Origin of the sequence: Rhizobium sp. L51/94 (genome assembly GCF_019355555.1) — a bacterium.
Classification (GTDB): Bacteria; Pseudomonadota; Alphaproteobacteria; order Rhizobiales; family Rhizobiaceae; genus Rhizobium; species Rhizobium rhododendri.
In genome coordinates, this window is the sequence record NZ_CP072141.1 from 2,779,317 (window position 1) to 3,007,525 (window position 228,209).

General features: G+C 61.4%; 212 protein-coding genes, 6 tRNA genes, 2 pseudogenes and 3 riboswitches (2 of these 223 cut by a window edge). Of the genes and pseudogenes, 79 read left to right on the forward strand and 141 right to left on the reverse strand.

Annotated elements, in window-relative coordinates; genetic code table 11:
• The 3 genes in view from J5274_RS13645 to J5274_RS13655 are tightly spaced (at most 46 nt apart) and all read right to left on the reverse strand, a layout consistent with a single transcriptional unit that may run on beyond the window.
• A protein-coding gene (locus tag J5274_RS13645) for an MlaD family protein (protein ID WP_142822911.1) crosses the window boundary here: on the reverse strand, positions 1 to 202 show its 5' end (the start). 1,169 nt of this gene lie to the left of the window's left edge; only the first 202 of its 1,371 coding nucleotides appear in the window; its start codon is at positions 200 to 202; its stop codon lies beyond the left edge, outside the window.
• Between the two features lie 4 nt (positions 203 to 206).
• Positions 207 to 1,028, reverse strand: a complete 822-nt coding sequence (locus J5274_RS13650) for an ABC transporter ATP-binding protein (protein ID WP_142822913.1) — start codon at positions 1,026 to 1,028, stop codon at positions 207 to 209.
• A gap of 46 nt (positions 1,029 to 1,074) precedes the next feature.
• Positions 1,075 to 2,235: an ABC transporter permease gene (locus J5274_RS13655; RefSeq protein WP_111221833.1), complete on the reverse strand. Its 1,161-nt coding sequence runs from the start codon at positions 2,233 to 2,235 to the stop codon at positions 1,075 to 1,077.
• A 109-nt stretch (positions 2,236 to 2,344) separates the two neighbouring features.
• Between J5274_RS13655 and dgcA the strand changes: the two genes are divergently transcribed.
• Entirely contained in the window at positions 2,345 to 3,328 is a 984-nt protein-coding gene (gene dgcA, locus J5274_RS13660; RefSeq protein ID WP_142822914.1) for an N-acetyl-D-Glu racemase DgcA, read from the forward strand.
• On the opposite strand, the gene J5274_RS13665 is transcribed toward dgcA, so the two are convergent.
• Complete coding sequence (locus J5274_RS13665) at positions 3,280 to 4,503, reverse strand: MFS transporter (protein ID WP_142822916.1); 1,224 nt, start codon at positions 4,501 to 4,503, stop codon at positions 3,280 to 3,282. The two genes, dgcA and J5274_RS13665, sit on opposite strands and share 49 nt — an antisense overlap.
• A gap of 110 nt (positions 4,504 to 4,613) precedes the next feature.
• Complete coding sequence (locus tag J5274_RS13670) at positions 4,614 to 5,480, reverse strand: UDP-2,3-diacylglucosamine diphosphatase (RefSeq protein WP_142822918.1); 867 nt, start codon at positions 5,478 to 5,480, stop codon at positions 4,614 to 4,616.
• Positions 5,481 to 5,715: 235 nt separating this feature from the next.
• On the opposite strand from J5274_RS13670, the gene J5274_RS13675 reads away from it, so the two are divergent.
• Together J5274_RS13675 and J5274_RS13680 are read left to right on the forward strand one after the other, a co-directional pair.
• Positions 5,716 to 8,028, forward strand: a complete 2,313-nt coding sequence (locus J5274_RS13675) for an NADP-dependent malic enzyme (RefSeq protein WP_142822920.1) — start codon at positions 5,716 to 5,718, stop codon at positions 8,026 to 8,028.
• Between the two features lie 216 nt (positions 8,029 to 8,244).
• The gene (locus tag J5274_RS13680; protein WP_142829156.1) at positions 8,245 to 9,339 is read left to right on the forward strand and encodes a DUF2865 domain-containing protein; all 1,095 of its coding nucleotides are present in this window, start codon (positions 8,245 to 8,247) and stop codon (positions 9,337 to 9,339) included.
• Between the two features lie 3 nt (positions 9,340 to 9,342).
• Here J5274_RS13680 and bluB read toward each other — a convergent pair whose 3' ends face one another.
• Both bluB and J5274_RS13690 read right to left on the reverse strand, forming a co-directional pair.
• Positions 9,343 to 10,032 carry a 5,6-dimethylbenzimidazole synthase gene (gene bluB, locus J5274_RS13685; protein WP_142822924.1) on the reverse strand — a complete coding sequence of 230 codons (690 nt, stop codon included), beginning with the start codon at positions 10,030 to 10,032 and terminating at the stop codon, positions 9,343 to 9,345.
• A 43-nt stretch (positions 10,033 to 10,075) separates the two neighbouring features.
• A riboswitch (cobalamin riboswitch) is annotated at positions 10,076 to 10,276 on the reverse strand.
• Between the two features lie 38 nt (positions 10,277 to 10,314).
• The gene (locus J5274_RS13690) at positions 10,315 to 11,145 is read right to left on the reverse strand and encodes a TolB family protein (protein WP_142822926.1); all 831 of its coding nucleotides are present in this window, start codon (positions 11,143 to 11,145) and stop codon (positions 10,315 to 10,317) included.
• Positions 11,146 to 11,332: 187 nt separating this feature from the next.
• Between J5274_RS13690 and J5274_RS13695 the strand changes: the two genes are divergently transcribed.
• Positions 11,333 to 11,863, forward strand: a complete 531-nt coding sequence (locus J5274_RS13695; RefSeq protein ID WP_142822927.1) for a DUF1003 domain-containing protein — start codon at positions 11,333 to 11,335, stop codon at positions 11,861 to 11,863.
• 31 nt (positions 11,864 to 11,894) lie between these two features.
• Here J5274_RS13695 and J5274_RS13700 read toward each other — a convergent pair whose 3' ends face one another.
• Positions 11,895 to 12,290, reverse strand: coding sequence for a GFA family protein (locus J5274_RS13700; RefSeq protein ID WP_142822929.1), 396 nt, complete (start codon positions 12,288 to 12,290; stop codon positions 11,895 to 11,897).
• A 390-nt stretch (positions 12,291 to 12,680) separates the two neighbouring features.
• Here J5274_RS13700 and J5274_RS13705 point away from each other — a divergent pair, with 390 nt between their 5' ends.
• Positions 12,681 to 13,100 (forward strand): TadE/TadG family type IV pilus assembly protein, encoded by a 420-nt coding sequence (locus J5274_RS13705; RefSeq protein WP_142822931.1) that lies wholly within the window; start codon positions 12,681 to 12,683, stop codon positions 13,098 to 13,100.
• A complete protein-coding gene (locus J5274_RS13710; RefSeq protein ID WP_142822933.1) occupies positions 13,100 to 14,839 on the forward strand; it encodes a pilus assembly protein TadG-related protein in 1,740 nt (579 codons plus the stop codon). Before J5274_RS13705 ends, J5274_RS13710 begins: the two co-directional genes overlap by 1 nt.
• Before the next feature lie 67 nt (positions 14,840 to 14,906).
• On the opposite strand, the gene J5274_RS13715 is transcribed toward J5274_RS13710, so the two are convergent.
• Positions 14,907 to 16,280, reverse strand: a complete 1,374-nt coding sequence (locus tag J5274_RS13715; RefSeq protein WP_142822934.1) for a class II 3-deoxy-7-phosphoheptulonate synthase — start codon at positions 16,278 to 16,280, stop codon at positions 14,907 to 14,909.
• Between the two features lie 254 nt (positions 16,281 to 16,534).
• On the opposite strand from J5274_RS13715, the gene J5274_RS13720 reads away from it, so the two are divergent.
• On the forward strand, positions 16,535 to 17,824 hold the full coding sequence (locus J5274_RS13720; RefSeq protein WP_142822936.1) for a TadE/TadG family type IV pilus assembly protein: 1,290 nt from the start codon (positions 16,535 to 16,537) through the stop codon (positions 17,822 to 17,824).
• A 56-nt stretch (positions 17,825 to 17,880) separates the two neighbouring features.
• Here J5274_RS13720 and gor read toward each other — a convergent pair whose 3' ends face one another.
• The 3 genes from gor to rpiA form a co-directional block, all read right to left on the reverse strand.
• Positions 17,881 to 19,266, reverse strand: a complete 1,386-nt coding sequence (gene gor / locus J5274_RS13725) for a glutathione-disulfide reductase (protein ID WP_142822938.1) — start codon at positions 19,264 to 19,266, stop codon at positions 17,881 to 17,883.
• Between the two features lie 120 nt (positions 19,267 to 19,386).
• Positions 19,387 to 19,974, reverse strand: a complete 588-nt coding sequence (locus tag J5274_RS13730; RefSeq protein ID WP_142822940.1) for a DUF2059 domain-containing protein — start codon at positions 19,972 to 19,974, stop codon at positions 19,387 to 19,389.
• A 4-nt stretch (positions 19,975 to 19,978) separates the two neighbouring features.
• The gene (gene rpiA, locus J5274_RS13735) at positions 19,979 to 20,686 is read right to left on the reverse strand and encodes a ribose-5-phosphate isomerase RpiA (protein WP_142822942.1); all 708 of its coding nucleotides are present in this window, start codon (positions 20,684 to 20,686) and stop codon (positions 19,979 to 19,981) included.
• A 210-nt stretch (positions 20,687 to 20,896) separates the two neighbouring features.
• On the opposite strand from rpiA, the gene J5274_RS13740 reads away from it, so the two are divergent.
• Positions 20,897 to 21,574, forward strand: coding sequence for an HAD family hydrolase (locus J5274_RS13740; protein ID WP_224127700.1), 678 nt, complete (start codon positions 20,897 to 20,899; stop codon positions 21,572 to 21,574).
• A gap of 69 nt (positions 21,575 to 21,643) precedes the next feature.
• Here J5274_RS13740 and J5274_RS13745 read toward each other — a convergent pair whose 3' ends face one another.
• Positions 21,644 to 23,461 (reverse strand): murein L,D-transpeptidase, encoded by a 1,818-nt coding sequence (locus J5274_RS13745; RefSeq protein WP_142823591.1) that lies wholly within the window; start codon positions 23,459 to 23,461, stop codon positions 21,644 to 21,646.
• Positions 23,462 to 23,964: 503 nt separating this feature from the next.
• On the opposite strand from J5274_RS13745, the gene fumC reads away from it, so the two are divergent.
• Entirely contained in the window at positions 23,965 to 25,356 is a 1,392-nt protein-coding gene (fumC, locus tag J5274_RS13750) for a class II fumarate hydratase (RefSeq protein WP_142822946.1), read from the forward strand.
• Positions 25,357 to 25,625: 269 nt separating this feature from the next.
• Positions 25,626 to 26,690 (forward strand): GGDEF domain-containing protein, encoded by a 1,065-nt coding sequence (locus J5274_RS13755; RefSeq protein WP_142822948.1) that lies wholly within the window; start codon positions 25,626 to 25,628, stop codon positions 26,688 to 26,690.
• Between the two features lie 19 nt (positions 26,691 to 26,709).
• Here the strand turns inward: J5274_RS13755 and J5274_RS13760 are convergent, their stop codons facing one another.
• On the reverse strand, positions 26,710 to 27,900 hold the full coding sequence (locus tag J5274_RS13760) for a low temperature requirement protein A (RefSeq protein WP_142822950.1): 1,191 nt from the start codon (positions 27,898 to 27,900) through the stop codon (positions 26,710 to 26,712).
• Positions 27,901 to 27,923: 23 nt separating this feature from the next.
• Positions 27,924 to 28,295, reverse strand: a complete 372-nt coding sequence (locus tag J5274_RS13765) for a gamma-butyrobetaine hydroxylase-like domain-containing protein (RefSeq protein WP_142822952.1) — start codon at positions 28,293 to 28,295, stop codon at positions 27,924 to 27,926.
• 109 nt (positions 28,296 to 28,404) lie between these two features.
• Between J5274_RS13765 and moaA the strand changes: the two genes are divergently transcribed.
• The 5 genes from moaA to mobB all read left to right on the forward strand — a co-directional run bounded on the left by moaA (position 28,405) and on the right by mobB (position 32,329).
• On the forward strand, positions 28,405 to 29,478 hold the full coding sequence (gene moaA / locus J5274_RS13770) for a GTP 3',8-cyclase MoaA (protein ID WP_263431690.1): 1,074 nt from the start codon (positions 28,405 to 28,407) through the stop codon (positions 29,476 to 29,478).
• Between the two features lie 180 nt (positions 29,479 to 29,658).
• Positions 29,659 to 30,054: a hypothetical protein gene (locus J5274_RS13775; protein WP_219274638.1), complete on the forward strand. Its 396-nt coding sequence runs from the start codon at positions 29,659 to 29,661 to the stop codon at positions 30,052 to 30,054.
• Positions 30,055 to 30,231: 177 nt separating this feature from the next.
• Entirely contained in the window at positions 30,232 to 31,143 is a 912-nt protein-coding gene (locus J5274_RS13780; protein ID WP_142822958.1) for a DMT family transporter, read from the forward strand.
• Positions 31,144 to 31,160: 17 nt separating this feature from the next.
• The gene (mobA, locus tag J5274_RS13785; RefSeq protein WP_142822960.1) at positions 31,161 to 31,793 is read left to right on the forward strand and encodes a molybdenum cofactor guanylyltransferase MobA; all 633 of its coding nucleotides are present in this window, start codon (positions 31,161 to 31,163) and stop codon (positions 31,791 to 31,793) included.
• Complete coding sequence (mobB, locus tag J5274_RS13790) at positions 31,790 to 32,329, forward strand: molybdopterin-guanine dinucleotide biosynthesis protein B (RefSeq protein WP_142822962.1); 540 nt, start codon at positions 31,790 to 31,792, stop codon at positions 32,327 to 32,329. Before mobA ends, mobB begins: the two co-directional genes overlap by 4 nt.
• 320 nt (positions 32,330 to 32,649) lie before the next feature.
• Here the strand turns inward: mobB and J5274_RS13795 are convergent, their stop codons facing one another.
• Positions 32,650 to 34,893: an OmpA family protein gene (locus J5274_RS13795; protein ID WP_219274639.1), complete on the reverse strand. Its 2,244-nt coding sequence runs from the start codon at positions 34,891 to 34,893 to the stop codon at positions 32,650 to 32,652.
• 382 nt (positions 34,894 to 35,275) lie between these two features.
• On the opposite strand from J5274_RS13795, the gene J5274_RS13800 reads away from it, so the two are divergent.
• The 5 genes from J5274_RS13800 to J5274_RS13820 all read left to right on the forward strand — a co-directional run bounded on the left by J5274_RS13800 (position 35,276) and on the right by J5274_RS13820 (position 39,118).
• Entirely contained in the window at positions 35,276 to 36,058 is a 783-nt protein-coding gene (locus J5274_RS13800) for an ABC transporter substrate-binding protein (RefSeq protein ID WP_142822966.1), read from the forward strand.
• 119 nt (positions 36,059 to 36,177) lie between these two features.
• Positions 36,178 to 36,981, forward strand: a complete 804-nt coding sequence (locus J5274_RS13805) for an ABC transporter permease (RefSeq protein ID WP_142822968.1) — start codon at positions 36,178 to 36,180, stop codon at positions 36,979 to 36,981.
• Positions 36,978 to 37,808 (forward strand): ABC transporter permease, encoded by an 831-nt coding sequence (locus J5274_RS13810; protein WP_142822970.1) that lies wholly within the window; start codon positions 36,978 to 36,980, stop codon positions 37,806 to 37,808. Before J5274_RS13805 ends, J5274_RS13810 begins: the two co-directional genes overlap by 4 nt.
• 175 nt (positions 37,809 to 37,983) lie before the next feature.
• Positions 37,984 to 38,250 carry an usg protein gene (locus tag J5274_RS13815; RefSeq protein ID WP_111221809.1) on the forward strand — a complete coding sequence of 89 codons (267 nt, stop codon included), beginning with the start codon at positions 37,984 to 37,986 and terminating at the stop codon, positions 38,248 to 38,250.
• Between the two features lie 43 nt (positions 38,251 to 38,293).
• Positions 38,294 to 39,118 (forward strand): methyltransferase domain-containing protein, encoded by an 825-nt coding sequence (locus J5274_RS13820; protein WP_142822972.1) that lies wholly within the window; start codon positions 38,294 to 38,296, stop codon positions 39,116 to 39,118.
• Positions 39,119 to 39,187: 69 nt separating this feature from the next.
• On the opposite strand, the pseudogene J5274_RS13825 reads toward J5274_RS13820, so the two are convergent.
• The 5 genes and pseudogenes from J5274_RS13825 to J5274_RS13845 all read right to left on the reverse strand — a co-directional run bounded on the left by J5274_RS13825 (position 39,188) and on the right by J5274_RS13845 (position 44,184).
• Positions 39,188 to 39,989, reverse strand: a pseudogene (locus J5274_RS13825) (ABC transporter ATP-binding protein).
• 10 nt (positions 39,990 to 39,999) lie between these two features.
• Positions 40,000 to 40,839 (reverse strand): aliphatic sulfonate ABC transporter permease SsuC, encoded by an 840-nt coding sequence (gene ssuC, locus J5274_RS13830; RefSeq protein ID WP_142822976.1) that lies wholly within the window; start codon positions 40,837 to 40,839, stop codon positions 40,000 to 40,002.
• A 22-nt stretch (positions 40,840 to 40,861) separates the two neighbouring features.
• The gene (gene ssuD / locus J5274_RS13835) at positions 40,862 to 42,037 is read right to left on the reverse strand and encodes an FMNH2-dependent alkanesulfonate monooxygenase (protein ID WP_111221805.1); all 1,176 of its coding nucleotides are present in this window, start codon (positions 42,035 to 42,037) and stop codon (positions 40,862 to 40,864) included.
• Between the two features lie 35 nt (positions 42,038 to 42,072).
• A complete protein-coding gene (locus J5274_RS13840) occupies positions 42,073 to 43,041 on the reverse strand; it encodes an aliphatic sulfonate ABC transporter substrate-binding protein (RefSeq protein WP_142822978.1) in 969 nt (322 codons plus the stop codon).
• Between the two features lie 174 nt (positions 43,042 to 43,215).
• Positions 43,216 to 44,184 (reverse strand): aliphatic sulfonate ABC transporter substrate-binding protein, encoded by a 969-nt coding sequence (locus tag J5274_RS13845; RefSeq protein WP_142822980.1) that lies wholly within the window; start codon positions 44,182 to 44,184, stop codon positions 43,216 to 43,218.
• 231 nt (positions 44,185 to 44,415) lie between these two features.
• Between J5274_RS13845 and J5274_RS13850 the strand changes: the two genes are divergently transcribed.
• Positions 44,416 to 45,288 (forward strand): NAD(P)-dependent oxidoreductase, encoded by an 873-nt coding sequence (locus J5274_RS13850; protein ID WP_142822982.1) that lies wholly within the window; start codon positions 44,416 to 44,418, stop codon positions 45,286 to 45,288.
• A gap of 85 nt (positions 45,289 to 45,373) precedes the next feature.
• Here J5274_RS13850 and J5274_RS13855 read toward each other — a convergent pair whose 3' ends face one another.
• The 3 genes from J5274_RS13855 to J5274_RS13865 all read right to left on the reverse strand — a co-directional run bounded on the left by J5274_RS13855 (position 45,374) and on the right by J5274_RS13865 (position 47,141).
• Positions 45,374 to 45,862 (reverse strand): Lrp/AsnC family transcriptional regulator, encoded by a 489-nt coding sequence (locus J5274_RS13855; RefSeq protein ID WP_111221801.1) that lies wholly within the window; start codon positions 45,860 to 45,862, stop codon positions 45,374 to 45,376.
• A 68-nt stretch (positions 45,863 to 45,930) separates the two neighbouring features.
• Positions 45,931 to 46,578: a uracil-DNA glycosylase family protein gene (locus tag J5274_RS13860; RefSeq protein WP_142822984.1), complete on the reverse strand. Its 648-nt coding sequence runs from the start codon at positions 46,576 to 46,578 to the stop codon at positions 45,931 to 45,933.
• A complete protein-coding gene (locus J5274_RS13865) occupies positions 46,575 to 47,141 on the reverse strand; it encodes a thermonuclease family protein (RefSeq protein ID WP_224127702.1) in 567 nt (188 codons plus the stop codon). Before J5274_RS13865 ends, J5274_RS13860 begins: the two co-directional genes overlap by 4 nt.
• Positions 47,142 to 47,260: 119 nt before the next feature.
• On the opposite strand from J5274_RS13865, the gene J5274_RS13870 reads away from it, so the two are divergent.
• Complete coding sequence (locus J5274_RS13870; RefSeq protein WP_142822988.1) at positions 47,261 to 48,787, forward strand: HAMP domain-containing sensor histidine kinase; 1,527 nt, start codon at positions 47,261 to 47,263, stop codon at positions 48,785 to 48,787.
• Here J5274_RS13870 and J5274_RS13875 read toward each other — a convergent pair whose 3' ends face one another.
• Entirely contained in the window at positions 48,788 to 49,171 is a 384-nt protein-coding gene (locus J5274_RS13875; RefSeq protein WP_111221798.1) for a diacylglycerol kinase, read from the reverse strand.
• A 131-nt stretch (positions 49,172 to 49,302) separates the two neighbouring features.
• Positions 49,303 to 50,331: a nicotinate-nucleotide--dimethylbenzimidazole phosphoribosyltransferase gene (gene cobT, locus J5274_RS13880; RefSeq protein ID WP_142822990.1), complete on the reverse strand. Its 1,029-nt coding sequence runs from the start codon at positions 50,329 to 50,331 to the stop codon at positions 49,303 to 49,305.
• Positions 50,332 to 50,531: 200 nt separating this feature from the next.
• On the opposite strand from cobT, the gene J5274_RS13885 reads away from it, so the two are divergent.
• The 4 genes from J5274_RS13885 to J5274_RS13900 all read left to right on the forward strand — a co-directional run bounded on the left by J5274_RS13885 (position 50,532) and on the right by J5274_RS13900 (position 52,834).
• Positions 50,532 to 51,251, forward strand: coding sequence for an adenosylcobinamide-GDP ribazoletransferase (locus J5274_RS13885; RefSeq protein ID WP_244615251.1), 720 nt, complete (start codon positions 50,532 to 50,534; stop codon positions 51,249 to 51,251).
• A gap of 18 nt (positions 51,252 to 51,269) precedes the next feature.
• Positions 51,270 to 51,455, forward strand: a complete 186-nt coding sequence (locus J5274_RS13890; RefSeq protein WP_142822994.1) for a DUF1289 domain-containing protein — start codon at positions 51,270 to 51,272, stop codon at positions 51,453 to 51,455.
• Positions 51,452 to 52,153, forward strand: coding sequence for a TIGR02281 family clan AA aspartic protease (locus tag J5274_RS13895; RefSeq protein ID WP_142829165.1), 702 nt, complete (start codon positions 51,452 to 51,454; stop codon positions 52,151 to 52,153). Before J5274_RS13890 ends, J5274_RS13895 begins: the two co-directional genes overlap by 4 nt.
• 192 nt (positions 52,154 to 52,345) lie before the next feature.
• On the forward strand, positions 52,346 to 52,834 hold the full coding sequence (locus tag J5274_RS13900; protein WP_142822998.1) for a nuclear transport factor 2 family protein: 489 nt from the start codon (positions 52,346 to 52,348) through the stop codon (positions 52,832 to 52,834).
• Between the two features lie 45 nt (positions 52,835 to 52,879).
• Here the strand turns inward: J5274_RS13900 and J5274_RS13905 are convergent, their stop codons facing one another.
• From J5274_RS13905 to J5274_RS13920, 4 genes are all read right to left on the reverse strand, one after another.
• On the reverse strand, positions 52,880 to 53,617 hold the full coding sequence (locus J5274_RS13905) for a glycerophosphodiester phosphodiesterase (RefSeq protein WP_142823000.1): 738 nt from the start codon (positions 53,615 to 53,617) through the stop codon (positions 52,880 to 52,882).
• 96 nt (positions 53,618 to 53,713) lie between these two features.
• Positions 53,714 to 54,475 carry an ABC transporter permease gene (locus J5274_RS13910; RefSeq protein ID WP_111221792.1) on the reverse strand — a complete coding sequence of 254 codons (762 nt, stop codon included), beginning with the start codon at positions 54,473 to 54,475 and terminating at the stop codon, positions 53,714 to 53,716.
• Complete coding sequence (locus J5274_RS13915; protein ID WP_142823002.1) at positions 54,472 to 55,398, reverse strand: ABC transporter ATP-binding protein; 927 nt, start codon at positions 55,396 to 55,398, stop codon at positions 54,472 to 54,474. Before J5274_RS13915 ends, J5274_RS13910 begins: the two co-directional genes overlap by 4 nt.
• Positions 55,399 to 55,561: 163 nt before the next feature.
• Complete coding sequence (locus tag J5274_RS13920; protein ID WP_142823004.1) at positions 55,562 to 56,797, reverse strand: extensin family protein; 1,236 nt, start codon at positions 56,795 to 56,797, stop codon at positions 55,562 to 55,564.
• A 189-nt stretch (positions 56,798 to 56,986) separates the two neighbouring features.
• Here J5274_RS13920 and J5274_RS13925 point away from each other — a divergent pair, with 189 nt between their 5' ends.
• Positions 56,987 to 57,379: an acyl-CoA thioesterase gene (locus tag J5274_RS13925; protein ID WP_111221789.1), complete on the forward strand. Its 393-nt coding sequence runs from the start codon at positions 56,987 to 56,989 to the stop codon at positions 57,377 to 57,379.
• Positions 57,380 to 57,391: 12 nt separating this feature from the next.
• On the opposite strand, the gene J5274_RS13930 is transcribed toward J5274_RS13925, so the two are convergent.
• From J5274_RS13930 to J5274_RS13950, 5 genes are all read right to left on the reverse strand, one after another.
• The gene (locus J5274_RS13930; RefSeq protein ID WP_142823006.1) at positions 57,392 to 58,564 is read right to left on the reverse strand and encodes an acyltransferase family protein; all 1,173 of its coding nucleotides are present in this window, start codon (positions 58,562 to 58,564) and stop codon (positions 57,392 to 57,394) included.
• Positions 58,565 to 58,735: 171 nt separating this feature from the next.
• Positions 58,736 to 59,902, reverse strand: a complete 1,167-nt coding sequence (locus J5274_RS13935; protein ID WP_142823008.1) for a DUF1501 domain-containing protein — start codon at positions 59,900 to 59,902, stop codon at positions 58,736 to 58,738.
• Between the two features lie 10 nt (positions 59,903 to 59,912).
• On the reverse strand, positions 59,913 to 61,562 hold the full coding sequence (locus J5274_RS13940) for a DUF1800 family protein (RefSeq protein ID WP_142823010.1): 1,650 nt from the start codon (positions 61,560 to 61,562) through the stop codon (positions 59,913 to 59,915).
• A 140-nt stretch (positions 61,563 to 61,702) separates the two neighbouring features.
• Complete coding sequence (locus tag J5274_RS13945) at positions 61,703 to 62,968, reverse strand: arsenic transporter (protein ID WP_374113724.1); 1,266 nt, start codon at positions 62,966 to 62,968, stop codon at positions 61,703 to 61,705.
• 341 nt (positions 62,969 to 63,309) lie between these two features.
• A complete protein-coding gene (locus J5274_RS13950) occupies positions 63,310 to 63,525 on the reverse strand; it encodes a hypothetical protein (RefSeq protein WP_142823014.1) in 216 nt (71 codons plus the stop codon).
• 269 nt (positions 63,526 to 63,794) lie between these two features.
• On the opposite strand from J5274_RS13950, the gene J5274_RS13955 reads away from it, so the two are divergent.
• From J5274_RS13955 to J5274_RS13965, 3 genes are all read left to right on the forward strand, one after another.
• Positions 63,795 to 65,819 (forward strand): GAF domain-containing protein, encoded by a 2,025-nt coding sequence (locus J5274_RS13955; RefSeq protein WP_142823015.1) that lies wholly within the window; start codon positions 63,795 to 63,797, stop codon positions 65,817 to 65,819.
• A gap of 3 nt (positions 65,820 to 65,822) precedes the next feature.
• The gene (locus J5274_RS13960) at positions 65,823 to 66,206 is read left to right on the forward strand and encodes a response regulator (protein ID WP_142823016.1); all 384 of its coding nucleotides are present in this window, start codon (positions 65,823 to 65,825) and stop codon (positions 66,204 to 66,206) included.
• Between the two features lie 177 nt (positions 66,207 to 66,383).
• Positions 66,384 to 67,289 carry a S1C family serine protease gene (locus J5274_RS13965; protein ID WP_142823017.1) on the forward strand — a complete coding sequence of 302 codons (906 nt, stop codon included), beginning with the start codon at positions 66,384 to 66,386 and terminating at the stop codon, positions 67,287 to 67,289.
• Positions 67,290 to 67,339: 50 nt separating this feature from the next.
• Here J5274_RS13965 and J5274_RS13970 read toward each other — a convergent pair whose 3' ends face one another.
• On the reverse strand, positions 67,340 to 67,552 hold the full coding sequence (locus tag J5274_RS13970; RefSeq protein ID WP_142823018.1) for a hypothetical protein: 213 nt from the start codon (positions 67,550 to 67,552) through the stop codon (positions 67,340 to 67,342).
• Positions 67,553 to 67,840: 288 nt separating this feature from the next.
• Between J5274_RS13970 and J5274_RS13975 the strand changes: the two genes are divergently transcribed.
• Together J5274_RS13975 and J5274_RS13980 are read left to right on the forward strand one after the other, a co-directional pair.
• Positions 67,841 to 69,094, forward strand: a complete 1,254-nt coding sequence (locus tag J5274_RS13975) for an MFS transporter (RefSeq protein WP_142823019.1) — start codon at positions 67,841 to 67,843, stop codon at positions 69,092 to 69,094.
• 59 nt (positions 69,095 to 69,153) lie between these two features.
• Positions 69,154 to 69,390: a hypothetical protein gene (locus tag J5274_RS13980; protein WP_111221779.1), complete on the forward strand. Its 237-nt coding sequence runs from the start codon at positions 69,154 to 69,156 to the stop codon at positions 69,388 to 69,390.
• Positions 69,391 to 69,439: 49 nt separating this feature from the next.
• Here the strand turns inward: J5274_RS13980 and J5274_RS13985 are convergent, their stop codons facing one another.
• The gene (locus J5274_RS13985) at positions 69,440 to 69,943 is read right to left on the reverse strand and encodes a DUF192 domain-containing protein (protein ID WP_374113745.1); all 504 of its coding nucleotides are present in this window, start codon (positions 69,941 to 69,943) and stop codon (positions 69,440 to 69,442) included.
• Entirely contained in the window at positions 69,940 to 70,518 is a 579-nt protein-coding gene (locus J5274_RS13990; RefSeq protein WP_142823021.1) for a cold-shock protein, read from the reverse strand. Before J5274_RS13990 ends, J5274_RS13985 begins: the two co-directional genes overlap by 4 nt.
• Positions 70,519 to 70,713: 195 nt before the next feature.
• Here J5274_RS13990 and gloA point away from each other — a divergent pair, with 195 nt between their 5' ends.
• The 4 genes from gloA to J5274_RS14010 all read left to right on the forward strand — a co-directional run bounded on the left by gloA (position 70,714) and on the right by J5274_RS14010 (position 72,832).
• A complete protein-coding gene (gloA, locus tag J5274_RS13995) occupies positions 70,714 to 71,154 on the forward strand; it encodes a lactoylglutathione lyase (RefSeq protein WP_142823022.1) in 441 nt (146 codons plus the stop codon).
• A gap of 300 nt (positions 71,155 to 71,454) precedes the next feature.
• Positions 71,455 to 72,237, forward strand: a complete 783-nt coding sequence (locus J5274_RS14000) for a hypothetical protein (protein WP_202617100.1) — start codon at positions 71,455 to 71,457, stop codon at positions 72,235 to 72,237.
• A gap of 190 nt (positions 72,238 to 72,427) precedes the next feature.
• A tRNA-Glu gene (locus J5274_RS14005) sits at positions 72,428 to 72,502 on the forward strand.
• A gap of 255 nt (positions 72,503 to 72,757) precedes the next feature.
• Positions 72,758 to 72,832, forward strand: a tRNA-Glu gene (locus tag J5274_RS14010).
• Between the two features lie 59 nt (positions 72,833 to 72,891).
• On the opposite strand, the gene recJ is transcribed toward J5274_RS14010, so the two are convergent.
• From recJ to J5274_RS14030, 4 genes are all read right to left on the reverse strand, one after another.
• Positions 72,892 to 74,700, reverse strand: coding sequence for a single-stranded-DNA-specific exonuclease RecJ (gene recJ / locus J5274_RS14015; protein WP_142823023.1), 1,809 nt, complete (start codon positions 74,698 to 74,700; stop codon positions 72,892 to 72,894).
• A 117-nt stretch (positions 74,701 to 74,817) separates the two neighbouring features.
• Positions 74,818 to 76,143, reverse strand: a complete 1,326-nt coding sequence (locus J5274_RS14020) for a homoserine dehydrogenase (protein ID WP_142823024.1) — start codon at positions 76,141 to 76,143, stop codon at positions 74,818 to 74,820.
• Positions 76,144 to 76,196: 53 nt separating this feature from the next.
• On the reverse strand, positions 76,197 to 77,417 hold the full coding sequence (locus J5274_RS14025; RefSeq protein WP_142823025.1) for an LL-diaminopimelate aminotransferase: 1,221 nt from the start codon (positions 77,415 to 77,417) through the stop codon (positions 76,197 to 76,199).
• Positions 77,418 to 77,640: 223 nt separating this feature from the next.
• Positions 77,641 to 78,048 (reverse strand): hypothetical protein, encoded by a 408-nt coding sequence (locus J5274_RS14030; RefSeq protein ID WP_224127706.1) that lies wholly within the window; start codon positions 78,046 to 78,048, stop codon positions 77,641 to 77,643.
• Between the two features lie 153 nt (positions 78,049 to 78,201).
• Between J5274_RS14030 and phaC the strand changes: the two genes are divergently transcribed.
• From phaC to sthA, 6 genes are all read left to right on the forward strand, one after another.
• The gene (gene phaC, locus J5274_RS14035) at positions 78,202 to 80,046 is read left to right on the forward strand and encodes a class I poly(R)-hydroxyalkanoic acid synthase (RefSeq protein WP_142823026.1); all 1,845 of its coding nucleotides are present in this window, start codon (positions 78,202 to 78,204) and stop codon (positions 80,044 to 80,046) included.
• 56 nt (positions 80,047 to 80,102) lie between these two features.
• Complete coding sequence (gene sfsA, locus J5274_RS14040) at positions 80,103 to 80,846, forward strand: DNA/RNA nuclease SfsA (protein WP_219274642.1); 744 nt, start codon at positions 80,103 to 80,105, stop codon at positions 80,844 to 80,846.
• A gap of 9 nt (positions 80,847 to 80,855) precedes the next feature.
• A complete protein-coding gene (map, locus tag J5274_RS14045) occupies positions 80,856 to 81,692 on the forward strand; it encodes a type I methionyl aminopeptidase (RefSeq protein ID WP_142823028.1) in 837 nt (278 codons plus the stop codon).
• Positions 81,693 to 81,695: 3 nt separating this feature from the next.
• Entirely contained in the window at positions 81,696 to 82,538 is an 843-nt protein-coding gene (gene radC / locus J5274_RS14050; protein ID WP_209183927.1) for a DNA repair protein RadC, read from the forward strand.
• A 196-nt stretch (positions 82,539 to 82,734) separates the two neighbouring features.
• Positions 82,735 to 83,337 (forward strand): dual specificity protein phosphatase family protein, encoded by a 603-nt coding sequence (locus J5274_RS14055; RefSeq protein WP_202617099.1) that lies wholly within the window; start codon positions 82,735 to 82,737, stop codon positions 83,335 to 83,337.
• 103 nt (positions 83,338 to 83,440) lie between these two features.
• Entirely contained in the window at positions 83,441 to 84,847 is a 1,407-nt protein-coding gene (gene sthA, locus J5274_RS14060; protein WP_142823030.1) for a Si-specific NAD(P)(+) transhydrogenase, read from the forward strand.
• Positions 84,848 to 85,589: 742 nt separating this feature from the next.
• On the opposite strand, the gene tig is transcribed toward sthA, so the two are convergent.
• The 4 genes from tig to J5274_RS14080 all read right to left on the reverse strand — a co-directional run bounded on the left by tig (position 85,590) and on the right by J5274_RS14080 (position 89,196).
• Positions 85,590 to 87,077 carry a trigger factor gene (gene tig / locus J5274_RS14065; RefSeq protein WP_142823031.1) on the reverse strand — a complete coding sequence of 496 codons (1,488 nt, stop codon included), beginning with the start codon at positions 87,075 to 87,077 and terminating at the stop codon, positions 85,590 to 85,592.
• 189 nt (positions 87,078 to 87,266) lie between these two features.
• A tRNA-Leu gene (locus tag J5274_RS14070) sits at positions 87,267 to 87,351 on the reverse strand.
• A 142-nt stretch (positions 87,352 to 87,493) separates the two neighbouring features.
• Entirely contained in the window at positions 87,494 to 88,096 is a 603-nt protein-coding gene (locus tag J5274_RS14075; RefSeq protein ID WP_142823032.1) for a GDYXXLXY domain-containing protein, read from the reverse strand.
• Entirely contained in the window at positions 88,093 to 89,196 is a 1,104-nt protein-coding gene (locus J5274_RS14080) for a DUF2157 domain-containing protein (protein WP_142823033.1), read from the reverse strand. The genes J5274_RS14075 and J5274_RS14080 overlap by 4 nt, the downstream gene beginning before the upstream one ends.
• A gap of 741 nt (positions 89,197 to 89,937) precedes the next feature.
• Here J5274_RS14080 and J5274_RS14085 point away from each other — a divergent pair.
• From J5274_RS14085 to trmFO, 3 genes are all read left to right on the forward strand, one after another.
• The gene (locus J5274_RS14085; protein ID WP_111221764.1) at positions 89,938 to 90,084 is read left to right on the forward strand and encodes a DUF1127 domain-containing protein; all 147 of its coding nucleotides are present in this window, start codon (positions 89,938 to 89,940) and stop codon (positions 90,082 to 90,084) included.
• Positions 90,085 to 90,373: 289 nt separating this feature from the next.
• Entirely contained in the window at positions 90,374 to 90,517 is a 144-nt protein-coding gene (locus J5274_RS14090) for a DUF1127 domain-containing protein (RefSeq protein WP_111221763.1), read from the forward strand.
• A gap of 113 nt (positions 90,518 to 90,630) precedes the next feature.
• Complete coding sequence (gene trmFO / locus J5274_RS14095) at positions 90,631 to 92,076, forward strand: methylenetetrahydrofolate--tRNA-(uracil(54)-C(5))-methyltransferase (FADH(2)-oxidizing) TrmFO (RefSeq protein ID WP_142823034.1); 1,446 nt, start codon at positions 90,631 to 90,633, stop codon at positions 92,074 to 92,076.
• Here the strand turns inward: trmFO and J5274_RS14100 are convergent.
• The 5 genes from J5274_RS14100 to yajC form a co-directional block, all read right to left on the reverse strand.
• On the reverse strand, positions 92,067 to 92,528 hold the full coding sequence (locus J5274_RS14100) for a hypothetical protein (RefSeq protein ID WP_142823035.1): 462 nt from the start codon (positions 92,526 to 92,528) through the stop codon (positions 92,067 to 92,069). The genes trmFO and J5274_RS14100 overlap by 10 nt on opposite strands.
• 71 nt (positions 92,529 to 92,599) lie before the next feature.
• Positions 92,600 to 93,454 (reverse strand): phytoene/squalene synthase family protein, encoded by an 855-nt coding sequence (locus tag J5274_RS14105; protein WP_142823036.1) that lies wholly within the window; start codon positions 93,452 to 93,454, stop codon positions 92,600 to 92,602.
• A 9-nt stretch (positions 93,455 to 93,463) separates the two neighbouring features.
• Entirely contained in the window at positions 93,464 to 93,853 is a 390-nt protein-coding gene (locus J5274_RS14110; protein WP_111221759.1) for an Mth938-like domain-containing protein, read from the reverse strand.
• A complete protein-coding gene (secDF, locus tag J5274_RS14115) occupies positions 93,853 to 96,402 on the reverse strand; it encodes a protein translocase subunit SecDF (protein ID WP_142823037.1) in 2,550 nt (849 codons plus the stop codon). Before secDF ends, J5274_RS14110 begins: the two co-directional genes overlap by 1 nt.
• Before the next feature lie 62 nt (positions 96,403 to 96,464).
• Complete coding sequence (gene yajC / locus J5274_RS14120; protein ID WP_142823038.1) at positions 96,465 to 96,815, reverse strand: preprotein translocase subunit YajC; 351 nt, start codon at positions 96,813 to 96,815, stop codon at positions 96,465 to 96,467.
• 200 nt (positions 96,816 to 97,015) lie between these two features.
• Between yajC and J5274_RS14125 the strand changes: the two genes are divergently transcribed.
• Positions 97,016 to 97,891, forward strand: coding sequence for an ATP-binding protein (locus tag J5274_RS14125; RefSeq protein ID WP_263431689.1), 876 nt, complete (start codon positions 97,016 to 97,018; stop codon positions 97,889 to 97,891).
• 214 nt (positions 97,892 to 98,105) lie between these two features.
• Complete coding sequence (locus tag J5274_RS14130; protein WP_142823040.1) at positions 98,106 to 99,653, forward strand: bifunctional diguanylate cyclase/phosphodiesterase; 1,548 nt, start codon at positions 98,106 to 98,108, stop codon at positions 99,651 to 99,653.
• A gap of 134 nt (positions 99,654 to 99,787) precedes the next feature.
• Here J5274_RS14130 and J5274_RS14135 read toward each other — a convergent pair whose 3' ends face one another.
• The 15 genes and pseudogenes from J5274_RS14135 to J5274_RS14205 form a co-directional block, all read right to left on the reverse strand.
• Positions 99,788 to 100,336, reverse strand: coding sequence for a TetR/AcrR family transcriptional regulator (locus J5274_RS14135; RefSeq protein ID WP_142823594.1), 549 nt, complete (start codon positions 100,334 to 100,336; stop codon positions 99,788 to 99,790).
• A gap of 7 nt (positions 100,337 to 100,343) precedes the next feature.
• Complete coding sequence (locus J5274_RS14140; RefSeq protein ID WP_142823595.1) at positions 100,344 to 100,805, reverse strand: nuclear transport factor 2 family protein; 462 nt, start codon at positions 100,803 to 100,805, stop codon at positions 100,344 to 100,346.
• A gap of 155 nt (positions 100,806 to 100,960) precedes the next feature.
• On the reverse strand, positions 100,961 to 102,562 hold the full coding sequence (locus J5274_RS14145; protein WP_142823041.1) for a LysM peptidoglycan-binding domain-containing M23 family metallopeptidase: 1,602 nt from the start codon (positions 102,560 to 102,562) through the stop codon (positions 100,961 to 100,963).
• A 167-nt stretch (positions 102,563 to 102,729) separates the two neighbouring features.
• A complete protein-coding gene (locus tag J5274_RS14150) occupies positions 102,730 to 103,383 on the reverse strand; it encodes a protein-L-isoaspartate(D-aspartate) O-methyltransferase (protein WP_142823042.1) in 654 nt (217 codons plus the stop codon).
• Between the two features lie 216 nt (positions 103,384 to 103,599).
• Positions 103,600 to 104,883 carry a serine--tRNA ligase gene (gene serS, locus J5274_RS14155; RefSeq protein ID WP_142823043.1) on the reverse strand — a complete coding sequence of 428 codons (1,284 nt, stop codon included), beginning with the start codon at positions 104,881 to 104,883 and terminating at the stop codon, positions 103,600 to 103,602.
• Between the two features lie 101 nt (positions 104,884 to 104,984).
• On the reverse strand, positions 104,985 to 105,812 hold the full coding sequence (gene tatC / locus J5274_RS14160; RefSeq protein ID WP_142823044.1) for a twin-arginine translocase subunit TatC: 828 nt from the start codon (positions 105,810 to 105,812) through the stop codon (positions 104,985 to 104,987).
• Between the two features lie 293 nt (positions 105,813 to 106,105).
• Positions 106,106 to 106,678: pseudogene (gene tatB, locus J5274_RS29275) on the reverse strand (Sec-independent protein translocase protein TatB); the annotation flags it as partial.
• A 54-nt stretch (positions 106,679 to 106,732) separates the two neighbouring features.
• Positions 106,733 to 106,966 (reverse strand): twin-arginine translocase TatA/TatE family subunit, encoded by a 234-nt coding sequence (locus tag J5274_RS14170; RefSeq protein ID WP_111221750.1) that lies wholly within the window; start codon positions 106,964 to 106,966, stop codon positions 106,733 to 106,735.
• A 187-nt stretch (positions 106,967 to 107,153) separates the two neighbouring features.
• The gene (gene scpB / locus J5274_RS14175; protein WP_142823596.1) at positions 107,154 to 107,831 is read right to left on the reverse strand and encodes an SMC-Scp complex subunit ScpB; all 678 of its coding nucleotides are present in this window, start codon (positions 107,829 to 107,831) and stop codon (positions 107,154 to 107,156) included.
• 35 nt (positions 107,832 to 107,866) lie between these two features.
• On the reverse strand, positions 107,867 to 108,664 hold the full coding sequence (locus tag J5274_RS14180) for a ScpA family protein (protein WP_374113746.1): 798 nt from the start codon (positions 108,662 to 108,664) through the stop codon (positions 107,867 to 107,869).
• Between the two features lie 73 nt (positions 108,665 to 108,737).
• Complete coding sequence (gene nagZ / locus J5274_RS14185; RefSeq protein WP_142823047.1) at positions 108,738 to 109,751, reverse strand: beta-N-acetylhexosaminidase; 1,014 nt, start codon at positions 109,749 to 109,751, stop codon at positions 108,738 to 108,740.
• A gap of 113 nt (positions 109,752 to 109,864) precedes the next feature.
• Positions 109,865 to 112,906 (reverse strand): SPOR domain-containing protein, encoded by a 3,042-nt coding sequence (locus tag J5274_RS14190; protein WP_219274643.1) that lies wholly within the window; start codon positions 112,904 to 112,906, stop codon positions 109,865 to 109,867.
• Between the two features lie 60 nt (positions 112,907 to 112,966).
• Entirely contained in the window at positions 112,967 to 114,727 is a 1,761-nt protein-coding gene (argS, locus tag J5274_RS14195) for an arginine--tRNA ligase (protein ID WP_219274644.1), read from the reverse strand.
• Positions 114,728 to 114,781: 54 nt separating this feature from the next.
• Entirely contained in the window at positions 114,782 to 115,999 is a 1,218-nt protein-coding gene (locus J5274_RS14200) for a deoxyguanosinetriphosphate triphosphohydrolase (RefSeq protein ID WP_142823050.1), read from the reverse strand.
• Positions 115,996 to 116,160 (reverse strand): hypothetical protein, encoded by a 165-nt coding sequence (locus J5274_RS14205; RefSeq protein WP_153816507.1) that lies wholly within the window; start codon positions 116,158 to 116,160, stop codon positions 115,996 to 115,998. The genes J5274_RS14200 and J5274_RS14205 overlap by 4 nt, the downstream gene beginning before the upstream one ends.
• Positions 116,161 to 116,205: 45 nt before the next feature.
• Between J5274_RS14205 and erpA the strand changes: the two genes are divergently transcribed.
• Complete coding sequence (erpA, locus tag J5274_RS14210; RefSeq protein ID WP_111221744.1) at positions 116,206 to 116,538, forward strand: iron-sulfur cluster insertion protein ErpA; 333 nt, start codon at positions 116,206 to 116,208, stop codon at positions 116,536 to 116,538.
• A 125-nt stretch (positions 116,539 to 116,663) separates the two neighbouring features.
• Entirely contained in the window at positions 116,664 to 117,455 is a 792-nt protein-coding gene (gene xth, locus J5274_RS14215; RefSeq protein ID WP_142823051.1) for an exodeoxyribonuclease III, read from the forward strand.
• 22 nt (positions 117,456 to 117,477) lie between these two features.
• Here the strand turns inward: xth (J5274_RS14215) and exoR are convergent, their stop codons facing one another.
• The 9 genes from exoR to J5274_RS14260 form a co-directional block, all read right to left on the reverse strand.
• Positions 117,478 to 118,281, reverse strand: a complete 804-nt coding sequence (gene exoR, locus J5274_RS14220; protein WP_142823052.1) for an exopolysaccharide production regulator ExoR — start codon at positions 118,279 to 118,281, stop codon at positions 117,478 to 117,480.
• Between the two features lie 666 nt (positions 118,282 to 118,947).
• The gene (locus J5274_RS14225) at positions 118,948 to 120,216 is read right to left on the reverse strand and encodes an OmpP1/FadL family transporter (RefSeq protein ID WP_142823053.1); all 1,269 of its coding nucleotides are present in this window, start codon (positions 120,214 to 120,216) and stop codon (positions 118,948 to 118,950) included.
• 402 nt (positions 120,217 to 120,618) lie between these two features.
• Positions 120,619 to 123,546 (reverse strand): valine--tRNA ligase, encoded by a 2,928-nt coding sequence (locus J5274_RS14230; protein WP_142823054.1) that lies wholly within the window; start codon positions 123,544 to 123,546, stop codon positions 120,619 to 120,621.
• A gap of 118 nt (positions 123,547 to 123,664) precedes the next feature.
• Complete coding sequence (locus J5274_RS14235) at positions 123,665 to 124,618, reverse strand: DUF2497 domain-containing protein (protein ID WP_142823055.1); 954 nt, start codon at positions 124,616 to 124,618, stop codon at positions 123,665 to 123,667.
• A gap of 240 nt (positions 124,619 to 124,858) precedes the next feature.
• Positions 124,859 to 125,530: a protein-L-isoaspartate O-methyltransferase gene (locus J5274_RS14240; RefSeq protein ID WP_142823056.1), complete on the reverse strand. Its 672-nt coding sequence runs from the start codon at positions 125,528 to 125,530 to the stop codon at positions 124,859 to 124,861.
• Between the two features lie 205 nt (positions 125,531 to 125,735).
• On the reverse strand, positions 125,736 to 126,236 hold the full coding sequence (locus tag J5274_RS14245; RefSeq protein ID WP_142823057.1) for a hypothetical protein: 501 nt from the start codon (positions 126,234 to 126,236) through the stop codon (positions 125,736 to 125,738).
• On the reverse strand, positions 126,217 to 126,510 hold the full coding sequence (locus tag J5274_RS14250) for a hypothetical protein (RefSeq protein WP_219274645.1): 294 nt from the start codon (positions 126,508 to 126,510) through the stop codon (positions 126,217 to 126,219). Before J5274_RS14250 ends, J5274_RS14245 begins: the two co-directional genes overlap by 20 nt.
• A 194-nt stretch (positions 126,511 to 126,704) precedes the next feature.
• Positions 126,705 to 126,778 (reverse strand) — tRNA-Cys (locus tag J5274_RS14255).
• Between the two features lie 157 nt (positions 126,779 to 126,935).
• Complete coding sequence (locus J5274_RS14260) at positions 126,936 to 127,253, reverse strand: hypothetical protein (protein WP_142829174.1); 318 nt, start codon at positions 127,251 to 127,253, stop codon at positions 126,936 to 126,938.
• 117 nt (positions 127,254 to 127,370) lie between these two features.
• On the opposite strand from J5274_RS14260, the gene J5274_RS14265 reads away from it, so the two are divergent.
• From J5274_RS14265 to J5274_RS14285, 5 genes are all read left to right on the forward strand, one after another.
• Positions 127,371 to 127,445: transfer RNA gene (locus J5274_RS14265), tRNA-Asn, on the forward strand.
• A 250-nt stretch (positions 127,446 to 127,695) separates the two neighbouring features.
• Positions 127,696 to 127,986: a hypothetical protein gene (locus tag J5274_RS14270; protein WP_142823059.1), complete on the forward strand. Its 291-nt coding sequence runs from the start codon at positions 127,696 to 127,698 to the stop codon at positions 127,984 to 127,986.
• 153 nt (positions 127,987 to 128,139) lie between these two features.
• Positions 128,140 to 128,631 (forward strand): hypothetical protein, encoded by a 492-nt coding sequence (locus J5274_RS14275; protein ID WP_224127710.1) that lies wholly within the window; start codon positions 128,140 to 128,142, stop codon positions 128,629 to 128,631.
• A gap of 127 nt (positions 128,632 to 128,758) precedes the next feature.
• A complete protein-coding gene (gene uvrB / locus J5274_RS14280; RefSeq protein ID WP_142823060.1) occupies positions 128,759 to 131,704 on the forward strand; it encodes an excinuclease ABC subunit UvrB in 2,946 nt (981 codons plus the stop codon).
• A 139-nt stretch (positions 131,705 to 131,843) separates the two neighbouring features.
• Entirely contained in the window at positions 131,844 to 132,047 is a 204-nt protein-coding gene (locus J5274_RS14285; protein WP_142823061.1) for a hypothetical protein, read from the forward strand.
• A 99-nt stretch (positions 132,048 to 132,146) separates the two neighbouring features.
• Here the strand turns inward: J5274_RS14285 and J5274_RS14290 are convergent, their stop codons facing one another.
• The 4 genes from J5274_RS14290 to J5274_RS14305 form a co-directional block, all read right to left on the reverse strand.
• Complete coding sequence (locus J5274_RS14290) at positions 132,147 to 132,728, reverse strand: SH3 domain-containing protein (protein WP_224127713.1); 582 nt, start codon at positions 132,726 to 132,728, stop codon at positions 132,147 to 132,149.
• 8 nt (positions 132,729 to 132,736) lie between these two features.
• Entirely contained in the window at positions 132,737 to 133,231 is a 495-nt protein-coding gene (locus J5274_RS14295) for an invasion associated locus B family protein (protein WP_142823062.1), read from the reverse strand.
• A 186-nt stretch (positions 133,232 to 133,417) separates the two neighbouring features.
• Positions 133,418 to 133,897: a hypothetical protein gene (locus J5274_RS14300; RefSeq protein WP_142823063.1), complete on the reverse strand. Its 480-nt coding sequence runs from the start codon at positions 133,895 to 133,897 to the stop codon at positions 133,418 to 133,420.
• 286 nt (positions 133,898 to 134,183) lie between these two features.
• Positions 134,184 to 134,765: a DnaJ domain-containing protein gene (locus J5274_RS14305; RefSeq protein WP_142823064.1), complete on the reverse strand. Its 582-nt coding sequence runs from the start codon at positions 134,763 to 134,765 to the stop codon at positions 134,184 to 134,186.
• A 676-nt stretch (positions 134,766 to 135,441) separates the two neighbouring features.
• Between J5274_RS14305 and J5274_RS14310 the strand changes: the two genes are divergently transcribed.
• A complete protein-coding gene (locus J5274_RS14310) occupies positions 135,442 to 135,654 on the forward strand; it encodes a cold-shock protein (RefSeq protein WP_111223035.1) in 213 nt (70 codons plus the stop codon).
• A 318-nt stretch (positions 135,655 to 135,972) separates the two neighbouring features.
• Here J5274_RS14310 and dusA read toward each other — a convergent pair whose 3' ends face one another.
• Positions 135,973 to 136,986, reverse strand: a complete 1,014-nt coding sequence (gene dusA, locus J5274_RS14315) for a tRNA dihydrouridine(20/20a) synthase DusA (protein ID WP_142829178.1) — start codon at positions 136,984 to 136,986, stop codon at positions 135,973 to 135,975.
• Between the two features lie 268 nt (positions 136,987 to 137,254).
• On the opposite strand from dusA, the gene J5274_RS14320 reads away from it, so the two are divergent.
• Entirely contained in the window at positions 137,255 to 137,800 is a 546-nt protein-coding gene (locus tag J5274_RS14320) for a hypothetical protein (protein WP_202617098.1), read from the forward strand.
• 445 nt (positions 137,801 to 138,245) lie between these two features.
• On the opposite strand, the gene J5274_RS14325 is transcribed toward J5274_RS14320, so the two are convergent.
• The 3 genes from J5274_RS14325 to J5274_RS14335 all read right to left on the reverse strand — a co-directional run bounded on the left by J5274_RS14325 (position 138,246) and on the right by J5274_RS14335 (position 139,417).
• Positions 138,246 to 138,446, reverse strand: coding sequence for a hypothetical protein (locus J5274_RS14325; RefSeq protein WP_142823066.1), 201 nt, complete (start codon positions 138,444 to 138,446; stop codon positions 138,246 to 138,248).
• A gap of 223 nt (positions 138,447 to 138,669) precedes the next feature.
• The gene (locus J5274_RS14330; RefSeq protein ID WP_111218049.1) at positions 138,670 to 138,891 is read right to left on the reverse strand and encodes a hypothetical protein; all 222 of its coding nucleotides are present in this window, start codon (positions 138,889 to 138,891) and stop codon (positions 138,670 to 138,672) included.
• A 46-nt stretch (positions 138,892 to 138,937) separates the two neighbouring features.
• Positions 138,938 to 139,417, reverse strand: coding sequence for a DUF2938 domain-containing protein (locus J5274_RS14335; protein WP_142823067.1), 480 nt, complete (start codon positions 139,415 to 139,417; stop codon positions 138,938 to 138,940).
• Positions 139,418 to 139,628: 211 nt separating this feature from the next.
• Here J5274_RS14335 and J5274_RS14340 point away from each other — a divergent pair, with 211 nt between their 5' ends.
• Complete coding sequence (locus J5274_RS14340) at positions 139,629 to 140,831, forward strand: amidohydrolase family protein (protein WP_142823068.1); 1,203 nt, start codon at positions 139,629 to 139,631, stop codon at positions 140,829 to 140,831.
• A gap of 21 nt (positions 140,832 to 140,852) precedes the next feature.
• On the opposite strand, the gene J5274_RS14345 is transcribed toward J5274_RS14340, so the two are convergent.
• The gene (locus J5274_RS14345; protein WP_142823069.1) at positions 140,853 to 141,914 is read right to left on the reverse strand and encodes a prolyl oligopeptidase family serine peptidase; all 1,062 of its coding nucleotides are present in this window, start codon (positions 141,912 to 141,914) and stop codon (positions 140,853 to 140,855) included.
• A gap of 285 nt (positions 141,915 to 142,199) precedes the next feature.
• Here J5274_RS14345 and J5274_RS14350 point away from each other — a divergent pair, with 285 nt between their 5' ends.
• Together J5274_RS14350 and J5274_RS14355 are read left to right on the forward strand one after the other, a co-directional pair.
• A complete protein-coding gene (locus tag J5274_RS14350) occupies positions 142,200 to 142,892 on the forward strand; it encodes a fumarylacetoacetate hydrolase family protein (protein ID WP_142823070.1) in 693 nt (230 codons plus the stop codon).
• Between the two features lie 13 nt (positions 142,893 to 142,905).
• Positions 142,906 to 143,436, forward strand: coding sequence for a gamma carbonic anhydrase family protein (locus J5274_RS14355; RefSeq protein ID WP_209183965.1), 531 nt, complete (start codon positions 142,906 to 142,908; stop codon positions 143,434 to 143,436).
• A gap of 82 nt (positions 143,437 to 143,518) precedes the next feature.
• On the opposite strand, the gene J5274_RS14360 is transcribed toward J5274_RS14355, so the two are convergent.
• The 17 genes from J5274_RS14360 to J5274_RS14440 all read right to left on the reverse strand — a co-directional run bounded on the left by J5274_RS14360 (position 143,519) and on the right by J5274_RS14440 (position 157,829).
• Entirely contained in the window at positions 143,519 to 143,701 is a 183-nt protein-coding gene (locus tag J5274_RS14360) for a hypothetical protein (RefSeq protein ID WP_142823072.1), read from the reverse strand.
• A 73-nt stretch (positions 143,702 to 143,774) separates the two neighbouring features.
• Complete coding sequence (locus J5274_RS14365; protein ID WP_161990934.1) at positions 143,775 to 144,731, reverse strand: alpha/beta hydrolase; 957 nt, start codon at positions 144,729 to 144,731, stop codon at positions 143,775 to 143,777.
• Between the two features lie 188 nt (positions 144,732 to 144,919).
• Positions 144,920 to 145,855 carry a lipid A biosynthesis lauroyl acyltransferase gene (locus tag J5274_RS14370; protein WP_142823074.1) on the reverse strand — a complete coding sequence of 312 codons (936 nt, stop codon included), beginning with the start codon at positions 145,853 to 145,855 and terminating at the stop codon, positions 144,920 to 144,922.
• A 3-nt stretch (positions 145,856 to 145,858) separates the two neighbouring features.
• Positions 145,859 to 146,887, reverse strand: coding sequence for a zinc-binding dehydrogenase (locus tag J5274_RS14375; protein ID WP_142823075.1), 1,029 nt, complete (start codon positions 146,885 to 146,887; stop codon positions 145,859 to 145,861).
• Between the two features lie 198 nt (positions 146,888 to 147,085).
• A complete protein-coding gene (locus tag J5274_RS14380) occupies positions 147,086 to 148,372 on the reverse strand; it encodes a beta-ketoacyl-ACP synthase (protein ID WP_142823076.1) in 1,287 nt (428 codons plus the stop codon).
• A 5-nt stretch (positions 148,373 to 148,377) separates the two neighbouring features.
• Positions 148,378 to 149,586 (reverse strand): beta-ketoacyl-ACP synthase, encoded by a 1,209-nt coding sequence (locus J5274_RS14385; RefSeq protein WP_142823077.1) that lies wholly within the window; start codon positions 149,584 to 149,586, stop codon positions 148,378 to 148,380.
• Between the two features lie 42 nt (positions 149,587 to 149,628).
• The gene (locus J5274_RS14390) at positions 149,629 to 150,102 is read right to left on the reverse strand and encodes a 3-hydroxyacyl-ACP dehydratase FabZ family protein (RefSeq protein WP_219274646.1); all 474 of its coding nucleotides are present in this window, start codon (positions 150,100 to 150,102) and stop codon (positions 149,629 to 149,631) included.
• 119 nt (positions 150,103 to 150,221) lie between these two features.
• Positions 150,222 to 150,500 (reverse strand): acyl carrier protein, encoded by a 279-nt coding sequence (locus J5274_RS14395; RefSeq protein WP_007814022.1) that lies wholly within the window; start codon positions 150,498 to 150,500, stop codon positions 150,222 to 150,224.
• A 123-nt stretch (positions 150,501 to 150,623) separates the two neighbouring features.
• A complete protein-coding gene (locus J5274_RS14400; protein WP_142823079.1) occupies positions 150,624 to 151,052 on the reverse strand; it encodes a L,D-transpeptidase in 429 nt (142 codons plus the stop codon).
• 143 nt (positions 151,053 to 151,195) lie between these two features.
• On the reverse strand, positions 151,196 to 152,176 hold the full coding sequence (cbiB, locus tag J5274_RS14405; RefSeq protein WP_142823080.1) for an adenosylcobinamide-phosphate synthase CbiB: 981 nt from the start codon (positions 152,174 to 152,176) through the stop codon (positions 151,196 to 151,198).
• Positions 152,173 to 153,174, reverse strand: a complete 1,002-nt coding sequence (gene cobD / locus J5274_RS14410; protein ID WP_142823081.1) for a threonine-phosphate decarboxylase CobD — start codon at positions 153,172 to 153,174, stop codon at positions 152,173 to 152,175. The genes cbiB and cobD overlap by 4 nt, the downstream gene beginning before the upstream one ends.
• Positions 153,171 to 154,475, reverse strand: coding sequence for a cobyrinate a,c-diamide synthase (locus J5274_RS14415; protein WP_142823082.1), 1,305 nt, complete (start codon positions 154,473 to 154,475; stop codon positions 153,171 to 153,173). The genes cobD and J5274_RS14415 overlap by 4 nt, the downstream gene beginning before the upstream one ends.
• A complete protein-coding gene (gene cobA / locus J5274_RS14420; protein WP_142823083.1) occupies positions 154,472 to 155,311 on the reverse strand; it encodes a uroporphyrinogen-III C-methyltransferase in 840 nt (279 codons plus the stop codon). The genes J5274_RS14415 and cobA overlap by 4 nt, the downstream gene beginning before the upstream one ends.
• A gap of 86 nt (positions 155,312 to 155,397) precedes the next feature.
• Entirely contained in the window at positions 155,398 to 155,778 is a 381-nt protein-coding gene (locus tag J5274_RS14425; protein ID WP_142823084.1) for a hypothetical protein, read from the reverse strand.
• The gene (locus J5274_RS14430) at positions 155,757 to 156,170 is read right to left on the reverse strand and encodes a hypothetical protein (protein ID WP_219274647.1); all 414 of its coding nucleotides are present in this window, start codon (positions 156,168 to 156,170) and stop codon (positions 155,757 to 155,759) included. Before J5274_RS14430 ends, J5274_RS14425 begins: the two co-directional genes overlap by 22 nt.
• 221 nt (positions 156,171 to 156,391) lie before the next feature.
• On the reverse strand, positions 156,392 to 157,339 hold the full coding sequence (locus J5274_RS14435; protein WP_142823086.1) for a nucleoside hydrolase: 948 nt from the start codon (positions 157,337 to 157,339) through the stop codon (positions 156,392 to 156,394).
• 127 nt (positions 157,340 to 157,466) lie between these two features.
• Complete coding sequence (locus J5274_RS14440; protein ID WP_142823599.1) at positions 157,467 to 157,829, reverse strand: cobalamin biosynthesis protein; 363 nt, start codon at positions 157,827 to 157,829, stop codon at positions 157,467 to 157,469.
• Between the two features lie 197 nt (positions 157,830 to 158,026).
• Between J5274_RS14440 and J5274_RS14445 the strand changes: the two genes are divergently transcribed.
• Positions 158,027 to 158,812: a TSUP family transporter gene (locus tag J5274_RS14445; RefSeq protein WP_224127718.1), complete on the forward strand. Its 786-nt coding sequence runs from the start codon at positions 158,027 to 158,029 to the stop codon at positions 158,810 to 158,812.
• A 19-nt stretch (positions 158,813 to 158,831) separates the two neighbouring features.
• Here the strand turns inward: J5274_RS14445 and J5274_RS14450 are convergent, their stop codons facing one another.
• The 5 genes from J5274_RS14450 to cobU all read right to left on the reverse strand — a co-directional run bounded on the left by J5274_RS14450 (position 158,832) and on the right by cobU (position 165,865).
• A complete protein-coding gene (locus J5274_RS14450; protein WP_142823088.1) occupies positions 158,832 to 159,257 on the reverse strand; it encodes an EamA family transporter in 426 nt (141 codons plus the stop codon).
• Positions 159,257 to 159,904: a cob(I)yrinic acid a,c-diamide adenosyltransferase gene (gene cobO / locus J5274_RS14455; RefSeq protein ID WP_142823089.1), complete on the reverse strand. Its 648-nt coding sequence runs from the start codon at positions 159,902 to 159,904 to the stop codon at positions 159,257 to 159,259. The genes J5274_RS14450 and cobO overlap by 1 nt, the downstream gene beginning before the upstream one ends.
• Before the next feature lie 127 nt (positions 159,905 to 160,031).
• Positions 160,032 to 164,054: a cobaltochelatase subunit CobN gene (cobN, locus tag J5274_RS14460; protein ID WP_142823090.1), complete on the reverse strand. Its 4,023-nt coding sequence runs from the start codon at positions 164,052 to 164,054 to the stop codon at positions 160,032 to 160,034.
• Between the two features lie 235 nt (positions 164,055 to 164,289).
• Positions 164,290 to 165,336, reverse strand: coding sequence for a cobalamin biosynthesis protein CobW (cobW, locus tag J5274_RS14465; protein WP_142823091.1), 1,047 nt, complete (start codon positions 165,334 to 165,336; stop codon positions 164,290 to 164,292).
• 4 nt (positions 165,337 to 165,340) lie between these two features.
• Complete coding sequence (cobU, locus tag J5274_RS14470) at positions 165,341 to 165,865, reverse strand: bifunctional adenosylcobinamide kinase/adenosylcobinamide-phosphate guanylyltransferase (protein WP_142823092.1); 525 nt, start codon at positions 165,863 to 165,865, stop codon at positions 165,341 to 165,343.
• Positions 165,866 to 166,016: 151 nt separating this feature from the next.
• Positions 166,017 to 166,408, reverse strand: a riboswitch (cobalamin riboswitch).
• Between the two features lie 165 nt (positions 166,409 to 166,573).
• Here cobU and J5274_RS14475 point away from each other — a divergent pair.
• From J5274_RS14475 to pbpC, 5 genes are all read left to right on the forward strand, one after another.
• Positions 166,574 to 168,364, forward strand: a complete 1,791-nt coding sequence (locus J5274_RS14475) for a chloride channel protein (protein ID WP_142823093.1) — start codon at positions 166,574 to 166,576, stop codon at positions 168,362 to 168,364.
• 112 nt (positions 168,365 to 168,476) lie between these two features.
• Positions 168,477 to 169,331: an oxidoreductase gene (locus tag J5274_RS14480; RefSeq protein ID WP_142829184.1), complete on the forward strand. Its 855-nt coding sequence runs from the start codon at positions 168,477 to 168,479 to the stop codon at positions 169,329 to 169,331.
• A gap of 123 nt (positions 169,332 to 169,454) precedes the next feature.
• Positions 169,455 to 171,323: a glycoside hydrolase family 15 protein gene (locus J5274_RS14485; RefSeq protein WP_219274649.1), complete on the forward strand. Its 1,869-nt coding sequence runs from the start codon at positions 169,455 to 169,457 to the stop codon at positions 171,321 to 171,323.
• Between the two features lie 175 nt (positions 171,324 to 171,498).
• On the forward strand, positions 171,499 to 176,961 hold the full coding sequence (locus J5274_RS14490) for an alpha-2-macroglobulin family protein (RefSeq protein WP_219274650.1): 5,463 nt from the start codon (positions 171,499 to 171,501) through the stop codon (positions 176,959 to 176,961).
• Entirely contained in the window at positions 176,961 to 179,045 is a 2,085-nt protein-coding gene (gene pbpC / locus J5274_RS14495; protein ID WP_142823097.1) for a penicillin-binding protein 1C, read from the forward strand. Before J5274_RS14490 ends, pbpC begins: the two co-directional genes overlap by 1 nt.
• Before the next feature lie 274 nt (positions 179,046 to 179,319).
• On the opposite strand, the gene J5274_RS14500 is transcribed toward pbpC, so the two are convergent.
• Positions 179,320 to 180,774: a cobyric acid synthase gene (locus tag J5274_RS14500; protein ID WP_142823098.1), complete on the reverse strand. Its 1,455-nt coding sequence runs from the start codon at positions 180,772 to 180,774 to the stop codon at positions 179,320 to 179,322.
• Positions 180,775 to 180,992: 218 nt separating this feature from the next.
• On the opposite strand from J5274_RS14500, the gene J5274_RS14505 reads away from it, so the two are divergent.
• The 4 genes from J5274_RS14505 (at position 180,993) to J5274_RS14520 (ending at position 185,046) form a co-directional block, all read left to right on the forward strand.
• Positions 180,993 to 181,136, forward strand: a complete 144-nt coding sequence (locus J5274_RS14505) for a hypothetical protein (RefSeq protein ID WP_162854764.1) — start codon at positions 180,993 to 180,995, stop codon at positions 181,134 to 181,136.
• A 710-nt stretch (positions 181,137 to 181,846) separates the two neighbouring features.
• Positions 181,847 to 182,845 carry an ABC transporter substrate-binding protein gene (locus tag J5274_RS14510; RefSeq protein ID WP_142823099.1) on the forward strand — a complete coding sequence of 333 codons (999 nt, stop codon included), beginning with the start codon at positions 181,847 to 181,849 and terminating at the stop codon, positions 182,843 to 182,845.
• Between the two features lie 241 nt (positions 182,846 to 183,086).
• Positions 183,087 to 183,998 carry a proline/glycine betaine ABC transporter permease gene (locus tag J5274_RS14515; RefSeq protein ID WP_111222951.1) on the forward strand — a complete coding sequence of 304 codons (912 nt, stop codon included), beginning with the start codon at positions 183,087 to 183,089 and terminating at the stop codon, positions 183,996 to 183,998.
• Complete coding sequence (locus tag J5274_RS14520) at positions 183,991 to 185,046, forward strand: glycine betaine/L-proline ABC transporter ATP-binding protein (RefSeq protein WP_219274651.1); 1,056 nt, start codon at positions 183,991 to 183,993, stop codon at positions 185,044 to 185,046. Before J5274_RS14515 ends, J5274_RS14520 begins: the two co-directional genes overlap by 8 nt.
• A 74-nt stretch (positions 185,047 to 185,120) precedes the next feature.
• On the opposite strand, the gene glf is transcribed toward J5274_RS14520, so the two are convergent.
• The 3 genes from glf to J5274_RS14535 all read right to left on the reverse strand — a co-directional run bounded on the left by glf (position 185,121) and on the right by J5274_RS14535 (position 189,899).
• A complete protein-coding gene (gene glf, locus J5274_RS14525; RefSeq protein WP_209183988.1) occupies positions 185,121 to 186,296 on the reverse strand; it encodes a UDP-galactopyranose mutase in 1,176 nt (391 codons plus the stop codon).
• Positions 186,297 to 186,455: 159 nt separating this feature from the next.
• Entirely contained in the window at positions 186,456 to 187,526 is a 1,071-nt protein-coding gene (locus J5274_RS14530) for a DUF707 domain-containing protein (protein ID WP_219274652.1), read from the reverse strand.
• A gap of 117 nt (positions 187,527 to 187,643) precedes the next feature.
• On the reverse strand, positions 187,644 to 189,899 hold the full coding sequence (locus tag J5274_RS14535; protein ID WP_161990935.1) for a hypothetical protein: 2,256 nt from the start codon (positions 189,897 to 189,899) through the stop codon (positions 187,644 to 187,646).
• A gap of 157 nt (positions 189,900 to 190,056) precedes the next feature.
• On the opposite strand from J5274_RS14535, the gene J5274_RS14540 reads away from it, so the two are divergent.
• Positions 190,057 to 191,268, forward strand: coding sequence for a glycosyltransferase family 2 protein (locus J5274_RS14540; protein ID WP_142823104.1), 1,212 nt, complete (start codon positions 190,057 to 190,059; stop codon positions 191,266 to 191,268).
• 35 nt (positions 191,269 to 191,303) lie between these two features.
• Entirely contained in the window at positions 191,304 to 191,642 is a 339-nt protein-coding gene (locus J5274_RS14545) for a hypothetical protein (RefSeq protein ID WP_202617097.1), read from the forward strand.
• A gap of 7 nt (positions 191,643 to 191,649) precedes the next feature.
• Here the strand turns inward: J5274_RS14545 and J5274_RS14550 are convergent, their stop codons facing one another.
• The 3 genes from J5274_RS14550 to J5274_RS14560 all read right to left on the reverse strand — a co-directional run bounded on the left by J5274_RS14550 (position 191,650) and on the right by J5274_RS14560 (position 193,820).
• Positions 191,650 to 192,354, reverse strand: a complete 705-nt coding sequence (locus tag J5274_RS14550) for a phosphodiester glycosidase family protein (protein ID WP_202617116.1) — start codon at positions 192,352 to 192,354, stop codon at positions 191,650 to 191,652.
• A gap of 227 nt (positions 192,355 to 192,581) precedes the next feature.
• Positions 192,582 to 192,740, reverse strand: a complete 159-nt coding sequence (locus J5274_RS14555) for an entericidin (protein WP_142823106.1) — start codon at positions 192,738 to 192,740, stop codon at positions 192,582 to 192,584.
• Positions 192,741 to 192,884: 144 nt separating this feature from the next.
• The gene (locus J5274_RS14560; RefSeq protein WP_202617096.1) at positions 192,885 to 193,820 is read right to left on the reverse strand and encodes a LysR family transcriptional regulator; all 936 of its coding nucleotides are present in this window, start codon (positions 193,818 to 193,820) and stop codon (positions 192,885 to 192,887) included.
• Between the two features lie 74 nt (positions 193,821 to 193,894).
• On the opposite strand from J5274_RS14560, the gene J5274_RS14565 reads away from it, so the two are divergent.
• The 3 genes from J5274_RS14565 to J5274_RS14575 all read left to right on the forward strand — a co-directional run bounded on the left by J5274_RS14565 (position 193,895) and on the right by J5274_RS14575 (position 195,713).
• Positions 193,895 to 194,125, forward strand: coding sequence for a hypothetical protein (locus J5274_RS14565; protein WP_142823108.1), 231 nt, complete (start codon positions 193,895 to 193,897; stop codon positions 194,123 to 194,125).
• A 60-nt stretch (positions 194,126 to 194,185) separates the two neighbouring features.
• Positions 194,186 to 194,395: a hypothetical protein gene (locus J5274_RS14570; protein WP_142823109.1), complete on the forward strand. Its 210-nt coding sequence runs from the start codon at positions 194,186 to 194,188 to the stop codon at positions 194,393 to 194,395.
• Between the two features lie 271 nt (positions 194,396 to 194,666).
• A complete protein-coding gene (locus tag J5274_RS14575) occupies positions 194,667 to 195,713 on the forward strand; it encodes a GlxA family transcriptional regulator (RefSeq protein ID WP_142823110.1) in 1,047 nt (348 codons plus the stop codon).
• Positions 195,714 to 195,726: 13 nt separating this feature from the next.
• Here the strand turns inward: J5274_RS14575 and J5274_RS14580 are convergent, their stop codons facing one another.
• The 10 genes from J5274_RS14580 to J5274_RS14625 all read right to left on the reverse strand — a co-directional run bounded on the left by J5274_RS14580 (position 195,727) and on the right by J5274_RS14625 (position 207,999).
• On the reverse strand, positions 195,727 to 197,064 hold the full coding sequence (locus J5274_RS14580) for a diguanylate cyclase (RefSeq protein WP_142823111.1): 1,338 nt from the start codon (positions 197,062 to 197,064) through the stop codon (positions 195,727 to 195,729).
• Positions 197,065 to 197,223: 159 nt separating this feature from the next.
• Positions 197,224 to 198,054: a response regulator gene (locus J5274_RS14585; protein ID WP_142823112.1), complete on the reverse strand. Its 831-nt coding sequence runs from the start codon at positions 198,052 to 198,054 to the stop codon at positions 197,224 to 197,226.
• 126 nt (positions 198,055 to 198,180) lie between these two features.
• Positions 198,181 to 200,889: a mechanosensitive ion channel family protein gene (locus tag J5274_RS14590; protein WP_142823113.1), complete on the reverse strand. Its 2,709-nt coding sequence runs from the start codon at positions 200,887 to 200,889 to the stop codon at positions 198,181 to 198,183.
• A gap of 76 nt (positions 200,890 to 200,965) precedes the next feature.
• Positions 200,966 to 202,024: a histidine kinase dimerization/phosphoacceptor domain -containing protein gene (locus tag J5274_RS14595; RefSeq protein ID WP_142823114.1), complete on the reverse strand. Its 1,059-nt coding sequence runs from the start codon at positions 202,022 to 202,024 to the stop codon at positions 200,966 to 200,968.
• Complete coding sequence (locus J5274_RS14600) at positions 202,021 to 202,467, reverse strand: response regulator (protein ID WP_374108266.1); 447 nt, start codon at positions 202,465 to 202,467, stop codon at positions 202,021 to 202,023. Before J5274_RS14600 ends, J5274_RS14595 begins: the two co-directional genes overlap by 4 nt.
• Positions 202,464 to 203,957, reverse strand: coding sequence for a CHASE3 domain-containing protein (locus tag J5274_RS14605; protein WP_219274653.1), 1,494 nt, complete (start codon positions 203,955 to 203,957; stop codon positions 202,464 to 202,466). The genes J5274_RS14600 and J5274_RS14605 overlap by 4 nt, the downstream gene beginning before the upstream one ends.
• Positions 203,958 to 204,142: 185 nt before the next feature.
• On the reverse strand, positions 204,143 to 204,604 hold the full coding sequence (locus tag J5274_RS14610; RefSeq protein WP_142823116.1) for an Rrf2 family transcriptional regulator: 462 nt from the start codon (positions 204,602 to 204,604) through the stop codon (positions 204,143 to 204,145).
• A gap of 161 nt (positions 204,605 to 204,765) precedes the next feature.
• Positions 204,766 to 206,202, reverse strand: coding sequence for an FAD/NAD(P)-binding protein (locus J5274_RS14615; protein ID WP_142829192.1), 1,437 nt, complete (start codon positions 206,200 to 206,202; stop codon positions 204,766 to 204,768).
• Between the two features lie 439 nt (positions 206,203 to 206,641).
• Positions 206,642 to 207,124, reverse strand: coding sequence for a pyridoxamine 5'-phosphate oxidase family protein (locus J5274_RS14620; RefSeq protein WP_142823118.1), 483 nt, complete (start codon positions 207,122 to 207,124; stop codon positions 206,642 to 206,644).
• A 17-nt stretch (positions 207,125 to 207,141) separates the two neighbouring features.
• Positions 207,142 to 207,999 (reverse strand): SDR family oxidoreductase, encoded by an 858-nt coding sequence (locus J5274_RS14625; protein ID WP_142823119.1) that lies wholly within the window; start codon positions 207,997 to 207,999, stop codon positions 207,142 to 207,144.
• 217 nt (positions 208,000 to 208,216) lie between these two features.
• Between J5274_RS14625 and J5274_RS14630 the strand changes: the two genes are divergently transcribed.
• From J5274_RS14630 to J5274_RS14640, 3 genes are read left to right on the forward strand one after another with little or no spacing between them, the layout of a single operon-like run.
• A complete protein-coding gene (locus J5274_RS14630; protein WP_219274654.1) occupies positions 208,217 to 208,549 on the forward strand; it encodes a hypothetical protein in 333 nt (110 codons plus the stop codon).
• A gap of 29 nt (positions 208,550 to 208,578) precedes the next feature.
• Positions 208,579 to 208,842 carry a hypothetical protein gene (locus J5274_RS14635; protein ID WP_142823121.1) on the forward strand — a complete coding sequence of 88 codons (264 nt, stop codon included), beginning with the start codon at positions 208,579 to 208,581 and terminating at the stop codon, positions 208,840 to 208,842.
• A gap of 1 nt (position 208,843) precedes the next feature.
• On the forward strand, positions 208,844 to 209,332 hold the full coding sequence (locus tag J5274_RS14640) for an NUDIX domain-containing protein (RefSeq protein ID WP_142823122.1): 489 nt from the start codon (positions 208,844 to 208,846) through the stop codon (positions 209,330 to 209,332).
• Here the strand turns inward: J5274_RS14640 and xth (J5274_RS14645) are convergent.
• Complete coding sequence (gene xth, locus J5274_RS14645) at positions 209,316 to 210,086, reverse strand: exodeoxyribonuclease III (protein WP_142823123.1); 771 nt, start codon at positions 210,084 to 210,086, stop codon at positions 209,316 to 209,318. The genes J5274_RS14640 and xth (J5274_RS14645) overlap by 17 nt on opposite strands.
• 157 nt (positions 210,087 to 210,243) lie before the next feature.
• A riboswitch (TPP riboswitch) is annotated at positions 210,244 to 210,357 on the forward strand.
• Between xth (J5274_RS14645) and J5274_RS14650 the strand changes: the two genes are divergently transcribed.
• The gene (locus tag J5274_RS14650) at positions 210,352 to 210,960 is read left to right on the forward strand and encodes a YkoF family thiamine/hydroxymethylpyrimidine-binding protein (protein WP_142829194.1); all 609 of its coding nucleotides are present in this window, start codon (positions 210,352 to 210,354) and stop codon (positions 210,958 to 210,960) included. Its footprint overlaps the riboswitch before it by 6 nt.
• Before the next feature lie 21 nt (positions 210,961 to 210,981).
• On the opposite strand, the gene J5274_RS14655 is transcribed toward J5274_RS14650, so the two are convergent.
• From J5274_RS14655 to J5274_RS14730, 16 genes are all read right to left on the reverse strand, one after another.
• On the reverse strand, positions 210,982 to 213,333 hold the full coding sequence (locus J5274_RS14655) for a bifunctional diguanylate cyclase/phosphodiesterase (RefSeq protein ID WP_142823125.1): 2,352 nt from the start codon (positions 213,331 to 213,333) through the stop codon (positions 210,982 to 210,984).
• A 6-nt stretch (positions 213,334 to 213,339) separates the two neighbouring features.
• Positions 213,340 to 213,786, reverse strand: a complete 447-nt coding sequence (locus J5274_RS14660) for a molybdopterin-dependent oxidoreductase (RefSeq protein ID WP_142823601.1) — start codon at positions 213,784 to 213,786, stop codon at positions 213,340 to 213,342.
• Positions 213,787 to 214,158: 372 nt separating this feature from the next.
• Positions 214,159 to 214,392, reverse strand: a complete 234-nt coding sequence (locus J5274_RS14665) for a hypothetical protein (protein ID WP_142823126.1) — start codon at positions 214,390 to 214,392, stop codon at positions 214,159 to 214,161.
• Positions 214,393 to 214,621: 229 nt separating this feature from the next.
• Positions 214,622 to 214,697, reverse strand: a tRNA-Lys gene (locus J5274_RS14670).
• Between the two features lie 124 nt (positions 214,698 to 214,821).
• On the reverse strand, positions 214,822 to 215,739 hold the full coding sequence (locus J5274_RS14675) for a PhzF family phenazine biosynthesis protein (protein WP_142823127.1): 918 nt from the start codon (positions 215,737 to 215,739) through the stop codon (positions 214,822 to 214,824).
• Positions 215,740 to 215,808: 69 nt separating this feature from the next.
• Positions 215,809 to 216,549, reverse strand: a complete 741-nt coding sequence (locus tag J5274_RS14680) for an NUDIX hydrolase (RefSeq protein WP_142823128.1) — start codon at positions 216,547 to 216,549, stop codon at positions 215,809 to 215,811.
• Between the two features lie 89 nt (positions 216,550 to 216,638).
• On the reverse strand, positions 216,639 to 217,634 hold the full coding sequence (locus tag J5274_RS14685) for an isopenicillin N synthase family oxygenase (RefSeq protein ID WP_142823129.1): 996 nt from the start codon (positions 217,632 to 217,634) through the stop codon (positions 216,639 to 216,641).
• 85 nt (positions 217,635 to 217,719) lie between these two features.
• Positions 217,720 to 218,754: an ABC transporter ATP-binding protein gene (locus J5274_RS14690; protein ID WP_142823130.1), complete on the reverse strand. Its 1,035-nt coding sequence runs from the start codon at positions 218,752 to 218,754 to the stop codon at positions 217,720 to 217,722.
• Entirely contained in the window at positions 218,742 to 220,436 is a 1,695-nt protein-coding gene (locus J5274_RS14695; RefSeq protein WP_142823131.1) for an iron ABC transporter permease, read from the reverse strand. Before J5274_RS14695 ends, J5274_RS14690 begins: the two co-directional genes overlap by 13 nt.
• Before the next feature lie 34 nt (positions 220,437 to 220,470).
• Positions 220,471 to 221,448 (reverse strand): ABC transporter substrate-binding protein, encoded by a 978-nt coding sequence (locus J5274_RS14700; RefSeq protein ID WP_219274655.1) that lies wholly within the window; start codon positions 221,446 to 221,448, stop codon positions 220,471 to 220,473.
• Positions 221,449 to 221,674: 226 nt separating this feature from the next.
• Positions 221,675 to 222,904, reverse strand: a complete 1,230-nt coding sequence (locus J5274_RS14705) for a PLP-dependent aminotransferase family protein (protein ID WP_142823133.1) — start codon at positions 222,902 to 222,904, stop codon at positions 221,675 to 221,677.
• Positions 222,905 to 222,985: 81 nt separating this feature from the next.
• Entirely contained in the window at positions 222,986 to 223,408 is a 423-nt protein-coding gene (locus J5274_RS14710) for a type II toxin-antitoxin system VapC family toxin (RefSeq protein WP_142823134.1), read from the reverse strand.
• A 4-nt stretch (positions 223,409 to 223,412) separates the two neighbouring features.
• A complete protein-coding gene (locus J5274_RS14715; RefSeq protein ID WP_142829200.1) occupies positions 223,413 to 223,670 on the reverse strand; it encodes a type II toxin-antitoxin system Phd/YefM family antitoxin in 258 nt (85 codons plus the stop codon).
• 161 nt (positions 223,671 to 223,831) lie between these two features.
• Positions 223,832 to 224,851: a ketol-acid reductoisomerase gene (gene ilvC / locus J5274_RS14720; protein ID WP_111222915.1), complete on the reverse strand. Its 1,020-nt coding sequence runs from the start codon at positions 224,849 to 224,851 to the stop codon at positions 223,832 to 223,834.
• Positions 224,852 to 224,893: 42 nt separating this feature from the next.
• Positions 224,894 to 225,559 carry a TetR/AcrR family transcriptional regulator C-terminal domain-containing protein gene (locus J5274_RS14725; RefSeq protein ID WP_202617093.1) on the reverse strand — a complete coding sequence of 222 codons (666 nt, stop codon included), beginning with the start codon at positions 225,557 to 225,559 and terminating at the stop codon, positions 224,894 to 224,896.
• Between the two features lie 127 nt (positions 225,560 to 225,686).
• Positions 225,687 to 226,595, reverse strand: coding sequence for an AraC family transcriptional regulator (locus tag J5274_RS14730; RefSeq protein WP_219274656.1), 909 nt, complete (start codon positions 226,593 to 226,595; stop codon positions 225,687 to 225,689).
• Positions 226,596 to 226,791: 196 nt separating this feature from the next.
• On the opposite strand from J5274_RS14730, the gene J5274_RS14735 reads away from it, so the two are divergent.
• A complete protein-coding gene (locus tag J5274_RS14735; RefSeq protein WP_142823137.1) occupies positions 226,792 to 227,838 on the forward strand; it encodes an NAD(P)-dependent alcohol dehydrogenase in 1,047 nt (348 codons plus the stop codon).
• Positions 227,839 to 227,897: 59 nt separating this feature from the next.
• On the opposite strand, the gene J5274_RS14740 is transcribed toward J5274_RS14735, so the two are convergent.
• Positions 227,898 to 228,209 carry the final stretch of an NAD(P)/FAD-dependent oxidoreductase gene (locus J5274_RS14740; RefSeq protein WP_219274657.1) on the reverse strand. It continues 951 nt past the right edge of the window, so 312 of the gene's 1,263 nt are visible here — the last part of the coding sequence; its start codon lies off the right edge, out of view — the gene reads right to left on this strand; its stop codon occupies positions 227,898 to 227,900.

Sequence of the window (228,209 nt, forward strand, 5' to 3'; positions counted from 1 at the left end):
TGACGCTGCCAACCTGAATGCCGTTGAAGCGCACCGGCGAGCCGACGCTCAGGCCGTTGGCAGATCCCGGGATACGCACGATCAGCTCGGTCATCGTACCGCCACGGCCGTATTCGGCCATCCAGTAGACGAAGCCGAATGCGGCGGCGATGACCAGGACGGTGAAAATTCCGACGATCGTGTAGTTTGCTCTGGTTTCCATGATCTCAGTTCTTCTCGCGGCTCTGGTTGCCGGGTTCTGCAGTCTCTTCGTGGCGGACGACGGTACGAGCCCGTTTGCCGCGGAAATAGGATTTCACCCAAGGTTCGTCGCAGGCAAGCATGTCGTCAACCGTTCCCTCGATCAGCACACGCTTTTGTCCGAGCACGGCAATGCGGTCGCAGACGGAAAACAGGCTGTCGAGGTCGTGGGTGACCATGTAGACCGTAAGGCCGAGTGTATCGCGCAGCTTGGCGATCAGTTCGTCGAATTGGGCAGCGCCGATAGGGTCGAGGCCGGAGGTCGGCTCGTCGAGGAACACCAGATCCGGATCGAGCGCCAGCGCCCGTGCCAGCGCCGCGCGCTTGATCATGCCGCCCGATAGTTCCGATGGATATTTGTCGGCGGCATCCGAGGCGAGACCGGCGAGCCGGATCTTCATATGCGCAAGTTCGTCCATCATCGAAACCGGCAGGTCGAGATATTCGCGCATTGGCACCTGGATGTTTTCCTTCACCGTCAGTGAGGAAAACAGCGCACCTTGCTGGAAAAGCACGCCGAGACGCATGTCGAGCTTGTTGCGGTTCGATTCGTCGAGCGAATCGTAGTCTGTACCGAGAATTTTTATCGTCCCGGCGCTGCGCGGCAGAAGCCGCAGCACGGTGCGCATAAGTACCGACTTGCCGGCACCGGAGGGACCGACGAAGCCGAGGATTTCGCCGCGATAGATATCGAGATCGAGCTTGTCGAGCACGATTTTCGGGCCGAAGTTCACCGTGACGCCACGCGCCGACAGCACGACGTCGCGGCCATCCGCGGCGCGTTCCATCTGTGTGTCATCCCGGTCTGGCTGAGGCGCGTCCAAATGCTGGTCCTTAAAAATCGATTGCGGCGTAGAAGATGGCAAACACACCGTCCATCATGATGACGACGAAGATCGACTTCACCACGGAAGATGTCACGTGCTGACCCAGAGACTCGGCGCTGCCGCCGACTTTCAGGCCTTCGACTGCGGCGACGATACCGATCACCAGCGCCATGAAAGGCGCCTTGATCATACCCGATATCACGGTCGATACGCTGATTGCCTCGTGCAGACGGGCAATGAAGGTCGCAAAAGTGATGCCCGAATAGGTGTAGGTGACGGTCGCGGCACCCAGAAGCGATGCGAAGTTGGCCAAGACCGTCAGCAGCGGCAGGGCGATGGTCAGCGCCACAAGCCGCGGAAAAATCAGGACTCCGATCGGGTTCAGGCCCATGACCTTCAGCGCGTCGACTTCTTCGCGCATCTTCATCGAGCCGATTTCGGCCGTGATCGCGCTGCCCGAACGGCCGGCGATCATGATGGCGGTCAGCAGCACGCCGATTTCGCGCAGCTGCAGGATGCCGACCAGATCGACCACGAAAACTTCGGCGCCGAAATAGCGAAGCTGGAAGGCGCTCTGCTGGGCGATGATGGCGCCGATCAGATAGGACATCACCAGGATGATCGGCACGGCGCGAACGCCCATGTGATCGAGCTGGTTGACGATGGATGCCGGAGAAACACCGCTGCCGCGCCCGAGCTTCAGCTGCGCCCCGCGCACGGCCGAGCCGAGAATATACATGGCGGCCACGAAGAAGCTGCCGAGCTCGGCGACTTTCTCACCCATCGGCGAGAAGATCCGGTCGAGCAGCGGCACTTTCGGCTTTTCCTGGGCCGCGATCTCGCTTGCATCCTCGTCGAAAGATTTCAGCAGTTCGTCGATGTGGTCGTTCGATCCTTCGATCGTGACGGTCGCATCGTGCGATTCCTGGCTGAGCTTCAGCCTGCGGATCAGCAGCACGCCCGCAGTGTCGACATCGGACAGGCCGGTCAGGTCGATGACAACATCACCGCCGCTCGTGCGCTTGGAAAGGTCGTCTATTCGTCGCAGCACGCCGTGGATGCTGGCGCTGCGCCAATTGCCTGCTAGCCGGTAACGATGACCGGAACCATCGGCCTCATCGTCGATCGTCGGCGCATCCGGTATGTTTTCAGCTACGCTCAAACTCATGCGTCTTTCAGATTGGCGGCATCATGCCGACTCAGCGATGTATCGCATCCCGCTCATTACGCGACTATACAGAAACGATCTACAGTCTCGTGCCGCAGAAAGAGCAGATATGTCACGCCTTCTCAATGTCCAAATGAATTCCTGGCCGATCGCCGGCACATTCACAATTTCGCGTGGCAGTAAGATCACAGCGGAGGTCGTCACATGCAACATTAGCGAGAGCGAATGGCAGGGAAGTGGCGAATGCGTGCCGTATCGGCGCTACGGCGAGACAATCGAAAGTGTCATTTCGGAGATCGAGTCGGTCCGGACTGCCGTCGAATCAGGCATGACTCGCGAAGAGTTGGCGGTCGCCATGAAGCCCGGCGCTGCCCGAAACGCCGTCGACTGCGCGCTCTGGGATCTCGAGGCAAAGCGCTCCGGTATATCGGTGGCGCGGACCATCGGCCTCTCGACGATGGAGCCTCGCACGACCGCCTTTACGATTTCGCTGGGCGAGCCCGAGGTCATGGCGGCAGCAGCCGGCGCACAGGCGCACCGCGCCCTGCTGAAAGTCAAGATCGGCACCTCCGATGACGAAAGCCGTATCCGCGCGGTACGCATTGCAGCGCCGCAATCGGCTATCATCCTCGATGCGAATGAAGGATGGACGGAAGACAATCTTGCCCGCCACCTAGAGATCTCCGCCGAAGCAGGGATTGCCCTGGTCGAGCAGCCCCTGCCCGCCGGCAACGACAGGCTGCTGGCAACTATCAGAAGGCCCGTCCCCGTCTGCGCCGACGAAAGCGTCCATCACACCGGCGATCTCGAAAGCCTGCGCGACCGCTACGACGCCATCAACATCAAACTCGACAAGACAGGCGGGCTGACGGAGGCCCTCCGCATGAAGGCAGAGGGCGAACGGCTCGGCTTCCGGATCATGATCGGCTGCATGGTCGGCACATCGCTGGCGATGGCACCGGCGCTGATGCTGGCCCAGGACGCGGCCTTCGTCGATCTCGACGGACCGCTGCTGCTTTCCCGCGACCGCGAACCCGGATTGCGCTACGAGGGCTCGCTGGTCTTTCCACCGCTCTCGGAATTGTGGGGCTGAAGGCGGGAGGCGACGACGATCATGGTGAGCCCGGCAGCCGCGATCAGCGCCATCAGGTAGAAACCCGACGTGCCGAGCCAGCCGTAGACATAGCCGGAGGCGATAGTCGCGATGCCGAGACACATGCCATTATAGAAAAAGTAGACGCCCTGCGCGGACGCCTCCTGCGTTTCCTGCACCGTCGCCACGATGCGGCGCTGCACGCCGATGTGGACGCAGGCATAGGTGAAGGCGTGAAAGCACTGCAGCACGAAGTGGCCTGCAAAGCCGAGGTCCATCGGAAAGACGATCCACCGGCAGACGCACATCGCCGCGCCGAAGCGCATCAGGGTCCAGGCACTGAACCGGCGTCCCAGCCGTTTCGAGAGGAAGAAGATCGTCACCTCGGCCGCCACCCCGGCGCTCCAGAGTATCCCCACCTGCGTGCCTGAAAAACCGATCTGGTGCCAGTAGATCGAGGCGAATGTGTAGAACAGCGCATGGCTTGCCTGCTGGACCGAAACGCCGATCATGGTCAGCAGCAGGCGCGGATTCCTGAGCGCATTGCCGATGGGCGGCGCCTTGATGTCGAGCGGCAGGCCGCGACGCCGCGTTGGCCCGATGCGGGGACAATAGAGCGCCATGACAGTCGTCAGGATGAAGCCGATGACCATTAGCGGCAAAACCATCCTGCCGCCGAACGCGCCGATCACCTGCCCGCCGATCAGTGTCGAGACAATGAAGGCGATCGATCCCCACACCCTGGTCGAACCGTAATCGATGCCCCAGCGGCGGACTCCCGAGATGGTAATCGACTCGACCACCGGCAGGTAAGGCGCATAGGTGGCGCCCTGCAGCGCATAGACCAACAGGACGGTCGCGAAGTCGTCGGTCCAGAACAGCGCGATCGCGGTCAACAGCGACAGGCCTCCGGACCAGAGAAGCACCGTCGCCCGTTCCCGCATCCTGTCGGCAAACAGCGCCACGACCGGCGCGACCAGCACCCGCACGACCATCGGCAAGGCGAGAATGATACCGATCTGCTGGTCGTTGAACTTCAGTGTCGCGAGGAAAACCGGAAAGAACGGCAGGGCGATGCCGTTGACGATCAGCGGGGCACAATAGGACAGGGCGCTGCGCAGCCGGAAATAGGCAGGAGCCTCCCTGCCCGTCGAAGTCATCGTTGCGGGAATCATGACAATGCCTGATTTGGAAACGCTGATTCCCTACCACGCATTCGCGATCGCGCCTACGGCGGCGCCTTCAGATCGGCGGGAAATTCAAAGAGATGGAGGGCGTTGTCCGCTCACTCGGCAGCGGTCATCCCGGACGCCGCCTTTGCTTCGGCCATCATCAGCGCAAGGTCCATGGCCGGGCGCGACGGCAGACGATCCTGGCGGCTCTCGGCAACGGCTGTAGCAGGCTTGGCGTCGAGGATCTGGCGCCAGGTGATCAGTTCGAAGCTTCCATCCTCATGCTCGGCAATCGCCGTACAGCTTTCAACCCAGTCGCCGGTGTTGATGTAGCGCAGGCCATCGATGTCCTCGATGACGGCATGGTGGATATGGCCACAAATGACCCCGTCGGCATGATTGCGCTTGGCCTCTTCGGCCACCACGCGCTGGAACTCGCCGATGAAGTTGACCGCATGCTTGACCTGCTGCTTGGCCCAGGCTGAGAACGACCAGTAAGGCATGCCGAGCCGGCGCCGAATGCTGGCGAGCGCGATGTTCAGCACGATGGCGACGTCGTAGGCCCAGTCGCCGAGATAAGCGAGCAGCCGGGCGTTGCGGACCACCACATCGAATTCGTCGCCGTGCAGCACGAGATAGGTCTTGCCGTCGGCGGTGGTGTGGATCGCCCGTTCGGCGACCTCGATACCGCCGAAATGGTTACCCGGGAAATCGCGCAGGAATTCGTCGTGATTGCCGGGGATGTAGACGATGCGCGTGCCCTTGCGCGCCTTGCGCAGGATCTTCTGAACGACATCGTTGCAATCCTGCGGCCAGTACCAGCTGCGCTTCAGCCGCCAGCCGTCGATGATGTCGCCGACGAGGTACAGGGTATCGGCTTCGTGATAGCGCAGGAAGTCGAGAAGATAGTCAGCCTTGGCAGCCTTCGATCCCAGATGAACGTCGGAAATGAACAGGGTTCGGAAGTGTCGAGTGTCCATCAATGTCTCCACGAACGTAATGCCCGTGCCCCAATCTTCGCTGTGCCCGGAATAATCAGACTCGTGTTTCAGGAAGATGACATCATATCCAATTCGAGCGCGAAGATGGCGTAGCTTACCCCGCCGCGCATCGGCAAAATCTTGCCGCCATGCCACAATTCCGTACTGTGCACCCCCGAGGATTGTTGTATGCAGTGACGTGAAATCGTTAGACGAATGGTAATGGAGAAGCGTGATGGACCCGCAGGATGCATCGAAGGCACAGAAGAACATGACCAGCGGTGACCTCGACGAACAGGCGCTTTTCTTCCATCGCTATCCTCGTCCGGGCAAGCTGGAGATACAGGCGACGAAGCCGCTCGGCAACCAGCGCGACCTAGCGCTCGCCTATTCGCCGGGCGTCGCCGCTCCCTGTCTCGCCATCCGCGACAACCCTGAAATGGCTGCCGAATATACCTCGCGCGCCAATCTCGTGGCCGTCATATCCAACGGCACGGCCGTGCTTGGCCTCGGCAATATCGGTCCGCTGGCCTCAAAGCCGGTGATGGAAGGCAAGGCCGTCCTGTTCAAGAAGTTCGCCGGCATCGATGTCTTCGACATCGAGATCGAGGCACCGACCGTCGACGAGATGGTCTCGACGATCTCGGCACTGGAGCCGACCTTCGGCGGCATCAATCTCGAGGACATCAAGGCGCCCGAATGCTTCGACGTCGAGCGCCGGCTGCGCGAGATGATGAAGATCCCGGTCTTCCACGACGACCAGCACGGCACTGCGATCATCGTCGCCGCCGCCATACTGAACGGCCTGGAGCTGGCCGGCAAGACGATCGAGAACGTCAAGATCGTCGCATCCGGTGCAGGCGCTGCCGCACTCGCCTGTCTCAACCTTTTGGTCATTCTGGGCGCCAAGCGCGAAAACATCTGGGTCCACGATATCGAGGGCCTGGTCTACACCGACCGCAACGTGCTGATGGACGAGTGGAAGTCGGTCTATGCCCAGCCGAGCGACAAGCGGACGCTGGCCGAATCGATCGGCGGCGCCGATGTGTTCCTCGGCCTGTCGGCCGCCGGCGTGCTGAAGCCGGAACTGCTGGTACAGATGGCCGAAAAGCCGCTGATCATGGCGCTTGCCAATCCCAACCCCGAAATCATGCCGGAACTCGCCCGCGCCGCCCGGCCCGACGCGATGATCTGCACCGGGCGCTCGGATTTCCCGAACCAGGTCAACAACGTCCTCTGCTTCCCCTACATCTTCCGCGGCGCGCTGGATTGCGGCGCGACGACGATCAACGAGGAAATGAAGATGGCGGCAGTGCGCGCCATCGCAGCCCTTGCCCGCGAGGCACCGTCGGATGTTGCCGCCCGCGCCTATACCGGCGAGACCCCGATCTTCGGCCCGGAATACCTGATCCCTTCGCCCTTCGATCCCCGCCTGATCCTGCGCATCGCCCCGGCCGTCGCCAAGGCTGCGGAAGAGAGCGGTGTGGCGCTTCGCCCGATCACCGATTTCGATGCCTATCTCGACACGCTCAACCGCTTCGTCTTCCGCTCCGGCTTCGTCATGAAGCCGATCTTTGCAGCTGCCAAGCTCGCTCAGCCGAAGCGCGTCGTGTTTTCCGAAGGCGAAGACGAACGCGTGCTGCGCGCCGCACAGGTGCTGCTCGAGGAAAACACGGCCGTGCCGATCCTCATCGGCCGCCCCAGCGTCATCGAGACCCGCCTGAAGCGCTATGGCCTCAAAATCCGCCCGCATACCGACTTCGAAGTCATCAACCCGGAAGACGATCCGCGCTTCCGCGATTACGCCGACCTCTATTTCTCGCTGGTCGGCCGCAGCGGCGTCATCCCGGAGGCAGCCCGTACCATCGTGCGCACCAACACCACCGTCATCGGCGCACTGGCGCTGAAGCGTGGCGACGCCGATGCACTGATCTGCGGCCTCGAAGGCCGCTACGAGCGGCACCTACGCGTTGTCCGCCAGATTATCGGCAAGCGTAACAATGTCCGCGACTTCTCTGCCATGAGCCTGCTCATCTCGCAGCGCGGCAACACGTTCTATACCGACACCTACGTTAACTTTAATCCGACGGCCGAAGAGATTGCCGAATCGACAGTGCTGGCAGCGGAGGAAATCCGCCGCTTCGGGATCACGCCACGCGCCGCCCTTGTCTCGCATTCGAACTTCGGCTCGCGCGAATCGGAGAGCGCCACGAAGATGCGCAATGCCCTGCGGCTCATCCGGCTTGCAGCCCCCGATCTAGAGGTCGATGGCGAAATGCACGGCGACAGCGCGATTTCCGAGCATTTGCGCCGCCGCGTCATGCCGGATAGCACGCTGACCGACGAAGCCAACCTGCTGGTGTTCCCGAACCTCGATGCGGCCAACATCACGCTTGGCGTTGTCAAGGAGATGATTGACGGGCTGCATGTCGGCCCGATCCTGCTCGGAACGGCCCTGCCGGCCCATATCCTGTCGCCCTCGGTCACCTCCCGTGGCGTCGTCAACATGGCAGCCGTGGCCGTGGTCGAGGCATCGCAGCCCGGCTGATACTGACGGGACCGCCGGGCATCATCCCGGCGGTCGACCACCTGCTGCCGAGCGCAGGGCTGGCGCAAGTCAGTCGGCGCCATATATCTTGCGCGTGACAATGGATGAATTTTCGCCTTCGCCCGAGCTGAGGCGGAAACCATCCGAACGGAGCAGGCCAAAAGCGTGATAGTGGGCTGGAAACATTCATTTTGGGCGCTTGCCGCATCCTTGGCGATGGCAGCGCCACTGGCTGCCCAGACGAACGCAATCTGCGACGACCTGCGCGGCCAGATGGCCAATCTCAGCGAAACTGTCGGCACCAACCGCCAGCTCCGGCAATACCGCACCGCCATCGCCCAGCAGATATCCGAGTTGCGCCAAGTCGAGAACGACCTTGAGGACAACGAGTGCTCGTCCGGCAGCATGGTGATCATAAACGGTGACGACGGCGGCACCTGCGCGCGGATCGAGGATACCCTGCAGCGCATGCAGCAGAACCTGCAGGATCTCGTCGCCAAGCGCGACCAGATCCAGCGCGGCGACGTTTCGGAAGGACCCACCCGCAACCAGCTTTCCGCAGCGCTGCGCGCCAACGGCTGCGAAGATCAGGATAGCGGCGATACCATCATCACCAACCGCCCGCCCCCGCAGGCAGGCATCGAGCCCAGCTACCCCGCAACCCCGGGGGCAACCACGCTGGACAGCAGTGGCGGCCCCTCCGGCAGCGAACCCGCACCGCAATCGCCGGTCCAGAGCTACGCCTTCGGTCAATCCTATGGCGGCGGAAATGTCCGCACGGTCTGTGTGCGCACCTGCGATGGCGGCTTCTTCCCGATGACCCAGAATGCAGCGCCCGGCGATTTCCAGCGGGATGGCGAAACCTGCGCGAGGATGTGCCCGGGCGTGAAGACCGAGTTGTTCTTCCACCGTCTGCCGGATCAGGAAACATCGGCGATGGTCTCCGCCTCGTCGGGCACCCCCTACAGCGCCATGCCCTACGCCTTCGCCTTCCGCAAACGGCCGCCGAATGAAAAGACCAGCTGCACCTGCAATCTGCCGGCCTATTACGAGGAAATGCGAAGGCAGAACGCGCTGACCAAGCCGCCAACCGCAGGCACGCAGCAAGGCTCGATTACGACGATCATCCCAAAAGCGTCGCCACCGGCCGTGCCGACGGCACCCGCAAAGGGCGATGCGCCGCCGGTGGAACGGCCCTACGATCCGTCCGCCGGCAATGTCCGTCAGGTCGGCCCGGCGTTCCTACAGCCCGACCAGCGCAAGCTAGACCTCACCCGTCCGGCCGTACCCGGCGAGCAGCCCCAGCAATAGGCCTCAGCCCTGCGGCTGGCCCCAGCCATTCTCGAACACTAGATCCTCCAGCGGCAATCGCTGCCGCCAGCCTTTGACGGCGAGTTCCGGTTCGCCATAGAGCTCGTCTACGAATCCCAGGCAGAGCCAGGCAATGATCTCGATCCGCTCCGGGATACCAAGCAACGCCCGGATATCGGCGTCGTGAAAAATGCTGACCCAGCCGACCCCGACACCCTCCGCTCGCGCCGCAAGCCAGAGGTTCTGCACGGCGCAGACCGTCGAATAGGCATCCATGCGCGGATTGTGGGTGCGGCCGAGCACGACGGGCCCGGCACGATCCGGATCGCAGGTGATGCAGATGCTGAGTGGCGCCTTGCGGATGCCCTCGAGCTTCAGCGACCGGTAACTCTCCCGACGGGCGCCCTCGAACTGCAACGCAGCCTCGCCATTGGCGCGCTCGAAGGCTTCGAAGGCCTTCTCACGGATGGCGGGGTCGCGCACGAGAATGAAATTCCAGGGCTGCATGAAGCCGACAGAAGGCGCGTGATGGGCAGCGCCCAGCAGCCTTGCGATCAGGTCGTCCGGCAGCGGTTGCGGCAGGAACTGGTCCCGCACGTCACGCCGCGTTTCGATCGCGTGGTAGATGGCGTCGCGCTCGGCGACGGAAAAAGCGTGTGCGCGGACGAGATCGTCCCTGCAATCAGGTCGCATCGTTTATATCCCCAACAATGCCAACCGCCCGCCGTCCTCGCGGGATCAGTCTATCTTATCAGGCCGGTCTTCTGGCTCGGCTTCATCTGGCGATGCTGCCTTCCCGGTCGAAACCAGTGGCATATCGGATAACTGACCGTTCCCTGTGCATCGCCATCCGCCTTACAGCGTTGGGCACGCGCCGGATTTGCACCGGCTTCCCGATTCTCCCGCCTGGGCGGGCACCTGATGAAGGAGATATGCGCGATCCGGCTGGCGATGGCAAGCGGATCGCAGGCGAGCTCAGCGCTCCGGTTCATACCTGACAAAGGCGAACTCCTCGCCATCGGGTGACCAACTCGGTACGTTGATTGTCCCCTGGCCCCCGAACAGCTCGAACAACGTCGTTATGTTGCCGCCATCCATGTCCATCAGCCGCAGGCGGACGTCGAGATCGCGCGGATGATCGAAGACGTCGCCGTCGTAGGAGAGCAGCACCACCTTGTCGCTCTTCGGCGACGGATGGGGAAACCAGTTGCCGAACTCGTCGTCGGTCACCTGCTGCAGGTCGCGACCGTCAGGCCGGATACGCCAGATCTGCATACGGCCGGTCCGGCTGGAGTTGAAATAGATCCACGCACCATCGGCCGACCAGTCCGGCCCGTCGTTGCGACCCTCGCCATGGGTCAACCGCGTCTCCTCGCCGCCCTCGACCGATATCGTGTAGATGTCGAAGAGATCGCCGCGAATGCCGCAGTAGCTGACATGCTTTCCGTCCGGCGACCAGCCGTGCCAGTAGGATGGGAGGTTTGTGGTCACCTGCCTGGGGAGACCGCCTTCCGCAGGCACGAGATAGATGCAGGACTTGCCGTACTGGACCTTGTCGCAGAGCGCGATCAGCGTACCGTCGGGCGAGATGCCATGGTCGTTGTTGCAACGGCTGGCAAAGCCTGTGTCGACGCGCTCGACAGTGGCGAGCCCGTCGAGCGACAGGCGGTAGAGAAGCCCGTCATCGTTGACGAGCAGGTAGCGTCCGTCTGGCGCAAAGTTCGGCGCCTCGACGAGACGATCGGTCTGCCAGACGACCCGGCTCCGACCTGTTGCAATGTTGAAGATTTCGACCGAACTGCGCATGTCTCACCCATCCTCGAAGCCGCCGCCTAAAAGCAAACGGCGACCGGGGAGGTTTTAACGGCTCGCCCACCCGACATCAACTGGCTCGACTGGACGCGATTGCGTGAGGCATCGCCATTCCCATGTTTTGCCGTTGCAATTCATCGTGGCAACCGAATACTGCCGCTAACCAGTATCGGAGTCACGCATGCCCAATCTCCCGAACTTCTTTCACACCCACTTCGATAAATCGTCGGACGATCTCGGCGTCATCGAAAAGCGGGTGCTGAAGCGAGCCCGCGAACGCAAGATCATCTCGACGGATGTCAACGCTGCCTTTTCCGCAAATGCCTCCGTCGGGGAACGGCTCGCAGACGGGATCGCCCGCGTCGGCGGATCATGGGCGTTCATCGTCTCCTTCCTGTTGTTCCTGGTCGCCTGGACGGTGCTCAACACCATCCTGCTCTCGTCACGCGCCTTCGATCCCTACCCGTTCATCTTCCTCAACCTGATCCTCTCGATGATCGCAGCCATCCAGGCGCCGATCATCATGATGTCGCAGAACCGCCAGACCGAACGCGACCGCTTCGAGGCTGCCAAGGACTATGAAGTCAACCTCAAGGCCGAACTGGAAGTCCTGTCGCTGCACGAGAAGATCGACCTGCAGGTGTTGACCGAACTGTCCGCCCTCAGGGAGGAAGTGGGCCGCATTACGAGGCTGCTGGAGGCAAAGGCCTAGCGTCGGCGGGACTGCCCCTTGCGGACGATGGCTAGTCGGATTTCGGGAACTGGGGCAGACCGTCGTGGAGGCTATAGAAGCCTGCCTTGTCGGCGCAATAGATGTGATGGCCCATTTTCAGCGCGTTGGGATCATCGAACAGGCCGGCCATGATCGAGATCTGTTCGGCATCGTCGGCGACCCAGAACAGCGCTGAGCCGCAGGTCTTGCAGAACCCGCGGCTGGCAGCGGGACTGGAGCGATACCAGCTGACATTCTCACCGCCCTCGACCGTAAGGTGGTCGGTCGCCACGTTGGTGGCGGCGAAGTAGAGTCCGGTCTGCTTGCGGCATTGCGAGCAGTGACACCCGACCACATCCCTGAGCGGACCTGTCGTCCGTATTTTCACGGCGCCGCAGAGGCAAGATCCGGTATGGTCGTCCTTCATAGCGCCTTCCCGATCCTTGTCGTTATGTATCATCCTGATGGTGCGGCATGCAGCTGTCAACTTCAGATTTCATGACTGCAGCATCAGCCACGCTGATAGCAGACCCTTTGCTGAATGCTCCCGGCAAGCCCTCGTCGAAAGGCAGTTAAAAGGGCGTTAAGCCATCTTCGCCCCCCGTCGTTCCCCTGGACGCACCAAAAAGCCAGATCTGACGGCCAAAGGTGCGATTTCGGGACAATCTAATGTGACACGCACCATTCATGCGTGCGTGTGGCTCAAAAATATACCCGCCAAAAAATTGCATAGGTAACCTAATATTAGGATATCGCAATTCAAAATTGAACCAGCAGGATTGGGAAGGTTGTCGCAACCGAAGAGGAGACGGAGACGATGATTATGAGCAGATTTCGCCGTTGCGAACGTGGTACTGCAGCCCTCGAATTTGCGATCATCTTTCCGGTGTTCATTCTCGTGCTGATGACGTTGATCGCCTACGGCATCTATCTCAGCGCCGCCCATTCCGTTCAGCAGATCGCGGCCAATGCAGCCCGGACCGCCATCGCCGGCGTCACCGAGGCCGAGCGTGAGCAACTGGTCAACACCTACATAACCACCTCCACCCTTAACGATGCCATTCTGAACCCGGCCAAATTCACAGTCACGGTGCAGCCGGATCCGGCCAACGCCAACCAGTTCACGGTCAAGTTGTCCTACGACGCCCAGGACCTGCCGATCTGGAACCTCTACAGCTTCGCCATGCCAAGCAAGACGATTGTACGCACCGCTACGATCCGCATGGGAGGCATCTGATGCCGATCGGAACCATCCTGCGGCGCTGGACCCTAAGCGAGCAAGGCAACGTCGCAATCCTGGCTGCCATCACCGCACCCCTCATTCTCTACTGCATGAGCCTGGGTCTCGATTACGGCATGCTGACGCTGCAGCAGCGCCGCCTGCAGCAGACGGCCGACCTGTCCGCAATTGTCGCGGCATCGGACGTAAACAATGCCCAGGCCAATATTCTCAACTACTTCAGCACCAATAACCTGAATATGGCTGTCCAGACGGCAAGCGGCTACGTCTCGAACACCGGAACGTCGCCTCTTGGAGACGCCGTGAGTGCGGCAAAGTTCGACGGTATCGCAACGATAACGCTCGGCACCTACGTCGCTGATCCGACGATTGCCCTCGGCAGCCGCTTCGTGCCGGGCGCCACGCCATACGACGCCGTCAAGGTGAAAATCCAGCAGACCGGTGGACTGATTTTTGCCGCGAGTTTCGCAACCCCGCCAACTTTGGAGGCCGTCGGCACTGCCTCAACAGAGAAGATTGCGGCATTTTCGATCGGCTCGGGGCTGGCAAGCGTAAACAACGGACTTCTGAATGCCGTCCTGGGTGGCTTGCTCGGGACCAGTCTTTCCCTCAGCGCCATGGATTACAACGCGCTGCTATCCACCAAGGTGAACGCCCTCTCGGTCACCGACAAGCTGGCGACCAACCTCAACCTCACCGCCGGCAGCTATGCCGACACACTGGCGGCGGACGTCAAGTTCGGCGACGTGCTCAATGCCATCGGCGGTCAGGCCGGTCTCAACTCGGCCACCCGGAAAGCCATTCAATCCGTACAGACGGCGGCAAACAGTGCCCAGCTCCGGCTCAAGCTCGCCGATATATTGTCGCTCGGGCCTGTCGCCCAAAGACCCACCGGCAGCGGCTCGCAAATCAGCCTCGCTGCCAACGTCATGGATCTGGTCACGGCCGCCGCCCTCGCCGCCAATGGCAGCAAGCAGGTTTCCGTCAATCTCGGCGGCACCATACCAGGCCTCACCACGGTGCAGATGACGATGGCCATCGGCGAACCGCCGCAAAGCACACCATCCCTGGCCGTTGGCGCCGTCGGCACGGTGGTGCGCACCTCCCAGACCCGTATCAAGCTATCCATAGCGATCGACGCACTGGCGGCGCTGGCTGGCACCAAAGTGCAGCTGCCGCTTTACGTGCAGCTGGCCAATGCGACGGGAAAGCTTTCGGCCATCACCTGCCTCGGCAACGGCGCGCAGAACGCCAATGTCTCCGTCAGTACCATACCTGGCGTCGCCGATCTCTACATCGGCAACGTCGACACCACACAGTTTTCCAATTTCGCGACCGGCCCGGACGTGACAGCTGCAACCTTGGTCAACGTGCTGGGCCTGATCACCGCCACGGCCAGCGCCCACGTCGCCATTACAAATATGACAAAGACGACGCTCACCTTCACGCCGGCAGACATCGCTGCCGGGGTGAAAAAGACTGCCTCCACCACGGACACACTGACCTCCGCGATCTCGTCCCTCTTCGCCAACACCAACTATTCGATCAATATCCTGGGCCTCACCCTCGTCACCAAGGCCGTCTTTCAGCAAGCGCTGGCCATGACGCTTTCGAGCATCAGCACGCCGCTCAACGATCTGCTCAGCAACGTGCTGCTTCTGGCCGGCGTCAAGGTCGGCCAGGCCGACGTCACGGTAACAGACGTCCGCTGCCAGCAGCCCGTACTCGTCCAATAGACGACGTCCCAAAACAAAACGGGCCGGTCTTTCGACCGGCCCGTTTTCGATGTGATGTTGAGACTGCTCAGCCGTTGGCGACAAGTCGCTTTTCGTCGCGACCGCCCTTCATGCGCTCTGCCAGCAGGAAGGCGAGCTCCAGCGCCTGGTCGGCGTTGAGGCGTGGATCGCAATGGGTGTGGTAGCGATCCTGAAGGTCGTCGGCCGTGACGGCGCGGGCACCGCCAGTGCATTCGGTGACGTCCTTGCCGGTCATCTCGATGTGGATGCCGCCCGGATGCGTGCCTTCGGCGCGGTGGATCTGGAAGAAGCTTTCTACTTCCGACAGGATGCGCTCGAAAGGCCGTGTCTTGTAGTTGTTGAGCGTTATCGTGTTGCCATGCATCGGATCGCAGGACCAGACGACCTTGCGGCCCTCGCGCTCGACGGCGCGCACCAGCTTCGGCAGATTGTCGGCGACCTTGTCGTGGCCGAAGCGGCAGATCAGCGTCAGGCGCCCGGCCTCGTTGGCAGGGTTGAGCACGTCGATCAATTCCAGCAGGTTGTCGGCTGTCAGCGACGGACCGCATTTCAGCCCGATCGGGTTCTTGATGCCACGGAAATACTCGACATGGGCGTGGTCGAGCTGGCGCGTGCGGTCGCCGATCCACAGCATGTGGCCAGACGTCGCATACCAGTCGCCCGAGGTCGAGTCGACACGGGTCATCGCTTCCTCATAGCCCAGCAGCAATGCTTCGTGGCTGGTGAAGAAATCGGTTTCGCGAAGGCTCGGATTGTTCTCTGCCGAGATACCGATGGCCTTCATGAATTCCATGGTTTCGCTGATCCGGTCGGCCAGCTTGCGGTAGCGCTCGCCCTGCGGGCTGTCCTTGACGAATCCGAGCATCCATTGATGAACGTTTTCGAGGTTGGCATAGCCACCCATCGCGAAGGCGCGCAGCAGGTTCAGCGTCGCGGCGGACTGGCGGTAGGCCATGATCTGCCGTTCCGGATCGGGAATGCGGGCCTTTTCGGTGAACTCGATGCCGTTGACGATGTCGCCGCGATAGGCCGGCAGCGTCACGTCGCCCTGCGTCTCGACATTCGACGAGCGCGGCTTGGCGAATTGCCCGGCGATGCGACCGACCTTGACGACAGGCAGCTGGGCGCCGAACGTCAGCACCACTGCCATTTCGAGAAAGGCGCGGAAGAAATCACGGATGTTGTCGGCGCCATGTTCGGCAAAACTCTCGGCACAGTCTCCGCCCTGCAGCAGGAAGGCGTTGCCTTCGGCGACATTCGCCAGGTGCTTCTTCAGGCGACGCGCCTCGCCGGCAAAGACCAGCGGAGGATAGGTCGCAAGCTGCGCTTCCATCACCGTCACGGCATCCTTGTCCGGGTATTCCGGAACCTGGCTGATAGGCTTCTGCCGCCAGCTGCTGGGGGACCAATTCTGTACCATCGTGCTCACCTGTTTTCCGCCCGGTCTCCGCCGGTTCTCCCGCTATTTCGAAATAAGCGCGGCTTATATCCCTTTGCGTGCGACTTGCATAGCGGGGCTACTCTCTGCGCGTTCCGATGCAGATTTTAACCGAATACAAACCACGGCAATTGCCGGATTGTTGATGAAACTACCCTATAAAGCGCGCAAACGCCGCGACGATGATAGCCGCGACCGATCGCCATGACGGCAAAGCTGCGAACGGGCTATCGACGATGCGCATTCAAAACCTCTGGAAAGACAGATCCGGCAACTTCGGCATCATGACGGCACTGCTGCTTGTGCCCATAGTCGGCACCGCAGGCATGGCCGTGGACTTTGCCAATGCGCTGAATATCAGGAACCAGCTATATGCTGCCGCCGACGCCGCAGCCGTCGGTTCACTCGCCGAAAAATCGCCTGGCGTGACCGCTGCCATGGGGATGACGTCGGATGGCACCGTCGCGGTTGCCCAGACCGATGCGAATTCGCTGTTCTTTGCCCAGAACAGCGCGGCACTCACCAGCAGCAACGTCAAGGTCGCCATCGCAGTCACCAAGACCGGCAACACGCTTCAGTCGAACGTCAGCTTCACGGCAACAGTGCCGACGACGTTCCTGCATGTAATCGGCCAGGACACCATCTCCATCGCAGGCAAGGCCACGGCGCAAAACCAGACTCAGACCTACATGGATTTCTACATCCTGATCGACAACACGCCATCGATGGGCGTAGGCGCCACGCCGAATGATGTGGCGCTCATGGAGGACAACACCTCGGACAAGTGCGCCTTTGCCTGTCACGAGACCGGCGCGAACAAAGGCAAAGACAATTACACGCTGGCAAAGAGCCTCAAAGTTACGATGCGAATCGACGTCGTCCGTGAGGCAACGAAGAGCCTGACAACCACTGCAACGACGCAGCGCAGTTCCTCCGACCAATACCGCATGGCGGTTTATACCTTTGGCGCAGCGGCGGAAACGGCGGCGCTGACGACGATCTCCCCCCTGACGGCCGACTTGGCGCAGGTCCAGACCTATACCAGCGCCGTCGATCTCATGACCATTCCTCAGCAGAACTATAACAGCGATGCTCAGACCAGTTTCGACACCGCCCTGACCGCGCTCAACACCACAATCCCGACACCGGGAAATGGCTACACCAGCAGCAGCCCTCAGAAGACCTTGTTCTTCGTGACGGACGGCGTCGGCGACAGCATCAAGCCGGTCGGCTGCACTGCACCGTTGGATGGTAACCGCTGCCAGGAGCCGATCGACACATCTTTCTGTACGCCCCTGAAGAACCGCGGCGTCAAGATAGCCATTCTCTATACGACCTACCTGCCCCTGCCGGCTAACCCTTGGTACGTGAGGTGGATCGATCCGTTCAGCAAGCAGATCCCTGCCAAGCTGCAGAGCTGCGCGTCACCCGGCCTCTATTTCGAGGTCAGTCCGACCCAAGGCATCAGCGATGCCATGAATGCGCTGTTTATGCGGGTGGTCAACGGGTCCAGGCTGACGAGCTGATACCAGGTAAACTGGAGGCGAGCGCGAGATAGCGCGCTCGCCTCCATTAATCTTGATCAGACGCGCGCGCCATTCTTGATCAGATAGCTCGGCGTATACATGGTCACCAGCTCTTCTGAAGCCGTAGGGTGGACGGCCATGGTGCGATCGAAATCGTCCTTGGTGCAGCCGGCCTTCAATGTGATGCCGAGCAGCTGCGCCATCTCGCCGGCATCGTGGCCGAGAATGTGGGCGCCGACCACCTTGCGGTCGGCCGCATTGACGATCAGCTTCATGATGCTCTTTTCGGCCCGCCCCGATAGCGTCGCCTTCATCGGCCGGAACTGGGCGCGATAGACTTCAAGCGCCTCGTATTTTTTAGCGGCCTCCTCCTCGCTCAGGCCGACGGTGCCGATTTCCGGCTGCGAGAACACGGCGGTGGCGATCAGCTGGTGATCCGGCTTGGTGGGATTGTTCTTGTATTCGGTCTCGATGAAGCACATCGCCTCGTGAATGGCGACCGGCGTCAGCTGTACCCGATCGGTGACGTCGCCGAGTGCAAAGATGTTGGGCACCGAGGTGCGCGAGTATTCGTCGACGACGATGGCGCCACGACCGTCGACCTTGACGCCGGCGGCCTCCAGCCCGAGCCCCTTGGTATGGGGATCGCGACCGAGCGCCAGCATGACCGTGTCGACCGTCAGCGTATCGCCCTGCTTTGTGCGGGCCTGCAGGCCCTCCGCCGTCTTGGTAACTTCCTCGATGACGTCATGGCAGCGGATCTTGATGCCCTTGGCGACCATTGCCTCATGCAGGCCCTGGCGCATGTCGTTATCGAACCGCGACAGGATCTCGGCACCGCGATAGATGAGCGTGGTATCGACGCCGAGGCCATGGAAGATATTGGCGAATTCGACGGCGATGTAACCGCCGCCGGCAATCAGGATAGACTTCGGCAGCGTCTTCAGGTCGAAGGCCTCGTTCGAGGAGATGCAGAACTCGTGGCCCGGAAGCGACTGGTGCGCATTCGGCATTCCGCCTACGGCGATGACGATGCGTTCAGCAGTCACCGTCTGGCCGGTCTTGACGAGGCGCACAGTATGGGCATCGACGAGCTCGGCGCGGCTGTCGTATATCTCGGCCTTGGCATTATCGAGGCCCTTGCGGTAGAGGCCTTCGAGGCGGGTGATTTCCCGGTCCTTGGCCTCGACCAGCTTGCTCCAGTCGAAAGTGCTCTTGCCGACAGTCCAGCCGAACCCTTCCGCATCCTCGAAATGCTCGTGGAACTGCGAGGCATAGACGAACAGCTTTTTGGGAACGCAACCACGGATGACGCAGGTGCCGCCATACCGGAATTCCTCGGCAATCCCGACTTTCTTGCCGAGCGACGCCGCCACGCGGGCGCTGCGCACGCCGCCGGAGCCTCCACCGATGACGAAGAGATCAAAATCGAATGACGGCATGGGAGCTCCTGGAATTTCTATGCCGGCGAGCCGGCTGGATCGATGCTGATATAGGAATACCGGCGATAAAAAGAAAAGCCCGGATGAACCGGGCTTTGGAATAGCAGATATGCGAAGCGATTAGGGCTTCGGAGCAGGTGCCGGCTTTGCAGCAGGTGCCTTGGCAGCCGGTGCCGGTGCGGCGTCGGCAACTGGCGGAGCCGGCGGAACCTTGACGATCTTCTCGAGTGCCTTGTTGCTCTGGTTGGCGAGGTCACGCGAAATGCCCTGTCCCCAGATGTCGGCAGCCTTGTAGAGTTCGCGGGTGGCGATCGGGCCATCCTTCAGGAGCTTCTTGCCCGCTTCCGAATTGTAGAAGTCGGCCATTGCCTTCAGTTCTTCGGTCGTGAACGACTTGGCATAGGTTGCAGCCGCTTCCTTCTCGAGGTCGGCGCGGCGGGCAGCAAGCGCAAGCGCCTGCTGGTCGACGGTCGAGCTGATGGCTTCCTGGAAATTCGGGTTGGCCTGGATCATCGTGCTTTTCAGCTGCTCGGCCAGCGTCGGCAGAATGGAATCGAACTGATTGGTGATGCCGAGCGCGTTAATCGCGGCACGGGCAGCCTTCATCTGTTCTTCGGAGATTTCCTGCGCGCTGACTGAACCGAACGCCATGCCGGAAAGAAGAACGGTTGCAGCGGCCAGGCGGCCGAAACCCGCTATTTTGATCATGTGTTCAATCTCCTGTATGATGCGCGTGAAGCGTGTGCGCGCCTGCCGGGCCGGCAATGACCGCAAGCGTCGCCAAGTTGATAAAGAGCCCGTGTTCGACAACGCCGGGTATGGAATGAAGTGCGGCTGATAGCGCCTCTGCATCAGCAATGCGGCCAAAAGATGCATCGAGGATGTAGTGCCCGCCATCGGTCGTGAAAGTCTGGTCGCCTGCTTGGCGCAATGCCAGGGCGCCGGATAACCCAAGTCTGGCCGCAGCCTTTTCGATCATCATCCGCGTTGCCGTCAGCCCGAAGATGTTGACCTCGATGGGCAATGGAAATGCACCCAGGGTTTCGACAAGCTTGCTCTCGTCGGCAATGACGATCATCCGGCCGGATGCGGCAGCGACGATCTTCTCGCGTAGCAGCGCGCCGCCACCGCCCTTGATCAGTCGCAAGCTGTGGTCGAGTTCATCGGCGCCGTCGATGGTCAGGTCCAGTTCCGGGCGCTCGTCCAGTGATTTGAGCGGCACGCCCAGCTCCATGCAGAGCCGCGCCGTGCGCTCGGATGTCGGAATGCCTTCGATCCGCAATCCGTCGGCGACCTTTTCGGCAAGCAGCCTGACGAATTCTTCAGCGGTGGTGCCGGTGCCGATGCCAAGCCGCATGCCGCTCTCGACATAATCGAGAGCCACTGCCGCAGCCTTGATCTTCATTTCGCGGGCGTCCATGCGCCACGTGCTCCCACCGTTTCGATGGAGTGCTGTTTACACGGCCCGCTTGGCAAACGGAAGCCAAAATTCGGCGGTGCGAAAGAATTGCGGCGGCATTCCGAGAGGCGCGCAAGAGGCCGGCGGAGATCGTCGGCGTTGCATTGGCAGACGCGATCTTTTACTGGAAAGGCTCATTTTTCCCTCCCCGTTAGCCAAGGCGGTCTGCCCGTGAAAACTCCCACTGTAGTCTTCGATCTCGATGGAACGTTGGTCGATACCGCGCCAGATCTCGTCGCCAGCGTAAACCACACGATTGCCGCCCTCGACCTCAAGCCGGTCGGCTTTGACGACCTCACCTATCTGGTCGGCCACGGCGCGAGGACGATGATCCAAAGGGCCTGCAAGCTCGGCGGTTACGATCTCGAGGAAAAGGACATGCCGCCTCTGATGGAGCGCTTCATTGACTTCTACGGCAAGACCATGCCGGGCGACAGCAAGCCTTATCCCGGTCTCGTCGCCGCCTTGGACCGCCTCAGGGCCGAAGGCTTCGCGCTTGCTGTCTGCACCAACAAGATAGAGGCGCTGGCTGTAACCCTGCTCCAGAAGCTGCAGCTCGACCACTACTTCGCAACCATCGTTGGCGGCGATACCTTCCCTGTCCGCAAGCCTGACGGCCAGCATATCCTCGGCACCATCGACAAGGCCGGCGGCGATGCGACGCGGGCGATCATGGTCGGCGACAGCATCAACGACATCCTCGCCGCCCGCAACGCCGCCGTCCCGTCGATCGCCGTGCCCTTCGGCTACTCCGACGTGGAGATTGCAAGCCTGTCGCCGGACCACATCATCCAGCATTACGACGAGCTGACGCCCGAACTGGTCACAAGGCTGCTCGCAACGCGCTGAGGCATATCTCCGAAACGAAACAGGCGACCCGAGGGCCGCCTGTCGAAAGTCATTGTCAGAGGGAGGCGATCAGATCTGCGCTTCGCGGACCTTGGTCGTCGTAGCGAACGCCTTCATCGTGTAGGTGTCGCGATCGTAGACATCGTCGAAGTAGCGAACGACGCCATCCTTGTCCGGCCACGCCGTGAAGTAGGCGATGTAGACCGGGAAGCGCTGCGGCACGGGCACGGCCTTGTTCTCGCCGGTGGCGATCTGCTTGGCGACATCGGCAACAGTCGTGTTCAGCACTGCCGCTGCCATGGCGCGCGGATCGGCCAGGCGGACACAGCCGTGGCTGAGGGCGCGCATGTCCTTCTTGAAGAAGCTCTTCGACGGCGTGTCATGCATGTAGATCGCATGGCTGTTCGGGAACAGGATCTTCAGTTCGCCCAGCGCATTGTCGCTGCTCGGCGGCTGACGCACGGCGATATTGGTGGTCGATCCGTACCAGTCGACGCTGGACGAAGGAACGGCGCGACCGTTGACCTCGACCTGATAGCCGGTCTTGTCGAGATAGTTCGGATCGGCCCTGAGCTTCGGCAGCATCTCGTTGACGATGATCGACTGCGGCACGCCCCAGTAGGGGTTGAACTCGACGGTCTGGATCTGGTTCTCGAAGAAGTTCGTCTGGTGCCCCTTGGCGCCGACGACGACGCGCATCGACAACGCTTCTTTGTTGTCGTTGTAGTAGTAGACCATGAAGGCCGGCTGGTTGATGAAGACGTAGCGCGGACCGAGCTGGTCAGGCAGCCAGCGCAGCTGTTCCATGGCGATGGTCAGCTTCTGCAGCTTGGCATCGCTGTTTTCACCGACGATCGCACGAACGGTAGACTGGCCGATGACGCCATCGGCCGTCAGACCTTTTTCCTTCTGGAAGGCTTCGACAAGCGAGACCAGTTCCGGCGTGTACAACGGCGTCTGCTGATAGGACGAGAACACGTCGGCATGAGATGTCGTCAGCGCATCGGAACCCTTGAGCTGGATGCCCTTGACGATGTTGGCGATCTGCGGCGAGGTATCGCCGGGCTTGATGATGCCGGTGAGGGTAATCGCGACGCGGTTGGCATCGTTGGTAGTCTCGGCCTTCAACCGGGCATATTCAGCCTTCAGGGCATCGAACTGCGGGTTCTGCGGGCTGCGGCTGTTGAGATAGGCGGTGACATCAGGGCTGAGCGACAGGTTGCCCAGCACGGGCATCAGGTTGACGTCCTTGCGCTTGAAGTCGTGATAGCCGGACAGCTTGTTCGGATCGATGCGGCCGCGCTGGTTGTCCTGCACGAAGGCGAGAACCTTGGCCGACAAAGCCAGTTCGAACTGTGTCAGGGCCCGGTCACGGTCGGCAGGATTGACGCTGCCCTCGTCGATGACGGGAACGGCAACCTTGTAGTCGTCGGGATCGAGACCGATGAGATCGGCCTGCGCCAGCACAGCCATGGCGGCCTTGGCCTTCTCGGACACCGCATTATCGGCAACCCAGACCATCGGCTTCTTGCTGTCGGCGTAATAATCTTCCAGAGCCTTGGCGACATCGTTGGTCGCCGACACCCGGGCTTCGGTGAGATAACGACGCTGGGCGCTGGACGGGTCGACTGCGACAGGAGCGGCAGACACATCGGCGACGGCACCGGTGACTACCGGATCCGCGAATTTGCTCGTTGCGACAAGGCGCATCGGCTCGGGCTTGTAGGTGTAGTAGGTCGGCGAGCTGACCTTCGGAGCCGGGCCACCACCACCCGCACCTTCTCTCGGGACGGGAGCAATCGGCATGCTCGGAGGCAGGATCTGATTGCTGTCAACCTGCTGCTGCGACCGACCCTTGCCGCCACGAATGAAATCCATCAGCGTCATGGCATGCGCAGACGTGCCAACGATCGTCAGGCCACAGGATAGTGCCAGGACGGATGCTGCTGCTTTCGTCAGAAATGTCGTTCTCAATTCAGTCCCCTGTCATGGGTGTGTCGGACAGCCCGAGCTCATGTCAAATAATTCAGCGATACTAGAAGATCGGGCGGTGAATTGGAAGAAAACCACCCGGTCGGAACGACGCACGAATACTTGCTTTTCGCATGGGATTCGGCCGCGTCGAACGCTCAGAAGTTCACACAAAATTATGAAATTATTGGTTAATTTTTTGTGGAATTTTGCGTTGCAATTGAGGCGTAAAAATCGGCCGAAAAACATTGGCAATGCGCGTGATATAAATAGCACGGGAATTTGCGGCCTGGAAAGATCGAGTCGACGCAACTTTCAGGAGACTTCTCTTTGCTGTTTTCTTACCGGCGGATCGGCCTTATAACAACGCGGATTTTCGAACGGAGCGGCAGCTCCACGGTCCCACGAAAGGCAGCAGAATGACTTCCACCCGTAAGGAAACCGACACGTTTGGCGCGATCGACGTTGCCAGCGACCGGTACTGGGGCGCACAGGCGCAGCGCTCGCTCGGCAACTTCAAGATTGGCTGGGAAAAGCAGCCGATGTCGATCGTCCGCGCGCTGGGCATCGTCAAGCAGGCAGCCGCCCGCGCCAATATGGAGCTCGGCGGGCTCGACGCCGATCTCGGTAAAGTGATCGTCGCCGCCGCTCAGGAAGTGATCGACGGCAAGCTCGATGCGCATTTCCCGCTGGTCGTCTGGCAGACCGGCTCCGGCACCCAGTCGAACATGAATGCCAACGAAGTGGTTTCCAACCGGGCAATCGAAATGCTCGGCGGCGTCATGGGCTCGAAGAAGCCGGTGCATCCGAACGATCACGTCAACATGAGCCAGTCGTCCAACGACACCTACCCGACGGCGATGCATGTCGCCTGCGCCGAGCAGATCGTCCACCACCTGCTGCCGGGCCTGCGCCACCTGCACGAGGCGCTCGAAGCCAAGGTCAAGGCTTTCGCCCACATCATCAAGATCGGCCGCACCCACACGCAGGATGCCACCCCGCTGACGCTCGGCCAGGAATTCTCCGGCTATGCAGCCCAGGTCGGCTCGGCCATCAAGCGTATCGAACTGACGCTGCCCGGTCTCTATGAACTCGCCCAGGGCGGCACGGCCGTCGGCACCGGCCTCAATGCACCCATCGGCTTTGCCGAGAAAGTTGCCGAAGAGATCGCAGCGATCACCGGCCTGCCCTTCGTCACGGCCCCCAACAAGTTCGAGGCGCTGGCCGCCCACGATGCCATGGTCTTTGCCCACGGCGCCATCGCTGCTGCTGCTGCCGCCCTGTTCAAGATCGCCAACGACATCCGCTTCCTCGGCTCCGGCCCACGCGCCGGTCTGGGCGAACTGTCGCTGCCCGAAAACGAACCGGGCTCGTCGATCATGCCGGGCAAGGTCAATCCGACCCAGTCGGAAGCCCTGACCCAGGTCTGCGCCCATATCTTCGGCAACAATGCCGCAATCACCTTTGCCGGCAGCCAGGGTCATTTCGAGCTCAATGTCTACAATCCGATGATGGCCTACAACTTCCTGCAGTCGGTGCAGCTGCTCGGAGACGCCGCCGTCTCCTTCACCGACAATTGCGTCGTCGGCATCGAGGCCCGCGAGGACAACATCCGCAAGGGCGTCGAGAACTCGCTGATGCTGGTCACCGCGCTGAACGGCCGCCTCGGCTACGACGCCTGCGCCAAGATCGCCAAGACGGCCCACAAGAACGGCACCACGCTGCGCGAGGAAGCCGTTGGCGGCGGATACCTCAGCAACGAGGAGTTCGACGCACTGGTTCGGCCAGAAAACATGATCGGCCCGAAGTAACATTCGAGCCTTGCATCCCGGCTTCGGCCGGGATGCGCAACGCAACCAAAACATTTAATTAGACATATATAATATTAACTTCTGGTAGACATTTCTCGCCGACAAGAACAAAAACTGCAACCACACTTCCGATAATTACAATTATATTCAATAGCTTAACAGTATTCGCAGGATTTCATTACTAATTTCCAGCAAGGTTACCCTTAATCTTTTCAAAAGAAATTTAGGCTACATAAACCATAGTCATTTAAATCCTTAGGAGTTCGCCAATGAGCACGGTGATTGCGTCCAGGTCGCAAATTCCCGACGTGGCAGGACAGATCATCTATGCTATGCGAGCCATGGGCGTTGCTCCGATCCCGCGCAATTACGAGCTTTTCTACGAAGCCTATATTGGCTCCAACCCTGCCCTCACCCGCGACCTTGCAGCGCTTGGCAGCAACGCCACGCAGGAAGAGATCGACCTTCTCGGCAGCCAGTATTTTTCCCATTCCACGCGGATCTACGACGACGCCCATTCGCGGATCATAAACGAGCTGGACGGCGTGCTGCGCGCCCTGAAGCAGGAACAGACATCGCTTTCCAGCTACAACAAGCTACTCGGCGAAACCTTCGTCCGCATTACCTCGAAGACCGCCAACAGCGCCGACCTGCTGCGCAATGCGATCGACATGCTGACCGAAGCCACCGGCGATACCATGGCGCGCGGCGAAAAGACGGTTGAGGATGTTGCCCAGCGCTCGCAGGAGATGGACCAGGTTCGCAAGGAACTCGACGAATACAAGCGCATCGCCAACACCGATTCCCTGACGCGCCTCTCCAACCGCCGGGCCTTCGATGACCGCCTCGCATCGGTGTTCGACAATCCGATGGCGAAGTCCGTCACGGCGCTGGTGCTATGCGACATCGACAATTTCAAGAAGGTCAACGACAGCTTTGGCCACCCCGTCGGCGACAAGATCCTCGCGACAGTCGCGTCAGTAATCCGCGCCAACGTTCGCCGTGACGTCTTCGTTGCGCGCACCGGCGGCGAAGAATTCGCCCTGATCATCGATGGCAATACGGCTGACGAGGTGATGGCGATCTGCGAGCGGATCCGCCGCACTCTCGAATCGACCCCCTTCCGCAATTCGCGCACCCGCGTCGACTACGGGCCGATCACCATGTCGCTTGGCGTCTGCATGGCGTCGGAAGCGAAGGATCCGGGCGAACTCTACAGCAACACCGATATCGCGCTCTATCAGGCCAAAAATTCCGGACGCAACTGCACGTCGCAATATCAGAGCGGCATGCAGAAGGATTTCAGCAAGAGCTGGCTGATCTACAAGAACTGAGCCCCGATACCGAAGCGGGTCAGCGCTGCCGCAAGGTCTGTGAACTGTGCCGCAGCGACACAAATTCCCACAGCGCCACTCCGACCAGAATGCCGGTCGCAAGGATTGCTAGGTCAAACCTGTCGACCCGCGACGCGAGCATCATCGACAGCAACAGAACAGCAATACCAACAAGATGCGACAGCGGCGGACGGTTGCCGGTGGTCGCCTTGAACCAGAGATTACCGCATAGGAAAATCAGCGGGCCACCGAGGATAGCGCCGGCAACGCCAAGGTCCGCCACATCGTCCGGATGCGTCAGGGCGAGCTTGTTGGCGACCACGGTGACGATGATGCCGGCAAGGATAGGGATATGCGCGTAGGTGAACGCCTGCCTCGCGAGACTGCCGGGCAACTCGGCATGCTCGATCCGATGGGCAGCACGCTCGTGGCCGAACTGGAAGTAGATCCACCACATCGCCACCGTGCCGGCGAAAACGCAAACGAGCATCATCATGCTCTGCGGCACGAGCGGCATCTCGGAGAAGGTCTCCCCGGCCTCGAGAATGGCCTCGCCGAGGCAGATGATGATGAACAGCGCGCAGCGTTCCGCCAGGTGTGCGCCCGAGACGTTCCAGTCCGCAGGCGTCGAGCGCCCGAGGCCCGGCACAATGAAACCGGCAGCCGGTGCTGCATATTCGATCGCCAGTGCTACCAGCCAGCACACCAGCCGTACCTCTCCCTCCTCCAGGCCACCGGCTATCCAGAAGACGCCGGACAACATCAGCCAGACGGTGATGCGCAGGAAATTGCGGTGATTGGAGGGGGCGGCGTGGCGCAGCGCGTAGACCGCGAACAGCGAGCGCCCTACCTGCATGAACACGAATGCGCCGGCAAACATCAGGCCCTTCTCGCCGAACGCCTCGGGGATCGATGCAGAGAGAATCAAGCCGGCGAGCATCAGCACGAACAGCATCACCCGCACCGGCTGCCGGTCCGGATCGAGCCAGTTGGTGACCCAGGTGGTGAATATCCACACCCACCAGACGGCCAGCGTCAGCAGCAGCGCCTGAAGTACGCCGAGCGCGGTGAAATGCTCGTAAAGCGCATGGGCAAGCTGAGATATCGAGAACACAAACACGAGGTCGAAAAACAACTCGACGAACGAGACCCGGTGCTCGTTCCGGCTCCCCTTCTGACGTAACCATCCATCCGCTTTACGACCGGTCATACTCTATCCCCCACCTGATGTTCTCAGCGCTGGCCGACCCTGTCGCGGCTTAGGCCTTTTTCGGCCAGTTCGCTCTCGTAGGCTGCCATCAGCGCCGGCCCATTCTCACCCAGCTCTCGCAGATAGGTCCAAGTGAAAATGCCGGTGTCGTGAAGGTCGTCGAAGCGGATGCGGACCGCATAATTTCCGGTTGGCGTAATCGTCATGATGCCGACATCGCGCTTGCCGGCAACGGTCACCTTCTGGCCGGGTCCGTGCCCCTGAACCTCGGCAGACGGGGATGTCACCCGCATCAGTTCGGCCGGAATGTCGAAACTGGCGCCATCGTTGAAAGTCACCAGCAATCGTTGCCGATCCTTCGATACCCGCAACTCGGTCGGCCAAATCCCGCTCATACTGCGCCCCACTCTTTGCTACAACCGCAGGACTAGGCTGCGGCCGCACCGCGCGCAAGACTCTTTTCTCGAGCATTTGCCTTGACGCAACAAGCCAGTCGTCCCAGTTATGCCCAATCACGGAGATATATTTGTGAACAGCATCGTCGGCGCTATCGCCAGCGCCTCTCCACTTTCGGCAAGCCCTTCCTCAATGATCGACCCCTTCGGTCGGATGGTCAGTTATCTGCGCGTTTCCGTGACGGACCGCTGCGACTTCCGCTGCACCTATTGCATGGCGGAAAACATGACATTCCTGCCGAAGAAGGACCTTCTGACGCTGGAAGAGCTGGACCGGCTCTGTTCGGCATTCATCGCCAAGGGCGTGCGCAAGATCCGGCTCACCGGCGGCGAACCACTCGTCCGCAAGAACATCATGCAGCTGATCCGCAGCCTCGGCGACAAGGTCAAGTCCGGCGCCCTCGAGGAGCTGACGCTGACCACCAACGGCTCGCAGCTCGCCCGTTTCGCAGACGAGCTTTACGCCTGCGGCGTGCGCCGCATCAACGTTTCGCTCGACACGCTGGATGCCGACAAGTTCAAGGAAATCACTCGCTGGGGCGATATCGCCCGGGTGATGGAAGGCATCGATGCCGCCCTTGCCGCCGGCCTCACGATCAAGCTCAATGCAGTCGCGCTGAAAGGCTTCAACGAAACGGAAATTCCCGACCTGCTGCGGTTTGCCCATGCACGCGGCATGGACCTCACCGTCATCGAGACGATGCCGATGGGCGAGATCGAGGAAGACCGCACCGATCGGTATCTTCCTTTATCCAAGGTGAAGTCGGATCTGGAAAAGCAGTTTACCCTGACCGATATCGGCTACCGCACCGGCGGCCCCGCCCGCTACGTGACCGTCGAGGAAACCGGCGGCCGGCTGGGCTTCATCACCCCGCTCACGCATAATTTCTGCGAAAGCTGCAACCGCGTCCGCCTGACCTGTACCGGTACGCTCTACATGTGTCTCGGCCAGAACGACGCCGCAGACCTGCGCGCCGCCCTTCGCGCCACCCCCGACGACGAACTCCTCAGCATGGCAATCGACGAGGCCATCCGCCGCAAGCCGAAAGGCCACGACTTCATCATCGACCGCACCCACAACCGCCCCGCCGTCGCCCGCCACATGAGCGTCACCGGCGGGTGACATCTAGGTTCGAAGCGAGTGACATACAGAGTACAAGGCGGTCGAAACTTTGACGTGGTGATCGTCTGCATAGGCCCGTTGGTCGATGCGACCCAGCATAAACTGCGGCGCCAGGCAAAACAGCTTATCCTTCACGTAGGGTGGACTATCCAACTCGATCCATAAACACGAGACGATGAGATGGAACGAGAAATAATCGACGACTTCAGAGTGATCTTGCTAAAAGCGCGAGAGCATGATGGCGAAGCCTGGGAGATGGTGGTCGGAGAGTTGCAGCTGCAATTTGGCGAGGCCTGCCTCTGGGTGCTGATAGATGAACCTGAACAGGCTGCCACTGCCTTGCGTAGCATCAGGGAAATCGTCGCCTCCTACATGCAGAAGTGGAAAAGCGTAACGTTCACCGTCACCTTCCAAGTTATCGAAGGGGATGAAAAGCTCTTCCTCGAGCTACTGGAGGGCGGAGAAATTATCGATGATCGCCACCTGAGCACCATCGGTAAAACCTTCGATCGCGCTCGCCTTTCTCCCACTGACATATTTCTGACCGAGCGTACCCGTCGACTTAAAGAAGGATAACCACAAGAGAAGCAGCGGGCCGCACGACTGGCTGCCGACATGAGTTAATTCCGCACACCGTGTCTCAGGGCCTCATACCGCATCGCACAAACGATTTTGCCGATAACCTGTCCGTCACAGATTCCCAATCGCCGCTTTCCCGCGTAGACACTGCCACGCAAACCGGTGGAAGTGACGATGGCTCGATCGAAGAATACGGAAGGTGCGCTTTACATGGCCGCGGCCATGGCGGCCTTTTCCTGCAGTGATGCCCTGTCGAAATCGGTCATCTCGGTCATGAATGCCGGCGAGATCATGTTGCTGCGCGGCCTCCTCACCAGCGTCATCGTCTACCTGATCGCCAGACACCTGGGTGCGCTGCGTTCGTTCAAGGTCATTGCCCAGCCGATGATCCTGCTGCGCGTGGTCTGCGAGGCGCTGGCGGCCGCTACCTACATCTCCGCGCTCGGCATGATGCCGATTGCCAATGCCTCGGCGATCATCCAGGCCTTGCCGCTGGCCGTGACGCTCGGCGCCGCATTGTTCCTGAAAGAGCCCGTCGGCTGGCGGCGCTGGTCGGCAATCACGGTCGGATTTCTCGGCGTGCTGGTCATCGTCCGTCCCGGGCCGGAGGGGTTCACGCCGGCAGCGTTGATCGTCATCGCCAGCGTCTTCATCACCGCCGCCCGCGATCTCGCCACCCGTTGCGTCGACAAGCAGGTGCCGTCGCTGATGGTGACCGTCTGCACGGCCATCGGCGTGTCGCTGATCGGCGGCATCCTCGTCGTGCCGCTGGGCGGCTGGCATAGCCCAGGCCCGGTCGCGCTGATGCATCTGGCGCTGGCGTCGGTGATGGTGCTTGCCGGCTACCAGACGGCGATCCTTGCGATGCGCACAGGAGACATCGCCGTCGTCGCACCGATGCGCTATCTCAGCCTGATTTTCGCAGCCCTGCTCGGCATGATATTCTTCGGCGAGATGCCTGATCTGTGGACGGCGGTCGGCGCGGCCATTGTCATCGCCTCCGGCCTCTATACCTTCTACCGCGAGAGCCGGCGCAAACACGCCAGCCAGCTGGCACAAAGATCGGATCCGCGCGTTCCCGTCTGACAGAGGAACAAGACACGATGGTGTTCGCGATAGAAAAGCTGCCCTGCGTCATCCTTGCGGGCGGCCGCTCGACCAGGATGGGAAGCAACAAGGCATTGGCGACCGTCGGCGGCGTGCCGCTTATTGCGCACATCGTTGCCCGCATGACCCCGCAGTCGAGCGAGGTCGCCGTCAACGCGCCGCTGGACTTCGAAGGCGGCGACGGCCTGCGCCGGGTGCCCGACACCCTCCCCGGACAACTGGGCCCGCTCGCTGGCGTTCTGACGGCCATGCGCGATACAAAGGCGAACCATCCCGCCGCCAGCCATGTCCTGACCGTGCCGACCGATGGCCCGTTCCTGCCGACAGACCTGATGGCACGGCTCGCCGATGCCCGCCACGACGGCGAGACCATTGCCATCGCCTCGTCGAGCGGCGAGCAGCACCCCATCGTCGCCCTCTGGCCGGTGTCGCTGGCCGACGAGCTCGAAAGCTGGATACTGACGGATGGAAAGCGGCGAGTGCGCGACTTCCAGCGGCGCTATCCGCTGGCTGAAGTGATCTTTCCGCTGATCCAGACGGAAAACGGCACTATCGATCCCTTCCTCAACGTCAACACGCCAGAGGAACTCGCCGCCGCCGAGCTCTGGCTCCAGGCCCTGCACCGATGACACCGCCGAAGACTTTTGGCATTGCCGGCTGGAAGAACTCCGGCAAGACCGGGCTCGCGGTTCGCCTCGTCACCGAGTTCACCCGGCGTGGCTACCGGATCTCGACGATCAAGCACGCCCACCACGACTTCGACATCGACAAGGTCGGCGCCGATAGCTTCCGTCACCGCGAGGCTGGAGCCCATGAGGTGGCGCTGGTGTCAGGCACGCGCTACGCCATCATGCACGAGATGCGCGGTGCGCCGGAGCCTGGCTTCGACGAGATCCTCGCCCGCCTCGCCCCGTGCGATCTGGTCCTTGTCGAGGGTTACAAGCGCGAGCCGATCCCCAAGATCGAAGCCCGGCGGTCGGCATCGGCCAACCGCGAACCCCTGGCACCGCAGGACCCACATATCGTCGCAATCGCCGCAGATCACGAGGTTTCAGCTGACGACGCAGCCGTTAACGGCGGATTGCCCGTGTTCGACCTCGACGACACAATGGCCATCGCCGACTTCATCGTCACGACCGTCGGCCTCGAAAAGCCGAGCCCATAAAAAAAGCCGCCGGATTTCTCCGGCGGCGCAGACTGATGACAAAGCTATGATCTAATAACTCTGCAGGTTACTCGGGAAATTCAGCCGGTTGTCAAACTCCCCTCACCCTCGCCCTTGTGGCGGGGATCCAGTCAGCTCAAGTCTTTGAGCTGAAAGAGTCTTTTGACCCGACAGACGTTGTGTCGCTGGATCCCCGACACAAGGGCGAGAATGAGGGAGAGTAAGGTATCGCTCTCGTCAAACACGCTTCTTCAGGGTTTGTCAGCAGTCTGAGCCGCCGGATTTCTCCGGCGGCTTATTTTCTTCATCAGGAGAGGTGGTTACCGGACGGCAACAGGGCGAACCAGCGCCGTGACGCGGCGGATGGTGACGCGGCGGTTTTCCTGCTCCGGTCCCGGTGTGTTAATCTTCAGGTACTGCTCGCCATAGCCTTGCGTCGCAAGGTTTTCCGGCGGGATGCCGTAGACGTCGGTTAGCACGTTTGCGACAGATTCAGCGCGCTGGTCGGAAAGGATCAGGTTGCTCTGAGGTGTGCCCACGGCATCCGTATGACCCTCGATCAGGAAGGTCTCAGTCGGATCCTTCTTGACGATACTGCCGATGGCCTCGGCAATCCCGCGCAACGTCTTTGCCTGCTCCATCGGGATTTCGGCACTGCCCGTCGCAAAGGTGATCGTATCGAGGTCGATACGCCGTACCTTATCGCGAATACGAGCCGAGTAGCGAACCTCGTTCAGCGAGTAGACACGCTCGACCGGCTCGACAGGAGGCTTGCGCAGGAAGTCGTAGTAATCCTGGTCCTGATCGGCACTGGTATCGATGATATACTGGTTGAGCGGAATGCGCAGGCGCATCGGCGGCAGTTCATCACCTGGATCGCGGTAATAGTCGTCCTGATCCGGCGAATTCTCCAGCTCGGGCGAATAGAACAGCACATATTCTCGGCCGCGTGCATCGATGCGCGAGCGCTGGATGATATCGCCATAGCGATTGCGCACGGTTACGATGCGGTCGCCGTCGGGACGGTCGATCGTCTCGCGGTAACGGTCGCGGGGCAGCTGCTCGTAGACCGGGCGTTCCCCATCGCGCACGAAGCGCTGCGTGTCGTCATGCCGCACGAACACGTTGTCGCCGAAGTTGACGATGACGCGGTTGTCCTGGCGGTCGTCGATGCGCACGCCCTGGGGCGAGACATAATCCGGCTGCCTGTCCATGCGACGACCCTGCTCGCTGGTGACGGCTTCCATCTTCACCGGTGGCGCCTGGTTGCCGCCGGCTGCGCGTTGCGCGTCGGCATCGGATGTCGGCGCACGGACGTTGGCAGGTGCAGGCGGAGCCGGCTGCCCCGGTGCGGCCGCTGCCGGCTGGCCGGGAGCCGGGGGCTGGCCGGGAGCGCCCGGTTGACCTACGCCCGGCTGGCCACGGTGGCCACGACGCGCGGCATCCTTGTCGCTGTCGAGGACGGCAGTGCCGTTCTGGACGGGCAGGATGACCGGACCGCTGCCTGCGCCGGCCGCAGCCGGGTTCTCGGCGATCTTCTGGCGACGCTGCAGTTCGGCTGGCGAAACCTGCTCCCCGGCAGTGCTTGGCGCTGCTGGTGCTACGGCTGCCGGTGCGGCACCGTTGGCCGCAGGGGCAGCGGCTGCTCCGGGTGCCGGCTTGCCAGGGGCAACCGGTTCGGTGCCGGGGGCGACCTGGCGCTGGCCGGCTGCTGCGGGTGGCTGTTCGGCGGCAGGCTTGGCAGGCGCAACGCCTTCAGCGGCCGGTGCCGGAGGCTTCTCGGCGTTCGGGGCGACCTTTTCGGCCGGCATGACGGGCTTTACGGGCTTCTCACCCGGCGTTGCAGGCGCCGGCGCTGCCCCACCATTGGCCTCTGCAGGCTTCTGGTGCTTGCCGGCTGGCGGCGGTGCAGGCGCTGCCGGCTCTGCTGCGGGGGCTTCGGCTGCCTTGGAGCGAACAGCAGGCGCTTCGGCCGCAGGCTTCCTGGTTTCGGGCTGTGCCTCTGGCTCGGCTGCCGCAGGCTTCTCGGCCTTCGGAGGCTTCGGCGCTTCCAGTTCCTGTACCTTCGGCTTTGCAGGGGCAGCTTCCGGCTCGGCAGGCTTTTCGGCCTTCGGCGGCTTCGGTGCTTCCATTTCGACGGGCTTTTCAGCCTTCGGGGGCTTCGGCGCTTCCGGTTCAGCCGGCTTCTCAGCCTTCGGCTCTACCGGCTTCTCGGCCTTCGGCTCTGGAGGCTTCTCAGCCTTGGGCTCTACCGGCTTCTCGGCTCTGGGCTCTGCGGGCTTTTCAGCCTTGGGCGCTTCGGGCTCACCATGCTTTTCGGCCTTCGGCGGCTCCTTGCCGGGCTCCTCAGCGCCGGGCTTCTTTTTCTTCTTGGGGTCCTGCTCGTCTTCCGCAGGCTCGGCTGTCGCCTGCGCTACCTCGAACGATGCAGCATTGTCCGCTTGCCGGACAGTGGTGTTGACGGTGCCGCCGACCAGCATCGCGGCGTGCACCGGCTGCAGCATCAGCGACAGGGACAGCAGCGGAAAGGCGGCACTGGCGAACAATCTTGATCTGGTACCCACGGAATTTCCTCTTCGTTTCTTGTCGTTCTGGTCTTGTCGTTATGGCGAACCGAATTTCTCGATCCGGCCGCCCTCGGGTGTCTTGTTCCGATACATTCGGGCCAATTTGCGGTCGGGCGCATCCAAAGGGTATCGGCCTTCATTTTGTTCCGCTTTTCTAAAGTCCGTGAAATGAATCCCCGATGAATGTTGCGTGCAGCCACCGTTCACATGGCCTCCGGGCGCGGAAACTGTGCACTGCATCATCGACAGATGATTCCGGTTGCAATTCTCTCGAAAAGAGGAAAATTATCTCCGCAAGGCGGTCCTCGCGATTTCCGCCCCATTCAAACCGCGCGCGGAAAACAAGAACACCCCGCGGTCACCAACAGAGAGGATCCACATGCGCAACTCAACCCGTCTCTTCGCCGCAGCGTCGCTCGCAGCGATGTCGCTCTTTTCCGGCGTGGCCATGGCCGACGGCGACACGCTGACCATCGGCACCGATGCGACCTACCCGCCCTTCGAATCGCTGGATTCAGCCGGCAAGTTCCAGGGCTTCGACATCGACATCGCCAACGCTCTTTGCGACCAGATGAAAGTCAAGTGCACGATCGTCAACCAGGATTTCGACGGCATCATTCCTGCCCTGCAGGCGAAGAAGTTCGACATGATCGTCTCCTCCATGTCGATCACGCCTGAGCGCTTGAAGTCGATCGACTTCACCAACAAGATCTACAACACCCCACCTGCCATTGCTGTGCCGAAGGATTCCAAGGTCACGGAAGCGACCGACGCCGGCCTCAAGGGCAAAACCATCGGCGCCCAGTCGTCGACGACCCACGCCAACTATGCGACGGCCCACCTGAAGGATGCCGAACTGAAGCTCTATCCGACCGCTGACGAGTACAAGCTCGACATGACGAACGGCCGTATCGATGCCGTCATCGATGACGTCGTCGTCCTGTCGGAATGGGTCAAGTCGGATGCCGGCAGCTGCTGCAAGATGCTCGGCACCCTGCCGATCGATCCGGTTATCAACGGCGAAGGCGCCGGCATTGGCGTTCGCAAGGGCGACGATGCGCTGAAGACCAAGCTCAACACCGCGCTTGCCGCCATCCGCGCCGACGGCACTTACAAGAAGATCCAGGACAAGTATTTCGACTTCGACGTTTACGGAAAGTAATCGCCGGGTTTAGATGCGATGCAAAATACTGGCGGCGGGAGGCTTGCTCTTCCGCCGTTTTTATTTGAGAACTGTCGGTAATAGTAAGCGACGAAACAGTCGCGAGGGGAAATAAAGGCATGAGCGGAGCGTTTTCCGCCCTCGGATCCCTGTGGGATCGGATGAGCACTATCTTCGATCCTTTATGCGGGCCGGTCGGCCTTTTCAGTCTGTTCGGTTCGGGAACGGTCATCGCCTGCGGCGATACAGGCTGGGGCGACGAGATTGCCCTCGGCATGAAGGTCACCATCGTCGTCGCGCTGTCCACCCTGCCGGTCGGCCTTGCCATCGGCTTCCTCGTGGCGCTCGGCCAGCAGTCGGAAGAAAAGTCCGTACGGCTGGCGGCCAGCATCTACACGACGATCTTCCGCGGTCTTCCCGAACTGCTAACGCTGTTCATCGTCTATTACGGCATCCAGATCGCCCTCCAGAGCCTGCTTGCCTCTCTCGGCTACGAGGGACGCGTCGAGATCAATGCCTTCGTGGCCGGCATGCTGGCTCTCTCGGTGGTGTTTTCCGCCTATTGCGCCGAAGTCCTGCTATCGGCATTCCGCGCCATCCCCAAAGGCCAGTACGAGGCTGGCGATTCGCTGGGCCTCGGGCGATTTCGCACCATGCAGCTGATCGTCCTGCCGCAGCTGATCCGTATCGCCCTGCCCGGCCTCGGGAACCTCTGGATGAACCTCCTGAAGGACACCTCCTACGTCTCGATCATCGGCCTGACCGACATCCTGCGCCAGACCGGCATCGCGGTGCGCGTCACCAAGGATGCCTTCGGCTTCTACCTGCTTGCCTGCGGCCTCTATCTGTTCCTCGCCATTGTCTCATCAGTCGGCCTCGGCTTTATCGACCGGTGGACCAAGCGCTCGGAGGCATCGCGATGAGCTATTCGAAGGCCCTTATCCCGCCACGCGCGCCGCCACCAGAGGCCATGACCCGGATGCGACCGGCCCGGATGACAGGCTACATCGTCGTGACCCTCTGGGCTCTCCTCGGTGTTGCTCTGCTGGCGATGATGATTACCAACTGGGACAACGAGAAATTCTTCAAATACGGACCGCGCTTCGTGCATGGCCTGATAACGACGCTCGAGCTGGTGGCCTTCTCGATCGTCTTCGGCGCGGTGCTTTCAGTACCGCTGGCCTTTGCCCGCATGTCGAAGAACCGGCTGTTCAGCGGCTTTGCCTATGTCTACGTCTACGTCTTTCGTGGAACGCCGATCCTCGCCCAGCTTTTCCTGATCTACTACGGCCTCGGCAGCTTTCGGCCCGAATGGCAGTCGGTCGGCCTCTGGTGGTTCTTTCGCGAGGCCTGGTATTGCGGGCTGCTGTCGCTGACACTGAACACCGCTGCCTACCAGACGGAAATCCTGCGTGGCGCCATCATCAGCGTCTCCAAGGGCCAGCACGAGGCAGCCTCGTCGCTCGGCATCCCCAAGCTGGTAGCCTTCTTCAAGATCATCCTGCCGCAGGCACTGATCGTCGCGCTTCGCCCCTACGGCAACGAAATCATCCTGATGGTAAAGGGCTCGGCGGTCGTTGCCATCATCACCGTCTTCGACCTCATGGGTGAAACGCGCTACGCCTTCTCGCAAACCTACGATTACCAGAGCTACCTCTGGGCGGCGATCTTCTACCTCAGCATCGTCGAAATCCTGCGTCATTTCCTGGAATGGACAGAACGCCGGCTGACACGGCACCTCGTCCGGTAAGGGCGAGGGTCAGATCAATTGGCAGCACTCCCCTCAGAGAACTGCTAACCTGTTGATTATCGTCACAAAATTGTCACGAAAAGTCATTTTCGAAAGCTTCGGTTAAGCATCCCGTGTTTCCATATCTTTGTGACGAACGTCACGCCCAGGAGTTGGAACCGCAAGCGAGGGGCCGATGCATAAGGAAATGGAATTGCAGCTGAAAGGCTACGGACTGACCACCGCCGAAATTTTCTACCGCCTTCCCGATCATCCCGCCATCCTCCAGACCTATCTCTGGCAAGACTACGATCTCTCCCCGGACTTTCCGGAAATGCGCAGCTTCCTGAAATTTTGGCAGGAGAAACTCGACGGCCCCCTCCACTCCGTCCGTTACGTCCACCGCAAGCTGATCTCGGCAACAGACTGGCGCGCCCTCAAAGGCGAATTCATCCTGAACTGAAATAGCGGTTGCAGCGGCATTTGACCCGGCTTAAAAAGCCGGCATGAAAAACAAGATCGACGAAGACGCGCTGGCCGACGCCTATAACCGAGCCCTCGAGCTGGAGAAATCCGGCGACATCGACGCGGCCGTTGCCGCCTATAACGAGGTCCTGGCAATCGACCCCGACGATCACGGCGGCGCCTCAGTTCGCATCGCCTCGATGGGACGCGGCGAGACACCGACACGGGCGCCGGACGCCTATGTCGAGACGCTGTTCGACCAGCATGCCGAAGTCTTCGAGGACGTGCTCGTCGAGCAACTCGGCTACCATGTGCCGATGCTGGTTCGCCAGCGCCTGCAGGCACTCGGCCTCGGGCCCTTCAAGCGGCTGCTCGATCTCGGCTGCGGCACCGGCCTCACAGGCGGCGTGCTCAGCGACATCGTCGACGACATGACCGGCATAGACCTGTCGGAAAACATGGTCGAGATCGCCGACGAGAAGGACATCTACGATTCGCTGTTTGTCGCAGAGGTCGAGGATTTTCTCGAGGACAACGACGAAGAGCCCTTCGACATCATAACCGCCACCGACGTGCTGCCGTATCTCGGTGCGCTCGAGCCGCTGTTCTTCGGAACCGCCGAAAACCTGACGCCCGGCGGCCTCTTCATATTCTCGTCGGAAACGCTGCCCGAAGAAACCCTCGCCGGCCGCCCCTACATGGTCGGCCCGCACCAGCGCTTCGCCCACGCTGAGGCCTACGTCCGCGAACGCCTGACAGCCACCGGCTTCGACCTCATCGAAATCACCGACATCAACGTCCGCATGGAAGACGGGCAGCCAACCCCGGGGCATCTGGTGGTGGCGCGGTTGAAGCAGCAGCACTGATAGCGCATCGCTCTACCCGCTAGACGGCTAACGTCGCTGATGGGAAAGCGGACCGCTTTCCCAAGCGTCTCAATGCCCCAGGATAGCGGCCAGCAGCTGCTCTTCCAGCTCCGCCAGCGCCGGATTGCCGTGGCGGCGGGATGGGGGTGGGGAACGGGAGGTCGAGGGCAATCCCGCCTTCCTCGAGCACAATGACGCGGTCGGCCAGATGCACGGCTTCGCTGACATCGTGGGTGACGAGGACGGCTGTGAAGCCGAGTTCGCGCCAGACGCGGTTCAAGAGCTCCTGCATGCTGATGCGGGTGAGCGCGTCGAGGGCGCCGAGCGGCTCGTCCAGGGCAAGAATGCCGGGCTTGCTGACCAGCGCGCGGGCGAGCGCCACGCGTTGGCGCTGTCCACCGGACAGTTGAGCCGGCCAGTTACCGGCCTTTTCCGCCAGTTGCACTTCCGAGAGAACCCTCGCCGCAGCCTTGCGACCTTCTGCCTTGGAAACACCCTCGCCGAGACCGACGGTGACATTGTCGGCGACGCTCAGCCAGGGCAGCAGGCGTGGCTCCTGGAAGACGATGCGGGCGTTCGGAGCCGCCTCGCCCGAGGTTGTACCGAAGGCGACGCTGCCGCCGGTCGGCGCGTCCAGTCCCATCAGGATGCGTAGCAGCGTGCTCTTGCCGCAGCCGCTCTTGCCGATGACGGCGACGAACTGGCCGGCCGGAATATCGAGATCGATACCCCGCAGGACCTGGTTGTCGCCGAAACGCTTTTCGAGGCCACGGACGCGGATGGCACCGGCACCCGGTGCAGCACTCGCCGCCTCCGGCTGTGTGCTTTTGTGTTCGACCGGCTGAAATCGTGGGTGGGCGATGACGTTCATCTCTCTGTCCTCAGCGCTGCTGATAGGTAGGGTTCCAGCGGAGCGCCCTGCGCTCCATCGCCCGGGCTGCAACATCGGCCAGCTTGCCGAGCACCGCATAGATCACCAGCGACAGCACGACGACATCGGTCATCATGAATTCGCGGGCGTTGTTGGCCATGTGGCCGATGCCGGATGAAGCCGCAATCGATTCCGAGACGATCAGCGTCAGCCACATGATGCCGAGCGCATAGCGCAGGCCGACGAAGATCGACGGCAGGGCGCCGGGAAAGATGACCTTGCGAAACAGCGTCCAGTTGCCCATGCCGTAGACGCGACCCATCTCGATCAGGTCTCGGTCGACATTGCGTACGCCATGATAGGTGTTGAGGTAGACCGGAAACAACACACCGAGCGAGGTCAGGAACAGCTTTGATTCCTCGCCGATGCCGAACCACAGGATGACCAGAGGGATCATCGCCAGATGCGGCACGGTGCGCATCATCTGCAAGGTCGTGTCGGTCAGCTTTTCCGACAGCCGCGACACGCCGTTGGCAAGACCAAGCAGGAACCCGATGCTGCCGCCGACAAACAGGCCGGCAAAGGCTCGGCCGGCGCTGACGGCAATGTCTTTCGGCAATTGACCGGAGGTCGTCGTCTGCCAGAAGGCCATCACCACATCGAACGGCGATGGCATGATCCGCGACGAAATCCATCCGGCCGACGAGCCGAGCTGCCAGAGTGCGACGATGGCGACCGGAACCAGGTAAGGCAGCCAGGCCTCCAGGTTTTTGCGCGCGCGGCTGGCGATATCGTTGTCCGCCGTCCGCGCTGCCCTTACCTCGACGAAGTGTGTGTCGACTGCCGCCATGATCTTGTCCCTCTCTGCCGGATCAGGATCCGGACACGACCTTCAGGTTGCCACCATGGCTGCCGCCGCCGAAAACCTGGCGCTTGCCGAACTCGACGTCGAAGCTGCCGCGCTGCAATTCGCGTCCAAGCCCCAGTTCCGGGAAGAGCAGCTCGGAAACGCGGTAAGCTTCTTCCAGATGCGGATAGCCGGAGCCGATCACCGTCTCGATGCCGATCTCCTGGTATTCGCGCAGGCGTGCGGCCACAGTCTTCGGCGATCCGACCAGGGCCGTGCCGGCTCCCGCGCGCACCAGGCCAACTCCGGCCCAGAGGTTGGGAGACACTTCGAGATTGTCGCGGCGTCCGCCATGCAGGGCGGCCATGCGCTTCTGTCCGACAGAATCGGATTCCTTGACGAAGCGCTCCTGTGCTTCGCGGATCGTATCGTCGTCGAGCTGCGAGATCAGGCGGTCGGCGGCGGCCCAAGCCTCGTCGTCGGTTTCACGAACGATGAAGTGGAGGCGGATGCCGAAGCTGACTTCGCGGCCGGTGCGCTTTGCTGCAGCCCGCACCTTTTCGACCTTTTCGGCAACCTGCGCCGGAGGTTCGCCCCAGGTCAGGTACTTGTCGACGCGACCGACGGCAAAATCGATGCCAGCGTCCGAAGAACCGCCGAAATACAGCGGCGGACGCGGCGATTGCACCGGCGGCAGGGCCAACCGTGCACCGGTCGCCTTGATATACTTGCCATCGAGCGTCGACGTGCCCTTGGCCATCAGCTCTTCGAACACGTCGAAGAATTCATTGGCGTGATCGTAGCGCTCGTCATGCTTCAGGAAGATGCCGTCGCCCGCAAGCTCAGAGGGACTGCCGCCGACGACGATGTTAAGCAGCAGGCGTCCGTGCGAGATGCGATCGAGCGTTGAGGCCAGCCGGGCGTAATAGGCCGGCGACGCCGTACCGGGACGCACCGCCACCAGGAATTTGAGCTTCTGCGTATGGGCTGCAAGCGCTGCCGCCGTGACGAAGGATTCCTCGCATGACACGCCGGTCGGCAGCAGCACGCCGGAATAGCCGAGGCGATCGACGGCCTGCGCGATCTGCGTCAGATAGCCGATATCCGTGTCGCGGTTGAGGTCGGCGGAACCGAGATAGCTGCCGTCGCCCGAAGTCGGGATAAACCAGAGGAAGTCGATTGGCTTGGAAGTGTTTGTCATGTCTGTTTCCCTTGTTCCGTGGTCGCGGGGATCAATCAGCTGGCTTTAGGGTGCCAGACGATGTCGCTGACCTTGAGCTTCTTCGGCACGATGCCGAGGCTGTAGAAATCGTCCGCCAAAGCCTGCTGGTAGGCAAGCGCCGCGTCCGGCATCAGCGAGACCTTGCCGAGGTCAGCCTTGCTGCGGGTCAGCGTGACGCGAGTGATCGGCTCCGGCACGCCGGTGATCTGCGCCAGCGCCGTCACCGTTGCATCGAGATTGGTCTGCGCCGCGGCACCGACCTTGGCCAGTTCGTCGATGACGTCGGCAATCACCTCTGGGTTCTTGGCCGTGAAGCCGCCGTTGCCGAGGAAATAGCCCCAGTTGTCGATGATGCCCTCGGAGGTGGTCAGCACGCGTGTCTGCGGATCGGCCTCTGTGACGGCAAAGTAGGGATCCCAGATCGCCCAGGCATCGATGCTGCCGTTCTTGAAAGCAGCAGCGGCGTCCGGTGGCGCCAGATCCACCTCCGTGATGTCAGAGACCGTCAGGCCGCCCTTGCGCAATACCTGGATGGCGAAGTTGTGGCCGCTGGAACCGCGCTTGTAGGCGAGTTTCTTGCCCTTCAGATCCTCGATCTTCTGGATCGGCGAATCCTTGTGCACCAGCAGGCCGTGAAAGGCGGCCGGCCCCTGATAGGCACCGACATAGAGGAGGTCACGACCGGCGGCCTGCGCGAATAGCGGCGGCACGTCGCCGGTGATCCCGAAATCGATGGCGCCCGCCCCGATGGCTTCGAGCAGCGGCGGCCCCGAGGTAAACTCGTTCCACTCGACGGTCACGCCCTTGCCGGCCAGGCGCTTCTCCAGCGCGCCGCTTTTCTTGGCGAGTGGCACCACGCCGAATTTCTGCCAGCCGACCCTCAGCGTCGTGCCGGTGGCGGCGCTCGCCCCCCTCACCTGCGGAAGGATGGCAGCAGAAGCGGCTGCACCGAAAAGCCCAAGCGTCTGTCTGCGGGTAATCATCGAAGTGCCTCATAAAAATTCGCAACCGGATCCCTATCCGGCAAGTTCATAGTGTCATGGTCGCGGCGCAAGATCGAAGCCGCGGTTTCCCAACCGCAGCAAGGTCTTAGAATAATTTTGCTTGAAGTCGGGCTCCGGCATTGTCAGGGAAGCGTCTGCATGAGGCTTGCAAACTCAACTCGCCTTCGGCCGCCAGACGATATCGCTGACATTGAGCTTCTTCGGCACGATGCCCAGACCATAGAATTCCTCGGCCAGCGATTGCTGGTAGGCAACCGCTGCATCTGTCATCGTCGAGACGCTGCCGAGATCCGCGCCGGGCCGCGTCAGCGTCACCCGCGTCACGTCGGCCGGCACACCGGTGATGCCGGAGAGCGCCGCCACGGTGTCCTCGAGTTGCCCCTGTGCCGCAGCACCCACCTTTGCCAGTTCGTCGATGACGGCAGACACGAGCTGCGGGTTGCTCGTCGTATAGTCGCCATTGGCGAGGAAAAACGAATAACTGTCGACGATACCCCGCGCCGTCGCCAGCACGCGGGTCTGGGGATCGGCCTCGGCAATCGCCAGATAGGGATCCCAGATCGACCAGGCATCGATGCTGCCGGTCTTGAAGGCGGCAGCCGCATCCGAGGGCGACAGGTCGATCGGCTCGACATCTGAAGGCGTCAGGCCTGCCTTTTGCAGGGCCTTGACAGCAACGTTGTGGGCGCTGGAGCCACGCTTGAAGGCAAGCTTCTTGCCCTTGAGGTCGGCAAGCGACTTGATCGACGAATCCGCCCGCACCAGTATGGCAGAGCCTTCCGGGCTGCCGCGATAGAGCCCGACATAAAGGAGATTGCCATTCGCCGCCTGGGCAAACAGCGGCGGGACATCGCCGGTTGCGCCGAAATCCAGCGCGCCGGCCCCGAGTGCTTCCAGCAGAGGCGGCCCCGAGGTGAACTCCGACCATTCGACCGAAACACCTTGCCCCGCCAGCCGCTTCTCCAGCGCTCCCTGGCGCTTGGCCAGCGCCAGCACGCCGTTCTTCTGCCAGCCGATGCGCAGCTGCTTGGCGGCTGCGGCGCGTGCGATGCCGCCGAGCGGTAGAAGCGATGTAGCGGCGACGGCGCCCAAAAGCCCGAGTGTCTGTCTGCGCGATATCATGTCACATCTCCTTGCGTCAGCATTCTGCTGCCATGGCCCCTACACTGGAGAAATCTAGTCGGCTTATCGACAAAGGATTTTGTGAAATTCACCGACTTCGTCGAAATTTGCTTCTGCGGAAAGCGACAATTGCGAAATCAGCGCCCTCGCTCGTCCCCTGACGCCAAACGGCCTTTCCTGGATTTCGGCTTTCAGCTAATGCTCTGGCGAAATCTGAGAAGGAATGTACGCATGTCGAATGTCACTTTCATCGGCCTCGGGGTCATGGGCTATCCGATGGCCGGACATCTCGCCGTCAAGGGCGGACACACCGTCACCGTCTATAACCGGACGGCTGCCAAGGCCGAGGCCTGGGTGAAGCAATATGGCGGCAAATCCGCTGCCACCCCGGCAGATGCCGCAAGGGACGCCGACTTCGTCTTTACCTGCGTCGGCAATGACGACGATCTGCGCTCCGTCACCACCGCCGAGAATGGCGTGTTCTCCGGCATGAAGCCCGGGGCAATCCTGATCGATAACACCACAGCCAGTGCCGAAGTCGCACGCGAACTCGATGCCGCCGCAAAAGCCAAGGGCTGCCATTTCATCGATGCTCCGGTGTCCGGTGGCCAGGCCGGTGCCGAGAACGGCGTGCTCACCGTCATGTGCGGTGGCGAAGCTGCGGTGTTCGAAAAGGCAAAGCCGGTGATCGACGCCTATGCCCGCATGGTCGGGCTCATGGGCGATGTCGGCGCCGGCCAGTTGACCAAGATGATCAACCAGATCTGCATCGCCGGCCTCGTCCAGGGCCTGGCCGAAGGCATCCATTTCGGCCAGAAGGCCGGGCTCGACATCGAGAAGGTGGTCGAGGTGATCTCCAAGGGCGCTGCCGGCTCCTGGCAGATGGAAAACCGCCACAAGACGATGATGGCCGGCAAATACGATTTCGGCTTCGCCGTCGACTGGATGCGCAAGGATCTCGACATCGTCCTCAGCGAAGCCCGCCGCAACGGTGCAACGCTGCCCGTGACGGCGCTGGTGGATCAATTCTATGGAGAAGTCCAGGCGATGGGTGGCAAGCGATGGGACACGTCGTCGCTGCTGGCCCGGCTGGAAAAGAAGTAGGCTGCACCGGAGGCCGGCAAAAAGCCCAGGGCCTCGACGCCACAAGCGAAAAAGGCAGCGCGCACCGGCACGCTGCCCTTTTCCGTTATTCGTCGTTCGACTTGCTGGCGTCGAGCAGCATATAGTCGAGCGGCAGTTGCGTCGAATACTTGATCTGCTCCATGGCAAACACCGACGACACGTCGCGGATTTCGATCTTGGCGATCATCCGCTTGTAGAACGCGTCATAGGCGGCAATATCGGGCACGACGACGCGCAGCAGGTAGTCGACGTCACCGCTCATGCGGTAGAATTCCACCACTTCCGGAAATTCGGAAACCACCTCGGAAAAACGCTTCAGCCATTCGATCGAGTGGCTGGCCGTCCGGATCGAGACAAAGACGGTGACCTTGGTATTGACCTTGACGGGGTCGAGCAGCGCGACGCGGCCACGGATGACGCCGTCTTCTTCCATCTTCTGGATACGCCGCCAGCAGGGCGTCGTCGACAGCCCGACCTTCTTGGCGAGATCTGCGACGGCAAGCGTTGAATCTTCCTGCAGAAGCCGCAGGATCTTTCTATCTAGACGATCCATCCCCAATGTCCTTTTTCGAAATATATTCTGTCTATAGCGCGATTCCGGGGAAAGAAAAGAACATGATTTCAGAAAGTGAGGGTTTTCACCCGATTTTGCAACACCGGCAGCAAATCGCTCTCGAACCACGGGTGGCGCTTCAGCCAGCCACTGTTGCGCCAGCTCGGATGCGGAAGCGGCATCACCGCGGGCCCCTCATTGGTCAAAACATAACGCTTCCATGCAGATACCGTCTCCGTCATCGACGCCATCCTTGAAGGCCCGAGGTGAAAGGCTTGCGCATACTGGCCGATTGCCAGCACCAGCTCGATCTGCGGCATGGCATCCAGCACGGTCCGGCGCCACGCCGGCGCGCATTCACGCCGGGGCGGCAAGTCGCTGCCGGCAGCGTCGTAGCCGGGAAAGCAAAAGCCCATGGGGACGATGGCAAAGCGATCGCGATCGTAGAACGCCGCCCGGTCCACCCCCAGCCATTGTCGCAGCCGGTCGCCGGATGCATCTTCGAACGGCAGGCCACTTTGGTGCACCCGCAATCCCGGCGCCTGTCCTGCGATCAGGATGCGCGCCTTGGACGAGACGACCACCACCGGGCGCGGCTCGTGCGGCAGACGATACTCGATGCCCCGCGCCGGACTATCGCGACAGATACGACATCCGGCGATCGCAATACGCAGGCCCTCGAGCCGCTCTTCTCTTCCTGCTCCGAAATCCGTCATCGCCATCCCATGAGGTCGCGGACATACTCGCCGATACCAGCCAGCGGATCGCGGCTCGACTGTGCTGCACCGCCATCGCGCCGATAATCCCGGGGTCGCTCGAAACTGCCCGCCCACAGCCCTGCCTTGGCGTCACGCGCCTCTGCCTCCTCAGCCTCGTAGGCGCCATAGCCGACAGCCATGCCGCGACGAACCATCTCGGCATTGACGTCGAGCCCGCCGACGCTGCAGGTGACGAGAAGCCGGTCATAGCGGTCCCGTTGCCGGCCCCGGCACTCGACCGGGCCGGCAGCCAGCATCTTCGAAAGCGCATCCCGCGCCACCTGCCCGCAATCCCAGGATCGGGAATCGCGCTGGCATTGCTGCCGCAATTCCGGCGCATCGATGCCGACCAGGCGAAATCGCCCTCCCTCGCGCTTCAGACTATCGCCGTCGACGACCGAAAAATTACCGTTTGCAACCGTTTCCGGCTGAAGGTTCAACTTGAATGCGAGGAGGCCCAGCAAGCCCAGAAACGCAAATGCCATGAGGCTATCGCCCCACAGACCACGGGGCTTCGCCACCTTTCGGCCTCCTTGAAAAACAACTCGTTTGCGAAGATGGCAAACAAAACCTTGCATGGCAGCATCTTCTTAAGGATTCCGGCATACGCTTTGGCCATCTTCAGAGCAAGTATGTGCACATGAGTACCGGCACCAGCATCTCCTCGGACAAGATCATTGTTGATCGGTCGCGAAGCCATCGCAACAAGGCGGTGTCCAAAGCCGTGCGCGAAACGCGCGAGCGTTTGCAATCCGGTCATATCGGCAGTTTCGACCGCGAATTGCTCTCCATGTACATCGGCAACATGCTTCAGGGCGCCACGCTCGTTCCGCTGTTCGTCATTGTCGTCTCGGCGCTTGGCCTCTACCTCACCCACGACATCGGCTTTCTTGCCTGGGCGTTGCTGACGCTGAGCGCCCATGCCGTCAACCTCGTGCTCGGCCAACGCGCCAGCCGCAAGCAGCTGACCGTCGAGACCGCCCAGAAGTGGCGGCGGGTGCTGCTGTTCGGGCAGGTTCTGGTCGGCTGTTGCTGGGCTGCCTTTGCCATGAAGGGCTGCGACACCTGCGACGGCGACGGCTTCCTGCTCTACAAGGGCGCCACCCTGCTGGTCGCGCTCTGCGTCATGGCGATGTCCAATTTCTTGCTGCCACGCAGCGTCCTCTATGCCTTCGTACCAACCACGATTGCGCTCGCCCTGAGAGCCTTACTGACGCGCGACCTGCTCGATATCAGCCTCGCCTCGACCTTTGCCGCAGCCGTCGTGTTTTTCGTCTTCATCGGCAACCGGATGTTCCAGTTCAACCTGAAGATCCTGTTTTTCCAGTCGGAAAAGGATAACCTGATCGCCGAACTCGAGGTTGCCAAATCCATGTCGGATGAGGCAAGGCGCCGCGCCGAGGAGGCAAACCTGGCCAAATCGCGCTTCCTCGCCTCGATGTCGCACGAATTGCGCACGCCGCTGAACGCCATCCTCGGCTTTTCCGAGGTGATGTCGGCCGAGGTCATGGGGCCGCTCAACAACCCGACCTACAAGGAATACACCGACGACATCCACCGCTCCGGCCAGCACCTTCTCAACCTGATCAACGAAATCCTCGACCTGTCGCGCATCGAAGCCGGCAAATACGACCTGAGCGAAGAGGCAATCTCGCTGCTCGACGTCGCCGAGGATTGCATCGGCATGGTGCAGCTACGGGCTCGCGGCAAGAACATCTCGATCTCGCAGCAGTTCGAGGGATCGCTGCCATCCGTCTGGGCAGATGAAAAATCTCTCCGCCAGGTGATCCTCAACCTGCTGTCGAATGCCGTCAAGTTTACGCCGCAGGGCGGCGAAGTGGTGGTCAAGGTCGGCTGGACACTCAGCGGCGGCCAGTATGTCTCGATCAAGGACAACGGCCCGGGCATTCCCGAAGAGGAGATCCCGATCGTGCTTTCGGCTTTCGGCCAGGGCTCCATCGCCATCAAGAGCGCCGAACAGGGCACCGGCCTCGGCCTGCCCATCGTCCAGGCGATCCTTGCCAAGCACGACGGTCAGTTCATCCTGAAATCCAAACTGCGCGAAGGCACCGAAGTCATCGCCATCCTCCCCGCCAAGCGCGTCCTCCAGACCCTCCCCGCCGAACAAACCCCTTCGATCGACAAGAAACGCCGGAGTTTTGCGTGATCACCCGAGCCAGTAGTGGCTGAACACGGTGAAGGCGAGGTGGAGGCCGCAGGCGACGAGCATGCAGAAGACGGCGAAGGAGCCCAGGTCCTTCGCGTGTTTGCCGACGTTCGAGAGCTCCGGCGAGATGCGGTCGATGACCTCTTCGACTGCCGTATTCAGTGCTTCGGCTGCGAACAGTCCGAGGAACAGGAAGATCGACACCAGGATATCGGAAAGCCGCGTGCCGGTGGCAACGAGGATGATTTGCGCGACGACGAAGAACAGTAGTTCCTGCCGGAAGGCCGCTTCCTTCAGCAGGCGGCGAAAACCTCCCCAGGAATAGCCGGCGGCGGCGAAGAAGTGTCGGACGCCGGTTTCCTTGGTCACTGCTGATTTCGACAAGTGCGCGTTCTCCGGCCATCGCGTTCAGAAGCGTTGCGCATACAGAACCCGCAGCTGCAATTCAAGATGCCGCAGCCCCCCGATCCCACCTGTCTATGCTGCCGGTCCATGTCACCGGTCGTTGCTGCCGGTCAGTGGGTGTGGCTGTGTCCGTCGCTGACGCCGGCGGCTGCAAACGTCGCCATGCCGGAGTGGCAGGCGGCTGCGGCCTTGACGATGCCGGCGGCAAGCGCTGCGCCGGTGCCCTCGCCGAGCCGCATGCCGAGGGCCAGAAGCGGTGTCTTGCCGAGCTTCTCGATCGCCTTCATATGGCCCGGCTCGCCGGAGACGTGGCCGATCAGGCAGTGGTCGAGGGCAGCGGGATTGGCAGCCTTGAGGATCGCGCCTGCCGCCGTCGCCACATAGCCGTCGAGGATGACGGGAATGCGCTCGACGCGGGCGGCAAGGATGGCGCCCGCCATAGCCGCGATCTCGCGACCGCCGAGACGACGCAGGATTTCCAGCGGATCGGACAAATGGTCGCGGTGCAGCGCCACAGCCTTTTCGACGGCCGCGGTCTTGCGCTGCAGCATCTCACCCTCAGACCCCGTGCCAGGCCCCACCCAGTCGGCAGCGGTGCCGCCGTAGAGTGCATAGTTGATTGCCGCCGCGATGGTCGTGTTGCCGATGCCCATTTCGCCGATGCAGAGAAGATCCGTGCCGCCGGCGATGGCCTCCATGCCGAAAGCCATGGTCGCCGCACAGTCGCGCTCGGACAGCGCCGCCTCCTCCGTGATATCGCCGGTCGGGTATTCCAAGGCCAGGTCGAAAACCTTGAGGCCAAGGTCGTAGGCGACGCAGATCTGGTTGATCGCCGCGCCGCCGGCCGCGAAATTCTCGACCATCTGTTGCGTGACCTCAGGCGGAAATGGCGTGATTCCCTGGCGCGTGACACCGTGATTGCCGGCAAAGATCGCCACCAGCGGCCGGGTGACCGAGGGTTTGCGGCCACTCCAGGCTGCCAGCCAGAAGGCGATTTCCTCGAGCCGGCCGAGAGAGCCGCGCGGCTTGGTCAACTGCGCATCGCGCTCGCGCGCATCGACAAGCGCCCGTTGGTCGGGACCCGGCAGATCGCGCAGCAGCGCACGGAAATCGTCGAAGGGAAGGCCGCTGACGCTCATCGTTGTGGTTCCTTGTCTTTTGGTCGCAAATCGGCTTTTTTTGCTGGCCACTCTCTTAATCACGGAAGCCGGCGCGAACAACTGCAAAAGCGTCGCGGCTCTCGCCTTCACAAGGACCCACCACCATCGCCAGGCTACAAGCCATCACCGCCTACGCCACAGATATCGCCCGCGCTGTCGGCTTCCTCAGCCGCATTCGCATGCCGGATGCCGTCTTCCATGGCCATGACGGCAATCTCGGGAAGGTTGCCCGCGCTTTCCCGGCTGCCGGCGCGCTCATCGCGCTCCCCGCAGCCCTGCTGTTCGGCGTGCTCACTGTAGGCGATGTCGATCCGTTGCTGGCTGCGCTTCTGGCGCTCGGCCTGCAGACGCTGCTGTCGGGCGCCCTGCACGAGGATGGCCTCAGCGACGCCGCCGACGGGCTCGGCGGCGGACGCGATGCGGAGCGGGCGCTCGCCATCATGAAGGACAGCCGCATCGGCACCTACGGCGCAGTGGCGCTGATACTCTCCTTCGCCCTGCGCGCCGCAGCCCTTGCCGCCATCGCACGCGGTCTGCCTCCTCTTGCGGCAGCCCTGACGTTGCCCGCAACCGCCGCCCTCAGCCGCGCCGCGCTGGTCTGGCACTGGCACCGTCTTCCGGTCGCAAGGCCCGATGGCGTCGCTGTCGCCGCCGGCCAGCCGGACAGCGAGGCAACCCTCGTAGCGGTCGTAAGCGGCGTGCTGCTCGGCGCGCTGCTGCTCTGGCAGAGCCTGACGACAATCGCCCTTCTCGACGTCATCGGCCTTGGCGTCGTCGTCACCCTGGCATTCACCGCCTATGTCCGGCGCAGGCTTTCCGGCCACACTGGCGACACCATCGGCGCGACACAGCAGATTTGCGAAATCGCCATTCTCTGCGCCCTTGCCATGGCCGTCTGAAACCCCGATATGAAGCCCATGCAAACACCCTGCGTTCTTATCTGCAACATCGACGCCGACAGCGGCTTGTGCGTCGGCTGCGGCCGCACCCTGGCGGAAATCGGCGGCTGGTCGACCTACGACGATGCCGGGCGCCATGAAATCATGGCGAAACTGCCGGACCGGTTGGCCGATCTCGTCCCGCGCCAGGACGCTGCCGAATGAACCGTGTCACCGTCTTCCTCGGCATCCTTGCCATCGGACTGGCACTTTTGGTTTTCAACCATGACAGCGGCACCACCTTCGGCATCGACAACGACGATTTCGGTCGAATCGTCTACCTCCTGCCGATCAGCCTGATGCTGGCGGCCGGTATCTGGGCCAGCCGGCGCACCGTCAGCGAGACCTTGCGCAACCTGTTCATATGGCTGGTCATCCTGCTGGCGCTGGCCACCGCCTATCTCTACCGCTACGACGCGCTGGATGCAGGCAACCGGCTGATGGCCGGCCTCATCCCCGGCCGCGCCTTTGTCGTCACCACCAGCGAAGGCGGCCAGGAAGTCATCCTCCACAAGCTGCTGAACGGCCACTTTTCGGCAGACGTGATGATCGATGGCCACCGCATCAACATGCTCGTCGACACCGGCGCAAGCCTGCTGGCCCTCACCCAGGCCGACGCAAAGCGCATCGGTCTCGACCCGAAGACCATGAACTATTCGATGTCGATCATGACCGCCAACGGCCGGGGCCGTGCCGCGCCCGTGACCCTCAAATCCGTCGGCATCGGCCCCATCGCCCGCCAAGACGTCGCCGCCGCAGTCTCCGAGGACGGCAAGCTGGACCAGAGCCTACTCGGCATGAGCTTCCTCGAAACCTTGGGCTCGATGCAGATGCAAACGGACGAACTGCGGCTTCGGGACTGACGGTGTCCGCCACTAAGTCTCCACGGCTGGATGAGCATCGATATGAAATTCTGGCGGAAATTGCAGCGGTGATTCCCCAAAATTGATGGTTTGCTTTTTGTGCCTATTGGTGGATTTTCTACCGCCTTGTGCCTTCCTCTGTATGTTTTAAGGTGCGCGGGCCAACCCCTGTCGACACTTAGGAAAAATGTTATGAAGCTGCCCGTCGCCGCCTTTGCTCTTGCTCTCACGCTTGGTTCTGGCGCATTTGCGCAAGAGGCCGTTGTGGGTGTTGCCAATCCCGATCAGCTGTTTACCAGCAAAGATCCTGCGCTGAACCACAACAAACAAGTGACCTATAAGATCATCAAGGAACTGCTCGAGGCCAATCAATGGGATCGCGCTGATCAGTATTTGACCGCGCGGTATATTCAGCACAATCCCAATGCAGCGTCTGGGCGTCAGGGTGTGATTGATTATTTCACAAAGGTCCTCAACAAGAAGCCAAGTCCTGTTCCTGAAAAGATGAGCACCAAGATTGTCTCCGTGGTGGCCGAAGGTGATATTGTCACCGTCGCCTATCCGCGCGAGGTCAAGGATGCCAAGGATCCGACAAAGACCTATACCACCACCTGGTTTGACAGCTGGCGTTTTAAAGATGGCAAAGCGGATGAACATTGGGATTCGGCATTGAAACCCTGAGGATCAAGGGGATATCGCATGAATGGGCGATCGACGCTGGTTGGTTCACAGCAACCGCGGATCGTCGAGCATGATCGCATCCGGGGCCAGCTTGCGCAGTTTCTCCAGCCCCTCCGCATCCACCAGTCCCACCGGGAACTGCGGATAGTGCGGTAACGGCACGTTGCGCGGTTGGCCGACCATGATGGCGACCTGCAGGCCGGCTTTGCGGGCCGTGGCGATGCGGTCGGCGCTGGCCTCGCCCTGCCACAGGCGAAACCAGTCCGCTCCGAGGTCAGCGGCTTCCTCAGACGAATCGGCATCGGGCAACAATCCGAGGACCGCCATTTCACAGCCCATGCTTCGGACCTCGGCAATCAGACCCATGCTGCGCAGCCCGAGGATGGCGCGCCGGGATGCCCCGCCGGCCTCGACGGTGCGGACGATCTCGGCGATGTGCGTTCCATCCGTCAATTTCACATCGAGCAGGATGCCGAGCGGTGCAGATGCGGCTATCGCTGCTTCGAGGGTGAGAAGGTCCGGGACGAGGTCTTGCAGCGTTGCGAGATCGAGCGCCTCGACAGAACGGGGGTCGCCGGCGATCCTCTGCATGTCGGCATCGTGCAGGCAGACGAGAGCGCCGTCGGCACTGACGCGGACATCGGTCTCCACCGCATCGGCGCCAGCCTCGCCTGCCAGCGAAAATGTTATCGCGGAGTTTTCAGGACCGAGTGCCGCGCCGCCGCGATGGGCGATGACCAGAGGCCGGCTCCGCCCGGTGTCAATCCAGGATCCGAATGTCATTGTCTGCTCCACCAGCCCATGCCGTTGCAAGACCGCTTTAGGTAGACGGCTTTTGTATCGGCTTTGCGACGGAGGGCGCGTGGGCGGTGGAAAGGCCTAGTTGCGCAGCCGATAGCCCGTTCTGAAGATCCAGTAGACGGTGGCCAGACAGATCGCCAGGAAGAACAGCACCATGCCGAGGCTGACCAGCGGGTTGACGTCGGCGATCCCGTAAAAACTCCAGCGGAAACCGCTGACGAGGTAGAGCACCGGATTGAAATGGCTGACCGCCTGCCAGAAGGGCGGCAGCATGCCGATCGAATAAAAGCTGCCGCCGAGAAAGGTCAGCGGTGGCACGACAAGCATCGGGATAAGGTTGAGCTGCTCGAAGTTCTTCGCCCAGATCCCGATGATGAAGCCGAAGAGGCTGAACGTTACCGCCGTCAACACGAAGAACAGCACCATCATCAACGGATGCTGGATGGTGACGTGCACGAAGAAATTGGCCGTCAGCAGGATGATTGCCCCGATCAGCATTCCCTTGGTGGCCGCCGCCCCGACATAGCCTAGCACGATCTCGGTCATCGCCACCGGCGCCGACAGCACCTCGTAGATGGTGCCGACGAATTTCGGGAAGTAGATGCCGAACGAGCCGTTGGTGATGCACTGGCTGAGCAGCGTCAGCATGATCAGGCCGGGCGTGATGAAGGCACCATAGGAGATGCCCTCGACCTCCTGGATGCGCGAGCCGACGGCCGCCCCGAAGACGATGAAGTAGAGCGACGTCGAGATGACCGGCGACACCACGCTTTGCAGCAGCGTGCGACGCGTGCGGGCCATTTCGAACATGTAGATGGCTTTGACGGCCTCGAAATTCATTGATCGTCTCCGACAAGCTGGACGAAAATATCCTCGAGCGAGCTTTGCCGCGTCGAGAGGTCCTTGAAGGCAATACCGGCAGCGGCAAGGTCGGTCAGCAGCCCGGCGATGTTGCCGTGCCCGTTTTCGGCATCGAGCTCGTGGATGAGCGACAAGCCACCCTCGCCGATTGTCAGCCCACGGCCTTCGAGGCTGGGTGGAAGGACGGCGAGCGGCGTGTCGAGGTCGAGGATGAGCTGCTTTCGGCCGAGCTTGGCCATCAGCGCCGTCTTGTCCTCGACCAGCAGCAGCTTGCCGCCATTGATGACCCCGACGCGATCGGCGATCTCCTCGGCTTCCTCGATATAGTGGGTGGTGAGAATGATGGTGACGCCCGTCTGGCGGAGCTTTTCGACCACCTGCCACATGTCCTTGCGCAGCGTCACGTCGACGCCGGCGGTGGGCTCGTCGAGAAACAGGATCTGCGGCTCGTGGCTCAGCGCCTTGGCAATCAGCACCCGGCGCTTCATGCCGCCGGAGAGCTCGCGCAGCATGTTGTCGCGCTTGTCCCACAGCGACAGGTCGCGCAGCACCTTTTCGATATGGGCGGCGTTGGCCTTCTTGCCGTAGAGGCCGCGCGAAAAGCTCACCGTGTTGAAGACGGTCTCGAACTGGTCGGTGGTCAGTTCCTGCGGCACCAGCCCGATCATCGACCGCGTCGCGCGAAAATCCTTGACGACATCGTGACCGTCGACGAGCACCGTCCCGCCGCTTGGGTTGGCAATGCCGCAGACGATGGAAATCATCGTCGTCTTGCCGGCGCCGTTCGGTCCGAGCAATGCCAGGATCTCGCCCTTCTGGATATCGAGATCGATCCCCTTCAGTGCTTGAAATCCGTTGTCATAGACTTTGGTGAGATTGCGGATGGAGACGATCGGGGGCATGGGCGAGATGGGGCTCTTTGATTATTTTTGCGGCAACAGCCCGCTATATAACCTCGAACCGGAGTTTTGCCAGAGCGCCCCCGGCGAACAATCTATTCGGCAGCAGAGATGACCCGTTACAGGGCTGAGTTGCCGGTCGTTGCCATCCGCCGCGGCATCCTTCTCAGTTGCAGTACCTCCGTCCGCCCTTCCTTTCGCGAAGGTCGAAGTGGAAATGGTTCCAGTGTTCCGGATTACTGCCGGGGCCCATGACGGTGTCGAAATAGTTGCAGCTGTCGGTGCGCACCGCCTTCAGCAACGCGCCTTCGCGGAAGGAAAACAGCCCCTTCTTCCGGATATCGATGGCGTGGCCGTTCTTCAGCACGAACTTGCCCACATCGATGGCGTTCCCGTGCGCATGCTCCGACATCGGGTTGTAGCGTTGCGCGCTGTTGTTCATCCGCCGGCAGGAATAACCGCCGAGCGGGATGATGGTGCCGATCCCGGAAAGATAGCGCAGCCGCGCCGAGGGAGCCAGTTCGTTCTTCACCCATTTGGCAAAGGCCAGCGTCACCTGGCAGTTCAGCGTTACCGCCGGCCGGACGGCGATGTTGCCGGAGAGGCCGCGCAGCGATATCGGATAGGGAACCTGGCAGGCTGGTCCTTGCGAGATCGCCGGCTTGTCCTGGAAGACGACGCCCATCTGGCGCAACTGCTGGCGGCACTGCAGTTCGGAATTGGGCATGGCGGCCGACATCGGCGGTGGCGCTTGTGGCGCCTCGTACTGCGGCTCCGTGGTGGTCATCGGATTTTCCACGCGCGGCAACATCGCCACCTGCTGCCCCTGCAGCCGTGGCGCGGTCGATTGCAAGATCTGCCTCTGGGCGCTGGTGCGAAGCACAGGCCGGTTCGCCTGGACGGGATTATCCGTGCCGATGCCGCTGACGACCGGCTCCTCGGACTGGCCCTCGGCGATGTTCTGCTCTTCCTCCTCGGCCAGCCCGACGACCCGTTGCGGGGTGCCACCGACACCGAGCTCTGCGTCCATATTGATACCTTCGGCAGGCACCGGCGATGAATTCTGCGCGGAACGCTGCGATGCCAAGCCGGTGGACTGCGGCGCCACCATCGCATCCGGCGACTGGGCCGCAGACTGCCTGCCGCTGACATGGCCGACATCGGCAAGGTTTGGCGTGTCGAGGTAATCGACGGAGGCCGAGCTCACCGGCGTCGTCGTGCTCTGGTAGGTGTATTGGCTCGGTGGATTCGTCGGCACGGAGCGGCGCGGCTGGATCGAACCGACACGCGTCTTGTTGTCGATGCCAGACGGCGGGACGAGGCTGTCGGCAGAACAGGCAATCAGTGTCGACGACAGCAAAACGGGCAGCACTGCCCGCCGCAGAAAGGGAAAATACGCCATACACACACCACTTCCGACGCCGCAATCGATCGGCAATCGTGTACAAATTTAAGCAAAATTGGTGAATGAAAGCTTAGCGGCATGAAAGCCGGCGAAATCGGAGGGAAAACTCGCCCCCGGCCCTTTTGCAAACGGCGGCGTTTGCCTTACGGTGCGTCATACATATCAGGCCCGACAGGAGAAGCCGACATGAACGACACCGCCAAGCCGCTGGGCGAACTGACGCTGCGCACCCTGGCGATGCCCGCCGACGCCAATCCGGCCGGCGACATCTTCGGCGGCTGGGTCATGGCGCAGATGGATCTGGCAAGCGGCATACGCGCCGCAGAGCGCGCCAAGGGCCGCGTCGTCACCGCCGCCGTCAAGGAAATGGCCTTCCAGCTGCCGGTGAAGATCGGCGATACGCTGAGCATCTACACCCACATCACCCGCGTCGGAACAACCTCCATCACCCTGCTGATCGAAGCCTGGGCACAGCGGTCGCGCTACCAGAAGATGGAAAAGGTAACCGAAGGCACCTTCATCATGGTGGCACTGGCCGACGACGGAAAGCCGAAAGCCGTTCCGCCGGCGGAGGAATGACGGGAGGCAACCTCACGCCAGGGGCAACTGTGTCGGAAAAACGGGGGTGGACCTGGCCTTCACCAGCCGGGTTATCTGCCGCTGGACCTCATAAAGCGCAAGGCAACAGGCGATCGTCGCCACAACGATCAAAAAGAACGAACCGGTGTCTAGCCCGAAATTTCGCATCCACCAGTAGGCAAAGGCGATCAACACCGTCTGGTGCAGCACGTAGCAGGTCAGCACCGACCTGTTGAGGTAGGTGATCACCGGGTGAGACCGGGTGATCAGGGCGCGACCGTAGCCGAGTATCGCCACCATCGCCGACCACTGGAAGATCGATCGCCCGATACGGTGTATCACAGCCACCCCGAGGCTGCGGGCACCCGGCGGATAGGCCACCAGCAGGCAAGCCAGAATTACCAGCGACACGATGGCGACAAGCGCCGCATGCTTTCGGTAGCGGACTGCGGTCGCCCAGAATTTCTCGTCCTCGGCAATCACATAGCCAAATGCGAAAAGCGAGAAATAGACGATGTGGGCGTACCAGTCCGAGCCCACTTCCATCGTCTCACCGAAGATCGGGAAAAGGGTGAGGCGCAGAACTGCGAGATAGAGGATCGGCCAGACAAGCAGGCCACGGCCTTCCACCAGGCGCCTGAGACCTGCGGTCAGGGGCGAAAGCCAGCCGCGCAGAAACGCCAGGCCCAGGGTCAGGACGACCGTGTAGAGCCAGAGATAGCCAATGAACCAGAGGTGTTGCAGGCTGACCAGCGAGACCGCCTGGCCATCCTGGACCATGATGGTGCCGAACTGGAGATAGATCCCCCAAAAATCCAGATAGGGAAGGTCCGTCGCCGACGCAGCCTTGAGCGCGAGGTAGATCTGCGGCGGCACCAGCACGAAGATACCGAGCAGCAAGGGCGGAATGAGCTGGAGCGACCGCTTTCTGCGGATATCGGCCGGCGCAAGCCGCTTGGCGAGCGCTGCCGTCGAAATCCCTGACACGAGAAACAGTAGACCGAGGCGCCACGGATGCAAGGCAAGCAGCAGCAGATCGAAGGCCCGGTTCGGAGTGCTGGCCTGCAGCAGCCACGACCTCGTCCCGAAGATAAGTGCGGTATGATAGACCATCAGAAGCGCGAAAAGCACGACGCGGATCACGTCGATGTCGTGTCGGCGCTGTGCCTGCCCATTCCTTCCCATGCCCGCCCCCAAGCGCCAAAAAGACTGACACAACCGCGAGCGTCCAGGCACCCGACAATTCACAATCCAAGGTAAGGACGAGAAGTTAATTAAATCGTAACGGGTGCCATCTGGGATTGCAGGCGGGAGGCCGCACCGCAGCCTCTCACGTTACATGCCTGGATGCAAAACTCACACCCGCAGGAACTGCGAGCCCTTGCCGAAATCCAGCCCGTGAAAGATCTTGGCGTTCAGGTCGCCGGGCGGCACATCGAACTGCTTGTAGAGCATGGCGGCAGCAACTTCGCGGACGTCGGCCGTCGGCATCAGGTCGCGGTCGTCGAGCAGTTGTTGGTCGCCGATACCCGGCCATTTGCCGAGTACCTTGCCGCCTTCGATCGCGCCGCCGGCAAGCAGACAGCATCCGCCGGTGCCGTGGTCCGTTCCCCCGGAGCCGTTCTGGCGGACGGTGCGGCCGAATTCGGTCATCGCCAGCACCACCGTCGTTTTCCAGACGTCCGGCCCCATCGTATCTTTCAGCGTCACGATCGCCTGTGTCAGGTCTCCGGCCGCCTTCTTGAACTGGCTTGCCTGCTGGACATGCGTGTCCCAGCCGTTGATCGAGAAGCTGGCGATCCGATAGTCGCCGCGCAGCATCTTGGCCGCCAGCCCGGCGATATCGGCGATCTGTTCGCCCCGCTTGGCGCCGGGCGGCATGCCCATCTCGGCCGACTGGTCTGCCCGCGTCGCCTCCTCCATGGCCTTGGCAAAGGCCGGGTCGTTGGCATAGAGGCGCTTCAGGAACTGCGCCTCGTCGCCCCCCGTCCCGAGCGTCGAATCCGATGCCCAGACATCAGCGACGTTCGGCCCGGAGAGAATGAGCTCCGTCGAGGTATTGATGTCTATCGCCTTGCGCGCCGTCGAGCGCGGTATCACTGCAAGCGCCCGGTTCAGCCAGCCGGTTTTTTCCTCCGCCACATGGTCGCCGCCCGATTCCAGCATGTCCTGGCCGTCGAAATGGCTGCGCGCATTGCGGTAGGGGGTCGAGACCGCATGGATGAACGCCAGTTCCCTCGCCTTCCACATCGGCATCAGCCCGGCGGCAGCGGGATGAAGCCCGAAAAAGCCGTCGAGGTCGAGAAGCCCCTGGTCCGGCCTGATGGCGATATCCGGTCGCAGTCCCGCAAATGACGTGTCGCCATAGGGCTGAACAAGGTCCAGCCCGTCCATGGCACCGCGCAGGACGATGGTGACGAACCGGTTGTCGCCCGGCATCGCGGCAAAGCTTATCGGCGTGAACACGGGCGCTGCGGCGAGGCAGCAGGCGGAGGCGAGAAAGCTGCGGCGGGAAAGGGACATGATCCTGCTCCTAGCGTCGGTTGAAGTCGGGCGAGGCGAGCACCAGTGTCAGCCCCGTCATCCGGTTGGGTGCCTGCGAGACGACACGGATGGTGTCGTCTCGCGCCGCATCGGCCAGCGTCGTCTTGAGGAACTCGCGCGGATCGTCCTGCTTGCCGTATCGACCGGCGGCACGGCGGGACCATGCCAGCCGCTCCGACAGGGCGCTGGCATTGATCCAGGCGTCGAAACTGTCGGGAAAGCCTGCCGGGCTCGGCGGCTCCCACACCGGCTCCCCCATGCGGCGAAGGGCATAGAGCCCAAGGCCCCGCGGCACATAGAGGGTCGCGTCGAAGGCCGCCTGCTCCTGCTTGCGCCGCTGCGCCTCGGCATCGGCAGCCATATCGCCGGGCGGTGACATCTGTGCGCCTGTGGTACCGCCGCTCATGCCGTTGACCATGGTCGCAACGCCGGCAGCCGTGACCGGCGCAGCCACCACAGGCGCACTTGCCGCGGCTGCCGCAGGCGCCATGGCCGGGGTGCCCGCCGGCGACATCGTCGCGGCGGCTGCTGCCTGTGGCGTTGCATCGGCGACTTCGAGGCTTTGCGGCGGCGGACTGACAGCCACTGGATTGCGCGGCATATTGAGGGCGCGAAGCCCGGCGACGACGAAATCGAACGGCGAACGCGCCTTGGCACCCTCGCCGCTCCAGGCATCGGGATGGTCGAGCATGGTGGCATAGACGGCGGTCAGGTCGCCCTTGGTGTTCTTCCAGCAATCGACCATCACGTCGATCATCGCTTGCGGCGGCTGGTCGGCGACAAAATGCGCGACCAGCTTGCGACAGATATGCTGGGCGGTCTTCGGATGAAGCGCCAGATTATCAAGCATGGCCAGATAGTCGCCTTCGCGACGGACCTTGCCGCCATAGGCCACGCCCAGCACGTCGTGGCTGCCGGGCTCCGACATGCCCGGCTTGAAATCCACCAACACCGCCTGCCGGTCGAGCGCGATACCGGTCAGCACCATGGCGGCCGAGCGCACGTCGGCTTGTGTGTAGCCGCTGCCCGCACCGAGCGTGTGCAGTTCGATCAGTTCGCGCGCGAGATTTTCGTTGAGGCCCTTTTTCTGTTTCAGGCCGGCAGGCGAGTTCGGTCCCAGCGATTGCGACTGGTCGAGATAGATCAACATCGCCGGATGGCGCGTCACCGCTTTCAGAAGCACGGGAAACGGCGCACCGATATTCGGACGGATCGCTTCGGCCTCGAAGAGCGGCACGATCAACCGCATCTGCTGGGTCTTCTGGGCGCTGACGGAAAAATGGTTGACCCAGAAGCTTGCCAGCCGCTCGTAAAAGCCATTCGGCGAGAACACCGCCTGGGCGATGCGCGCGTCCGCGTCGCGCTGGTAGATGGCGTCGAGGCGGTGGTAGACCGCATTCTCCCGCGCCCGTTTGGTCTCATCGGGATCGTTGCCCTTGCGGATCGCCTGCAGCTGGTCGGCGACATCGGCCACCGCCTTGCGACGGGCATCGAGCCCGCCGACGGGAAACAGCGGCGGACTGGCGATACCGTCCCTGATCTGCGCGAGAAGGGCCTGCTTGTCGGCGGGCGGAGGTTCGCCCGGCCGGAGACCGGTGCCAAACCGCAACGCTGCCATTGTCTGGAAAGAAATGCTCATGCCTGCCACCGTTATCGTTCGTTCGGGGATCAAGAACGAGTGACAGGCTGCCAGCCAATTGCGTCCGGAATGTTCGGAAAATGCGGCTTTTTCCAGACATGGACAAGATGTAACCGGACGCGGACGAACCTGTCCGGATGTTAATGCAGGGCGATCAAGGCGAGCAGCGACAGAAGCAGCGCGGGCACCATCACCACGACGCCGAGTTTCAGGAAGGCGAAGGCTCCGACCTGCAGCCCTTCGCGCCGGAGTGCCGTCAGCCACAGGATGGTCGCCAGCGAGCCGGTCACCGACAGGTTGGGGCCGAGATCGACGCCGATCAGGATCGCCCCGGATATGGTATCGGAGGCGTGCGCCGCCTGGACCGCACCGCCCGCAACGAGGCCTGCCGGCAGGTTGTTGACGAGATTGGCGAGGAAGGCGACGGCAACGCCGGCAACCGCCGCCGTCTGGCCCGGTGCCGAGGCTGCGCCCGCCGAAAGCTGGTCGGCCAGCATCTTGGTCAGCCCGGTCTTCTCCAGCGCCTGGACGACGACAAAAAGCCCGCCCACCAGCGGCAACACGCTCCAAGACATCGCGCGCAACGTCTCCATCGGGCTTTCCCGGCCGACAACCACGATCAGCGCTGCCGTCACGAGACCGCAAACGAAAGTCGGCAATCCGAGGTCGAGACCGAATGCCGAGGCGCCGATCAGGATCAGCGCGGTGACGACGAGACCGGCACCGGCAAGCTTTGCCGTCGGCGTCAGATGCGGCGCCTCGACGTCGCTGGCAACGCTGTCCTGCAACAACACGCGGCGCTGCGTCCAGTAGAGAAGCACGTATGTGGAGACGACGGCAGCGATCGACGGCAGCGCGAAGGTCGCAAGCCAGCGCCCGAGCGGCGGCATGTGACCCTCCCCGAAAATCACCAGGTTGGCAGGGTTGGAGATCGGCAGCACAAAGCTCGCGGCGTTGGCGATGAACGCGCAGATGAACAAGTAGGGCAGCGGCTCCTTGACCTTGGCGGCCTTGGTCGCCGCATAGACGGCCGGCGTCAGCACCACGGCAGTCGCATCGTTGGACAGGAACACGGTGACGACGGTGCCGACGATGTAGATCAGCGCGAACAGCCGGATTGGCGAACCCTTCGCGCGACTGGTGGCGATGGCGGCCAGCCAGTCGAACAGTCCTTCGCGACGTGCGAGTTCGGAGAGCAGCATCATGCCGACCAGGAACAGGTAGACGTCCAGCCCCTTGCCGACGCCCTGCCATGCTTCCGGCAGCGTCAGCAGCCCAAGGGCAACCAGCAGCACGGCGCCGGCCACGGCCCATACGGCCTCAGGCCAGCGAAACGGTCGAGTGATGACGCCAAGCGCGGTCAGGGCGGCGATGCCCCACGTCAGGGGAACGGCGTGGCTCATCATAGGCTCGGGCCCATCCTCAGAGCTGCCTGCATGTCTTGCCTCCTGGTTTCACGACCAAATCATTGTGTTGAATGTCATAGTTGGCGTCGGGCCGGACAACGGTGCCGACAGCGCCGACCCTTTACGTCACGAGCCCTCACCGGATCACCAAGGCATCGGGATGAAGACTGCCGGACACCGGGTTCACTCAGTTATTTGGGAGGTGTCGGCTGCGTCCGGGAGCTGGTTGCGCACAGATCGTCCGCAATGAACGTAGGGCCGCTTGGTCGACCACACGGCCGGTCGGCGCCAAGGGCTTTCACCCGGGATCAAATAAAAGGGCCTGGCGCTGGATAAGGCGATTACTCCGCAGCTTTTTTCTTTGCCGGCTTTTTCTTGGGTGCCGCTGCGGCGGCAATTTTGGCGTCCTCTTCTTCCTTGGCAAGGCGGAGGGCGCGCAGTCGGGTGGTCTTGGCTTCGCGGGCGCTGTCGCGCGCGTCGATCAGCGTGTAGGCCGCCTCGTTGGTCGCGTCGATCTTGGTTATCGCGGTTGGTCTTTTTGTCGGCGCGTCGGTCATGGGGTCGGTCTCCGCGTTCTGCTCACAGCCAAACCGGGGCATGAAAATCATCACCCCGGCCGCTATCCAATTGACTCGTCTGCCGTTCCGTGCGGTAACGAACAGACCTAACTATATAAGCGCAATCAACACTAAGCGGCCTCCGAGGTCAATCGATGGCGCTGCGGATAATCATTCATGAACAATAACTGGCTGGCAATCTCGTTGCCATCTTTTATACTCTTCGACATCAAGACTGTCGTTTGCGTTGAACTGGAACTGAGCTGACGATGAGCGATGACACACCCATCCGTACGCCGTTCGATGCGATCGACCTGGACCATCTTCGCCGTCTGGAGGCGCTGGAGGCCTACGACATCCTGGATACCGCGCCCGAGCCGGAATTCGACGATATCGTCTACATCGCCTCTACCGTCTGCAATACCCCGGTATCGCTGGTCAGCCTCGTCGAGGCCGATAGGCAGTGGTTCAAGGCACGGATCGGTTTCGAGCCCGGCGAAACGCCGATCGACCAGTCGGTGTGCGCCCATGCGCTGACGTCGCCGGAACTGCTGGTCATTCCCGACCTCACCCTGGATCCGCGCACCCGGCACAATACGCTCGTTACCCAATCGCCTTTCATCCGCTTTTATGCCGGAGCGCCGCTCATCGTGCCCGGTGGCGCCGTGATCGGCACGCTCTGCGTCATCGATACGGTGCCACGCCCGGAAGGGCTGGACGAAAACCAGCAGAACCTCCTGCGGGCACTGGCGCGCCAGGTGGTGGCCTTCATGGAAACGCGACGCGTATCCCACCGCAAGGACGAACTCTTCCAGCGCCAGAAACGTCTCGCCGCCAGCATCCGCAACAGTGCCAACAAGAACGTCGCCGCCCAGCAGGCCGGACGCATCGGCACCTTTGAAATCGATATCGCCACAAGCCAGGTGCGCGCCTCCGACGAGTTTTGCCGCATCTTCGACGTCCCCCCCGCCGACACCCATCCGACCGCGCTGTTCGAGTCCATGGTCGTGCCGGAAGATCGCCATATCCAATCGAATGAGGCGACCCGCAGGAATGGCGCGGCGCCTGTCGAAGTCGAATACCGGATCCAGACGGCAAACCATGGGACACGGTGGATTTCCCGCCACGCCAAATACCAGTACGACGAAAATGGCAAGCCGATCACCATGTTCGGCATGGTGCAGGACATCACGTCAATAAAACGGGATGCGGCACGCGTCCAGGCGTTGCTCGATCTCGGCGACCGCCTGCGCGAACTCGACGATATCGAGTCCATGGCACTGGCTGCCTCCGACTTGATGGCCAAGGCCCTAGACGCCAGCCGTGCGGGTTTCGGGCTCGTCGACGTCGCCGCTGAAACCCTGATGATCCAGCCGGAATGGCGCGCGCCCGGCGTCGCAAGCCTCGCTGGTCTCCACCATTTCCGCGACTACGGTGATTTCGTCGATGAGCTGAAGGCCGGCCAGACTGTCATCATTACCGACGTCGCGACCGACCCGCGCACTCGCCACAGGGCAGAGGCGCTGCTCGCTATCGGCATCCACGTCCTCGTCAACCTGCCGGTCTTCGACCACGGGCAATTCAAGCTGGCGGTCTTCGTCCACCACGACAGACCGCATGACTGGACGCAGCAGGAAATCGACTTCGTGCGGAGCTTCGGCGACCGCATGCATCTCGCCATCGCCAGGCTCCAGGCGGAGGCCGACCAGGATGTGCTGAACCGGGAGATCGGTCATCGCCTGAAGAACACCTTTGCCATGGTCCAGGCAATCGCCTCGCAGACCCTGCGGCCGATCATCGAGCAGGAGCATGTGCGCAATTTCGAGCGCCGGCTATACGCTCTTAGCTCCGCCCACGATTCGCTTATCACCCAGGACAGCGACGGGGCGGACATCGGCGCAGTCCTCATGCGGACTGCCGAAACCCTCGGTGTCACCGAACGGATCGACGTGCACGGGCCGTCCATCAATTTCGGTCCTCGCAGCACTCTGTCGGTGTCGCTGCTGTTCCACGAGCTGGTGACCAACGCCATGAAGTACGGTGCCCTTTCGAACGAGGACGGCCGTGTCGCGGTCGAGTGGCAGGTGCTCGAGAGCAACGGCAACCGCGTGCTGACGATGCGGTGGACGGAGAGTGGCGGCCCGCCGGTGACAGAGCCTACACGCACCGGTTTTGGTTCAAGGCTGATTAAACGCGGCTTCATGGGAACAGGCGGCGTTACGCAGAGTTACTCAAGCCTGGGCTACTCGGTCGAAATGACCGCCGCGCTTTCACAGCTCCAAAGGGCGAACTGACAGATGGCAGAGACATCGCCGACCAAGAAAATCGTTCTCGTCGTCGAGGATGAACCGCTTTTGCGGATGATGGCGGCAGATCTGGTTGAGCGGGCCGGCTTCGAAGTGATCGAGGCGACCGATGCAGACGAGGCGGTGCATATCCTCGAAACCAGGACCGACATCCGCATCGTTTTTACGGATATCGACATGCCGGGTAGCATGAATGGGATGTTGCTTGCCGCCGCCATCCGCGACCGCTGGCCTCCGATCGACATTATCATCACCTCCGGCCATGCCACTGCCGAAGAGGTCATGATGCCGGCACGCAGCATCTTCTTCTCAAAGCCCTACGACACGACCAAGCTTACCGCGACGCTGCACGCGCTGGCGGCCCGCGTCTACTAGTCTCAGCCGCCAGTGGTGTGCCCGCACCATTATCGTTCAGACATGGCGCCGTGTCACAAACCGGCAGCGGGCTCTTGCAGCAGGCATTGCTCCTTCATACCTTAAGGTCCGGGATCTGACCGACCGCGCAGCGTCGTCGTGCTCCCCCGACCAACAGACTGCCGCGAGGATAAGCCCGTGCCAATTGAAAAACTCCTGCCATCCATAGTCGCCCTACGCTCCAGCATCGCCGAGGACGCCTTCACCGCCTCGACGCTTGGAACCATCCGCGAGGGCAGCGGCGTCGTCATTCGCGACAACGGCCTGGTGCTGACGATCGGCTATCTCATCACCGAGGCGGAAGAGGTCTGGTTGACGCGCAGGGACGGCAAGGTCGTCCCTGCGCACGCCCTCGCCTTCGATCAGGAGACCGGCTTCGGGCTCGTCCAGGCGCTCGGCCCTCTCGACGTACCGGCGCTGCCGATCGGCGATGCGACCGCCACGCAGCTCGGAGATGCGGTCGTGCTCGCAGATGGCCTCGGCAATGCGGTGTCGTCGAAAATCGTCGCCAAGCAGGAATTCGCCGGCTACTGGGAATATCTCCTCGACGAAGCGATCTTCATCTCGCCGGCTCACCCATCCTGGGGCGGCGCTGCCCTGATCGACGAACACGGCAAACTGCTCGGCATCGGCTCTCTGCGGCTGCAGATGAGCCAAGGCGGCAAGGTCGCCGATATCAACATGGTCGTGCCGATCAACCTCCTGGAGCCGATACTCGACGACCTGCTGCACCGCGGCCAGATCGATAAGCCCCCACGTCCATGGCTGGGCGCTTTTTCGGCCGAGAACAACGGTGAAGTCGTGGTGATGAATGTGGCTCCAGGCGGACCGGCTGCGGAAGCAGGCCTGCGTCCCGGCGACATCATCTCGGAAATCCGCGATGCGGAAGTCGATGGGCTGGCAGATTTCTATCGTCAGGTCTGGAACAGCGGACCGGCTGGCGCCGAGATCCCGATGCGCGTGCTGCGCGACGGCCGCGAAGCCTGGCTGCGTGTAAAATCCGCGGATCGCGGCAGCTTTCTCAAGAAGCCGCAGATGCAATAGGCAGATAAACGTCGGCAGCGATCACAGGACCGCTGCCGACATCGTTTTCGTCAGTTGAATTTTCCGCGCCTGGATTTCTTGGCGAGCCGCAGGACATGGTCGTCGGCGATGTCGGCGAGAATGACCGCCACTTCCATCTCACGCCAGCCTGCAGCACTTGCCTCGGCAACGAGGCGCGCAAAAGCGATCTCCATCGCGCTCGCGCAATCGGTCGCGCGTTCGTGATCTTCTTCTGTGGGTTTGGGCGAAATTTGACTATCCATAACTCTACCATGACGCGAAACGGATTGAATGTGAAGTCCCGTTGACTTGATGTCAGACCATATAACCTATCCGTGTGTCATTCTGGGGCCCATTTTTGGGTTCACTTTTTATGCTGCCTCCATGACCCTTCGGCTGTGGCCACCTGTAAAATGAGTTCAGCAGGGAACCATTATTACTACCGTGTGTTGGTTGCCGCTTTACAAGAGACAGCAAATATATAATTCGCTGAAACTCTTGAGCCATCAACGCCATCGGCTGGTGCAGCCACGGCCCATCCGGAGGTGCGAATGCAGCCATCATCGAAAACTGGCCTGTCCGGCCGCTCGCTCGTCGCGCTGGCGTTTCTCAATTTTTTCCTCGCAGATGCCCGCGATGGGCTCGGGCCCTTTCTCGACGGGTTCCTTGCGACCAACGGCTGGAGCCCCATGACGCTGGGGTTCATCGCCACCCTCGGCGGCATCCTCGGCATGGTGGCAACGCCGTTGTTCGGCGCCTGGGTGGATGCATCCAGCCACAAGCGGATGCTGATCATCCTGCCCGTCGTGCTGATCAATGCAGCCGCCGTGTGGACGCTGGTCAGTCCCGGTGATTTTTCGGTGTTCGGCGGCCAGTCGGCCACCGCGGTCGTCGGTGCCATCGTCGGCCCGGCGCTGATGGGACTGACGCTCGGTCTGGTCGGCCAGAGGGCGTTTTCACGCCAGGTGTCGCGCAACGAGTTCTGGAACCACGCCGGCAACGTCGTATCGCTCGCCGGCGTCTATGCAGCCTCGGTGTTCTTCGGCCTCACAGGCATCATCGTGCTGATGGTCGTCACGGCGGTAGCGACCATCATCGCGGTGCTGGCGATCGACCCGGATAAGATCGACAACAGGGTTGCCCGTGGCCTTGGCTCGGAAGACGGCGACGGCAAGGACCAGCCCTCCGGCTACAATGTTCTCATTGGCACCAAGGGGCTAGTGCTGCTGGCGGTGACATTGCTGGTCTTCCATTTCGGCAATGCGCCGATCAGCCGCCTGATTGCCCAGGACTTCTCGCTGCAGCTCGGCACCCCTTTCCGCACCACGGCGATCACTACGGGCGTCTCGCAACTGTCGATGATCGTCATGGCGCTCGCCGCACCGTTTCTGATCCGTCGCTTCGGCCTTGCCACGGTATTCATCCTTGCTCTCTGCGCCCTCCCCATTCGCGGCGCCATCGCCGGCAGTTTCCACGAATTCGCCGTCATCTTCCCGGTCCAGGTGCTGGACGGCATCGGCGCCGGGCTGATCGGCATCGCCACGCCCATCGCTGCGGAGCGCATCCTGTCCGGTAGCGGGCGCTTCAATGTCGGCCTTGCCGCCGTCATGACGGTCCAGGGCATCGGCGCCTCGCTCAGCAACGTCGTCGCCGGCTGGCTGACATCAGAGGGCGGCTATCCGCTGGCCTATTGGGTGCATGGCGGCGTTGCGGCGATTGCTCTTGCGATCTTCATCTACGGTCGCCACAGCATTGCGCCGGAAACACGGGACCGCCGTGGAGTGACAGACGGCGCCACCGCATAGCCTCGCCCTTGACTTCGCAGGCCAACAAGAACATTTTGAGAACAAATTAAAGGGCATACATCATGGCGGCGGAAAAATTCATCATCATTCCATACAAGAAGGTCCGCAATGGCCTGGCTCCCGGCGAAATGCGCCAGGCTTCCAACGCCGCCAGCGCGGAAAAGATCGCGGCTGCCATGTCTGAGCGCTTCGTCGGTGTTGCCGCCTATGCCGTCACCGTCGACGAGGAGACCGGTGACATGACCTCGCCGCGCCTGCTGGCAAAGCACGGGGACATCGCCGAACTCAACCCGTAATCTGTTGCATTATTCTGGATGCATCGCCTCGCGCGGCGCATCTGTCGTCTCAGCGCTTGGCGATCGTCGGGCTTGAAACCTTGTCGCCGATGGCAAGGCCGAGCTTCTTCACGATGCCGCCGTTCAATTCGATGACGTATTTCACCGGCCCGCCGGAATCGATGATGGTCTGCGAATAGGGCACGGCGTTCTCGACAATATGCGTCACACCGCCTGCCGTGTCGACGAACAGCATGTCGAGCGGCAGGACTGTATTTTCCATCCACATCTGCACATGCTGCGCCTTGTCGAAATCGAACAGCATGCCGTGGTCGGCAGCCATCTGGCGACGAAACATCAGGCCGTATTCGCGCTGTGGGCCGCTGACAGCGACCTCGACGGTGAATGTATGGACTGTTCCAGTCTTGCCGGTGATCGTCAGCGTCTCGCTCGCAAAATGCGGCGCCTGCTTGACGACATCTGCGGCATCGGCCGTTGCGGCATGACTAGAGAAAGCCAAAAAAAGCGCCAGAGGGGCGCTTTTCAGGAGAGATGCGAGACGCATGGCCATCAGTGCGACCTGCCGACCGGGCTTGGCGTATCCGGATGGATTTCAGCTGCCATCATGCCCTTGTCGCCCGGTCCGAAACGGACCAGCACCACCTGCCCCGGCCGAAGCTCGGTAAGGCCAAAACGGCGCAATGTTTCCATGTGGACGAAGATGTCCTCCGTCCCCTCGCCGCGCGTCAGAAAGCCAAAACCCTTGGTACGGTTGAACCATTTGACGATAGCACGCTCGAGACCGCTGGTGGCTGTGACCTGCACGTGGGTGCGGGCTGCCGGCATCTGCGAAGGGTGCAGCGCGGTCGACTGGTCCATCGAAAGGATCTTGAAGGCCTGGTAGCCACGCTCGCGGCGCTGGATCAGCGCGACGATCCGCGTTCCCTCGAGGATCGTCTGGTAGCCGTCGCGGCGCAGGCACGTCACGTGCAGCAGCACGTCCTGCATGCCATTGTCCGGAATGATGAAACCGAAGCCCTTGGCAACGTCGAACCACTTGACCAGCCCGGTGATCTCGATGAGATCGACGGCTTCACCCGCCAGATCCTCAAAGTCGGCAATTTCAGTCGATGAAGTCCTGTCACCCATCTTCGCCAGCCCCTTGGATACACGTTACGCTGTTACGGTTAACTGATTCTCGAAATCAAGATTAGCATCTTGGTAACGGAAAAGCGCAAGTCCTGTTTTGTTTATTCTCTGACGCTGATTTGAGCCGCTACACTTGCCTGGGGCTGGCGTTGGTACAGATAAGACTGGACAGATTCACATTAGAAAGGAAATAGAATGCGTTATCTCCACACGATGGTCCGGGTGAAGGATCTCGACGCCGCGCTGCACTTTTACACGACGCTGTTCGGCATGACGGAAATCCGTCGCTACGAGAACGAGAAGGGGCGGTTCACCCTGGTGTTTCTCGCAGCCCGCGACGATCTCGAACATGCCGGCACGCATATGTCGCCCTGCCTCGAGCTCACCTACAACTGGGACACTGAGGACTATGACGGCGGCCGCAACTTCGGTCACCTCGCCTATGAGGTCGATGACATCTATGCGACGTGCCAGAAACTGATGGATGCGGGTGTTATCATCAACCGCCCGCCCCGCGACGGTCACATGGCCTTTGTGCGCTCGCCGGACGGCATTTCCATCGAGATTCTCCAGAAGGGCGACAACCTGCCGAGCACTGAGCCCTGGGCTTCGATGACCAACACGGGCGTCTGGTAGCCCCAGGCTTTCCCGAGGCTTGCAGGAAAGTCGAATGACGGCCTGCAAGCCATCTTGACCCTTGCCGACGGGCAATGGTGCCAGCATGGTCCGGCTATCGAAGCATCACGCATCGAATCGTCGCGGCCTTGTCTCTCTCCCGCCGGCGGATCCACGGCGTCGTCCCTCCTGGACAGCGGTGCTTCTCGAGAGCCAACGCGGGGGACCGATCCTTTGGGCACAGTGCAGACGACTTCAAGCAGACAGTTCCTGCTCCGCGCGACGACAGCCGCTCTATGCTTCGTGATGTTGTCGGGATGCATGACGACCTCGGCCAGGAAGGCCAAGGAACAACAGGTCGCCGACGCGGCCGAGCCCGCGCCGGAAGTAGTGATGCGGACGCCCGGCGAACAACTGGCCGCAGAACTCAACGCCAAGGCGCAGGCACAGGGCCAGAAACCAGGTACCTATCGCGACCCGCAGGTCCGCACCGGCTCCGGCCAGCAGACGGTAGCCCAGCAATCGGCAACCGGCCTCTTCCCCAACGCGCCGATGCCCGCATCACAGGCATCGACCGAGCCCGCCAATATCGGCGGCCTGATCACCCAGCCGACGGCGGTCAACGCCAACCGCTCCAGCATATACGCAGCGCCGCCACCCATCGCCGTCAACCCCGACGGCACGCTGGCACCGGTCTCCACCTATGCAGCGCCGGCCTTGCGCAACGTCTACGCCCTGCCACCGGGAAGCGCGATGCAGCAGACGCAGCCACAGCCGCAGCAACAGCAGCCCATGATGGCGCCGCCATCCGGCCAGTCCTCGAATGCGATGCCCCAGGGTGCGCCGAGGATGGCATCTGCCTCCGCGACCCGCCCGACTGCGGACGCAACACCTTCCCACGTCCTGCCAGCCCCCGGTTCGAAGGGTAGGCATCTCGACAGCCAGGAAGCGCTGATGATGGCGCGCAATCTCGCGTCGGGCGGCAAGAGCACTCCCGCCAACTCGATGATGCCGCCGTCCTCCTCCGGCCTGACCCTGCCGCAAGGCGTCACCCTACCACCGGGCGTGACCTTGACGCCGGGCATGGAAGCCTCGCTGAAGTAGCCTGCTGCCCGGTCAAAGCCTGCGCCCCACACACCTGCAACGACATCCGAAAGCCCCTGCAACCCGCTGTTTCCGCCCGTTAATCGCTTCATGCCGAAACGACGATATAGAGCTCTATTTTTTTCGGGAAAAAGCAAATTCCCGGCTTGCAGGATCTGAAACGCCCCCCTATAAGGGCGCCACAAGTTATGCGCCCTTCGTCTATCGGTTAGGACGACAGATTTTCATTCTGTAAAGAGGGGTTCGACTCCCCTAGGGCGTACCACTTGTTTTTCTCTTCAGTGACGACCAATGTTTGCCATGGCAGCCGCCGTGAGCACTTGCTTCCACGTAATCGGCCTTGCCGTCAGAACATCGGATTGTCTTGCCGCAACGAGCGCTCATGTCCCCGAGGCCTGTTACGCACGGCAAATCGCGGACCTCCAAACGCCTCTCAAAAAACCGCTTTTCATTGTGGATTTGTGACGATTTTGCGCTTGCGGGATACGAATGGCCTGACTATAAGGGCGCCACAGTGATTGCGCCCTTCGTCTATCGGTTAGGACGACAGATTTTCATTCTGTAAAGAGGGGTTCGACTCCCCTAGGGCGTACCACTGCTTTCCCCCGAACTTCGAAATTGACTGATTAGGCGCCTTGCGTCAGGCAACCTGCGTCACGGCGCCTTGGCGGCATCGGTGACGCGGAGCTGGACGCGGCGGGCGCCTTGCCAGTGGTCGGCACCCAGCGTTCCCGCGACGTGCAGCTGTGCCCCACGTGAACCGAGCAGCAGGTCGCCGAGCGGCGTTTCCGCGGCGCGGAACGCAATGCCTTCCAGACGGCCGCCATCCATCGCTTCCAGCGTCACCTTGATATGGTTTTGCCCGACCAGTCGCGAATCGCGCAGGCGATGGCTGGGGATGGCAAAGATCGGCTGCGGGTGGCCGGAGCCAAAGGGTCCCGCCGTTTCCAGCTGATCGACAAGCTCGACCGTTGCGCCGCTCGCCCCGAGCGCCCCGTCGATCTTCAACGTCGAATCGGCGACGAGCCCGAACACCTGTTTTTCGGCGCGCTCGGCAAAGAAAGTCCGCAGCTTGCCGAGGTTGGCGCGTTCGACCGTCAGGCCGGCAGCCATCGCATGACCGCCGCCCTTGACGAGCAGCCCGGCATCGACGGCGGCGCGCACCATCTTGCCCATGTCGAAGCCGCTGATCGAACGGCCGGAGCCGGTGCCCTTGCCCTGCGAATCAAAGGCGATGGCAAAGGCCGGCCGGCGGAAGGAATCCTTGAGACGCGACGATATCAGCCCGACGATGCCCGGATGCCAGTTGTCATGGGCGGTGACGATGACCGCAGCGCCCTCGCCGTTGCCATATTCGGCCAGCGCTTCCGCCTCGGCCTCCTTCAGCATGACGGCTTCCATCGCCTGTCGCTCGCGGTTCAGCTCGTCGAGCCTCTCGGCAATGACGTCGGCTTCCGATGCATCCTCCAATGTCAGTAGCCGGCTACCGAGCGCGGCATCGCCGATACGTCCGCCGGCGTTGATGCGCGGGCCGATCATGAAGCCGAAATGGTAGGGCGTAACGGGGCCGCCGAGCCCCGCCTTGCGGAACAGCGCCGCCAGCCCCGGATTGGACTGATGGCGAGCGGCCAGCAGGCCCTTGACCACATAGGCGCGGTTCAGCCCCTTCAGCGGCACCACGTCGCAGACTGTGGCAAGCGCTACGATATCGAGCCAGGCCAGCAGGTCGATATTGCCTGCCCTGAGATCGCCGGATTGGCGCAGCAGCCGCAACGTCGCCACCAGCACCAGGAAGACCACGCCGGCAGCGCAGAGATGGCCCTGCCCCGACAGATCGTCCTCCCGGTTCGGATTGACCAGCGCATGGCAATGCGGCAGCGCGTCGCCGACCTGGTGGTGGTCGATGACAACGACGTCGATGTTCCGGGCCTTGGCAGCATCCAGCGATTCGAAGCTGGTCGAGCCGCAGTCGACTGTGACGATCAGCCGGGCACCGTTGTCGATCAGCTGGTTGATTGCTGTCGGGTTCGGGCCGTAGCCTTCGAAGATCCGGTCGGGGATATAGATGGTCGCGGGCACGTCGAAGTGCCGCAGGAATTTGTACATCAGCGCCGAGGAGGCCGCACCGTCGACATCGTAGTCGCCGAATACAGCGACACTCTCGCCGGTCTTGACCGCCTGCAGCAGCCGCTCGGCAGCCTTCTCGCAATCCGTCAGCCGGTGCGGGTCGGGCATCAGGCCGCGAATTGTGGGGTCGAGAAAGGCCATCGCCTCGTCGAGACCGACGCCACGGCCGGCGAGCACGCGGGCGATCAGGTCCGCCATCCCGTGGGTCTGGGCCATCGCCAGCGCCCGGTTCTGGCCCGCCTGGTCGAGCCGCGACACCCAGCGATTGCCGCCGGCCGAACGTTCCACCCCCAGAAATGCCCGCTGTACCGGGTCTGCCGCTTCGATCGGTCCCATCAGATTGGCCGGATCCGTTCTTTCATCCGCCGAAGCCCGCCATCAGGGAGCGGCTTCGCGTGCTTTCGGTGCAGATTATCGCAAGCAGGAGGCGCGTCCACGGAAATTGCGGTTGCCTCACTGCTCGTGCTTCGGACGCTCGATGCGGATGACCTGCGGTTCGCCGACCAGATAGCCATCGGTCTTGATCGCCGCCACCGCCTTGCGCACCGAATCCTCCATGGTCGCATGGGTGACGAGTATGATGGTCTGCTGGTCGGAGGGCGAGACGTGCTGCTTGGAGCGCTGGACGATCGATTCCAGCGATATGTGGTTTTCCGCCATGTGGCCGGCGATGCTCGCAAACACGCCGGTGCGGTCCTGCACGCTGAGGCGAATGAAGTAGCCGCCCTCGTGGCTCTGCATCTGCGCCTTGCGGTAAGGCTCGAGCGACTTGGCGGGATGGCCGAGCACGGGGACGCGCTGCGTGCCGGGCTGGCTCTTGGCGATGTCGGCGATATCGCCGAGCACGGCCGATGCCGTGGCATTGCCGCCGGCGCCGGGGCCGACCATCAGCAGTTCGCCGAGAATATCAGATTCGATCGCCACCGCATTGGTCACGCCGTCAACCTGGGCAATGACCGAATCGAGCGGCACCATGGTCGGATGAACGCGCTGCTCGATGCCGGTCTCGGTGCGCTGGGCAACGCCGAGCAGCTTGATCCGGTAGCCGAGATCGGCGGCAGCCCGGATATCCTCGATGGAGATGTTGGAGATGCCCTCGAGATAGATGTCGTCGGCGGCAAGCCGGTTGCCGAAGGCGAGCGTCGTCAGGATCGCCAGTTTATGCGCCGTATCGTTGCCGTCGATGTCGAAGGCCGGATCGGCCTCGGCGTAGCCGAGCCGCTGGGCTTCCTTCAGGCAATCGGCAAACGACAGGCCTTCCTTCTCCATCCGTGTCAGGATGTAATTGCAGGTGCCGTTCATGATGCCGTAGATGCGCGAAATCGTGTTGCCCGTGAGCGACTCGCGCAAGGCCTTGATGACCGGAATGCCGCCGGCAACGGCCGCTTCGAAGTTCAAAAGCGTGCCCTTCTCCTCGGCGATCTCGGCAAACTCGACGCCGTGATAGGCGAGCAGCGCCTTGTTGGCGGTGACCACATGCAGACCGCGCGCCAAGGCCGCGCGCACCGACGCATTGGCCGCACCCTCTGAGCCGCCGATCAATTCGACGAAGACATCGATATCGGCCTTGTGGGCGAGATCGACCGGACCGTCGAACCACTCGACGCCATCGAGATCGATGCCGCGATCCTTGCTGCGATCCCGTGCCGAGACGGCGACGATCTTGATCGGGCGGCCGCAGGTGGCCGTGAGCTCGGCGCTGCGCTGCTGAATGATACGGACAAGCGAGGCACCAACGGTGCCCAAGCCCGCAATGCCGATTTTGAGGGCATCTGCCATGATCGATCCTGATATGTCACGAAGCGGCAGCCGCATGGCGGCTGCCCTTGAAGTTAGCGGTGGGCGTTGAGCGAGATCACATTGTGCATGGTCTCGTCTGCCGTCGATAGAAAGCGTTTCAGATTGCGCGCCGCCTGTCGGATGCGGTGTTCGTTTTCCACCAGCGCGATGCGGACATAGTCGTCGCCCATCTCGCCGAAACCGATACCGGGTGCAACAGCGATATCGGCCTTCTCGACCAGCAGCTTGGAGAACTCCAGGCTGCCGAGATGGCGAAACTTCTCGGGGATCTTTGCCCAGGCGAACATCGTTGCGGCCGGTGGCGGAATTTCGAAGCCGGCCTTACCAAAACTGTCGACCAGCACGTCGCGGCGGCGCTTGTAGATCGAGCGCACTTCGGCGATGTCGGAACCGTCGCCGTTCAGCGCGTGGGTTGCCGCCACCTGGATCGGCGTGAATGCGCCGTAGTCGAGGTAGGATTTAACACGCGTCAGCGCTGCAACCAGCCGCTCGTTGCCGACGGCAAAGCCCATGCGCCAGCCGGGCATGGAGAAGGTCTTCGACATCGAGGTGAACTCGACGGCGACATCGATAGCGCCGGGCACTTCGAGGACCGAAGGCGGCGGGGCGTTATCGTCAAAATAGATTTCCGAATAGGCGAGATCCGACAGCACGATGATGTCGTGTTTCTTCGCAAAAGCGATGACGTCCTTGTAGAAATCCAGCGTCGCGACATAGGCGGTCGGATTGGACGGATAGTTGAGGATCAGCGCGATCGGCTTCGGGATGGAGTGCTTGACGGCCCGCTCCAGCGGCGGAAAGAAGCTTTCGTCCGGCTCGACCGACATCGAGCGAATAACGCCGCCGGCCATCAGGAAGCCGAAGGCATGGATCGGATAGGTCGGGTTCGGGCATAGGATCACATCGCCGGGCGCAGTGATCGCCTGCGCCATGTTGGCAAAGCCTTCCTTCGAGCCGAGCGTCGCCACGACCTGCGTATCCGGGTTGAGCTTGACGCCGAAACGACGGGCATAATAGCCGGCCTGCGCACGGCGCAGCCCCGGGATACCCTTCGACGAAGAGTAGCGATGGGTACGCGGATCCTGGACGGCTTCGCAGAGCTTGTCGACGATCGACTGCGGTGTCGGCAGATCGGGGTTGCCCATGCCGAGATCGATAATGTCGGCACCGCCCGCTCGTGCGCTGGCCTTCAAACGGTTGACCTGTTCGAAGACGTACGGCGGCAGGCGACGGACTTTATGAAACTCTTCCATTTCTTTCCCCATGGGACGGCGGTGATCGAGGCGGCAATGAAGTTCGTGTGTCTCCGGGCAGCCGCGATACGAACCTCAGGATCGCGGCGCCATATTCTCGTTTGACGCGAGTGATGCGGTGAATTTGGGGCGAGCACGGCACACTTGCCGCCTCAAACCCGAACGATACATGCAAACGCTTCTTGATTGAACCCTTTGCGTGCAAATGGGCTTTTGCGCAAGGTTACTTTTGGAGATCCGAGAGCGTCTGCTGCTGTTCGGCTGCCAGCTTGCGCATTTCCGCGACCTTGGCATCGTACTGCGCCTGCGTCAGCGCGCCGGAATCGCGCGCAGCGCCGGCGGCCGTCAGCTGCTTGCGGATATCCAGCGCCTGCGGATCGGCGATCTGGACGTTGGCGGACGTGAGCGGGCCGTTGAAGGTAGGATAGCCGTCCTTGCCGTATTCGAGCGTCTTGACGGCGGGTTCGCCCTTGCCTGTCTTCATCACCACGGCTGTCGGGGCTGCGCGCTTGCGAGCGTCTTCCGCCTGCTTTTCGGCAATGGTCTTGCAGCCGGTCAGTGTCAGCGCAACGAGCCCGAGGACCACGGAATACCGGTAGAAACTTGCCACTATGCCGCTGCCTATCATCATTATCCTGCCCGGTCCCGCATTGCCCGGAACGACTGTTAAATTCGTCGTCGCAGCAAAGCAAGAGCAGGCGTGCCTGTCATTGGAACTTGTATTCCATTTCCCGGGCGATGTACAAACGGAAATGAGAGCAGCACCGCCGCCGGAGAATGACGCGTGAGCGACAGCAAACGGGACGATAGCAAGGGCGAACCGGCCAAATCCGCGTTCGACGCGGCGTCGGCGGATCCCTATATCGTCAAGGATCCGGAGACGATGGCGTTGAATTTCGCCCGTGCCCTGGAGAATCTCGGCAAGGCTGCGTCCGCCTGGCTGGCCCCGCGCGAACGTGGCGAGCGGGTCGAAGGCAATGATTCGATGACCGATATGGTCAAGACGCTGTCGACGGTTTCGGATTACTGGATGTCCGACCCGCAGCGCAGCTTCGAGGCGCAGACCAAGCTCTTGTCCGGCTATTTCGGCCTGTGGACGCAATCGATGCAGCGGCTGTCGGAACCGCCGGGCGAACCGCCACCACAAGCGCCGATCAAAGACAAGCGGCTCTCCGGCGACGACTGGCAGAGCAATCCGTTCTTCGACTTCCTGCGCCAGACCTACCTCGTGACTTCCGACTGGGCGGACACGCTGGTGACTGGGGCCGAAGGGCTCGACGCGCATACACGCCACAAGGCCTCGTTCTATGTCAGGCAGATCATGGCGGCGATCTCGCCCGCCAATTTCATCGCCACCAACCCGCAGCTCTATCGCGAGACCGTCGCCTCGAATGCGGAGAACCTTGTGCGCGGCATGAAGATGCTGGCCGAGGACATCGGTGCCGGCGGCGGCGACCTGAAGCTGCGCCAGACCGATCTCAGCCACTTCGCCATCGGCCGCAACCTGGCGATGACACCGGGCAAGGTGGTGGCCGAGAGCGAGATCTGCCAGATCGTCCAGTACGAGCCGGCAACCGAGACGGTCTTCAAACGTCCACTGCTGATCTGCCCGCCCTGGATCAACAAGTTCTACATCCTCGACCTCAACCCGGAAAAATCCTTCATCAAGTGGTGCGTCGACCAGGGCCACTCGGTTTTCGTCATTTCCTGGGTCAACCCGGATGCCCGCCATGCGGAGAAGGATTGGGCAGACTACATTCACGAAGGCATAGACTTCGCACTGGACGCGATCGAAGAAGCGACCGGCGAAACCGAGGTGAACGCGATCGGCTATTGCGTCGGCGGCACGCTGCTGTCCTCGGCACTGGCGCTGCACGCGGCTGAAGGCGTCGAGCGCGTCAAATCCCTGACCCTCTTGACCTCACAGGTCGACTTCACCCATGCTGGCGATCTCAAGGTCTTCGTCGACGAGGACCAGCTGCAGGCGCTGGAGAAGCAGATGAGCCTGTCCGGCTATCTCGACGGCTCGAAGATGGCGACGGCATTCAACATGCTGCGCGCCTCGGAGCTCATCTGGCCCTATTTCGTCAACAACTACCTGAAGGGCCAGGAACCCCTGCCCTTCGACCTGCTCTACTGGAATGGCGATTCGACCCGCATGGCAGCGGCCAATCACCTTTTCTACCTGCGCAACTGCTATCTCGACAACACGCTGAGCCAAGGCCGCATGGTGATCAACGGCAAGACGCTATCGCTCCAGGACGTCACCATCCCCGTCTATAACCTCGCAACCCGCGACGACCATATCGCACCGGCGAAATCGGTTTTTGTGGGCGGCTCGTTCTTCGGCGGCCCGGTCGATTTCGTGGTCGCCGGCTCCGGCCATATCGCCGGCATCGTCAATCCGCCGGAAAGGCGCAAGTATCAGTTCTGGTCCGAGGGTCCTTCGGGCGAAGACTTCGACGGCTGGATGGCCGGCGCCAGGGAGACCGCCGGCTCCTGGTGGCCGCACTGGCAGACCTGGATCGAGACACGCGACGCAACAAGGGTCGCCCCCCGCATCCCCGGTAGCCATTCGCCGGTCCCGCTCGAGCCGGCGCCCGGCTCGTTTGTGATGCAGAAGACCTGACGGGCCTGCTTCACAAGACCTGACGGCCAACGGCCACCTCCCCATAGAGTATCGCAATGCTGTTCGAACGCCCCCTCGTGCCGGCCCGGCTCATTGCCCGCTACAAGCGCTTTCTCTTCGACGCCGAACTGGAGAGCGGCGGCATCGTCACCGGTTTCTGCCCCAACACCGGCTCGATGCGCGGCCTGACGACGCCGGGGTCGCGCATCTGGCTCTCCGAGCACGACAGCCAGACGCGTAAATACCGTTATGTCTTCGAGTTGATCGAGGCTGACGGTACGCGGGTGGGCGTCAACACCGCCTTGCCAAACCGGCTGGCCGAAGAGGCCATCCGCGCCGGACTGGTCGCCGATCTCGGCACCTATCCCGATCTGCGCCGCGAGCAGAAATACGGGCGCAATTCGCGTATCGACATGCTTCTGGCAGGCCCCGGCAAGGCGCCAGCCTATGTCGAGGTCAAGAACGTCCACTTCGCCCGCACGCCCGGCCTCGCCGAGTTTCCGGATTCGGTGACTTCCAGGGGTGCAAAGCACCTGGAGGAACTCGGCGACATGGTGGAACTCGGTCACCGGGCGGTGATGCTCTACGTCATCCAGCGCGATGATTGCACCCGCTTCCGGATCTGCGATGACCTCGATCCGCAGTACGGGCGCGCCTATCTCAGGGCCCGCCAGCGCGGCGTCGAGGCCTTTGCGCTCAAATGCTCTATATCGCCGCTCGAAATCACGGCCGCAGGATTGATCCCCATGGACGAACCCGGCATAGCTGCACTACAAACTCAAACGGCAATTCTAGACTGAAGGCATATCATGGTGAACTATATCGAAGCAGCGACGGCATCGCCGAAGAATACCGGCGCGATCCGTCTCTACGGAGACGATGCTTTTGCCGGCATGCGCAAGGCCTGCCAGCTGACGGCACGCTGCCTCGACGAAATGGCTGCTCTCATCGTTCCGGGCGTCGCCACCGACGTGCTCGACCGCTTCGTCTTCGAATTCGGCATGGACCACGGCGCCTACCCGGCGACGCTGAACTATCGCGGCTATACCAAGTCGAGCTGCACCTCGATCAACCACGTCGTCTGCCACGGCATTCCCAACGACAAGGGCCTGCGCGAAGGCGATATCGTCAACATCGACGTCACCTACGTGCTCGATGGCTGGCATGGCGATTCCAGCCGCATGTACCCGGTCGGTGTCATCAAGCGTTCGGCCGAACGACTGCTCGAGGTCACCTATCACTCGCTAATGCTCGGCATCGCGGCGGTCAAGCCGGGCGCCCGCATCGGCGCCATCGGCGAGGCGATCCAGACCTATGCCGAGGGTGAGCGCTGCTCGGTGGTGCGCGATTTCTGCGGCCACGGCGTCGGCAGCCTGTTTCACGATTCGCCCAACATCCTGCATTACGGCCGTGCCAGCGACGGCCCCGAGATGCGCGAAGGCATGATATTCACCATCGAGCCGATGATCAATCTCGGCAAGCCGCACGTCAAGGTGCTTGCCGATGGCTGGACAGCCGTGACGCGCGACCGCTCGCTTTCGGCCCAGTACGAACATACCGTCGGCGTTACCTCGACCGGCTGCGAGATCTTTACGCTGTCGCCCGCCGGGCTCGATCGGCCGGGCCTTCCTCCTTATCAAGGGTGAACCATGGCCAAGCGCCCCGGTCCGGAAAACGGACATGGCGAGAGATCACCAGACAGCGAGGCCATACCGGGCGATAGCGAACCGGCGCTGTTCGACGAACGGATGTTCTTTGCCGAGCAGCCGGCCAAGACAGCCCAGATGCGAAAACCCATCGAGCTTCAAAAGCCCGACCCCATGGCCCATGTCCATGGTCATCGCGAACGGCTGCGGACGCGCTACCGCGAAAATGGCGATGCGGCGCTGGCCGACTACGAGATCCTCGAACTGCTGCTGTTCCGGCTGATCCCGCGCCGCGACACGAAGCCCATCGCCAAGGCGCTGATCGACCGCTTCCAGACGCTGGGCGGCGTTATGGGCGCGCCAATTGCGCTGCTGCAGGAAGTCAACGGCATCGGCGAGGCGGTGGCGCTTGATCTCAAGCTGATGGCCTCGGTCGCCCAGCGAATGCTGAAAAGCGAGATCCGTGGCAAGAAGGTGCTGGCCTCCTGGTCCTCCGTCATCGACTACTGCCACAGCGCCATGGCCTACGAAACCCGAGAGCAATTCCGCATCCTGTTCCTCGACAAGCGCAACACGCTGATCGCCGACGAGGTGCAGGGACGCGGCACCGTCGACCACACGCCGGTCTACCCGCGCGAGGTCGTCAAGCGGGCGCTGGAGCTATCGGCAACGGCGATCATCCTCGTCCACAACCATCCCTCCGGCGACCCGACCCCGTCGCGCGCCGACATCGACATGACCAAGACCATCGTCGATACGGCCAAGCCGCTCGGCATCGTCGTCCACGACCACATCATCATCGGCAAGGACGGCCATGCGAGCTTCAAGGGGTTGCGGCTGATCTGAGGTCAGCAGCGCCCTCGCCTGCGCCCACGTTTCGGCGTGCCCTGTCACGATTTCATCATAGTTTCTTCAGGTGGCTGTCAGTCTGGTCTGGCAGAACGACGACACTGCAGATCGCGGCATCCCCGGATGCTCGAGACGTGCGGGAGTTCGATCGCTTTACCCCGCCAGGCCGCTCCGGCCGGCGCCCGGAGATACCATGCTGACAGCAGCTTCGCCGCGCCGCTTTTCATCCCTTCGCCTGATGGCGCGGGGATTTTTCATGTATGGGGTCCTGCCCCTGCTCGCCCTGATCGGCGGCTTCTATGCTCATATGATCGCCACCACGAATTTCCATCCGGTCATTTCAGGCGAACTCTACCGTTCGTCGCAGCCTTCCGCCGCCACGATTGCCGCACTGCAGAAGCAGTATGGCATCAAGACGATCATCAACCTGCGCGGCGAAAATGCTGGCCATGGCTGGTACGATGCCGAAGTCGCCGAGGCCAAGGAACTCGGTATCAACCACATCGACTTCCGCATGTCCTCGCGCCACGAACTGACGCAGGAGCAGGCGGCAACACTGGTGCAGCTGATGCGCGATGCACCGAAGCCGCTTCTGATCCATTGCCAGGCCGGCGCCGACCGCACGGGTCTTGCCACCGCCCTCTATCTTGCAGCGATCGACAAGACTACCGAGAAGGTCGCCGAAGGCCAGATGTCGATCATCTACGGCCACGTCTCGCTGCCGATCAGCGCCGCCTATCCGATGGACGAGACCTTCGAAAAGCTCGAACCCTGGCTCGGCCTCTCCAATTCGTGATTGTCCGCCGTTAGACAATCTGTAACACTGCTCCGGTACCGATTGAACTGCGTATGTTGTGCGACGCACCACTGATTCGCATTCAATCCTGCGGGGCCATTCGATGTACCAATACGATCTTATTGTTGTCGGCAGCGGTCCGGCTGGCCGCAGGGGCGCCATTCAGGCTGCCAAGCTCGGCAAGACGGTTCTGGTCATCGAGCAGGGCAAGCGCGTCGGCGGCGTCTCCGTCCACACTGGCACCATCCCTTCGAAGACACTGCGCGAAACGGCGCTCAACCTGTCCGGCTGGCGGGAACGCGGCTTCTATGGCCGCGCCTACCGCGTCAAGCAGCAGATCAGCGCCGAAGACCTGCGCCGCCGCCTGCTGATCACCCTCGACCACGAGGTCGAGGTGCTTGAGCACCAGTTCGCCCGCAATCACGTCCAGCACGTTCGCGGCAAGGCGAGCTTCGTCGATCCACGCACGATCGAAATCACCAAGGACGACGGCGAGGTCGTGCGGGCGACTGCGACCAGCATCCTGCTTGCCGTCGGCACAAAACCATTCCGCCCGAGCTACATGCCGTTCGACCACCAGACCGTGCTCGACAGCGACGAAATCCTCGAGATGGAAACGCTGCCGCGCTCGCTGATCGTCATCGGCGCCGGCGTCATCGGTATCGAATACGCGACGATCTTCTCTTCCCTCGACACGCAGGTCACACTTCTGGATCCGAAATCGACGATGCTCGACTTCATCGACAAGGAGATCGTTGAGGATTTCACCTACCAGCTGCGCGACCGCAACATGAAGCTGCTGCTCGGACAGAAGGCCGACAAGGTGGAGAAACTCGAAAACGGCAAGGTCGAGGTCACCCTCGGCAGCGGCCGTCGCCTGGTCACCGACATGGTGCTGTTTGCCGCCGGCCGCATGGGCGCCACCGACGAGCTCAACCTGCCGGCCGCAGGGCTGGAGGCCGACAGCCGTGGCCGCCTCTCGGTCAACCCTGAAACCTTTGCCACCAGCGTGCCGCACATCTTTGCCGCCGGCGACGTCATCGGCTTCCCGAGCCTTGCCTCGACCTCGATGGAACAGGGCCGCATCGCTGCCCGCGTTGCCGTCGGCGCCATCGCCAAGGAACCGCAGAAATATTTCCCCTACGGCATCTACGCCGTGCCGGAAATCTCCACCTGCGGCCTCACCGAGGAAGAGGTCAAGGAACGCGGCATCCCATACGAATGCGGCATCGCCCGCTTCCGCGAAACCTCGCGCGGCCACATCATGGGGCTGGATACCGGCCTGCTGAAGATGATCTTCTCCTTGAAAACCCGCCGCCTGCTCGGCGTCCACATCGTCGGCGAAGGCGCAACCGAGCTGGTCCATATCGGCCAGGCCGTGCTCAACCTGAAGGGCACCGTCGAGTATTTCGTCGAGAACACCTTCAACTACCCGACGCTGGCCGAAGCCTACAAGATCGCAGGCCTCGACGCTGGCAACCGTATGGGCGACATCAAGTCGGAGCTTTGAGGGTTTTCAACCGGCTGAAACCGGTTGAGCCTAACGATCGCGGAAAAAACCACGCGATGGGAGCCATCGGTGGGATCGAGCGGAAAGTCGGAACAGGCGCTGAAAGCTGCCTCGCAGCGGTAGTGGGTCGTTCAGTCTCTAAGTGACACCTCTCAGCGCCTCCCGTCCGGCCTGACACCGCCGGGTGGGACCCTCCACACCCGCCAGCCGCTCCCATTCGACCGGCTGACAGGTGCGTCTGCACCGCTGCATACAAGAGGTCCGTCGTAGCCCATTCGCCACGCTTTTCCTCTGGAGGTGACCGTACCTGCGGTCGGAAAAGCAGCCTGCGTCCTGCCCCATCCCCAAACCGGCCCCGCTGAAACTGCCACGCCTGACAGCCACATCGGGACGATTGGAATATATTCCTATTTTCCGAAAATAGGAAGAGAAATTTTACCGGGTGCAAGATTGACGTCGGTTAGCCCCTGCGCCAGCACGCCCCCCTCTGTCACCGCGTGACATCTCCCCCACAAGGGGGGAGATTGGCCGGGGCAACTTTCTATCGCAAAACCAGTACCGAACTCACAGCGCCCTTCTGGTAAACCGCAACCTATCGGCTGATCTCCCCCCTCGTGGGGGAGATGTCGGCGTCGCCGACAGAGGGGGGTGGCGCCACGCGCCGGATACCCGCCGCCCCAAACGCAAAAAGGCCCCGCCGCGAACGGCAGGGCCTTCAAAACTTGCAGAGAGTTCCGAAGAATTACTCGGCGGTGTCGTCGGTTGCCTTCTTCTTCGAAGCGGCCTTTTTCTTCGGAGCGGCTTCTTCGCCTTCGGCTTCTTCAGCCTTGGAAGCTTCTGCCTTGGCAGCCTTCTTCTTCGGCGCCTTCTTGCCTTCGCTCTTCTCGGTGCTGTCGTCGTCTTCGGCGAGCAGCGCTTCCTTGGTGACCGTCTTGTCCGTCACGTCGACTTCGGAGAGCAGGTGGTCGATGACCTTTTCTTCGAAGATCGGCGCGCGCAGGTTGGCGGATGCGCCGGGCGTGTTGCGGAAGAATTCCAGGATTTCCTTTTCCTGGCCCGGGAACTGGCGGAGCTGTTCGTAGAGCGCGCGCTGCAGTTCGTCTTCGCTGACTTCGATGCCGGCCTTTTCGCCGATTTCGGAGAGAACGAGGCCGAGGCGGACGCGGCGTTCGGCAAGCTTCAGATACTCGGCGCGAGCTGCTTCTTCGGTCGTGTCTTCGTCTTCGAAGGTCTTGCCGCTTTCACCGAGATCGGTCTGGATCTGGCGCCAGATGCTTTCGAATTCGGCTTCGACGAGCTTCTGCGGGGTGTCGAACTGATACATCTCGTCGAGCTGGTCGAGGATCTGGCGCTTGACCTTCTGGCGCGTGACCGAGCCGTACTGGCTTTCGATCTGGCCGCGAACGATTTCCTTCAGGCGATCGGCCGATTCGAGGCCGAGTTTTGTGGCCAGTTCGTCATTGATCTCGGTGGCGGCGGCAGAGGCCACGTCCTTGATCGTCAGATCGAAGGTGGCTTCCTTGCCGGCCAGGTTCTTGGCTGGGTATTCGCTCGGGAAGGTGACCGTGATGACCTTCTCGTCGCCAGCCTTGACGCCGACGAGCTGCTCTTCGAAGCCCGGGATGAAGCGGTTCGAGCCGATGATCAGCTCGGCATTTTCGTCCTTGCCGCCTTCGAAGGCTTCGCCGTCGACCTTGCCGAGGTAGTCGAGGGTAACGCGGTCGCCATCGGCAGCAGCGCCTTCTTTGGTCTCGTAGGTGCGGGCGCTCTCGGCAATCTTCATGATCTGCTCGGTCACTTCGTCTTCGCCGATCTCGGCGACTTCGCGGATGACCTTGATGCCGTTGACCGGCTTCAGTTCGATCGCAGGGATGACTTCGTAGGACAGCGTGAATTCGAAGTCGGCTTCGGCAGCGAGGATCTTCTCGGCTTCGTCCTTGTCTTCGGTCATGGCGATTTCAGGCTGGGTGGCAGACTTTTCGCCGCGGCCGGTGAGGATCTGCGCCGGCTGGTCGCGAACGATCTCGTTGACGAGATCGGCCATGATCGACTTGCCGTACATCTTCTTCAGATGCGCTGGCGGGACCTTGCCGGGACGGAAGCCGTTGATCTTGACCTTGTCCTTGACCTCTGCAAGGCGCTCGTTCATGCGGCCTTCCATGTCCTTGGCCGGAATTACGACCTTGATTTCGCGCTTCAGCCCTTCAGCCAGCGTTTCGATAACCTGCATTTTCTCAACCTTCATTTCGTAGCGGCGGTGCCCAGACAGCCGTTCGTTTCAATGAGCACGACGCCGGACCGACGACCGGGCGTGGCTTTTCATGCAATTCTCAAACATTTTGCAGGAGGCAAAATGGCGCGTCTTCTCGCAAGCCTTCGGATGAGACTGTATCAGCCTCCCCCGGCAGCAAAGCAGCCTTGGTGCGGGTAGAGAGACTTGAACTCCCACGCCTTGCGGCACCAGAACCTAAATCTGGCGTGTCTACCAATTTCACCATACCCGCGTCCCTAAAACCGCATAGCAATGCCTACGCATGAGGCCTTCCGGAGCGCGGCGTCTCTATATCACCCGTTTCAAACCGCGCAAAGGAAAAATGACAGTTGTGCGGACAGGATCGGGCAATCCCCGATTTTGTTCGAAAAGCCTCAGTATAGCGGCTCTTCATACACAGGCTTGTTGTCGAGAAGCAGGGCTTTGATCTGTGCCGTGCCAGCCGGCGATACGCGGGCGGAGATGGCCATCCGGCCGCCCAGCGGCGCCTGCTCGAGCCTATGCCCCTCGCCTTCCGGCACGTAATAGCTCTCGATCCCGTAATCGACCCGGATCGTCGCGGTATCTGCCGTCGGGCGATAATCGAAGGGCTTGCTGGCAAGCACGACGGTGCCGTCCTTTGGCGCCAACGGCACGAAGGATGATTCGGCGATGCCCCAGTAGCCATCTGCCTGCTTTGTCAGCCGCACCGAAAGCGTCTGCTCGCCCGCGACGGGAGGCCGCTCGCCCACCAGCGTCGACACCGGCACATTCGAGATATCGTAATTGAGGATGACGTAGTCGCCGCGCAGAAGATCGCGCGGATCGACCGGCGATGCCTTCAGCAGCACCTCGGAGCCGTTTCGCAGGATCGTCGCGCGGCTGACGATCATGGTGCCGATCACAACAGTCTGCAGCAGCGCCAAAGCGATGGCGGCGATATAGGCGCGGCGGGCGAACGGCCGGCTCTCGCTGGCGGCGTCGATCAGAAAGCTCATGGCGTGACCTCCGGCGACGGGCTTGCAAAACGGCGTTCCACGCGGATCACCAGCCAGGCGACGACCGCAACCAGGAGCCCGGCAACCAGGAAGAAGCCCGATGTCCCGATGATCGAGCCGATGGTTTCGGAGGCGAGAAACAGGATCTCGCCGGCAAACACCAGATAACCGGTGTAGCGCACCGCGCCGTTGTCACGCCCGCAGAGAGTGATGGCGCCGACCGCGATGGCAAGCGTCGCAAGACCCAGCGCAATGAGGCGGGGTCCGCTGACGATCTCGATATGCAGCAGCAGAAGACCGATAGCGACGATGCAGAATGTGTAGAAGGCCGGCGTCGGCCCGGCGGTGCGCAGCATTCCGGCCAGCGGCGGAAGCGGAACGGCGACGCACAGGAAGGCGACAAGCCCGATGGCTGTGTAGAGCACCGCCATCCCCAATCCGTCGTTCAGGGAATAGATCCAGGTGAGCCAGCCGATCAACAGCAGGTAGACCAGATGCCGCGCCCGCGCGGCGCCGGTATAATAGATCAGCGCCAGCACGATGGCAGCCATCAGCGGCGGCGCATAGGGCGGCCAGCCGATCCAGTTCGAAAGATTGTTTTCGAGATAGAGCGCGAAATAGCCCCAGGCGAGAAAGCCGGCAACCACGACTTGGCTGCCGGAGCGAAACATCAGCGCCGAGAGGCAGGCAAGCCCGAACCACAGCAGCACCATCGTCATCTCGTCGCCCGAAAGATGATACATCTGCGCCACCAGCGACACCGCGCCGCCAAAGCTAAGGGTGGCAAGCAGCAGCATGGCGGCGGCCAGCGACGTCTGGTTGCGGGAGGAGAAGGCGGCACCGGACAGATAGAAGCTCCAGATCAGCACCAGGCACCCGACGACCCGAACCAACCTCGGTATGGCCTCCCAGTTGGAAGCAACCAGCAGCAGGATGGCTGATGCCACCAGCAGCGCTGCCAGCACCGCGAGAACTCTCCCGAGGCTGAAGCTCGCCGGACGACTGTCGTAATCCGCCATGATGGCAGCTGCCTGGTCGCTTTCGAGCAAGCCCTTTTCCACCCAGCCGCCGAGATCTCTCTGAAGTCTGCCGCGATACATTACTGCCTCATGCTGCACCCGGCGCCATCCGCCTCGCCATTCTCTATAGCGACCAAATGTGGCAGGTGGCAAATGCTGGCAGGCCTGGCTTTTTCGCTGCACGACATCCGGAGGCGTGGGAATTTAACGCTCCGTTAGGATCACTACATTATACTCGACTAATGGAGTGTTGATTGAGCAATCAGATATGCGCCAGTGGCATGCCTGGCAATCGGTTGCAGCTTGGTAAACCCCGATATCTCGCCGGCGAAAGTGCGGCTCTCGGGTAATTCGAAGCAACCGACCGATCGTACGCAGACTGATACGCAGACCGAGTTCGTGACGTTTCGGAGCCGATCTTCCTCCCCCGTTGCTCCGATTGATCAGCAGCCCTCCCCCATCCCTTGCTGATCCCCGCAAACAATGCCCACAGCTCCTCCCGCTGTGGGCATTGTTTTTTCAGTCACGAGCCGGGCCTTCGGGCATCAGTGACGATGTCCAGGCAGCCTACGCCGAGCGAAACGCCAATAGCGACCCACTCCCGCTGCACCCACGCACCCCGCGCTTCTTGCAATGCGACAATTGCGCACATTTTATAACCAATCATGGTGCAAATAGTGGCAAGCAATGCGTCCTGCGCATGGGTGACATGATGCATTGACGCTTTTGGTTTTCGCGGCATGCGTTATATTCAGCCTCAGTAGAAAGAAGCCAGCACAACGATTGCTGCTGGCGGATCAAACCCTCGGAAAGGGGATTACCATGAACATCACCCGCTCTTACAACAACTGGCGCAAGTATCGTCAGACCGTTACCGAACTCGGCCGCATGAGCACACGCGAACTGCACGACCTCGGCATCGACCGTTCTGACATCCACCGCGTTGCCCGCGAAGCCACCGGTCGCTAAAATAGACCCTGGCATCGCCATCAGCGATCGCCTTACAACGCCCGTTGCGGACCCCGCGGCGGGCGTTCTTTTTTGTCTTCTATCAACCCGCGCGGCGACACTGAAAACCGCGCTCTTTTGTCGCCTAAATTTTAAGTCGCGACTGTTATTTATGCGGCGTAGTGCACAAACGCATGGCAGTAGCCTTTTAATTGCACTGCACATTTTTCGGTCTATCGCCTATATGGAGGTCAATCGATGACACGGCAATCAAGCCTGTCTCAAACCTGATAGAACCGAGGATACCACCATGAACCCGATCCGCATTGCCAAGAGCTGGATTTCCTACCGCCGCACACTGAGCGAACTCGGCAGCCTGTCGAACCAGACGCTCTCCGACATCGGCATCAGCCGCTACGAAATCCGCAACATCGCCAACCGCTCGTTCCGTTAATAGTCTACGGAACGTTCTTCTAAAAACGGCGCCTTGGTGGCGCCGTTTTTGATTCTCCCGTTTTTGGTTCCGGGTGATTGGAAGCGGCGAGCCATCGTGCTATTCAGCCGCCCATGAAAACAACCCTATCTCCCATCCACGTCATCGGCGGCGGCCTTGCAGGCTCGGAAGCCGCTTGGCAGATCGCAGCCTCCGGTATCCCGGTCATCCTGCACGAAATGCGCGGCGTTCGCGGCACCGATGCTCATAAGGGCGACGACCTCGCAGAACTCGTCTGCTCCAATTCCTTTCGCTCCGACGATGCCAGCAGCAATGCCGTCGGCGTCATCCATGCGGAAATGCGGCTGGCCGGTTCGCTGATCATGGCCTGCGCCGATCGCAACCAGGTGCCGGCCGGCGGCGCACTTGCCGTCGATCGTGACGGCTTTGCAGCCGATGTCACCCGTGAGATCGAAAGCAACCCGCTGATTACCGTCGTTCGCGAGGAAATCACCGGCCTGCCCCCGAAGGAATGGGATCAGGCGATCATTGCCACCGGCCCCCTGACCGCACCGAGCCTTGCTGCCGCGATCCAGGAGGAAACAGGTGCCGATGCGCTGGCCTTCTTCGATGCGATTGCGCCGATCGTCTATCGCGACAGCATCGACATGGATATCTGCTGGTTCCAGTCACGCTACGACAAGGTAGGCCCCGGCGGTGACGGCAAGGACTACATCAACTGTCCTATGGACGAAGCCCAGTACAATGCCTTCATCGATGCGCTGATCGGAGGCGATGCCGTCGGCTTCAAGGAATGGGAAGGCACCCCCTATTTCGACGGATGCCTGCCGATCGAGGTGATGGCCGAACGCGGCCGCGAGACGCTTCGTCACGGCCCGATGAAGCCGATGGGGCTGACAAACGCTCACAACCCGACCGTCAAGGCCTATGCCGTCGTCCAGCTTCGCCAGGACAATGCGCTGGGTTCGCTCTACAACATGGTCGGCTTCCAGACGAAACTGAAATACGGCGCGCAGGCAGATATCTTTCGCATGATCCCCGGCCTGCAGAATGCCGAGTTTGCCCGCCTCGGCGGCCTTCACCGCAATACGTACATCCACTCGCCGGTGCTGCTCGATCACTCGCTGGCGCTGAAGTCGCGGCCCGGCCTGCGCTTCGCCGGCCAAATCACCGGCTGCGAGGGTTATGTCGAAAGTGCCAGCATCGGGCTTCTCGCCGGACGGTTCGCAGCTGCCGAACGCCACGGAAACACGCCGAGCCTGCCGCCAGCCACCACTGCGCTCGGCGCACTTCTCAACCACATTACCGGTGGCCATATCGTCAGTGACGAGGAGCCCGGCAAGCGCTCGTTCCAGCCGATGAACATCAATTTCGGATTGTTCCCGGAACTCGAACCCGGTTCGATCGTCAAGCCGGAAGGCATCAAGCGCTTTCGCGGCAAGGACAAGACGATCATGAAGCGCCAGCTGGTGGCAAAGAGGGCGCTGGCGGATTGCGCTCGATGGCTCGGTCTTGAGCCGGCTGCCGAACCCGTCGAGGCCATGGCCGTTCAGGGCTGATTGGCGGCCGTCTTTTCCGGCAAGACGAGATCATCGGTCGCGACATAATTGCCGAGCAACCACAGCGACACCTCGGCGGCCTCTTTTGCCGAGGTGAACTCGTAGGTGCCGTTGTGATGCGGCACGTCGAGGAAATCGATGGTGATGCGGCGCTGGTCGGCCGCGTCCCGCACGCGCGCCCTGCCCGGCTCGATCACGTGGCAGGCGAAATGCTTGCCGAGATCCTTCATGAAGCCGGCCTTGTTGTCGTGCAGGCGGACGAACAGCGCCTTTCCATCCCTCGTCTTCTGCAACTGGCGGATCGCTTCGGTCGGGAAGGCCCGGCCGAATTCCAGGATCGCCAGACCGAGGTCATTGAGGCTCTCCTCCTTGTCCTGCGCCACCATGCGGGTGGCGTAAAACCCGAAACCGACGACAGCAACAAAGATCGCCAACCAGATGAACATTGCCATGGCGATTCTCCCTTCAGGACGAGTGCGTTAAAGCCGCATAACGCGCGAGACTTGCGCGAGTTTGACTGGTGTCAAAATTTTCCGCGCATCGCGGCAACGGCCATGCTGAGCTGGCGACGCCATTGCGAGGCCTGTATCGGCCGATCGAGGATGCCGGCACCGAGTTTCTGCGCCTTGCGCAGGATAGGCCCTGTGAGCGCCACAAGCAAGAATGCCGGCATGAGGCCCGGTGCGACGGGCCCTGAGGCGCGGGCCTTCGCCAGATGCTCCTGCCCGAGACCTGCAAATGCATCGATGGCAGCGGTGACCCGGGGGATATCCGTGCCCGCGAGGAAACTGTCACGGTCGAGGCCGACAGCGGAGAGGATTTCCAGCGGCAGGTAGAGCTGGCCACGATGGCGATGCAGCGGCATCAGTAGCAGACAGCCGGCAATCGCCTGGGCGACGCCTGCGTGGCCGGCAGCATCGGTCGAGCGGGCAGCATCGGACGGCGACAGCACCAGACCGGCCAACTGGATCAGCGCCGATGCGGTCTCGCCGGCATAGCCTTCGAGGGCATTTCGGTTTTCCATCGGGTCGTCATAGAGATCGAAAATCCGGGCGTCGATCATGTTGACCAGCGTGGCGCGTGGCAACCTGTGTGTCTCGATTGCTTGCAACAACTCCGACGCCAGAGGATTGGCCTCGGTCGAGCCGTGCGATTGGCCTTCGAGCAGGTCGCGCCAGTATTGCAGGCGCACCTCGCCGGGCAGCGGCTCGTGGACCAGATCGCGGATGCGGGCAAGTTCGGCATGAAAACCATAAAGCGCTGCAAGCGGCCGGCGCTTGTCCTCCGGCGACAGCAGGCACGCGAGATAACGGTCGCGATCGGTGTCGCGAAGGATGGCGAGGCAGATCTCCTCGTTGCTGCGAAGCGCTGCCGCCATCTCGGGCCCCTAGTCGACGGCGATCAGGGCGCAGGCAACCGCCCGCGATTCGGACAGCATGATGTTGAAGGTCCGCACTGCCGCTCCCGTATTCATCGGATCCGACGACATGCCGGCATCGCGAAACGCCGTCTTCAGCGCCTGCGGCAAGGGTCGCATATCGTCACCGGTGCCGACCAGCAGGAATTCGATCTCGGCAGCCTCGTCGATGACCTTCTGGAAGCGATCCGGCGTCAGTGCATCGGCGGCCGTCATGTCCCAGCCGTAGATGCCAGACGGCAGGCAGAGGATCGAGCCGCGATGTGACATGTCGGCAAAACGAAAGCCGCCATTGCCATAGACGTCGATCGGCGCGCGGCCGGGAAAATGGGCGGAGCGGATCTCTATGCCACGGGCCATCAGGCCACCGCCTTGCCGGCTGGCGGCACATCCGGCTGCGGACCGGGCTGCACCCCGCGCGGCCGAAGCTTGAAGGCGATCAGCACCGGTGCGGCGATGTAGATCGACGAGAAGGTGCCGACCGCAACGCCGAAGAACATCACGAACGTGAACGAGCGGATGACCTCGCCGCCGAAGATCGACAGCGCCAGCAGCGCCAGCAATGTGGTTGCCGCCGTCAGCACGGTACGCGACAGGGTCTGGTTGATCGACGCATCGATGAGGATCGGCAACGGCATCTGCTTGTAGTGCCTGAGGTTTTCACGCATCCGGTCGTAGACGACGACGGTATCGTTGAGCGAATAGCCGATGATCGTCAGCACCGCCGCGATGCTCGTCAGGTTGAATTCGATACCGGTGACAACGAACAGGCCGAAGGTCAGGATGATATCGTGCAGCGTCGCGATGATCGCCCCCAGCGCATACTGCCAGGCAAACCGCACCCAGATATAGATGAAGATCGCCGCCAGGGAGGCCATCACGCCAAACGTACCCGCCCGCGTCAGTTGGCCCGATATCGCCGGACCCACGACCTCGACGCGGCGGAACTCGTACTTGTCCTGCAATTCGCCACGCACCAGCGTTACCGCCGACTGCTCGGCATTTTCGCCGCCATCCTGCGACTGCAGGCGGATCAGCGCACCGGTCGCATTGCTGATCGGCTGCGCCTGGACATCGCCGATATTCAGCTGCCCGAGCCGCGTCTTGATATCCGGGATATCGACCTTGCCCTGCTTGGCACGAACCTCGATCAGCGAGCCGCCGGTGAAATCGACACCGAGATGCATGCCGAACGAGAAGAAACCAATCATCGACAGCACCGAAAGCACGGCCGAGATCGTGAAAGTATAGCGGCGGATGCCCATGAAGCGAATATTGGCGCCGTCGAAGACGGCAGTCCGCACGCCCTTCGGCAAATGCTTCGGCCGGCGGCGCTTGATCCAGATGGCAATCAGCCAGCGGGTCAGCGTGAAAGCCGTAAACAGCGATGCGATGATGCCGATCCCGAGTGTCACGGCAAAGCCGCGCACGGGACCGCTCCCCATGGAGAACAGGATGGCAGCGGCGATCAGCGTCGTCACATTGGCGTCGATGATGGTCGTGTAGGCGCGCGCAAATCCGCTTTCGCAAGCCTGCACGAACGGCGTCCCACCCTTCAGCTTTTCGCGGATACGCTCATAGATCAGCACGTTCGAATCCACCGCCAGGCCCATCGTGAAGATGATGCCGGCGATACCTGGCAAGGTCAGCGTCGCCTGGAAAAGGCTGAGGATCGCCATGATGAGAATGATGTTGAAAACCAGCGCCGCGGTGGCGAAACCGCCGAGCGAACCATAGAAGAACACCATGAAGGCAACCACGGCAAAGGCACCGACGATGCCGGCGATGATGCTCGCACGGGTCGAATCGGCGCCAAGGCCGGGCTCGACGGTACGCTCCTCGACCACCGTCAGCGTTGCCGGCAACGAGCCGGAGCGCAGAAGGATGACGAGGTCGGCAGCCCCCTCTGGCGAAAAGTTGCCTGCCAGCATACCCTTGCCATCGGTCACGGGCTGTTTGATCAGCGGTGCCGAGATCACCTGGTCGTCGAGTACGGCGACGTAGGACTTGCCGACGTTCTTCGCCGTCGCCTGCGCGAATGCCTGGGTGGCCTTTGCATCGAGCTGGAAGGTAACGACGTTCTGCTTGGTCTGGGTATCCAGCATCGGCTCGGCGGCGATGATGCTCTGGTCGTTGGCCACGGGCCGCTTGAAGACGAGGTAGCTATCCGGCGGATCGTCCTGCGAATACAGCACTTCGGAATTGGCCGGTGGCTGCGTGTCGATCGCCGTCTGCACCGGCATGCTCGTATCCAGCATGTTGAAGGTCAGCTTCGCCGGCTGGTTCAGCAGCGTCTTCAGCCGCTGGGGATCGGTCAGGCCCGGCACCTCGACGATGAGCCGGTCGCTGCCCTGCCGCTGGATCAGCGGCTCGCGGCGGCCGACCTGCTTGACGCGGCTGCGAACCACTTCGATCGACTGGTCCAGCGCCTCCGCGGTACGGTAGGCGATACCCTCGTTGGTCAGTGCCATGGTTATCAGGCCGCCATCGCCGGGGACGACGGTCGCCTCGCGGATCGAACCGCCGGTGGCCGAGCTTCCGACGCTGTCGGTTAAAGGCTTGAGTGCATCGGTTGCCGCCGCCATCTGGCCGACGTCGGTCAGGTGCATGGTGATGGTCTGGACGGTACCGGAAAGATCGACGGTGGGAATTTTCGCATCACGCAGCCGGCGCGCGACATCGTTGATCGTTGATTGCAGCCGGGCTGCGACGATCTCGTCGCGCTCGATCTTCAGCGAGATCCGCGATCCGCCCTGGAGGTCGAGACCGAGGATCGCTTTGTGGTGCGGCAGCCAGCTCGGGAAACGCTCGAGCTGGCGGTCGCTGAACAGGTTGGGAAGTGCGACGAGGACGCTGGCAACAACGGCAAGCCAAACGAGGATTGTCTTCCAGCGGGAGAATTGCAGCATGGCGTTCTCGACTTTACTATTCGTCGCGACGCGGCCGGACGGCCGGCCGCCCGTTATCGATGCTAGGCTGCGTCCGCCTTGACCGGTTCACCCTTGACGCGGACTTCCGAGATCGCCGTGCGGACGACGCGGACCTTGACGCCTTCGGCAATCTCGACTTCCAGTTCCTTATCGTCGACGACCTTGACGACCTTGCCGACGATGCCGCCGCCCGTGACGATCTGGTCGCCGCGACGGATATTCTTCAAAACGTCGTCACGCTTGCGAGCCTGGGCGCGCTGCGGCCGGATAAGGAGAAAATACCAGACGACCATCAGCGGAACGAAGAGGAAAACCATCTCCATGCCGGAACCGCCAAACACGCCCATGGCGGTATCGGTGGCGCTCTGGGCGTATGCGTTGGTGATAAACATCGGGAACTCCTCAAAATCCAGGCGGGAAACAACCCGTTACACCGCGCGAGATATCATTGTGATCGTGGCAAATGCAACAAAAACAGCCGATAACCGTACCGTTTTCTCAGCCTCTTAACCTTTCGGCCGGGGAAAGGCCATGCTACCCGGCAGCGAAATGAACTTTTGCCGCTGCGTCCCATAACCCATCCGGAGGAAACATGGTGACCGAAGATCAAAACGCACTGATCCTTGCCGAACTCCGCCGTCTGGCATCGGCGGTCGAAAGATTGGCCGGCCCGGCTCGTGCCGTCAATGACTGGGATGCTGCGGACTGCTTCGTCTGGAGCCCTGCCCGCGAGCACCTACAGCCCGTGCCCCGTCCGAACCGGGTGGCAATCGGCCTTATCCGGGGTGTCGATCATGTGCGCGACATCCTGCACGAAAACACGCTGCGCTTCGCCGAGGGATTTGCTGCCAACAACGTGCTCCTCTGGGGCGCACGCGGCATGGGCAAGTCCTCGCTGGTAAAAGCCGTGCACGCCGACATCATCCGCTCGACCGGCGTCCCGTTGAAACTGGTGGAGGTCCACCGGGAGGATATCTCGACGCTCCCTCTGCTGCTCGACATCGTCAAGGCGGCCTCGCTGCGCGTCATCGTCTTCTGCGACGACCTCTCCTTCGATCACGATGACACAGCCTATAAATCGCTGAAAGCAGCGCTCGACGGCGGCGTCGAAGGCAGACCCGACAATGTGCTCTTCTACGCCACGTCCAACCGTCGTCACCTCCTGCCGCGCAACATGATGGAAAACGAGCAGTCGACGGCGATCAATCCGTCCGAGGCCGTCGAGGAGAAAGTTTCGCTCTCCGACCGTTTCGGCCTCTGGCTCGGCTTCCACAAATGCAGCCAGGACGACTACCTGCTGATGATCGATGGTTACGCCAAACACTTCAACCTCGCTCTCGATCGCGACGAGATGCACCGGGAGGCGCTGGCGTGGTCCACGACCCGGGGGGCGCGCTCCGGACGCGTTGCCTGGCAGTACATCCAGGATCTGGCCGGCCGACAACGGATCGAGCTGCCGCGCGACTGACTTTTCCCGGCCCGGGCAAGGAATTGCGACCGTATGCCAGCATTAAACTTGGAGGCTCAAGAAATACTTTGGAAACCCAAAGTATATGAATAAAAACTCATTTTCACTTTGAATTTGCTAATTAAGATTTACTTTATGATGCCGCGATATGTTTGGGCTGAGGAAAATGAGTGACCTCTGAGAAGGCTATGACAGCCATCGCCTGGGAGATGTCATGCCTTTTTTTCGCAGCAAAGCTGGCCACGAAGCGATATTCTTGGGAGTCTTCGGCACAGTCATCTGGGCGCTGGGAAGCCAATTCCAGGCGTTCGAGGCTGTAACCGCATTCGTGCTACGCAATGACGACTATCAGCTCGACGACCTGGCGCTGGCGATTACAGTCACCGGGTTGGTCAGCCTGATCTATTCCATCCTTCGCCTGCGCGATCTCAGCCGGGAAGTCGGCCGCCGCGAGATTGCCGAGCAGGGTGTGAAGTGGATCTCCGGTCACGACGAAACGACAGGGCTCCCCAACCGCCGGTCTCTCGACGAACGCATGGCCTGCCCGCAACACAGCGGGGAGGACAAGCTTGGCGTCTTCGCCCTCCAGCTCGACGGCTTTAAAAAGATCAAGGACCTGTTCGACCACAAGACGGCAGACGACGTGCTGCGGGTGATGGCGGAGCGCCTGAAGGCGATCTTCCCGTCTGACGATATCTTCAGGACCGGTGGACGGGACTTTATTGCGTTCATCGCCGGAGCGGATCACGCTGAAATCGCCGAACAGGTAGCGGCCGCAATCGCAAGACCGGTCGCCGTCAGGGGACAGGCGGTCGAAGTTGGCGTCGCGGTCGGTTATGCGCTTCTTCCCGTCGACGGGACTGACCTCGCAAGCGCCGTGCGCTGCGCCGAAGTTGCCATGGAAGCGGCAAAGAACGACCCGGCACGAAAAATCCGCGCCTTCGAACCCACGATGCGCGAGCGGTGGAAGGAAAGCTCCGAGCTCGAGAAACAGCTTCGTCAAGCGATCAGAAAAAATACGATAAAGCCCTATTACCAGCCGATCGTCGATCTCCACACGGGCAGGATCAACGGCTTCGAAGCGCTCGCCCGCTGGGAACAGGAACCGGGCAAGTTCGTGCCGCCCACCGTCTTCATCGACCTTGCCGAACGCACGGGCCTGATCGGCGAGCTGACGGTCAAGCTCTTCCGGGTTGCCTGCGCCGATGCCGCCACCTGGCCGAACGGCGTTATTCTCTCCTTCAACCTGTCGCCGACGCAGCTGCATGACGGGCTGCTGGCAATCCGTATCCTGACGATCCTCTCCGAAGCCGGACTGCCTCCGTCACGCCTCGAGATCGAGATTACCGAATCGGCGCTCATCCAGGATCTCGTCGCTGCCGAGCGGATCATCGCCGATCTGAAGAATGCCGGCATACGCATCGCGCTCGACGACTTCGGTACGGGCTATTCGAGCCTTGGCCAGCTTTCGAGGTTCAGCTTCGACAAGATCAAGATCGACCGGATGTTCGTCTCGGAAGCCGCCGACGGCAAGAAAAACGAGAAGATCCTGAGAACGATCATCGGTCTCGGCAAGGGGCTGGATATCCTGACGACGGCGGAAGGCATCGAGACCGAGGAGCAGCTCCAGGCACTGATCCGGATGGGATGCAATCTCGGCCAGGGCTACCTCTTCGGCAAAGCCGTCCCCGCCGCCGAAGCATCCCGCCTCCTCGAACTCGATTGCAAACTGGTGGAAACCTCGGAGATGATGGTCGCCTGAGGCTATTGACAAGGTTACCTGTACAGCAACTTGCTGGCCAAGCGCCGGCTTGAGTTGCTGAAACGCGCGCGAGGGAAATCCAGCGACAAACACGACGCAACTGGCTTGCGCGCGATTTTCCCGTTTCAGCTGGATTAGCGATATACGGCGCGCATATTTTCGACGGCACGCCGAAAGACTTCGGTGTCATCCAGGGCTCGAGCCAGTACAATTCCGCCTTGGATCGTCATCACCATGCGCTCCGCTTCGATATCAGCCAGATCCGCTGGTTGTCCCGCCCTGCGAAGAGCATCCGACAGCGCCGCGATCCAACGCCTAAAGTAACTCGCGATCGACGCGCCAAACGTGTCGCGCGTTGCAACCATGGCAAACGTTCCCACCAGACAGATGCGGCTGCCAGACCGGAAGTAGATCATGACGTTGTCCAACATCGCGGCAATCGCCGCATTTGGCTCGCCCCTGCGCAGCGGTTCGTAGATCTCCCGCTCAAACCACGCATCGACGTCTGCAAGCACTGCGGCCGCCATCTCCTCCTTCCCTCCGGGAAAGAAATGGTAGAGGCTTCCCTTTCCTACCCCGATGCGCTCCGTGATGCTGTTTAGGGTCGTGCCGTCATAGCCGAGATCACGAAAGACTTCGGCTAGCAACCGCACAACGTCTTGCCGTTCGAATACCGCTTTCACATCGACCTCAAAATCCGAAATCTGACAGACCGGGGTGGTCATCAGGTCGCCTGCCCAGTGGCCAGAAATACCGGCGCTCGTGCTCCTGTATGGGCTTGTCATTGATGCAAGCAAAGCGCCGCTGCATCAGGCCGTCGGCATCGAATTCCCAGTTTTCGTTCCCGAAGGAGCGAAACCAGTTTTGGCTATCATCGTGCCACTCATAGGCAAAACGGACAGCGATGCGGTTTTCCGAAAACGCCCAGAGCTCCTTGATGAGGCGGTAATCCAGTTCCTTTTCCCACTTTCTCGTCAGGAAGGAAATGATCGCAGGACGGCCGGTTACAAACTCGGCCCGGTTTCGCCATTCGCTGTCTGGCGTGTACGCCAGCGCTACCCTCTCCGGATTGCGGCTATTCCAGCCATCTTCAGCCGCCCTGACTTTCAGGGTGGCGGTTTCAACCGAGAACGGGGGAATCAGGGAAACCACGAGCAACCTCCTTCTTTTACCAATTTGCTTATTCTGTACCAAAAGGTACAGCCATGTCAATCAGCGAGCAGCTACTGAGTCACCGTCGTATCGTCCAAAACGACAAAAAGCCCGGCATGACCGGGCTTTTTGCATAACTCCTCGAGACGCACTATCTATTCAAGGAAGGTCATTGGGTTAACCGGCGAGGCATTCTTGCGGACCTCGAAGTGCATCTGCGGCTGCTTGGCATTGCCGCTCATGCCTGAAGTTGCGAGTGTCTGGCCGCGTTGTACTTTCTGTCCGCGCGTGACGCTCAGAGTGTCGGCGTGGCCGTATACGGTGACCGTGCCGTCGTCGTGGCGTACCAGCACCGTGTTGCCAAGCGCCTTGAGACCATTGCCGGCATAGATGACGACGCCGTTTTCGGCGGCCTTGATCGGCGTGCCCGATGGCACCGAGATGTCGATACCGTCGTTGCGGCTGCCTTCGACATTGGCGCCGTAGGCGGCGATGACCGCGCCGCGCACAGGCCAGCGATACTTGCCGATGCCGGTCGATTCCGGCGCAGCGGAGCCGGCGTCCGATTTCTGGGCGTCGTTGACGGACTGGGTCGGCAGCGAGGCGACCTTGGTCGGCTCCTCGGCAGCGACGGGTGCAGCTGCCTTGACCGGTGCCTTTTCAGGCGCGATCGAAGCTGTTTTCATATCGTCGGCAGCCGGTGCTGCGCCAGCCTGCGGCAGCTTCAGCGTCTGTCCGACCTGGATGCCGTTCTTGCCGATGCCGTTGGCTGCCTTCAGCGCGTCGATATGAGTTCCGGTGGCCTTGGCGATCTTGGCGAGCGAATCGCCCGGCTTGACCACGTAGCTGCCCGGCGTCGGTCCCTTGCCTGCCCCGGCCGAGAGCTTGCCGGAGCCGTTCTCGGCGCTCAGCTGCTGCTTGTCGCGGGCCGTATTGCCGTTCGGAAGAACAGCGGCATCCTGTTCGGGCGCCTTCGACGGGATCGGCTGCTTGCCACCCTTGTCGAGATCGGCGGCCTGCGACGATGCCTTCACGACATTAGCGCCGCCATTCATGGTTGGAATGATGATGGAGCGGCCCGGCTGGGCGGACGCGGCGCTCTTCAGGCCGTTGACGCGCAGGATTTCCTTTTCCGGAACGCCGTAGCGGCTGGCAAGCGTCTTCGTCGTCTCGCCGGGGCGCAGAGTAACGGTTGGCGCGTTATCGCCGGTCCAGGCAGACGGCTTGCCGGGCGTGGTGCCGGTCGCCATGCGATCCGGGGCCTCGCGCGGTGGGGCCAGCGAATGCGGAGCAGACCCGCGGTTCGGCGCGGCATCTGGATAGGGCTGCGCAAGAGCCTGCTGCTCTTCGCGGGGCGGCCGTGTCGACAGGTGGTCGGATGTGGCGATACCGGCAGGCGCGGCCAGCTGCGAGCGCTGAACCGACGGAGCGGCAGCAATCCGTGCGTTGGAATAGGCCGGCTTGTATGTCTGCGGCTGCGACGGATAGGGCTGGTTCATGGCAGCATTGCCATTGCCGTAATCCGATTGACCAGAGGCCACGTTGGCGGGCGGGACAGGATCGCGGTCGAGACCGCTCAGCTGCCGTCGCGGGATGGAACCCGTCGTCATGGTGTCGGAGCTCGAACCGGAGCTTGCGAACATCCCCGAGAAACGAGAGGCATCCGAACTGCAGCCTGTCGCGGCGCTCGCGAGAAATGCTGCAACCAGGACCTTGCCTGTCGTCGTGCTGATATGTAACGGAAAGCTGAAACGCATGACTCGACCCACTTAAGACGCAACCCATTTGTGAGTTCCATTAAAGCGCGTTAATCTTACCATGCGGTTAAGGCGCTGGAGTCATGTGGATTTTTTTGAGAAATTGCTAACCATAGTCCACAGCCCCGTGGCTGCGGCGTGCCGAAACGCTGCAATCCCGCCAAGCGTCAGAGATAGGCCGCAAGCTTCGGGATGATCGGCAGGTAGGGAACTTCGAACAGTTCCTCGCGCTCGAAACGGCTGCCGGTCTTTGTCAGGCGCACCATGCGGCAAACGGTATCCGTTATCATCACAGGCGTGATCATCGAGCCGCCGGAGACCAGCTGGTCGGCATAGAAGCGCGGCATGGTCGGGAAGGCGCCGGTCACCAGAATGCGGTCGAACGTACCCTCGCCCGGCATGCCGGCGCTACCGTCCGCCTGGCGTACGATGACGTTGCGCATCGCCAGTGTCTCGATGCGCTTCTGTGCTGCAATCGTCAGCGTCTTGTAGCGGTCGACTGTCAGAACCCGTTCGCCGAGCCGGCCCATGACGGCAGCTGTGAATCCCGTGCCGGTGCCGACTTCGAGTACGCGGTGGCCCGGCCGGACCTTCAGATGGTGGAGAAGCCTGATGACGAGGTCGATGCCTTCCATGAATGATCCGCATTCGATCGGGATCGTCCGGCTGGAATAGGCATCTGACACCGCCTGCGCCGGCACGAACAGCGAGCGAGGCGTCTGCTCCACGGCAGTCAATAGGTCGATGTCGGAAATGCCTTCAGCACGCAGCCGCAGCACGACGGCCGCAAAACCTTCCCTCTCAAGAAGTCGAGCTGTCAAACCGCTACTCCGTGACCAACCGCCCGCAATGTGCCGGACTGAGGCGCATAATTGGCGTGATCGGGTTTCAAAGAAGTTACCGGCAGCTGTTTTTGCTGTGAAGCGCGCATATCCGCACCCTCACCCGACAGGAAACAGGCAGCGATCCGCGCAGCAAATGGCCGCGAGGTCGCGAAGGTTTGGTCGGTCTTCGTCGATAACACTGGCACCGTCCTGCTATGCTGCCCGCTCGATGGTCTTCAATCCAGCCATATAGGGCACCAGAACTTCAGGCACAGTCACGGAGCCGTCCTCGTTCAGATAATTCTCGAGCACGGCGATCAGGCAACGACCGACGGCCGTGCCGGAGCCATTCAGCGTATGCACGAAGGTGGTGGCCTTGTCGTCCTTGCCACGGTAGCGGGCATTCATCCGCCGGCCCTGGAAGTCACCGCAGACGGAGCACGAGGAGATTTCGCGATAGGCATCCTGGCCGGGCAGCCAGACCTCGATATCGTAGGTCTTGCGGGCGCCGAACCCCATATCGCCGGTGCACAGCATCATCGTGCGGAAATGCAGCCCCAGACGCTTCAGCACTTCCTCGGCGCAGGCGGTCATCCGCTCGTGCTCGGCAACCGCGCTATCGGCATCGGTGATCGATACCAGCTCGCATTTCCAGAACTGATGCTGACGCAACATACCGCGCGTGTCGCGTCCGGCCGAACCGGCTTCCGAACGGAACGATGGCGTCAGCGCGGTAAAACGCAGAGGCAGCTTGTCCTGCTCGAGGATCTCGCCCGAGACGAGGTTTGTCAGCGGCACTTCGGCAGTCGGGATCAACCAGCGGCCATCGGTGGTGCGGAACAGGTCTTCGGAAAACTTCGGCAGCTGGCCGGTGCCGTACATAGCTTCATCGCGCACCATCAGCGGTGCGCTGACCTCGGTATAGCCGTGTTCGCCGGTGTGCAGGTCGAGCATGAACTGGCCGAGCGCCCGCTCGAGCCTCGCCAGCGGCCCCGTCAGCACGGTGAAGCGCGAGCCGGAAATCTTGGCGGCACGCTCGAAATCCATGTAGCCGAGCGCTTCGCCGATCTCGAAGTGCTCCTTGGGCGGATGGTTCCACCGCGGCTTTTCACCGACCACGCGGGCAATGACATTGTCGTGCTCGTCCTTGCCGACCGGTACGTCGTCGAAGGGAATGTTCGGCAGGCGCGACAGGGCATCCGTGAGCGCCGCCGTCAACTCGCGCTCCTCGGCCTCGGCGGCTGGCATGGCGACCTTGATCTCGGCTACCTCCGCCTTCAGTGTCTCGGCAAGCGCACTGTTCTTCTGGGCCATAGCCGCGCCGATATCCTTGGAGGCGGCGTTGCGGCGGGACTGCATGTCCTGCAGCGCCTGGACGACGGAGCGGCGCTTTTCGTCGAGTGCGATGATGGTTTGCGCCTGCGGCTCGGCACTGCGCTTGGCAAGCGCTGCATCGAGGGCTTCGGCATTGTCACGGATCCATCTGATATCGAGCATCGTCGTTCCCGGTCGCTTCGTGAAAACAGCTCCGGCCGGGGCCTGACCAAGCCTCCAGCCGGAGTTAAAGGGCGATACCGCAGGGATGCGGCGTTAAAAAATCAGTCTTCGTCGCGCGGTACGATGGCCGAAGAGGACGCTGTTTCTTCTTCACCCTGTCGCTTGCGGCTACGCTCCACCATACGTGCAGCGTAGATCGAAATCTCGTAGAGAAGGATGGTTGGAACGGCAAGGCCGATCTGCGACATCGGGTCCGGCGGCGTCAGTATGGCTGCGGCGATAAAGGCAAGCACGATCGCAAACTTGCGCTTCTCCGCAAGCCATGTCGAGGTCAGCAATCCGACCCGGGCAAGCAGCGTGGTGATGACCGGAAGCTGGAAGACCAGTCCGAACGAAAACACCAGCGTCATGATCAGGCTGAGATATTCCGACACCTTCGGCATCAGCGAGATGGCGATTTCACCATCGGCCGGCGATTGCTGCATCTTCAGGAAGAACCACATCACCATCGGGCAGAAGAAGAAATATACCAGCGCCGCGCCCATCAGGAACAGCACCGGCGAGGCGATGAGGAACGGCAGGAAAGCGTTGCGCTCGTTCTTGTAGAGGCCGGGCGCGACGAATTTGTAGATCTGTGCCGCGATGATCGGGAAGGCAATGACCAAGGCGCCGAACATCGCCACCTTGACCTGCGTGAAAAAGAATTCCTGTGGCGCCGTATAGATCAGCTGCGATTTGGCAACATCGAGATGGGCCCAGATCACCGCCCATTTATATGGGTAGACGAGATAGTTGAACAGTTGCTTGGCGAAGGCGAAGCACACCATGAAGGCGATAAAGAACGCGGCGATGGACCACATCAGCCGCGTCCGCAATTCCATGAGATGTTCGATAAGCGGCTGCGGCTTATCGCCGATATCACTGGTCATGCATCGTCTTCCTTGGTGACAGGCGTGTTCGAGGTGCCAGCCGCCTGCTGTGGAACAGCGTTATCGACAGCAGGCTTCGGCGCGACCGGCTTGCGCGCCCGCTTCGGCTTGTCGGCAGCGGGCAGCCCGACCTGGGCCGGCTCGACGACGGAAGGCCCTTCCAAATCGGCAGCCTGCGCCTTGACGCGGGGCCGACGGACTGGCGTCGACGGGGAGAGAACTTCCTTGACGACGGGTACGGACGTCACGACGGGAGCCGAGGCCTGCACGTCGAGCGCTTCAGCCCGCACGCGAGGCTTGCGCGCAGCCTTTGGCGCCGTGATCGCTTCAACCGTCGTCTCGAGGGTCGGCACCTCAGTGGCGATCAGCTCCGGCTTGGCGCGCGGCTTGCGCACCGCCTTGGGCTTTACGGCCGTCTCGGCTACCACGGCAGCGGCCTCCGCAATCGCGGCAGGTGCGGGAGCGACGACCGGTGCCGGAGCTTCGGCTACAACAGGAGCCGTCGGCTCCGACGCAACGCCATCAGTGTGCGGCAGCATCTGCGGTTCCGCTGGACGTTCGACTGTCGTCGAGCGCTGCAGATCGGCCTTGATGTCATTGCCCATCTGCCGCAACGGGTTCATTGCCTCACGCAGGCTATGCGCCGGGTTTAGCTTCTGAGCATCGGCAATCGTCTGACGGACATCGTCCAGGTCGGCCTCTCGCAAGGCATCATCGAATTGCGCCCTGAAATCACCGGCCACCTTGCGAAAACGCGTCATCATCTTGCCGAAAGTTCGCAGCATGGGCGGCAAGTCTTTCGGGCCGACGACAACGATCAAAACAACCGCTATGACGAGCAGTTCGCTCCAACCAATATCGAACATCAAAGGCTCCTGGGCGGGCACGGCACGAGAAGGCCGCCATGCACCCCATTCTGGTTATTTCGTTTCGTCGGCCTTGTGATCGACGGTGCGGCCCATTTCCGGACGGATGGGATCGCCACGTGGCTGGTCGCGCGGCGCAGCCGTTTCGTCCTCGTCGGTCATGCCCTTCTTGAAACTCTTGATGCCCTTGGCGACGTCGCCCATCAGTTCCGGGATCTTGCCGCGGCCGAACAACAACAGCACGATGGCCAGAACGATCAGCCAGTGCCACATACTAAAAGAACCCATGACGATACCCCTTGTGTTATGTCCCTAGGATGTAAGCGGTTTGCCAAGCTTTTTCAAACACCAAAATCGCCCGGTCGCTAAGACTTGATACCACCATCCATCGCCGCCCGCTTTCGCTATCCATAATCCTCTCGTGCTGTGGCGGAACAAAGACGGGTTGTCGAAGCAGTCCTCACCGCAACCGGCGTCAATCCGGCGCACCGGTCGGCGCCAGCAATCCCAGCTCCTCCAGGTCGAGCTGGGTGATCGGATCCTCGTCCTCGCTCAATTCGTCGCTCATCACAGGCGAGGGCATGGCGAAATTGGCAGGGATACGCCCGGTGAGAAGCCCTGCCCCCTTCAGCTCTTCGAGACCCGGCAGGTCGCGGAGCTCCTCCAGCCCGAAATGATCGAGAAAATCGCGTGTCGTGCCCAGTGTGACCGGCCTTCCCGGTGTGCGCCGGCGTCCCCGGAAGCGGACCCAGCCCGCTTCCATCAACACGTCCAGCGTTCCCTTCGATGTCTGCACGCCGCGGATATCCTCGATCTCGGCCCGGGTTACCGGCTGGTGGTAGGCAACGATCGACAGTACCTCGAGCGCGGCGCGCGACAGTTTGCGGACCTCATGCTCATCCCGCCGGATGATGAAGGAAAGATCGGCAGCCGTCCGGAATGCCCAGGCATCGTCGACCTGGACAAGATTGACGCCCCGCCCCGCATAATTCTCGCGCAGCCGCAGCACCATCGCGCGCACGTCGATGCCATCAGCAATCCGGTCGCGGATATAGGCTTCGGAGACCGGCATTGCCGAAGCGAAGATCAATGCCTCGGTAATCCGCTCGGCCTCGCGCAGCCGCGCCGCATCCGCTGCGCCCTCGCCCGTCATCTCAGTCTCTGCCTGCCCTTCCGACACCGCCACTCCTATTCCGCCGCGTCGAGGATGGCGTGCTTCGGGCCACGGCGCATGTAGAGCGGCTGGAAGGCGCCTTCCTGGCGGATCTCCATCTTGCCCTCGCGCACAAGCTCCAGCGACGCTGCAAAAGCGCTGGCGATGGCGGTCACTCGCTCGCTCGGGCTTGTCATGTAGCGCAGCAGGTAATGCTCGAGCGCCGTCCATTCAGGCACGTCGCCGATCATCCGTGTCAGGATGGCGCGCGCCTCGACGAGCGACCACACGGTCCGCCGTTCGATCGTTACCTGGGTTATAGCCTGGCGCTGACGCAGCCCTGCATAGGCATTGAGAAGATCGTAGAGGCTGGCGTCGAAGGCCGACTGCCGCTGGTCCGGAATGTGCTCCGGCGCCCCCCGGGCGAACACATCGCGGCCGAGCCGGTTGCGGTTGACGAGGCTGGCGGCAGCATCCCGCATCGCCTCGAGCCGCTTCAGCCGGAAGGCCAGCGCCTCGGCCATTTCCTCGCCGCTCGGCCCGTCATCCTTGTTCTGCTGTGGAATGAGCAGCTTCGATTTCAGAAAGGCAAGCCATGCCGCCATGACCAGGTAGTCGGCCGCAAGCTCGATGCGGACCCGGCGCGCGGTCTCGACGAAGACCAGATATTGTTCGGCCAGCGCCAGCACCGAAATCCGCGCCAGATCGACCTTCTGGTTGCGCGCAAGATGCAGCAGCAGGTCGAGCGGCCCTTCGAAGCCGGCGATGTCGATGACAAGTGCCGGCTCCTGCGGATCGCGATCCACGGCAGGTTCCTGCCACAGCCGATCCATCGGCGTTGCCGCCGCTTTGGTCAGATCCGTGGCCTTGCCGTTGTCCAATCTCGCCCCTCGCAGATCGCTCGTGTCAGGCGATCGACAGCATCCCGTCGAACTCGGCGCGAATGGCTTCCTCGTCGGCACCATCGCCCTGCCCGAAGGCCGCCTCGACCGCCCTGGTCCGCGCAAGCGCTTCGCCCGAAAGCACAGGCACTGCGCCAACCACCTGCTTCATTTCGTCCATAATGCCATTGCAATGCAACACGATATCGCAGCCGCCGGCAATGATATTTGCAGCCCGCTCGCCAATCGTGCCGGCAAGCGCATTCATCGAGGTGTCGTCGGAGATCAGAAGTCCCTTGAAGCCGATGAAGTCGCGAATGACTTCGTCGATGACGATCTTCGATGTCGTTGCCGGGTTGTCGGGATCGATGGAGGTGAAGACGACATGGCAGGTCATCGCCATCAGCTCGTCCTTCAGCGCCATGAAGGGCGGGAAATCATGGGCTTCGAGCTCTGACCGGGACACGGATACCACAGGCAGTTCGTGATGCGAGTCGGCAAAGCCCCGGCCATGGCCCGGCATATGCTTCATGACAGGCAGCACGCCGCCGGCCTTCAGGCCCTCCGATGCGGCGCGGCCCATCTCGGTCACGGTCACCGGGTCGCCGCCATAGGCGCGGTTGCCGATGACGTTGCTGCTGCCCTCGACGGGGACGTCGAGCACCGGCAGGCAATCGATGTTGATGCCGAACTTCAGGAGATCGAAGGCGTGCAGCCGTGACATCAGCCAGGCGGCGCGCAGGCCCGCCTCGCGGTCGCGGCGATAGATATCTCCGAGCGCCTGGCCTGACGGATAATGCTGCAGGATCGGCGGACGGATACGCTGCACCCGGCCACCCTCCTGGTCGATCATGACGGGCACGTCGGCACCGACGCTGTCGCGAAGGGCAGCCACGAGGTCGGCGATCTGCGCCGGCTCGCCGATGTTGCGGCCAAACAGAATGAACCCCCACGGCCGCTCGCCGGCATAGAAGGCGCGCTCTTCGGGAGTGATGGACAGGCCGCTACAGCCCAGGATCATTGCTTTCGATTCGGTCATGCCAAAATCATAAGGGTGGCAGGGCTCGATGACGAGCGTAGGCGGCCACTCGTGCACAAAAAAGAACGGCGGACCGAGGTCCGCCGTTCACTATGTGGGATAGCTGGGATCGCTTATTTCGAGATCAGGCAGGTGCCGCCGGCAGCCCGGAACTTGACGCAGAGCGCTGCGGCATCGTCCTTGGAGCCGACCGCGACGCGGACGCGGTAGTAGGTACCCTTGCCGGCGATGTCGACCTTGCGGACCTCCATCGGATGGCCACCGATGACGCTGGCATATTTCGCCGCCATGTTGGCCTGCGAGCGCTTGGCTTCCTGCTCGGAAGGCAGCGACGCGATCTGCATGCCGTAACCGCCGGCCGAAGCCGTTGCCGCGGGTGCCGTCTTGACCGGCTGTGCTGCCTGCGTAGCCGAAGCCACACGAACAGGCTGGGGCGTAACCGGAGGCTTGGCGGCGGCCGGCGTCGCCGATGCGGTTTGCGTCGGACGGGCCGTCGGCACCGGTGCTGCGTCGGTGGAGCCGGCAGCAGGCGTGTTGACTGGCGGCTGCGCAGCAGCGGGTGCGTTGGCAATCTGCGTCGTCTTCACCGTGCGGATCGGAGCGCTGTCGGCACTCGGCGCGTCGCCATCATCGGCCGATGCCATCTGGCTGTTGTCGGCAGCAGGCGTCGTCGGCGCTGCAGCCGCAGCGGGGGCGGAAGGAGCGGCACTGTCATCTGCGGGAGCCGGTTCTTCGCGAGCCACGAGCGAGCCGTCAGGCTTGACGATCATGGTGCGAACGCGGCGCGCCGCAACACCGGAATTGCCGTCCTGGCTGGTAGCAGCAGGGTTGCCCTGGCCTGGCAGCAGGCGCGGATCTTCCGTTTCGCCGACGGGTGTCGACAGATTGGCTTCTCCGCTGCCGTCATTGTCATCGGGAAGGCTGTTTTCGGGGATCAGCGTCTTCTGGACGACGTCGACCGGCTGCTCGTCCGAAGTCACGAGTTCCTTCTGCTTTGGCGGCTGAGTGGCCGCGCCGGCAACACGGTCGTAGACCGCCTTGTCCTGGTTCGGCACCACCTTGCCACCCGGATCGGTCGGAACGACCTTCACGGGATCCTTGTCGGCGGTGATGACGCGTGGCTCACCAGATGCAAAGCTGATCGGCGACCCGTTATGGGAGACCCAGCGATACATGCCGTAGGCACCGCCACCGAGCACAACGACAGCGGCAGCAGCAATGGCGATGCCGCGCATGGAACGCGCCCGCCAGCGGTCGTTGGCCGTGTGCGACGATTCGAACATCATCGGCGAGACGTTTTCAGGCCGGCTGGGCGTTTCGCGGAAGCTTTGGCGGAAATCTTCCTCCAGTGCCCGTTCGAACTCGTCGAGGCCTCCGCCGGTCTTCTGCTGCATCGTCACGCCGCGAACGGGAACAGACGTTGCCACTCCCGGCGCGAATGCCGCTTCCGTCATGGATGGCGCCGAGGCTGGCTCGGGCGAAGTATCTGCCGGCGCACTGAACAGGCTCGCCATCTCCGCATCGATGTCGAAATCGTAGTCGGGTGCGGCAACGACTGGCTCGTCCGGTTCTGCCGGCGGTAGTGCCGGAACGTGGATATCCTCGAATGTCTCGACCCGATCTTCCGTCTCCGAAATCTCATTGGGATCGAATGGCAGTTCCTGGTAGCTGTCGACGACGGGTTCAGCCTCGTGGACGGCGGCGCGCTGTTCGGCAGGCGCAGCAGCGCTGGCATAAGTTGGCGCGGTGGCGCTGGCATAGGTAGAGGCAGCTGCAGCGGCATAACTCGGAGAGCGCTGGACGGCGGCCACAGGCTCCGGTTGTCTCCAGTCCGTTGCCGGCTCAGAAGGCTTTGCAGGCTTTTCGACCTCTGCGAGCGACTTCGGGTCGGCAAGGTCGAGTTCGGCCAGCTCCAGTTCGATATCGGCAAGATCGAGGTCGAAATCATGCTCGTCGAAGCCATCGAAGTCTTCGTCCGCAGCAGCAACGACTGGCTCGGGGTCAGGTGACTTCACCGATTCAGGCTGGGCCGTGACAGGCGTGGCCATTGACGCGCGCGGTGCGGGCGGATTGACGAGTGAAGGATCGATACGCGCGGCGATCTGTTCGCGCGACGGCACGGGATAACGCGATACGTCGGCCAGAAGATCGTCGATATCGAGACCCTGGTAGCTGCTCGCAGCCGATACAGGCGCAGGTTCCGGCACGACGGTAGCGGCCGCAATCTCTTCGGCGCGGGCTGCGGGTGGGAGATCGACGCCAGCAAGCGGCGCTTCTTCTTCCACATGCACATCCGCCAAAACGGGATCGGGCTTGGAAACGACTGGCGTCTCTGCTTGCACCGCTTCGGCACGGTCCATTTCGACAGGATAGGAAGGCTGCTCGTGCGTCACGAATTCTGCGACGGGTTCGGGTTCAAAGGTCGCGACTTCCGGCGGCGCAGCGGGAGCAACAGGCTCTACGGTGGGCACAGGCTCGACAGCGCCGAAGGCATCCATCGTCGGCTCGCGGCGCGGCGCATTGAAATTCGCAAGCGGCAACCGGATGGTGGCTGCAGCCCACTGCTGCGTTCTCGGCGGGGTCGGCTGGACGTCCGGCGCAGATATTGACATTTCCAGTTCATCGACCAGATCGCGGTTGGCAACCTCGGGCGCAGAAGCCAGTTCTTCCAGCTCTTCGGCAGCAACCGGCATGGTGGTCGGCTCGACGACCGATTCCCAGCTCTCTTCAGCCGGTTCGAAATGCGAGGCATCGACGACCGGCGGCTCAGCATGAACCGGCTCTTCCGGCTGCAGCATCTGTTCTGCATGCGGAGCTTCGTATGCGGCCTGCACTTCCGCCTGCGGCTCCGGCGCATGCGTCGGTTCGACGGCGGCGAAATCGTTTGCCGGCGTGCCGTTCCCGTACACGGGCTCGGAATAAACGGCATGGCTGGGCTGGGATGCCTGGGGAGTGCGCGGCGCGTCGTAACGCTCAAACTCGCGGAGCAACTCGTCCTCGAGATCGAAAGCCGGCTCCTGTCGCTGGTTTGCAGCGACAGGTGTGGATGGCCGCTTGTCGTATCCGACGATGCGGGCGAGTTCGGCGAGCGGATCGTCGTCCGCGAAGAACTCATCTTTTCCGCCTGCGCGGTACGCCAACTGTTTTTCAGCCATTACTTCATCCACCCGCAACTGCTACGCTATTGCCAGCGCAATGTGGGTAAATGGTGACGTTTATCGCATTTCAGCCGGTGCTGCGGTCCCGGTAATACCGAGACCAGATTTCAAAACCGACGCGACAGCGTGCACCAGCCCAAGTCTGGCAATGCTCAATTCTCGGTTTTTATCGTTAACAAATCGTAATTCCGGAAAATCTTTACCTTTATTCCAGTGTCCGTGGAAGAAACTCGCCAGGTCATACAGGTAAAATGCGATGCGATGCGGCTCCTGGGCCAGCGCCGCACTCTCGATGATTCGCGGAAACTCCGCCAGTTTGGCAACCAGCGCCAGCTCCGCCGGATCGACAATCGCACCATGGACGGCAGCCGCCATTTCCTCGACAGATACTTCCAGACCCGGAAATGCTTCCTTCGCCTGGCGGAATATCGACATGCAGCGCGCGTGGGCATATTGCACGTAGAAGACTGGGTTGTCCTTCGACTGCTCGGTCACCTTGGCGAAGTCGAAGTCGAGCGGCTCGGAGCTCTTTCTGTAGAGCATCATGAAGCGCACGGAGTCGCGGCCGACTTCGTCGACAACCTCGCGGAGCGTCACGAAGTCGCCGGAGCGCTTCGACATCTTCACCGGCTCACCGTTACGGAACAGCTTGACCAGCTGGCAGAGCAGCACCGTCAGCTTTGCCTGACCATCTGAGACGGCGCGGGCAACCGCTTCGAGACGCTTGACGTAGCCGCCATGGTCCGCACCGAGCACGTAGATCATCTCGTTGAAGCCACGGTCGTACTTGTTCTTGAAGTAGGCAACGTCGGCGGCAAAGTAGGTGTAGGAGCCATCCGACTTGATCAGTGGCCGGTCGATGTCGTCGCCGACCTCGGTCGAGCGGAACAATGTCTGCTCGCGATCTTCCCAGTCCTCCGCCACCTGACCCTTGGGCGGCGGCAGGGTTCCCTTGTAGACGAAGCCCTTGAAGGTGAGGTCGTTGATCGCGGTGCGGATCGGCGCAGCACCGTTGGCGTGCAGCGTCCGCTCCGACAGGAAGACGTCGTGGACGACGTTCAGCGCCGCCAGGTCCTCGCGGATCATCACCATCATCGCGTCGATGGCCTTGTCCTTGACGATGGGCAGCCACTGATCTTCCGGCATGCTGCGCAGCTTGGTGCCGAATTCATCCGCCAGAGCTTTGCCGACCGGCACGAGATAATCGCCCGGGTAAAGACCCGCCGGAATGTCGCCGATCTGCTCGCCAAGTGCCTCGCGGTACCGCAGGAACACCGAGCGCGCCAGGACGTCGATCTGCGAGCCAGCGTCGTTGATGTAATATTCTTTGGTCACGCCATAGCCCGCGAACTCGAGCAGGTTGGCCAGCGTGTCGCCGACGACCGCGCCACGGCAATGGCCGACATGCATAGGCCCGGTGGGATTGGCGGACACATATTCGACGTTGACCTTCACGCCCTCACCGACCGTCGATCTGCCGAACGTCTCGCCATTGGCGATCATCGCTGCCAGCAGGCGCTGCCAGTAGCCGACCGAAAGGCGGATGTTTATGAAGCCTGGACCGGCGACGGAAACCTCGGCGATGTCAGCATCTTCCCGCAACTTAACGCTAATGACGTCGGCAAGTACGCGCGGATTGGTGCCCACGGCCTTGGCCAGAACCATCGCTGCATTGGTCGCCACATCGCCATGACTTGGATCGCGCGGCGGCTCGATGCCGACACGACGAAAATCGAGTTCGGATCGCTTTTCCTTGATGATATCAATACCTTCAAGGGCGAGCTTAACTCTGGCTTCGAAGTCTGTGAATAGGTTCATAATCAGTTCCAAGCATGGGCGGTTTCAGTCAGCCATCCGTCGGCGACCCGGTGCCTAACGCAAATCGGGAGTCTGGTCAAACAATCGCCTGTGGGCACTTATGGCATAGGTATCGGTCATTCCGGCCAGATAATCGCCGACATGCCGGGCCTTGGCGGCATCGGCGAGGCCGGAGATATGATCCACCCAGTAGTGGCTCTGCATCTCGCGCGGATCGGCCATGTAGGCGTGGAAAAGGTCGGTGACGATCTGCGCCGCATCCGCACGGATGCGCATGATATCGGGGTGGCGGTAGATGCGCTTGAACAGCATCGCCTTGATCTGCCTGTCGGTCTCGGCCATGTCGGGCGAGAAGGCGGCGACAACGCGGCCGGCATTGCGGATATCATCAGCGCTCGTCGGCCGGATCGAGGCAAGATTTTCCTGCGCCACCGAAATCACGTTCTCGACCATCCGGGTGATCTGCCGGCGCATGATCTCATGGGTAAACCGGCTGGCTTCCAGATTGGGGTAGCGGTCCCTGACCTCGGCCATCAGTCCGGCCAGGAATGGGATATCTTCCAGCATCTCGAAACTCAGATAGCCGGAGCGCAAGCCATCGTCGATATCGTGCGTGTTATAGGCGATATCGTCGGCGATCGCCGCCGTCTGCGCTTCGAGGCTGGCATAGCTGCCGATCTCCAGGTCGTGCAACTCGCAATAATCGAGGATCGGCTGCGGCACCGGCCCGTGCGTGCCCTTGCCGTCCGGCGCCAGCAGCGGGCCATTGTGCTTCACCAGTCCCTCGAGGGTCTCCCATGTCAGGTTCAGCCCGTCGAACTCGGCATAGCGCCGCTCCAGCTTGGTGACGATGCGCAGCGACTGGGCATTGTGGTCGAAGCCGCCATAGGGCTGCAGCATCTCGTGAAGCGCATCCTCGCCGGTATGGCCGAACGGCGTATGGCCGAAATCATGGACCAGCGCGACGCCTTCGGCCAGGTCCTCGTCGAGCCGCAGCGCCCTTGCCAGCGCCCTTGCCACCTGCGCCACCTCGATCGTATGCGTCAGTCGCGTGCGATAGTGATCGCCGTCCTGGGCGATGAAAACCTGGGTCTTGTGCTTCAGCCGCCGGAAGGCGGTGGTGTGCACGATACGGTCGCGGTCGCGCTGGAAATCGGACCGGGTCGGGCTGGAGGATTCGTCATAGAGCCGGCCGCGCGTTGTCCAGGGGTCCGCCGCGTAGATCGCCCGTTCGCCCGTGCCGAAACCCAATGCATGCCTGTCGATCGTCATAATCCATCCATCTCGGCCGCTGGCCATTGACGCCGCGTTCCGGCCTTCATACCTACAGTTTCAAGGAACGGCAAAGCAGTCCGGCAAAAACTCCCAACTGCTGCTGTCGCCGCCAGAACTTTGGTGATAGCCTTGTTCGATATCAGGCGTTTGAACGCCATCCTCAACTCATTCTCTCCGGGCCTTGACCCCGGCAGGAGGACATCATGACCGAAACAACTGTAACCCTTTCGGATTCCGCCGCCAAGCGCATAGCCGCAATCGTCAGTGCGGAAACCGGCAAGAGCGCGCTGCGCGTCGCCGTCGAAGGCGGTGGCTGCTCGGGCTTTTCCTACAAATTCGATCTCGTCGAAGCCCCCGCCGAGGACGACATCGTCGTTGCCAAGGGCGACGCCACAGTCTTCATCGACAAGCTGTCGCTGATCTACATGGCAGGCTCGCAGATCGATTTCGTCGACAACCTGCTCGGCCAGTCGTTCCAGATCAACAACCCGAACGCGGTTGCCAGTTGCGGCTGCGGCACCAGCTTCTCCGTCTGAAACGACATACAGTACTGCGCAACCGGTCGACGGCACAGCCGCCGGCCGGTTTTCTTTTGTCCTGAAGCCAATGGCCAAGCGCCGGTCGTGACGATAAAAGGGGCAATCCAAGGAGTCCCTCGCCCATGAAAATCGCCACCTGGAATATCAACGGCATCAAGGCCCGCATCGACAACCTTTGCCAGTGGCTGAAGGATTCCAGTCCCGATATCGCCTGCCTGCAGGAAATCAAATCAGTCGACGAGGGCTTTCCGAGGCTGCAGCTCGAGGAGCTCGGCTATCATGTCGAGACCCACGGCCAGAAGGGCTTCAACGGCGTCGCGATCCTGTCGAAGCAGAAGCCGGATGCGGTGATCCGTGGCCTGCCGGGTGACGACACCGACCAGCAGTCGCGCTTCATCGAAGCCTCCTTCTCCATCGCCGGCGACCGGACGCTGAGGGTCGGCTGCATCTATCTTCCGAATGGAAATCCCGTCGATACCGAAAAATATCCCTACAAGCTCGCCTGGATGGAGCGCCTTCAGGTGTTTGCAGCCGGTCGACTGGCGCTGGAGGAGCCGCTGATCCTTGCTGGCGACTACAATGTCATCCCGGAGCCGCACGACTGCTTCGATCCAAGGGTCTGGGCGAATGACGCATTGTTCCTGCCGCAGACGCGCCAGGCATTTCGAAGACTGGAAAATCTCGGCCTCACCGACGCCCTGCGGGCGACAAGCGATCAGTCAAAGCTCTACACGTTCTGGGATTATCAGGCCGGTGCCTGGCCAAAAAACAACGGCATCCGCATCGATCACCTGATGCTGTCACCCGAAGCTGCCGACAAAATGACCTCGGCGACAGTTGAGAAACACGTTCGCGCCTGGGAAAAGCCGTCCGACCACGTCCCCGTCGTTGCCCATTTCGATTTTGCGGGCTGAGCGGCAATAACCGTCCGCCCCATCACTCCGGAGCGGTCACGTCGAGCTTGTGGGCCATGACGACGGCGTTGCGGCGGTCGTTTTCGTTGGCGACGGAGAAAGCCTGCTCCTGCAGGTCTTCCATCCACGGACAATCCTTCGGCTTGCACTTGTCGAGAGCCGCCGTCATGAACGCGAGCCCGCGTGTCGACTGGCCTTCCTGGAACAGGATGTTGCCGAACACGGCCATGGCACCGGGATGGCCGCTCTTGCGAGCCTGATTGAGCCACTTCTTCGCCTGCTGGACATTCGACGTGCCGCCCTCGCCCGACAGCATCATCTTCGCCAGCTGAAACTGTGCTTCGGCGATACCGAAGGTCGATGCGACCTGGAAATACAGCTGGCGCGCCTGGTTCAGGTCCGTCTTGACGGGGGTGTTGGGAATTCCGCTCTTGTAATAGTTGGCGAGAGAAAGCAGCGCATTGATGAAAAAGCCGGTGTCTTCGGACCCGGGCTCGACGCCTTGCTGGGCGATCTCATTGTAGATCTTGAAGGCCTCGAAGTCATCCTGTGCAACGCCGTCGCCATCGGCATACATGTTCGCAAGTGCCCATCGCGAGCCGGTATGGCCCTTCTCGGCCGCATATTTGTAAGCCTCGACGGCTTCTTCCTTCTGCCCGTTCTTGTAGGCCTTGAAGCCGAACTTGAAGAGGTCGAAGGGTCCCGATTCCTTTGAGACGCCGGCATTGATATCAAAGGCCAAGGCAGGTGCCGCAACGGCAGCCGGCACGATCAACGCCATGCCAAGCCACATAACTCGTACTGATGGAAACTCGGATCTAAGCATCACAGTCGATTTCTTTCGCTCTATCCGGATACGCCACGATCAACCCCTCGTCACCGTTCAGCGCCGGATAAACTCCCACAAGCCGCCTACACCGGCCCGCATTCCATTCCGACCGGACCTTGAGAACGCCCCCGCTCCAGGATCCACTCGCCGCTTGTCCATGCGCTGCGGCAAGCCGTTTCCAAACTTCGGAAACATTTGCCGCCTCGCCATTCGTCACATTTTCAACCGTATCGCGAAATTGTGACCAAACCAGCGTAGGCACGTCCAACGAAGCATTTTTTGGCTCTTCAAACGCCAAATAATTCCTCGTTCAGGATCGATAGGCAGACTTTCGAATATTCAAAAAGCACCATGGCAACAAAACGTTACACCCGTTAGCTCGAAGTCACTCGAACCTCAGTCATGACACTTGTCTCACACTCTCCGAAATCAGCCTGAAGATCCCCACTGCACGTTTTCAGACGGGCTCGCCCTGAGCCCGCGCTTATCGGTGCGCTCTATTTGTGGCGGGAAATGGACAGATTTCCCGCAGGAGCGGGCAACGTAAACGGTTGCAAACGAGTGTTGCGATTTCGTCACAAAATGGCGCAACGGCGCGAACGTGCCCGCCCGGAACAACTGAAAGGAGCGAGTACATCCTGGCACAAACGGTGGTTGAGACAGCTAGAATTTGACCTTGACCGACGTCGAAAGGGCGCCGACGAAATCGTTGCCGTAGCGATAGGTGACATCGTCGCCGTAGGTCACGCCACCGGAGGTAACGGTCCCGGACTTGCCTGAAGTTAGCAGACCGACAGCGCCGGCAAGCCGGTATTCGACATGCTCGGTCGGCGAGAAGGAAAGGCCTGCCCCGAGCATCCAAGTATCGGACGACAGGCCATAGCCCTGGCTCGTGCCCTGGTCCCAGGTGAGGCTGACGGCGCCGCTCCACTGGGCATTGAACTTGTGGCCGATGCCGCCGCTCAACGTCCATCCGTCCTTGTAGAGGAGATCGAGGGAGGTCAGTTCCGCGGCGCTGCCCGGCCTGCAGGCGACAACTCCGCGCGTCGATTTCGGACAGAATGCGATACTCTGCAGCGTGCTCCAGTTGGTCCACTTGGCAGAACCGAACGCCAGCCAGTCGGGCGCGATGCCGGTCTGCAGCTTCAGCTCCAGCGAATCCGGCGCCGTGGCCGATCCGTAGACGGGCGTGACCGTGCCCACCGCCGGATTACCCGGGACTGCAATCTTCGGCACGGATGTCAGATCCACCGTGCCGGACAGATTGTCGTACTTGACCTGGCTGTTATAGACGAGGCTGGCCCGCATGGCGTATTCGGGGATCTCGTAGGCAACGCCCGAACGCCAGCCCCAGCCGCTGTCGCTGATATCGAGACGACCCATGCCGCTGTAGAGGGACGACAGCGACGCCGGCAAGGGCACCACCAATTCTTCCTTGAATCCACCGACCTCCTGGTAGAAGCCACCGCCGATCAGCCGCAGCTGGCCCGGACCTGCATCGAACTTGTAGGAGCAGGTCAGGCCGTAGTTGTGGCTGTATATCTTTTCGTCGCTGTTATAGTTGGCACCGGCCCAGTTTGTCCCGGGATTGGAATGGGCGCCGAACGGCTCGGAGTAGTCGGCCAGGCAATCGACATCGTCTGTGATACCGATCTTGATGCCCACGGAAGGCACGCCAAAATTGGGACCGTCGCTGACGGACTGCGGGCGATTGTTGAGGTTTCCATCACGTGGATTGATGTCACGTGCATTGGTCAGCTTGCGCTCCGGCATCACGAACGTGACTCCGCCCTCGAAAGCATAGCGTGACTTATCGAACAGCAGATCTATGTCATAACCCGCGCGCTCGATGCCTCCGGCCGCTGCGGAGCTGACGAAGCTACAGCCGGCAAGCAGCACGAGGGCGGCCTTGGCCACTGCACGATGTCCCATTACACTTCCCCGGTACCCAACTGCGGCAATCTTACGGTCATCGCAAGAATAGGCAACGTAACGATAAGCCCGTGATATCAATACTGGAGCGCGCTCCACGAGAAGTAGCGGCATCCTATCGCGTGAATATCACAAAGCGCAAAATTTTCTTCCCGAGAATGTATCGTTTAGTGCTTGAACTAGATTCTCTTTCTCTGACTTGCGCGCGATGTATCAAACGGATCACAGCAGCGAAATATAACCACCCCCTTAAAATGAGGGGTTTGATATTCAACCCGAGACTATACTTTGAATGTAACCAATCCACCTGAAGTCGAATTTTCTATGGATTCAAGAAGGGCGCACCCCTTTCGTGGCACGCCCTTTGTAATTCCACCGAACGATTCTAAACGGTCGTAGCAATCAGCCGACTTCGCTGAGCCTTGTCAGGGCGACCTTGAGGCTGGCGAGCTGGCTCTGCAGCTCCTCCAGCCGTTCGCGTTCCGCAGCCACGACTTCGGGGTTGGCGTTGGCAACGAACCGCTCGTTCGACAATTTCCCGACGATGCGATCCGCCTCGGCCTGTGCCTTGGCGACAGCCTTTTCAAGCCGGCTCCGCTCGGCGTCGATATCGATCAATGTGCCCAGCGGCAGACATGCAGTCGCCTCGCCGATGACGATCTGTGCCGAGCCCTTCGGCGCAGCTTCGGCGAGCGAGATAGCCTCGACGCGGGCAAGCCGCTTGATCGCCGCATCGTGGCGGAACAGCCGCTCGCGGGTGACGCCATTGGCATCGACGAACACCAGCGGCGCCGTGGCTGCCGGCGGCACGTTCATTTCCGAGCGCACAGAACGGATGCCCGAGACGAGGTCGATCAGCCAGTTGATCTCTGCTGCCGCGACATCGTCCGCATAGGACGGCACCGGCCAGTCTGCGTGGCAGATCAATCCATCGCGCTCCTTGCCCTCGCCAGCTGTGTGGGCCCAGAGCTCCTCCGTCATGAACGGCATGAACGGATGCAGAAGCTTGTAGATCTCTTCCAGCACGTAGGCGCTGCAGCCCTGCGCTTCGACCTTGTCAGCCTCTTCCTCGCCCATGAAGACGGGCTTCAGCAGTTCCAGGTACCAGTCGCAGAACTGGTTCCAGACAAAGCGATAGAGAGCGCCGGCCGCGTCGTTGAACCGGTAAGCCTCCAGCGCCTCCGTGACATCACGGGTGGTGCGCGCCAGTTCCGTCAGGATCCAGCGGTTGACCGTCAGTTCGGCCGCCTCGGGCACAAAATGCGCGCCACTGGCAGCGCCGTTCATCTCCGCGAAACGCGTCGCATTCCACAGCTTGGTGCCGAAGTTGCGGTAGCCGGCGATGCGCGCCGGATCGAGTTTCACGTCGCGGCCCTGCGCTGCCATGATGGCCAGCGTGAAACGTAGCGAGTCGGCGCCGTACTCGTCGATCAGTTCCAGCGGATCGATGACGTTGCCTTTCGACTTCGACATCTTCTGGCCGCTCTTGTCGCGAACCAGTGCGTGAACATAGACCGTATTGAACGGCTCTACCCCGTTGCCGGCGTCGTCCTTCATGAAGTGCAGGCCCATCATCATCATTCGGGCGACCCAGAAGAAGATAATGTCGAAACCGGTGACCAGCACGTTGGTCGGATAGTAGCGGGCAAGCTCGGCCGTCTGCTCAGGCCAGCCGAGCGTCGAGAACGGCCAGAGGGCGGACGAGAACCAGGTGTCGAGCACATCCTCGTCGCGGATGAGGATTTCACCCGGCTTGAAGTTCTCCAGTTTCTCCTCGACCCAGGCCTTCCAGACACCTTCGTGAGACAGGTAATGCTGGATCGCCGCCTGCAGCGCCTCTTCCTCGGTCTTTTCGACGAAAACCTGACCATCCGGGCCATACCAGGCCGGGATCTGGTGACCCCACCAAAGCTGGCGCGAAATGCACCAGGGCTGGATGTTGTCCATCCACTCGTAATAGGTCTTGTCCCAGTTCTTCGGCACGAAATTGGTGCGGCCTTCGCGCACGGAGGCGATGGCCGGCCCTGCCAGCGTCTTCGCATCGACGAACCACTGGTCGGTCAGCATAGGCTCGATGACGACGTTCGAGCGGTCGCCGAACGGCTGCATGATCTTCTTGGCTTCGACGTAGGGAATATCGTTGCCGTCGGCATCCTTGACGGTAACCGCCAGGCCCTCGGCGTTGATCGCATCGACGATGCGCTTGCGGGCGACGAGCCGGTCGAGGCCGCGATATTCTTCCGGTACGAGGTTGATGTCGTCGATTTCGGATTCCGTCGGCATGTCGCCGCCGCGGGCAATCGCCTGCGCCTGGGCAGCGCAGACTGCGTAGGGCTCGCCGTCATCGCGCATTTCGGCGCGGCCGTTCATCAGCCGGTAGAGCGGGATGTCGTTGCGCTTGGCGACCTGGTAGTCGTTGAAATCATGGGCGCCGGTAATCTTCACCGCGCCGGAGCCAAAATCTGGTTCCGGATATTCGTCGGTGATGATCGGGATCAGGCGGCGATGCTCCTTCGGCCCGACGGGGATTTCACAGAGCTTGCCGACGATAGGTGCATAGCGTGTATCCGAGGGGTGAACGGCCACGGCACCATCTCCCAGCATCGTCTCCGGCCGGGTCGTCGCAATCGAGATGTAGTCGCGCTCCTCCTGGAAAGTGACGTTACCGTCGGCATCCTTCTCGACATAGGTGTATGTCTCGCCGCCAGCCAGGCGGTATTTGAAGTGCCACATATGGCCGTTGACTTCGCGGCTTTCGACCTCGATGTCGGAGATTGCGGTTTCGAACTGCGGGTCCCAGTTGACCAGCCGCTTGCCGCGATAGATCAGGCCCTCCTTGTAGAGCGACACGAAGACCTTGAGGACGGCTTCCGACAGCCCCTCGTCCATGGTGAAGCGCTCGCGCGACCAGTCGCAGGAGGCGCCGAGGCGCTTCAGCTGGTTGAAGATCAGACCGCCCGACTCGTCCTTCCATTCCCAGACCTTGTCGATGAAGGCTTCGCGGCCCATGGCGACACGGCCGGGCAGCTGCAATTCCTTCAGCTTGCGCTCGACGACCATCTGCGTGGCGATGCCGGCATGGTCCATGCCTGGCTGCCAGAGCACGTCCTTGCCGCGCATCCGCTCGAAACGCACCATGATGTCCTGCAACGTGTTGTTGAGCGCGTGGCCCATGTGCAGCGAACCGGTGACGTTCGGAGGCGGAATGACGATGGTGAACGTCTCGGCTCCCGGCTTGGCATTGGCACCAGCGCGAAACGCGTCGGCCTCGTCCCATTTCTGGGCGATTTTCGGCTCAACAGCGGCAGAATCATAGGTCTTTTCGAGCATTTTGGGACCGGATCTAGAGTTCGATGATGCCGGTTGGTAAACAGGATGGCCGTCGGCAAGTCAATAAAAAAGCCGCCCCGTGCCCGGAGCGGCTGTTGTCGCCAGGTATCGGGAAAAACTAGCGGCGGGGCCCGCGGGCAACCCGCTCGATCTCCTCGCGTACCAGCTTTTCGACCAGCGTCGGCAGGTTGTCGTCCAGCCATTCCTGCAGCATCGGCCGCAGCATGTCCTGGGCTATGTCGTCGAGCGAGCGGCGCTCGGCGCCAAGCGCTGCGGCAAGCTCGTCGAACGAACGCGCAACCTGCTCGCCGGTGGCTTCAGAGACCAGCATCTTCTGGGCCTCTTCATGCAGCTGCGGCAGGAACCGGTCATGCTGCTCAGCAGGCGCGACATAGGCGGCTTCCGGCTCGACATGAACCGGCTGGGGTGCAGTGGCGCGCTCGGGCTGCGGCTGTGTCCGGACACCGGATGGCATGTCAGGCGCCCGAGTGACCTGTTCGACGACCTGCTGCACAGGCTCGACCGGCCTGATGTGCACGACCACGTCGGACATCTCGGCCGCAAAATCCTGCGACACGGCGGCCATCGGTTCACGTTGCGTATGCCGCACTTCCGCCTCGGCGGCATCGGGCTGCATCGCATGCGAGCCAAGGCGCACCTCGGCGAGACGGGCGGCCATCGCCGGCGGCAATTCGCGAGACGGCGCCGCTTCACGCGACGCGTTCATCTGCATGGAATTGCGATCGGAAGCGGCACGCACGCGGGCTGCCACGTCGGCGAGCGACATGGTGCTGCGCGGCGCTGCATCCGGATCGTGGCCGGCCGAATTGGCGGCAACGAACCGCGGGTCCTGGGGAGCCGGCATCGGCGGCATGTCGTCGAGCGCGCCTTCGAACTCATCGTCGACGGTCAGATGGATGTCGTTGTCATCGTTTTCCGCAGCTTCGTACACCGGCGGCATCGGGGCCGACAGGGAAGGACCACCGCCTGGCTCGTTGCTTTCGATGATCTTGCGGATAGAGGCAAGAATCTCTTCCATCGACGGTTCACGCGCAACATTGGACTGAGCCATTTTCATCCCCGTTATCCTGCAGAAAGGACCGAAATGCCAGCGCGCCAGCCATTCGAATCATCGCTACCTTAGGATACTCTCCGGGGGAAAAAAATCACCGCGAATCGACTAAGTGCGCTGATGCACAGTTTTGTTTACCTTGTCCAGAGCCGCACGCAAAAGCAGCGGCTATGGAAAAACTGCAAATGAAAACGGGCACCCAGGGTGCCCGTCCGAAAGATCGTCAACCCATGGTATTGCTCAGAAGACGAATTCCTTGACCTTGGCAAAGCCCGGCAGCGCCTTCACGGAAGCGTTGAAAAATGCGTTTTCCGAGATTGCGCCACGTTCGCGCACGAACACCGAGGCACGCGCCGAATTGCCGAAACCCTTGACGACGACGAGACGGCCATTGTCACGCAACTGCTCGAAAAGATCGGAGGATACTTCTTCGACCGCGCCGTTGACGAAGATCAGATCGTAAGGCGCCCCGGCCGCATGGCCCTTTTCGAGCGCACCCGTCGCCACCGTGACATTGCCATAGCCAAGCGCCGAAAGCGTTTCGCGCGCCTGCGACGCCAAAGCGCCGTCGCATTCGAGCGCGACGACCGAGCCCGAAAGCAGCGACAGCAGCGCCGAGGTGTAGCCCGTCCCGGCACCGACCTCGAGGACGACATCGTCCTTGCCGATTGCCGCAAGCTGCAGCAGCTTTGCCAGCGGCGATGCCTGCATCAGGTACCGGGGCGGATTGCCGTCACGAGCAGGACAGATCTCGACGTCATTATCAATATATGCCAGCACCTTGAGCTTTTCCGGCACGAACGCTTCGCGCGGCACGGCGAGGAAAGCGTTCAGCACGGAGTGCGAGGTCACATCCGTCGTCCTGATCTGGCTCTCGACCATCTTCAGCCGCGCGGTTCCGAAATCCATCATGCTGTCCCGCCCCATCAAAAGCGATTATCCGTGCACCGTCTTAATCGCCACCGCGAAAGCTTTCAAGGCGTGGATGTGGACCGGAGGGAAATTCGTGCGGGGGAGCGCAGTTGGCGAAGCGGGCGGGAACGTTGCCTGCAATCCGCTACCTAACTCAAAAGCATGATCAGATTTACGACGCAAACATTCAATGATCTGCCATTTACTATTGTTTTGTCGGCATTTGGTAAAAAGGCGAAGGTAACGGCTTCTCCTTCGGCAAATTATCTTGCACCGCCTTCAGCAAAGCGTCGAATTTTTCGTTTGTATCAGCGGTTAGAGTTTCAACGCGCTTGTTTAGTGCGTCGTAGTGCGCGTTCATCGCGTTGATTGGAGGCGTCATTTTTTCGACGGCGTCTTGTGAAACTTTTTGAGCATCCATTCCCACGCTGAACCACTGGCCACCATAAGCCATAATCGCAACAGTCAAGCCGAGAGCCGCAATGGCCGTCACAATGACTGTCATTTTCGTGCCGTTGGTGGTGGTTTCCAGATGACCCATTTTAGCATTAATGAGCTTTAACTCACCGAGCAACTCAGCAAACTTTGTGTCAGTTCTCGCCTCTGCAGCTGCAATTTTCGCATCCACTTCGCTCATACCACCGTTTGCCCCCCCACCGCCGATGCTTTGCAACGGGCTTTTATTTTCAACCACCAACTTCACCATTTGGATTTGCTTCCAGCCAACTTATGATTGTGGCCATCGAAAATGTCTTCATATTCCCGCAATTAGCACACGATATTATCGAAACGGGTATTTTAAATGTTTCATACCCGGTGCTGTCTGTCACAGAGAAGCCAGTAACGTACTTCTCGGAGTTAGTCATAACACTCCAAAGATCAGTTCCGCATGCTTCGCATTTAAGGTCTTCGAGCTTGTTCTCAAAAAACCTAGTCACCTCGGTTGCAGGAGGATCAAGCTTGATTTTTGTCTCAGTCATTTGATCACCGGTGAACGCTTCGGTTTAAGTTGGCAGACCAAGTCCAACGTTGCAATCCACGTCGCAGGGATTCCCCGCTTTCCGGTCGAAATCCTGGAAACCAAGGAGGAGCGGCTTGCTAGATGTCAGCAATATGCAAAGCTGCCAATAACAACTGGCGTTGATCTAAAAAATTGATTTCACTGATAAAAAAGTGGAGGCCTCGCCCGGAATTGAACCGGGGTACGAGGATTTGCAGTCCTCTGCGTCACCACTCCGCCACGAGGCCATCCGTGTGTGGTCGCGGCGATTTAGACTAGCTCTAGACAGAGCGCAAGACCATTCGCCGCCAACGGGATAATTTTTCGTGCCCTTCGCGGCCCAGATCGGCTGTCCTTGCTAGCCCTGCCGCAGCGAAGCGATGCGGCTTTTCCGGGCAGCATACACTATTTGTTGTCCGGCTGACGCTTGCGGCCCCACCACACCGACATGCGACGGCGCCAGCGGCGGACGGTGGCGCTGTCCTGAGAGAGGATGACGAAACCGAGCGGTATCATCCAGAATCCGAGAATCGGCAGGAAGCCGAGGCAACCGCCGCCGATCAGCGCCGTGCCGACCGACATGCGCGCCAGCCGCGATTTCGGCAGCGGCACGTGCACGGAGCCGAGCACCAGCTTGCCGCGTGCGTGATCGACGCCAAAACGTTTTTTCGGCCTGGGGCGGCGCGTGGCGTCCGCATGCGGTGGGTTCGAAGCATCATTCATCCACAGGAAATGGGGATATGGGCGATTAATGCAAGCCGATGGGCGATTTTTGAAAAAACCGCTTGGCAAATCGGGAAAGCATTTGTATTAGGCCACTCACACCGCGCCAAGCGGTCTTCCCTGGTAGCTCAGCGGTAGAGCATTCGACTGTTAATCGACAGGTCGCCAGTTCGAATCTGGCCCGGGGAGCCAAATTATAAAAAGCCTTTGCAGAGATGCAGAGGCTTTTTTCTTTTTCGGTGCAATGGTTTCCCGCTTCCCATTCACACGTTGGGTGAAATGCCCGAGATCGCTACTTCCCAAAAATGAACCGCTACCATGCTTCATGGCACATTGCGCTCTCACACACGACCTGCAACCAGTTGACTACAACTGGACAGGTCACGGGGCGCCCCCGAATGATCGCCAAAAGCCGTTGACGCGTCGCCCGAGGAGCGTGAGAATGAAATTTGTGCCTTTGCTTGTCGCTGCCGTCTTGCTCTCTCCCGGCCTTTCGCTGGCGGCACAATGTACACCGAATGACGCCTCGGCCCGGATTCTGGCATCCCCAAACCCGGACGACATCCATCCGGACTGGAGCGACGGCTCGACTATCGGGTTAAGCTGGACCTTCGAAGGTAAGGAAGTCGGCGACAGCGGCGACTACATGAAGGGAAAGCTAATTTCCCCGCGTGGCGATGTCACCAACAAGGGTGTCTATATTATTGCCCGCGAATGGGATTGCGCCGAATAGGCGCTGCGCCGAGCCCGCCACGTTGCAGAACCGAGCCCGATTTCCCGTTGATCGAACGGGCAAAGCAGTGGAGAATAGCGCCAGTTCAGCGTCCCGCGCCAAGACCCGCTGGCGGCGTCTGCAACATTTCGTGTCCCAGCAGGAATCGATCCCTTGATCCAGACATCCCTCCCCCGACTTCGCGCCCTCAGCCTTGCCGTTGGCACCTTCGTCGCTCTTGTGCTGCCGCAGACGGCTGCGATGGCGGCGCCCAGCTGCTGGTCGCTGTTGCAGAGCAAATACGGTCCCGGCATCCTGAAGGCCGCCGACGAAGCCAATCCCTGCGCCAAAATTCCCGGTTTCGACAAGAAGGAGCGCTTCAACCTCACCGGCCTCGATCTCTGCACCGCGCCGGATGGCGTGCAGATCAACGCCCAGGCTGACCTTGCCTGCAAATCGAGTTCGCACGGACTTCTCGGCGGCATCGATATGAAGGGCAAGCTGCAGGCATCGATGTCCGTCGATATCGGCGCCTGCAAGGTCACCGACGCCCGTGTCAGCGTCAGCGGCCCCGTCGGCGAATTGCTGAGCTCGGTCGGCGATATCCAGAATCTGGCGCGCAATTTTGCCCAGAAGAAGATATCAGAGGTCTGCGGCCCCCACTAGCCACGTGCTCTGAAAAGCGGCGGCCTGCACCTGCAAGCGGTCAGCCACTGTGGCAAACTGCTGCGCCGTTGCCGTTTTGTACTCATCCCCTCTTCACTTTCCGCCTTCGCCGCTCCATATTCCGGGCATGGCCAGATCCCCGAAAAACTCTCCCGCTCGCGATGATCGAAATACCGGTTTCGAGGAGGCGCCGCAGGCGCCGTTCGAAGGCGCGCCGCTGTCAGGCGGGGTTGCCGACTGGGTAAAGCAGCTCGAAGCGGAAGCCGAGATCTCCGGCGTCGAGACGCAGCGCGAGATCGCCTCCAAGGCCGGCAAGCATCGCAAGAAGGTGGAAATCGCCGCCTCGAAATCGGCGCGCGGTACATCCATGGGCGGTTCGACCGATCCGAAGACGCGGGCTGCCGCCGGGCTCAATCCGGTTTCCGGCATGGATACGTCGCTCGAAGACGCCGCCAATGCAGGCACGGCCGTCACCGCCACGGTCGAGGCGCTTTCGGCGCTGATCGAGAGCGGCAATCCGCTGTTCAAGGACGGCAAGATGTGGACCCCGCATCGCCCTGCCAGGCCGGAAAAATCGGAGGGCGGTATCAGGATCCGCATGCAGTCCGACTATGAGCCGGCCGGCGACCAGCCGACGGCGATCAAGGAACTTGTCGCCGGCATCGAATCCGGCGAGCGCAGCCAGGTGCTGCTTGGCGTCACCGGCTCCGGCAAGACCTTCACCATGGCCAAGGTGATCGAGGCGACGCAGCGCCCTGCCCTCATTCTCGCACCGAACAAGACGCTGGCGGCCCAGCTCTATTCCGAGTTCAAGAACTTCTTCCCAGACAACGCGGTCGAATATTTCGTTTCCTATTACGACTATTACCAGCCGGAAGCCTATGTACCGCGCTCCGACACCTTCATCGAGAAGGAATCGTCGATCAACGAGCAGATCGACCGGATGCGCCACTCCGCCACCCGCTCGCTGCTGGAGCGCGACGACTGCATCATCGTCGCCTCCGTCTCCTGCATCTACGGTATCGGCTCGGTCGAGACCTACACGGCGATGACCTTCCAGATGACGGTCGGCGACAAGCTCGACCAGCGGCAATTGCTCGCCGACCTCGTGGCCCAGCAGTACAAGCGCCGCGACATGGATTTCCAGCGCGGCTCTTTCCGGGTGCGCGGCGATACGATCGAGCTCTTTCCCGCCCACTTGGAAGATGCGGCCTGGCGGATTTCGATGTTTGGCGACGAGATCGACTCGATCACCGAGTTCGACCCGCTGACCGGCCACAAGACGGGCGACCTGAAATCGGTCAAGATCTACGCCAACTCGCACTATGTGACGCCGCGCCCGACACTGAACGGCGCCATCCGCCACATCAAGGAAGAGCTGAAAATGCGGCTGGCCGAGCTTGAAAAAGGCGGCCGTCTGCTGGAAGCCCAGCGGCTGGAGCAGCGCACCCGCTACGACATCGAGATGATCGAGGCGACCGGTTCCTGTGCCGGCATCGAAAACTATTCGCGCTATCTCACCGGCCGCAACCCGGGCGAGCCGCCACCCACCCTGTTCGAATACATCCCCGACAATGCCCTGCTGTTCATCGACGAGAGCCACGTCTCCGTCAGCCAGATCGGTGGCATGTACCGGGGCGACTTCAAGCGCAAGGCGACGCTGGCCGAATACGGTTTCCGCCTTCCGTCCTGCATGGACAATCGGCCTCTGCGGTTCGAGGAATGGGACGCCATGCGCCCCAACACCATCGCCGTGTCGGCGACGCCCGGAAACTGGGAAATGGAGCAATCAGGCGGCGTCTTTGCGGAGCAGGTCATCCGCCCGACCGGGCTGATCGATCCGCCCGTCGAAGTGCGCTCCGCCCGCAGCCAGGTTGACGACGTGCTTGGCGAGATCCGCGAGACGGCGGCTGCCGGCTACCGTACGCTGGTCACTGTCCTCACCAAGCGCATGGCCGAGGATTTGACGGAATACCTGCACGAACAGGGCGTGCGTGTGCGCTACATGCACTCCGACATCGACACCCTGGAGCGCATCGAGATCATTCGCGACCTGCGGCTCGGTGCCTTCGACGTGCTCATCGGCATCAACCTTCTGCGTGAGGGCCTCGACATCCCGGAATGCGGCTTCGTCGCCATTCTCGATGCCGACAAGGAAGGGTTCCTGCGCTCCGAGACGTCGCTGGTGCAGACCATCGGCCGCGCGGCGCGTAACGTCGACGGCAAGGTGATCCTCTATGCCGACAACATCACCGGCTCGATGAAGCGGGCGATGGAAGAAACCTCGCGCCGCCGCGAAAAGCAGATGGCTTACAACACCGCCCACGGCATCACGCCGGAATCGGTGAAGGCCCGGATTTCCGACATTCTCGACAGCGTCTACGAGCGCGACCACGTTCGCGCCGATATCTCGGGCGTGTCGGGCAAGGGCTTTGCCGATGGCGGCAACCTGGTGGGCGGCAACCTGCAGGCCCATCTCAACGCGCTGGAAAAGCAGATGCGCGACGCCGCAGCCGACCTCGACTTCGAGAAGGCAGCAAGGCTGCGCGACGAGATCAAGCGCCTCAAGGCCGCCGAACTCGCCGTCATGGACGACCCGATGGCCCGCCAAGAAGCCAGGGCGGTCGAAGGCGACAACGGCAAGCCAAAGGGCAAGCGCAAAACTCCCATCTCCCCCCTTGTCGGGGAGATGTCGGCGCAGCCGACGGAGGGAGGCGTATCCGCATCCTCGGCCTCCTACTTTCAGAAACCCTCCCTCGACGACATGGGACCCGGCACCGATACGGCCCGGCCGCTGTTCCGCAAGAACAGCCTCGACGAGATGACGGTCGGGCGGACGGAGAAGCCAGCGGCGGGCAGCCTGCCGGAACGCCCGCCGGAAACGGTGAGCAGCAAGAAGCGCTTTTCGCCGCTGCTCGAAGGCCAGCCGGACAAGGACGGCAGCTCCGCATCCGGCAAGGACGACCTGCGCCCGATCATCCGCGCCAAGGCCGGCGCCGGCTCCTACGAAGACGCCGGCGACGTCAAGCGCCAGAAGCGCACCAAGGGCAAGACGGGACGGCCGGGGCGGTAAAAACAAGGGCGGCGGAGCGCGAAAAGCGAAAAAACTTGGGTCCGGTAGCGCTCGTTGATAGGTTGCGGCCGCGCTGTTAAGACTAAGGCAATCTCCGCATGGCAAGCCATATGTCACTTGCCCTAAGGAGGACGAAACCATGGCGCTGATCGGCTTCAAGAATACCCACAACCAGCCCGTCTACGTCAATCCGGCGCAGGTGCTCTATGTGACGACCTTCGAGGAAGACGTGTCGATCATCGCATTTGCCGTATCCGGCGCCGGCGGCAACCCGCTGACGATTTATGTGCGCGGCAATGTCGACCAGATCCGCCTGAAGATCGACGGAACCGCCCAGCGCTGATGATGGAGATCGGCGCAAACGTGCGCCCGTCGTAACGATCCGATGCCTGCGTTTAGGCGCAGGTGCTGCGGCGAGCGAATTGATCGCCAGCTTGCGCCCTCACCCGAAAACCTCGCCAGGATAGGCACCCCAGATGGCGGCTTGCCTGATATAGCCGGTGAGCCGCAGCCCGCTCAGATGCACGCGGCACCAGCTGCCGTCGCAGGCCGATAGCCTCAGCAGCACCTTCGGCTGCAGCACCGCGATTGCGCTCGCCTTGGCATTGGCGGCGACCCGCAGCGGCACGTTGGCCGAGAGCCAGGGGCCGACAATGCCGGTCCGCTGGCCCGATAGCAGCGAGCCATACATCCACCCGGACGTACCGTCGGAATCCCGCACCTGCCGCCAGCGTCCATATTCCTGGATGACCTCGAGCGGCAGGCCGGGCGCGACATAGATGAAGCGCGTCGCATAATCGAGCGAAGGCCCGATGCGCAAGCGCGCCTTGCGCGGCTTCAGCGACACGAAACGCGGCACGGCCAAGCCGCTTTCGCTGCCGCGCGCAAATCCGGGCGCCAGCACCGGAGCCGGCGAACCAGCGCCTGAAAGCAGAGGTGCCGCGGATGGCAGCGGCTGCGAGAGTGGCGAGACCAGCAGCACAATGGCCGAAAAACCGGCGACGGCCATAAGGCTGCAGGACAAGGGCACCCTCACCGGCAGGCCGAGACCTTCTTCAGCGCCGCAGAGATGCCGGCCAGAGAATAGGTATAGCGGGTCGGAGTGCCGCGTTTCGAGGTGGCGCTGACGGTCATATCGCTGCCACCGCGCATCGCCGCCACCAGATCCGGCTCCTGCGCCACGTCCCGCACCCAGGCGGCATTGTCCTTGGACACCATGGCGAAGCGCTTGTCGTCGACCGCAACGGTGATCGGCGCCCCCGGCTTCAGCATATAGCCGCGCACCGCCTCGGGCACGAAGCCGCCGTCGGCAGAGGGCGACACAAGGAAAAAGTTCTTCCCATGGTCGATTCCGGCAGGCTCCATCTTCGTCGGCATCGAAAGCGCATAGCAGACCGTCCCAGACTTCGCCGCATAGGAATAGACGCCCCAGTCATCGAACTGCTGGATCCGGCTAGGCTCGGCAAACGCCGCGGCAGAAGAGGCGACAAGGGCGGCGACGGCGAAAATGGGGAGTTTTGCGGGCATGATATTCCAGACGGGTTTTGGACAAACTCAGGCCGGATTTCGGAACATTTCCGGCCGCGCGAAGGCCCAATTGGAGCCCGTCGAGGGTTACCGGGAGGTTAATGGGGTGGTTACGATATTGTGATGGGGGGGTGTGAGATCGGATCTACCGCCTAAGGCAAGAACCGGCGCAGGCAACTTCCGGAGCTATTTCCGACTGCGTCTGATAACATCACAAAATACTTCATCATCCGACTGTATATGAGGAGAAAGAACGTCTAGGCAGGATTTGAGCCTAGCTTGCAATGAATCATTTTTCCTTGGAGTTTCTGAATAGTTGGAAATCTGCCGAACTGATTTGATAGAAAGCAACTGCAGCAACACTCGAACGCCCTTTTTATCCGTCAGCCCTACGCTACGGGCGTCATAAGATCCTGGAAACCCAGCCAACTCGGGAAAAAGCTCTCCCTGTAAGGTACGGTTTGTCTTAGTTTGCCTCGCCTCGACATCGCTTAGCATGCGCCTCAAGGCCATTGTTTCAAGCTTCCGCGACTCTGCAATGATTAGATTGGAATGCCTAACTCTCAATTCACGGATAACTTCTTCGTATGTATACTGACCTTTAAGGCCAAGTTCGTGCGAAATATTTCTAAGAGCGCCGCGCAAGTTCATTTCGTCAAACTCCATTGGCACGCAAGACGAATCATAAGATCAAAAGGTGAACTTAAAAACCAAGACAGTCAACCATACTACAAAATAGAGTCTGAGCATCACGGCCATATTGGAGTATAAGAAACTGATACAACGGCGCATATATAGAATTGCCACCAAACAGATCAAATCTTGCATGTAGCGTTAAGCTTCGAAATGCGATCGCGGCCGCGTATCGTCACACTCAAAAACTACTCGATTTCTGGAAAAGAAGACAACGGTTAAAGATTTTCCCGTCTATTTTGGCGCCTATACGAGGTCACTACTCCGCCGCCCGTAACTCCACCACGTCCATCTCGTAGCCATACTCCTCGAGCATCGTATACGCGTGCTCGATCGTCGCCACCTGCGCTTCCGCCTTGCGGATTGCCTCGGCGATGGCTGATGTCCGGGCCCTTAGCATGGAGCCGAGGACGTCGGCTTCGGGGCGGCGGCCGAGGCGGTCCATGTGTTTGCGGACGCGGGCCCGGTGGCGTTCCAGCTCTAGGATGTGGAAGCGGTTCTTGACCGCCTCGTCCGAGAGCTTGCGGCGCATCGCGGCAACCGGATCGAATGAGCCGGGCTCGCGCTCATCGAGAATGAAATCGTTGACCAGCGCCTCGATCATCGCCGCCCCCTGCAGGTCGCGCGGATCGGCCAGCTGCGGATCGTAGCCGGTGTCGTCGTAGACCTTGCGGCGGATCGGGTCCTGCAGCAATTCGTACACCGCCTGCAGCCTGCCAAAGTGCTCCGCATCGCCGCCGCTGTCGGGATGGGCGGTCTTGGCAGCTTTCCGATAGGCGCTCTTGATCGCATCGAGGCCCGCATCGCGCGCGAGACCGAGCATCGCATAGGGATCCATCATCTTGCTACCTCTTCCGCCTGCCCGCACGCACCCACTCCGACTAGCCTCTTGCACGCCCGGCTTCAACCCCCGCAGCGCGTTGATATCATCGGCCTTGCTCGGGACCAAATTGTGGAGACCGTCACGATATCCCCGACTTTAAGGCAACCACAACCTTATGGCGACTGGCCGTCGGCCGCATGCCGAAAACCTGTGCCAACGGGCGCGAAAATCACGCCGCCGGGCCATCGGGGCAGAGGCTTTATAGGCGGAATATAACGGACCATGCCGGTGGTCTGCGAGGTCAGAATTGTGCGCCTGAAACTGCCCGAAACCACGTCCGGGAAGAGCCGGAATCCCGATCCGGGACAGCGAAAAATGCATCAACGCAACCTCCCGAAATGGTACAACCGGCTTGCGTGGGGCTTCAAAAACCCTTCAAACCCTTGATTTAAAGGCGCTATGCCGCGCAGGTTGAAACGTGTCAAAATTTTGTCGCTTGCTTTTTTAAAAAAATGCTGCCACGAATTGGTTCTCGGGCATTTACTTGCCGGTGACTGGACAGATGTGGCAAAGCCTGCGTAGACGTTCTTTCCCCGTACGTGACTACTCGACCCGTCTTCCGCGCCGCGCGAAGGCACAACCGTCCGGCTTCGACCACCGGGCAAAATGGACTAGAGGGAAAAGGACTATTTCCATGGCGACCAAGGGCACCGTTAAATTTTTCAACCAGGACAAGGGTTTTGGTTTCATCACGCCAGAAGGCGGCGCGAAGGATGTGTTCGTTCACATCTCCGCTCTCCAGGCTTCCGGCATCCAGTCGCTGCGCGAAGGCCAGCAGGTCACGTTCGACACCGAGCCGGATCGCATGGGCAAGGGCCCGAAGGCCGTCAACATCTCGGCTTTCTGAGACCCGTCCAGTCACGACGAAATTTTACAAGAACGGCGTGCTGCAGGGCGCGCCGTTTTTTTGTGCTTTGGGCCTGAGTTGGAGATTTGGCAATTGCCTGGGAGACCACCTCGTTGCTCGGTGCCCCCCTCTGTCAGCTGCGCTGACATCTCCCCCACAAGTGGGGAGATTATTCTTTTCCCTTGCGGACCCTGGCTTTCGGCTGATCTTCGTCTGGCGGGCTGACCGTTCCGCCCACTCTCCCCCCTTGTGGGGGAGATGTCCCGCAGGGACAGAGGGGGGAGATCTGGCACCGCAACTTACTTGCCGGCGACGCCGTCAGGCCGAAAGCGCCGTCGGCTCGGCGGGCGAGAAATCCACGGCGGCAAAGGCGGCGGTGATGACCTCCGGCCCTGCGCCCGGCTTGGCCGCATCGCTCGACAGGATCTGCCGGAACCGTCTCGCCCCGGTCATGCCCGAAAACAACCCGATCATATGGCGCGTCACCTGCTGCAATCGTCCGCCACCGGCGATGTGGGCGCCGGCATATGTCATCATCGTATCGCGCACCGCCATCCAGTCTGGCGCACAAAAAGGCTTGCCATAGATGCGGTGGTCGACATCGGCGAGAACCGCCGTATCGCCATAAGGCGCCCTGCCCAGCATGACGCCATCCACATGGCGCAGGTGCATCTCTGCCTCGTCGAGCGTCTTGATGCCACCGTTGATGCCGATGAACACATCCGGAAAGCGCTGCTTCATGCGGTAGACGAAGTCATAGTCGAGCGGCGGGATATCGCGGTTTTCCTTCGGCGACAGGCCCTTCAGCCAGGCTTTTCGCGCATGGATCCAGATGGCGTCGGCACCGGCGTCGAGCACCCGCACCATCAGGTCCGGCAGCGCCACCTCGGGGTCCTGCTCGTCGACGCCGATCCGGCATTTCACCGTCACCGGCAAGTCTGTCACCGCCTTCATCGCCGCCACGGCAGAGGCAACAACATCCGGCGTCAGCATCAGGCAAGCGCCGAACGTGCCGGACTGCACCCGGTCCGAAGGGCAGCCGACATTCAGGTTGATCTCGTCATAGCGGTAATCGGCGGCAATCCGCACCGCCTCGGCAAGCTTGCCCGCATCCGAGCCGCCAACCTGCAGCGCCACCGGATGCTCCTCGGCATGATGCCCGAGCAGCCTGTCACGCGGCCCATGGATGATAGCATCCGCCACCACCATCTCCGTATAAAGCAACGCTTCCCGGCTGATCTGCCGATGCAAAAACCGACAATGCCGATCCGTCCAGTCGATCATAGGTGCGACGGCGAAGACTTTTTCGCCTTTAAGATATTGATTTGTCAATGTTTTTCCAACTGCACCACGCAGGACCACGCTGCGCCACGGCCATTTTGGGCCACTCTCTACCACGCGCAACCATTTGAATCCATTGGCAGTGACGCTGGGTAACTTTTGAACTGCACCAAGAACTGCACCACAGCTGCACCAATATTTTCGCCAACTGCACCATTCGTCCAGTCTATTCAACGGATTGTTGAATAGTGGATTCCCGGTCTTGTACACTCACCGCTGACACCAACAGACGCGGCCACGAGCCGCCTAGGAAAGGAATGTGAACGATATAATTACCCTCTGCGGGTCGGCGCGGTTCGAAAGGCTGTTCAAGGCTTGGAACGAAGCGCTGACACTCGCGGGGCACACGGTGTTCTCTGTCGCGGTCTACCCAAGCGACAAATCCGGGGTTAAGCAGTGGTACTCTGATGATCAGAAAGCTGACCTCGATGCAGCCCACCTCCGTAAGATCGCGGCGAGTGACTCGATTTTCGTTCTTAATATGTACGGGTACATCGGCTCATCGACGCTAGGCGAAATAGAGCACGCAAAACGTCTCGGTAAGAAAATCTACTTCTTGGAATCGTGGAAGGCGGGCAACGGGGTGTGTGACATGCACCATGAGTGGCTGCGCGACGACATGGAGTTGGACGGATTGCCAAGGTGCTCAGCCTCGCCCATCGACACTATGACATCACCCCACGACCCGGCGATCTTCTCTCCTTGGAGCAGTGACCTGCTCGGCCCGGGTGGGGCAAAGCGCTCGTCCCTGGTTAACCTCACCAAAGCGGCGGAACGCCCAACTGCACCAAGCTCAGAAGCCTGAGTAGCGCCCCATTGCGACACTCCCCCCAGCGGGCAGGTTTTCAGCCACTGCCCGCTAACCCGCAGACATTCCCCGCCACGCCCAGCCCCGCGTCACCCTTGGTTGAATCTGCACCAGTCGTTTAGCACAAATTGCACCAAAACTGCACCATCGACCTTTTGAAAATAAAGAGACGAATGATTTCAATAGCTTAAAAGCGCGCTGTACAGTCGATCATGGGGGCGACGGCGAAGATTTTTCCGCCGGATGCATAGGGCGACGCTGTCGGCACGGGCGCCGTGTAGGTGGATGGGGAATTCATTGGCATTTGGTTTGGGATCTTCATGTCGGGAGCGCATGGCCCTTGGGCGCGCGTGCATCGCTGTATATAGCGGACCCGACAAAAAAGCGAGGCCCGGCCGGGCATGAAACCGACCGGGCCCTGTGATGTTTGGAGATCGGTGCTTTAGATAAAGGCAACCGGCATCTGTATCGGCGCGCGCTTGGCGCCGTAGTCGCGTTCGTGCGACGAGAGATTAACTTGCTTTTCCTGGGCGAGGACCAGAGCTTCGAGTGCCGGATGCAGCGCTTCTTCGCGGGAAAAATCGATGGCATCGACTTCGATGGAAGCGGCGCGCTTGCGGGCGTTGAAGAAATTGAAGATCATGGTCGGGGCCCTCCTGATAGCTACCGGATAAACGACGCATGCGCCGTCTTCGTTCCCTTCCTAGCATGTGAGTCGTTAAAAATTAACCATGCTGCACTGCACTAGGAAGAGCCATCAGCATAACCCGCAACGAAGACAGCGACGCGACAGCAGCAAGGCGGAAATCGGGCGTTCCCGAGGCCATCCGAAAAGGCGAATTCGTCGTCTGACACGAACTAAATCTTTAGTCGTCGAACTCGAACTTGTGCTTGGAAAGCTGCCACTCGCCGTTGGCATCCTTCTCAACGCGCTTGTTGCCGCGATAGAAAATCGGCTTGTTGACGCGCTTGTCGATGGCATAGCGGCTCGGCGTCCATTTCGCCTTGGGGTCGGTCCCGGTCACCGAGGCCAGCGCCTCCTTGAACTTGCCTGCCTTGTACAGCGTCATGAATTCGTCGTCGGCCATGTCAAAGTCTCCTTAAGCGTCGGCGGCGCGCGCGCCGCCCGTAAATTCAACGGATCAGCAGCGCCGTCCCATACAGCCCGAAGCCGAATACCGTGTGAGCCACCAGGTTGAGCAGGCGAGCCTTGTTCGGATTGGGCGTCTTCGATGCTGCCCAGCCGATGCCAAGCCCCGGCTGCAGCAGGAACCAGCCAGCCGCCACGGTGACGATCGCCCAGATCCAGGCAACCAGGAATGTCGGCGCCTGCAGCCAGCCCGGGCCGGTGATCGCCACCAGCAGGAAGGCGTAGGCGATGCCGACAGCATAGTGGCCGATCCAGCCGAGCGCCAGTTCGTGGGCATAGGGCGCGCTCGCATTGATATCGTCGTGAAACACCGTGCCATGGCTGAGGTGATAGAACCAGCGGCCGACCGGCGCCCAGTTCGGCATGCCGCCGCCGGAAAGCCGGGCGTAAAGGATCGCCCAGAGATCCATGAGGATCGTTGCGCCAATGCCGATGACAAGGCAGCGCCAGAAAATGTCGACCATGTGAAATCCGATAATTTGGGACGCCGGAAGCAGGCGCGCACCAAACCATAGGCGCACCGGCGAAAGCAATGCCCATCCGTCGAAGCCGGCCAAAAGAATCGCCTCGCCCCAAGCTTTCAGGCCTCCGATCCGGCTGCCCTTGCTGTCGCCGTCGCATTATTGCGCTACAAAGCCTCAGAAGACGCGCACGCCCCTTGCGAAGGAGAGAGATTTGACCGCCATCGACACGCTTTTCACCCATGCCCGGCTGGACGACGGATCCTTCAGCGACATCGCCGTCACCGGCGGCCGCATCGTTGCCATCGGCGCCAGCGGCAGCCTCGGCACCGGCGCCGGCACGACCGTCGATCTCGGCGGCGCGCTCGTGGTACCCGGCTTCGTCGAAGGCCACATTCATCTCGACACGAGCTTCTACGGCGGCCCGTGGATTTCCCACAAGCCTTGCACCGCCGGCTTCGACGTGTACGAGCGCGTCGCCTTCCAGCACCAGAACCTCGCCATTGCCGAACCGATGGACGTGCGCGCCAGAAAGCAGCTCGAGCTTGCCATCGGCAACGGCGCCACCGCCATGCGCAGCCATGTGATGGTCGACGGCTCCGTGGGCCTCAAGCACCTCAAGGAGATCCTGAAGGTGCGCGACGAGTATGCCGGGCTGATCGACATCCAGCTCGTCGCCTTCCCCCAGAGCGGCATCCTGAAAAGCCCGGGCACACCAGGCCTGATGGACGAGGCGATTGCCATGGGCGCCGATGTCGTCGGCGGGCTCGATCCGGCCAGTTTCGACCGTGACCTCGGCGGCCATCTCGACGTCATCTTCGACATTGCCGAGCGCCGCGGCGTCGATATCGACATACACCTGCACGATGGTGGCACGCTCGGCCAGTTCACCATCGAGGAAATCTGCGCCCGCACCCGCTCGCTGTCGATGGAGGGCCATGTCGCCGTCAGCCACGCCTATGGCCTCGGCGACCTCGCCCCTGACGCGGCAAAGCGCGCCGGCGAGCAATTGGCGGCCTCCGGCGTGTCGATCATGACCAACGCGCCCGGCAACCACGCCTTCCCGCCGGTAGCGCTGCTGCGGTCGGTCGGCGTCACCGTCTTCAGCGGCAGCGACAACATCCGCGACAGCTGGTGGCCCTATGGCGATGGCGACATGCTGGGCCGCGCCATGATGATCGGCTACCGCTCCGGCTTCTACACCGACGAAGACCTGCGGGCCGCCTTCGACGTCGTCACGACCTCGGGCGCCAAAGCGCTGCGGCTGGAGGACTATGGCCTGACGGTCGGCTGCCGCGCCGATTTCGTCACGCTGACGGCCGCCCATGTCCCTGAAGCCGTCGTCTCCGTCCCAAAACAACGCTCCGTCTACAAGGGCGGCAGGCTGGTGGCGGAGAACGGGATGGTGGTGCGGTGAGGCGGTGGCTCGCTCCTGTCCTTAGCGACCCGAACCAAGCTCTCGCTTGAAGGCCGCCGTCACGATGTCGATCAACTGCCTGTGGATGGCACTCCTGGAGCGGCTGCCGCCATCCCTGCAGATCGGATCGCCGATCTCCTTTGCCGTAGCGGTCTCTTCAGCACCCGGCTTGCATTCGGCGAACATGCTGAAATGACTGGAATCCGGGATCGTCGAGTATCTCGACTTTAAAATCGCCTTGGCAACTCCGGCCGCATCTGCGGTGACTGGAATTGTACCGGGCTTACCGAGATTGACGATCTCGACGGGAATGGAAATTTCCGCAAACGTCCCGGGCTGGAAAACGCCGATCGGCGCAGGGTCGATCGCCATTGCAAATCGAATGCGCCTGTCTTCGCTCTGACGGCCGGCGGACTGCATATCCATGGCATGAAGATCGACACCGCTTTGGCGAACCCAGTCGCAAAGCGATGGGTTGAGCGCATCTGTGTCGCAATAACTTGCCAGCCGCTGCGGATCGATCCGGGCACCAGCCAGCGCCAAGGCTGTGCTGCCGCCCGCCGACAAGCCCAGTGCACCTGTCTTGCCGCTTTCCAGATGCTCTTTGAAAAAGGCGTCTTTCCCGATTGCATCCAGCGTATCGCTGATATCGCCAGGTCTCAGCCAAAGTTTCATCGTCTCCGCTGCGGATCGCCCGGGCCCCGAATTGCCGGGGTGGTTGGGGGCGGCCACGATGAAACCCTCGCTAGCCAGTGGCGCTGCGAGCCAGCTCAGCGCCGGCGCGTTTCCGGCGATACCGGCGCCATGCGAAAGCAAGACAACGGGAAATGCACCCTCCGAGATCGGAGCGCCAAGCATGGCAGGCGTTCCCACGGAGAACATGCCTTCTCCCAGCAGCATGGATTTTCCACCGAGGAGCGCCGGGTACCAGACGATAACGTCGAGGTCGGTGCCGCGCTCAGGCGACAGTGCGGAAATTTCGCGCACTCCGACATTCTCACTGGCCAGGGCTCGCTGCTGCGCCGGCATCGTCAAAACTGTAGCCGTGCCCAGCATGGCGATCGCTTTTAGTGGAGAAAGCATATTGGTCCTCATGCTTGCGAGCGCCGGGGAGTAAGGTTCCCCGTTTCGTGGCGGAGAGAAGGCCGGCGCGCTTCGAAGCACAGCATCGACCACTGTCCTCAACCACGCGACCCGGATCGCAATCCCGGACGTCCGAAATCGCGATCAAGGTCCATGCCGGCGCCACGTTGCGACCGCAGCCTTCGCACACCCGTTTAAATCATCACGCAAACGGCACCACACAGTGCTGGATTTGTTGCCGGAATCGCGAGACAACAGGCTCTGATCAGTGAAAGAGTTTGCGCCATGACCGACCTTGCCACCGTCATTCCCCTGCCCCATCCTACCCTTCTGCCTGTCGATGGAATGGCTGCGACCTTTCCGGTGCGGCGTGTCTATTGCGTAGGCCGAAACTATGCCGACCACGCCATCGAGATGGGACACGATCCCAGCCGTGAGCCGCCTTTCTTCTTTCAGAAGAATGCCGACAATCTTCTCGTCGGCAGCGACTTTCCCTATCCGCCACTTTCCAGCGACGTTCATCACGAGGTCGAACTCGTCATCGCGCTGAAATCCGGCGGCAACGATATCCCGGCCGAGGCGGCGCTCGATTGCATTTACGGATACGGTGTTGGCATCGATTTCACCCGCCGCGACCTGCAGGCCATTGCCAAGAAGGCAGGCCGCCCCTGGGAGGTTGCCAAGGCATTCGAGCATTCGGCACCCGTCTCAGCCCTGGTACCCACCGAGCGCATCGGTCATCCTAACTCCGGCGCCATCTGGCTCGAGGTCAATGGCGAGCGCGTGCAGAACGGCGACATCGAGCAGATGATCTGGAAGATCCCAGAAATCATCGTCGAACTATCGAAGCTGTTCACGCTTACCGCTGGCGATGTGGTCCTGACCGGCACGCCAGCGGGCGTTGGCCCTGTCAGCAAGGGCGACCGTATTACCTGTGGCGTCGATGGTGTCGCCACGATGTCGCTGACCGTCATCTAACCGGGAGAACGCCATGCCGATCTATATGCTGGGAGGACTGACCCCGAAAACGCCGCCTGCCGGACGCTACTGGCTGGCGCCGGATGCGTCGATCATTGGAAAGGTCGAGCTTGGCGAGGACGTCGGCATCTGGTTTGGGGCGGTCTTGCGGGGCGACAACGATCCGATCGTCATCGGTGCCCGGACCAATATCCAGGAAGGCAGCATGGTCCACACAGATGCCGGCTTTCCGGTCGTCATTGGAGAAGGCTGCACGATCGGTCACCACGCCATCGTCCACGGCTGTACCATCGGCGACAACACGCTGGTCGGCATGGGCGCCACCATCCTTAACGGCGCGCGCATCGGTAAAAATTGCCTTGTCGGCGCCAATGCGCTGGTGACGGAAGGCAAGGAATTTGCCGACGGCTCGCTGATCGTCGGTTCGCCCGCAAAAGCGATCCGCCTTCTCGACGACGCCGCCATAGAAGGCCTGCGTCGCTCGGCAACAAGCTACGTCGCCAACTGGCAGCGTTTCGCACGGGATCTGAAGCTGGTCGATTAAAAATCAAAAGCGCGCTACAATCTCTGAGATCAGCGTGTCACGCTTTACCACTGTTCCCGGACATTTCTCCTTTAGACATGCCTCAGCGTTTGTCCTCGGGGGATTTGTCGAGGGCACGATCGAAACCCTTTTCCGCCGTCTTCTTCAGTTCTTCGCGATGGGCGTCGGCCTGTTTCGGGTCGCTCCGCGCCGCATCGCTTGTGGGATCCAGCTTTTTCGCGTCGACGTCGTTGTTGTTGTTGGCTGCAGCCTTGTCGTTGGTCATTTTTTTCTCCTAGTTGCCATCCCCAACCATAAGCGATGCCATAGGTTCCAACGCAGCTATCAGCTTATGGACCTCACACGGTCGGCAGCATGCCATTCAACCGCAGCCAGGTCTCTACCAGCTGGGTCCAGCTGCGCACCGATGGCCGGGTCTTGCCCATGCCCCAGCCGTGGCCACCGGATTGGAAGATGTGAAGCTCGGTGTCGACATCGGCGGCACGCAGGGCGCGGAACAGCATGAGGCTGTGGTCGACGGGCACGATAGGGTCATCCATTGCATGCGCGACGAAGGTCGGCGGCATGTCTTCCGTGACGTGCTGTTCGACTGAAAAGGCCTCGCGCATGTCTTCTGTCGGCTTCTTGCCGCAGATCTTCAAACGGCTCATGGTCTGGTCGAACGGTGCCATCATCGTCACGACCGGATAGAGAAGCGCTGCGAACGCGACATCGCTCGGCGAACTGTCGATTTCGTCGGTTTGCACGTAGAACTGCTCGGCGGCCTTGGTGGCCAGCATCCCGGCAACGTGGCCGCCGGCGGAAAAGCCCATCACGCCCAGCCTTGCCGGATCGATCCCGAGGCGTTTCGCCTCCGTATGGAGGATCTTCATCGCCCGGATACCGTCGAGGAACGGCGCATGGATGCTCCAGCCCTCCTGCGGCACGCGGTAGACGAGTTCGACGGAGGTGATGCCACGCGACGCGAAGTAGATGGCAGCCGGCGTGCTTTCGTTGACGATATCGACGCGCGCATATCCGCCGCCCGAACACATGAGCATCGCTGCCCCGGTCGGCTTGTCCGGCTTGTGGATGATAATGCGCGGCAGCGAGATCTGTGTCAGCGACCCGCGCGGCGTCAGGTTCTCGCCCTGGCCCGGACCGGCGCCACCCGGAGGTGGACCCGTCCAGAGGTTGATCACCTCGATCGTAGAATTCTGGGCAGGGTCTGGCGTGGCCGCCACCGCTGCGGTTGTCGTCGTCTGGACGGCTGCGGCTGCAACTGCCGCGCCAACCAGGAAATTTCGTCTTTTCAAATCCATCATCCCTGCCCCGTCAGAAGCATATGACTGAACTATGTCACGAATTTATTTCGAATAACGACTATAATGCACTGCAATATGGATGGTTGCTTTTTAGCATCGATTTTCGACGACTTTTCCACAATCGCAATTTTTGACATCCACTCGGATCAACTAGGTACAATGGACGTAACCCATTGATATCATTTCAAGACGTGCTTCTTGATATTCCACCGGTCATGATACCAGAGCCATTGCTCCGGATTTTCCCGTACCCAGCTTTCCACCTTGTCGTTCATCATCTGGGCAGTGGCCGGCAGATCGAGTGCGCCGGTATCGGTGCGCGGCAGCTCCATCCTTGGCTCGATTTCCAGCCGGAAGCGATTGTTCGGCAGCCGCACGCAGCGGGCCGGATAGACCTCGCATTCGAACTGCCGCACCAGCTTCGGCAGCAGCGGATTGGTCTTCACGTCGCGGCCGAAGAATTTCGTCCGCAGTCCCTTGCGGAATTTCTGGTCGACGAGCACGCCGACGCTGCCGCCCTCGTCCAACTGGCGCGCGAGCGCAAAGGACGAGCCGGCATGCGAGGGAACCAGATGACCCATCCGCTTGGCGCGGAAGTCGTAGACTTTCTTTGCGACATAAGGATTGTTCGGAGGCCTGAAAAGCACGGTGACTTCAAGCCCGAAGGCGGCACTGGCCACCGGCAGCAGTTCGAAATTTCCAGTATGGGCGGTAAAAACGATGAATGGCCGTGGATTGTCGCGCAATTCCAGAAAGATCGGGACGCCGGAAACCTCGATGCGGCCCGGCTCGGTCTTCTCGGGATCGAAGTCGAAAAGGCGGTCGAGGAACACATATTCCGCCGCCAGCCGCCCCATGCTCCCCCAGCTGGCAAGCGCGATTGCCTCGATCTCCGCATCGCTCCTTTCCGGAAAAGCATTGCGCAGATTGGTGAGCATTAGCGCATGACGACGCGTACGCGGACCGACCTTGCGCATCAGCCAGTCGGCAAACCGTATGCCGCCATCAGCTGGAAACAGCTTCAGGAAATTCAGGAACCCAAAGGCCAGCTGCGCGATCGACCATTGGCGAAAGTGCCGGAAGGCCAGTACGATCCGGGTGATGAAGAGCTTCACCGGTCAATCCATCTTCAGGATGATCTTGCCGAAGATCTGCCGCGACTCCATCCGCTCAAGCGCCTTGTCGATGTCGTCGAAACGTACTTCCGTGTCGATGACGGGATGCACGTAGCCGCGCGCCATCTTCTGCATGGCATCCGCCATGTTTTCCATGCGGCAGCCGAACGAGCCCATCAGCTTCAGCTGCTGCTGGAACAGCATCATCAGGTTGATCTCAGCCGACACGCCGGATGTCGAGCCGCAGGTGACGAGCCGACCGCCGCGCTTCAGGCAGAACATCGACGGTCCGAACGTGTCCTTTCCGACATGCTCGAAGACGACGTCGACGCCCTTCTTCTTGGTGAGCTTGCGCACGACCCCTTCGAAGCGGTCGACGCGATAATTGATGACATGATCGGCGCCAAGAGCCTTTGCCCGTTCGATCTTATCGTCGGAACCGACCGTGGTGATGACGGTGCAGCCGATGTTCTTTGCCAGCTGGATCGCCGCCGAGCCGATACCGGAGCCGCCGGCATGGATGAGGATGGTCTCGCCGGACTGCAGTTTGGCATTGTCGAACAGCATGTGCTCGACGGTGCCGAAAGTGACCGGGGCAAGCGCTGCCGCAATGGCATCGACGCCGGGAGGCGCCGGCACCAGCAGACGGGCCGGCAGGTTGACCTTCTCCTGCGCAAAGCCGTCGAGATGAAAGCCGTGCACGCCGCTGACGTTTTCACAGAGATTATCGCGGCCCGCGCGGCAGTGATGGCAAAGGCCGCAGGTGCGCGCGCCATAGATCGACACCAGCTGGCCCGGCAATACGCTGGATACGCCAGGGCCGATAGCCTCGACGACGCCGGATGCTTCGGCGCCGATGACAAGCGGCATCTTGCGCTTGGCAAAGGCCATGCCGCGCCATCCCCAGACGTCGATATGGTTCAGCGCCACCGCTTTGACGCGCAACGTCACCTCGCCGGGACCGGGCGCATCCGGTTCAGGCAGGTCGGTGATTTCAAGCTTGCGGTCGTCGACGAGTTGCAAAGCACGCATGGAAAGGCCCTCCGCCCGAAGGCGTTATCAAGTAAATCGTGTGGCGACAGGCTCTAGAGCATTTCGTCCAGAACTGGAAGCCATTCCGTTGGCAGTACGCGGATGCCGGCGCAAAGGATCACGCATCGGGCCGAATGAAAACAGCCGCCCTCTCGCAAGGCGGCTGTGTTTCAAACAAACTTGCGTCATTCTCGGCCTCTAGGCCGGATCGAGCGCCATGACAAGGCTGGCATTCTGCCCGCCGAAGCCAAACGAGTTCGACAGCACCGCGTGGACCTGTGTCTCGCGCTTGACATTCGGCACCACGTCGAGGTCGATGCTGGTGTCTGGGATGGCGTAGTTGATGGTCGGCGGCAGCGTACCCGTCAGCATCGTCTGCAGCGAGAACACGGCCTCGACGGCACCGGCAGCAGTCAGCGTATGGCCGATCATCGACTTGTTGGACGACACCGGGATCTTGGCCAGCCGCTCGCCGAAGACGGCCAGCATCGCACCATATTCCATCTTGTCGTTTTCCGGCGTCGAGGTGCCGTGGGCGTTGATATAGCCGATGTCGGTCTCCGCCATGCCGGCATCCGCGAGAGCCGCCCGGATCGTAGCAATGGCCGGCGCGCCGTCGGGTGACGAGCGGGTGCGATGAAAACTGTCGGCCTTGTCGCCGGCGCCCTTCATGATGCCGAGGATTTTTGCACCACGGGCAACAGCTGATTCCAGCGATTCCAGCACCAGCGTCGCAGCACCCTCGGCAATCACGAACCCGTCCCGGTCCTTGCTGAACGGCTTCGATGCCTTGGTCGGCGGATCGTTCTGGGTCGACAGCGCCGACAGCAGCGAAAAGCGGATCAGCGCCTCGGCGCTCAGCGAGCCGTCTGTCGCAACCGACAAGGCCCGCTCGGTGCGACCCTGGCGGATCGCCTCGATCCCGAGCTGGATTGCGGTGGCGCCCGAGGCACAGGCTGTCGACAGGGTTACCGGCAGACCGCGCGTGCCGAAACGGTCGGAAAGACGCTCCGAGATGGCGCCGAACGAGGCGGCCTCGTGGAAGGATGGATCCGGACGTTCGCGCATGGCGGCAAGAAATCGCTCATAGGCATCGCCCGGGTGATCGGCCGGCGGCGAGCGATCGCCAAGAGCGAAACGGGCGCTCCATTCCGGTTCGATCGGCGGCGCGGCCAGGAACAGCGGACCGTTGAAATCACCGGACAGGCCAGCCTGCGCCAGCGCCTCGACGGTGGTCTCGCGGGCAAACGCATAGGAGCGCTCGACGGCGTTGGAAATCGGCACCTCGATGAAATCGACGGTACCGGCGATGCGGGTCGAGATGTTGTCGGTCGGAAAGCGCGTGATGGCGTGGATACCGGAAACGCCTGATGTCAGCGCATCCCAGTTGTCCTTCAGGCCCTGGCCGAGCGAGGTGATGATGCCCATGCCGGTGACGGCAACGATCGGGCGTCCGAGATGGTCCCTATAGGCTGCAGCTGTCATGCTCATCACTCCTGAGGCTCAGTGGACAGGACGGCAACGCCCTCGCCGCGCGTATGTCCGACGGTTGTCACGATCGCCGTCCGGGCGGCTGTGCCCATCGGCTTTTCATGGTTTGGGTCGAACGCCGGCACCTTGGCCTTGTTGGCCAGCGCCAGTGCGGCAAACGCGATGCCGAGCGGAAACTGCGTTTCGAGCCCGTGTCCGGTCACGCCGCCATAGCCACGGATCGCCGCTTCCGGAAGCGCCTTGTCCAGCACTGCCTTCTCGCGGGCTGCAATCTCGTGGAGGCCGGAGCTTCCGGAAAACACGATTGCTTCGCTGCCGGAACCCATGGCGGGCTCGAGCAACCGCTCGAGGCGAGCCTCGAACCTGCCGTCGTCGCGGTTGCCGCGGTCACCCTCGATCGCGTCGATCGTCGCATAGATATGGGCACCACGGCTTTCGGCGTGGGCCCGGGATTCCAGAACCAGGAAGGCTCCGAGCGAGCCGACGATCATGCCGCCGCCGCTGCCCTCGCGACGCGACCACAAGGGCTGCCAGTCGCCGACGCTGTGGCCGCCGATCGATTCGAACAGCAGGATCATGTCCAGCCGCTCTGCCGAAAACGCGCCGCCGACCAGCGCATGGGTGGATTCGCCGGATTTGATGCGGTGAAAGGCGGTCTCGACCGCCGATATGCCGGCAGCCTCCTCGCCCATGAAGGTCCGCGACGAGCCGGTGACCTTGTGGACGATAGAGATATTGCCTGCGAGCAGGTTTGAAAGCTGGGCGAGAAACAGCGTTGGCCGTAGCTCTGTCGTCAGCTTTTCGTTGAGCATCAATTCGCGGTCGTTGCGCTTCAGGCCCTCGTCGACGATCAGCGTATCGACATTGATGTCGCGCTCGCCACCGCCGGCAGCAACGATCATGTCCATCGCGCCGCATGCCTCGAAATTGTCCTTGAAGCCGGCGTCGTCGAGCGCAAGACCGGCGGCAAAGACGCCGATGCGCTGCCAGTTCTCCATCTGCCGCTGGTCACCGCGCTTGGGGATCTGCTGCGACCAGTCGATCTCTGGCAACGGGTGCACGGGATAGGGCTTGAATTTTTCTGTCTCGACGATGACAGCCGGCGATGTGCCCGATGTCAGCAGCGCAACATGCGCATCCTTGCCGACGCCCTGGCAGGTTACGATACCGACGCCTGTGATGACGACGTCATTGGGAGCCTTGCTCATACATCAATCCTTTTCGGCTGCGTCGCGGATGGCCAAACCTGTTCAGGCGCTGGCAGCAATCGCGTCGAGAAGCCCGACTTCCGTGGCGCGCTTGCGAACAATATCGGCCAGCGGCACCTCATTAAACGGCAGCGTGCGCAGCTTCAACTGCGCATCGCAGACCTTCTTGCCGGCGACAGTGATCTTCGCCTTGGTGACAGCATAGCCGGATCCGCCATGTTCCAGAATGGCCTCGATATCGAGTACCGCATCCGGCTCGACGAAGGAACGCATCTTCGCGCCGTCGACGGTCATCAGGAACGGCATCGCGGCAAAATTCGTGGCGGCCAGAACGAGCATGCCGGACGCCTGCGCCATGGTCTCGATCAAGAGGACACCCGGAACCAACGGCATTCCGGGAAAATGGCCTTCGAAAACCGGACTGTTGGACGGCACGACGGAGCGCGCCCTCAAGATACCCTTGGACAGGTCGACGGACTCGATCCGGTCGATCATCTGGAAATATTCCAGCAGCATGGTGCTCTCCGGTCCGACCCGCGAGAAAAAGCAAAGCGGGTGGGAGATAGTGCTTGGAACAAAACCGCCCGGCCGTCCTATCAAAGGCGGCAGGGCGTTGGCAAAGATGCAGCGGTGGCTCAGGCCTTGGCGGCGCGCAACTCATCGATCTTGGCGCAGAGATTCTTGAGGACGAAATACTCCTCCGTCGAGACCTTGCCTTCGTTGACTTCCTGCGTCCACTTTTCCAGCGGAATCTTGATGCCGAATTCCTTGTCGATCGCAAACACGATATCGAGGAAATCGAGGCTATCGATGCCGAGATCGTCGATCGTGTGGCTTTCCGGCGTAATCGTCGCCCGGTCGATTTCGCTCGTTTCCGCGATGATGTCGGCAACCTTATCGAATGTAGCAGTCACGCCAGTACCTCTTCAAATGATCTTTCGATCTTCGTCATAGGGAAATCCGTCTCAAAAGCCAATGGCCTGCGCGACAGCCTGCCCAAAATTTGGGACAGTGTGTCAGGCAGGGCGGTCACTGGCTTATTGGCTGATGATAATGCGTGTGTTCTCAAGCCCGGCTTGGCTCGCCATAGAGAAGAACACAGCAGCATTCGCGGTCTGCAAGCGGACGCAACCGTGAGACGCCGGCCGGCCGAGACGGCGGACCTCGGTGGTCCCATGCACCGCATAGCCGCCGTTGAAGAACACCGCGAAGGGCATCGGGGCGTTGTCATACTTCTTCGAGTGATGGTCGCGGGACAGCCACTTGGCGGTATAGTTGCCGGTCGGCGTGACATAACCCGGCCGGGCCGTCGAGACTTTCCACTGATAGCGGGTGATGCCGTTTTCGCTGACTGTCATCGTCTGCGCGGCAATGTCGATCCGCGCCAGGAGCGCCGAAGCATCGGCAGACGCAGCATAAAAACCGAGGCAGAGAGTTGCCACAGCAGCAGGAATCGTCGTCTTCATGATTTTCCCCTCGGTCGTTGCTTCGGAGCGAGCAATTTCGACTGGGAAAGGAATAGCACGAAGTTTTCTATATTGAATTAATTTGCACGACGCGCGCTGCCTAATTATTATTTGTGGATCGGGCGCAAATCTTTATTGAGAAATTAAAGTAAAGCGAGAAAACCCGCAAGCACGGCCAGCGCCAGTACGCTGCAGGCCGTGTAGAAGATGGCCACGCCCGCCTCGACATCGCTGACGGTCGCGGTATCTCGCCCGGATCCGTTGATCATCGGCTCCCGCACGGTCTCTCCGGCATAGATACGCGGACCCGCCAGCTGTATATCGAGAGCGCCGGCCATGGCTGCCTCCGGCCTGCCGGAATTCGGCGAACGGTGCAGACCACCGTCGCGCGCGGCGATGCGAAAGGCATTGTTGAGCGCCGTCACACCACGTCGCACCATCGCCCCGAGGGCAATCAACAGGATCGACAACCGCGCCGCCGGCCAGTTCGCGACATCGTCGAGCAGTGCCGACGCCCGGCCGAAATCGATATAGGTCTCGGATTTGTGGCCAATCATCGAATCGGCCGTATTGAGCATTTTGTATAGAAGCAGGCCCGGCAGGCCGAAAACCGAGTACCAGAGCACCGGCGCCACCACGCCATCGGAAAAATTCTCCGCCAGGCTCTCGATGGCCGCCCGACAGACAGCGGGCTCGTCGAGCGTCTCGGGATCGCGACCGACAATGCGCGACACCGCGCGCCGTCCGCCTTCGAGCCCCTCCTGCCGCAATGCCTCCGAGACAGCAATGACATGGTCGGCGAGGCTCTTCTGGGCCAGGAAAACCGCCACCAGCACCGCTTCGATCAGCAGACCGAGCCAGCCGAACATCCCGAGCAAAGCATGCAGCACGCCACCGGCAAGTGCACTCAGCGCCAGCAAAGCCAGTATCGACACGAGACCGTTGCGACGACGGTCTGCGGCCGAAAGCCGCGTCAGATTATAGCGCTTGTCGACAAAGCTGATCGCCTTGCCGAACAGCACCACCGGATGCGGCAGTCTCGTCCACAGCCAGTCTGGATCGCCGACGATCCGGTCGAGCAGCAGAGCCAATACGAGGATGAGCAGGTGTTCGTCGATGATCATGATGTCAACCCGGTGAGTGCCGATGCCAGCCGGCGATCCTCTGCCGCATCGGCCGTCAGCCCGAAACGCAGCCACTCTGCGGCATAGTCGAATTTGCGGACCAAAATGTGATGCCGGCAAAGGTGCTCGTGAATCGCACCCGCCCGGCTGTCGGCAACGAGAGCGAACAGATCGGTCCCGCCGGTAACCGATAGCCCCGCGCCGGCAAGCACCGAGCGCAATGCAGCGCTGCGTTCGGCCAGCCGCCTGCCGATTGCTGCCGTATCTCCGGCAAACACGTTGGCCGCCAGCGATAGCGCCGGACCCGAAACTGCCCAGGGTCCGAGCCAGTCCTCAAAACGTTCCTGCAGGAAGGGATTGGCGATCACGAAACCGAGCCTGATACCGGCCAGCCCGAAGAATTTTCCGAACGACCGGAAGACTATCAGCTTGTCCATGCCGGACGCCAGCGGCGTAAGGCTCGCCTGCGGGCTGCCGTCTCCAAATGCCTCGTCGACCACCAGCCAGCCATCCTGCCGGCGAAGTCGATGCTGGAGCGCCACCAGTTGGTCGGGCATATGAACGCGACCATCCGGATTGTTGGGATTGACCACCACCACCAGCCCATGCGCCTCCGTGACGGCGTCGAGATCGGCGATCTCATCGACGGCAAGGCCAGCCAGCGAAAACACGCGCCTGTACTCGCCATAGGTCGGCCCCAGCACCGCGACGCGCGTGCCCTCGGCCACCAGACGCGGCAGCAGTTGGATGACCGACTGCGTCCCCGGCACCGGCAATGGCCGGCAATCGCCACTGCGGTAATAGGTCTGCGCAGCCGCCCTGGCGCGCTCCACCAGATGCTGGTCCGGCAGCCGGTGCCATGCGCTCGCTTCTATCGGCGGGATCGTCACCAGGTTGGGGTTGATCCCTGTCGACAGGTCGAGCCAATCGTCGGCGTCACCGCCGTAGAGATGCGCCGCGGCAGTGATGCCGCCGCCATGGGCGATCCTGCCGCTCATCCGGCCTCTCCGGACAGGTCGATCAGGTGCATGTAGGAACCGGCGACATTGCCACGCTGCAGGCCGGCCGTGCCGAGATCGTTGTCCAAGGCATCGGTAACGGCAAACAGCGGGTCGGCATCGCCTTCGGACACCAGCGTCGAATAGTGGAATTCATGCGCTTTCATCGGCGCCTCGAAGAAACTGCCCGGCAATGGCGTGACGCGGCGATAGCCCAAATGCCGCTTGCGCGTCTCGTAGCTGGTGACGACCGGCAGCAGCCCGAGCATCGCATGGCGCCCACCGGCTGCATCGATCAGTTCCTCACCGAGCGTCATATAGCCGCCGCACTCGCCGAAAATCCTGACGCCACGCTCGGCCGCCTCCCGCATGGCGGAGCGAAACGCACTGGCCGACGCGATGGCCCCCGCGTGCAACTCCGGATAGCCTCCGGGCAAATAGATGGCATCGGCGTCTGCCACTGGGGCCTCGTCGGCAAGCGGCGAGAAGAACGAGATCTCCGCACCGCGTCGCCGCCAGCCCAGCAGCATGTGTTCATAGGAAAAGGCAAAGGCGATGTCGCGGGCGACTGCGATCTTCTGGCCAAGCGGCGCCATACGGTGAATGTTGGCAGGAGAGGCCTTGGCACGTCCGGTACCGGCACGCATCAGCAGATCGAAATCGCACTCGGCGGAAACAGCCGCGGCGGCACGCTCGATAAACTCCTCGAGCCCCGAGTGTTCGCCGGCCTGCACCAACCCCAGGTGACGCTCCGGCACCGCCAGCCCCGGATCGCTGCGCACTACGGCGACGACGGGCATGCCGATTGCCCGCAGCGCCTGTCGCAGCATCAGTTCGTGGCGAGCGCTGCCAACCCGGTTGAGAATGACGCCGACGATGCGGATGTCGGCGCGAAAATTGGCAAAGCCGCTAACGAGCGCCGCCACCGATTGTGACGTGCGCGCCGCGTCGACGACGAACACCACAGGCAGAGACAGCATCGCCGCCAGATCGGCCGCTGTACCCTGACCATCGGCAGCGCCGTCGAAGAGGCCCATCATCGCCTCGACCACCAGCATCCTGCCGCCTTCCCGGTGGAGGGCGGCATTGGCGGAGATCAGTTCCGGGCGCATGCCCCAAGGGTCGAAATTGAGGCAGGTCGTCCCGCTCGCCGCCGCATGGAAGGCGGGATCGATATAATCGGGTCCGGCCTTGCCCGGCGCCACGGCAACGCCCCGATTGCGCAGCGCCCGCAAGAGCCCGAGCGTTATCGTCGTCTTGCCCGACCCGGAGGACGGCGCCGAAATCAACAGCCCGCTCATACTCGCACCTGTCTCGGTTCGCCGATGCTTTCAGGCACCAATGTGCGCCCGGAGAGTGCGCCCAGCCAATCCAGCGATGGGCGCAGCCCTACCACCGCGCCGATGACGACGATGGCAGGCGGCAAGAGACCCGCGCTTGCAACATCCGCCTCGGCAGATCCGAGCGTCGTCTCCAGCACCTGCTGGCGCGGTGTCGATGCATTGCAGACGAAGGCGACAGGCTCGTGCAGCGACCGGCCGGCAGCAATGAGATTGGCAACGATCTGGGAGATGTGTTTCATCGCCATGTAGATGACGATCACAGGCGACCCCTTGCCGATCGCCTGCCAGTCAATGGCATCCGGCACCAGCCCCGACGAATCATGACCGGTGAGGAACGTCACGGCGTGATTGACGTCCCGGTGGGTCACCGGAATGCCGGCATAGGCAAGTCCACCGATCCCGGCGGTGACGCCCGGCACGATGCGGAACGGGATGCCATGCTCTACGAGAACCAGTGCTTCCTCGCCGCCACGCCCGAAAACGAAGGGATCCCCGCCCTTCAGCCGCAGCACCCGCTTGCCGGACCGCGCCAACTCGACCAGTCGCAGCGAAATATCGCGCTGCTTTGCCGAAGGCTTGCCCCCACGCTTGCCGGCATATTCGAGCACGGCACCGGCACCGGCGAGCCTAAGGCAGGCATCGTCGACCAGTGCATCGTGGACGATAACATCAGCCTCAGACATAGCCTTTGCAACCAGCAGCGTCAGCAAGCCCGGATCGCCCGGCCCCGCCCCGGCCAGCCAGACGCTGCCCGGCTCAAGGGTTGGCAATGTGGAAAACAGGGTTTGGTTCATGCGGCTGTGTTAGGCGTGGGAGGGCGGAATTGCAATATTGCGGCAGAAGATCGAACCGGCCGAGAGGCGCCATAACGCGGTGATCTCTACGCGGCTATATTCGACCTGATCAAAACGCCATCCGGCAAGAACATGCCGTCAAATGTATTTCCGGAAACGTTCGCAGCGCCGATATTCGGCATTTTCATAAATTTTGCCATAGACCGAACGACGGATTTGGTGTCGGCGGTGAACTCTACCATCCCGACATCGAGGCCGCCGAGATCATCGCGATGTTTCGATATCGTATCCGCGACAGTATGATAGAACGCTCGCTTGTCGGTGATAGACTTCGCTGGAACGATCCAGAGTTTCCAGCTTTCGGCTTCAGAAAAATTGACCCACATCGCGAAGCGTGGATTGACCGGAGTCTCGTCCAGATACCTGACGAGATCCTGACCACTCTTCACCATCGTTCCCTGATCCATGGCAGAACTCCTCCGGTTTCATCCATCACGGCGGCTATCATCACCTGAGCCGTGCCCAGGTCCTTTAAGCCGTATCGATCGTCAGGCTTCCACTCGCAAACGATCGCCCAATTTACGGCAAAATCTTTGTTGGCATCCTGTGCTTGCTTCAATTCGGCCGACAGGCCGGCAACCCTGATTAGCTTTTGTAGATCATGATCATATATCGACCTTACAAAATTAAGCTCGGGAATCGTTTCCGCTGATATCTGCTTCGCGATGCAAGCCTTAAGCCCGATCTCCACCGCATATCCCGCTAGATAGTAAGCATTCGACGCCCTGCGATGGGCCAACAGCAACTGGGCATCGTTGATCTTTGCTTGAGCAACACGTTGCAGATCGTCGCGCCTCACAGCGAACATCTAGGGAAGCCCAAAGACCTAACGGACATCTCAGTCTCCCCGGTCAAACATGAACGCGATTAGTCCAAACGGTCAGCGATATCCATCGTCGCACCGATCATGAATAATTCATACCACAGAAGGCCATTGCAACCATAGCGCTACATGAGGAGTAATGCGATCCATCTTTGTCCTTGGGTAAAAGGAGCGTCCTTGGGGTGCCCCCTACCCAATCACCCCACGATCACATCCCGGATCAGATCCACGACCTTCTCCGACTCGATCCCGACACACACCGTCTGGCTCGGCAGTCCGTCCCATTGCCCCGGGGGGAAGTGGCGGCCGTCGGGCTTGACGATGGTCTGGCCGTCGGCGATGCCGCCGCAGACGACGCGCACGGCACCTGATATCGATGTGAAGAGGTTGGGGGCGACGATATAGGCGCTGGCGCAGCTGTCGTGCACCATCATGCCGTCCTCGACCGCGTGCTTGTAGAAATCGATGTAGGACTGCGAGAGGTCGGCGAGCAACTGTACGTCCTTGCCGCCGGCCTTGGCCATGTCGGCGAGATAGCCGCGGCTCATTGTGGTGATGGCGGTCACGTCGAGGCCGATGAGCACGACCTTCCAGCCAGCCGTCATGACGACGTCCGCAGCCTCGGGATCGCCGTAGATATTGGCTTCCGCCACCGGCGAGACATTGCCCGGCACGTAGAAAGCGCCGCCCATGATGACGACGTCCTTGACCAGTCCGGCAATCTCCGGATCGTGCTTCAGCGCCAGCGCCAGGTTGGTCATGCGACCGACGGCGACGAGCCGCACCTCGCCGGGATTGGCCCGGACAGTATCGATGATGAACTGGTAGGCCGGGCGCGGATCGATGGGAAGATCGATGGTTTCCGGCACAGCGATATCGCCGAGACCGTTGACGCCGTGCACATGTGTCGGCCAGCCATGCTCCTTGCGCGATGGATCGAAGGTCGCGTCGGCGCCGCGTGCCACCGGGCATTCGAAGCCCCATTCCCGCTTCAGGAACAGCGCATTGCGCGTCGTCGTGTCGACCGAGGCATTGCCGAAGATGGTGGTGACGCCGATCAGGTCGATCTCGGGATGACGGTGCAGGAAGAGCAGCGCCATTGCGTCGTCGACGCCGGGATCAGTGTCGTAAATGACCTTGTGCATGGAAATTCCTTATCGCGGCACGGAGCCGGCAGCCATCTCGGCCAGCGGCGAAAGACGTTACCATACCGGCGCCGGGCGGTTTCGCAATATCGCAGATGCCCCGCCGGCACGTCGTCCAGCGCGAAATTCAAACGACGACGGCAATTGCCACGGTGGCGAGCGCGGATTTGAGTTTCGGCACGATGAGCACGGCCTCAGGCCCCGCCCCGGCCAGCGCCGCAGCCTCCGCGACACCATGGCAACCGATGAGCGCGAAAATCTTGTCGGAGGGATTTTGCAGCCGCGGCGTCTCGCACTCAAGCCGCTCGGCATCGAAAAACAACGCCGGAATGCCGTAATAGGCCGCAACGGCAAGGATAGCCGGCTCCTGCGCCTTGCCGTCGATCGAGGCGAGCGCCTGGAGGTCACTGGCATCGAGACCAGCTCCGGCGAGGGCGCACTTTGCCAGGGCCAGCAATTCGCCTTCCGGCGCTCCGCTCTCGCAGCCCATGCCGATCACAAGGCGGGACCTGCCGGACGATTGCCGATCGGAGGACGAATGGGTCACGCAGGCTCTCTTCGGTAAGGATGGCGATCTTTCTAGGCTTCAGCGCGGCTCACGTCAATTTTGGTCGCCCCCGCAAACAACGATTGCAGCCGGCAAGCGCGGGTGCCAGAAGACGCTCCAGTGAAATCGGATGGCCCGCCGTGCAAGACATCTCCCTTCAACTGCTCCTGCTTCTGTTCATGGCAGCATTCTTTGCCGGCTTCGTCGATTCGATTGCCGGCGGTGGCGGATTGATCACCGTGCCGGCCATGCTGATCGCCGGCATACCGCCGCTGCAGACGCTCGGCACCAACAAGCTGCAAAGCATCTGCGGCTCGGCCTCGGCGACCATCGCCTACGCCCGCAAGGGCCATGTGCAATTGCGCGAGCAGGTGCCGATGGCAGCCATGGCGGCGCTCGGTGGCGTGCTCGGCGCGCTGCTGGCGACGATCATGCCAGCAGATCTGTTGCGCACCATCATGCCTTTCCTGCTGATCGCCATCGCTCTCTATTTCGCCCTGAAGCCCAACATCAGCGACGTCGAGACCCACAGGCGGATGACGGCGCTGATGTTCGGCCTGACCGTCGTGCCGCTGGTCGGCTTCTACGACGGCGCTTTCGGCCCCGGCACCGGCTCGTTCTTCATGCTCGGCTTCGTCAGCCTCGCCGGTTTCGGCCTGTTGAAGGCGACCGCCCATACAAAGCTTCTGAACTTCGGCTCGAATTTCGGGGCGCTTGTGGTCTTCCTGTTTTCGGGCGCCATCCTCTGGAAGATCGGCATCCTGATGGGCATCGGCCAGTTTCTGGGCGCCCAGGTCGGCTCGCGGCTTGCTATGCGTATCGGTGCGAAAGTCATCAAGCCGCTTCTGGTCGTCGTCTGCATCGCCTTCGCTATTAAACTGCTGGCCGATCCGAACAATCCCGTCAGGCTTTGGCTCGGCTACTAAGGGCTGCAGGGGACACCGATCAGAACAGCGCCAGCAGCAGCGCACCGCTGGCAATCAGCGCAACGCCGAGCCAGTTGACCATTCCAAGCTTTTCACCGAGGAAGACGACGCCGAAGATGGCGACCAGTACGATCGACAGCTTGTCGATAGGCGCGACGCGGGCTGCATCGCCGAGCTTCAGGGCTCGGAAATAAGCGATCCACGAGCCGCCGGTAGCAAGGCCGGACAGGCCGAGGAACAGCCAGGTCTTGGCAGAAATTGTCGACGGCGCCTGCCATTGGCCGGTGGCAGTAACGATGGCGGCGAGGATGACGATGATCACCATGGTGCGGATCAGCGTCGCGAGGTCCGAATTGACGCCGGAGATGCCGATCTTGGCGAAGATCGCGGTCAGCGCCGCGAAGGCGGCCGATAGGATCGCCCAGAAAACCCAGCTCTGCGTCATCAATATTCCACTCCGGCCTGCCCCTTGATACCGGAGCGGAACGGATGCTTGATCAGCTCCATCTCGGTCACCAGGTCGGCGATCTCGAACAACTCTTCCTTGGCATTGCGGCCCGTCAGCACGACATGCGTCATATAGGGCTTTTCCGTTTTCAGAAACTCGATGACCTCTGCCAGATCGAGATAATCGTAGCGCAGCGCAATGTTGATCTCGTCGAGCAGCACCATCGAGTTGCGCTCGTCGCGGATAAGCTCCTTGGCCTTCTCCCACGCAGCTCCAGCCGCCGCAACGTCGCGGGCGCGGTCCTGCGTCTCCCAGGTAAACCCCTCGCCCATGGTGTGGAAGGCGCATATATCCGAGAAATGCTTCTCGATCAGGTCCCGCTCGCCCGTCCACATCGCGCCCTTGATGAACTGCACGACGGCGGAGCGCTTGCCGTGGGCAATATGCCGAAAGATCATCCCGAAAGCGGCCGAGGACTTGCCCTTGCCCTTGCCGGTGTGGACGATGATCAGCCCCTTGTCGCCGCTCTTCGTCGCCATGATCTTGTCACGCGCCGCCTTCTTCTTCGCCATCTTCTCGGCGTGGCGGCTATCGTCGGGCTTTTGCTCCGGCGCGGTCACGCCGTCGGTTGTGTCTTCGCTCATGGCTGTCGTCCTGAAATCTCGGGCTTCTGTGCCAGCGGGCCGCCCGGCCGGAAATGGAAACCGATTTGCGGCTCGCTAATTGTTTTCGGCGTCTGCAGAAAACTGGTCCTACTCTCTACAACGACTATCATGCCAGCGCCTCTTCGCCTGTTTCCATCAGCGCGAACCGCGCCGAGTTGCTGCGCGGTGTCCACAGCTGGCGATCAATCGCCTCCAGAAGCCGCTCCTTCATGTCAGCGAAGGCAGCGGGGTTCTTCTCCGTCATGAAATCGGCGACGCGGGCGTCTGTTACGAAGGCCTGGTAGACCGCCTCGAAGTGGTGATCGCGGACGGCGCCTGTCGTTGCCGAAAAGGCGAACAGGAAATCAACGGTCGCAGCGATCTCGGCAGCCCCCTTGTAACCGTGGCGCATGACGCCGGAGATCCATTTCGGATTGACGACGCGGCCGCGCACCACCCGGCCGATCTCTTCCTCAAGCGAGCGGATCACCGGCTTTTCGGGCCGCGAATGGTCGTTGTGATAGATAGGCGGCCGGGCGCCGCCCAGTTGCTCGGCCGCGGCCGCCATGCCGCCCTCGAACTGGTAGTAATCGTCGCTGTCGAGCAGGTCATGCTCGCGGTTGTCCTGGTTCTGCACGACGGCCTGAATCGATGCCAGCCGCTCTTCGAAGACACCGCGCTCGGCTTTGCCATCTTCACCGGCGCCATAGGCGTAGCTGCCCCAGACCAGATAGGCCTCGGCGAGATCGGCGCGCTTCTCCCAGCCCTTTTCGTCGATCAGCGCCTGCAGGCCAGCACCGTAGGCGCCCGGCTTGGAGCCGAAGACACGATAGCCGGCCCGTTTTGCTGCTGCAGCCGCATCCAGCCCCTCGGCCATCAGGCGTGCGGTTTCTCCCTGCATGCGGGCTGCGATTGCATTGTCCTCAGGGTCTTCATCCAGCGCGCCGACAGCCCGGACGGCCTTGTCGAACAGCGCGATCTGCTCGGGAAAGGCATCCCTGAAGAAGCCGGAAATCCGCAGCGTCACATCCACCCTAGGACGACCAAGCATGGCCGGCGGTATGATCTCGTAGCCGGTGACCCGCCGAGACGCCATATCCCACAGGGGCTTGACGCCAATCAGCGCCATCGCCTGGGCAATATCGTCGCCGCCGGTGCGCATATTCGACGTGCCCCAGGCCGTCAGGCCGATCGAGACCGGCCATTCCCCGTGATCCTGGACATAGCGCCGGACCAGCAGTTCGGCCGAGGCCTTGCCAAGCTGATAGGCCGCAGGCGTCGGCACCGCGCGGCTGTCGACGGAATAAAAATTGCGGCCCGTCGGCAGCACGTCCGGCCGGCCGCGCGTCGGCGCGCCCGACGGTCCCGGAGGCACGAAGCGGCCGTCGAGACCGGCCAGCAGCCCGTCGATCTCGGCCGGTCCACAGGCCTGGATCGAGGGTTTCAGGCGGGACTCAATTTCGGCAAGCACGGCCTGCGTCTGCGACCAATCCGGCGGGCAGAGGCTGGTGCCATCGACCAACCGGGTGGCCAGCAATTCGATGCGCTCCACGGTATCGCCGTTGGTGCGCCATGGGTCGCCGGATACATCGACGAGGATTTTCGGGCGCTGGCCTGCCCAGGCATCGGCCATCCCGCAGTCCAGCGGGTCGAAGGTTTTGGGTTGCGGAGGTTTACCCCCCTCTGTCCTGTCGGACATCTCCCCCACAAGGGGGGAGATCGATGGGGCGGCGGCAATCTCCACACTGAAGTCCGCTTTTGCAGCAAGCTCCGCAGGTGCATTTTTGTGACCACGGCGCGGCATACCAATCTCCCCCCTTGTAGGGGAGATGTCAGCAGACCCGACAGAGGGGGGTGGAGCGTCACACACAAACGCCGCCAGCCCCGCATCCGCAGCAATCGCCCGCTGCAGGCTCTGGTCGCCGCCCTCGCCCAAACCGCGCGGCACACGGGCCAGCGCTACCGTCAGGTCAGTCAGCAGCCGTCCCTGCGGCGACACGCCGAAGACGTGCAGCCCGTCGCGGATCTGCATTTCCTTCAGGTCGCAGAGATAGGCATCGAGCTTCTGCAGCGCACTCTCCTCGCTCTCGCCCTTGGCAATGCCGGCATCCTGGTCGAGGCCGATATCGGTGACGAGATCGAGGATCTGCTTGCGCAGCAGCAGGATGCGGCGCGGATCGACGCCGGAGGCTTCGTAATATTCGTCTACCAGCGCTTCGAGGTCCTTCAGGGGACCGTAGCTTTCGGCGCGCGTCAGCGGCGGCGTCAGGTGGTCGATGATCACGGCACTGGTGCGGCGCTTGGCCTGCGTGCCCTCGCCGGGATCGTTGACGATGAACGGATAGAGATGCGGCATCGGCCCTAGGATGGCTTCGGGATAGCAGGTCTCCGACAGCGCCAGCGCCTTGCCCGGCAACCATTCGAGATTGCCGTGCTTGCCCATGTGGATGACGGCATGGGCACCGAATTCCTGGCGCAGGAAGGCATAGAAGGCGAGATAGCCATGCGGCGGCACGAGATCCGGCGAGTGGTAGCTCTCCTTCGGATCGATGTTGTAGCCGCGTGCCGGCTGGATGCCGACCAGCATTTCGCCGAAGCGGGCAAAGGACAGGGCGAATGCGCCATCGACGACATAGGTGTCGCCCTCGGGCCCACCCCAGCGCGCCGTCACCTCATCCTGAATCTGAACCGGAAGAGACGCAAAGAAGGTCTTGTAACGACTCATCGAAAGCGTTTCGCGGATCACCTTCCCGTCGCGGCCGGAGTTGGTCGGCCCCTGCATGAGATGGGTGATCAGCGCGTCGCCATCGGCCGGGATATCGGCCACCGGATAACCGTTCGCCGCCATCGCCCGCATGACTTCCACCGTGCCGGCCGGCGTGTCCAGCCCGACACCGTTGCCGAGCCTGCCGTCGCGGTTCGGATAGTTGGCCATCACCAGCGCCACGCGGCGCTCACCCGGCGGCGTCCGGCGCAGCCGCGCCCAGTTGGCAGCGAGTGATGCAGTATAGCGCATGCGGTTGATCGACGGCTCGCTGCCGACGATATTGGCCTCCACCCGCTCGTCGTAACGGGCTGCCGCCTTGAACGATACGGCGCGCGACAGCACGCGGCCATCGACCTCGGGCAGCGCCACGTTCATGCCGAGATCGCGCGCCGAAAGACCCTGCGCCGAGGCGGTCCAGGCCTCCTTGGAAGACGCGGAGAAGATCGCCTGCAGCACGACGGCGTCGCTCGCCTCCAGCACCGTCGGCTTGCGGTCTGCGCCGGGGGCGGAGATCGCAAAGCCCGTGGTGTTGATGACCACATCCGGCAACGCGGCGCCAAAAATGTCGGCGATGATGGACTTGGATGCCGGGTCCTTGAGACTATAGGCGAACACCGGCAGCGGCCGCACACCGGCCTCCACCAGCGCCGATATCATTGCCTCGACCGGCCGCGTCTCGCCGCTCTGAACGAGAGCCCTGTAAAAGCTGATTGCGACAATAGGCCGTTGCTCCCGGTTATTCTCCTCCCTTGTGGGGGAGATGTCGGCCCGGCCGACAGAGGGGGGTAACGTCGCAACCTCAGAGGCCACCTCCCACGCATCAACATCGACAACACCCTGCCCCGGCCACCAGATGCCGGCCTTGGCAAGCGGGCTCGCCGGCTGCGGCTTTTCGGCTCCGGACAGCATCGCCGACGCATAGGCCAGAAACGCCCGCGCGTTATCGTCGCCACCCTCGATCAGATAGGACCACAGCGCATTGAGATCGTCGAGCGCGATGTTGGAGAACGGCATGACGCCCGGATCCGGCTTGGAATCGCCCGGTATGACCGCGATCTTAGCCCCCTGCCGTGTCGCCACTGCATGCAGCGCTTCCAGGGCATATTGAAAATAGCTCGCGCCACCGAGCGCCCGGACGATGATCATCTTCGCATGTCGCGCCGTCCGCTCGACATAGGTGTCGACCGACATCGGATGTTTCATGCTGAGCAGGCTTGCCAGACGCAGCGAACGGGTGCCGTCATTGTGGGCATAAGCCGCAGCGATAGCGGCAAGCTCGGTATCGGCTGCCGACAGGAACAGGATATCGCCCGGCGACTGACCGAGGTCGATCGCCTCGTCGCCATCGGATATCGAGCCCTTCTGGGCTAGGAGAAGATGCATGCGGCACCTCCCCGATGGGCGGGTTCGAGCACGGGGCGGCGCCCCCCTCTGTCCTGTCGGACGTCTCCCCCACAAGGGGGGAGATCGGTTGCGGGAGCCTCCATGCTCAAACGAAATTCAACGCCTGTAAAACGCTCAGTTGGACAGGAAAAGATCAGCCGCAGCTTCCCGATCTCCCCCCTTGTGGGGGAGATGTCACGCAGTGACAGAGAGGGGTAAGCCGCGGCAAATACCATCAAACAAGCGCCTCGATCGCACTGCGTACCGCCGCCTGGTCCATATCGTGCAGCCCGATCACCACCAGACGCGTCGCGCGGACTTCGCCCGGCGTCCAGGCGCGGTCAAAATAATGGTCGACACGGCTGCCAACGGCCTGCAGCTGCAGTCGCATCGGCTTGCCCGGCACATCGACGAAACCCTTGAGACGCAGTACGTCGTGATGGCCGATGACTGTCTTCAGCCGCTCGATAAACGTGACCGGCTCGGCGATGGGCCCGAGGTCGACAACGAAACTGTCGAACTCGTCATGGTCGTGCGGCGTACCGTCGGCATGCTCGATCTCATGGTGGGACAGCCGGTTGCCGACATCGGCCTCCGTGCCGATGCCGAGCCCCAGCAGCACGGCTGCCGAAACCTCGCCGTTGCGGGCCTCGATCATCGGGGGCTTGCGCTCGGTGCGCGACAGGACTTCGGCCCGAACGGCTGCAATGCCGGCGGCGTCCAGCAGGTCGGTCTTGTTGAGCACGATGAGGTCGGCGCAGGTCAACTGGTCCTCGAACAGTTCCTCGATCGGGTTGTCATGGTCGAGCGAGGCATCTTCCGCCCGCGCCGCATTGACGGCGTCGTGGTCGTCGGCAAACCGGCCGGCAGCGACGGCAACGCTGTCGACAACGGTGATCACGCCATCGACCGTCACGTGCGTGCGGATATCCGGCCAGTTGAATGCTGCCACCAGCGGCTGCGGCAACGCCAGGCCGGATGTCTCGATGACGATGTGGTCGGGCCGCGGGTTGCGGGCAAGCAACTGGGTCATCGTCGGGATGAAGTCATCGGCGACCGTGCAGCAGATGCAGCCGTTGGTGAGCTCGATGATATCGTCGGCAGAGCAGTTCTCAGCGCCGCAATCCTTCAGCACGTCGCCGTCGACGCCGAGATCGCCGAACTCGTTGATGATGAGGGCGATGCGCTTGCCGCCGGCATTCTGCAGCAGGTTGCGGATCATCGTCGTCTTGCCAGCCCCGAGGAAGCCGGTGATGACGGTGGCGGGAATTTTCTGTTGCAATGGATCAGCCTTTCATTTTCAGCGGCAGTCCGGCGGCGACGAAATAGACGTCGGTGGCCTCAGCCGCGATCATTTGGTGGAGACGGCCGGCATGGTCGCGAAAATCCCGCGCCATGCGGTTTTCCGGCACGATGCCGAGACCGACCTCGTTGGAGACGAACACCAGGCGCGCCTTTGCGCCCGGCAGGAATTTGCAGAGTGAGGCGAAGGCAGCAGCCATGTCGCGCTCTTCCATCATCAGGTTGGTGACCCACAGCGTCAGGCAATCGACAAGAACAGCGCGGCCGGGCGCGTCGATGGCACCGAGTGTGCCGACAAGATCGAGCGGCTCCTCATGCGTCGTCCAGCCCTCGCCGCGATCGACGCGGTGTTGGCGGATGCGCTCCGCCATCTCGGCATCCCAGGCTCGACCGGTGGCGACGTAATGGCGGTCGAGGCCGGAGCCGGTAACGAGCGCCTCGGCAAAAGACGACTTGCCGGAGCGCGCGCCGCCAAGCACGAGGGCCGTTCCGAATGTTGGGGATGACATCAGGTTGTTCCGATCCTCACGCGGTTCTGCGCGAAGCTGCAAGCGTGCAACAGTTCGGATCAGGCAAGCGCGCCGCAATGACGCGCAAAAGCAAACGTTCAGCCATGACAACCTCCGTGCTGGCAGCGGGACGACGTCCCAAAGGGTGGGCTTTTCGCCCGGCACGGATGGCAGGTCTCCTGGCTCACGGTTGCAATCTCCGGTCGGAACGACGGATATCGTTCCGACCGGAGATCACGGGTCTTTCTCGCCTTCCCGGCAGGTCATCATGAAAAGGCGGACGATTCGTAGATGAAGAGGCGTCCCACCCCGGTAAATCATGATGCCACGCCAGTGGCTTTTCCGATGCCTTCGACTTAAGGCCCGCCTGCACCATTGCAGAACATCACCCGTCGTCCCGGAACACCGGACGAAAGACCCTGACCGTTCTACAGTCGCGGGGTCGGCTGCGATAGGAGCGCCCTGTATGGGTCCGCCCGGTCACATTCCCTTTTGATCCCATACCGTTTTCACGGCGCGGGAACCTTCCGTTATGCGTTCAGGATTAGGCCTTCGCCTTATGCAAGTCAACTGATCGACGAATTCGGTTTCTGCCATATATGTGTTGAAACGGCGCTGAAATCATTCCCGGCGGCGGTCTTTTTGTCGCAATTGCCAGTGTAAAGACGTCCTGCTTTAAACAACCGCCTCTCTTTCATGCGTAACGCCATGCTTCAACGATTCCATGCGCCCCGCTTTCGCACCCTCCGGTCGCTTTTCGAAGCCGGGCGGATGCGCGCGATCCTGCGACAGAGCGAAGTCGGCCTCGTCATTGCCGGCGCATTGGTCGGCGTGACGTCCGGGCTGGCGGTGACGGCCATGAGCCTGATCTCTCGCCAGATGCACATGCTGATCTACGGTATCGGCGATGACGGCAGGCTGAGCAGCGCGGTGATCGACAACAAGCTGTTGTTGCTGCTGGCGCCGATTGCCGGCGGCGTGCTGCTGGGGCTGATGCTGTTCATCCTCTCCAAGACCCGCAAAAAGCCGATGATCGACCCGATCGAGGCCAACGCGCTTCACGGCGGCCGGCTGTCGCTGACCGACAGCATTCTGGTCTCCATTCAGAACCTCATATCCAACGGTTTCGGCGCATCCGTCGGGCTGGAGGCCGGCTACACGCAGATCGCCGCCGGCATCGCCTCGAAACTCGGACTGAAACTGCAGCTGCGCCGGGGCGACCTTCGCACTCTTGTCGGCTGCGGTGCGGCCGGTGCCATCGCCGCAGCCTTCAGCGCCCCCCTCACCGGCGCCTTCTATGCCTTTGAGCTGATCATCGGCAGCTACACCATTGTCACCCTGACCCCGGTCGTCGTTTCCGCCCTCGTCGCAACGCTGGTCGCACGCCTGCTCGCCGGCAGCGACGTGATGATCGATATCGGCGATTTCGGCAGCGTCGTGCCGGCCGACTACATTCCGGCCCTGCTTCTCGGCGCAGTCTGCGCCGGTTGCGGCATCCTGCTCATGCAGGGCGTCTCCTTCATCGAGGAGCTGGCCCGCAAGAGCGCCATCCCCCAGTATGTCCGCCCGGCACTCGGTGGCATCGTCGTCGGCATGCTCGCCCTGATCTCGCCGCAGGTGCTGTCGGCCGGCCACGGAGCGCTGCATCTCAATCTCGGCCGGGATATCGCCATCCCGGCCTTGATCGGCATCCTGCTGCTGAAGTCGCTGGCCTCGGCGGTTTCGATAGGCTCCGGCTTCCGTGGCGGCCTGTTCTTCGCCTCGCTGTTCATGGGCGCCCTGCTCGGCAAGATCTTCGCCTACTCCGCGCCCTACTTCGATCACGCGACGCTGACGCCGGTCATCTATGCCGTGGTCGGCATGAGTTCGCTGGCCGTGGCAGTCATCGGCGGCCCGCTGACGATGACCTTCCTGGCGCTGGAAATAACGGGCGACTTTCCGATCACCGCGCTGGTGCTTGCCGCCGTCATAACCTCGTCGCTCGTCGTTCGCACCACCTTCGGCTACTCCTTTGCCACCTGGCGCTTTCACCTCCGCGGCGAGAGCATCCGCAGCGCCCACGATGTCGGCTGGATCCGCAACCTGACGGTCGCCCGTATGATGCGCCCCGATGTGCGCAGCGCCAACGTCAACATCAGCATCGCCGACTTCCGCCATGATTTCCCGATCGGCTCGACCCAGCGGGTCGTGCTGCTGGACGATGCGGAGAAATATGCCGGCATGGTGCTGGTGCCGGAAATATACGCCAGCCCCGTCGACCAGGACGATGGCGATCGCGGCCTTGGCGATTTCATCCGCTACAAGAACGACTTCCTGCAGCCGCAGATGAATGCAAAGCAGGCGGCCGCGATCTTCGACAAGACCGAAAGCGAAGCACTGGCTGTGGTCAACAATCTGATCGAGCGAAAGGTCATCGGCCAGCTGTCGGAAAGCCATACCCTGCGGCGCTATTCGGAAGAGCTCGACCGGCGCCGGCGAGAGGAGTCAGGCGAACTCTGAGCCCGCAATCAATTTCAGTATTGACGCGTACGCACCACGCTCTAACTCAGATGCACCATAACGTCCGGTACCGTGCCAAGTGGCGCCGCCGGCACAAGCACTGAAAGCAAACATGGCAACCTCCTCCACGCCCGTCTGGTTCATCACCGGCTGCTCGACCGGCTTCGGCCGCGAACTCGCGACATTGGTACTCGAACGCGGCTGGCGCGCCGTCGTCACCGCCCGTGGCAAGGAGCGTGTCGCCGATCTCGTCACGGGTCACGAAGACAGTGCCCTAGCGCTGGACCTCGACGTCACCGACAAGGAGCAGATCGCTGCCGCCGTAAGGGCCGCCGAAGAACGCTTCGGCCAGATCGACGTGCTGGTCAACAATGCCGGTTACGGCTACCAGGCATCGATCGAAGAGGGCGACGACGACGCCATCCGCGCCCAGTTCGATGCCAACGTCTTCGGCCTCTTCGCCATGACCCGGGCCGTATTGCCGGGCATGCGCAAGCGCCGCCGGGGCCATATCATCAACATCACCTCGGTTGCCGGTCTCGTCGGCTTTCCCGGCTCCGGCTACTATGCAGCCAGCAAGCACGCCGTCGAGGGCATGTCGGACGCGCTTGCCGTCGAAGGCCGGCCGCTCGGCATTAAGGTTACCTGCATCGAACCCGGCCCGTTCCGCACAGATTGGGCCGGCCGGTCCTTACAGCAGACGGTCTCCGGCATCGCCGACTACGAAGAGACCGTCGGCGCACGGATGGCCTCGACAGCAGCCATCAGCGGCAAGCAGAAGGGCGATCCGATCCGCGCTGCAAAGGCGATGATGATGGTAACGGAACTGGAGCACCCGCCGCGCCACCTGGTGCTCGGCGCTTTCGGCGTCGATGCCGTATCGAAAAAGCTCTCGGACAGTCTGGCCGAAGTCGAACAGTGGCGCGACACCTCCATCGGTGCCGATTTCCCAGAGTCCGAACAATAAGTTCACAGCTATGGCGGCGTTCCTCTTACCGCTCGCGAAAAGCCGGTCGTCCACCGCGACGACCGGACACCACCTTACTGCGCCGTCGCGGATAGGCGGTGGCGAAAAACAGGGACGGCATGGATGACTGACAACAGGTCCGCTGCAACAGACATCGGCAAGCATGAGCCGCCGCCCCTGAACGAAGGCCACCTGACCGCCATCCCACGGCCAGTGGCCGACCATGGAACCATCGGCAATCTGCGCACCACCGCTCTGGTCGCCCGAGACGGTGCCATCGACTTCCTGTGCTGGCCGAACTTCGACAGCCCCAGCGTCTTCCTGGCTTTGCTCGATCCGGAAAAGGGCGGCGCCTTCGAACTCTCGCCGGATATCGCCGGCGCGCGCACCATCCAGATGTACGTCCCCGAAACCAACGTCCTGATGACGCGCTGGCTCGGGCATGCCGGCAGCGCCGAAATTACCGACCTGATGCCGAGCCCGACTACGACCGGCGAGAGCGTCTGCCGGATCGTGCGCCGCGTCGCCGTCACGCGCGGCACAGTCACCATCCGGCTGAAATGCTGGCCACGCTTCGACTACGCTCGCACCATCCCGGACGTTACCGTCGATGAACACGGTGCCGTATTCAGCGGACCCGACGGCTTGCGCTTGCGCCTGACCGCACCGGTGGCACTGACGCCGATGAACGGAGGAGTGACGGCGGAATTGACGCTCAAGGTCGGAGAGCAGGCGGATTTCACCTTCGGAGACGACGACGGCGTGCTCATGCAGACCGAGGAGGTGTCATGCGTCATCCTCGAGACAAAAAACTACTGGCAGAAATGGGCTGCCCGGTCGACCTATCACGGTCGCTGGCGGGATGCCGTGACCCGCTCGGCGCTGGCCCTTAAACTGATGACCTCGCTCAGCCACGGCTCGATGGTCGCTGCCGCCACCTTCGGCCTGCCGGAGGCGCCCGGCGGCGAACGTAACTGGGACTATCGCGCCACGTGGATCAGGGATGCATCGTTCACGGTCTATGCGCTGATGCGGCTCGGCTACCAGGAGGAGGCAATGGCCTTCAGCCGATGGACCGGCGCGCGCACCCAGCAAGACTGGGACGGCCAGCTTCTGATCATGTACCGGATCGACGGCAGTTCCGATCTGGAGGAAGTCGAGCTGGACCATCTGGCAGGCTACGGCGGCGCACGCCCCGTGCGTGTCGGCAACAAGGCTGCCGAGCAAATCCAGCTCGACATCTACGGCGAGCTGATGGACTCTATCTACATCAGCAACAAATACGGAGAGGCTATCTCCGGTCGGGGCTGGCGCGGCGTTCAGCGCTTTGTCAATTACGTTTGCGACAACTGGCAGCTACCGGATGCCGGCATTTGGGAGGTGCGCAACGAACCGTCCGAGCATCTGCACTCCCGGCTGATGTGCTGGGTAGCCGTCGACCGCGCGATCCGGCTGGCTGAAAAGCGCTCGCTGTCCGCCCCCTTCGAAAAATGGGTGACGACGCGCAACGAGATCAGCGAAGATATCTGGGCGAACTTCTGGAACGACGAACTCGGCCATTTCGTGCAGGGCAAGGGTGCGACCAATGTCGATGGCGCACTGCTGCTGATGCCGTTGGTACGTTTCGTCAGCGCCACCGACCCGGCGTGGCTGGCGACGCTCGATGCCATCGGCGACCAGCTGGCCGACGACAGCCTGGTGAAGCGCTACAAGCAGGAAGATGGCCTCGACGGCCAGGAAGGTGCGTTTGCCGCCTGCTCCTTCTGGTATGTCGAATGCCTCGCCCGCGCTGGTCGCCTCGACGAGGCACGCATAAACTTCGAAAAGCTGCTGCTCTACGGCAACCACCTGCAGCTCTATCCGGAAGAGTTCGATGCGCGCGGCGAGTTCCTCGGTAATTTCCCGCAAGCCTTCACGCATCTCGCCCTCATCAGCGCTGCCTTCTATCTGGACAGGGCACTGGATGGCAAATTCGGTCAGTGGCGGGCATAGAAGGGCACGGCTTGTTAGCGTCACTGCTTCCCGAATAGTTTGATTTTTATCGGATAACGCGCCGAAGGTGTGTTGTCGTGTTTCATTTCAGGGCGGTTGCATCTCAGCGATTGACAATTTGCCGATATGTTTCAAGAGTGCGCCGCATCGGCTGACTGCTTGGGGGGTATGGGCTATGTCACGGCGCGCGATTATCGGACTGTCGGCTCTTTTGTTCGGCGCTTTCCTTTCTCTCGCGCCCGGACAGGCGGCGGACGCAAGTCGCCAGGTGGTGACCACCCCCGGCGGCGATTATTTCGGCTTCGACCTGCGCACCGTCCAGAACCAGACAATCGAGCAATGCGAGGCGACCTGTATCGCCGATCGCTCCTGCCGCGCCTTCACCTACAATCCGAAGGTGAAATGGTGTTTCCTCAAATCCGACTTCAACCAGCTGAACGATTTTCCGGGCGCCATTGCCGGCAAGATCGTCGAAGTCACAGCCCAGCCCGATATCGGCGCCGCACCCGCTTTGCCCTTCATCAGCGACAAGCTGCGCGACGATGCGGCGAAGGCAAAAGCGAACCTCGCTCTGACCGATGACCAGAAGACGCAAGGCGTCCAGAGCCTGGTGGCGCTCGCCCATGTAGAGCAATCCGCAAAGAATCCGGCAGAAGCCGTAAAAGCCTTTCTTGGCGCCCTGTCCATTACGCCGGAAGATCCCGTCCTCTGGATCGAAACGGCCCGTACAGCAAACAGCATCAAGAACAATACCGAAATTGCCGGCCAGGCCGCCATTGCCGCGCTGAATGGCTACCAGCTGACACGCACCAAGGAGAGCCGCGCCGACGCCCTCGCAGTGCTCGCGGCGTCGCTGGCCAATTCGGACAACGCCCGCGCCGCTCTCAGCGCCTACAAGGCGAGCCTCGCGCTGGTCAATTCCAAGACCGTTGCCGCTGCCTATGCCGACCTCAAAAGCCGCAAGGGTTTCCGCATTCTCGCCAATACCATAGATAATGACAGCACGACCCCGCGCGCCTGCGTGCAGTTCTCGGAAAAGCTCATCAAGAGCGGCACGGACTACACACCCTTCGTCACCGTCGATGGCGCAACGCCGAACGCGATGGAAGCCAAGGACGACCAGATCTGCGTCGAGGGACTTGCCCATGGGCAGCGCTACAAGATCTCCTTTCGCGCCGGCCTGCCCTCCTCGGTCGATGAAACTCTCGAAAAGACCGCTGACGTCAGCATCTACGTCAAGGATCGCACCGCCTCGGTGCATTTCACCGGCGACAACTTCGTGCTGCCGCAAACCGTTCGCCACGGCATCCCGCTCGTCTCCGTCAACGCGACCACAGCAAATCTGAAACTTTACCGGATCGGCGACCGTGGCATCGCGCCGCTGCTCACCTCCTCGCAGTTCCTGACGCAACTGGATGGCTACAGCGCCCAGCGCCTGCAGGATGAATCCGGCGAACTGGTGTGGCAGGGCGCCATCGACATCAAGTCCGATCTCAACAAGGACGTCGTCACCAGCTTCCCGGTCGACCAGGCATTGCCGCAGCGCAAGCCCGGTATCTATGTTATGACCGCGACCGTGCAGAACGGCGGCGGCCAGGAATGGGATTCGCAGGCGACACAATGGTTCGTCGTCTCCGATATCGGCCTCTCCACCTATGCCGGCACCGATGGCCTCAGCGTCTTCACCCGCTCGCTTGACACTGCCAAGCCGCTCGCCGGCGTCGAGCTGCAGTTGCTCGCCAAGAACAATGAAATCCTCGGCACGGCCAAGACCGATGAAAACGGCCATGCCACCTTTACCGCAGGCCTGATGCGCGGAACGGCGGCCATGACGCCCGCCGTCATCACCGCCAAGGACGGCGACAAGGACTATGTGTTCCTCGACATGACGCGCGCCGGCTTCGACCTGTCGGATCGCGGTGTCACTGGCCGCAAGACACCCGGCGCCATTGACGTGCTCGCCTGGACAGAACGCGGCATCTACCGCGCCGGCGAGACGGTGCACGCCTCGGTGCTCGCCCGCGACAGCGCCTCGGCAGCTATCGAGAACCTGCCGCTGACCTTTATCTTCAACCGGCCGGATGGCGTCGAGGATCGCCGCGTCGTTAGCAATGGCGGCCTGCTCGGCGGCTACACGATCGACTTGCCCCTGCAGACAAACGCCATGCGCGGCACCTGGACGATGCAGGTGTTCACCGACCCGAAGGGCACGGCGATTGGCGAAAAGCAGTTTCTGGTCGATGATTTCGTGCCGGACCGGATAGAGTTCGATCTGAAGAGCGAGGCAAAGACCATCGACCTCGATGCGCCCGCCGCAGTGTCGGTGGACGGTCGCTACCTCTATGGCGCGCCTGCTGCCGGCCTCACCATCGAAGGTGACGTCGCGCTGAAGACGACGCGCGAAAGCGCCGATTTCCCTGGCTATCTGTTCGGGCTTGCCGACGAGCAGGCGAGCGAGGACACCAAGGTGCCTCTCGAAGGCCTGGAGCCGGTCGACGACCAGGGCCACGAGACCTTCGATGTCTCGCTCGCCACGCTGCCTTCCACCACACAGTTGTTGAATGCCAATATCACGCTGCGCATGCAGGAAGCCGGCGGCCGTGCCGTCGAGCGGTCGCTGACGCTACCGGTCAAGGCGCAGGGACCAATGATCGGCATCAAGCCGGAATTCGACGGTAATCTCAGCGAGAATGCCATCGGCAAGTTTCATGTCATCTCCATCGACCGGGATGCCAAAAAGCAGGCGATGTCCGGTTTGAACTGGAAACTGCTAAGTATCGAGCAGAACTACCAGTGGTACCGCGACGGCTCCGGATGGAAGTATGAGCCGGTGAATTCGACCAAGCTGGTCGCCAACGGCACGATTGATGCGACAGCCGAAAACGGCGCCGAAATCGCAGTTCCCGTCGCTTTCGGGCGCTATCGTCTAGAGATCGAAACCGCAGCCGTCGATGGCCCGGCCTCCAGCGTCGAGTTCGACGCCGGCTGGTACGTCGCGGCATCCTCGACCGAGACGCCGGACGCCCTCGAAGTCGGCCTCGACAAGGAAAGCTATGCTGTCGGTGACACCGCCAAGCTGAAGATTTCCCCACGCTTTGCCGGCGAAGTGCTCGTCACCATCGGCACCGAAAACCTTGTCTCGACCCAGACGGCGAGCATTGCGGCCGGCGGTGGCGAGATCGACATTCCGGTGACCGAGGCTTTTGGCGCCGGCGCCTACGTCACCTCCACCCTCTTCCGTCCGGGCGATGCGCAGGACAGCCACATGCCGATGCGAGCCATCGGCGTGAAATGGCTGAAGGTCGATCCCGCCCAGCGAAAACTGTCCGTCAAGCTGACGCCGCCACAAAAGACCCTGCCACGCCAGCCTCTGGTCATCCCGGTGGAAGTCGCCGGTGCCGGTATAGGCGAAGAAGCCTATGTGACCGTGGCAGCCGTCGATGTCGGCATTCTCAACCTGACGCGCTACGAAGTGCCGGATCCCGATGGCTGGTACTTCGGCCAGCGTCGGCTCGGGCTTGAAATCCGCGACCTCTACGGCCGGCTGATCGACGGCTCGCTCGGCGCCATGGGCACCATTCGCACTGGTGGCGATGGCGCGGCGGTGGCACTACAGGGCAGTCCCCCGACCGAAAAGCTGGTCGCCTTCTTCTCCGGCCCGGTCAAGCTCGATGCGTCGGGCAAAGCCAACATCACATTCGACATTCCGCAGTTCAACGGCACCGCCCGCATCATGGCCGTTGCCTGGTCGAAGCACGGCGTCGGCCATGCCAGCACCGACGTCGTCATCCGCGACCCCGTCGTCGTCACCGCCAGCCTGCCGAAATTCCTCGCCCCCGGCGACGCCAGCCGCCTGCGGCTCGACATCGCCAACACCGATGCGCCGGAAGGCAATTACCAGGTACAGGTCACCAGCAACCCGGCCGTCAGCATCGCCATGAAGGATGCGTCGCAGACCGTAAAGCTGGCCGCAGGTGGCAAGGTCGCCCTGACCCTGCCGCTGACCGGCGCACAGCCGGGAGCCGGTGTCGTCTCGATCAAGTTGTCGGGCCCGAACGGCCTGTCGCTGGAGCAATCGCTCGACATTCCCGTCCGCCCATCGTCGCTCCCGGTCACCGAAGCCCGGCCGCTGACGATTGCGGCAGGCGCGAGCCTGACAGTCAACGGCGAGCTTCTGGCCGACAGCCTGCTGCAGGGCGCCTCCGTCAGCCTCAATGTCGCCCGGGCCCAGGGCTTCGATATCCCGGCGCTGCTGATGAGCCTCGACCGGTATCCCTATGGCTGCACCGAGCAACTGACGAGCCTTGCCATGCCGCTGCTCTATTTCAGTGAGCTCGCCAAGAAATCCGGCTTGCCGGACGATCCGGAGGTACGAAAGCGCGTGCAGGATGCCATCTACAAGGTGCTTGCCAACCAGTCGTCCACCGGAAGCTTTGGCCTCTGGAGCCCCGGTTCCGGCGATCTCTGGCTCGATGCCTACGTCACCGATTTCCTGACCCGTGCCCGCGAGCAGAAGTTCGACGTGCCTGATTCAGCCATGGTGCAGGCGCTCGACAACCTACAAAACGCGGTCGGCGTCGACGCCAACATCAAGGACAACGGTAACGAGATCTCCTATGCGGTCTACGTCCTCGCCCGCAATCGAAAGGCAGCGATCAGCGACCTGCGCTATTATGCCGATACCATGTTGTCGAGCTTCCCGACACCGCTCGCCAAGGCGCATATCGCCGCGGCCCTCGCTCTCTACGGCGATGCACAGCGCTCGCGCAACGTTTTCCTCGATGCCATGCAGACGGCAGAAAAGGATGCCGTGACCAGGGTCAGCTTCGTGCGCTCCGACTACGGTTCATCCTTGCGTGACGGTGCGGCCGTTCTGGCACTGGCGACGGAAGCCCGCCCGGTGCCGCCCATTGTCCCTGGCCTGACCAAGCTCGTCGCCACCGAATGGCAGAAGAAGGGAAACACCAGCACCCAGGAACAGACCTGGATGCTGCTCGCAGCCCGTGCCCTGCAGACCGGCGACGAAGACCTGAAGCTCAACATCGACGGCACGGCGCATACCGGCGCCTACAATACCCGGCTGACCGGGGACGAACTGCTTGCCCACCCGATCACCGTCACCAACCAGACGGCCCAGCCGATCTCCGCCACCGTCACCACGATAGCCGCACCAAAACAGCCGCTGACCGCCAGCAGCAACGGTTTCACCATCGAGCGCAGCTTCTACACCTTCGGTGGTGAGCAGGCGAATATCAGCGAGGTGAAGCAGAACGAGCGCTACGTCGTGGTGCTGAAAGTCAACGAAACCAACAGTTGGCCCTCGAAGATGATGATCACCGATCTGCTGCCGGCCGGCTTCGAGATCGATAATCCGGGGCTGGTCAACAGCGCCCAGCTGTCGAACTTCGATTTCCTGCAGGAGGTCAATCCGGCCCATGTCGAATTCCGCAGCGATCGCTTCGCTGCCGCCGTCGACCGTGCTGCTGACGAGAGCGGCGAGATCACGCTGGCCTATGTCGTGCGCGCCGTGACGCCGGGAACCTACGATATGCCGGGCGCCAATGTCGAGGACATGTACCGGCCGCAGTTCTTCGCCCGCACGGCGACGGGCCGCATGGAGGTCGAGGCAGCAAAATAATGCGGTTCTGGCGCACCCTCGGCATCGGCACATCGGCATCGCTGCTTCTGGCGCTGGCGGCTGGCCTCGGCCTCGAGGCAGCCGACAAGGCCTATCCGCCGCCGCTTGAAAAAGCCATGGTGACATCGGCCGAGGTGCTGGACAGCGATGGCCAGTTGCTACGGGCCTTCGCCACGCCGCAGGGCCGGTGGCGCCTGAAAACCACAGCTGCCGACGTCGATCCGCAGTTCGTCCGCATGTTGGTCGCCTATGAGGACCGGCGATTTTACGAGCATCACGGCGTCGACATCGTGGCCATGGGGCGGGCGGCCCTTCAGTTCGTCACCCACGGGCGCATCGTCTCCGGCGCCTCGACACTCTCGATGCAGGTGGCAAGACTTATCGAGCCGCGCCCCGAGCGAACCTTCGGGGCAAAACTGCTGCAGCTGGCCCGCGCCATCCAGATCGAGCGCCGGCTGAGCAAGACCGAGATCCTCGACCTATACCTCACCCACGCCCCCTATGGCGGCAACCTCGAAGGCATCCGCGCCGCAAGCCTCGCCTATTTCGGCAAGGAGCCCCGGCGATTGACAGTGGCCCAGTCGGCCTTGCTGGTGGCGCTGCCGCAACTGCCGGAAAAGCGCCGGCCGGACCGCCATCTGCAGGCGGCAGAGGCTGCACGAAAACGGGTGCTGACCCGCATGGCCGTGGCCGAGATCGTCGGCGACAGCGAGGCCGGGCGCGCCGAGTTCAGCCCCATCCCCGCCCGCCGGCTGCAACTTCCGGCCTATGCCGCACATCTCGCCGAGGCAGCCCTCAAAAAAGAACCGTCGGTGGGCCAGCACCACACGACCCTCAAGCGCAGCATCCAGCAAGGGTTGGAGGCCGTCGCCCGCGAATCTGCAGCCAGGCTCGATCCAAAAGTATCGCTGGCCATGGTCATGGCCGACAGCCGCACCGGCGAAATCGTCGGCGAGGTTGGGTCCGCCAACTACTTCGACGCCAGCCGCTCCGGCTGGATCGACATGACACGCATTAACCGATCGCCCGGCTCGACGCTGAAACCATTCATCTACGGGCTCGCCTTCGAGGAAGGCCTGCTCTCGCAGGAAACGATCATCGAGGACCGGCCCGCCGATTTCTTCGGCTACCGGCCAAAGAACTTCGACACCACCTACCAGGGCGACGTCACCGTCCGCCAGGCCCTCCAACTCTCCCTCAACGTCCCGGCCGTCCGCGTGCTCGATGCCGTCGGGCCATCCCGGCTGCTGGTCCGCTTCCGCCGCGCCAATGTGCGACCGGTACTGCCGGCGAATGAAACGCCCGGGCTCGCTATCGGCCTCGGCGGGCTCGGCATCACGCTGAAGGACCTCGTGCAGCTCTACGCCGGCCTCGCAAACCGCAGCAATCCGGTGAAACTCGGCGACGGCATCGTCGACAAGCCCGAAGTCGTGGACAGCCAGCCGCTGCTGGAGCCCGTCGCCGCCTGGAATGTCGCAGATGTGCTATCGGGCATCATCGCACCCGCCGGCAGCGCCCAGCACGGCATCGCCTACAAGACCGGCACCAGCTACGGCTACCGCGATGCCTGGTCGGTCGGCTATGATGGACGCTATGTGCTTGGCGTCTGGGTCGGCCGGCCCGACAATGGCGCAGTCCCCGGCCTCACCGGCTACGCCTCCGCAGCCCCCATCCTGTTCCAGGCCTTCGCAAAATCCGGCGTCGGCATCACGCCGCTGCCGTCAGCGCCGATCGGCGCGGTGCGCATCGCCCAGGCGCAGCTGCCGATCAGCCAGCGCCGCTTTTCAATGGACGCCAGCGGCCTGATGGCCGCTACCACCCGCGAACCCGCGCCGCAGATCGTCTATCCGCCGGAAGGCGCCCATGTCGAACTCGGCGAAACGGGCGACGGTCGGCTAATGCCGCTGGTCCTCAAGCTGCAGGGCGGCCGCGCGCCCTTCCGCTGGCTCGCCAACGGCAAGCCCCTCGCCACCATCGCCCGCAACCGCACCAGCCAATGGACCCCGGACGGCGACGGCTATTCCACACTCACAGTCATCGACGCCGCCGGCCGCGCCGCAACCGTGGGTGTGTTTCTTCAGTAACGGTCGAGGGTCGACCACACCCATCCTGCAGGCGTTGGTTCATTCCGAAGAAAGAGGAAGAGCCGCCGGCATTGCCTGCCTCCCTCCTCGCTGTGCTCGTCACAGCGATCCAGCCACGCCGGGTCTGCGCCGCAAGAGGGCTTTTTGCCGTAAAAGTCACTCGCGCTCAAGGACTTGAGCGCACTGGATTCCTTTGACGAGCCGCGGAATGAGGGACGAGAGAGCGAGCTTGGCCGATAGTGCACGACTGCGGAATAGGAGAAATATCACCCCCCTATCCCAGCAGGCGTCCGAGCCAGTCCTTGTCGAGCACCGCCTCGAGTTCGCTGGCGACATCGTCGAGGGCCTTGTCGACACTCTCGCGGTAGTTGCTGCGATCGCCGGAGAGGCCGAAGCTTTGGAGGAGGCGGGCGCGGTAGGTGTCGCTTTCGAACAGCCCGTGCAGGTAGGTCCCCATGATACGGCCATCGCCGGAGATTGCTCCATCCGGACGGCCATCGATGATGACGGGCGGGCGGGCGCAGTCGCTGCCGGTCGTCTCGCCCAAGTGGATCTCGTAGCCGCTGAGCGGTGCGTCATACTCCGTCGACCGCGCAAAGCTGTTGCGCACCGTCTTTTCCGGCGCCATCGACGTCTCGACGTCGAGGAGGCAGAGGCCGGGCGTTTCCAATACGTCGCCCTCGATGCCGAGCGGATCGCGGATAGTCGTTCCTAGCATCTGATAGCCGCCGCAGACCCCGATCACCCGTCCGCCACGCCGCACATGCGCCGCAAGATCGCGGTCCCACCCCTGCCTGCGGAAATGCTCGAGATCTGATATCGTCGACTTTGAGCCCGGCAGGATCACCAGTGAGGCGTCCGTCGGCAGCGGATCGCCGGGGCGTACGAAGACCAGGTCGACATCCGGCTCGGCCCTGAGCGGGTCGAGATCGTCGAAATTGGCGATGCGCGGCAACACCGGTACAGCGATCTTGAGCGCCCCCGCACCACCACGCGCCAGCCGCTCCAGCACCACGGAATCCTCCGCCGGCAGCCTTCCCGCCGACTTCAGCCACGGCACGACGCCGAAGCAGGGCCAGCCGGTAAAGCTGTGAATGGCCGCCAGCCCGTCGTCGAAAAGCGACACGTCTCCCCGGAACTTGTTGATGATGTAGCCTGCGATCATCCCCCGGTCCTCATCGGACAGAATGGCATGCGTGCCGACAAGCGAGGCGATGACCCCGCCCCTGTCGATGTCGCCGACGAGAACGACGGGAACGCCGGCTTGGGTCGCAAAGCCCATGTTGGCGATGTCGCCGGGCCTCAGGTTGATTTCGGCCGGCGACCCCGCACCCTCGACAATGACGAGGTCGGCGCCATCGCCGACAAGGGCAAAGCTTTCGAGCACCGACGCCAGCAATCTCGGCTTCAGCGCCTGATAGTCCCGCCCCTTGGCCTGCCCCCAGACCTTGCCCTGGACGATGATCTGGCTGCCCACCTCCGATTGCGGCTTCAGCAGCACCGGGTTCATGTGGATGGAGGATGGGACGCGCGAGGCGAGCGACTGCAGCCACTGTGCTCGACCGATCTCCCCGCCGTCGTCGGCAACGGCGGCGTTGTTGGACATGTTCTGGGGCTTGAAGGGACGGACCCGCAGTCCCCTGTTTGCGGCAAGGCGGCAGAGGCCCGCCACCAATACCGTTTTTCCGACATCGGAGCCGGTCCCCTGCAGCATGATCGCCCTGGTCATAGTCTGAAATTCCCGGTATCGGCTCGTCTTGAGCCCCTGCTGTACAGCCGTTCTGTCGAAATTATCGAGCGATGTCACCGCGCTTCGACGGCCACCTGGATGACTACTCTATTTGCGACAAACGATGACGACTTCGCTCGTTGTTTCGTGTCGACAACAGCATTATCTGCACGCCACATCACGCACAAGGCCGGGCTTCCGGCGCAGAGGATACCGGAATGCTTTTCGTCTTCAACAACAAGAATTCGATCCAGATCGCCTGGGGCTCGAAGGTCCCGTCGCAGAAGGCCGAAAGCCGCGCACAGGAACTGGATATCCGCAGCGGAACGGTTGGCGTCGTGCGCACAGGCTCCGCTGGCTGACACGCCAGACTGCACCGCTCGATCCATACCCTACACGCACAGACAAAAATCGCGCCGGCTGCAGGACAGCGCGGCGCGATTTATATACCGGAGGTCTTCGGCAGAGGCGCGAGACAGGCTTTCTCCGGGACGCAGTACCTGATCCGGAGAAACAGCGGTGTCGCCGCCTTGGCACAATCAATAGACGGACACGGTTACCGGATGGTTATTGAGACGTTAATTAAGAATGAATCGTGTTTTTTTCGATTTTTTTCACGGCTCGCGCTCAGCCGTCGGAGGACGCGAATGGAATACAAAACGTCTTGCGCAGGCGTAGCAATTGAACTTTTCTCCATGTCCGCATTTTAGAAAGACCTTTTTTGCCTCGCGCATGCACAATTTGCAGCCAGTAGCCTCACCTCTCAGGCTATTTTGCAGGCTTTTCCGGCAGCCCAGCGATAGTCCCGGCATCTGTCCGCACATCCCCCCGGTTGATTTCTCCGCATGAATCCTTAGGCTCGATTTCAAGGTATGAAAAAGCGCGCGCCGGGGGATCTTTTATCCTCAGGCACAATAACAGCGGACATACCAAAGGGGACCGGCATAGACGCTTTCGGGCGGCTGGATCGGTGAAGCAGATACGGTCAGGGGTGGGCGCGCCACATCGTGGGCGACCTCCGTGGCCGGATGCACGAACGTGATCAACGGCAAGAAACTGGGAGAACTTTCACATGAAGAAGCTCATCGCTTCCGTTATATTCGCAGCAGGTACCTATGCGCTCGCTGGCTCGGCAAGTGCAGCGGAGTGCGGCGACGTCTCTATCGCCGAAATGAACTGGGCCTCCGCCGGCGTCGCTGCGCAGGTCGACAAGATCATTCTCGAAAACGGCTATGGCTGCAAGGTATCGCTGGTGACCGGCGACACCCAGCCGACATTCACCTCGATGAACGAAAAGGGCCAGCCGGATATCGCCCCGGAACTCTGGGTCAACGCCGTTCGGACCGCGCTTGACAAGGCCACCGCCGAAGGTCGCCTGATCGAGGCAGCCCCGCTGCTCAGCGACGGCGGTGTCGAAGGCTGGTGGATACCGAAATTCCTCGCAGACGCCCATCCGGACATCAAGACCGTGCAGGACGCCCTGAAGCATCCAGAGCTGTTCCCTGCCCCGGAAGACAAGACCAAGGGCGCCGTCTACAACTGCCCGTCGGGTTGGAACTGCCAGATCTCGACCGCCAACCTCTACAAGGCGCTTGGCGCCGAGAAGGAAGGTTTTGCGCTGGTCGATACGGGCTCGGCAGCCGGCCTCGACGGCTCGATCGCCAATGCCTTCGAGAAGAAGACTGGCTGGCTCGGCTACTATTGGGCACCGACCGCGATCCTCGGAAAGTACGAAATGGTCAAGCTGAGCTTCGGCGTTCCCCATGACAAGAAGGAATGGGACGCCTGCACCTCGCAGCAGGATTGCGCGGCCCCCAAGGTCAATTCCTATCCTGTCTCTGACGTCTTTACCGTCGTCACCAAGTCCTTTGCCGAAAAGGCCGGCGTTGCCATGGACTACGTCAAGACCCGCAAATGGGACAACGGAACCGTCGGCAAGGTGCTGGCCTGGATGACGGACAACCAGGGCACCAACGAAGACGGCGCGAAGTATTTCCTGAAGACCTATCCGGACATGTGGACCAAGTGGGTGGCTCCCGATGTCGCGACGAAGGTCAAGGCTTCGATCTGAACGATGCGACGGCAGGCCGGGAGGCCTGCCCTCACCTCTCGCCGCTGCAAGGATCGCGTCTCCCCCTTGGAAGCGCACGCACCGACGGGGTCACGCGACCACACTGCGTCCGCCTGAAGGCGGACAGGCGAGCAGACTGAGAACCGGCATCAGCACTGCACCACGGACGGCAATCTTGATAGCCACACGGATTGCGCGTCACTGCCCCGATAAAAAGGGCCCGGATAAAAAGGGGAATGTGATGGCTCTGCAATGTAGTTTTCTGCCGAATTTCCTGTGTAACTTCCCGGCGATCAACGACACGATCATCCGGGAAGGCCGCAAGAACATCGACGACGGCTTTCGCGGCATGGTGCGATCCTGGGGCGCTGTGATCGACATCGTCGTTCAGCCGCTGCAATGGTTCCTGAACTACCTCGAGTGGCTGTTCACCAACACGCCCTGGTTCATCATCCTCGCGGTCATGATGGCCATCGTCTACCTCGCCAGCCGCAATATAAAGATCGTCATCGGCACCGCCATTTCCATGGCCCTGATCGGCGTTTTCGGGCTGTGGAACGACACGATGATCACGCTCGCAATGGTCACCGTCTGCACCCTGATCGCCATCGTCATCGGCCTGCCGATCGGCATCCTCATGGCACGCTCCGACCGTCTGCAATCGGTGATCAATCCGACGCTCGACGTCATGCAGACCATGCCGAGCTTCGTCTACCTCATCCCGGTCGTCGTCATCTTCGGCATCGGCAAGGTGCCAGGCCTGATCGCTGTGGTGATCTACGCCGTGCCGCCGATGATCCGCCTTACCAACCTCGGGATAAGACTGGTCGACAAGGAAGTGCTGGAGGCAGCAGATGCATTCGGATCCTCCCACACCCAGAAGCTCTTCAATGTGCAGATCCCGCTGGCACTGCCGACCATCATGGCCGGCATCAACCAGACCATCATGATGTCGCTTGCCATGGTTGTCGTCGCCTCGATGGTCGGGGTGGGCGGTCTCGGCAAGAACACGCTGCAGGCGATCAACAACCAGTTCTTCACGGTTGGCTTCCTCAACGGCTTTGCGCTCGTCGCCATCGCCATCATTTTCGACCGTACCAGCCAGGCATACGGCAGGCGGCTGCAGAAACATTCGGAGGTGGTCCATGGCTAGTCACGCGATAGAGATCAAGAACCTCTACAAGATCTTCGGCCCCCGCGGCCGCGAGTACGTCGAGCAGGTGAAAAACGGCCTCGGCAAGACCGAACTCAACGTCAAGCACGGCCATGTGCTCGGGCTGCAGGACATCAACATCAACATGCCGGCCGGCGCCATCACCGTGGTCATGGGTCTCTCCGGCTCCGGCAAGTCGACGCTGATCCGCCATATCAACCGGCTGATCGACCCGACCGCCGGCGAGGTGCTCTACGACGGCGTCGACGTCTGCAAGATGACCGAGAGCGCGCTGCGCGAATTCCGACGCCACAAGACGGCGATGGTGTTCCAGAAGTTCGCGCTGCTTCCCCACCGCACTGTGATCGAAAACACCGTCTACGGCCTCGAGATCCAGGGGGTGCCACGCGCGGAGGCGCAGAAGAAGGGCCGCCACTGGATTGCACGCGTAGGCCTCGATGGCTTCGAGAACCACTTTCCGAACCAGCTGTCGGGCGGCATGCAGCAGCGCGTCGGGCTTGCGCGGGCGCTGACCAATGACGCCGATATCCTGTTGATGGACGAAGCCTACTCGGCGCTCGATCCGCTGATCCGCGTCGATATGCAAAGCGTGCTGCTCGACTTGCAGAAGGAACTGAAGAAGACCGTCGTCTTTATCACCCACGATCTCGACGAGGCGTTGCGGCTCGGCGACAGGATCGCCATCCTGCGCGACGGCAAGGTCATCCAGCAGGGCTCCGGCCAGGACATCGTCCTGCAGCCCGCCGATGAATATATCAGCGCCTTCGTCAAGGAAGTGAACCGCGGACGGGTCATCAAGGTGCAAACGGTGATGAAGCCGATCTCCGGCGAAGGCTCGTCTATGCGCCTTGCGGGCGACATGACACTGGAGATGGCTGCGCGCCAGATGACCGGCGCCAACCAGACGGTGGCCACGGTGGTCGACGCAGCCGGCAAGCCGATCGGCTCGCTCGATCTGCACAGCATCATCCTGGCGATGGTGACGCCGACCAGCCACACCGTCCCGGAAGCAAAAGCGGCGGCCTGACGCCGCCGCTGACGATTTACGATTGAACAGACGCGATCAAGCGGCCCGCAGCAATGCGGCGCCACTTCTCGCTGTTACTTTCCGCCGCCAAAGGCACGGCCCTCGGCGAAGTGCGGCATGACCATACTGTCGAAGGTCTTCAATGCCGCGCCGATGGCCTGGTGCATGTCGAGATAGCGGTAGGTACCGAGCCGGCCGCCGAAATGCACATTGGCCTCCGCATCCGCCCGTGCGCGGTAGCGCAGGAACACATCCTTGTCCTGGCGCGTGTCGATCGGATAATAGGGCTCGTCCTTGCGCTGTGCGGAACGCGAATATTCGCGCACGACGACTGTCTTTTCGTTCTGGTAGTTCCGCTCCGGATTGAAGTGGCGGAATTCGAGGATGCGGGTAAAGGGCACATCCTCGTCGGCGTAATTCATGACCGCCGTTCCCTGAAAATCGCCGACATCCAGCGTCTGCTGTTCGAAATCGATCGTCCGCCACCCAAGCTCGCCCTCGGAATAATCGAAATAGCGATCGATCGGGCCGGTGTAGATGATCGGCAGCCCAGCCGGCAGCTGGGACTTGATGTCGAAGAAATCGGTACCGAGCATCGTCTGGATATGCGGCGAGGCCAGCATGCGATCAAAGATGGCGGTGTAGCCGTCTTTCGGCAGGCCCTCATAGGCATCGTTGAAATAGCGGTTCTCGAAATTGTAGCGCACCGGCAGCCGGGTGATGATGTGTTCAGGCAGGTCGCGCGGGTCCGTCTGCCACTGCTTGGCCGTGTAGCCGCGAATAAATGCTTCGTAGAGCGGCCGGCCGATCAGCGAGATCGCCTTTTCCTCGAGGTTGGAAGGGTGCTTGCCTTCCATCTCAGCCGCCTGCCCGGCGATCAACGCCCGCGCTTCGTCGGGCGAGAACCGCTTGCCGAAGAACTGGCAGATGGTCGCAAGGTTGATCGGCATCGAATAGGCTTGGTCGCGGTAGCTCGTGTAGACCCGATGCTTGTAGTCGGTGAAGCCGGTGAAGCGGTTTAGGTAATTCCACACCGTCTCGTTCGGCGTGTGGAACAGGTGTGCGCCGTAGCGATGCACTTCGATCCCGGTGTCCTTGTCGAACTCGCTATAGGCGTTGCCACCGATATGATGACGGCGATCGACGATCAGCACATTCTTCTTGAGGTCAGTCGCCACCCGCTCGGCAATGGTCGCTCCATAAAATCCGGCGCCGACGATCAGCAGGTCGATATTGGAAAAATCGGTCATAGTGTCTCAGCACCTTAGCGGAAGGTCCGCATCCCTTCATCGGGGCCCCGGAGGGCTGTCGGTATGGGGGAAGCGGTCACCAGTGAAACGGGCCCCGGGTGAAGGCCAGCGGCTTTCAAATCGATCGGATCGAAGCTGCAGGCCTTCCACCTTGGCGGCTTACCAAACGCCCTGCATCTTGACGGGCGTGTAGCGGTAGGAGTTGAACAGTGCGGCTTGCTCATCGACAGCCGCCTGAACATTGTAGGTTGCACCTAGAGGCCTCGTATGGGCCACCCCTACTGCATCGATGATAGCCATGCGGTTTGCAGGGCGACCGAGGAACGCAGGCCAGAGATGGTCGAGGCCGTAGCCGGACTCCGCATCGCGCATCGAGCCGATGCAGATCTTCAGGGCAGCCTTGGAGAAGATCGGGCACATGATCTCGATGAAGCCCTCATGCCGCAGGAGGCTGTTCGGCCGCTGGATCGTGATCGGATGGTTGGGGAAGCAACCCGGACCCTGCTTGAGCGACGGCTGCGCCAGTTCCAGTCCGTGCTTGCGGGACAGATGAAACATCCGATTGACGGTATCGCCATCGCAAAGCAGGTCATCATCCGGGAGCCAGACGCGGTCGTAACCCCAGAGCGGACTTCCCTCGTAGAACAGGTCGGAAATCAGCCTGAACTTCTTGCGCTTCGGAAGGTGGGCCAGATATTCAAACGGGCTATCGACGACGGGATCTTCGGCACCGTAATAGCCGACGCACAGATCCCAACTGCGCGTCGCAGCATCCAGCCCGTCGCACCAGCGAGGATGCAGCGACTTGGAGTTGGCGGGGACAACGACGAGGTTGGGACGCTTAGGGCCGTTTGCCGGCTGCACCAGGAACTTTGCGTTGCGCTCGTCCGACAGTTGCGTCGCAAACATCGGATGCTCGGGGTGGGGTGTCGACGTGAGCATGTAGATTGCAACGACACCGTCTACCACGCCCCTGCCTGCCAGCAATGCTACCTTAGATCCCTCCATGCGGGAGACATTGAAGACGATCGAAGGCAGACCGGTCTCGTCGATGAAGCACAAGAGGCCATTGACGACTTGCCAGTAATCCGTCGACGCATTGAAAAAATTGCCAACCAATCCGCCCGGAGCCAGCACGAGGAATGGCGACAAGGTGCCGCGTTCCAGGTCGGCAAACTGCCAGAACGTTCCGGTCAGCATTTCTTCCGTTACCGGATCGGATTCGCTCAACCCAGCCAGAAAGTCTGAAGCTGTGTTTTCTCTTGTCGAAGCCAGCATATTCACTGTTTCTTCCCCTTCATGTCCCACCCCTGCTCGGTCTGTCCCGATCGTAGTTTCTTGAGTGATTTACGAAACTCGTCTCACTTCGTGGCGTTCGCCACGCATGTTGGTGATCGTCAGCGCCTTACCGTCTTCTGCGGGGTCGAGCACGTCGACCATTTTGGATTGCATCCAGCCGACAGCTGCCCTGCCGTCCGTCATCGGGAACCAAGAGGCGACGATCTGCCCCTCGATGGTCACGGAGAAGTCGTTTCCGAAGGTCACCCGCTGGCCCGAATTTGTTTGCCACGTGCCGACGACGACACCGAGATACGGAAAGTAATTCGCCGCATTCGGCACGTTGGTGATGACGCAGACGAGCTGGTCCGGACGGCCCCGCCGGGGAATGATAGCGGCGATCTCGTAGGTCGCGCTGACCGTCTTGAAGAGGCCGAGCCACTGGCCGGGATGGAGCACGGCGCAATGGCTGTGACCGTCATCGTAGCAGGCGATTACATGGTAGTTGAGACGGGCGCTGTCGTGGAGCTTGGCAATCAGGGCCGGCAGCGCATCCGGGGTGAAATGCTCGAGGACATCGGCAGAGCAGCAGATGTCGGCGCGCGGCAATGCATCCGTCAGCACGTTGGTGCTCTGGAAATGCACATTCGACGGCAACTGCCCGAGAAGCGGCGAACGCGCCCAGTCGAGGCCGATGACATTGCGGACCGATCCGGCAATAGCGCGCAGGAACCGTCCATTGCCACAACCGACTTCGGTCAGCGTTTCCGGCCGGGCCGACGCAATGACGGCTGCATGATCGACAAGCCAGTTATTGTTCTGGTAGCCGGCATCACCGTCGTGGAGACGCTGGTAGTCCGCCGCAGTAACGTTCCTGGCAGCGACATTCCGGTCGAGACCCGCCGCATATCCAGACTGCAGCAACTGGCTATCGACAAGCCGCCTGGCATCGGGATCGGCACGCAGCGAGACAGCCAATTCCGCGAATCCGGCAAATGTAGCCCGTGCGACCTTGGTCATGATGTTGTCGCCGACGCTAGCAGCCAGACCGGCGCTATGCATGACAAATGCCGTCTGCGCGGCTAGGTCGCGCTCGATGCCCTGCCCCTGTGCAGCGACACTTTTTTCAGCGGGCGAGTTCCGCCAGTTGCCAGCCTGAGCTGCATTCCTCTCGTTAGCCTCGGCCAGCTGCGATTTGACGGTACCAAGCTCTCGCCGCAACATTTCGACATTTGCATGCGTCCTAAAAAGTTCGTCGCGCTCGCCGGTGAAGATTGGCGGCACGTGCCGTACCCTGCCGAGCAGAGCCTTTTCGATGCAGCGATCGATGGTTTGACGGTCTTCGATCGAAAAACAGCAGTTGTCCAGATAGTAGGACACAAAGCGTGCTGCCCGGCCTTCCTCTGGCTGCGAGCGGTGGGTAAAGGCTGCGTCGAGGTCAGCGAGCGATCCGCACGGAAAGCCGCCCAGCTCATACTCGCTGGATGCGAAAGTAAAGACCGCCTTTTCGTAAAGCAGAGCCTCCAGTCCAACGCCTGAATTGGCGACAATGACCGCTTCGCACTGCTCCAGATGCCGATGGATGGAAGCCGTCGAGACCATCACATTGCGGTGCCGAGCCTGCACCTCATCGAGGGTTCGGATAACGAGACCATTGGTGCATTGCGGATGCCGCTTGACCACAAGCAACCGCCCGGTGACATCGGCCTGAGCCGCGGCATGGCGCAGAACCTCGAGCGGATCGATACGACAAAACTGCGCGACGGGATCCTCGAGCAACTGCATCGGGAAGTAGACAAAGGGTCTGCCTGCATCGAAAGCTTCGCCCGATTGTTCGTACTTCGAGGTATTGCCGGCCCTGAGAGCCATCACCAGCGCCTTCACGCGGCGTCGGGCGGCCTCGGTATTGACCGCGTCGATACCTTCCGCATGCAGCTCCGGAAACCGCGCAAGTGAACTCCAGCCGGAAAAACCATTCTCGTCGAAGGAATACCAGCCGACGATCGGCGTTTCCTTGATGCGCCAGATATTCGGACCATCGCCGACCGAGTGATACGAGATGGTGATACCGCCGTTCGGCGGGCGCCTTGGGGCCAGATGCGTCCCGAATGGCACGATGGAGAGATTGGTCGTCACGCGGCGGCGACCGAGGCCTGCGCAGAGTTCAGAGAACATCTTGCGATGACGGTCCCCGTCGGCTTTGACGGTAAACCAGAATTCCGGAACCTCGAGGTCCACCGGCACAGACGCAACGTCCGGCGCGAATGATCCATCCAGCAACGGCTTGTTCGGGATGCCGGTATTCCAGGCAACTGTGGTGGGCATCGAGAATCCTTTGATGTCTGATCTGTTGTCAGAGGATTCCAGCATTAGCTTGCGCCAGCCTGTTCGGCACACGCATGGAGAGTCTCGAACCCCGCCTCCAGCCCCACGAAAGCAATCGCTTCTATGCAAGCGCAAAGCCTGCTGACTGGAGAACCCGATGTCCCTCAATGAACCGCTGATCCTGTCGATATGCGTTCCGACCTATAATCGGCAGTTCCTGCTCGAGCGGAACGTCACCTTCCATCTCGATGCTTTCCGGCGGATCGGCATCCCCTTCGAGATCGTCATCGTCGACGACTGCTCGACCGATGATACTGCGGCCTACATTGCCTCGCTCGCCGACCAGCCGGAGATCTCGGCCTTCCGCCGCGCGACCAATTCCGGTTTTCTCAGCAACTATGCCTTTGCTATGCAGCGCGCCCGCGGTCGCTATGCTGTGTTTCTCGGCGATGACGACCTGCTCATTCCGGAAAAGGTCATCGAATATCTTCGGTTGATGGAGGCGGACAGCGAGATCGGCGTCGTACAAGCTCCGTGGCTGCTGGTCGATGCGCGGCCCGGCGGCGGCGATATGTCGCCATTCTACCATGTCGCCTCCCCGACCAGGCATCGCAAGGGCGACTTCCGCGCCCTCCTCGATTTCATCATCAACGGACACATCTTTCCCGAGTTCATGATCATCCGCCGGGAAGTGCTGCTGCGGTCGATCTCCAGCCCGACGCCCTTCATCTTCTGGGCCTTCCTTTACACGACACGGGCGCTGGACAAGGCCGATATCCTGTTCATGCCGGAGCCGTTCGCGCGCGTCACCGCCGTCTCGGACGATCCGCGCCTGCAGCAGGGCAACAAGGAATGCATGTTCCAGTGGGACAGCTATCGGGGGGGACTGGAATATCTCGCCTCGCAGGCGCTGCGCACGCCGGATGTGCCACCGGACTACCGCGCTTCGCTGATGTCCCGCATCACCGGCTTCATGCTGCAGCGCCAGGCGGTTGCCTTGCGCCTGCACGTGTCGGCGAAGAACTGGGTCGAGGCCTACATCATGTATCATCGCATGGCTGTCTATCAGCCGCAGCCTCTCACGGCCGATGCCTATGGCCAGATCTGCAAGCTCGCAGGCATCGTCACCGCAGCCACGGAGGCCGTCGCCTTCAACGGCGAACCAGCGATTCTCGATCCGGTTATCAACGATACGACGCTCAGCCTGCTGCCGGAATCGATCCAGCAAAAGCTTACCCGCGACCAGCCGACCGGAATGGACGGCGACCGCCCCCGCGCCTACCTGCGGTTCACACCCGAGTTTCCCGAGCACCACGGCGCGAAGGATGGTATCTTCGACATCATGAATTACATGGCGCAGTTCGTCTGACCCGCATTTCCCAGCCATTTGAGAGCATGATCACCATGACGACAGCCTTTGCCGACCGCGACGCCATCGCAGCCAGACTTGCCACCCTGGCTGACGCCGACCGCTCCGTCATCGCCCTGATCATGGAAAATCCGCTACAGGATATCAGCCTGATCGAGGGCCTGCACTGGCACCTGGATCAGGCCTCTAAAGCCAAGTTCCTCAACAGCATGAAACTCGAAACTCTCGGCGAATGGCTCGGAAATGCCGCACCGGCCCGGCTGCAGATCCGCCTGTCCGAAGTGGCAAAATCCAGCCAGCACCCGTCATATGCGGCGTTCAGGGCCGGCCTGACGCGATCGGGCGGTCTAGAGCGCGCTTTTCCGAAGGTCTGAACGGCTTTCAGTCAGGCATGACAGCTGTCACGGCGATGATCGGCCCGAGCGGAAATGCGCTGTCTTCCCTCTGCCACTCCGGCACATAGAGGCTGGAGATGCTGCCGTCCAGGAACAGGGCGTTGCGGCAGCCGAGCACGTCGCGAAACAGCGTGGCGAAATCGTGAAAGCGCACCTCGCCGTCGGACACCGCGAACACAGCTTTTCCATCCGCATCGACGCCGACGCCGTTGCGCCTTTTGAGGCTGGTGCTGTCGATCAGGAACGACGGGTGAAGCGCCCCGTCGATCACTAGCATCGGTCCCGATTGCGTGGCGTAGAGCGGCTCGATACCGGCGGCGGCAAACGCCTTTGTCTCCATGACGCCGACAGCGCCGGGCTGGATGTAGAACACGCCGTTCGGCAGCAGGCGGAAATTTCCCCAGCCTGTGCCGGTGTCGAGCGCCTTCTGCTGACTGCCGCCTTCGACATAGAGACCGACCGGGCTCTGGTCAGGCTCGTACATGCCACCGTTCATGGCAAAGCGCAGCGACAGCCGGTCACGCGCCAGTGCATCGCGCAGCGCCGCGAACGAGCCGTATGGCTTTCCGGCACTATTGTTGGAAAACAGGCGGATGTTGTCTTTGGCTGGGTCGAAGCTGCAGACGATGTAGCTCGCCCCGAGATGCTCCACCTTGCGGCAATTCCCGCCGGTCACCGGTGTCTCGGCCATGACGGGCGTCGAGACGAGCCCTGCCAGAATAATCAACCATCGAAACAAACGTCACGCTCCCCGGCAACAATCAAATTCAAGACAAGAGATGCGGCGGGAGGAAGGTGACTTCAAGGGTTGGCCCGGTGCACATAGTGGCGAGCCCGAATAGTGACCCGGATAATGAAGAGGTAAAAATAGTAAGATGTCGGCCGCGACACGCCTCGCAGCCGACAGAATTCTTCAGTTTACTGAGCTGCCTTTTTGACAGTGTGGCCAGCCGTCTGGGTTGCGTTGACCGTGTTGGCAGTGTCCTTGCCCATGCCTTTAATGGTATTGGCGCAGGATGCGAGAAGCATCAGGGAAATGCAGGCGACGCCGACTTTTGCGATGACGGAAGAAGACATGATTAGCGGTCCTTCGTGAATGGGTTTTTGACGACAATAAGGCAGAAAGTAAACCTTCCGTGCCCAAAACGCGCCACATTGAAAAAGGTTCACATAAATAACGACGTGGATGCGGCGCCAGCCAAAAGCCTGTGAGACAGGGCCTCAGGCCGCCCGCGCCATCTCGCCGAAAGCATGCCGGATGCTTTCCGCGACAGCCGCTATTGGTCCCGTGACTTCGCGCGCAGTCAGCAACCGGATATCGAAAGTCGTCAATTCCGGCAGCCCTTCTTTCGCGCCGAGTATAGCCATGTCTTCGGTGACGTAGGAGCGGGGCAAAGGCGCCACGGCGAGATCGGACACGACGGCCGCGCGTTGGGCAGTGGTATGGGCGCTGAGGAAGGCTACGCGATAGTTCCTTTTCGCCTGCTGCAGCTGGTGGATCGCATCGGAGCGCCAGATGCAGCCGTCCTCCCAGATCGATATCGGCAGAGGATCCCGGCGATGGGCCGTGCCGCATTTCGCACCGGCCCAGACAAGCCGCTCGGTGTAGATGACGTCACCCTCCGTCGGGAATGGCCGCGTCGAACAATTGATAAGCGCCAGATCGAGTCGTTGTTCCGCGAAGCGCTTCTTGAGGGCTAGGCTCATGTCGACCACGACGTCGACCATGATGCTGGGATAGCTTTGCGAGAACCGCTTCAGGATGCTCGGCAGCAACCGCTCGCCTATGTCGTCCGGCGCTCCGAGCCTGACGACGCCGCTCAGTTCCGGCATGATGAAACGCGACACCGCTTCGTTGGACAGCGCCAGCATGTTGCGCGCGTAGGACAGCAGCATTTCACCATGTTCGGTGAGGCTGACGGAACGGGCATCGCGCAGGAACAGGACGACACCGAGTTGCTCCTCGAGCTTCTTGATCTGCATGGACACCGCTGATGGCGTGCGATGGACGGCCTCGGCTGCCGTTGAGAAGTTGCCGGTCTCGGCAATCGCCACGAAGGTGCGAAGGACATCGTTGTCGAGCAACGGCACGGATCGGCGCAGCGGAACGTTCATCGACGCATCTTTCAATTTTTCTGATTTATATAGCGATATCATTTCGTTTTGCTGACTGTCAATAAGCTTCTATAGCATCGGTCTCACCACCACCTTGAACAGCAGAGGAACGAGCCATGATCCGCTCATACCTATCCGATGTCATCGATCACTGGACCAACAGTCGAGACCGCGCGCTGCGCCAAACCAACGCTGCGACCCTCAGACAAATGTCCCACCTGCCCCCACATCTTGTAGCTGACGTCAACGCGCGCGGCTTTCCACCCGACACCGCCCTTCCACAAACCGGAACAACGGCAACCGTCAACTTTTCTTATGGATGCTATAAAATCTATTCGTTTGAATGATGAGTGACACATGCCCATATCAGCGTGACCAACATCAACACAACCAAAAGGAGATCAATCATGACCACCATCAGCTATAGACGCCCTTCCCACGGGCGCCCGTCGTTTATCCTCTTCAGCGGCACGCTTTCCCGCCTGTCCGCCTACGTTCTTTCGCTGGCCGATCGCTGGTCTGAGCATCAGGCTGCCAGGCAGATCGAAGCGATGCCATTCGACATGCGCAAGGACTTCGGCTGGCCTGCTGCCGACATTTCGAGCGACCGCAAATGATGCGACAAAATACGACATTTCCGGTCGATTTCAGGGCGACGCTCGGCTGATTAGCAGCGTCGCCAATCCAACCTTCAGTAATATATTAATCGTTATATTTCATGGACTTATGAGTCTTACCAGATCCTATATCGTAAGCTTCTGCCTTGACTTTTTTTGACAAATCATAAATCTTTGACGTGACGCAAATAAGCCTTTGTGGCCATCATCTTCCATGAGACTGTCGCTTTCAGACTAATTTTCTGCTGAAATCGATATGAGGAACGCGGGCATGGTGGTAGCGCAGCATCAGGTGGAGCAAGGCAAGACGCCCGGCAAGAAACGCTCGATCGTTTTCTTCCTTATCCCGCACTTTACGATGCTGCCATTTGCGGCAGCGATCGAGACATTGCGCATTGCCAACCGTATGCTTGGCTATACTGCCTACAGCTGGCGACTTGCCTCGACCGACGGCGACAAGATCTATTCATCGAGCGGCATTGGCATCGAGGTCAACTCGTCGCTGGCCGATGAGCGACGTTATCTGGGCGGAGAGAGCCGGCCCAGTATGGTGCTCGTCGCCTCCGGCATCTATGTCGAGGAGTTCCAGAACAAATCTGTCAATGCCTGGCTAAGAGAATCCTACAACCGCGGCGTCGCCGTCGGAAGTCTCTGTACGGGCGCCCATGTGCTCGCCCAGGCGGGTCTCCTGAACGGCAAGCGCTGCGCAATCCACTGGGAAAACCTGCCGGGCTTTGCAGAAGCCTTTCCTCAGGCCGAAGTCTATGCCGACCTGTACGAAGTCGACAGCAATCTCTACACCTGCGCCGGCGGCACGGCCTCGCTCGACATGATGCTCAACCTGATCGGCCAGGATTTTGGCGAGAACCTGGTCAACCGCGTCTGCGAACAGGCGCTCACAGACCGCGTCCGCAGCCCGCACGATCGCCAGCGCCTGCCGCTCCGCGCACGGCTCGGTGTGCAGAATGCCAAGGTGCTGGAAATCATCGAGGTGATGGAAAGCCACCTGTCGGAACCCTTGTCGCTGCTCGACATCGCCGACGACGCCGGCCTGTCGCGTCGCCAGATCGAGCGGCTGTTCCGACAGGAAATGGGCCGTTCCCCTGCCCGCTACTATCTCGAGATCCGCCTCGATCGAGCAAGGCACCTTCTGGTGCAGTCGTCGATGCCGGTGGTCGAAGTCGCCGTCGCCTGTGGCTTCGTCTCCGCCTCGCACTTCTCGAAGTGTTATCGCGAACTCTACAACCGCTCGCCGCAGCAGGAGCGGGCCGAGCGCAAGCTGACCATGTCGAACGTCCGCACCGGCGTCGTCATCTGAAGCCGGATAACGGCTACCGTCCCTCTTCCGCCGCCATCCTGGTATCGGAGAAGACGCGATTGCGCCCGCGGTGCTTGGCCATATAGAGAAACTGGTCGGCAGCGTTGAGGTAATTCTCGAACGTCTCCTGGGCGTTGATCGACGCTATGCCGATTGACACGGTCACCGACAACGCCTCGCCGTCTGCCTGGATTTTCAGGCCAGAGATATTTTCGCGCAGTTCCTCGCAGAACTCGGTTGCGACGGATGAGTCCATGTCCGCGAACAGGATGGCAAATTCTTCGCCGCCGATCCGCGACAAGAGGTTGCGGCTGCCTTCCAGAAACGTCTGCAGCCGTGTCGCGACCGCCTTCAGCACCTGGTCACCGATCTCGTGACCGTAGGTGTCGTTCAACCGCTTGAAATGGTCGATATCGAGGATACCGATGGATGGTCGTGTCTCCAGCCTGAGACAGTCATTGGCAAGGCGCGGACCCTGATCGAAGAAGTAACGCCTGTTATAGAGGCCGGTGAGATAATCGACGGAGGCGGCGGCGCGCAGCTGGCGCATTTGCGACAGCGTGTCGATCACCCGGCTGATCCGGTATTTAAGCTCTTCGGCAACGAACGGCCGACGCAGGAAATCCGTGGCACCAGCTTTCAGGTACGCCGTTGCGGCCAATCGGTCGTCCGACGCAGATAGGCCGATGACCCGCAGGCGATCGGAATTCCGCCTATGGGTGATCTGCCGTGTCAGTTCCCATCCCGTCCCGTCCGGCAGCGCATCGTCGATCAGGACCAGCTCGATCTCGGAATACTGATCCAGCGCCTGGATAGCGGCAGCACCGCTCGCTGCTTCATAGACCTCGAAGCGCTGCATCTCGAGACTGTCGACGAGCATCTTCCGGGCCACGGGCATCGCGTCCACGACGAGCACCCTCGTCTTGCTGTTGGTAATCGAACGACGCACAGAAGCCACGAGATTGTCCGCCGCCTGCGTATTGTCCTTCAGTACGTAGTCGATAATGCTGCGCTCCATCAACCGGTCGCGCATGTCGATATCGGCCGCTGCGGTAAAGACGATGCTCGGCACCCTTTGGTCGAGGAGCATGTCGAGTGCTTCGCCGTAGGCAGCATCCGGCAGATTGAGATTGACGATGGCCAGGCTGAAACCGTGATCGCTGGCGCGAATCGTCGTTTCCAGCGTCTTCATGGATGTACAGAGCGTGACATCGAGATTGAGCTCGATGCGGAAACGTTGGGAGAGCATCGAGCCGAACATGCGCGAATCCTCGACCAGGAGAACCTTCTGGCCGCGTCTCGCCGCAGGGCTCAGGTCCCGCGAGAATTTTTCGAACAACAGGTCGCTCATTGCCGGCAGTCCCTCCGGCAATGGGACAGGCCCACGTTCTGCGTGGGCAGCGGGACAGTCAGCAGATTACGACAGGGATTTATGAACACCGGGGTCCAACAGTTTGTAACTAGTCACCGCGAAGTGGGCATGAACGGGCCCCGAAGCGCCCGTTCTTTCTCAGGCATAGGCCTTTTGCTGGCGCATCGACTGGATCTGCAGCAGGGTATCGAGGTTCTGGTTGACCCTGCAGTAGAATTCCTCGTCGATGAACGGCCGCAATATGAAGTCGTTGCCACCGGCCTTCAGGAAGCGGGCCGACAGCAGCCGATTGGTCGACGACGACACGCCGATGATCCGCAGCTGATGCGAGCCGATGCTGGAGCGGATGCGCCGCGTCAGCTCGAATCCGTCGATGTCGGGCATGTTGTAGTCGGTGATCATCAGGCCGATGTCAGCATTGGCCTTGAGGATTTCCAGCGCCTTGGATCCGTTCTCGGCAACGCTGACGCGGAAATTGTAGCGCTTCAGGCGGCTGCTGAGAAGCGCGCGCGCTGTTGCGCTGTCATCGACGATCAACACATGGTGGCGGTGATTGGTCAGGAAGCGACAAACCGATTCTGCCAGCAGGTCGACCGCGAAGATGTTGTCTTTGAGGATGTAGTCGACGATATCCTTGGCGAGCAGCGCGTCGCGCATGCCCTCATGGAAGGTGCCTGTGAAAACGATTGTCGGGATGCTGAGGTCGGTCAAGTATTCCAGCGCCTCGCCATTCTCGGCACCCGGAAGATTGATGTTGGAGATCGCCAGCTTGATCGGCTCGGGCGACTTATCGTAGGCGAGCTGCAAATCTTCGAAGTTGCCGCAGATCTCGATCTCGATATCGAAAAGCTCTTTCAGCCTCTTGCTGATCATCGCGGTAAAGACATGCGAGTCTTCGGCCAGAAGTATGCGAGCCCCCGCAAAGGTCCCACCCGAATATTGCATTCCGGAAATGCCTAAAAATGCCATGACTAACCTTCGATGAGACCTCACTGACCGAAGAATAAGGCAAAGCATTTGAGTTTGTGTTAATTTTGCGACGACTTATGTAAATCACCATTCAGCTGCAGCAAGTCTGCAGCATTACAGAGTAGATCAGGACTGCACTTCAGGTTTGCCATCGACTTTACGCCGGCTGGGCCTGGTGCGTGTCTCCGCTGGCACCGGCGCTTCTGGCGGCTGGATCGGCGGCTCGACGATGTCATCGGCCTTTTCCGTGCTTTCAGGTAGCGTGGCTTCCACCCGCTGTCTTTCCGCGCGACGGCTGATGTGCAATTCCTGCTGCGGGTAAGGCATGTCGATGCCTTCCTTCTTAAAGCGCTTCAGGATGGCAATGCGCAGGTTGTTGCGGATAGGCATGCCATCGGAGAGGTCAGCCAGGTAGAACCGCATCTCGAAGTCCAGCGACGACGGACCGAAGCGGAGGAACTCGACGTGCGGCTCCGGGTTTTTCAGCACTTTGGGCACTGCCTTGACCAGTTCCAGCAGGATTGCCATTACCTGCTCCGGGTCGCAGTCATAGCCCACCGAAACCGGGATTTCGGAGCGCGCGAGCCTATTACGGTGCGTCCAGTTGCCGACCGACGCATTGATCAGCTCGGAATTCGGCACGATGATCGATTGCTGGCGAAAGGTCTCGATCTCCGTCGCACGGACGGAAATACGCTTGACGATACCCTCCGATGTCCCGGAAACGATCCAGTCGCCGACCTTGAACGGCCTCTCGACGAGAAGAATGAGGCCAGAGACGAAATTGGAAACGATGTTCTGCAGGCCGAAACCGATACCGACGGACAGCGCACTGGCAACCAGCGCAAGGCTCGACAGATCGATGCCGGCAGCAGAAATGCCGATGACGGCGGCAATCGCCACGCCGAGATAGCCGATGCCGGTCTTGACCGAGTTGCGGACGCCGAGATCGACCTGGCCACGCGCCATGACCGTGCCGTCCAGCCAGCGCTGGAACCAGCGGGTAACGAGGTAGCCGCCGATGAAGAACAGGATGCCGGCAAGGATACCGACGAGGGAGATCCTGATGCTGCCGAGCCTTATCTCGGTGAACAGCCGATAGAAGAAGATTTCCAGATCCTGAACGTGGAACCCCCACGACAACAGGATGAGCGGGATGCCGGTCATCAGCGCGAAGACATAGATTGCCAGTCCTGCCACGAGGCCCGCCTGGTCGAGCATCGCGGTGCTGATGCTCGCACGGCTCTGCAGAAACCGGCCGACCGATGTCTCGGGGAAATTCTCCTGATCGGACACTGCCTTGCCGAGCAGGATGCCGAGATACATGGTGACGAGGACGGCGCTGGTGACGATCAGCTGCAGCGCGATAAAGCGGGCGAGCCCGACATAGCCGATCACCGCCATGAAGATCAGCGCGGCACCGATGACCCTCAAGATGATGGCGAGTCCGTGCGGCCAGCGTCGGCCCGGAGCCTCGGGATCGCCGCTTCTCGCAAGCATCGGCTTGCCGAACGACACGGCGATGAAGATCAGGCCGATGATCATCGCTGCAGAGAAGCTCTTCGCGACGGTGACGATGACCGGCGAGCCCATCGATTCGCTGATGCGATTGAGGACGAAATCGAGGCCATTGACGATGGCAATGGCGAGCAAGCACCAGCCGACGGATCGAGCGCCCTTGTTGGAGAGCTTCACGAGCCGCCAGCTGGGCTCGAACGGCGCAAAGACGGCGTTGACGAAGCTTGCTACGAAATAGACCAGCCCGACGAAGCCGAAAACTGCTGAAAACACCGGCGCGATGTCCGGCCGCAGCACATTGAAAGTCTCGAGGAAAAAGAACGAGAGCACGAGAAAGGCAGCCACCGACAACGCCCGGATCATCGTCGACCAGAACGCGATGGAGAGCCGGCTCATATAGGAGGGAGCCTCGATCGTCTCGTCACGGAAGAAGTATCGCCCGAAAAGCCGGTACCCCCCGGCCATGAAGATCAGCGCTGCGGCAAGGGACAGGAAAACAGCTGTAAACAGCGGGATCCGTTTGAATTTCCAGACGAACGTACCCCAGCTCGAGAGAGCGTTGCGAAAGTTGACAGCCTCCTGCACGAGCGCCTGGCCGGCGTCGTCGAAGGTCGACAGCGAGAGTTCGGTACGGCGAAAGAGGGTATCGGCAAAAAGGCGCCGTCGGAGCTCGGTGATCTGACCGGACACCCGATTGGCACTGGCCGTCAGATTGTCGGCATCGCCCATCACCACGTTGATCTGCGCGATCGCAGACGTCAGCTTTTCGCGTTCCTGCGTGACGATGGGAGCCTCTGCAGGCTGGCCCTCTTTCGGCGGCGGGCCGATCTGCGTCAGTCGCGCCGTCATTTCGTCGGCCCGTGGCTTCAGGCGCCCCGAGATCTCGGCCGCGGCACGGGTGAGATCGTCAGCCTTTCCGGCAAGGACCACCAGCGCATCGTCATCGGACGCGCCCTGTTTGACACTGTCCTCGAGGGAGGAAAGCTGTTTGCGAGCCTGGGCGATCTCGGCAGCCGTTCGATCGAGGCCGTTGGCCGCAGGCGGTTGCTGTTTTTGCTGGGCATCCGCCGACGGCGCGTCCGGCTTGGTCGCATCGGGCTTCGCTGCATCGGGCTTGGGCGCGTCAGGAGCGGGCGCAGCCGCTGGCGCTGGCGTTGTCTCGGGTGACGATGTCGCCGGAGCCGCCGACTGCTGCGCGCGTGCCGGCAAGGCAACCGCAGTCGCTGACACGGCCAGTGTCAGGAAAAGGACGGAGATCGAATTCAGAAGTGGTCGCAAGCGTCTTCCCCAGGGCAACAGGTCAGTTGGCGAGATCATCGTCATCGCTTGTAAAGCAAACCAAGGCGACAGAAAGGCAACCTTCACAGCACTTGCGAGTCGCGCGCCGCATCGATCAGTCGATAGAGAAATTCAACATCGCCCGCGTGCCTTGGCGATCGGGAGCGTAGAGAATGCTGGACTTCAGGCTGGATGCCATCGCCGTCAGGATCTTGGTCCCGAGCCCTGTGCCCTTGGCCGGAGCCGTCCGGTCGAAGCCGACGCCGTCGTCTTCGACATGCACGCGGAGGCCACCCTGGCCAGTCTGGTCGACAACCACGCGGATTTCACCGGTCTGACCGGCGGGATAGGCGTACTTATAGGCGTTGGTGACGAGTTCGCTGATGATCAGGCCGAGCGTGATCACCTTGTCAGTCGACAGTATGACATCGTCGCACTCGACCTTCACACTATGCGGCCGCTGCTCGTCGCGCATGGACGCCTCGAGTTCGGCAAGCAGGCTCTCCAGATATTCCTTCACCCGGACGGTACCGACCTCGTGGCTGGTGTAGAGCCGCCGGTGGACGCTGGCGATGGCATTGATGCGGATCTGCGTTTCCTGCAGCGCATCGATGGTCACCTGATCCTTGGTGACGGAAGCCTGCATGCGGATCAGCGCGGCCACCAGGCCGAGGCTGTTGGCGATCCGATGGTTGACTTCGGAGAGCAGTAGCTCGGCGCGGTCGCGTTCATGGCGGATCACCGCCTGAGCACGCAACGTGTCACGCCGAAACCGCGCCCGCTCCAACCCTTGGGCCAACGCTGCGGCCAGCAGGTCGAAATAATCGGACGAAACACCCTTCATGACATAGTCGTCAGCGCCAGCCTTCAGAGCGGCAACCGCAACGCCGGCATCTCCCGACCCGGTCGCGTAGATGACCGGCGGGTGATCGGCACCGGAGACGATGCAGGGCAGCAGGTCCAGCCCCGTTTCCCCTTCGAGGAAATGGTCGAGGACAATCGCGTCAATGCCACCTTCGGCAAGACGCGCGAGGCCGGCAGCGCCGTCCTTCGCCAGATGAAGCTCGTAGCCGCGACGCTGCATGTTCTTGCGCGTCAGCACGCCGAGTGCTTCATCGTCGTCTATATAGAGAATATGGATCGCAGCATCCGCCGCAGCATCCAGCTCTATCATTCCACCTCCGGGATCTTCATGACGGCAACGAACATGCCGAGCTGCTGTATCGCATGCACGAACTTGTCGTATTGCATCGGTTTGCTGACATAGACATTGGCGCCGAGGTCGTAGCAACGGGCGATTTCGCGCGGGTCGTCGGTGGTCGTCAGAACGATCACCATTGCCCGCCTCGTGTGCTCGTTGGCCTTGACCTTCTGGAGAATATCCAGCCCGCTCATGTCGGGAAGGTTGAGGTCGAGCAGGATGAGGATGGGCTGCCCACGCGAAGGCTCGCCACTGCCATCCTTGCCAAGCATGAAGTCGAGCGCATCTCCGCCTGTGACAAAGGGCACAATCTCGTTGGTGACGCCGGCGCGACGGATATTCTTCTCGATCAGCCGTGCGTGGCCTTCATCGTCTTCGATCATGATGATCTTGACGGTATTCGGGGAACTCATCATTTCGAATCTTCTCTTTTCAATCGGGCCATATCGGCAGCAATCTTAACTTCGAACGTTGTCCCCTGCCCCAGCTCGGAACTAACGGTAACATCTCCGCCGAGACGCCGGGCCAGCGCACGAACATGGGCAAGGCCAACGCCGTCGCCCGGCATGTCCTGTCTGCCCGAGCGCCGGAACAGTTCGAAAATCCTCTCCTGGTCGCCTGCAGCGATTCCCCGTCCATTATCGCTGATTTCGACGCTCGCGAACATACCGTGGCGCCTGCCGGAAATGGAGATCTTACCGCGCCGTGAGGGGTCCAGGTACTTGATGGCATTGTCCAGCAGGTTGCCGACGATCTGCTGCAGAGCTAGCCGGTCGGACTGCACCTCGGGAAGCACGCCTTGTATATCGACTTCGATCTCGGCCTCGTCGAGCCTGTGACGGAGCGTACCCAACGTGTCCTCGACCAGCTCCGACAGCTTGATCCGATCGCGGTGCAGTTCGCGGTTTCCGGCCCGCGCGAGCACAAGGATCTGGTTGATCAGATTGTCCATCCGACGCATCGAAGTCCGAATGAAACCAAGCGCTTCAGGGATATCCGTGTCGACGGCCTCGATGGCCGCACGACCTTCGATCGTTGTGAGATCGGCATTGTTTTTCTCGAGGTATGACTTGAACACCTGTGCGGCACGATCGAGCTCCTCCGTGAAGCCCATGATGTTGACGAGCGGAGCGCGCAAATCGTGGCTGACGATGTAGGCGTAGGCCTGCAGCTCGTCGTTTGCCCTTTGCAGCCCTTGAGTGCGGGCTACCACGGTCTCTTCCAGCGTTTCGTTCGCACTGGCAAGCTGCAGTCGTGCCGCCTCGATCTGCCTGTGGTGATCGCGGATAAGCTTGAACGCGCCGGCGGCTAGTGCCACGAGCAAGGCCGCACTGACGGCAATGATCGCCGACAGTGACGTTGTCGATGCTTTGAGCGAGGCGATATGGTCGCCCGAATTGACGACGCCGCGCTGCTGGATAACATTGATCTCATGACGGATTTCATCCATCAGCTCGATCCCGACATTCGATTCGACCAACGCTATCGAACCGGCAGTATCGCCGGCGGAACGCAGGTCCACCGTGCGTTTCATCTCCGCGAGCTTTCGATCCATGAGGGATCTGAGATTGTCCAGCGAAGACTGGGGAACGCCGATTTCGAGCAGGCGCGGCGTGAGCGCGGCGATTTCGGCCGGGATCGACACTGCGGATTTTGTGAACGGCGCAAGATAACGCGCATCGCCGGTCAGAAGATAGCCGCGCTGTCCGGTTTCGGCGTCCTGCGCCGAACTCAGCAGGTTGAGCACGCGATTGTTGAGGCGGCTTGCATCGACAGCGCTGTCCGCCTCCTCCGCCGCACGACCGCTGAAATAAAGGGCGCCGAGGACAACAAGGAGCAGCGTTATCGCGCCAACGGTCAGGATCGCAGGGATGGAACTGGAAATCGATTTATTGAAACGTATCATCTTCGCTACGATGCACCCATGCCGACCGTTATCAGGCCAGGCCAGACGAGATGCGCCTGTAGCGACGCCACCGATCCCTTCGGGAACGCCCCTGGATTGAAATGGTTCCCAGGCCTCTGAAAAATAATCGATATTCGTGGCATCTCGTTAGGTCGCCTATTGGAAGCCCGGGTGACTTGGTCTGCCTAGCCCGTCACGGAAACGAGCGCTTCTTCAGCATCCAGCCCTTGCGTCCCGCTCGCCACGAATTGCTCAAGCGTCATATTGTCGAGGATCGTTGCGACGGCGTCGCGAACCACGGTCATCGACCTCCGTACCTGGCAGCCTGCCGGATCGGCACAGTCGTCGCAGGCTTCAAAGGCAGTACGGCTTGCACAACGGATTGGCGCCAGCGGCCCGTCAAGGGTGCGGATCACATGGCCGATACGAATTTCGGCAGCGGGACGAGACAACGAATAGCCGCCTCCCGGGCCCTTCTTCGAGCGCAGCACGCCGGAATTTCGCAACTCCAGCAAAATCGCATCGAGAAACTTCTTCGGAATGTTGTTGCGCAGAGCAACGTCGTTGATGAAGGCGGTTTCGCCCGGGCCCAGACGAGCAAGATCGACCAACGCCTTGAGACCGTATTTTCCTTTTTTTGTCAGCATGAGATTCGCTTACCTGAAGACGCACGACCGCAGCATCTCGCTGATCGGCAATCACGCAAGCTGCGTAACGCCGGGAGCGCGCGCGGGCAAGCCGATATCTCAGAAATTGCAGGCTTATAAGACGATAAAATTGCGTTTGGACGAGAGGCGGCCGCAACCCGCTAGATGCTGTGCAGGCGCTGCGTCGCTGGAAACATTGCACGGACCGTATCTGCAACGCCGGATGCGACCAAGACCGCGTGCTCCGTTACCTGCGGCAGGCCCATCAGTTCGCCGAATGTACCGCGCGCCAGCGGTCCCGATATGAACAGGGATTCCGTCGCCGTGCCGGACGCACCGATCGCTTGTGAATTTGCATTGCAGTCGAGACCGAGTCGCGTTGGGTCGTTCACCAGATAGCCCCGTTCGGCCAGACCTGCCAGGAAGGGCTGGCTGCGAAGGATGCCGCCATGCCCCGGCCCCGTTGTGACCACCACCGCATCGAAATGCCGCTCCACACGCTGGCGCGACCGCCCGAGCCGCAGCACGCAGCGGATGCGATCCTCGTCGATTGAAACTTCGGCCACGGAGCCAGCCAGCACGGTCATTCGACCCTCGGCGATTGCCTCCTCGCTGGCGGCCTCGACTTGCGGCGCGACACGGAACCGGTGGACGTCCCAGAACGGCCGAAGGTGACGCGCGATCCGCCGCCTCTCCTCGACCGGCAGGCCGCGCCATAGCGCCTCGCCTTGGCCCCTCACCTGATCGATGACCGCATGCCAGCTAAGCCCCTCTCTGCCCGCTTCGCGAATGGCCGCCCGCACGCGTTTGAGAAGTCCTGATGCAGTCTGCGCAGGCTCGGAGGTGAAATCGCCGAACGGATCCTGCGGCATCGAAGGATGACCGCGCGATCGCAAGCCTCGGCGTGATACCGCTGTGATCTGTCCCCGATGGCCTCGCAGGCCAAGCGCTGCAACGACATCGGCCGATGTCAGCCCGTTGCCGACGATCAGCACACGGTCGTCGACACCGATCGGGTCGAGCGCGCCCCGCCGGGTAGGGTCGGCGACGAAGCGCGGATCTCCGGCAAGAACACTGGCAAGCGGCTCCGGTGCGGACGGTGCCGGATGGCTGGTCGCAATGACGAGTATATCGGCGTCGATAACATAACCGCCCTCGCCCGTCAGATGCCACCGGCCATTAAGGCGATCGGCCGAGAGCACGCGCTCGCGAACATGGCGGACGGAACCGCTCTCGACCAGCGGCCGGATCATCGCGTTCATGTAGCGCCCGAACAGACCGCGCCTCGGATAGAGGGCGCCGCTGGCTGCCAGTGCGTCGGGATCGTCGCCAAGAGCCCCGTTCGTATCGATCCAGCGCTGGAAGTGCTCTGGATCATCCGGAAACAGGCTCATGCGGGTGGATGGCACGTTGATGCGGTGGGCAGGCTCGACGGTGTCGTAGGCGAGACCTGCGCCAAGCAATGCCCGTGGTTCGAAGAGCACGATCTGTTGCCTGCCGAACAGACCTGTTCCCGCCAGATGGTAGGCAACCGCCGCCCCTGAAACACCACCTCCAACAATGGCAACAACAGGAATAGTCTCGGGCGAAGAAAGCATCAGCCAGTCCTTTTTATGCATCGCCTGCCGGAAGCCGAACTCTACTCCGGGCGTCGCGCGATCAATATACGCTGGTGGCGGCGTGACAAGGGAAGGGCTTCCCCTCATGAGACGGGCAGCGGAATGTTTTTTCGAGCTTTTCCGCAACCCTGAATTTTATTCATGACGACCCATCCAAAGAGGAGTACACTGGACGCGCTCTTGAGGAGGAGAAAAACATGGAAATCTTCAGACTGCTGACAGCATTCGACTACCTGCTGGTTGCTGTACTCTGCGGCGTATTCGCACTGGCGATGGCCAACGGAAGAAGCCATCGCTGATAAACAAAATCGGCCCGAAGATCTGAGGAGACCTTCGGACCGACATACTCTCGAGGCTCAACCGGCAAGTTTGAATGGGCTGCCGGGCCAAAATTAAAAGGCTGAAGAAACTCAGGTCCTTAAAGCGAGACCTTGGCATTTTCGCCCATGTCGGGCTTCGCGCTCGACATGGCTGCAGCAATCATTTTGACGTAGCTGACCACGGTGCCGGGGCTATCCCAGTATTCCGCATATTTCGGCGTAACTTTCAGCACGCGGATAGACGGATCTTCGGCGCTTTCCCACCAGGCCTTGGCGGGCGTCGAGAAAAGTTCGCGGATCCGCTCCCGGTCGTTAGACACTTCTGCATCGCCCGTCACGGAAACGTACTTCTGGCCCTTCGTGTCGGCAAAGGACAGGCCGACATTATGCCGGCGCTCAATTTCCTCATCCTTGTGGCTAGCCACATCCGTCAGAAAATAGATCGCATTTTCAATCGGCTCGAAATGGGCTGCCATTGGCCGCGAACGGATGTCCTCGCCGACCCGGGTGGAAAGCATGCAGAAGAGGATCTTCTCCATCAATTCCCAGGTGCGTGCGACCTTTTCGTTTTCCTGTGTCATGACATTTCCTCTTTTGACTAGATGAACGGCTTGCCGCCGGTGACTGCAATAGTGGTACCGGACACATAGCTCGACAGCGGATCTGCAAGCATGACGTAAGCTGTTGCGAGTTCCGCCGGCTGCCCCGGCCGCTTCATTGGCGTTTGCTTGCCGAAGTTGGTAACGTTCTCTTCCGGCATGGTGGATGGGATAAGCGGCGTCCAAATCGGGCCCGGCGCAACGGCATTGGCGCGAATCCCCTTCTCGGCCAGCATCTGTGCCAATCCGCCCGTAAAGTTCTGGATGGCGCCCTTGGTCGTGGCATAGGCAAGCAACGTCGGATTTGGCATGTCGGCATTGACCGAGGTCGTATTGATGATCGAGCTGCCGGGGCTCATGTGTTCGACGGCTGCTTTTGTCAGGTAGAACATAGCGTGGATGTTGACCTTGAAGGTAAGCTCCCACTCGTCATCGGAGATCTCCGCGATATCCTTGAAGGTATTCTGGTGGGCGGCATTGTTGACGAGAATGTCGATGCCGCCGAGTTCGGATACGGCCTTGTCGATGATCGCCCGGCAATGGGCTGCATCCTGGATATCCCCGGGCACGAGAACCGCCTTCCGTCCGGCCTCTTCGACATAGTGCTTCGTCTCCGCTGCGTCCTCGTGCTCATCGAGATAGGAAACGAGTACATCCGCACCCTCCCGCGCAAATGCGATTGCGACGGCGCGACCGATGCCGCTGTCGCCGCCGGTAATTACGGCACGCTTTCCGGCCAGACGTCCGGACCCCTTGTAGGAGCTCTCCCCGTGGTCGGGCTTCGGATCCATCCGGGCCGTCTTGCCGGGGATGGACTGTGGCTGCGTGGGAAATGGCGGCTTGGGATAACCGTTCATGGCCTGTCTCCTTTTGGTCGGCTTGGACCAGACTAACCAGCGTTGCGCGTCATGGTTCCCCACCAAAGTCTCCGAATTCAATCTGAAGGATGGCGGCACTGAAGCCTGCAGGCTGCGGATGAGCGTTCGGCAATTTGTCACGCTCGCCATCGGACGGCACGGATCGGAACTTCAAGGGCCCGAATTTGTTTCTGAACATGACAATGAGAGGATCATCATGACCAACACCCTGCACAAGGCAGACGCGACCGGCAAGCTTGAGCTGGCCAACGAAACCGCGCCAGTTTCCTACAGCGTGACTGTCGCGACCGAAAAAGAGGATGGCAAGTTTGCTGTTACCCTGCTCGTCAAGGCACCCCGCGATTGGTTGCTAAAACGCGGATTCACATCGTCTGCGACCCTCGTCAGGCACGATGGAGACCAGGTCGAACTCCTTCATGATGGCGAACTCGACGTCGGGGAAGCTGTATCGGTCGAGTTATCCGCAGTCGACACCTCCTGCTCCGACGACAGCGAACTGCAGCGCAAGTATCCAGAATTGCGCGGCTGAAGCCGTGCCGAACGTAAGGACCCGCAGAAATGAGGCCAGCCGAGCGAGAGATCGTCTTCTCCAAGCGCGCACTTGCCGCAACGATAACAGGGATCGACAGCGATGACGGCGCCGACGACATGATTGTAGGCCTGTCACTGGGTGAGGCTATCCTGTTCGTCGCCGAAGAGGCAGGTATAGGCGCTTCCAACGCCCATGTTTCTTATGGCGAGAGCAGAACTCTCAGCTATACCGATTGTCTCAGTGTCTATCGAGATTTCGGGCTATCCCTCAAGGCTGACGCAAAGAGTTGAGATGGTGAAACGCAGTGCCGGCGTACTGATCTACCGCTTTGCCACACATGGGGCACCCGAAGTCCTGCTCGTCCATCCCGGCGGCCCCTTCTGGGCCCGCAAGGACGAAGGCGCCTGGTCGCTTCCAAAAGGCGGCATCGAACCGGACGAGGACGATCTCGCCGCTGCCCGCCGGGAGGTCCGCGAGGAGATCGGCACCAGCCTCGACGGTCCGTTCACGCTGCTCGGGGAAATCAGACAGCCTGGTGGCAAAGTCGTCGTCGCTTTTGCGGCCAATGCCGAGATCGATGCAGACGCGATTGTCAGCAATAGTTTCGAAATGCAATGGCCTCCGAAATCCGGCCAGATACAAAGTTTTCCGGAAGTCGACCGCGCCGGCTGGTTCGATCTCGATCAGGCGGAAATCAAGCTGCTGCGGGGGCAACGACCGTTTCTAGAGGCATTCAAGGCATTCATGGAGCGCCTTGACGTCCCTAGTCGTCGAGCGTGATCCACGCGGGAGCATGATCGCTGGCATGCGCCCAGCCGCGGACGTCCCCGTCGACCCCGGCGTCGGACAGCCGCTCGGCCAGCGAGGGACTGAGGAGGAAGTGATCTATGCGTAAACCGGCGTCGCGGGCATAGGCGTTGCGGAGATATTTCCAGAACGTATAGATCCGTTGATCGGGGTGCATCCGCCGGATCCCGTCCGTCCAGCCTTGATCGACGAGTTCCCGGAAAGCGTGGCGGACATCCGGATGAAATAGCGCATCGTCGATCCAGCGCTCCGGATTATAAACATCGAGTTCGGTCGGCATCACATTGAAATCGCCGGCTAGGACGACCGGGATTTCGAGTTCCAGAAGCTCTCGCGCGTAGTCTGCGAGGCGCTGGAACCAGGCTAGCTTGTATTCGAACTTCGGGCCCGGTTGCGGATTGCCGTTCGGAAGGTACAGGCAGCCGACCAGGACGCCGCCGATTGCCGCCTCGATATAACGGCTCTGTCCATTGTCATCACCGGGCAACCCGCGTCTGGTCTCCAGCGGCATAGCGTCCCGCGCCAGGATTGCCACGCCGTTCCAGCTTTTCTGGCCATGCCAGATCGCCCCGTAGCCCGCCCCCTCGATCTCGCGCGCCGGAAAGCGGATGTCTGGCGCTTTCAATTCCTGCAAACAGACGATGTCCGGATTGAATTCGTCGAGCCAGCGCAGCAGGTTTTCGAGCCGGCCATTCACGCCGTTTACATTGTAGGTCGCGATTTTCATCTGACAGCGTCCCTCCGCGTTGCAAGCCGCAACTCTCGCATCGCCAACGGGTCAGGCTGCAAAAGGATGCATGCGGCCTGCGATGACCTTGCAATTCCACTCCCTCGGTCGACCCGGGAAAAATCTGCTTTTATCTTTTCCGGTCCATGCTATCAGGGGGGATCGACAGGGGTGCTCCGTATTGCCGGGGCTGAGACCGAAGCGTGCATGCTTCCAAACCCTAAAAGCTGATCTGGATAATACCAGCGGAGCGAGGCGGGCTAAAATGTTTTCAGGCGCACAAATATCACTTTATCCGATGACCGACGATTTCGTCGGCGTCATCCACGGCGCGCTCGGCGCTCTGGACCCCTATCGTGACCAGATGCGGGTTTCGACCGACGATCTATCGACGCTGCTGGTCGGCTCGACGGACGTGCTTTTTCCAGCGATGCGCGACCTCTTCGTGGCGGCAGCCTCATCGGGCAAGCATTGCGTACTGCACGCCACGGTCTCGCGCGGCTGCCCCGGCGAACCCGACGATCCGATCTGCACGCCAAGCACCAGCATGGTCAGCACCCTTCCGCTCGAAGAACGCAAGCAGGCGGCTCTCGCAGCCGTTCGCAAAACGCCCCTGACGGGAGAGACTGTCTCCGCGCAATTCTCGCTCTACGTTCTCGGCATCGATCAGCACATGGACGAGATCTACGGCTGCATCGACTTCCTCAAGCACTCCGGCGTGTTCCACAGTTCGAAGAACTTCTGCACCAAGCTGCGCGGCGACGCCGGCGCCATCTTTGCGACGATCAACGAGGCCTTCTGCCGCTTTGGCCCGACCATGGGCCACGTCACGCTCGATATCACTGTATCCGCCCATAGCCCCTCGTCATCCTGACATCGACGGGGGACGCCTGCATTACTGTCGAGGATCGATGCCGAGGTCCCGCGCCGGTTTCGGTTTGGCGAATAGATAGCCCTGAACCTGCGTGCAGCCGATCTCCTGGAGGACGGCGAACTGCTCCTCGGTCTCCACGCCCTCCGCCGTCGTCGACATCCCCAGGGTCTGGGCAAGAGCGGTGATGAGCCGGACGACGGACAGTGATTCCGAATGCAGGGTCAACTCGCGGATGAACGACCGATCGATCTTGATCTTGTCGAAGGGGAAACTTCTGAGATTGGACAGCGACGAATAGCCGGTACCGAAATCATCCATAGCAATCGAGATGCCGAGTTTCTTGAGGGCCAGCAAGGTCGACGCCGTATGGGCGCCTGCATCGAGCAGGACGGATTCCGTGATTTCCAGCTCCAGCCGGCCTGCCTCGAGCCCGCTATCCGTCAGGGCCGCGACGACCGTCTGGATCAGGTTGTCGTTACGGAACTGGATCGGAGAAAGATTGACGGCGACCGTGATGTGGTCAGGCCAGCGCACGGCATCGGCGCAGGCCTGATTGAGCACCCACGCACCGAGCGCGCCGATCAGCCCAGTATCCTCGGCAATCGGGATGAAGTCCATTGGCGGGATTTGACCCATCCGGGGATGGTTCCACCGTAACAGCGCCTCATAGCCGGATACCTGACGCGTCGCGGTGTCCACGAGAGGCTGGTAGTAAACTTCCATCTCGCGCCGCTTGAGCGCTTTGCGCAGATCAACTTCCAGCGCCTTTCGCGCCAGCAGCCGCTCGTCCATGTCAGGACGGAAGACGCGCACGCGTCCCTTGCCTTCGGCCTTGGCCTCGTACATGGCCAGATCCGCGTATTTCAACAGTTCTTCCGGATCCGAGGAATGCTGGGGAAACTTTGCCACGCCAACGCTGGCGCCAATGGTCACCTCGTGATCGTCCAGCAGGTAAGGACGCGTCAGCTCTGCAACCAGCCGGATCGGCAGCTCAAGGCCCTCCTTCTCGCTGGCTTCCTCGCTCAAATCCTCGTTGGCTTTGAGAATATTGATGACAGCAAACTCATCGCCGCCGATGCGGGCGACGACATCTCGGGGGCCGACATGGGCGAGCAGGCGCTGCGATACCCGCTGCAGAAGCTCGTCTCCAACGTGGTGCCCCATCGTATCGTTGACATCCTTGAAGCCGTCGAGGTCAAGGAAACATACGGCCACCGCGTCGCCGTCGCGCTTTGCCTCCTTCAGCTTGCGCTCCAGCATCTCCATGAACAGCACCCTGTTCGCCAGATTGGTCAGCGCATCGTGATGGGCCATGTGGGCGATGCGTGCATCCAGCCGACGCCGCTCCGTGATGTCCTCGTAGGTAGCAAGCCAGCCGCCTTCCGGCAGCGGCTCGTGGGTCACCACGTAGGCCTTGCGATCGGAAGCCTCATGCATGAAGACGCCGCGTCGCGCTTCCTTGATCAGCGGAATCTGGAGGGCAAGAAGCTGTTCGAAGGTCGAAGAACCCGACCCGGACCCGGAGGTTTTGGCAATGCTGTCAATGGACGTACCGCTGGCGATGCCGCGCGGCCGCGCCGCCATTGTCGAGAAACGGTCGTTGCAGACGATCATGCGGCCGCCCTTGTCAAACATGCACAGCGCCTGCGTCATGTTGTTGAAGGCCGTCAGATAGCGGAAATTCTGCGCGTCGGTTTCCCGCGATGTGCGCTGCAGCTCTTCCGTTGCCCTGTTGAGTTTGTCGCGCGCGCGCGCAAGCAGCCGGTTGTGCTGGACAAGAAGGATGATCAGAGCGATGCCGCAGAGAATGAGGCCAGCGGTCAGGCCCGTATAGATCAGATGCAGCCGCTCCAGACCGGCCTCGTCTTCATCGATCTTCTTAGCACCGCTTTCGATTGCAGCTGAACCGAGCGCAATGACATCGGGCTCGATATCGGAGAGGATCTTCAGTGCCGGCTGGGGATCGAATGGCGCCGTATCGCTCGTCGGCATCGAACGGTCGATCGTATCAAGCGCCGTTTTCAGCTGTTCAATGGCCACCTTGTTGAAATTGTCGTTGCGGACAAAGTTTCGAAAGGTGGCATTTTCCAATACGCCGAGACGATTGAACATGATGTCCAGCCGAAGCCGCACATCTTTCAACGACACGCCGCTACCCGGGACCGAATAGGCCAGCAGCGTCTTTTCAAGCCGCAGCAATTCCGAAGACGTCTGGCTGACGCTCCAGGTCTCGTTATAGCCTGCGACCTGATGCAGGGCTTCCTGCCGCTCGATGATCACATAGGAGAGATAGGAAGAAGAAAGGACGAAAAAGCAGACCACCCCGGCGAGCACCCACTGGATCTTCCTGAACGCAACGGTGGTGCTTCGCAACGCCTGTTACTCCACGACGAGCTTGGCGAGTTGCCAGGCTGATCGGCCGTAATATGTCTGCGTCTGCAACTCGCTGTTGCTGTCGAACGGATAGACGATAAACAGCGGTCCCTTGTCGCGAACTGGCATATATTGACCGTCGCGCTTAATCGCCAGCATTGTGCCGTACTCGGCGAAATCGGAAATCGGGATGTTGATGGCGTAGTCGTTGAGTGCGACTGCGCGGACGCTTGTGCCTTTGGCGCCGACCATCTTCATCAGCTTGTCCATAGGCACGCCCTCGAACGTCACCACGCCCTCGTACCAGGGCGTCTTGGTCGACATCTTTTCCATGCCGAGGGCCTCCAGCATAGGCAGGTCGAACTGCGCAGTCCCCGCAACATTGGTGTTTGTGATGTCACCCGAAATCACCAGGATCGGCGCAGACTTCGGCGCAGCAAGAGATTGCGCCATTGAGGCCGATGACACCGCAAGACCGACGGCGACTGCGATAACCGCCCAAAATAACTGTCGCAAGAAAAGCTCCGATTCGAATAATTTTAAAATATGTGCGCTTGAAAATTCTTAATCCGGTAACCCCGAAAGGTCAGTTATCACCCGATCAATCATTTGCAACTGCTCTTGCTGCCGGGCAATCTCCCAAAGCCGGTCTTGGCCAGGCAGATCACTATCTACAGCGCGCCTGACGTGCAGGCTGGCATTTTGATCCCGGCTCAATTGCACTGAAAAGTTCTGTATTCTGCCGGCGCAACCCTTCAGCGAGCACTTTTGTTCCAGACTTTTGAAAAAGACCTGGCTTGGACAACATTAAGGGCTTGGACAGCACTAAGGGCGATCGACCTGGTGGATGGCAGAGACCTTGATCCGCCATCCGTCGAGTTCGAATGTCCCGTCCCGGCTTGTGACCGCACGGACAATATCCGCATCGGTAATTTTCGCCTTTTTCGGGGCCGTCTTGCCAACGATGGCCCGCAGGCGTGGCAGGGTGAGTACGCCATTATGCAGCGCAATGCCCCTGTAATGAACAGAAGCGTGAAAAAGCGTGGAAGCCTCGATCATCATCACCTCCCTGATCGACCATCGGCGATCCTCCTCGCAGGTCCCGATACCCATAACTTAGTAACATGACGCATTCGGCACAATGGTGGGGTTATCGGATGACGCGTTAAGCGCGAAATTCCTTAACGAATTTTATAGAATTCGCGGAAAGGTCCAGACGGGAACGTGCGTACCAAGACCGTAGGTATCCTCGAAGAATACCTACAAAAAATTGATTTTAAAGAGAATTTGGTGGGTGATGTAGGGCTCGAACCTACGACCCGCTGATTAAGAGTCAGCTGCTCTACCAACTGAGCTAATCACCCGCACCGCTTGTTCTTCCGGTGTGAGGGCGATATAAATAGGATCGCTTTCATTGTCCAGCCGATTGACGAATTTTCTTTGCCGAATTGTCAAAAAAAACCGGATAAGTCAGAAAATCCTTTAAAATCAAAGATCCAGCGTTCCGGACGCGATACGAACAGCTTGTCCGCCGATACGCGCATTGGAGATTTCGCCATTGGTGACATCGATGTGAAGATGGATGAGCGACGGCCTGCCCATCTCAACGCCCTGCTCGACGATGATCGGATGATGGCCATCCGGCAACCGGTCGAAGTGGTGGATGGCGCCGGATAGCGCAGCGACTGCGGACCCCGTTGCCGGATCCTCGACGATACCCATGCCGGCGGCAAACATCCGCGCATGGAACTTTGCGGTGTGGTTGACCGCGCCTCGGCAGTAGAGGTAGGCCGAGGCCAATGCCCCGTCGACGAAGGGCACAGTCTTCTCCCAGAGCTGCGGATCGAACTCCACACGCCCGGCGGTGCCGATGTCGCGCACGGGAATGAGCAGAAACGGCACGCCCGCCGACCACAGCGACACGACGTGATTCTCGAAGGCGAGTTCGCTCGGCTGCAATCCCAGGGCATTGGCTATACCGAGCCTGTCGAGCGGCAGGGTGATCTGCTGCGATTTGCGCGGCAGGTCGAATTCGGCAAAGCTCGCCTGTCGCTGGCGGAGGCGAACGGCGCAGCGCACCGGTCCGACCTTCTCCTCGAGCACGCACACCAGATCGAGTTCGCCGCCATTTCCGGCATGATTGCGCTCGGCAAGAGCTATAGCGGTGCCGACGGTCGGATGGCCGGCAAACGGCAGTTCACGCCCGGGCGTGAATATCCGCAAGCTGGCGCTGTGGGCAGGATTGGTCGACGAGCAGACGAAGACAGTCTCCGAAAGGTTCATCTCTCTCGCGATCGACAGCATTTCCGCGTCGCCGAGCCCGTCCCCGTCGAAGATCACGGCCAGCGGATTGCCGGCCAGTTTGCGATCGGTGAACACATCGTAGATGCCGTAACTGCGAGCCAAATCAGCCTCCTGAAATCTTCGACGACGGGCAACCTGCCCGACCGCGCTGCCAAGTGCAAGGCGACTGGCTCAAGCCTGCCGATTGAAATACCAGTCGAGGATGGTCACCATACTCCCGTGGTAGGGCTGAGCCTTCGGATCGGCCGAACGAATGACCACAGCGCCGGCAATTTCCTGCTCCTCGTCGTCAATCATGTGCCGCTCGATTGCCGCCACCAATTCTTCCGCCGTCTGCGAAAAACGGAAAATGCGAAACAGCGTGACGGTGCTGTTCTGGTGGACCCCGTAATATCCGCCATCGGCCGTCGCAAGGTCCAGATCGAGCCCGGTTTCCTCCCCTACCTCGCGACGCATATTGGAGGCTATGTCGCAGAAACCGTCGACGATATCGTGTTCGTCTAGCGAGCCGGCAGCAAAATACACCTGGCCGGGATTGGCGGTATGCGCGCCCATCCTGATTGCCACCAGCGCCCCATCGGAGCTTGCTATGACGGGATAGCCGAACAGATGAAAGCCGCCGCTGCGATCCGCCTGCTTGCGCCACCACATGAAGGACGAGAACGGCACCACGTGCCCCTCGCCGCGAATTCCGGCAGAGGTGATCTCCAGACGTCGCTGGAACACCATCCGGCCGTCGAACAGCGTCGGGTTGGCGGCAATCTCCGCTGCCCAGTTGGCCGTGATGGCATCGGCATTGGCAAGATGGACCGGATGGTCGCCGGCCAGCACCCGCAGTTCTACGGCAGGAACCGCAAAAACAGTCTTCTCAGGCGGCCATCCGGCGGTTTCTTCGATGCGTGTCGTGTTCATTATAAATTCCAGTGTCATGAGGTCGGAAAGTCGAGATGCGTGCTGCCTGTGCAAGCCACCGCATCAATGGCATCTCGATATCGGGAAATTTAGCCGGCCTTTCCTGTGACGGTCGATTTGAACTTGCCCATGAGGTAGGGGCCGGAAAGGACAGGGGCATATTTCGGGCTATCGCCTGGCGCCACGCACGATGGCAAGCAGGAGATTTCCGAAAACCAGTTCGGCTGGTGAAAGAAGGCCAATGACTGGCGACGCTGTAGCCCACCCTCCTCCGCAGACGGATTGACCACCCTGTGCATAGTCGAGACCCAGCGGTCGTTTGTCCACAGCGCCATAAGATCGCCTATGTTGATGACAAATGCACCGGGTACTGGCGGCACCGGTGTCCAGCTGCCGTCCGGTGCGATGATCTCAAGGCCTTTGGACCCCGGCTGCGGGAGCAGGATCGTCAGGCTGCCATAGTCCGTATGCGCACCCGCACGCAGTTGCCCCGGTTTGGGAGACACTGCCTGTTCCGGATAATTGAGAGCTCTGAGGGCGCTGATGGGAGCGTCGATATGGGCATCGAAAAAATGTTCGTCGAGCTGCAGTGCCGTCGCGAACACCCGCATGATCCGCGCAGCCAGGTCTTCCATTGCGGTATAGTAGTTCTTCCAGGCCTCGGTGAAACCCTGCGGCGCAGATGGCCAGATCGTCGCCGCATAGCAAAAGCTAAGCGCCTCCGTATCCGTCATACCCGGCGGTACGGCCAGCGGCCCGCCATTGAAACTCTCTTTCAGATCAGGCGGTGTCTCGACGTTACGCGATTTCGCCAGCGCTTCCGTGCCGGGCCCGAGATAACCGTAGGGGTAGCCAGGATAAGGGGCACTGGCCTGCTGTTTCTCTGCCGCGGGCAAGTCGAAGAAGGCCTTTGTCGTAGCCCAGATGTCCTGAATAATGCCGTCGCTGATGCCGTGGTTGGCGATTGCCAGGAAGCCTGTCGAGCGGCAGATATCATCGACGACATTGCCAAGCCTTCGCTTATCGGAAGCCCCTGCAGCCTCATAGGCGCCGAGATCGAAGATTGGAAAAGCTGTGCTCTGCATGGCGACTCCTTTTGAACGACACTCGACTGAAACACAGCTGGCAGAGGGCGACAACCACCTCATGAGGGAGATCGCCATTCAGTGGCTACAGCCTCCAGCCGGCGCGGATGACGACCGGTATTCGGTCGCCCGGTGATACCGAATGGCGGGTGTAGGCACGCAGGACCTGGCCATCGGGCAGAGCCAGCCGCACGGCATAGCGCTCGCCCTCGTAAAGCACCGCCTCCACGCTGCATTCGATCCCTTCGGCATCGGCGATGACGTCCTCCGGACGCACCAGAATATCGATAAATGCGCCACCACTGCTCGACGAACCCGCTATCAGAGGCGCCAGCGCCCTCCAGTCGAGGGCTCGCCCGACCGTCTCGGGCGATAGCGGCAGCGAAAGAATGCTGCCTTGGCCAATCAGGCTGCCCACCAGCTTGCCCTCGGGACGGGCATAGATATCGGCGGGTTCGGCAACTTGCAGCAAACGGCCTTCGGACATGACGGCAACATCCGTTGCCAGCGCCATCGCCTCACTCTGGTCGTGCGTCACATAGACCATCGTGGCACCGGAGCGCTGGTGAAACTCGCGGAACGTTTCCTCCATCTCTTTCTTCAGATGCCGGTCCAGATTGGCGAGTGGCTCGTCGAGCAGCACCACGTCGGGCGATGTCACCAGGCAGCGCGCCAGCGCCACCCGCTGTCGCTGGCCGCCGGAGAGGTCGGCCGGCCGACGCTCGGCATAATCACCAAGCCGCACGGTGCGCAGCGCCTCCATCACCCTGTCGCGATAGTCCGAACCGGAAATGCCACGGACCTTGAGCGGATAGCCGACATTATCGGCGACGTTCATGTGCGGCCACAGCGCATAGGACTGGAATACCATCGCCATATTGCGTTTTTCCGGCGGGAGCGCGGATGTCGCATTGGCAAGCAAACGGTCGCCGAGATGGATCGAACCTCCCGTCGGCTGCTCGAAACCGGCAATCATCCGCAGCACCGTCGTCTTGCCGCAACCGGATGGCCCGAGAAGCGCGAGGAACCCACCCTCGCGCACGGTCAGCGAAAGTCCTTCGACGGCGGCGCGACCCGTTCCGAAATCCTTGCTGAGCGTATCGAGGATCAGCTGCGCCACGGCACCACTCCCTTCGGCAGCCGATTGGCCAGAAGCTCCAGAAGCAGCATCAGGAGAACCACCATCGCAACGACCAGCACGGACATCGCAGATGCGAGGTCGGAGCTGCCGCTGTCGTCGAGATTGTAGATCACCACGCCAAGCGTCTGCGTGCCCGCCGACCAGAGCAGCGCCGACACCGTCAACTCGTTGCAGGCAATGAGAAATACGAGGATGACAGAGGCACCGGCGGCCGGCGCTATCAGCGGCACGATGATATCGACCAGGCGGCGCCGGAAGCCTGCCCCCGAGAGCCGCGCCGCTTCTTCCAGCGCCGGATCAAGCTGCAGGAACGCGCTCATCACCGGTTTGAGGCTGACTGAAAAATAGGCCGAGAAGTAGGCAAGCAGGACGATCCAGATCGTGCCGTAGAGCGTGACATGGATGAGCGGCAGGGGCGCTGCAAACAGCAGGATGAAGCAGACAGCGATGATGATCCCCGGCAGCGAATAGGGAATGTCGATCAGCCCCGCCAGCAGCCGGCTGGCAAGGTCCCGCCGCTTCGTCAGCACGTAGGCGGCAAGCACCGTCAGCACCAGCAGGCCGAGCGCTGTGGCGCCAGCGAGAAACAGCGAATTGCCAAAAGCGACCCGTGTCACCGACTGGTGAAACAGGATTTCCTCGAAGGCATGCAACGATGCCGTCTTCAACGAAAGCGGCACGCCGTAGGCAGGCACCAGCGCGCCGGCGACAAGCGCAAGGAATGGCGCCACCAGCATGATGAAGACCAGCCCCCAGAGCAGCGGTCCGGCGGCAAGTTTCCAGCGTCCAAGCGCAAAGGCAGCTGACGCACCGGAGAGACCGATGACGCGGTAATCCCGCCCTCGCAGCGCCCGGTTCTGCAACGCAAGCCCGGCAATCGAAATGACCGCGATGATCGACGACAGCACGGCGACATCCCCGAATGTGCGCGGGCCAAAGGCGGAGAACTTGGTGAAGATCAACGTCGACAGCGTGAAGATCGAGGCGGGAATGCCGAGGATCGCCGGAATGCCGAAATTGCCGATGGACGAGACGAAGGCGATCGCAGCACCGGCAACGATGCCCGGCATCGATAGCGGAAGGATGACATCGCGAAAAACCCGGAAGCCACCCGCGCCGGAAAGCCGGGCAGCCTCGACGCCATCGCGCGGCAACGCCATCAGGCCGGCCCGCAGAGCGAGATAGACCAGCGGCGCGTGCTGCACACCGTAGAGCAACGCGATACCCCCGATCGAATAGAGCGGCTGTGGCGACCCCAGCGGCGGCGCGATGTGGAGTGCTTTGAGCAGCGGGCTGGAGGGGCCGCTCATCTGCACCCAGGCGAGCGCCGTGACCTGCGGCGGGATCATCATCGGTAGCACGAAGAGGAAACTGAGAATGCCCTTTCCGGGGAGATCGGTGAGACTGAGCAGGAAGGCAAACAGGCAGCCGATGGCCACGGAAATGACAGTGCCGATCACCGCAGTCTCGACCGTGTACCAGGTGGATTGCCAAAGGCCGGGATCGGAGACGAGATCATAGGCGCCGCCGTGCAGCAACGCTGCGATGCCGGCAACGGCGAGCCGCACCAGTGGCGGGGCCGAGAGGATCAGAACGGCAAGGACGACAAGGGGAAACAGCCAGGCTGGCTGGCCGTTTCCCCGGCGAAGATAGTCTGTCATGCGTGGTCCAGGTTGATCGACAGGGTCTTTTAACTCACTTCGAACCGTAGAACGAGGAGAAGGTCTTCAGATCCTGATCGGTATTCTTGACAGCCGCAGCAGCATCCAGCGGCAGCACCTTGATCGTGCTGCGCGCCGGAAAGCCCTCTGGCATGGCAACGCCGTTGCGCGCCGGTATATAGCCGAGCTTGACGAAGCCAGCCTGCCCCTTCTCGGACAGCACGTAGTCGACGAACGCCTTGGCCGCCTCTGCATGCTTGGCGGTCGACAGTATCGCAACCGGTTCGGTGACGGCGGATACGCCTTCGGTCGGGAAGACGAAGGCGAGCGGTGCGCCCTTGGCCTTTTCGCGGATCGGCATGTAGTCGACGATCATGCCATAGGCCTTCTCGCCTGAAGCCACCGACTTCAGCACCTGGCCATTGCCGCCGGATGCTATCGCGCCATTGGCAGCGAGGCTCTTGTAGAATTCCCAGCCGAGGCTCGGCACGCCCGCAAGCGTCTGCGCATGGATGAGCGCCGCACCTGATGTCAGCGGGCTCGGCATGACCACGAGGCCCTTGGCTTCCGGCTTTGTCAAATCCTGCCAGCTGGTCGGCTTCATGGCGGCGGCGGTGTTGTAGACGATGCCGGTCGTGATCAGCTTGGTCGAATAATAGTAACCACCGGCGTCATAGAGCGACGCATCGTAGTTCACCGCTTCCGGCGACTTGTAGGCCATCAGCTTGCCGGCTTCCTTCAGCCGCTCGAGCGTGACCGTGTGGGCAATCAGCAGCACGTCGGCAACGGGATTGCCGGCGGCCATCTCGGCCTGAAGCTTGGCCATGATCTTCGGTGTGCCATCACGCACCCAGTCGACCTTGATCGATGGGTTGGCGGCCATGAAGCCATCGACGGTCGCCTGTGCATCTTCGTTCGGCTGACTGGTGTAGAGCACGAGGTCGGCAGCGGAGGCCGGCAATCCGGCGAGGCTCGCGACAAACAGCGCGGCGGCGGTAGCGATCGTCTTCATGGCTCGGTCCTCATTGGTTTGCACTTCCCATAGGGACGGCGTTTTACAGATGTGTGACAGGCCGGCGTGCAATCAACTGCATTTTGCAACGGTCGCGTGCTCAACCGATAGGAACTGCATAACAACGCCGGATGCGCCAGGCAAACGAGCTGCCCGGCCCCCAGATATAAGGATTTCAAAATCACCAACGGCAGGACAAAACGCCTACCTCGAGCAAACGCTAAGATCAGGCCGCCTCGGAGACGATCTCGTTCGCAATCAGGTCCGCCAGGCGGTGAATGCCCTCTTCGATCTGCTGGTCGTCGGCACGGGAAAAACTCATCCGGAATGTGTTGGCGCCGGATCGATCCGCAAAGAACGCCTGCCCCGGCACGAATGCGACCTTGGCCGTCTGCAGCGATTTCGCAAGCAGCGTCGCTCCATCCATGCCCTCTGGCAAGGTGACCCAGATGAACATGCCGCCTTCAGGCTTCGTCCAGTGGGTCCCTGCCGGCATGTACTTCGCAAGGGCTGCCAGCATGCAGTCCCGGCGGCGCCTGTAGACCGTTCCGATTCTGGCAACCTGGGCCGGGAAACCATGCTCGACGACCTTGTGAATGGCCATCTGGTTGATGGTGGAGGAGTGAAGATCCGCCGCCTGTTTCATCAGCACCAGCTTGCGGATTACCTGAGCGTTGGCAACAACGTATCCGACGCGCAGACCCGGTGCCATGGTCTTGGAGAAACTGCCACAATAGATCGTCCGCGTTGCTTCGATATCGCCCTTGCGGGAAATCTCCAGGGCAAGGATCGGCGGGATCGGGTTGCCGTCGTAGCGCAGCGACTGGTAGGCGGCATCTTCGACGATGGCGATATCGAGATCGTCGGCGAGGTCGATGAGCTTTTCGCGCGCCTCGAGGTCAATCGTCTCACCGGTCGGATTGGCGAAATCCGGAGACAGATAGGCAAACTTCACCCGCCCACCGGCCTTTTCCGCAGCAGCGCGATAGGAACCCGGCGTGCGGTTGCCGTTCGGCGTCAACCGGTCGTAAGTCGGCTCGTAGGCGTTGAAGGCCTGCAGCGCGCCGAGATACGTCGGCGCCGTGACGAGAGCCGTATCATCGGGAGACAGCATCAGCTTGCCGAGATAATCGAGCGCCTGCTGCGACCCGGAGACGATGAACACGTTGTCGAGGCCGCAGGCAACGCCGAGTCTGGCCATCTGCTGCACGAGCCACTCCCGCAGCGGCTTGTAACCCTCGCTGACCGAATATTGCAGGGCTGCATCGACAGTCGAACCGTCGAAGATGTCGGCGTAGGCCTGCTTGAACGCCTCCTTCGGAAACAGCTCCGGATCGGGAATCCCGCCCGCGAACGAGATGATGTCCGGCCGATCCAGCAGCTTCAGCAATTCGCGGATTTCAGAGGCGCGCATCCGGCTCGAGCGCGTCGCAAAGATGTTTTCCCAATTCAACATGGGGCTTCCTCGTAATTTTGTGTCTTTCGGGAAGCTAACCACGCAATAAAAGATAAGTCAACAATGCTGACCTATTTTTGATTATTTCAGAATATCTACTGCGAATTCGAAGGGGTTCAGGACTTGAACACCGAGCTTTATGAAATCGCCGACATTGCGTGTGACCACTATCATGTTTCGTTGTACCGCAGTCGCCGCGATCAGGGCGTCCACGAGCAAATCGGGCGCGAGACGATGCGTAAGCCCACCCCAAATGCGAAAAGTTTGGGCATCGGCGCTAATACACTGGGAAGTATTAAGGATTTGATCGAGCCACTCGGATAACTCCTGCGCTTTGACCGGATCGGAGACCGATGTACGCTCAATGCCGATTGCTATTTCGCCAATGACCACAGCAGGCAGATAGATTGTCTCGCTCGAAACCGACTTTATCCAGGCGACGACAGCACCATGAGGACGATGACGCCGCAACTCGGAGACCACGTTGGTATCGAGAAGATACATCCCGCTACTCGAAATCCGGAATCTCGCGAGACTTCCAGTTGGCGCGATCAGGGATTTCCCAATCCACACGAGGCTCAGGAGCAAGTAGAATATCTTTCAGACTGGGCTTGACCCTCTGCTGGAGGCTTTCCCAATCAGCAACGGACACAAGCACTGCTGCCGGCATACCGCGCTTGGAGACAAGCTGCGGTCCCTGGTCAAGAGAGGCCTCTAGCATCTCGCTGAACCGTGCCTTTGCATCCTGTACAGGCCACTGACGCATACCAACCTCCTGCTACGACTCCACTCTATTCAGCACATGGACAAAATCAATTTTTATTTGTCCGGTCCTGCGTCACTCCTAAGCCGTACGGATCCACCCAACATACGAAAAAGGCCGAAGCTTTCGCCCCGGCCCCCTCATCTCACCTATATCTAACAAGCTTAGTTGACGGCCTTGTCGACCAGCTTGTTCTTGCCGATCCAAGGCATCATGCCGCGCAGCTTGGCGCCGACTTCCTCGATCTGGTGGTTGTCGTTCATGCGACGGATGCCCTTGAAGCGCGAGCCGCCGGCACGGTATTCCTGCATCCAGTCCGAGGTGAACTTGCCGGTCTGGATGTCGGTCAGAACGCGCTTCATTTCAGCCTTTGTCTCGGCCGTGATGATGCGTGGGCCGGTGACGTATTCGCCCCATTCAGCTGTGTTCGAGATCGAGTAGTTCATGTTGGCGATGCCGCCTTCATAGATCAGGTCGACGATCAGCTTCACTTCGTGCAGGCACTCGAAGTAAGCCATTTCCGGTGCGTAGCCGGCTTCCGTCAGCGTTTCGAAACCGGCGCGGATCAGTTCGACCAGACCGCCGCAAAGGACGACCTGCTCGCCGAACAGGTCGGTTTCGCATTCTTCGCGGAAGTTGGTTTCGATGATGCCCGAACGGCCGCCGCCTACGCCGCAGGCGTAGGAGAGAGCCAGTTCAAGTGCGTTGCCGGAAGCATTCTGGTGAACGGCCACGAGGCAAGGAACGCCACCACCCTTCTGGTATTCGCCGCGAACCGTGTGGCCGGGGCCCTTCGGTGCAATCATGACGATGTCAAGCGACGCCTTCGGCTCGATAAGGCCAAAATGGATATTCAGGCCATGGGCAAAAGCGATAGCGGCGCCGTCGCGGATGTTTGCCTCGATGTCGGCCTTCCAGATGTCGGCCTGCAACTCGTCCGGGGTCGCCATCATCAACAGGTCGCCCCACTTGGCGGCGTCTGCGACGGTCATGACCTTGAAGCCATCGGCTTCGGCCTTCTTGATCGTCTGCGAACCGGCCTTGAGCGCGATGACCACATTGGCGGCGCCGCTGTCCTTGAGGTTCAGCGCATGGGCGCGACCCTGGGACCCGTAGCCGACGATGACTACGTTCTTGGCCTTGATGAGATTGAGATCGGCATCACGATCGTAATAGACGCGCATTTGATTTTTCCTTCCCTTGCTTGTCGATTTTGGTTTGATCCATCAGACGGATGCGGCTGCATCCGCCGAAACTTTTTCCGTGCCATAGAGCCTGAGGAAAGCACTGACCGCCCTCTCCGCCTGCTGGGCACCATCCTTGATGCTGGGTTCGCCGAGCAGCATGCGAACGTGCAGGTCGGAGACGACGAGGCCATAGAGCGTGTGGTAGGCCTCGTTGGCATCGTCGAAGCGCAACAGCCCCGCCCGCTTGCCGGCATCAATCAGGCCGCTGGCACGTCGGTCGATCTGTCGACGTCCGCGCTCGAGCAGCAGCTTCCCAAGCTTCGAGCCATCGCGGTTCGACTGGCCGATCGCCAACCTGTTCAGTGCCAGCGATACGTCGCCGGCCAGCACTTCCAGGAGGTCGCGGGCAAAGATCACCAGATGATCGTGCAGGCTCGTCGCCGTCAGCCGTTCGCCGTTGCGCTCGAAGGTACGGACCTTGCTCGCCTGGTGGGCAATCATCGCAGACAGCAATCCGTCGCGGTCGCCAAACCACTTGTAGAGACTTTCCTTGGAGCAATTGGCAGCGCGCGCCACGCCGGATGTCGTCAGCGCCTTTTCGCCACCGTCCACCAGCAATCGCAGCGCCTGCTCCAGAACGGCGTTCTGACGTGGCGAAAACTCCGATGTCTGCAGTGCGTCGCTCGGCACAATGACCACTCCCATTTGCGTACCGTACGGTACGGTTCGCAGACTTATGCCGCAGCTGGCTCAAGGCGTCAAGCAACTTTGGGCGGAGCGCCGAAGAAATTTCCGTGATCGCCGGAACGTGCACTCGGCTCCGGCGTGAGCCCTATTCGGCGGCGATGGGCCCGCGCATGCCTTCGACGTCGCGCAGCGGCGACAGGCCGTAGAGACGGCTGTATTCGCGGCTGAATTGCGACGGGCTCTGGTAGCCGACACGGTGGCCGGCGGTGCCGACATCGAGCCGCTCGATCAGCATCAGCCGCCGGGCCTCGTGCAGCCGCAGCTGCTTCTGGTACTGCACCGGCGTCATCGCTGTGATTGCCTTGAAATGATGGTGAAAGGAGGAAACGCTCATGTTGACGTGCTCGGCCAACTCCTCGATGCGCAGCGGACGAGCGAAATTCTCCCTCAGCCAGGCAACGGCGCGGGCAATGCGGTGGCCATGATTGTCGGCGACGGCGATGTTGATGAGTTGTCCACCCGCTGGTCCCGTCAGGATGCGGTAGAGGATCTCCTGCTCGAGCAGCGGCGCCATCGCCGGGATGTCACTCGGATTATCGAGCAAGCGGAGCAGCCGCACGGCAGCATCGAGCAATTCGGGCGTCGCGATGTTGACCATCATTCCGCGTTGGCCGACAGCAGGTTCGGCCGGTCGCTGGATATCCGTCCGGCTGAGCAAGTCGAGCAGCTTCTCGGGGCTGATGGCAAGCGTTATGCAGAAGTGCGGGACTTCCGGACTGGCCTCGACGACGCGCCAGGCGACAGGGAGATCGAGCGACGTCAGGAGATAGTCGCCGGCGCCGTAATTAATGGTGTCGGTTCCGAGCTGCAGGCTTTTCGCCCCTTGGATGACCATCGCGAAGCACGGCCGATAGCTGGCGTGGCAGGGTGCGCTCGGCATCGAGCGACGGCTTATCCCGAGCCCTTCGATCGCTGTCTTGAACTCTCCTTCGCCGGGCGCAAAGCGGGCGGCGATCGATGCGATTTCATGATGGGGATTGAACATCAGTGTCATCAAGGCACTCTTAATCGGGGGTGCAGGGGGAGCAAGCTACCGTTCCTATGTAGGCGAAATCCCTAGCCCGGCAAATAGGCAGCGTTCACACTTTTGCAGGATCGGGCAAAAACCTGAGAGGATCGCTCTAACGCCGGTGACAGGAAACGCGGCATAAGGGATCATCACCTTGCAGCCCCCAAAGAAGGAATATCCCATGCCAATCGCAAAAGGCTATGCCGCAACGGACGCGTCCAAACCCCTCACCCCTTTCACATTCGAACGGCGCGAGCCGAATGCCGACGACGTCGTCATCGACATCAAGTTTGCCGGCATCTGCCATTCCGACATCCACACCGTTCGCAACGAGTGGAAGAACGCCGTATACCCGATCGTTCCCGGCCATGAGATTGCCGGCATCGTGTCCGCCGTCGGCGCCAACGTCACCAAGTTCAAGGTCGGCGACCATGTCGGTGTCGGCTGCTTCGTCGATAGCTGCGTCGGCTGCGCCAACCGCGATGTAGACAACGAGCAGTACATGCCCGGCCTTGTACAGACCTACAACAGCGTCGAAGCCGACGGCAAGACGCCGACCCAGGGCGGCTATTCGGACTCGATCGTCGTCAAGGAAGGCTATGTCCTCTCGATCCCGGACAATCTTCCGCTCGACGGCGCCGCCCCCCTGCTCTGCGCCGGCATCACGCTCTATTCGCCGCTGCACCACTGGAAGGCCGGCCCCGGCAAGAAGGTTGCCATCGTCGGTATGGGCGGTCTCGGCCACATGGGCGTGAAGATCGGCGCCGCCATGGGTGCCGACATTACGGTCCTGTCGCAGGGCCTTTCGAAGAAGGAAGACGGCCTGCGACTCGGCGCCAAGGAATACTACGCCACGTCGGATGCCGAAACATTCACAAAGCTGGCAGGCACCTTCGACCTGATCATCTGCACGGCCGGTGTCGCCATCGACTGGAACGCCTATCTTGGCCTGCTCAAGGTCAATGGCTCGATGGTCATCGTCGGCGCGCCTGAACATGCAATCCCGGTTCATGCCTTCTCGCTGATCCCGGGCCGCAAGAGCCTGTCGGGCTCGATGATCGGCTCGATCAAGGAAACGCAGGAAATGCTCGACTTCTGCGGCAAGCACAACATCGTCTCGGAGATCGAGAAGATCAACATCCAGGACGTCAACGAAGCCTATGAACGCGTTCTGAAGAGCGACGTGCGCTACCGCTTCGTCATCGACATCGCTTCGCTCGCAGCGTAAGTCGAAATCATCCTGAAGACATCAAGGGCGGCCCTCGCGGGTCGCCCTTTTGCGTGGCCTCAATCCTCGCGCGGCGTTTCTTTCTGCGTGATCAGCCGTGCGCTGTGCTGGCGGCTGAGATAGATCCAGAGCCAGCTCCAGGCGACGCTGAGCCGCGACCTCGTGCCGATGAGGAAATAGATGTGGGCGAGCCCCCATATCCACCAGGCGAGGCCGCCCTTCAGTTTGATCCATCCGAAATCGATGATCGCCGCGCCCTTGCCGATCGTGGCAAGGTTTCCCTGGTGGTGGTAGCGAAAGGTGTCCGGCACGGTCTTGCCGGAAAGCCGCGCCTCGATCACCCTGGCGACAAATGCGCCCTGCTGCTTGGC

Bases quoted from the DNA above. Each gene is read 5' to 3' on its own strand.
- J5274_RS13650 (WP_142822913.1), bottom strand. From the start codon at position 1,028: ATGGAACGCGCCGCGGATGGCCGCGACGTCGTGCTGTCGGCGCGTGGC.
- J5274_RS13655 (WP_111221833.1), bottom strand. From the start codon at position 2,235: ATGAGTTTGAGCGTAGCTGAAAACATACCGGATGCGCCGACGATCGAC.
- dgcA (WP_142822914.1), top strand. From the start codon at position 2,345: ATGTCACGCCTTCTCAATGTCCAAATGAATTCCTGGCCGATCGCCGGC.
- J5274_RS13665 (WP_142822916.1), bottom strand. From the start codon at position 4,503: ATGATTCCCGCAACGATGACTTCGACGGGCAGGGAGGCTCCTGCCTAT.
- J5274_RS13670 (WP_142822918.1), bottom strand. From the start codon at position 5,480: ATGGACACTCGACACTTCCGAACCCTGTTCATTTCCGACGTTCATCTG.
- J5274_RS13675 (WP_142822920.1), top strand. From the start codon at position 5,716: ATGGACCCGCAGGATGCATCGAAGGCACAGAAGAACATGACCAGCGGT.
- J5274_RS13680 (WP_142829156.1), top strand. From the start codon at position 8,245: ATGGCAGCGCCACTGGCTGCCCAGACGAACGCAATCTGCGACGACCTG.
- bluB (WP_142822924.1), bottom strand. From the start codon at position 10,032: ATGCGACCTGATTGCAGGGACGATCTCGTCCGCGCACACGCTTTTTCC.
- J5274_RS13690 (WP_142822926.1), bottom strand. From the start codon at position 11,145: ATGCGCAGTTCGGTCGAAATCTTCAACATTGCAACAGGTCGGAGCCGG.
- J5274_RS13695 (WP_142822927.1), top strand. From the start codon at position 11,333: ATGCCCAATCTCCCGAACTTCTTTCACACCCACTTCGATAAATCGTCG.
- J5274_RS13700 (WP_142822929.1), bottom strand. From the start codon at position 12,290: ATGAAGGACGACCATACCGGATCTTGCCTCTGCGGCGCCGTGAAAATA.
- J5274_RS13705 (WP_142822931.1), top strand. From the start codon at position 12,681: ATGATTATGAGCAGATTTCGCCGTTGCGAACGTGGTACTGCAGCCCTC.
- J5274_RS13710 (WP_142822933.1), top strand. From the start codon at position 13,100: ATGCCGATCGGAACCATCCTGCGGCGCTGGACCCTAAGCGAGCAAGGC.
- J5274_RS13715 (WP_142822934.1), bottom strand. From the start codon at position 16,280: ATGGTACAGAATTGGTCCCCCAGCAGCTGGCGGCAGAAGCCTATCAGC.
- J5274_RS13720 (WP_142822936.1), top strand. From the start codon at position 16,535: ATGCGCATTCAAAACCTCTGGAAAGACAGATCCGGCAACTTCGGCATC.
- gor (WP_142822938.1), bottom strand. From the start codon at position 19,266: ATGCCGTCATTCGATTTTGATCTCTTCGTCATCGGTGGAGGCTCCGGC.
- J5274_RS13730 (WP_142822940.1), bottom strand. From the start codon at position 19,974: ATGATCAAAATAGCGGGTTTCGGCCGCCTGGCCGCTGCAACCGTTCTT.
- rpiA (WP_142822942.1), bottom strand. From the start codon at position 20,686: ATGGACGCCCGCGAAATGAAGATCAAGGCTGCGGCAGTGGCTCTCGAT.
- J5274_RS13745 (WP_142823591.1), bottom strand. From the start codon at position 23,461: ATGACGCTGATGGATTTCATTCGTGGCGGCAAGGGTCGGTCGCAGCAG.
- fumC (WP_142822946.1), top strand. From the start codon at position 23,965: ATGACTTCCACCCGTAAGGAAACCGACACGTTTGGCGCGATCGACGTT.
- J5274_RS13755 (WP_142822948.1), top strand. From the start codon at position 25,626: ATGAGCACGGTGATTGCGTCCAGGTCGCAAATTCCCGACGTGGCAGGA.
- J5274_RS13760 (WP_142822950.1), bottom strand. From the start codon at position 27,900: ATGACCGGTCGTAAAGCGGATGGATGGTTACGTCAGAAGGGGAGCCGG.
- J5274_RS13765 (WP_142822952.1), bottom strand. From the start codon at position 28,295: ATGAGCGGGATTTGGCCGACCGAGTTGCGGGTATCGAAGGATCGGCAA.
- moaA (WP_263431690.1), top strand. From the start codon at position 28,405: ATGCCCAATCACGGAGATATATTTGTGAACAGCATCGTCGGCGCTATC.
- J5274_RS13775 (WP_219274638.1), top strand. From the start codon at position 29,659: ATGGAACGAGAAATAATCGACGACTTCAGAGTGATCTTGCTAAAAGCG.
- J5274_RS13780 (WP_142822958.1), top strand. From the start codon at position 30,232: ATGGCTCGATCGAAGAATACGGAAGGTGCGCTTTACATGGCCGCGGCC.
- mobA (WP_142822960.1), top strand. From the start codon at position 31,161: ATGGTGTTCGCGATAGAAAAGCTGCCCTGCGTCATCCTTGCGGGCGGC.
- mobB (WP_142822962.1), top strand. From the start codon at position 31,790: ATGACACCGCCGAAGACTTTTGGCATTGCCGGCTGGAAGAACTCCGGC.
- J5274_RS13800 (WP_142822966.1), top strand. From the start codon at position 35,276: ATGCGCAACTCAACCCGTCTCTTCGCCGCAGCGTCGCTCGCAGCGATG.
- J5274_RS13805 (WP_142822968.1), top strand. From the start codon at position 36,178: ATGAGCGGAGCGTTTTCCGCCCTCGGATCCCTGTGGGATCGGATGAGC.
- J5274_RS13810 (WP_142822970.1), top strand. From the start codon at position 36,978: ATGAGCTATTCGAAGGCCCTTATCCCGCCACGCGCGCCGCCACCAGAG.
- J5274_RS13815 (WP_111221809.1), top strand. From the start codon at position 37,984: ATGCATAAGGAAATGGAATTGCAGCTGAAAGGCTACGGACTGACCACC.
- J5274_RS13820 (WP_142822972.1), top strand. From the start codon at position 38,294: ATGAAAAACAAGATCGACGAAGACGCGCTGGCCGACGCCTATAACCGA.
- ssuC (WP_142822976.1), bottom strand. From the start codon at position 40,839: ATGGCGGCAGTCGACACACACTTCGTCGAGGTAAGGGCAGCGCGGACG.
- ssuD (WP_111221805.1), bottom strand. From the start codon at position 42,037: ATGACAAACACTTCCAAGCCAATCGACTTCCTCTGGTTTATCCCGACT.
- J5274_RS13840 (WP_142822978.1), bottom strand. From the start codon at position 43,041: ATGATTACCCGCAGACAGACGCTTGGGCTTTTCGGTGCAGCCGCTTCT.
- J5274_RS13845 (WP_142822980.1), bottom strand. From the start codon at position 44,184: ATGATATCGCGCAGACAGACACTCGGGCTTTTGGGCGCCGTCGCCGCT.
- J5274_RS13850 (WP_142822982.1), top strand. From the start codon at position 44,416: ATGTCGAATGTCACTTTCATCGGCCTCGGGGTCATGGGCTATCCGATG.
- J5274_RS13855 (WP_111221801.1), bottom strand. From the start codon at position 45,862: ATGGATCGTCTAGATAGAAAGATCCTGCGGCTTCTGCAGGAAGATTCA.
- J5274_RS13860 (WP_142822984.1), bottom strand. From the start codon at position 46,578: ATGACGGATTTCGGAGCAGGAAGAGAAGAGCGGCTCGAGGGCCTGCGT.
- J5274_RS13870 (WP_142822988.1), top strand. From the start codon at position 47,261: ATGAGTACCGGCACCAGCATCTCCTCGGACAAGATCATTGTTGATCGG.
- cobT (WP_142822990.1), bottom strand. From the start codon at position 50,331: ATGAGCGTCAGCGGCCTTCCCTTCGACGATTTCCGTGCGCTGCTGCGC.
- J5274_RS13885 (WP_244615251.1), top strand. From the start codon at position 50,532: ATGCCGGATGCCGTCTTCCATGGCCATGACGGCAATCTCGGGAAGGTT.
- J5274_RS13890 (WP_142822994.1), top strand. From the start codon at position 51,270: ATGCAAACACCCTGCGTTCTTATCTGCAACATCGACGCCGACAGCGGC.
- J5274_RS13895 (WP_142829165.1), top strand. From the start codon at position 51,452: ATGAACCGTGTCACCGTCTTCCTCGGCATCCTTGCCATCGGACTGGCA.
- J5274_RS13900 (WP_142822998.1), top strand. From the start codon at position 52,346: ATGAAGCTGCCCGTCGCCGCCTTTGCTCTTGCTCTCACGCTTGGTTCT.
- J5274_RS13905 (WP_142823000.1), bottom strand. From the start codon at position 53,617: ATGACATTCGGATCCTGGATTGACACCGGGCGGAGCCGGCCTCTGGTC.
- J5274_RS13910 (WP_111221792.1), bottom strand. From the start codon at position 54,475: ATGAATTTCGAGGCCGTCAAAGCCATCTACATGTTCGAAATGGCCCGC.
- J5274_RS13915 (WP_142823002.1), bottom strand. From the start codon at position 55,398: ATGCCCCCGATCGTCTCCATCCGCAATCTCACCAAAGTCTATGACAAC.
- J5274_RS13920 (WP_142823004.1), bottom strand. From the start codon at position 56,797: ATGGCGTATTTTCCCTTTCTGCGGCGGGCAGTGCTGCCCGTTTTGCTG.
- J5274_RS13925 (WP_111221789.1), top strand. From the start codon at position 56,987: ATGAACGACACCGCCAAGCCGCTGGGCGAACTGACGCTGCGCACCCTG.
- J5274_RS13930 (WP_142823006.1), bottom strand. From the start codon at position 58,564: ATGGGAAGGAATGGGCAGGCACAGCGCCGACACGACATCGACGTGATC.
- J5274_RS13935 (WP_142823008.1), bottom strand. From the start codon at position 59,902: ATGTCCCTTTCCCGCCGCAGCTTTCTCGCCTCCGCCTGCTGCCTCGCC.
- J5274_RS13940 (WP_142823010.1), bottom strand. From the start codon at position 61,562: ATGAGCATTTCTTTCCAGACAATGGCAGCGTTGCGGTTTGGCACCGGT.
- J5274_RS13945 (WP_374113724.1), bottom strand. From the start codon at position 62,968: ATGATGAGCCACGCCGTTCCCCTGACGTGGGGCATCGCCGCCCTGACC.
- J5274_RS13950 (WP_142823014.1), bottom strand. From the start codon at position 63,525: ATGACCGACGCGCCGACAAAAAGACCAACCGCGATAACCAAGATCGAC.
- J5274_RS13955 (WP_142823015.1), top strand. From the start codon at position 63,795: ATGAGCGATGACACACCCATCCGTACGCCGTTCGATGCGATCGACCTG.
- J5274_RS13960 (WP_142823016.1), top strand. From the start codon at position 65,823: ATGGCAGAGACATCGCCGACCAAGAAAATCGTTCTCGTCGTCGAGGAT.
- J5274_RS13970 (WP_142823018.1), bottom strand. From the start codon at position 67,552: ATGGATAGTCAAATTTCGCCCAAACCCACAGAAGAAGATCACGAACGC.
- J5274_RS13975 (WP_142823019.1), top strand. From the start codon at position 67,841: ATGCAGCCATCATCGAAAACTGGCCTGTCCGGCCGCTCGCTCGTCGCG.
- J5274_RS13990 (WP_142823021.1), bottom strand. From the start codon at position 70,518: ATGGGTGACAGGACTTCATCGACTGAAATTGCCGACTTTGAGGATCTG.
- gloA (WP_142823022.1), top strand. From the start codon at position 70,714: ATGCGTTATCTCCACACGATGGTCCGGGTGAAGGATCTCGACGCCGCG.
- J5274_RS14000 (WP_202617100.1), top strand. From the start codon at position 71,455: ATGACGACCTCGGCCAGGAAGGCCAAGGAACAACAGGTCGCCGACGCG.
- recJ (WP_142823023.1), bottom strand. From the start codon at position 74,700: ATGGGACCGATCGAAGCGGCAGACCCGGTACAGCGGGCATTTCTGGGG.
- J5274_RS14020 (WP_142823024.1), bottom strand. From the start codon at position 76,143: ATGGCAGATGCCCTCAAAATCGGCATTGCGGGCTTGGGCACCGTTGGT.
- J5274_RS14025 (WP_142823025.1), bottom strand. From the start codon at position 77,417: ATGGAAGAGTTTCATAAAGTCCGTCGCCTGCCGCCGTACGTCTTCGAA.
- J5274_RS14030 (WP_224127706.1), bottom strand. From the start codon at position 78,048: ATGATGATAGGCAGCGGCATAGTGGCAAGTTTCTACCGGTATTCCGTG.
- sfsA (WP_219274642.1), top strand. From the start codon at position 80,103: ATGCTGTTCGAACGCCCCCTCGTGCCGGCCCGGCTCATTGCCCGCTAC.
- map (WP_142823028.1), top strand. From the start codon at position 80,856: ATGGTGAACTATATCGAAGCAGCGACGGCATCGCCGAAGAATACCGGC.
- radC (WP_209183927.1), top strand. From the start codon at position 81,696: ATGGCCAAGCGCCCCGGTCCGGAAAACGGACATGGCGAGAGATCACCA.
- J5274_RS14055 (WP_202617099.1), top strand. From the start codon at position 82,735: ATGCTGACAGCAGCTTCGCCGCGCCGCTTTTCATCCCTTCGCCTGATG.
- sthA (WP_142823030.1), top strand. From the start codon at position 83,441: ATGTACCAATACGATCTTATTGTTGTCGGCAGCGGTCCGGCTGGCCGC.
- tig (WP_142823031.1), bottom strand. From the start codon at position 87,077: ATGCAGGTTATCGAAACGCTGGCTGAAGGGCTGAAGCGCGAAATCAAG.
- J5274_RS14075 (WP_142823032.1), bottom strand. From the start codon at position 88,096: ATGAGCTTTCTGATCGACGCCGCCAGCGAGAGCCGGCCGTTCGCCCGC.
- J5274_RS14080 (WP_142823033.1), bottom strand. From the start codon at position 89,196: ATGTATCGCGGCAGACTTCAGAGAGATCTCGGCGGCTGGGTGGAAAAG.
- J5274_RS14085 (WP_111221764.1), top strand. From the start codon at position 89,938: ATGAACATCACCCGCTCTTACAACAACTGGCGCAAGTATCGTCAGACC.
- J5274_RS14090 (WP_111221763.1), top strand. From the start codon at position 90,374: ATGAACCCGATCCGCATTGCCAAGAGCTGGATTTCCTACCGCCGCACA.
- trmFO (WP_142823034.1), top strand. From the start codon at position 90,631: ATGAAAACAACCCTATCTCCCATCCACGTCATCGGCGGCGGCCTTGCA.
- J5274_RS14100 (WP_142823035.1), bottom strand. From the start codon at position 92,528: ATGGCAATGTTCATCTGGTTGGCGATCTTTGTTGCTGTCGTCGGTTTC.
- J5274_RS14105 (WP_142823036.1), bottom strand. From the start codon at position 93,454: ATGGCGGCAGCGCTTCGCAGCAACGAGGAGATCTGCCTCGCCATCCTT.
- J5274_RS14110 (WP_111221759.1), bottom strand. From the start codon at position 93,853: ATGGCCCGTGGCATAGAGATCCGCTCCGCCCATTTTCCCGGCCGCGCG.
- secDF (WP_142823037.1), bottom strand. From the start codon at position 96,402: ATGCTGCAATTCTCCCGCTGGAAGACAATCCTCGTTTGGCTTGCCGTT.
- yajC (WP_142823038.1), bottom strand. From the start codon at position 96,815: ATGTTTATCACCAACGCATACGCCCAGAGCGCCACCGATACCGCCATG.
- J5274_RS14125 (WP_263431689.1), top strand. From the start codon at position 97,016: ATGGTGACCGAAGATCAAAACGCACTGATCCTTGCCGAACTCCGCCGT.
- J5274_RS14130 (WP_142823040.1), top strand. From the start codon at position 98,106: ATGCCTTTTTTTCGCAGCAAAGCTGGCCACGAAGCGATATTCTTGGGA.
- J5274_RS14145 (WP_142823041.1), bottom strand. From the start codon at position 102,562: ATGCGTTTCAGCTTTCCGTTACATATCAGCACGACGACAGGCAAGGTC.
- serS (WP_142823043.1), bottom strand. From the start codon at position 104,883: ATGCTCGATATCAGATGGATCCGTGACAATGCCGAAGCCCTCGATGCA.
- tatC (WP_142823044.1), bottom strand. From the start codon at position 105,812: ATGACCAGTGATATCGGCGATAAGCCGCAGCCGCTTATCGAACATCTC.
- J5274_RS14170 (WP_111221750.1), bottom strand. From the start codon at position 106,966: ATGGGTTCTTTTAGTATGTGGCACTGGCTGATCGTTCTGGCCATCGTG.
- scpB (WP_142823596.1), bottom strand. From the start codon at position 107,831: ATGACGGGCGAGGGCGCAGCGGATGCGGCGCGGCTGCGCGAGGCCGAG.
- J5274_RS14180 (WP_374113746.1), bottom strand. From the start codon at position 108,664: ATGGATCGGCTGTGGCAGGAACCTGCCGTGGATCGCGATCCGCAGGAG.
- nagZ (WP_142823047.1), bottom strand. From the start codon at position 109,751: ATGACCGAATCGAAAGCAATGATCCTGGGCTGTAGCGGCCTGTCCATC.
- J5274_RS14190 (WP_219274643.1), bottom strand. From the start codon at position 112,906: ATGGCTGAAAAACAGTTGGCGTACCGCGCAGGCGGAAAAGATGAGTTC.
- argS (WP_219274644.1), bottom strand. From the start codon at position 114,727: ATGAACCTATTCACAGACTTCGAAGCCAGAGTTAAGCTCGCCCTTGAA.
- J5274_RS14200 (WP_142823050.1), bottom strand. From the start codon at position 115,999: ATGACGATCGACAGGCATGCATTGGGTTTCGGCACGGGCGAACGGGCG.
- J5274_RS14205 (WP_153816507.1), bottom strand. From the start codon at position 116,160: ATGGCGTTCAAACGCCTGATATCGAACAAGGCTATCACCAAAGTTCTG.
- erpA (WP_111221744.1), top strand. From the start codon at position 116,206: ATGACCGAAACAACTGTAACCCTTTCGGATTCCGCCGCCAAGCGCATA.
- xth (WP_142823051.1), top strand. From the start codon at position 116,664: ATGAAAATCGCCACCTGGAATATCAACGGCATCAAGGCCCGCATCGAC.
- exoR (WP_142823052.1), bottom strand. From the start codon at position 118,281: ATGCTTAGATCCGAGTTTCCATCAGTACGAGTTATGTGGCTTGGCATG.
- J5274_RS14225 (WP_142823053.1), bottom strand. From the start codon at position 120,216: ATGGGACATCGTGCAGTGGCCAAGGCCGCCCTCGTGCTGCTTGCCGGC.
- J5274_RS14230 (WP_142823054.1), bottom strand. From the start codon at position 123,546: ATGCTCGAAAAGACCTATGATTCTGCCGCTGTTGAGCCGAAAATCGCC.
- J5274_RS14235 (WP_142823055.1), bottom strand. From the start codon at position 124,618: ATGGCTCAGTCCAATGTTGCGCGTGAACCGTCGATGGAAGAGATTCTT.
- J5274_RS14240 (WP_142823056.1), bottom strand. From the start codon at position 125,530: ATGATGGATTTCGGAACCGCGCGGCTGAAGATGGTCGAGAGCCAGATC.
- J5274_RS14245 (WP_142823057.1), bottom strand. From the start codon at position 126,236: ATGGTGAAGTTGGTGGTTGAAAATAAAAGCCCGTTGCAAAGCATCGGC.
- J5274_RS14250 (WP_219274645.1), bottom strand. From the start codon at position 126,510: ATGACTGAGACAAAAATCAAGCTTGATCCTCCTGCAACCGAGGTGACT.
- J5274_RS14260 (WP_142829174.1), bottom strand. From the start codon at position 127,253: ATGAATGATGCTTCGAACCCACCGCATGCGGACGCCACGCGCCGCCCC.
- J5274_RS14270 (WP_142823059.1), top strand. From the start codon at position 127,696: ATGAAATTTGTGCCTTTGCTTGTCGCTGCCGTCTTGCTCTCTCCCGGC.
- uvrB (WP_142823060.1), top strand. From the start codon at position 128,759: ATGGCCAGATCCCCGAAAAACTCTCCCGCTCGCGATGATCGAAATACC.
- J5274_RS14285 (WP_142823061.1), top strand. From the start codon at position 131,844: ATGGCGCTGATCGGCTTCAAGAATACCCACAACCAGCCCGTCTACGTC.
- J5274_RS14295 (WP_142823062.1), bottom strand. From the start codon at position 133,231: ATGCCCGCAAAACTCCCCATTTTCGCCGTCGCCGCCCTTGTCGCCTCT.
- J5274_RS14300 (WP_142823063.1), bottom strand. From the start codon at position 133,897: ATGGAGTTTGACGAAATGAACTTGCGCGGCGCTCTTAGAAATATTTCG.
- J5274_RS14305 (WP_142823064.1), bottom strand. From the start codon at position 134,765: ATGATGGATCCCTATGCGATGCTCGGTCTCGCGCGCGATGCGGGCCTC.
- J5274_RS14310 (WP_111223035.1), top strand. From the start codon at position 135,442: ATGGCGACCAAGGGCACCGTTAAATTTTTCAACCAGGACAAGGGTTTT.
- J5274_RS14325 (WP_142823066.1), bottom strand. From the start codon at position 138,446: ATGATCTTCAATTTCTTCAACGCCCGCAAGCGCGCCGCTTCCATCGAA.
- J5274_RS14330 (WP_111218049.1), bottom strand. From the start codon at position 138,891: ATGGCCGACGACGAATTCATGACGCTGTACAAGGCAGGCAAGTTCAAG.
- J5274_RS14335 (WP_142823067.1), bottom strand. From the start codon at position 139,417: ATGGTCGACATTTTCTGGCGCTGCCTTGTCATCGGCATTGGCGCAACG.
- J5274_RS14345 (WP_142823069.1), bottom strand. From the start codon at position 141,914: ATGCTTTCTCCACTAAAAGCGATCGCCATGCTGGGCACGGCTACAGTT.
- J5274_RS14350 (WP_142823070.1), top strand. From the start codon at position 142,200: ATGACCGACCTTGCCACCGTCATTCCCCTGCCCCATCCTACCCTTCTG.
- J5274_RS14355 (WP_209183965.1), top strand. From the start codon at position 142,906: ATGCCGATCTATATGCTGGGAGGACTGACCCCGAAAACGCCGCCTGCC.
- J5274_RS14360 (WP_142823072.1), bottom strand. From the start codon at position 143,701: ATGACCAACGACAAGGCTGCAGCCAACAACAACAACGACGTCGACGCG.
- J5274_RS14375 (WP_142823075.1), bottom strand. From the start codon at position 146,887: ATGCGTGCTTTGCAACTCGTCGACGACCGCAAGCTTGAAATCACCGAC.
- J5274_RS14380 (WP_142823076.1), bottom strand. From the start codon at position 148,372: ATGACAGCTGCAGCCTATAGGGACCATCTCGGACGCCCGATCGTTGCC.
- J5274_RS14385 (WP_142823077.1), bottom strand. From the start codon at position 149,586: ATGAGCAAGGCTCCCAATGACGTCGTCATCACAGGCGTCGGTATCGTA.
- J5274_RS14390 (WP_219274646.1), bottom strand. From the start codon at position 150,102: ATGCTGCTGGAATATTTCCAGATGATCGACCGGATCGAGTCCGTCGAC.
- J5274_RS14400 (WP_142823079.1), bottom strand. From the start codon at position 151,052: ATGAAGACGACGATTCCTGCTGCTGTGGCAACTCTCTGCCTCGGTTTT.
- cbiB (WP_142823080.1), bottom strand. From the start codon at position 152,176: ATGATCATCGACGAACACCTGCTCATCCTCGTATTGGCTCTGCTGCTC.
- cobD (WP_142823081.1), bottom strand. From the start codon at position 153,174: ATGAGCGGCAGGATCGCCCATGGCGGCGGCATCACTGCCGCGGCGCAT.
- J5274_RS14415 (WP_142823082.1), bottom strand. From the start codon at position 154,475: ATGAGCGGGCTGTTGATTTCGGCGCCGTCCTCCGGGTCGGGCAAGACG.
- cobA (WP_142823083.1), bottom strand. From the start codon at position 155,311: ATGAACCAAACCCTGTTTTCCACATTGCCAACCCTTGAGCCGGGCAGC.
- J5274_RS14425 (WP_142823084.1), bottom strand. From the start codon at position 155,778: ATGGATCAGGGAACGATGGTGAAGAGTGGTCAGGATCTCGTCAGGTAT.
- J5274_RS14435 (WP_142823086.1), bottom strand. From the start codon at position 157,339: ATGCACAAGGTCATTTACGACACTGATCCCGGCGTCGACGACGCAATG.
- J5274_RS14440 (WP_142823599.1), bottom strand. From the start codon at position 157,829: ATGGGCTGCGAGAGCGGAGCGCCGGAAGGCGAATTGCTGGCCCTGGCA.
- J5274_RS14450 (WP_142823088.1), bottom strand. From the start codon at position 159,257: ATGACGCAGAGCTGGGTTTTCTGGGCGATCCTATCGGCCGCCTTCGCG.
- cobO (WP_142823089.1), bottom strand. From the start codon at position 159,904: ATGAGCGAAGACACAACCGACGGCGTGACCGCGCCGGAGCAAAAGCCC.
- cobN (WP_142823090.1), bottom strand. From the start codon at position 164,054: ATGCATCTTCTCCTAGCCCAGAAGGGCTCGATATCCGATGGCGACGAG.
- cobU (WP_142823092.1), bottom strand. From the start codon at position 165,865: ATGTCATCCCCAACATTCGGAACGGCCCTCGTGCTTGGCGGCGCGCGC.
- J5274_RS14475 (WP_142823093.1), top strand. From the start codon at position 166,574: ATGCTTCAACGATTCCATGCGCCCCGCTTTCGCACCCTCCGGTCGCTT.
- J5274_RS14480 (WP_142829184.1), top strand. From the start codon at position 168,477: ATGGCAACCTCCTCCACGCCCGTCTGGTTCATCACCGGCTGCTCGACC.
- J5274_RS14485 (WP_219274649.1), top strand. From the start codon at position 169,455: ATGACTGACAACAGGTCCGCTGCAACAGACATCGGCAAGCATGAGCCG.
- J5274_RS14490 (WP_219274650.1), top strand. From the start codon at position 171,499: ATGTCACGGCGCGCGATTATCGGACTGTCGGCTCTTTTGTTCGGCGCT.
- pbpC (WP_142823097.1), top strand. From the start codon at position 176,961: ATGCGGTTCTGGCGCACCCTCGGCATCGGCACATCGGCATCGCTGCTT.
- J5274_RS14500 (WP_142823098.1), bottom strand. From the start codon at position 180,774: ATGACCAGGGCGATCATGCTGCAGGGGACCGGCTCCGATGTCGGAAAA.
- J5274_RS14505 (WP_162854764.1), top strand. From the start codon at position 180,993: ATGCTTTTCGTCTTCAACAACAAGAATTCGATCCAGATCGCCTGGGGC.
- J5274_RS14510 (WP_142823099.1), top strand. From the start codon at position 181,847: ATGAAGAAGCTCATCGCTTCCGTTATATTCGCAGCAGGTACCTATGCG.
- J5274_RS14515 (WP_111222951.1), top strand. From the start codon at position 183,087: ATGGCTCTGCAATGTAGTTTTCTGCCGAATTTCCTGTGTAACTTCCCG.
- J5274_RS14520 (WP_219274651.1), top strand. From the start codon at position 183,991: ATGGCTAGTCACGCGATAGAGATCAAGAACCTCTACAAGATCTTCGGC.
- glf (WP_209183988.1), bottom strand. From the start codon at position 186,296: ATGACCGATTTTTCCAATATCGACCTGCTGATCGTCGGCGCCGGATTT.
- J5274_RS14535 (WP_161990935.1), bottom strand. From the start codon at position 189,899: ATGCCCACCACAGTTGCCTGGAATACCGGCATCCCGAACAAGCCGTTG.
- J5274_RS14540 (WP_142823104.1), top strand. From the start codon at position 190,057: ATGTCCCTCAATGAACCGCTGATCCTGTCGATATGCGTTCCGACCTAT.
- J5274_RS14545 (WP_202617097.1), top strand. From the start codon at position 191,304: ATGACGACAGCCTTTGCCGACCGCGACGCCATCGCAGCCAGACTTGCC.
- J5274_RS14550 (WP_202617116.1), bottom strand. From the start codon at position 192,354: ATGGCCGAGACACCGGTGACCGGCGGGAATTGCCGCAAGGTGGAGCAT.
- J5274_RS14555 (WP_142823106.1), bottom strand. From the start codon at position 192,740: ATGTCTTCTTCCGTCATCGCAAAAGTCGGCGTCGCCTGCATTTCCCTG.
- J5274_RS14560 (WP_202617096.1), bottom strand. From the start codon at position 193,820: ATGATATCGCTATATAAATCAGAAAAATTGAAAGATGCGTCGATGAAC.
- J5274_RS14565 (WP_142823108.1), top strand. From the start codon at position 193,895: ATGATCCGCTCATACCTATCCGATGTCATCGATCACTGGACCAACAGT.
- J5274_RS14570 (WP_142823109.1), top strand. From the start codon at position 194,186: ATGACCACCATCAGCTATAGACGCCCTTCCCACGGGCGCCCGTCGTTT.
- J5274_RS14575 (WP_142823110.1), top strand. From the start codon at position 194,667: ATGGTGGTAGCGCAGCATCAGGTGGAGCAAGGCAAGACGCCCGGCAAG.
- J5274_RS14580 (WP_142823111.1), bottom strand. From the start codon at position 197,064: ATGAGCGACCTGTTGTTCGAAAAATTCTCGCGGGACCTGAGCCCTGCG.
- J5274_RS14585 (WP_142823112.1), bottom strand. From the start codon at position 198,054: ATGGCATTTTTAGGCATTTCCGGAATGCAATATTCGGGTGGGACCTTT.
- J5274_RS14590 (WP_142823113.1), bottom strand. From the start codon at position 200,889: ATGATCTCGCCAACTGACCTGTTGCCCTGGGGAAGACGCTTGCGACCA.
- J5274_RS14595 (WP_142823114.1), bottom strand. From the start codon at position 202,024: ATGATAGAGCTGGATGCTGCGGCGGATGCTGCGATCCATATTCTCTAT.
- J5274_RS14600 (WP_374108266.1), bottom strand. From the start codon at position 202,467: ATGATGAGTTCCCCGAATACCGTCAAGATCATCATGATCGAAGACGAT.
- J5274_RS14605 (WP_219274653.1), bottom strand. From the start codon at position 203,957: ATGATACGTTTCAATAAATCGATTTCCAGTTCCATCCCTGCGATCCTG.
- J5274_RS14610 (WP_142823116.1), bottom strand. From the start codon at position 204,604: ATGCTGACAAAAAAAGGAAAATACGGTCTCAAGGCGTTGGTCGATCTT.
- J5274_RS14615 (WP_142829192.1), bottom strand. From the start codon at position 206,202: ATGCTTTCTTCGCCCGAGACTATTCCTGTTGTTGCCATTGTTGGAGGT.
- J5274_RS14620 (WP_142823118.1), bottom strand. From the start codon at position 207,124: ATGACACAGGAAAACGAAAAGGTCGCACGCACCTGGGAATTGATGGAG.
- J5274_RS14625 (WP_142823119.1), bottom strand. From the start codon at position 207,999: ATGAACGGTTATCCCAAGCCGCCATTTCCCACGCAGCCACAGTCCATC.
- J5274_RS14630 (WP_219274654.1), top strand. From the start codon at position 208,217: ATGACCAACACCCTGCACAAGGCAGACGCGACCGGCAAGCTTGAGCTG.
- J5274_RS14635 (WP_142823121.1), top strand. From the start codon at position 208,579: ATGAGGCCAGCCGAGCGAGAGATCGTCTTCTCCAAGCGCGCACTTGCC.
- J5274_RS14640 (WP_142823122.1), top strand. From the start codon at position 208,844: ATGGTGAAACGCAGTGCCGGCGTACTGATCTACCGCTTTGCCACACAT.
- xth (WP_142823123.1), bottom strand. From the start codon at position 210,086: ATGAAAATCGCGACCTACAATGTAAACGGCGTGAATGGCCGGCTCGAA.
- J5274_RS14650 (WP_142829194.1), top strand. From the start codon at position 210,352: ATGTTTTCAGGCGCACAAATATCACTTTATCCGATGACCGACGATTTC.
- J5274_RS14660 (WP_142823601.1), bottom strand. From the start codon at position 213,786: ATGGCGCAATCTCTTGCTGCGCCGAAGTCTGCGCCGATCCTGGTGATT.
- J5274_RS14665 (WP_142823126.1), bottom strand. From the start codon at position 214,392: ATGATCGAGGCTTCCACGCTTTTTCACGCTTCTGTTCATTACAGGGGC.
- J5274_RS14680 (WP_142823128.1), bottom strand. From the start codon at position 216,549: ATGAACACGACACGCATCGAAGAAACCGCCGGATGGCCGCCTGAGAAG.
- J5274_RS14685 (WP_142823129.1), bottom strand. From the start codon at position 217,634: ATGCAGAGCACAGCTTTTCCAATCTTCGATCTCGGCGCCTATGAGGCT.
- J5274_RS14695 (WP_142823131.1), bottom strand. From the start codon at position 220,436: ATGACAGACTATCTTCGCCGGGGAAACGGCCAGCCAGCCTGGCTGTTT.
- J5274_RS14700 (WP_219274655.1), bottom strand. From the start codon at position 221,448: ATGAAGACGATCGCTACCGCCGCCGCGCTGTTTGTCGCGAGCCTCGCC.
- J5274_RS14705 (WP_142823133.1), bottom strand. From the start codon at position 222,904: ATGTTGAATTGGGAAAACATCTTTGCGACGCGCTCGAGCCGGATGCGC.
- J5274_RS14710 (WP_142823134.1), bottom strand. From the start codon at position 223,408: ATGTATCTTCTCGATACCAACGTGGTCTCCGAGTTGCGGCGTCATCGT.
- J5274_RS14715 (WP_142829200.1), bottom strand. From the start codon at position 223,670: ATGCGTCAGTGGCCTGTACAGGATGCAAAGGCACGGTTCAGCGAGATG.
- ilvC (WP_111222915.1), bottom strand. From the start codon at position 224,851: ATGCGCGTCTATTACGATCGTGATGCCGATCTCAATCTCATCAAGGCC.
- J5274_RS14725 (WP_202617093.1), bottom strand. From the start codon at position 225,559: ATGGGAGTGGTCATTGTGCCGAGCGACGCACTGCAGACATCGGAGTTT.
- J5274_RS14730 (WP_219274656.1), bottom strand. From the start codon at position 226,595: ATGACACTGATGTTCAATCCCCATCATGAAATCGCATCGATCGCCGCC.
- J5274_RS14735 (WP_142823137.1), top strand. From the start codon at position 226,792: ATGCCAATCGCAAAAGGCTATGCCGCAACGGACGCGTCCAAACCCCTC.